Source organism: Rhizobium sp. LjRoot98, assembly GCF_964252935.1.
Lineage (GTDB): Bacteria > Pseudomonadota > Alphaproteobacteria > Rhizobiales > Rhizobiaceae > Pararhizobium.
Window position 1 is genome coordinate 393,933 of record NZ_CAXUPW020000001.1, and the last position, 222,901, is coordinate 616,833.

The window sequence follows — 222,901 nt, forward strand, 5'->3', positions numbered from 1 at the left end:
GCCGGCTCGATTGCCGACTGCACCGTGCACACCACGAAGTTCTGCGAACAAGCCAAGCTCTAAGGATCAAAGACGATGTTCTCCCTCACCCATTCCGCAACCATCGCACTGCGCATGCTGACGCTCGCAGCCCTTTTGATGGCTCCGATGGGTGCAGTTGCCTACAGCAAGGCCTCCGGCCTTGGTATCGGCAAGCAAGGAGCCGGCCTTGTCCTTTTCGTCACGCTGCAGCGCCAGTCGATGAGCTGAAGCTGCAAGCCTGATTTAAGCTCCGGGTGCGCTTGCACATTTGAACCGACTGCCTTCCTATAATCAGCTACAGGAAGGAACCCGATGCCCATTTCCGCATTCGCCGTCTATGCCCTTGCCGCTCTTGCGGAGATCGCCGGCTGCTTTGCCTTCTGGGCCTGGTTGAAGCTCGACAAACCGATCTGGTGGCTCATTCCCGGCGTGGCAAGCCTTGCACTGTTCGCCTGGCTTCTCACTCTTATCGAAACAGCAGCGGCCGGACGTGCCTATGCGGCCTATGGCGGCATCTACATCGCCGCTTCGCTGGCTTGGTTGTGGATTGTCGAGGGTGTCCGGCCGGATCGATGGGATGCGACCGGCGTCATTCTCGCCCTTGCCGGCACCGCTATCATCCTTGGCGGACCGCGCTGAACGGCTTTTCCTGAACGTGACCTGTGCAATCCAATCTTGTCGTTTGCTTGTAAAAAACAGCATCCTATAATGCCGTATGAACAATCGAATCTCTTCCCTCTCCGCCCTTTCCATCGCAACGCCCGACGTTTTCGAACCACAGACGTTTGACGATCCGGTTGCCGCCGTCGATGCGCTTCTGGCGCTTTACGAGCGCAATACGAAATTCCTGGTCGATGCCTTCACCGAACTTGGCCGGACCGGAACGCCGGTCTCGCGTTACCGTGCCTGCTATCCGCAGGTCAGCATCGAGACCAGCAGCTTCAGCCATATCGATTCGCGCCTCTCTTACGGCTATGTCAGCGCGCCCGGGGTCTACACGACCACGGTCACCCGGCCGAAACTGTTCCGGCATTACCTGAAGGAACAACTTGGGCTGTTGATCCGCAGTCATGGCGTCGGTGTTACCGTATCGGAATCGACGACGCCGATCCCGCTGCATTTCGCCTTCGGCGAAGGCGCCTATGTCGAAGCGGCAATGGCTGAGAATATCGACATTCCGCTGCGCGACCTGTTTGACACGCCGGATCTGACCACCACAGACGATGAAATCGCCAACGGCGCCTATGAGCCCGGCCCCGGCGAGCCCTCGCCGCTTGCCCCGTTCACCGCCCAGCGCATCGACTATTCGCTGGCTCGTCTCAGCCACTATACGGCGACCAGCGCGACGCATTTCCAGAATTTCGTGCTGTTCACCAACTATCAGTTCTATATCGACGAATTCTGCGCCTGGGCACGTCAGCAGATGATCGATGGCGGCAATGGCTACACCGCCTTCGTCGAGCCCGGCAACATCACCACCCAGCCCGGATCGGACAAGCCCGATTCGGACCTGACGCTTGCCCGGCTGCCACAGATGCCGGCCTATCATCTCAAGAAGAAGGGCCATGGCGGCATTACCGTCGTCAATATCGGCGTCGGGCCTTCGAACGCCAAGACGATCACCGACCATATCGCCGTGCTGCGGCCGCATGCCTGGCTGATGCTTGGTCATTGCGCCGGCTTGCGCAACAGTCAGACGCTTGGCGATTATGTGCTTGCCCACGCCTATGTCCGCGAGGACCATGTGCTGGACGACGACCTGCCGGTCTGGATCCCGATCCCGGCGCTCGCCGAAGTTCAGGTGGCGATGCAGGATGCCGTGGCGGAAGTGACCGGTTACGAGGGCTATGATCTCAAGCGGATCATGCGCACCGGCACCGTTGCCACCATCGACAACCGCAACTGGGAACTGCGTGACCAGCGCGGTCCGGTCAAGCGACTGTCGCAATCACGCGCCATCGCACTCGATATGGAATCGGCGACCATTGCCGCCAACGGTTTCCGCTTCCGCGTTCCCTACGGCACCCTGCTCTGCGTCTCCGACAAGCCGTTGCATGGAGAACTGAAACTGCCGGGCATGGCGACGGCCTTTTACAAGACACAGGTCAGCCAGCATTTGCAGATCGGTATTCTTGCATTGCAAAAACTGGCAGCCATGCCGCCGGAAAAACTGCATTCCCGCAAGCTGCGCAGCTTCTTCGAAACTGCGTTCCAGTAAGTTTCAACGGCGCGGCGATAGAACCATCGACAAAAGCGTGCCGGCAACCGCCGACACGACGATCAGCAGATGCGCATTGACGCTGGCGCTGGCAAGCAGGTCAAAGGCGGCGCCTTTCGCTGGCGCACCGAAGGATATAGCGCCGGCGGTAATGCCGGCCGGATAGGTGCCGACACCGGCGGGGGCATGCACCGGCAGAACCGACGACAGTTCACCGCCAAGCGCGCCGCCGAAACAGGCGGCAAGCGGCAGAACGCCCATGGTCGCCAGAACCCAGGCGAGCACGGCGACCTTCGTTGACCAGTTGAGAACGGTCATCAACCATGCCCTGACGAAGACCAGCGCATTGGCGGGTAGCCCGGCTTCGACCTCGACTAGAAACTGGCCGAACTTTTCCGGCAGCCGACGCTGCAGAACGGCAAGGGCATGACCCTTCAATAGAAACAGCGCCAGCGGTGACACAAGAAAAAGCCCCCACAGCAACCAGCCAAGCGCCTGGTTATCACGGCCAATGACGAGGCCGACGCCCGCGGCGGCGAACAGGGCGTGCAGATCGAGAAGGCGCATGAGCAGCAGCGCCGAGGTGCTGCGCGTCAAAGGGACGGCAAATTCCGACCGCATCAGGATCGGAAAACTGGTCTCGCCTGCCCGGAATGGCAACATGATGTTGAGAAGGTTATGGACTTGCGTCACACGCAGAAGCGTGAGGAAACGGCCGCGTGTTTCGTTCGGAAAATAGTCGTAAATCCGATAGCAGCGGATGAAATAGGTTCCGACCAGAAGCAGCAGCGCCGACAGGACAGGAAAGAGACCAATCCCGGCCCATTGCCGCAAAAGAACCGGCCAACCCCAGATCCATTGGATGAACGCGGCGTAGGCGACGACAGCCACAAGGGAGATGGCGCTCATCCGGTTGCGGACAAGCCATGAGCCCCGGCTGGCATCCTCTCCTGCATTCATATATTTGGTACTTTCCTGTCCGGTGCTATGGCACGGCTGGTTATCACGATAACCCAGGCGAGAGAACCTGCACGTTTTTAAAAGGCTTTGATTTTGGATCCCATCTTGGAAGCAAACAGGGTAGATAGCGAAACGGCCCCGCCGGTCGAGTTGTCCGTTGTCGTGCCGATCTATAACGAAGAAGAAAGCGTCGGTCCGCTGGTCGCCCGCATCCGGGAAGCCATGCTCAATTTCGACAAGCCGTGGGAACTCATTCTCGTCAACGACGGAAGCACCGACGGCACGCTTGTCAGCGCCCGCAAGGAGCTCGAAAGCGGCCTACGCTTGAGAATCGTCGAATTGCAGCGCAATTTCGGCCAGACCGCCGCCATGCAAGCGGGTATCGATCTCGCATCCGGCAGATTGATCGCTACGCTCGACGGCGACCTGCAAAACGATCCGCGCGATATTCCGCCGATGGTCAAGGCGATCGAGGAGCGCGAACTCGATCTTCTGGTCGGCTGGCGCAAGAACCGCCAGGACGGCCTTTTCCTGCGCAAGATCCCGTCCTGGTGCGCCAACTACCTGATCGGCAAGATCACCGGCGTGAAACTGCACGACTACGGTTGCAGCCTGAAAATCTATCAGGCGTCTATCATCAAGCAGGTCCGGCTGATGGGCGAGATGCACCGGTTCATTCCGGCCTGGGTTGCCGGCGTCGTGCCGAGCAGCCGCATCGGTGAGATGCCAGTCACCCACCACGCCCGCCAGCATGGCACGTCGAAATACGGAATTTCCCGAACCTTCAGGGTGATCCTCGACCTGCTGTCAGTGTTGTTCTTCATGCGCTACAAGGCGCGGCCGGGGCATTTCTTCGGGTCAATCGGACTTGCTGCCGGCGGCCTCAGCGCCCTGATCCTGTTCTACCTGTTCATCGACAAGTTCCTGCTCGGCAACGATATCGGCACGAGACCGATGCTGATCGTTGGCGTCATGCTGTTCCTGTCCTCGGTTCAGCTGATCACCACCGGCATCCTCGCCGAAATGATGGCGCGGCTCTATTCCGGCGAGAACGACACGCCGCCCTATATCGTGCGCAAAGTTTTCGAGCAGGATAAAGCTGATGCCTCACGCTGATTCCCGCCGCGCCGATGCAATGATTTTTGCCGTCGCCGCGTATTTTGTGCTGTGTGTGGCCCTGCGCGTGTTCATCTCTCCGGCGCTCGAAATCGACGAAGGCGAACAGGCCTTCGTTTCGCAGTTTCTGGCGCTCGGCTATGGTCCGCAGCCTCCCTTCTACAATTGGCTGCAATATGCCGTGGTGGAGGCATTCGGCGTCTCCCTGACGGCGCTGACCATCCTCAAGCATCTGCTGCTTTTTCTCTGTTGTCTGTTTTATGGTCTCGCCGCCCGGACCGTCATCAAGGATCGAACGCTGGCGGCCATGGCCATGCTGGGCGTGCTGACCCTGCCGCCGGTTTTTCTGCTGGCTCAGCGGGACCTTTCGCACACCGTCTCCGCACTCTTTGCGGTGTCGCTGTTTCTCTACGGATTTTTCAGGACGCTACGCAATCCAAGCCTGTTTTCCTATCTCCTGACAGGGGTCGCCGTCGGTATCGGGCTGATTTCGAAGTACAATTTTGCGCTGGTGCCGGCTGCTGCCGTTCTTGCCGTTCTGCCGGAGCGGGATTTGCGTCAACGCATTTTCGATTGGAGGCTGATTGCCTCCCTCGCCGTCGCCTTTGCGATCGTCCTGCCACACGCTTACTGGATTCTTCACAACCTCACATCGGCCTCGGCCGGCACCATCAACGAGATGAAGGAAGGACTGGAAGGCGGGCGGCTGGCTCAAGCGTTCAAGGGAACCATTTCGCTGATCTCGGCGATCTTCGGGGCGACCATTCTACCGATCGCCTTCTTTCTTGCGGTCTTTCCCTTCGACATCAAACGCATCTGTCTCGCGGAAAGCCAATGGACCCGGATAACGGGGCGGATCATCTGCCTCTGCCTGATTGCCGTCCTGCTGATCGTTCTCGGCCTTGGCGCCACCCATATCCGGGAAAAATGGCTCGCCCTGTTCGTGGTTATTCTACCACTGTATCTCTGCCTCAAGATTGATGCGGCCGGGATCGAAACAACCGGAAAACTCAAGCGTTTTGCCATTCCCCTTTTCATCATGATCTTCGCGGTGCTCATCGGCGTTTCGGCGCGGGTCGTGACCTCGCCAATGCTGGGCTCCTACAACAAACTCAACGTTCCCTATGAGGCATTCATCCGCGAGATTACGCAAAATTACACCATCCAGCCTGCCCTGGTCATTGCCGACGATACCAATCTTGCCGGTAGCGTGCGTTTGCAGTTGCCGCTGTCAACCGCCATCACGACCTACAATCCGCCAGTTCCTCTTGCGGCCGGGTGGCGATCGGCTGGACCGGTTCTGGTGATGTGGCGCGGCAAGGGAGAAGCACAACCGGCTCTTCCCGAGAACCTCCGGCAAAAGCTTATCGAAGGCGGCGTGGCGCCCGGCGATATCGTGCCGCTCTTTAGTGCGCCGCTCTATCATCTCGCCAAAGGAGATGATCGCTACGGCTTCGGCTATCTCTGGCTGGCACAGCAAAAGCCATAGCGCCGCAGCGCGTCCCGGTCACTGGCCGACGAGCAATTTCAATTCGCCCGGATGAATGCGCAGAGCGACATCCCGGCCGATCGGCAGCAACTCACCGTCGATGACGCAATTGATGTTGCGGCGCTCGCGAGGAAAATGCAGGTCGACGGCGGTGGCGCTCATCTCGGTGATCAGCGGGCTGTCACGGAATTTCCCACGCAGGATATCGACAGTCAGCTTTGCGACGCCATGTGGCTTCAATGGAGGCGCTGTATAGAAGCCCAGATGCCCCCCTGTAAGATCGTCCGCATACATCAGCGCATTCGGCCCGAAATGATTGTTGGACACGGAGATGGCGGAAACCTTGCGCGTTTCGCGAACCCCATCGACCTCGAACTCGATCTCGAATTCCGGCGGGTTGAACATCACACCGAGGGCTGCGCGTGTGCTGGCCCGGATTTTTCCGAGCCTTGAGGCAAAACTGTAGGATTCGCGGTAGCGCACCATGCGGGCATGCAGCCCCATGGAAAACTGATGCACGAAGGCACGGCCATCGGCACTGCCGATATCGGCTTCAATGATCCTGCCTTCGGCAAGCACATCCAGCACTTTCCAGATATCCAGCGGCAGTTTCAGCGCCCGGGCAAACAGGTTCATCGTTCCAGCGGGTACCACGCCGAGCGGCATGCCGTTCTTCCACGCAACGCCTGCCGCCGCGGAAATGGTTCCATCACCACCACCGGCCAGCATCGCATCCAGATCATCGCGACGCGCCGTTTTTTCGAGGATATCTGCCATGCCATCGCCGGAAGCCACGGTGATTTCGATGTCATGCCCGGCTGCACGGAAGACTTCCGCAGCCTTTTTGCTATAGGCGTCCATATCGGTTGTGCGGAATGTTCCGCCGTCGCGATTGAAGATGGCCTTGATTTTCATTCGTGCTCCTTGCAGCTCGTTGGGCTACATATGGAGCGGCACTAACCTTTTTTCAGCCGGCGTCGGCAAAATGACGAATCTTTAATATCGCCCGCCCCAAACTTGCCGTGATGCGCCAGCTATTCGGCAGCCTGCAGCAGGATATGTTCGTCGCCCCAGAGCTTCATCGCCATGATGACAGGCTCGAGGCTACGGCCACGCGGGGTCAGACAGTAATCCACCCTCGGCGGGACGACGGCAAAAACGGTGCGCTCGACAAGGCCGTCGGCTTCCAGTTCACGCAGTTGCTTGGTCAGCATGCGCTGGGTGACGCTTGTCAGGCGGCGGCGGATTTCGTTGAAGCGCATCGTGCCATCCAGCAGATGATAAAGGATGACACCCTTCCACTTCCCATCGATCAGATGCAGTACGCCCTCGACCGGGCAGCCGGGAGAGCAAGTCAGGAGCTTGTGGCGAACACGCGGCATTCACGGTATCCTTTTGGGTACTATATACACTTATTGTGCATTCTTGCGCTCCTGCATCATAATGCGCATCTAGCTTCTGTTCAAACATCAAGGAGCCACCCATGCGCGCCATTGCCTACAAGATTCCCCAGCCCATTTCGGCCGAGACCTCGCTGATCGATGTTGACCTGCCTGTGCCGACGCCGGAAGGGCGAGATATTCTGGTCGAGGTGAAGGCGATCTCGGTCAATCCGGTCGATGTCAAAATTCGTGCCAACGCCAAGCCGGAGCCGGATCAGCTGAAGGTGCTTGGCTGGGATGCGGCAGGGATCATCAAGGCGGTTGGCCCGGGTGTGAAACTGTTCCAGCCGGGGGATGCTGTCTTCTATGCCGGTGCCATCGACCGGCCAGGAGCCAATTCCGAATTCCATCTGGTTGACGAGCGCATCGTCGGCAGGAAACCGGAAACACTGGATTTTCCGGCCGCGGCCGCCCTGCCACTGACCTCTCTGACCGCCTGGGAGGCCCTGTTCGACCGGCTGAAGGTCAACGATCCGGTTCCCGGCGCTGCCAACGCGATCCTGATCATCGGCGGTGCCGGTGGCGTCGGCTCGATTGCCATCCAGCTTGCCCGGGCGCTGACCAATCTCACCGTGATCGCCACCGCTTCGCGGCCCGAAACCCAGAAGTGGGCCTATGATCTCGGTGCTCATCATGTGCTCGATCATTCCAAGCCGCTGGCACACCAGATCGACCAGCTGGCGCTCGGCGCGCCGGCCTTTGTCTTTTCAACGACCAATACCACCGATCATCTGGAAGAGATCATCCAGCTGATCGCCCCGCAGGGCCGCTTCGGGCTGATCGATGATCCGAAAGTGCTCGATGTCGTGCCGTTCAAGCGCAAGGCCGTGTCCATCCACTGGGAGCTGATGTTCACCCGGTCGCTATTCAAGACCAAGGACATGGAGGAGCAGAACAGGATACTCACCGAGATCGCCCGGCTGGTCGATACCGGCAAAATCCGTTCGACGCTGACAGAGACGCTGGGGCTGATCAACGCCGAAAACCTGAAAAAGGCGCATGCCCTGATCGAAACCGGCCGGACCAAGGGCAAGCTAGTGCTGGCGGGATTCTGACGCGACCGGCACCCCGAGAAACCGGCTTTTCCGCAGTTCCTGCGGGAACGCTTCATTGGCCGCGCTCGCCATAAACAGGAGGTAGCGCGGTACACCCGATAGTCTCTGAAAGAGAGGATGCCGCGTTACCCGGAATTGTTCTCCGCACCCCAGCGGGCCGGTTCCGGGGTTCGTTTCATAACCTGTTTCTGGAGAGAGAAATGCCTTCCCTTATTGATTTTCTCATCGGTTCCCGTACCTTCGGCTATCTGGCGCGCACTGTCCTGACCTCCATGTTCTGGGCAAGTGGGCTGGCCAAACTCTTCGATTTCAATGCCGGCGTCGCCGAAATGTCGTTCTTCGGCCTAGAGCCTGCGCCGCTCGTCACCATTGCCGTCATTGTCACCCAGCTTGGCGGATCAGCCCTGATCATCGCCAATCCCTGGACCTGGCTTGGTGCCGGGGCGCTGGCAGTCTTCACCGCACTGACCATTCCGATCGCCCATACGTTCTGGACCATGCAGGAGCCGATGAAGACGCTCGAATTCTATGTCGTCATGGAACATATCACGGTCATCGGCGCACTGATGGTCGTTGCCTGGAAGTCTGCGCCGGTGCGCGAAGCCCCTACCCTTCCCGGCTCTGGTTTTGCTGAACTCAACGCATAGAGTTGTCTCGCCACCGTCGCGAAAACGCCTGCGGATCGCATCCAGCAGGCGTTTTCATTGCGGTATCCTCGGGAGCCCGCGCGCTACCCGAACCATCACGTCAACTTACTGCGGTGATAGTAGCGCGAAACGCGGACGCGGTTGCCGCAGCGGGCAGCCGAACACCAGCGGCGGCGGGCATTGCTGCCGACGAACAACATGACGCAATCCTCTGCCGCGCATTTGCGGATCAGCGTCACGTCGCCGGAGGTGAGCAGTGCGGCCGCATCCTCGGCTAGAAACCCGGCAAGCCTAACCGCCGGTGCGCCTGCCCGTTCGCTGGCCAAAACCGGCGGGTCACCCCATGCAAGCTGGCGCATGACGGGCGACGCACGCATGGCGGCGTTCAAGCCATCAATTTCCGCGCGCGGCACCGGCCTACCGTCGCGGGCATGGGCGATTGCCGAAGCGGTGTGATCGCGCACGGCCATCACCGGCGCCAAGTCACCAGCCGTCAAGGCGTCAAACTCCATAACCACGCCCTCTGGCAAACGATCGGATTCCGCCTCCAGCCAAAGCTGCAGACCCGCTGCCGTTTCGAGCAGATCCACTTGGCCATCAGCCGTCAGGGGCCGGGTATTGACGAGATCGAGGGCCAACGGTTCGCCAGTGAAAGGGATCAGATCCATGCTCAGCCTTTCGTCTATCTTTCGTCTATAATGTATATTTTTACGATTGACACATTAGTTACTCGAATGCAAACCTAACGCATAAATTCAAACCATACGGGTGTTAAAATGGCATTGCACAGCATTCCCTCCATCCGTCACCGGTTTATCGAGGCCGGCGGCGTTCACGTTTTCTATCGAGAAAGCCTGCCGGAAACGGGCAAGGACGCACCAACCATCCTGCTGCTGCACGGCTTTCCCGCCTCGTCGCACCAGTTCCGGCGCGTGATGGACGCCCTCGGCAGCCACTACCGGCTGATTGCCCCCGACTATCCGGGCTTTGGCCACAGCGAAGCGCCCACTTCCACCAACGAGAACGGCACATTTACCTATAGCTTCGACAATCTGGCGACTGTGATGGAGGCCTTTGTCGATGCGCTGTCACTCAAGCGTTTCATGCTCTACGCCTTCGATTTCGGCGCACCGGTCGGGTTTCGGCTGGCAACCCGCCGGCCAGAGCTGATCGCCGGGTTGATCGTCCAGAACGGCAATGCCTATCTGGAGGGACTTTCGGACATCGCCCGCGACTTTATCGCCCTTGCCCCATCCAACGACGGCGCTGTGGAGCAGGTTCGCAATCTTCTGACACTGGACATGACCCGCGGGCAATATGAGGGCGGCACGGCGCAGCCGGAACTCGTCCCTCCCGATGGCTGGACGATGGACCAGCACTTCCTCGACCGGCCCGATCGCCGCCAGCCGCAACTCGATCTCGCCTTTGACTACAAGAGCAACCTTGTCCGCTATCCGGAATGGCAGCAGTGGCTGCGCCAAAGCCAGCCGCCGACGCTGATCACCTGGGGCCGCAATGATCCCTTCTTCACCGAGGCAGGCGCCCGTGCCTTTTTGGCCGACGTACCGGAGGCGGAGCTGCACCTGTTCGACACCGGTCACTTCGCCCTTGAAGAAAGGCTGCCCGAGATCGCACCACTGATCGCCGATTTCGTCGAGCGCAAATGGTCCCTTGGATGAGACAGCAAAGGCGCCGGAGCATTGAGCTCACGGCGCCTTTGTCGAGTTGAATATACTTGCGCCCAGTTCTCTGAATTTGGCTTACGCCTGCAGGACGACGACGCGGCCGCCGACGATTGCGCGCTCGTAGAGATCAACAACATCGTGGTTGAGCATGCGCACGCAGCCGCTCGACATCGCCTGGCCAATCGACCAGGGTTGTGTCGTACCGTGGATGCGGAACATCGTGTCGTTGCCATCCTGATACAGATAGATCGCCCGGGCGCCGAGCGGGTTGTTCGGGCCGCCAGGAACACCACCAGCATATTTGCGATTTTTGCCCGGATCGCGGCGGATCATGTTGTCGGTCGGCGTCCACGATGGCCATTCGGCCTTGCGGCCGATATAGGCAGACCCTGCCAGCGCATAACCGTTGCGGCCGACGCCGATGCCGTAGCGCATCGCCTGCCCGTCGCCGAGAATATAGTAGAGCCGCCTCGCCGGCGTATCGACGACAATGGTGCCGGCATCATGTTTCGTCGAATAGGCGACCTGCTGGCGGCGCAGTTCCGGCTTGACCTTTTCCAGCGGCATGGCCGGCATTGGAAACTTTTCGTCCGGTTTTGCAGCATAGTTGGCTGCATGGTTCGGTCCGTTGGTGGCGCAACCGGCAAGGAGAGCAGAAAAGCCGAGCAGCAGGCCACGGCGGGAGATCGACATCGTGTGTTTCCTTAAGATCCGGTTGATGCAACCGAAAATAGGGAAAACATGGTTAATGGCTGGTTAAGCGCGTTGAAGTTGTGCGCAATAGAAAAGGGCGGCAGGTTTTCGCCTGCCGCCCTTTTCATGCCATCGAGGCACCCACCTCACATATTCGGATAGACCGGGCCCTCGCCGCCCTGCGGCGGTACCCAGTTGATGTTCTGGTTGGGGTCCTTGATGTCGCACGTCTTGCAGTGGACGCAGTTCTGGGCGTTGATGACGTAGACATCCTGCCCATCCTTTTCCACCCATTCATAGACACCGGCCGGACAGTAGCGGGTCGAGGGGCCGGCATAGATATCGTGCTCGGACGATTTCTGCAGGGCCATATCCTTGACCTTCAGGTGCACCGGCTCGTTTTCCTCGTGATTGGTGTTCGACAGGAACACAGAGGAGAGACGGTCGAAGGTCAGAACACCATCCGGGCGCGGATACTCGATCTTCTTGTGCATCGACGCCGGCTCCAGCGACTGCGCGTCGGTCTTGCCATGCTTCAGCGTGCCGAAGAAGGAGAAGCCGAACAGCGTGTTGGTCCACATATCGAGCCCGCCGAGCGCCACACCGGCTGCCGTGCCAAGCTTCGACCACAGCGGCTTGACGTTGCGCACGCGCTTCAAGTCCTGGCCGATGGCGCTGTCGCGCCAGCCGTTCTCGATCTCGATCACTTCATCGTTGGCGCGCCCGGCGGCGATAGCATCCGACAGCTTTTCAGCGGCGAGGATGCCCGACAGAACGGCATTATGGCTGCCCTTGATACGCGGCACGTTGACGAAACCGGCCGAGCAGCCGATCAGCGCGCCGCCGGGGAAGGTCAGCTTCGGCACCGACTGGTAGCCACCCTCGGTGATGGCGCGGGCGCCGTAGGTCAGCCGCTTGCCGCCTTCGAAGGTGCCGCGAATGGCCGGATGCGTCTTGAAGCGCTGGAATTCCTCGAACGGATAGAGATAGGGGTTCTTGTAGTTGAGGTGCACGACGAAGCCGACGGCGACCAGATTGTCCTCAAGGTGATAGAGGAACGAGCCGCCACCCGTCTTCATGCCGAGCGGCCAGCCGAACGAGTGCTGGACGAGGCCTTGTTTATGGTTTTCCGGTTTGACCTGCCAGAGTTCCTTGATGCCGATGCCGAATTTTTGCGGCTCGCGGTCCTTCTGCAGGTCGAATTTCGAGATCAACTGCTTGGCGAGCGAACCCCGCACGCCCTCGCCGATCAGCGTGTATTTGCCGAGCAGTTCCATGCCGCGGGCAAAGTTGGGACCCGGCTCGCCGTTTTTCTCGACACCCATATCGCCGGTGGCGACGCCGATGACGGCGCCCTGATCGTTGTAAAGCACTTCAGTGGCAGCAAAGCCCGGATAGATTTCGACACCGAGCGCCTCGGCCTTTTCGGCCAGCCACCGACAGACGAGGCCAAGCGAGACGATGTAGTTGCCATGATTGTTCATCAGCGGCGGCATGGCAAAATTCGGCAGGCGGATGGAGCCGGCGGGACCAAGCAGCAGGAACTGGTCGTCCTTGACTTCGGTCTTGAAGGGATGCCCCTCTTCCTCGCGCCAGCCCGGCAGCAACCTGTCAATACCGATCGGATCGACAACGGCGCCCGACAGGATATGCGCCCCGACTTCGGCGCCCTTTTCCAGAACGACGACCGACAGATCCGGATTGACCTGCTTCAGACGGATAGCCGCCGCCAAACCGGCAGGCCCAGCGCCGACGATAACAACGTCGAATTCCATGCTTTCGCGCTCGGGCAGCTCATGTTTGTCGGTCATCTCTTCGTCTCCAGTCGCACCCGGCTATTTTGCACGGTTTTGTTCCCAATTCTTGACCTCCGTCATGGCAAATACGGCCGGACTTGTCGAGCCGGTCTGCGACGGCAGCCCAGCGCATTTGCGCATGAGGTCATGCCGCAGGATACAAACATATGACGTGAACGTAAACGTCAAAATACAAAAAGACTTCTTCCACTACCGGCCTTTCATCTTGCCTTGCTTTGGCCTTCGACCCATGCGAATACGCGCCCTCCAAATAACCAAGCCCTCCGCCACAAACCGCATACCGGCTGCCGTAAGGCATTCCGAGGCCGTGCGTGTAGGCGAGACGACTTCTGCCGCCAGCTGGCGGACACCCAAGACGGAGACTTTCATGGCCAAGGCACTCGGCTTCGATTTCGGCACGACCAATTCGGTGCTTGCCGCCTCAAAGGGCGACTCGACGCAGTCGCTCAGCTTTTCAAGCAAAGCCGGCACCACAGATTCGATGCGCACCGCGCTATCGTTCATGAAGCATGCACAGATGGGGGCCGCCGCAGTGAGCATCGAAGCGGGACAGGCGGCGATCCAGCAGTTCATCGACAATCCCGGCGAGGCGCGCTTCCTGCAGTCGATCAAGACCTTTGCCGCCAGCCCGCTGTTTCAAGGCACGCTGATCTTTGCCCGTCGCAACAGCTTTGAAGACCTGATGCGCGCCTTCCTTTCCCGTATCGCCGACTATGCCGGCGATGGCTGGCAGCAGGAGTACAAGCGCATCGTCGTCGGCCGGCCGGTTCGTTTTGCCGGAACCAGCCCGGACGAAAACCTGGCGCTCGAACGCTATGACCGCGCGCTATCTTCGTTCGATTTTCCCGAAGTCCACTATGTCTACGAGCCGGTGGCGGCGGCGTTTTACTTCGCCCAGAACCTGAAGAAGGATGCGACCGTGCTGGTGGCCGATTTCGGCGGCGGCACCACCGACTATTCGATCATCCGTTTCGAAAGCCATGCCGGCAAAATGACGGCGGTTCCGGTTGGCCATTCCGGCGTCGGCGTCGCCGGTGATCATTTCGACTTCCGCATCATCGACACGGTGGTTTCGCCGTTGATCGGCAAGGGCAGCCAGTTTAAGAGCTTCGACAAGCTGCTCGACGTGCCTTCCAGCTACTATGCCAATTTCGGCCGCTGGAACCAATTGTCGATCTTCAAGACGCTGAAGGATTTTACCGACCTGAAGCAGCTGGTACGCTCGGCCGTCGAGCCGGAAAAGCTTGAGGCCTTCGTTGATCTCGTCGATCACGACGAAGGTTATCCGCTCTACCAAGCGATTTCGGCCACCAAAATGAGGCTGTCACATGAGGAAGAGACCGAATTCTTCTTCAAGCCGCTCGGCGAAAAGAGCCGCCAGACCGTACGCCGCAGCGATTTCGAAAGCTGGATCGCACCGGACCTTGCCCGCATCGAGGAAGCACTGGACGAGGTGCTGGTCACCACCAACACGCCGGCTGATGGCATCGACAAGGTGTTTTTGACCGGGGGTACTTCGTTCGTACCGGCCATCCGGCGCATCTTTGAAGACCGCTTTGCCAGTGACCGGATCGAAAGCGGTGGCGAGCTTCTCTCCATTGCCCACGGGCTAGCGCTGATCGGCGAGCGCGACGATATCGAACGCTGGACGGCGATGGCGGCGTGATTGGTACCTCATCGTCTCCCCAGCGGGGAGAAGGTGGCCCGCAGGGCCGGATGAGGGGGAGCCAAACACGCGAGAACCGGCCGAACCGCCCCCTCATCGTCTCGCTTTGCTCGACACTTCTCCCCGCTGGGGAGAAGTGGGAGACTGCCGCTCTTTCGCCGGCATAAATCCATATTGCGTCCGCGATGGCCTTCCCTGCCCGCCCCCCCTTCTGTACAAGCAGACCATGATCTCCTGCGACACCATGAGTCCGGCCGAACTTGCCGCCCTTCTGCATTTTCATGCAGAATCCGGGGTCGAATGGATGCTGGAAGACGATCCGGTCGACCGGTTCGCCGAATTTGCTGAAGCGAAGGCGGCGCGCGGCAATGGCGCCTCGCAAGCCATGCAGCGAACGCAGACCTTGGAGCGCAGCGATGCGCCCGCCACACCGGTTGCCCGTGAGAACGGCAATCGCGCGACCGGCAAGGCTCCGGCCGCTCCTACCGCCACGCCACAAATGGCCATTCCCGACGAGCAGGCCATCGCCGAAGCCCGGTTTGCGGCTGAATCTGCCCGCTCCCTTGATGAACTCAAGAGCGCCATGGAAGCCTTTTCCGGCTGCAATCTGCGCAACAGCGCTCGCAACATGGTGTTTGCCGACGGCAACCCCGCGTCCGGCATTCTGGTGATCGGCCCGGTGCCAAACGGCGACGACGACCGCGAGGGCGTTCCATTTTCGGGCAAGCAGGGCCAGATGCTCGAACGCATGCTGGCCGCCATCGGGCTCGATCGGACATCCGTGCTTTTGACCAATGTCATTCCGTGGCGGCCGCCGGGAAACCGCCCGCCCTCGCCGCGCGAAACCGATATCTGCCGCCCCTTCATCGAACGGCAGATCGCGCTCAGCGAACCGCGCCACCTGTTGATCCTCGGCAATTTTGCCGCCCGTTTCTTCTTCGGCGGCAACGAGATGATCCATCACATGCGGGGCGAATGGCGCGACATTCAAATTGGCAATGCCACGGTCCCGGCCCTGGCCACCCTGCATCCGCAGGACCTGACCTCGGCCCCGGCCAGCAAGCGGCTCGCCTGGCAGGATCTGCTGGCCTTTCGCGCCCGGATTCGTGGTTAAGAGCGCCTGAACCCGACGCCTGCCCGAAACATGAACAAACGATGAAAAAAGCCATGCGGATTGCGCATACCAGCAACGCGAACGCGTCCGTTGCGGAATTGATGTTGCAGTGCAATATAGAACGACGGGAGGACTGGAATAAGGAATTGAACCATGACGACCCGTTTTCGCCCTTTGCATTCGAGCTTTGAAACGCTCCGCCATGCCGGCTCGGCGCTGCGCACGCCGTTCAACAGCTTCGGCTCGGCAGCCAACGAACAGATGACCGCTGCAGGCTACGGCCACAAGACACGCCCGGCCCAGATCTTCGCGGAATTCATCCAGCGTTGATTTTTAACGGTCTGCGCAGCCGCGCTCGCCTCTGCCTGGATTAACAGACCAAAGATGAAAGGAATCCGATCATGACAGCATCCATCCGCTCGCTCCGGGTTCTGATCGCCGATATCGGCACCGCCGTGCGCGCCTCCGGCGAATATAGCCGTTTGAGCCGTGAAGCCCCGGCTGCCAATGCCGACCGTCATGCGGTCAGCGCCTTCCTGCCGAAGTAAATCGCTGGCTTCCGGCCGCCCTGCGGCCACATCTCCTCTTCTGCGCCAAGCCTTGTCGCAATCGACAGCGTCAGCAAAACTGGATAGAGCGACACTCGTTCTTTGATTCCAACAGCGGCGTGTCGGGCACCGGTTTTCAAGCGCGCAATCCGCTCCAACATTTTCAGCGTTTCTCCTGAGGCTTGTGCGTCACAGGCACCCCGGCAGATCCGTACCCGGAGCCTTCATGCTGGCAAGCCTCAGATCCGTGTTCAGCCTGATGCTTTCGACGCTGCTGATGATGGTCGGCTTCGGGCTGGCGAGCTATGTCTTGCCAGTACGGTCGGTGACCGAGGGCTGGTCGACGCTGACCATTTCGCTGATCGCAACCGGCTATACGCTGGGCTTTACAATCTCCTGCATCATCACCCCGAAATTCGTTCTGCGCGTCGGCCATGTACGGGTATTTGCAGCGCTGATCACGCTGCTGAGCATCGCCATTCTGATGTGCGGGCTGGTGGTCGACTGGCGGTCCTGGATCCTGTTTCGCGCCATTTCCGGCTTTGCGATTTCAGGCAGCTACCTGGTGATCGAAAGCTGGCTGAACGAACGGGTGACCAATGAAAACCGCGGCATGCTGTTTTCGCTGTACCTGATCACCACCATGGTCGGCACCATCGGCGGGCAATATCTGGTGCCGCTTGGCGATCCGACGAATTCGTCGCTGTTCATTCTGTGTGGCGTGCTGTTCTCGCTGGCGCTGTTGCCAACGGCGCTGTCCTCGTCCGCGATGCCTGCCCCGCCGTCACAGGCCAAGTTCGATGTGCCGGGACTCTATCGCCGCTCGCCGGTTGCCGTCGTCGGCGCATTTCTTGCCGGTGCCATGTCCGGCGCCTGGCTCAATCTCGGCGGCGTCTTTACCCAGAAGATCGGCCTTTCCACCGCCGAAGGCGCAACGCTGCTGGCTGCCCTTCTTGCTGGCAGCGCCGTCTCGCAAATCCCGATCGGGCGAACGTCCGACCGGATCGACCGGCGCATTGTCATGGTCGGCTGCGGTATCGTCGGCGTTATCTCCTGCCTTGCGATGGTCGCCTTCGTCGGTTCCAGCCCGCTGGTACTCTATGTCATCGCGGCTTTTGTCGGTTCAGTTCTGTTTCCGATCTATGCGCTGAATGTCGCCCATGCCAACGACCTTGCCCGGCCGAACGAATATGTCGAGGTCTCCTCCGGCATGATGATCACCTATGGCATCGGTACCATTTCCGGCCCGCTGATGGTGGGGCCGGTGATGGACCGTTTCGGCCCGCCATCGCTGTTCATGGTTCTGGCCGTCTATTTCGCACTCTACGCCGCCTATGCCGCTTGGCGCATTGCCCAGCGCGGCCATACGGACGGGCTCGTTTCCAAGACGGACTTCCAGGCCAATACCGTGCCGACGCCGGGGACTGAGGCCGTCAACGCAATGAACCAGGCTGTGCGGCCGGCCGACCTGATCGAGGACGACACCGCCCCGACGGCCGCGCCCTGATCATTCGGGCAATGTGTCACCCCTGCGGGGTGATATGCTTGCGCGCGCCCCGGCGCTCGAGACCGAGCTGGTGTTCACGGAAAATGATGAAGATGCCGGCACCGACGACGATCGCCGTGCCGACCAGCATGACGCCTGTCGGCACCTCGTCGAACAGGAAATAGCCGATCAGCAGCCCGAGCAGGATCGAGGTATATTCGAACGGCGCAATCGTCGACATGTCGGCATAACGATAGCTCTGCGTCAGAAGAATTTGCGCAACGCCACCACAGAAACCCGCTCCCATCAAAAGCAGAAACGAACTCAGCGGCAACGGCTCCCAGCCGAACGGAAGCGTCAGCAGCGAGAAACAGGAGGCCGAGAGGGAGAAATACAACACGATCGTGTGGGTCTTTTCCTTGGCGATCAGCTTGCGCACCAGCACCATGGCGATTGCGCCGAGCGCGGCCGAGAGAAGCACGGCCAGCGCACCGAGCGCCTCCTGCGAGCCAAACCCGCCATCGCGCAGCAGCGTTACCCTCGGCCATGTGATGATCATCACCCCCACCAGCCCGATCAGGACGGCAGACCAGCGATAGACCCGTACGGTTTCCTTGAGAAACACCGCTGCGAAGACGACGGCCAGCAGCGGCATGGCATAGCCGATCGCAATCGCTTCGGGCAGTGGCAGGTGCACCAGACCGTAAAACCCAAAGCTCATCGCCAGGATGCCGATGAAGCCGCGTGCCAGATGGCCGAAAATATCCTTGGTGTGGAAAGCCGTGCGCAGATGTCCCTTGACGGCGAGATAGCCGAGGATCGGCACCATCGCGAAAGCCGAGCGGTAGAAGGTAATCTGGCCGGTGGCGATCTCCGTTCCCGCCGCCTTGATCAGCGTCGACATGCAGACGAAGACCAGCACGGACAGAACCTTGAGGGTAATGCCCTTCATCGGGTGGGGGAATTCGGAATCCATGCGGGTCGCACTCATCGGACTGAGGGCAGCGGGCCGGAAATCAAGGGAAACGACAGGCTGCGGGAAAAATATGCGACCGGAGAATCCGTCGCTTGGGCCCCGTCACCTTAACCCGCGATATTCGAAAGAGGCATCAATTTTCGTGATGGGTAGCGGAAATATTTGATGCGTCGATGGCGATACCCTAGTCTCGAGCGGAATGGGCAAGCAGAAACGCCGCCAAGCAATCCGACAGCCGAAACTGCACTCCTGCACCAAGAAGACTGGTAGCGGGCTGTAAAAATCCGAAACCTGTGCCAAAAATACACGACTGGTTTAAATATTGTTAGGGCGAATTTCGTAAGTCTCTGAACAAGCAAGGAATGGGACAGATCACACTTGCCGGAAAACGGCATATGTCAGCGAAAAGAACCGCCTTGCGATCACACCGGAAGCTTCGCATCTTCTGCGCAGCCTCTTCATCGAGACAAGCCTCATCGCCAGCGTCTGGACGCAGCGGATGATGCAAGCGGGACAAACAATGCGGACAGATACGGGCGCGATCATTCATCTGGAAGACTACCGGCCGACGGATTTTGTCCTCGAGAGGGTGGACCTCACCTTCGAACTCGATCCTACCGAAACCAAGGTCGAAGCCCGGCTGATCTTCCACCGTCGTGAGGGGGTAAGCGCCGATGCGCCGCTGATCCTCGACGGCGACGAACTGAAGATGACGGGCCTGTTGCTTGACCAGGTGGAGATTCCGGCTGCGAACTACGATGCGGCGGACGATACGCTGACGATCCGCGGCCTTCCGGCAACGGTACCCTTCGAGGTAACGATCACCACCGAGATCAATCCGGAGGCCAACACCACGCTGATGGGTCTCTACCGCACAAACAATGTCTATTGCACACAGTGCGAAGCCGAAGGCTTCCGGCGCATCACCTATTTCCCGGACCGCCCGGATGTGCTTGCCGTCTACACGGTCAACATCATCGCCGACAAGGCGACCGCGCCGCTGCTGCTCTCCAACGGCAACCATCTCGGTGGCGCCGGTATGGGCGACGGCCGCCATTTCGCTGCCTGGTTCGATCCGCACCCGAAGCCAAGCTATCTGTTCGCGTTGGTCGCCGGCGATCTGGGAGTGGTGGAAGACACTTTCACAACCATGTCCGGCCGCGAAGTCACGCTGAAAATCTATGTCGAACACGGAAAAGAGCCGCGTGCATCTTACGCAATGGATGCGCTGAAGCGCTCAATGAAGTGGGACGAGGAACGGTTCGGACGCGAATACGATCTCGATATCTTCATGATTGTCGCCGTGTCTGATTTCAACATGGGCGCCATGGAAAACAAGGGACTAAACGTCTTCAACGACAAGTATGTCCTTGCCGATCCGGAAACAGCGACCGATGCCGACTACGCCAATATCGAGGCGATTATCGCGCACGAATATTTCCACAACTGGACCGGCAACCGCATTACCTGCCGCGACTGGTTCCAGCTCTGCCTGAAGGAAGGTCTGACGGTCTATCGCGACCACGAATTCTCGGCCGACCAGCGTTCGCGCACCGTCAAACGCATCGCCGAAGTCCGGCATCTGAAAGCCGAGCAGTTTCCGGAAGATGCCGGTCCGCTTGCGCACCCGGTTCGCCCGACAAAATTCAGGGAAATCAACAACTTCTATACGACGACCGTCTACGAAAAGGGTTCCGAAGTCACCCGGATGATCGCCACCCTGCTCGGTGCTGATCTCTTCAAGCAGGGCATGGATCTCTATTTCGACCGCCACGACGGACAGGCCGTGACCATCGAGGATTTCGTTGCCTGCTTTGCGGAGGTGAGTAAGCGCGACCTCACCCAGTTTTCACTCTGGTACCATCAGGCGGGCACGCCGCTGGTCAGCGCCTCGACGGCCTATGACGCCGCCAAGCAGACATTGACGCTGTCGCTGGAACAGATGGTGCCGCCGACCCCCGGCCAAAGCGCCAAGGAGCCGATGTATATCCCCTTGCGTATCGGGCTCCTGCTGGAGGATGGCTCAGAAGCCAACGTCACCTCCGTCACCGGCGCCGAGATGACCGGTGACGTGCTGCATCTCATCGAGCGCAATCAGACGGTCGTGTTCGGTGGCATCACGTCACGCCCAGTCCTGTCGTTGAACCGTGGGTTTTCGACGCCGATCAACCTGCATTTCGAGCAGACGGCCTCTGATCGCGCCCACATCGCCAAACATGAGAGCGATCTGTTTGCCCGCTGGCAGGCCCTGAACGATCTTGCCTTGCCCAATCTCGTCGCTGCCACAGCCAGCGCCAAGGCAGATGAACCGGTTCAATGCGACGCCGCCCTGATCGATGCCCTGCTTGCGGCCGCCGCCGACGGTGATCTTGAACCTGCCTTCAGAGCGCAGGCGCTGGCACTGCCGAGCGAAGCCGATATCGCCCGCGAAATCGGCGGAAACAACGACCCGGACGCGATCCACGTCGGACGCCAGCAGATCATGGTGGCGATCGCCACGGCCGGTCAGGCCATTTTCGAAAAGCTCGCAGACGAGATGATCGTCTCCGGCCCGTTCAGCCCGGATGCGGCAAGCGCCGGACGCCGGGCACTGCGCAACACCGCCCTCTCCTACCTCGTTTATGCCGAAAACGAACCCACTCGGGCAGTCGCCGCGTTCAAGTCCGCCAACAACATGACGGATTTGAGCCAGGCCTTGACAATCCTTGCACACCGGTTCCCGGACGCTGCCGAAACGGCGGATGCCTTGGCTGCGTTCAAGGCCCGGTTCGCCGGAAATGCGCTGGTGATCGACAAGTGGTTCACCATCCAGGCAACCATTCCGGGCGAAGCCGCGCTTGCCCGCGTCAAGGTCTTGATGGCCGACCCGCTGTTCAACGGCTCCAACCCGAACCGGGTGCGTGCACTCGTCGGCACATTTGCCTTTTCGAACCCGACCGGCTTCAACCGCGCTGATGGCGAAGGTTACCGGTTCCTGGCGCGCCAGATTCTCGACATCGATCCGCGCAATCCGCAACTGGCAGCCCGCATCCTAACCTCGATGCGGTCGTGGCGCTCGCTGGAATCCGGCCGCGCCGATCACGCCCGCAACGCGCTGCGTGAAATCGCGGCTGCAGCGAAACTGTCAGCCGATGTCAGCGACATCGTCGAGCGCATGCTCAAGGGATAGGAAATAGCAACCGGAAATGATTGGAAAACCCCGTAAGCGCGGGGTTTTTTCGTTTCTGCCGTGGCGCCAAAGCCAATAGTGCAATTTTCCCATGACGATAAATGGTTAACAAACTTTTACGTTTTCCTCTGGACAAGGCGAATCACAATTGATTCATTGGGTCAGGTTCAAGCGAGCGGCGCTTCGAATCACATGAGGGTTTACAGAATTGACGAAGATGGCGGAAGCGCAGCGGGGACGCGCAGCCGGTGAGCGGTTGCGTCCCAGATTTCCGGGTTTTTCACGCCTGGAACGGGACGTTATCCAGCACGCACGGATTTTTACCGAGCCGGCAGTGCGCCGTCTTGCGGGCGCCGAGCCATTGCTCAAGCGTTCGATCCCGATCCTGATCACCGCGTTTCTTCTCGTCGTTGCCATTTCCCGCATCAACGGCATCATGGTCGAATATGCCCGCATGGAGGCAAGCGCGCGCCAGGTCACCGTCCTTGCTGCGGCCACCGCCAGTGCCGCTCTTCAGGAAAACGGCGTTGCCCTGTTCGACAAGGCGCAAAAGTGGGATGTCGAGCAGCGGTTGAATGCGGTCCTTTCGCCCGACATGCTCGAAAATGGTGCCTTTGTTCTCACCGTGCGCAATGACGGCCGAATTTTCGCCAGCTCTCCGGAGGGCGCGGCCTACACGGGACGCACGCTGAACGCTGTGGCGCCGGAAGTCGCCGCTTTCCAGTATTTTGGTGAACGTTCGACAGTGATGAAAACCTTCATCGGCGGTACGGAGCATACCGTCGCGATGATGCAGGTGCCCGGCGGCGCGGGAACGCTGTTGGTCGCCACACCGCTGGCAGGCATCCAAAAGCTATGGCGGGATGAAGTCTCGCTCAACGTCACCCTTTTTGCCGGAATCTCGGCAATCCTGCTGATCGTTCTCTATGCCTATTATATCCAGGCCAAACGCGCCCGTGATGCCGACCAGATTTTCGCGGAATCCAACCTGCGCGTCGAAACCGCCTTGTCGCGGGGGCGCTGCGGCCTTTGGGATTTCGACATGCCCAACCGCCGGCTTTTCTGGTCGCGCTCGATGTATGAAATGCTCGGCATGCCGCCGCAGAGCAATGTCCTGTCGTTCGGCGACGCGGCGCGGCTGATGCACCCGGATGACGGCAGCATCTACAAGGTCGCCCGCACCATCGCCAGGGGCGATGCCCGCCAGATCGACCAAATCTTCCGGATGCGCCATGCCGATGGCCATTATGTCTGGATGCGCGCCCGCGCCCAGGTCATCCGCACCGCCTCCGGCCGCGTGCACCTGATCGGCATCGCCATGGATGTTACCGAGCAGCATCGCCTGGCTCAACGCTATGCGGAAGCTGACCAGCGGCTCGCCGATGCGATCGAATGCACGTCCGAGGCCTTTGTGCTCTGGGACAAGAACGACCGGCTGGTGATGTGCAACACCCATTATCAGCAGGCCTACAAGCTGCCCGACCGGGTTCTGGTTGCCGGCACGGAGCGTTCCGTCGTCAACGCCGCATCCGCCCGTCCGATCATCGAGCGGCGCATTGCCGATCCCGACCGGTCCAATCAATCACAGACTTCGGAAGTGCAACTCGCCGACCAGCGCTGGCTGCAGATCAACGACCGGCGAACCCGTGACGGTGGCCTGGTATCGGTCGGCACCGACATTACCCTGCTGAAACGCCACCAGGTGCGCCTGCGCGAATCCGAGCGGCGCCTGATGGCGACCATCGGCGACCTGTCGACGTCTCGCATCACCCTGGAACGCCAGAAGGCCGAACTCTCCGTCGCCAACTCCAATTATCAGGCAGAGAAAGAACGCGCGGAAGCAGCCAACCGGGCCAAGTCCGAATTCCTCGCCAACATGTCGCACGAGCTGCGAACCCCGCTGAACGCCATTCTGGGCTTTTCGGAAATCCTGCAGAACCAGATGTTCGGCCCGCTCGGTTCGGAAAAATACGACGAATACTCCCACGATATCCATGACAGCGGCAAACATCTGCTCAACGTCATCAACGACATCCTCGACATGTCGAAGATCGAGGCCGGCCAGATGAAGATCAACCGCGAGACGATAGATCTCGCCCCGCTGATCGAGGAAACCCTGCGTTTCACCACCATCCCGGCACAGCAGAAGAACATCTGCGTCGATCAGCAGATTTCCTCCGGTCTGACGATCACCGCCGACCGCCGCGCCATGAAGCAGGTCCTGCTCAACCTGTTGTCCAACGCCGTCAAATTCACCAACGAGGGCGGAAAGATCTCGCTGCGCGCCCGCAAGGTCGCCGGTGCTGTGACGCTGACCATCGCAGATACCGGCATCGGCATACCGCGCCTGGCATTGGAGAAAATCGGCCAGCCCTTCGAACAGGTGCAGAGCCAGTACGCCAAGAGCAAGGGGGGCTCCGGCCTTGGTCTGGCCATCTCGCGTTCATTGACCCACCTGCATGGCGGCGCGATGAAGATCCACTCCCAGGAAAATGTCGGCACGATCATTTCGCTGCGCATCCCCGACACGGCCCCACGCGCCGTGTCGGAGGCCAAGGCCACACTGGCCGTGGCGTAGCCTTTCAGGGCTTGACGGTTGTTTGAAATATCCGGCGCACCGCCTTCGAAAGGCGCCGGATATCAGCTTCCAGCACCTTGATATCCGGCGCATCCCCTGCCCGGCATAAAAGCTCGATCAGCCCGGCCGGCGCATCCTTCAGTTCCAGATCACCTTCGATGCACAGGCGCACGATCTGGGAAAGATCCGTGAACAGCGCCAGCGCCTCCTGCACGGTATCGAGATCGGCAGGTGCAATCAAAGCCGGGCCAAGCAGCGCCAGGACATCGGCCGTTGATGTGCCGCTCGACGGCGGTGCGACGCCACGCGCCGGAGCGATCAGCGCAAGATATTGGGCGATGAACTCGATATCGACCAGTCCGCCGGGAATGAGCTTGAAATCCCAGACATCGCTTGGCGGCTTTTCCTTGTCGATCAACCCCCGCATCTCGGCGACATCGGCAGTCACCTTTGCCAGATCCCGGCTTTGACCGAGCACTTCCTTGAAAATCCCGCCGACGTCGGCGATCAGGCTTTCCTCGCCACACAGCGCCCGCGCCCGTGTCAGCGCCATGTGCTCCCACGTCCAGGCTTCCTCGCGCTGGTACTTTGCAAAAGCGTTGATGCGGGTGGCGACAGGCCCCTTGTTGCCGGAAGGGCGCAGCCGCATGTCGACCTCGTAGAGCACGCCTTCGGCGGTGGGAGCGGACAGCGCCGAGATCAGTCGCTGCGTGATGCGGGTGAAATAGCGGACAGAATCGAGCGGCTTGGCGCCATCGGATTCACCCGCAGCGTCATCGTAATCGTAAAGCAGGATGATATCGACATCCGACCCGGCCGTCAGCTCATGGCTGCCGAGCTTGCCCATGCCGATAACAGCGACGCGGCCGCCGGGGAATTTGCCATGCGCCGCTTCCACCTCACGTAAGACGGCGTCCAGTGCGGCGGTCAGGATCAGGTCGGCCAGATCGGTAAACGCATGCCCCGCCTGGACACCGGTGATGACGCCGGTCAGCAGCCGGATACCGATCAGGAACCGTTGCTCGGAGGCAATGATCCGCAAACGGTCGAGGATCTCCTCATAGTGCCGAGCGGTTGCCAGAAAGCCCTTGATCCGCTCGGCCAGATAATCCCGCGTCGGCAGTTCGGCGAGAAGCCGGGGATCGAGCATGCCATCGAACACATGCGGCTTGCTGGCGATGATATCGGCCAGCCGTGGCGCTGAGGACATGATATTGACAATCAGCGACAGAAGCCCGGGATTGTTGCCAAGCAGCGAAAACAGCTGGATACCGGCCGGCAGCCCGGCAATAAACTGGTCGAAGCGCAACAGGGCGTCATCGGCACGCTTGTTCTGCCCGAACACACGCAAAAGCTCCGGCGTCAGCTCGGTTAGCCGCTCGCGCGCCTCCACCGATTGCGTCGCCCGATAGCGCCCGTAATGCCAGGTCCGGATGGTGCGGGAAATGTCCTGCGGCCGGTCGAAACCAAGCTTTTTCAGTGTCTCCAGCGTATCCGGGTCATCTCTCTGCCCGGTAAAGACCAGATTTCCGGTTTCGGTTGAGAGCTTGGCTTCCTGCTCGAACAGTTGCGCATAACGACGCTCCACCGTCTTGAGTGTTCGCGACAGTTCGGCCGAAAACGCCGGGACATCGGCAAAGCCCATCATGTAGGCGATGCGTTTCAGTTCGGCATCGGTGGTTGGCAAAACATGCGTCTGCTCATCGCGCACCATCTGCACCCGGTGCTCGACATCGCGCAGGAACCAGTAGGCGGAAATCAGCTCCTCGGCGGTTTCCCCATCGATCCAGTTGGCCCGTGCCAAGCCGTGCAGCATCGGCTCGGTGGCGCGCAGCCGCAGTTCCTGCATGCGGCCGCCGGCGATCAATTGCTGCGTCTGGACGAAGAATTCAATTTCCCGGATGCCGCCGCGGCCAAGCTTGATATTATGGCCTTTGACGGCGATCTCGCCATGCCCCTTATGGGCATGAATCTGCCGCTTGATCGAATGGATGTCGGCAATCGCCGCATAGTCGAGATATTTGCGGAACATGAACGGCGTCAGTTCCCGCAGGAAGGCATCCCCTGCCTTGAGGTCGCCGGCCACCGGCCGCGCCTTAATGAAGGCCGCCCTCTCCCAGTTTTGGCCCCGGCTTTCATAATAGAGCATCGCCGCCTCGACCGGGATAGCAAGCGGCGTCGCACCGGGATCAGGACGCAGGCGCAGGTCGGTGCGGAATACATAGCCGTCGCCAGTGCGTTCCTGCAGGATGCGGATCAGGCGGCGCAGCAAACGGGCGAATGTCTCCGGCGCGTCGTCGCGGGACGTGATCAGCGGCGCCTGCGGCTCATAAAAGACCACGAGGTCGATATCTGACGAATAATTCAGCTCGAAAGCGCCGAGCTTTCCCATGCCAAGCACGACCACACCCGACCGGTCACTCGGATGCGCGGTATCGACGACATTCAGCTTGCCTGCGTCATGGGCGCTCAAAAGCAGATGATCGATGGTGGCCGATACCGAAGCACCGGCAAAATCGCTCAGCCAGCGCGTGGTCTCACGGGCATCGAAAAGGCGCGAAAGGTCGGCAAGGGCAATCGCAAAGGCAATATCCCGCTTGGCCTGCCGCAAACGCGTCATGATCTCGGCATCCGGCACGGATTTTCCGGCGTCGGCACCTTTCCAGGCATCCCGCGCCGTCTGGATGCACGTTTCCAGATAGGGGATCAAAGGCCCGGCAAGCGCCTGCACAAGCACCTGCGGATGCGAAACAGCCGTGTCCCGCAGATAAGGCGAGAGCGACAGCGCCGCGACGATGAAATCCTTGAGTGGTGTTTCCGCAGCCAGAAGATCGGCAATCTGCGGATGGCTCTTTGCAATATCCTTGAGGCTTGAAAGCACGGACTTCGCATCCGTCTGGCTCATCGGCCGCAGCGCACATGTGCCGATATCCGATAGCCGCCGCATATCCGTCTGCATATTGGTCTCTCCCAGCCGCTCCCGATTTCGGCTGCCCTATGCGTATCAGGCGGAGCGCAATGGGAAAACCATGCTGGCAGTCAAACCACGATTGTTTTCAACGTCCGGAACCGTATCACTCAGTTCGAGAGACCCCTGATGCATCTCCATCACCGCCTCGACCAGCGACAAGCCGAGGCCCGTTCCCGGTTTGCTGCGGCTTTCGTCGAGCCGCACGAAACGCTCCACGACGTCGTCCCGTTTATTGGCGGGTACTCCGGGGCCGTGATCCGCCACCGATAGGACGATCGAACCATCCCGTCTGAAGAGGCTGACCTTGATCAGCGGATTTGCAGCGCCGTCGGAATATTTGATGGCATTGTCGATCAGGTTGCCGAGCGCTTGGCCGATCAGTTCGCGATTGCCGGAAATGTGAATATCGTCAGGCACGTCGGCTTCAAGCTTCAGCGCCTGTTCGTCCGCCACCGGTTCATAAAGCTCGACACAGTCGGCGACGCTTTGTGAAAGATTGACATCACTCATCTCCGCAGCCGCGGCCCCGGCCTCGACCCGGGAGATCATCAGCAACGCATTGAACGTCCGGATCAGCTGATCGGATTCGCCGATGATCTCTTCCAGGGATGCCCGATAGCCGGAATTGGTTGCTTTGTGCGCCAATGCTGCCTCGGCCTTGTTGCGCAGGCGCGTCAGCGGCGTTTTCAAGTCATGGGCGATGTTGTCAGAGACCTGCCGCAGACCCTCGTTCAGCTTTTCGATCCGCCCGAGCATGGCATTGAGCGATTCCGACAGCCGGTCGAACTCGTCGCCGGATCCGCTCATCGGCAATCGTTGCGAGAGGTCACCCGCCATGATCCGCGTGCTTGCGTCCGACATCCGGTCGATCCGCTTCAGCGCGTTGCGGCCGATCGCAAACCAGATGATCAACGCGCCGATGCCCATGATGCCAAGCGCCACCACAAGAGCCTGCCGCACTAGCACCCGAAACTTTTCGGGTTCCTGCAAATCGCGGCCAACGAGAATGCGCAGGCCATTATCGAGCACAAGCACATGCGCCAGTGCCACATGGTCTTCCTTGCGGCTTTCGTCGGTATAGCGCTGATAGCGGAATGCTTCGCCCGTCCATCCTTCCTTGTCCAGAAGGCCGGGTTGCAGCGAGGCGACATTACCCGCGAGGATTTCGCCAGTCGGCCCGGCGATGACATAGAGATTGGCACCAGGTTGACGCGCCCGCCGCTCCAGGGTCCGCAGCAATCCGTTGACGCCGCCGCGGCTATAAATCTGCTCGATCTGCGAAACTTCCGCCGTCACCGCATCCCTTGTCTGCTGTTCCAACAGCCGTTGCGACATGGCGGTGACGTAGAAGACCAGAAAAGCGGCGCAGAGCGAAAAGAGCAGAAGATAAAGCGCTGACAGGCGAACGGCGGTGCTGCGGAAGAGGACGTTCAGCCTGTTCATGCGTCCGTGCGTCCGTCTTCCTTGATCATGTAGCCTGCCCCGCGCACGGTGCGCAGCAATGGCTGATCGAAATCCTTTTCGATCTTGGCGCGCAGCCGCGACACATGCACGTCGATAACATTGGTCTGCGGATCAAAATGATAGTCCCAGACATTTTCCAGAAGCATGGTGCGCGTCACCACCTGCCCCGCATTCTTCATCAGATATTCCAGCAGCCGGAATTCGCGTGGTTGCAATAGAAGCTCCCGGCCCTGCCGGCGCACCGTATGCGACAGCCGGTCCAGCTCCAGATCGCCGACCCGATAGACCATATCCTGTTCGGGAGCGCCTTTACGGCGGCCGAGCACCTCGACCCGTGCCAGAAGCTCGTTGAAGGCGTAAGGCTTGGGCAGATAATCGTCGCCGCCGGCACGCAACCCCGTCACCCGGTCATCGACCTGGCCAAGCGCCGACAGGATGAGGACCGGAGTGTGGACGCCCTTGCGGCGCAATTCCGAGATCACCGACAGCCCATCGCGGCGCGGCAGCATCCGGTCGATGACCAGCACATCGTAGCTGTTCTCGCTCGCCATGAACAAGCCGCTCTCGCCGTCGCTGGCATGGTCAGACACGATGCCAGCCTCGCGGAAGGCCTTGGCCAGATAGGCGGCCGCTTCGAGGTCATCTTCGATAATCAGAATCTTCATACGCGTGACCATAGTACCTGACCCGTCTCTTCCACAACCGGTTTGCCATGGGGAAACCACACCCGCCTGCCCGGTTGCGCAGGTCAGCCATGTCCCGAAACGCCAGACGCCGCGAAACCTGGGTAAAGGTCCGCGGCGCCCGGCAGCTGGAGCTGCGTCAGCCCTCGTCAGCCCTGGCTGATGGGAAGCGCCACGAAGCGGCTTGCGTTGTCGGCCTCGATCTGGAACAGCGCCTTTGTGCGTCCGTCCTTCTTGGCGGCCTCGATCACCTTGAGGATGTCGTCAGCAGACTTGACCTCCTGGTTGTTGACCGAAACGATCTTCTGGCCTTCCTTCAGGCCGCGATCACTGGCGTCGGAGTCAGGATCAACCGAAGAGATCGTTACGCCCTTGCCGTCCTCGGAAGGCGTCACGGTCACACCGAGATCCGCCAATGCCTTTTCGCTTGAGGGCTGCTGGTCTTCCTGCTGCTGCTCGGTGCTGGTAGCAGCATCCTTGGTATCTGCAGGCAGGGTTCCGACTTCGAGCTTGACGCTCTCGGCCTTGCCATCACGCCACAGGGCAACATCGACGCTTGTACCGGGACGCATCAGGGCGATCTTGCGGGCCAGTTCGCGCGGCCCCTTGATGGTGTCGCCGTTGACCGCAGTGATCACATCACCCTTCTTGATACCGGCCTTTTCGCCCGGAGAACCAGCCTGCGGCTCGACAACGAGCGCACCGCTTGCCTCGGCAAAGCCGAGCGATTCAGCCACGTCCTTGTCGACCGGCTGGATCTGTACACCGAGCCAACCGCGCGATACTTCGCCATCCTTCATCAGATCATTGACGACATCCTTGGCAACGGAGGCCGGAATGGCGAAAGCGATACCGACATTGCCGCCCGATGGCGAGAAGATTGCGGTGTTAATCCCGACGACTTCGCCGTTGAGATTGAAGGTCGGACCACCGGAGTTACCGCGGTTCACTGCCGCATCGACCTGAAGGTAGTCGTCATAGGGGCCGGATCCGATATCACGGCCACGTGCAGAAATGATGCCGGCGGTCACGGTACCACCAAGTCCGAACGGGTTGCCGACAGCAACGACCCAGTCACCAACCCGAACCTTGCTGTCGTCGGCAAAGCCGACATAGGCAAACTTGCGCTTGTCATCGACCTTCAGCACGGCGAGGTCGGTGCGGCTGTCCTTGCCGATCAGCTTGGCATCCAGTTCCGTGCCGTCGTTCAGGATGACTGTAAAGGCCGAGCCGTCGGAAACGACGTGATTGTTGGTGACGAGATAACCGTCCTCGGAAATAAAGAAGCCCGAACCTTGCGATGTCGGGCGCAAGCGGCCCGGCTTACCGTCGCGCGGTCCATGGTCGCGATCAGCACGCTTGTCGCCGTTCGGGCCGCCGAACTCCTTGAAGAAGCGCTTCAGCGGGTGGTCGTCCGGGAGTTCGTCCAGCCCACGGCCGCCGAAATCGAAGCTGAAGCCGTTGCCGCTACCAGCGTCATCGGAAACAGGATTGGCACGCGACTGGACGCGCACCGACACCACTGCCGGAGAAACCGCATCAACGACGTCAGCAAAACTTGGAACCTGCGGCGCCTCGATCTTGACGGCGGCGGCAAAGGACGAGGTGATGGTAGCGGGGATGCCGGTCGACAGCATGACGGCTGCCAAACCGGCAACGGTCGAGGTCTTCAAGATGGTCTTGAGGGAGGGACGCAGTGCATTTGTCTGAAACATCCGGTTTGCCTTTTCTTTTCATTGACATTTGGCTGCCTGGAGGAACAGCCGATGAAAAAGGAATAGCCGAGCGCACCTTACTGACTTGTGTCCGGAAAATGAACTTTTGGTAATGTTGGGGAATGGGCCTAAAAGGAAATCAATCCTTCAGGACAGCATCCAGACGCGCCTGCTCATCGGCAGAGAGTGCCGTTCCCGTCACCTTGCCGGTCCTGCGCCGCGCGGCGAGAAGCATTGCCGCCACACCGGCCAGCAACAGGATGACCGGCGCGCCCCAGAGAATCAGCGTCTTTGTCTCGAAGCGCGGATTGAGCAGCACGAATTCGCCGTAACGCGAAACGACATAGGCAATGACCGCGTCGTCACTGTCGCCATTGGTGATCCGCTCGCGCACCAAAAGGCGCAGATCCTTGGCAAGCTCGGCATTGGAATCGTCGATGGACTGGTTCTGACAGACCATGCAGCGCAATTGCGCCGACAGCGTACGCGCCCGCGCTTCCAGCGCCGGATCCGACAGCACCTCGTCGGGATTGACGGCAAAGGCCGGCCACGACGAGACCATGAGGAAAGCGATGACGAGCAACCGGCTGATCATCGCGCAGGCTCCAGAACAGGTTTCTTCTGCTTCTTGGCGCGAGCCGGGGCGCCCACCCGCAGCCGCCTGTCGCTGAGCGAAACCGCACCGCCAGCCATCATGAACACCGTGCCCAGCCAGATGCAGAGGATCATCGGCTTCCACCAGATCCTGATCACGACGCCGCCGTCCTTGATGTCATCTCCGAGCGAAACGTAGAGCTGGCTCAACCCGAACGTCCGGATACCGGCCTCTGTGGTTGGCATTTGCCTTGCTGTATAAAACCGCTTTGACGACCAGACCTCGGCCACCTCGATCCCGCCTTGGCTGATGGTGAAATGCCCGGATTCTTCGCTATAATTTGGACCGTTGCCATTGCGCAAACCATCAAAGCGCAGCGTATAGCCGCCCGCATCCGTGGTCATGCCCGGCTTCATCTCGACAATGTGCTCCGTCTCGAATGCCGTGACCGCGACAATGCCGATCAATGTCACGCCAAGCCCGATATGGGCCAGCGCCGTACCGAAAACCGAACGCGGCAGACCGGACAGACGGCGCAGCGCCACAGATCCCGTCACCTTGCCAAGACCGGAACGCAGATAAAGCTCCGTCAGTGAACCGGCAATCATGTAGGCCCCAAGCGCGAGACCGAACAACGCCATGATCGGGCCGCCATTTTGCATGTAGTAGATGATACTTCCGACAACCAGGCCGAATGCCACCGCGGCAAACAGGCGCTGCCCGGCGCCGAGCAGATCGCCGCGTTTCCAGGCCAACAGCGGGCCGAACGGTACCGCCAGCATCAGCGGCAGCATGAGCAGTCCGAAGGTCATGTTGAAGAAGGGAGGTCCAACGGAAATCTTCGCCCCGGTCACTGCTTCCAGCGCCAGCGGATAAAGCGTGCCGATCAATACGGTCGCCGCCGCCGTCGTCAGGATCAGATTGTTGAGAACCAGCGCGCCCTCACGCGAAATCGGCGCAAACAGCCCGCCCGCTTTGAGGTGTGCGGCGCGGAAGGCAAACAGCGACAGGGCGCCGCCGATGAACAGGATGAGGATGATCAGGATGAAGACGCCGCGCGTCGGGTCGGTGGCAAAGGCGTGAACCGATGTCAGTACACCGGAGCGGACGAGGAAGGTGCCGAGCAGCGACATCGAGAAGGTCATGATCGCCAGAAGCACCGTCCAGATCTTCAGCGCTTCGCGCTTTTCCATCACAAGTGCCGAATGCAACAGCGCCGTCCCGGCTAGCCACGGAATGAAGGACGCATTCTCGACCGGATCCCAGAACCACCAGCCGCCCCAGCCGAGTTCGTAATAGGCCCAGTAAGACCCCATCGAGATACCAGCCGTCAGACAGGTCCAGGCGGCCAGCGTCCACGGCCGCACCCAGCGGGCCCAGGCCGCATCGATACGACCTTCGATCAGTGCGGCGATCGCAAAGGAGAAGCAGACGGAAAAGCCGACATAACCGAGATAAAGCAGCGGCGGATGGATGGCCAGGCCGACATCCTGCAGCACCGGATTGAGGTCCTGCCCTTCACCCGGCGCATTCAGCAACCGGTTGAAAGGATTGGACGTCAAGAGGATGAAAAGCGAGAACGATACCGCGATCCAGGCCTGGACGGCCAGCACATTGGCTTTCAGGGTCTCCGGCAGATTGTTGCCGAACACAGCGACCAGCGCCGAGAAAAAGGTGAGGATCAGCACCCACAACAGCATCGAGCCTTCGTGATTGCCCCAGACACCGGAAAATTTGTAGATCAGCGGGATCTGCGAATGCGAATTCTCCCAGACGTTCTGGACGGAGAAATCGGATGTCACATGAGCGTAGGTGAGAATACCGAATGACAGCGCCATCAGCAGGAATGTCGCCTTGGCCGCCACCGTCCCGATTTCCATCAGCGCGTGATCGTTGCGCAGCGCGCCGATGATCGGCAATACCGCCTGCAGGAGCGATGTGGCAAGCGCCAGAACCAGCGCATAGTGACCAAGCTCGATGATCATTGGATATTTTCCTTGCCGCCAAGATTGACGCCCTGCGCCTTCAACCGGTCCGCCACGTCCTTGGGCATGTAGGTTTCATCATGCTTGGCAAGCACGGTATCTGCAACGAAAACCGGACTCCCCTCCTTGAAACTACCCTCGGCGACGACGCCTTGGCCTTCGCGAAACAGATCGGGCAGAATTCCCGTATAGGTCACCGGCACCTTGTCGAGCGTATCGGTGACGCTGAACGTGATGGTCATGCCTTCACCGCGCTTGAGCGAGCCATTTTCCACCAGGCCACCGAGCCGGATACGCGTACCTGGGGCCAGTTCGGCCTTGGCGAGATCGCCAGGAACATAGAAATAGGCGATTGCCTGGCTGAACGCGACCATCACCAGCAGAACGGCGGCGGCGATGAACGTCACACCGCCGCCAATGATCACAAGGCGCTTCTGTTTGCGGGTCATTCCACGCCTCCGTCTGCCTTCAGCCCAAGCTCGCCTGCCAGCACCAGCAATTGCTTGCCCTCGTCGCCGTCGGCCGGAAAAACCGCTAGGCTCTGTTTCAGGGCGTCGCCTGCCTTGTCCTTCTGGCCAAGCACGGCATAGGATCGGATGATCCGCATCCAGCCCTCGAAATTCTTCGGGTCTGTCTTCAGCTTTTCCGCAAGGCTACCGACCATACCTTCGATCATCGCCGTGCGATCACCGGTACTCATATCGTTGGCCGCAGTGATATCCTCGCTTGTGGGATTGCCCAGCGGGGTGCCGGCCTGCTGTCCTGCAGCCGGGACCTTGAGATCGGCGATATGCTCGTTGATCAGCGGCAACCATGGAGCGCCGGCCGGTGAGGTACGGACGATCTGCTCGAACGCCGCCAGCGCCTCCGTCCCTTTGCCTTCCTGCTTCAAGGCAAGAGCCAGATAGAACTGCGCTCGCGGGTCCGTGGGCTCGATCGCCAGCAATTTCTGCAGCGCATCGCGGGCCTCGTTGGTCACCAGCCCGCCGGAAAGCGCGATCAAGCTTTCGGCGTAACCGCCCAGGCGCGCCGGTGTCGCCCCGAGGATTCGCAGCGCATTGCGAAACGCCGTTGCTGCCTGCTCCAGCCGGCCACTGCGATAATAGATCGGCGCCAGAACATCCCATCCGGCACCATCTTCAGGATTGCTGACCAGTTGCTGTTCGGCCCGCGCGATCAGGATGTTCATATCGTCGCCGGGATTTGCCAAACGCGCGGCCAGCGGCGCATCCGGCACATCCGGATTGCCGGTCCGCAAGTAAAGACAGAGCCCGATGGCAGGCAGGATCACGATAACGGCAAGCTGCGCCAGCCGGTTGCTGCGCCTTACCGGTTGAGCCGGCGCAGCGGCTTTCACGGCATCGGTTGCAGCCAACAAACGGCGGGCGACCTCGGCGCGAGCGAAATTCGCTTCGTCGCCGGAAATCAAACCGTTTTTCTCGTCGCGTTTCAGCTCGTCCAGCTGATCGCGATAGACCTCGACATCATGGGATTGGGGGGCCTCGGCGCTGGCGGCGGCGCGCAGCAGCGGAAGCAGCAGAACAGCGGCAACGGCCGCCGTCAAAGTGGCAACTAGGATCCAGAACAGCATGTTCGCTCAATTACTATGCGAAGCCTGCCATTCCAATCGGAAAACCGGAGATGACGGAAATTTGAGGCGTTTCGCCGCAACTATGGAAACTATCGAATGGGCTGGATCAGCCCAACGGCGTCCACGTGCCGTCGGCATTGCGGCAGGCGGCACCACGCGCGACACTGTCCTGCCCTTTGACCGTTACCGTATGGCTGTATTGGCGGCAGTTCTGCGAGCCGACCTGATACGGTGCGGCGGCAACGACCGAGCCGCTGATACCCGATCCCTGCCAGACCACCGGCTGTCCGCCACGGGATGCTTCCAGGGCGCGGTATTCGGCCTCCAGCGCCCGCTGACGGTCTGCCTTGCTGATCGAAAGTCCGGCTTGATGCCCGATCACACCGCCACCAAGCGCCGCGATATAGGAAGCCGATGTGTTCGAGGTAATGCCACCCAGCTTACCGCCCTCGCGCGAGGCCGTACCGCAGCCGGCGATCAGCAACGACGAGGCGATCAGGCACGCAGCCGGCGAAGCGGAGAGGATGGTCGGGAAACGGGCCTGGTTCTTCATCGTATCGGACAGCTCTTACGGTTTCCGGTGCATCGGCAAATCATGGCTCGGCTTAAGGCCGATTCATGGCTCATTATCTTTTTTACATTCCCCGCATGAGCAGGCAACATCACAGCGATCAAAGCTGCTGCATTGCGGAATTTTGCCTGCAACTCTGTCAAAAAAGTCACGCAACGGCTCAAGACACGTTCCATCATGACACAGCCGGCAGCACGATCAGTGCCTTCAGCCCGCCACGTTCACCGCGTGATAATCCAAGCGTACCCTGATATTCGCCGGCGATTTCGCTGACGATCGACAGACCCAGCCCGGTCCCGGGCTTGCTTTCATCCAGCCGCCTGCCGCGTTTGATGGCAACGGTGATCTGCTCCGGCTCCAGGCCGGGACCGTCATCATCAACCTCTATGGCGATCCAGGTGCGCCGCCCCGGGTCCTTGCCCTGCACGCCCTCGGGCGCGATCTGTGCCACGACGCGAACCTGATCGGCTGCATAGCGCGCAGCGTTGTCGAGAAGGTTCCCCACCGTTTCCTCGACATCCTGCTGTTCCATCGCCAGAATCAGGCCGGGGGGCGAGACAGTCAGCAGAAAGGTCTTTTCCGGATGCAGGCGGCGCATGACGCGAACCAGCCGCTCGAGAACCGGCTCCACCTCGGTGCGGGCCAGAACCGATTCCCGTTGCGCCGCGATCCGCGCCCGGTTGAGATAGGACTGCACCTGCATCTGCATCGCATCCGCCTGCGCCTTGACGAGATCGCCGTGCGGCGGCTCCAGCACCCGCGCCTCATTGATCAAGACGGCAAGCGGCGTCTTCAACGAATGCGCGAGGTTGCCGACCTGCATCCTGGCGCGCTCGATGATGCGCCGGTTGCTGTCGATCAGGGCATTAACTTCGCTCGCCAAAGGTTGGATTTCGCGTGGAAATTCGCCGTCCAGCCGCTCGCTTTCCCCGCCTCGGATCTTTTCCAGCGACCGCCGCGCCTGGTCGAGCGGCCGGAGCCCGAAAAGAATGGCCAGCGCGTTCATGCCAAGACCACCAAAGCCGAAGATCGCCAGCGCCAGATAGAGATTACGATTGAAATCGTCGATGTCGGCTTCAAGGACATCGCGGTTGCCCGCAACCCGGAACCGGGCGGTGTGCCCCTGAATATCCAGAACGACTTCGGTCTCCGCCACTTCGACTTCATTGTTGAAGGAATCAACAGTGGTGTAAAAACGCTCGTAGCGAATATCGAAGGGAACCTCATCGACACTGGCAATCGGCAGCTTGCCTGATCCGAGCGAGGTCGAAATCAGCGGCGGGGTGTTGAATTCCCCAATCGGTTCTACGATCCAGTACCAGCCCGTCTGTGGCTGGGAAAAGCGCAGGTCGCCCAGTTGCGGACTGCCGGCCAGCACCGACTTGTCGTTGACGACGATCGAATTGATGACGTTGTAGAGCTGCGCACGCAAGAGATCTTGAAAGCCGCGCTCAGACCCTTGCCGATAGAGTGTCGAGATCACCACGCCGATCACCACCAGCGCCGCCACCGCCCAGATCGTGGAAACCAGAAGAACGCGTGCGGTCAGCGATTGCGGGCGCAGCATCATGGGTGCCGCCGGATGGTTTGGCGGGACAATGGCGTTAGGCCCTTGCCTTGGTGCGCAACCGCCCTGTCCTTCCAGTTGATCATAGTGATCCCGCTCAGGACTTCACTTCCTTGCTGGCCATGCCGGGAGCCTGCATGCGATAACCAAGGCCACGCACGGTTTCGATCAAGTCGTTGCCGATCTTCTTGCGCAGGCGGCCGACGAAAACCTCGATCGTGTTGGAATCGCGGTCAAAGTCCTGGTCGTACATGTGCTCGACCAGTTCCGTGCGCGACACCACCTGCCCCATGTGGTGCATCAGATAAGACAACAGCCGGAATTCATGCGAGGTCAATTTCAGCGCCACGCCGTTGACCATCGCTTTGGAACCCTTGGTGTCAAGCCGCACCGGGCCGCAAACGATCTCCGAGCTTGCATGTCCGGCCGCACGCCGGATCAGCGCGCGGATACGGGCCAACACTTCTTCAACATGGAATGGCTTGGTGACATAATCGTCGGCGCCGGCATCGATGCCCGCGACCTTGTCGCTCCAGCGGTCACGCGCGGTGAGAATCAGCACCGGCATCGCTTTTCCGGCACCGCGCCATTTTTCCAGCACGGTGATGCCGTCCATTTCCGGCAAACCGATATCAAGGATGACGGCGTCATAGGGCTCGCCCTCGCCGAGGTAGTGGCCTTCTTCGCCGTCGAAAGCCTGATCGACGACATATCCGGCTTCCTTCAACATGTCCGTCAATTGACGGTTGAGGTTGACGTCGTCTTCGACCACCAGAATGCGCATGAACAGACTTTCTTCCCTTGCGCGCCAGCATCTCCTGGAGATTTGCCGTCGCGTCGCAACACCAGACTTACTGCTTACCTTATTTCATCCGTTTCGAGAATGTCTTGAAGGCAGGCATTCTGCGGCTACATCGGCACCCGCATCGTCACCTTTTTCGGGCGGCCGCCATTGCCGGGGATTAGCACGGTGACGACACATTTGCCGTCGCCCGTCGGCTGCGCCGACAGCAGTTCGCCACCGGTCTTGGCAACCACCTCGGCCGCCGCCTGACCACAATCGCCGTCCACAGCGACAACCATCGATGGCACATCAATCGCAGGCGGCGCGAATCCGGACAGGCCCGCTGCAAGCGTTGCTATGATCAAGGGTGAGGACATGAACGCACTTTCGCATTGAAAACAAGATTGGTGGCTTGGGATGCATTGTTGCAGATTTAATAAACGATACAGTCTGAATGGCAAATGAATGTGCCGCCACCACCCGGTTTGCGCAATGTCTAGCGCAAACGCGAGCGCGCTGAAATCCGGCCCCAGATGGCAATCAGTCCGCCCACTGCGGCCGCCAGCGCAGTCAGTCCATCCACAACTCCCCTTTCATCGTCAGGCGCGACCTCCAATCCCAGCAGGTTGGCGCAGGATGCCAGGATTGCCACCACGCCACCCCAGACGGTCTTCGACATGTACCAGGTCTTCAAATCGTTCATTTGACGCTCCTCGTCCGGTTTGCTGAATTTGAGTTTGACTTGAATGGGAAAGCCGGGGTGTTACAGGCTGAGCAGCGCCTGTGCCGGCACGCCGAAGGCAACCTTCTGGCCGCGCTGCCGGACGCGAACCGACAAGTCTGCCTGTGGCGCGCCGAAATCCTCGATCTCGAGACCCGCGGCATAGTGCAACACCGGTTCGGACACGTCGAAGGACCGCTTGACGCTCGTCCCGGCGAGAATGTCGATACGATATCGTTCCTGGGGCTCATCCAGCGCGATATCACCGTCGAGCCAGTGGTCGGCCTCCCGGCGGGCGCAGCGGGTCCAGGTGATTCGGATACCACCGCCCTCAAGACGCCGCCCCCGCAGATGCACCGGCGCAACCGGCCTCTCGGCCCTCAAGCCACCGGCAAAGGCAAAGGGACCGCTTGGCTGAGCGGCCTGCCCGCTCGCCTCGGCGATCCAGTTGATCACACGCCCCGCCTCGTCGGGGCTCAGGGCCAACGGCCTGACCGCCGCATTGAGCACCACCACCGGAGCACCGGAAGCACTCCCCGCCAGCATCGCATCCGTGGTCCCGTGCAGACCCCGCAAAAGCTTTGTCAGCCGCCAGCGCCCGGCAGAAATTTCCTCAGCGCTCTGATAACCGATGATTTCCCAGACACCATTCGAAGCAAGGATCGCCACGCGGTTGCGCCCGTTGAGAACGGAAAGGCGGCCTGCCGAAGACAATCCACCGAAATGTAAATCAAGCGTCAGCGTATGCATGGCATCAAACCTGCCGGTAACACCTGCACCAAGCGACGCCGCCAAGACACCCGTCTGCGCTGGTTGCCCCAGCCGCACCCGCGCCTGATAACCTTCCGCCGTTGCCGATGAAGAAAGCGTCACCACGCGCCATGGCCTGGCAAAGACAGCGGCCCGGGCAAAACTGCTGGCATTGCCTGCCACGTATTGTGGCAGGTCCATCAGGTGCACAACGGGAGAGAACCCGTCGGATGGCCTGCGCGGCGGAACGATCGGTTTTGACGGCTGAACCGGGCGGCCGCCGCTCGACGGCACAAACGCCCGCGCCTCGATCGAACGTGCCGCGCCATCCTCGATCCGGCTGACAATAAAACTGCCCTCCGGTCCATCGTCGAAGGCGACCACATCACCCGGCTCGAACGCCAGTGCCGCCGGCGATAGCGAAAAGCGTACGCTGCGCCTCGACACCTGATGATCGCGCAGCGCGTCCTCGACAGCACTTGCCGACGCCCCTTCATGCATCACCCCCGGCAGTGAAAGCCGCAACACCCGGTCATTGGCCGGCGATACCCGGCGGGAACGGGCGGTGGTTCGCTCAAACGCATTTCCCGGATCGAACCGGTCGAGGATCGCCTCGCTGGCAAAATCGCTGTCGTGGCTGCGCGTCTCCTCAAACAGCGGCTGTCCGTCGAGATCCGCCAGCACTGCAATGGCCCTGGGCTGCGAGGCCTGTTTCATCCGCGACCGGAACCGCAACTTCGCCCCGTCTTCAGCAGCATCGATCTGCAGCGCTGCCATCAGCGGCTCCAGCACATCACGCGCCGACACCTGCTCCGACTGCACATAACCGCTGAGATCACCGCTGACGCAGCTTACATCGCCGCCCTGAAATCCGTGATCGGCAAGTACCGCCGCGATCACGTCGGCCGCCGTCGCCCCACCCAACCGGCCGTTCACCCAATGCCCGGTCTGCCAATTGGCGCCGTCGGACCAGAGCGCCGTATTCTCCGGAAAGGCCGGCATCGGTCGCGCGTCCCAGGTCCAGACGAACATATGATCCGGATCAACACATGCGGGTGCGCCCGAGCCTTGCCAGAACCGGTGCTGCGCCTGTAGAAACCGGCGTTGCATGGCATCGCCGCGCGCGCCGTTCGAAAAATACGGAACCGCCGTTTCCGACGATTTCGGATCAGTAAAGACGTTCGGCTGGTTCGCCCCCTTGTCGATCGCCGGGCAACCGAGTTCGGTGAACCAGACGGGTTTGGAGGCCGCTACCCAGGCCGTCGGCACAGCCTGCTCGACGCCGCCTATCCGGTTGCGATGCATCTGCCCCCACCAATTGGCAATATCCTTGTAGCGGTAGACCCATGGCTTTCCCGCCAGCCCGTCGGTAATCGGCGTGCGGATACGGCCGCGGCGATCGTCCATGCTGGCGTAATACCAGTCATACCCCTCGCCGGCAGTGATCATCCTGCGCATCGCGTCGGCATCTTCCGCCAGCCGGAAACCATCCGCATTTCCCTGAAACAGGTCTCCGTCACGCCAGTCGGACAGCGGCATGTAATTGTCGATCCCGACGGCATCGATATTGGCCGATGCCCAGAGCGGATCGAGATTGTAAAGCACGTCGCCAGACCCATCCGCCGGGTGATAGCCGAAATACTCGCTCCAGTCCGCCCCGTAGGTCAGCTTGGTGGCCGCACCGAGAACGGCCCGGACATCGGCCGCAAGATCCACCAGCTTCTCGACGAAAGGAAACGCGCCCGTCCCATCGCGCAATTGGGTCAGCCCGCGCAATTCGGAGCCGATGATGAATCCGGAAATCCCGCCCGCCGCCTTGCTCAGCAACGCGTAGTGAAGCACCAGCCGGCGATACCCGTCGTCCGCAGCAACCGATCTCACCGACGTGCCCGAAACGGCAAAATCCGCCACCGTGGCCGTTCCGCAAAACGCCGCCACCTGCGTGCGCGCCGCCATCGTCCTGTCGGCAGCGCCCGCAAGCCCCGGCGCCGGATCCGCGGTAATCCGCCCCCGCCAGGGATAGGCAGGTTGCCCCGTACCGCCATAAGGGTTGGGCAACGTGTTCCCGGCCGCAATGTCCATCATCACGAAAGGATAGAGATAGACTTCCAACCCACGTGCCTTCAGGTCAGCAATCGCCGCCACCACGCTCGCATCGCCCGGCGTGCCGCCATAGGCCGGGGCGCCATCATTGCGGCTGATCAGCCTCCCACCACCACGCGAAATTCCCGACACCGACCAGGCCAGGCTTTCCCCCCGCCGCACCGGCGTCTCGACGCCGGGCTCGATCCGGCAATGACCAGCCCGCAAATCCGTTCCGAACCAGGACACCACCAGCGCCACCCGCTCAAGGTTCGGGCAGAGCGCCTGCAATTCATCGATAGACGCACGCCAGTCGGAACTCGCATGAAAAACGTTGCGGTTGATCAACCGGCTCGCACCGGCTCCGGTCTCTTCCCTGACGACGCCAGGGTGATAGCCGTATTCGCTCGAACCCGGAATGATCGTGATGGCGCGGATCTGCTTTTCGAGCGTACCGGTCGGCCGCAAGACCTCGAACTGGATCACCGGAATCCGGTTGCCATAACTATCCAATGGCAAACGCTCGAACACGGCATAGGCGAGCCCCCGGTAGGCCGGTGCTTTCCCCACGCCCTGCTTGGCCTCGATCAACGGATCGGGCAATTGACCGGCTGTCCCGCGATAAATGCGCATCTCGATCCCGGTCAGGTCCAGCTCCCGCCCGTCCGCCCAGACCCGGCGAACGCAGGCAATCTCGCCCTCGCAGATCCCAAGGGCAAAATTGGCATAGTAGCGAAACGTCTCGACCCGCGGCCCGCTCGCCTTGCCGCCCTGCCGTTCGACCCGCACTTCTTCTTCAAACCGTGTCGCCCAGATCAGTGTGCCGCCGATGCGCACCGTGCCATAGGCCCGCGTGATCGCCGTGCCGTCCTCGGCACCGGGTATGCGCGCATCGCCCAGCCGGGCGCCGGAAACCGTCGTCATGCCGTTGATGATCGAGCGGTCGATCACCGAGCCCGCAAGCGCACCAACCGCGCGGCCAAGCACCGCGCCAACCGGACCGAACACGCTGCCAAGCGCTGCACCGGCAGCCTGCAGAAGAATGGTTGCCATGATCGTCAAACCTTTCCGGGAAAACGGAATACACCGGCAATCCGCCGCCGCCAGGACGGAACGAGCGCCGACTCGATCACCGCCGCCTGTTCATAGGCATGGATGAACCTGTCTTCGGTACTGAGAATTCCCGCATGCTTGGCCGGAAAGTCCGGCCGCCAGCAAAACAACAGCAAATCGCCCGGCTGCATTTCCGCGGCCGGAAGCTCCGCCCCGAAATACCGCCGCGCCGCCCCGCGCAACCGATCCTCGCCGCTGCGCTCCGCCCAATCCGGCTGATAGGCCGGCGGCAATTCCGGCTCGGAACCATAGATTTCCCGCCACACACCCCGCACCAGGCCCAGACAATCGCAACCAACGCCCTTCAGGCTCGCCTGATGCCGGTACGGCGTCCCGATCCAGCTCCGTGCAACCGAAACGATTTCGCGCGCAAAGCCAACGGCTGGATCTCCCTCTTCTCCCCATCGGGGAGAAGATGGCCCGCAGGGCCGGATGAGGGGGACCGCAGCCTCCGAACCAACCAAATGATCCTCCGCGCGGTCGTCACTCATAAAGCGCCCGCCCATCATGCACCGCATCGCCATCCGCATAACCGAAGGCAAAATCCGTCCCCGGCATATGCGGAAACCCTTGGAAGTTCAGGCGATTTGCAAACGTCCCGCCACAAGTGGCAAAACTCTTGTCGCATCCCGCCGTCACGGTGAAATTATCTCCCGCCACCAGCGGCAAAGGCGGCGGCAGCCAGAGCGAAAGCGTGACCCCGTCAGCATCCTTGCGGTGATCCTCGATATCGCAGGCATGCCCGGCATTGGCACCGCCAACGAACCGGAACATGCCATACCGGTAAAACCCTGCCATCGCTGCATCGAGCCCCGTCACCCGGATCCGCGTCTCGCCCAGAACAGCCATGATCGCGCCGCTGCCCCGGTAGGCCGGATTGCTCAAGTTTACCCTGCACCGCCCATCGCCAAGCACGGCATCACAGCGCCGCCCGTAAATCCGCCCCTGCACCTGATCCAGCTTGTGCGTCAGCCGCCGCAACTCAGCACGAAAAGCGCCGCCCGCGCGCACGACATCGCCGATCTCCTGCACGCGCAGCAGAATGCGCTGATCCGGCGCCTGCCAGTTCACCTGGAACACGTCGACCCTGGCGCCGTCATAACGTCCGGCGATCACATCCGCCTCGCTGATCGCGGCGCTGGAAAACCCACCCGCAACCTCGCCTGCCTCGACGGAAAGTCCGCTTGCCGCCTCGCTGTCGGCGGCCCGAAACCCGCTGGCGGCCAGAAAATCGGTGCCATCAAAACGGAGGTCGTGATCATGCTCGGTAAAGCCGAGCACCACCCCGTCGCGCCGCGTCACCCTCCAACAATGGCACATCGTTGTCGCATCGCCGTCCAGGTGTTCGGCAAGGGCTGCGGTGAGCGTTCTCATGGCTTGATCTCCACCAAAGGAATCGACGGAATGCGCCCGGCCTGAAACTGCCCCAGATCGACATCGATCCGGTCGGTATCGAAGCGCACCGGCACATCGAATTCGAACCCTGCCTTGATCGCAACGCCGCTTGCCGGAATTTTCGATGGCAGAAACGTCACCCGCCCGCTTGCCGCATCGAGCGTAAAATCGGCAGGCACCACCAGAATCCCACCAACCGACATGACCACACTGCCCAGAACCGGCTTGGCGATCTCGCGCACGCTCGCACCACCCGCATCGCCATAGGTCTTCGCCAACTGGAACACGGCGGTCACGCCATCACCCGTTCCAACAAGCTGATCATTGGCGCTCACCGTTCCACCCGGCGCACAGGACTTGAAATCGACGGGATCGCGAAACCGGAACCCGAAAAGCTGCCCCGCCCGCGCCTCGAAAAACTCCAGCACCGCATAAAGGTCGCCAACAGACTTGATCCCCGATCCCGCATCATAGTGCCTGCGCGCATCACGCCAGCGCCGGTTGCGGTTTTCCCGCCCGTTCGAAAGGCTGACAATATCCGTCCGCCTGACCGGCCCGCCGCTCGTTCCCAAAGCCAGGCGCAAGGGAAACCGGACTTCATGAAATCCTGTTGTCATGGTGTTTTCCGCTGTGTGTTGAATCGGTTGACAGGGAGTCTTCAGGGATTGCTGCACGGCGGCAGCGTTTTTCTGCCGCTGGCGCGTTGGCAACTGCGATTCCCTGCTCCCTCTCTGCGGGTACGGGGAAGTCGCGAGTTGCTTGGTACGGCACTGCCGAGTACGGTCGACGAATGGAGGAGCTTGAATGAAGGCTACGGCGCTGCTGCAGGCAATTTACACGATGGGTCTCGTTAACTATCCTAATGAGGCGCGCAAATGGGTGAACGTGATGAACACGCTGGGCGTCGTGGCTGGTCGTGCCCACAGTCTTTCGGTCTCGGAGGTCAGCAAGCTTGACCTCATGCTGAGGCAGCTTGAACAGGAGCATCTGGAAGAGATCATAGGCCCCGAAAAACAATTCAGCTTTGCAACAGACCTTATCTGCACCCTCTCCGATAGCTGGCTTCTCGCAAGCTACGAGCCGATCCGTGCCGCGTGCGAACAGACGAGGACCCGCAAGGAGCCGTACGAGAGGCTGGACTCGTTCCACCGTCGTCTTGCGTTGGTACGTATACCTATCGCCAAGGCGGAGATTAAGGACGCGCAACGGCTCAAGCCAACGCTGATGCTTTATCCAATTGGCGACGGAGACGATAACAGCGGAAAGCTGTATGCTCATGACGGCTCCTACATTGTACCGAAGGGAGTTTGCGCGGAAACCGGAGCTACCGTGTGGTACCCAATTGACTTGAAGACACAGAAGACCGTAGCGATCTGCCGGCGTGATCTTTCCGACGAATTTTTGGGATTGTTCGACTAGTAGCTAGCTTGCCTCCCTCATGCCACTTTGCCGCCGATGCAACGTCACATCGATGCAATCCGGAAGGTCCCGACGGGATAACCAGTCTGGAAAAAGCTCCTCGATCTGGGCGATGATCTGGTCGGTCGGCCCGAACACATGATCTGAGGGTGATGGCCACCGCGACGGAGAAGCCTCTCCTCAAATCCCCCGCCGTCCCCGCCCCACCGTGCGCGTCAGCATCGCCGCGATCTGCCCCTCCGACTTTCGAAAACTCTGCACATCAGACGCCGTCACATTGAAGACGACATTCATCGGCCCACCGCCACCTGAGGACGCCACGCCCAGCGATCCATCCGAACCGCGCTTCAACGGCAATATCGCCTCCGATCCGGCCTCGCCCATCAGCCCCATCTGTCCATCCATTGGAAAATAGGTCGGCGTTGAGACGACACCTCCAGCAGCAAACGGCGTCACCCTGCCCGGCACGCCACCATTGGCAAAAGCCGTCGCGCCCCCAAAACTCCCGGCAAGCCCCGAGATCGCCGATCCGAGCAGTCCCTCGAGCGGCTTCAACCCTGCTGAAAGCGCGATCTCCGTCAGCCGCAATCCGGCGCCACGCAGCACATCCTCCAGCCCCTTGCCGCCCCGCGTCGCCGAGGCCAAAGCCCCGGTCAGCGCCGAACCGAACGAGCGCGAACGCCGCTCCAGATCGTCGAGCACATCCTTCCAGGCATCCGCATCATCGGCCGCTGCCGAAAACCCGATCTCGTCCTGTTCCATCACGATCTCCTCGAAAAAGGCTCACCATCTCAGTCTGGAAACGCCGCCATCAGCGCCTCCATGCCAGAGCGATCCGCAACGGCAGCGGCAGGCTGCAGCCCACCGAATGCGGCCTGCATCTCGCGCGGCGTCATCGACCAGAAGACGGGGGCTGGAAGCCGCAGCAGGCAAAGCCCGGCATGGATCACCGGCCCCCACGGAAACGGAGGCGGCAAGCCATTGCCCGCTGCGGCACTCAAGGGTTTGCGCCGTCCTCCGCGCCACCAAAAGTCGCCGCCAGAAGTTCGCTGGTCAGCCGCGCCAGCCCGGCAATGCCGCCGTCGAGGCTCATGACAGCAACATCCTCGTCCGACACCAGATTGCTGCCACCGCGCAGACCGGCGCTCAAGATCCGGATCATGTCCTCTGCCTTCAGCCGCCCGGCGGAAAACCGTGCCGCCAGATCCATCAGATTGTCAGCCGCAAACGCCATCTCCAACTCGGCCAGACTGCCGAGCGTCAGGCAGAGGATGCGCCGCTCACCGCCGATGACCGCCTCCACCTCGCCGCGATGCCGGTTCGCCCGGCCTGCCGTTCCCGTACTCCGCCCGCTCATCACAGCGCCGCAAAGGTCAGAGCACCGGCCGATTCCAGCGCCGTTTCAAAAAGGATTTCGCCATTGTACTGGCCGGAATATTCGAGCGCCGTCACCTGGAACGGCCCGGTCAGCGTGCCGAAATCCGGAATGACGATCTGCCAGTTGAGGATGGCGCCGTTAAAGAAAGCTGCCCGCACCAGCGCATCCGAACTCTGATCCTTGAAGATACCGGCGCCCGATATGGAGGCGCGCTGCACGCCCGCGCCACCCAGAAGCTCCCGCCATCGGCCCGCGGATTCCGCATCCGTCGCGTCCACCGTCTCGGCATTGAACGCCAGCCGTTTCGACCGCAGCCCCGCCACCGTCAGGTAAGAACCGCCATTGTCGATCTTCAAGAGAAGATCCTTCCCCTTCTGCGCCACCATGTTTCATCCTTCCAGAAACAAAAAAGGCGCCCGCTGGGGACGCCGATGAAATCCTATTTCGCCAAGCGAAACGTCATTCCGTTACTGCCCGAAACACCATTTCCGCCACATGCCCCTTGGCCTTGGCATCACGCTTTGTCTTCGTGCGTTGATGCAGGATGCTGACCAACGCAAACCCGGTAGGAACGAGAGGCGTATCGTGCAGCAGCGTCCGCACCCGTGCGGCAATCTCCTGCACCACCCGGTTTCCACCTTCGCCCGTGCGCGCCTCCAGCGTGACCAGATGCTCTTCCCCCGCTTCACTGGCCGTCGAAGCATCCCGGCTCTCGATTGCGGCGATAACAATGCAGGGCCTATGCGATCGTGGCTGCAGATGATCGTGAACCCCGTCCGGCCCGATCAACGCCGTCAGCGCCAGGTCTCCGGCAAGCTTTGCAAAGACTGCCTTCTGCAAGGCTCCCGCCGCACTCATCGCCCCTCCTCCGCACAACGGCAGACGAGATAGCGCCGTGTCTCGTCCGGATCGTGAAAGGCCCGGATCGTAAAAATCCGCGCCCCCTTGCAAAACCGCATATCCGCCGCGATATCCTCGCGAAACCGGATCCAGATACGGTGCGTCACGGTGAACATCTCCGCATCCGCCCGCTCCTCCTCGCTGACGCAAACGTGTTCGATCCGCGCCCAGAGCGACGTCACCGGCACAAAACCCGCCACAATACCACCCTGGCCATCACCGGCATCATTGCGCATCTCCAGGTCCAGCCGCGCCGATAATTGCCCGGGATCGAGCATGACGGTTCCCATGCTCAAAGCCCCCGCCGGCAAAAGGGCGCGATCAGCCGGTCGTAGCTGGCAGGCACCGCCGCCGGTTGGCTGCCCGGCGAAACCGCGCCGCGAAACTCGTAGAGCAGCGCCAGGTGTAGAAGCATCGCCCGTTTCAACATGTCCGGCACATCCGCACCGGTCGCGCCGAAACCGGCCGAAAAATCGATCTCGATACCGTTGATCGCCCGTCCCGGCTCCGGTTGCCGCGGCAAGATCAGCCGCGCCGGACGCGCTTGGCCGTCCAGCACGAAACCGGTGGCATCGATGGTAACAGGCAGGCCGGCCGCATCATAAACCGTAACCGCTTCAATCGTTTGCACCGGCCCCCTGCCAATCTGAATCACCCGCCCCGGCGGCCAGTCGTCGAGATAGAGCCGGAAGGTCCGGGTCAAAAGCGATAGTCCTGTCTGCCGCTCCAGATGTTCGCGCACGGTGCGGATCAGCCCGGCGATCAGCGTATCGTCGGCGCTGGTTTCGACACGCAGATGTGCCTTGGTCTCGGCAAGCGTCAGCGGCTCGCCGAGCGGCGGCGCCAGTTCGGTGATGGTCATGGATATCTCCGTCGCGATGAGGCAATGGGGCAAGAAAATGGGTGGACGCAGCGGGAGGGGAGCTGCGTCCACCCTCGCGCACTGCGGCAGGGAAGACCGCGGCGCGAATGGTTGCACCCTTTGAGAAAGGGCGGCCTTACGCTTATTCAAGATGCCGCGAATTTAATCAGCTTGATAGCCTCGAAATTTTGCACTCCCCCGCCGACGCGCTTGGTGGTGTAGAACAGCACCTAAGTGTTGGCTGTGAATTAAACTACTTCGCCAGCGCATTGAGCCGCGCATGCATGTCGCTGGTTACAGCCCGTCGCCTTTGCGTCGAAACGCCCATCCTCCTTAAACGGCGGCAACATTGTTAACGAAACTTTACCGACTCAAATGCTTTAATCCCGCCCGTGCGTTCAGCTGTGAGCGCCGTGTCCAACAGCGCGATAGATCGGTCGGCTGTATTCATTGTGCCGATGATATCGATATTCGTGGGGAGACCGAAGCGCCTCGCCGGGATCATGCTGGAACAGCATGCGCACACCAGATGCCCAGCGCCGGATGAGTGATTGCTGGAAAGCGCCCGGCGCTATCGCATCCTTGCCAAGATCCACCTCGCCAAAAACGCTGGCATAGCCGGAAAACCGGCCCTCCCCGGTCACCCCGGACAACGTCAGGTTGGCAAACTTCTGCGTTCGCCAGACAGGCATCCTGTCGGTCGTCATGTGTCTTTCTCCGATGATTGGAAATGCAGAGGACGGCAAGGCCAGCCGAAGGCGTCAACGCCTTGCTACCAAAATTATTCAAAACCCGGGGTTGATCGCTCGCGACCCCGGCCTATCTCGACCCGGGTCGTCTTCGAGGGACGGCCGTGGACTGACGCAGGATGCGATGCGGCAGGAACACACCCGGGCGGAAACATTTGCTCCGCCCGGGGCGATAGCCGGCAGCGCCACTTGTGCCTGCCTAATCCGGCCGCCTGCCGAACCGCTCTGCCACGCGCACGGCCGCTCCCATTACCCACCAGGCCATAAGGCTCGCCGCCGCCGAACCCGTCAGCATCACCTCGGCACCTGAAAGGCTGCCGGCAATATCGAGCTTGCCGACAATCCACAGCCCCGCCGGCCCGCCGAAAATCAGCCCACAGGAAAGGCCGGTGAAAAAGCGGGAAGCAGCCTCACGCCGGCCCTTCGGCAGCATGTATATCAGCGACACCGCAGCCCCGGCCGCAGCGCCGATCCCCTTGGCAGCCCAAAGGCCCGGGTCATTGCCAAAATCAGCCATTTGTTAAGCCCTTGATGCTATTATCGGAATTGCATCATCTTCACCCAACCGCAGCCAACTGCCGCGAGGTGATGCACAGCATGACGTCGCGTGAGCTGAAGCATTCTCTGAATCTTTTGAATCGGTTGCAGGGCGAGATTGAGAAACTGAATCCGCAGCCTCACGCGTCACTTCAATAGCCCACCGCCTGCCGCTTCTCCTCGTCGGTCAGAAAATCCGCATCCTTCATCCGTGCCCAGATCTCGCTGCGCTCGCCAGTCAATCCGGTTACCTGATCAAGATCCGGCACCAGTTTCAGCGCCTCGCCCAATCGCCCGGAAAACCAGCCGGACAAAGCTGCTGCGGTGCGAAAAACCATCGGCAGGATAGTCAGCCGGTAAAGCGCGCGGTTGGCCTCCTGATAGTTGGCATAGGTGTTGTCGCCGGGAATGCCGAGCAGCATCGGCGGCACGCCGAAGGCAAGCGCGATGTCGCGCGCAGCACCATTCTTGGCCTCAACGAAATCCATGTCCTTCGGCGAAAGCCCCATCGCCTTCCAGTCCAGCCCGCCTTCTAGAAGCAGCGGCCGCCCGGCGCGGATCGGGCCGGAATAGCCGTCCTCCAGCTCGCTCTTCAGCCGGTCGTACTGATCGGCCGAGAGATTGCCGCCCTCCTTCGGCTGGTAGACCAGCGCGCCGGAAGGCCGGGCGGAATTGTCGAGCAGCGCCTTGTTCCAGGTCGCCGCCGCATTGGAGAGATCGAGCGCCATCTGCGCTGCCGCCAGCGGCGGAAAGCCGAGATGATCGTCAAGCGGATGAAACAGCCTCAGATGCAGCAATCCATCGTCACCAGCCGAAATCCGCCGCGCCAGATTGCCCACCCGGTACTCATACCCCTCCGGCCAGCCATCCCGCCCTTCAAGGACGCGAACCCGGTCCGGCCTCAGCAGATGCAGTTCACGCACCGTGCCACCGATCTCGGCCGCATCAATATAGGCATTGCCGGACAACAGCAGATGGCCGTAGAGCGCTTCCAGAAAATCATGCCCGCCCATCCGCCCATTCGGCCGTGCCAGCAATGCCAGCACCGGATGCTCGCTCCGCTCCTGCGTTCCCTCGTAGACCAGCAGCGGCACGTTTGCCGCCCCCTCCGAAATCAGCCGCACGGCCCGGTGCGCCACCGGATTGCGCATGAACCCCTCGCGGGCAAGTGCCGCATAGGACCGCCCGGTCCAGTGCGCTCGCCCCTCCTGTGCAAGGGTAACAAAGCCCGATGCGGCCTTGGTTTCGTGCGCGTTCTCCACCGGGCGGCGCCACGGCAGACGGAATGGATTTTTCATCGGTCGTGATCCTTGATGGCCGCTTGAGCGCGGATCGAAAGGGAAAAAGAAACCGGAAGCGCCTAAGCTGCCCGGGCGTCGCGGAGCGCCGCCAGGTATCGCCTGCCATAGCCTGCCACCAGCGCCGCCCTGTCGCGGCTGTTGATGATCCGCCGGGCGCCGGTCCAATCCTCTTTGTCTTGTGAGAAATACTGCCCGAGCCTCTTGCCGGTAAACGCGCCGGTCTGCATGCCGATGAACAGGATGTCGACGGCAACACCCATCTCCATCGCCCGCTCCGGTTGGGCGATAAGGTCGACCCCGGTTGCAAGCGTCATCTTTTCGTAATTGGCCCTGTGCGTCAGCTGCACCAGCCCGCGCCCAAGCCAGGTCTTTCCCTCCACGTCCCGCCGCCAATAGGGCGTCGAGACGGAAGGTAGACGGCCCTGTTCAAACGCGCGGTCGAGAAGGACGATCGCCCGTGCGTCACTTGCGGCAAACGTCTCGCGCACCGGCTGCATCGTCCGCCCGGTTTCGTGATGCGCCGTCGCCAGCATATAGGCGAGCCAACGGTCATCAAGCGCTACGGCGCTTTCGCCGCGATCAAGAATCGCCGTCAGCCCCGCCACCTGATGCCGTTTCAACACGGCGTCGAACAGGGAAACACGCACCGCATCAAAGAAGGCTTTTCGCACAAACGGCATTCTTTCTCCGTTTCCGGTCGCACGACCCTAAAAAATCTCGTGACTCTAAATCGATTTAACCAATTTAAATCGTTTAAACTGTTTAATGCCCTGATTTACTTTGCGTTTAAGATATGAAATCTGAATTGAGCAACATGATGTTGTCCCTGATCGAGGAGGATCGAATGAACGCGCAAAGCAAGATACAGGCCGACACCACCCGCGCAACGGTCCCGCAGCATATCCTCGACCGGTTCGAAAACGCCTGGCAGCAGATGCGCGCCAATGCGTCCTCCGCGCCGAAGTCTCCCGCGGACGAAGACGGCAAGCGCTGATCGCTCCTGCGTATTTTTCAACTGCCAGCACACAACCGCTGCGGAACCTTCCAGTCCCGCCTGCGTTATCGGCCGTTGCAGAAATCAACGAAAGGATCGCCCATGCCGGCTCAGCAAATTTCCCAGGCCCTGTTCGACCGCCTCGAAAACGAATGGCGCGAGATTCGCGAAACCGCCTCTGCGGCACCAAGGCCCGTTGCCACGGCAGGCAAATAACCCGCCAATAGTCTCACCTTGAAGCCATGTTCCTTCCCTTGAGGGTAGACAATCGCATATGGCGTTCGGCGTAATCCCTCTTCTCCCCAGCGGGGAGAAGGTGGCCCGAAGGGCCGGATGAGGGGGCGGCATGCTCTGAACTCACCGAAAGCCCCCCTCATCGCCTCGTATCCGCTCGGCACTTCTCCCCGCCGGGAGAAGAGGGAGATCGTGGCATCACTCCTCAAATCCCCCTGACCCGTGGCTCGCCGCCGCCGTCCAGCATAAGTGCCGTCAGCGCCCAGACCAGCGCATCCAGCCGGTCCGGTGAACGGCCTGACGACAATCCATCCGGCCCGAAATCACACATCTGGTCCTCCAATGCCGCAAACGACCCGGCATGCACCACCCGGCCCTGTTCGTAGAGCGCTGCCACCGGTTCCGCCCGCAGCCATTTTCCACGCGATGCCCGCACTGATGTCACCGGCAGCTGCGCATCGATGCCGCGCAGCACGGCAGAGACCATGTCGCCGCCCTGATTGACCTCGGCAACGATCCGGTCGGCATCGAAACGCCTGAAAGCGCGCACCACCGCATTCGCCCATCCGGCCGGGCTTGCGCCCTCGACAGAACAGTCGGCCAGCACGACACCACGCCCGGTGCGATCAAGCCCCGCCACGATGATACCGCAGCAAGAGCCCTGCCCCATGCCCGCCGGCGGATCGACCGCAACGACGATCCGGCCAAGCGGCCCGGTATCGCGCAGTTTCAGCGCCTCAATCCCGGCGCGTGACCAGAGCGCATCCTCGCGATCCTCGATCAGTTCGCCGTCCAGTTCCTGCCGTCCCAGACGCGTGCCGCCATACCGCCCGCTCATGGCTGCAAGAAACCCGGGTGCCAGATTGACGGCGTTGTCGCTAGTGCGGATGCGGCACACCGCCGTGCCGGGATCGGCGATCAGCGCCTTCAGCACCGGCACCGGTCGTGGTGTCGTCGTCACCAAAGCGCGTGGACGATCGCCAAGCCGCAGCGCAAACTGCAGCATATCCCAAGTCTCCTGCCCGTGTTTCCATTTACCCAGTTCGTCGCACCAGGCGTAATCGAATTGCGGCCCGCGCAGGCTTTCGGGGTCTTCCGATGAAAAGATCTGCGCCACCGTGCCGTTCGGCCAAATGAGCCTGCGCCGCGACGCCTCGAAATCCGGTCTGTTTCTTCGGGCAATCCGGCAGATGCCGGACACACCGTCGATCATCACCTCGCGGGCATCACCCAACGTCTCGGCCACCAGCGCGATCCGCAATCCCGGCCGTGCCGTCTTTCCGGCCGCCAATTCCTGTATCCATTCGGCGCCCGCCCGCGTCTTTCCCGACCCGCGCCCACCCATCAGAAGCCAGACCCGCCAATCGCCTTCCGGCGGCCTTTGTTCTGAACGGCTGGTATTGCTCCAGGTCGCGAGCAGACGATGGATTCTGGCCGCGTCGGCGATCATAAAAACCTTGGCCGCTCCCGCATGTCCTGCAGGAGAACCTACAGCTTGGGGAGGATTTCCGCTGGTTAACAACGTGTCGCCGGTGCCGAGGGCCAGACCTTGCAGGTTCCCAACGGGATTGGCCATTGTGCCACTCAACGGTTCTTCGATTACGTTAGCGGGCGCCGCATAGTGCCCCTTCTCGCCACTAGCAGCCTGCTCCCGATTATCTCGCAACAGGTTACCCTTCAGCCGTTCCAGCAACCGTTCGGTATTGACGTGCAGATCGAGCGTCCGGCCCACTCCGGTACTGTGAAATGCGGCGATCCCATCCTTCTTTCCAGTCAAGGTCTTCGTCCGGCACCGCTCACGACGGTCCACTGGACCGGGCGTCGCCGATGGCTCGCTCGGCAAGCGAACGCTCTGCCTCAACGCATCCAGTTGCCGTCTCTCTCGCTCGTTGTTGTTCGCGTTCACGGGCAATATCCTGTGCTCGGCTTTCAATCCGGGCTTCGAACTCAAACTGAAGCTTTTGAAAACCCGCCTCATCGAAGTCCCGCTCAGCCATCATCTGCCGGTCATGCGCAATCGTCCTTTGCAGGCTGTCGATCTTTTCCAATGTCCGCACGATCACCGACATCGCCTCGATGCTCGCCTTGGCGTCGGCCTGGATCAGTTTGCGGTCGATCTCCTCGCCCACCGCCTCCGCCCTGCCGTCAGCCAAAAGCCGCAACCGCTGGAACTGCTGCATCTGCTCGCGCAATTCCCTCGTCATGCCGTTCAGCATGTCCTGCAGCTCATCGAGCGGCGAGACGGTCTCCGCCTTGGTCTCGAGGATCACCCGCCGGGCAATATCCTCAAGCTCCGCATCCACATCCTGCGCCACCACCCCGCCATAGACCGGCGCCTTCGGCCACAGGCCAAACAGCTCCGGATCGAAATCCAGATCAGACGTCATGACAATGTCCTTTGAAACTCACCCTCGCCTTGAGGGCGCAGCTCCGGGGTGGGGTGACCACTTTGAAAACCAAATCACGCCGCGGAACCCGCCGCTCTCTCCCTCTTCTCCCCAACGGGGAGAAGGTGGCCCGCAGGGCCGGATGAGGGGGCCGCAATCTCAAATCATCCGGAAAACCCGGCCAACATCGCTACTGCAAGAGTGCCGAAGCATCCCGCCTCACCCACTTTTCCGACTGTGCCATAACCCTATCAAACAACCGTCACGCCGTCAAGGATTATTTTCCTATTAGGATTATTTTCTTGAGTTTTGCGCATCTTCCCGGGCGTGTTACACTTTTCCGATGAGAACCGAGGACCTGGAAAAGCGGGCTTTGGGCCTGCCGGGAGCCGTCGAGAGCGCCCATTTCGGCAAGCGCGATTTTCGCGTCGGCAACCGCATCTTCATGTCCCTGCCGGAAGCCGGCCGTGCGGTCGTCAAGTTCACCCCTGACCAGCAGAAACTGTTCCTCGAAACCGAGCCCGGCGTTTGCGCTGCCGTCCCCGGCGGCTGGGGTCTGAAAGGCTGGACATCCGTCTATTTCATGGACGCCGATGACGACATCATCGGCCATGTAATGGATACCGCCTGGCGCAACGTCGCGCCGAAAAGCCTTTTGAAACCGGCGGTTCCGGCGCAATAGCCCTTAGCGTGCGCTGTGTTCGCCCACCGTCAGCGGCCATTCCACCAGATAATCCTCGAGGTCCTCGACGTCGATATCGTCTTCGCTGACCGTGCGGCCGCGCACCGAAATGCCCGCCTGATGCACGGTTTCCGGATCCCCGGATACCAGCGGATGCCACCAGTAGAGATCGATCCCGTCGCGCACCAGCCGGTAGCCGCAGGTCGGCGGCAGCCAGCTCAAGGTTTCCACTTCTTCCGGCGTCAGCTGGATACAGTCCGGCACCGTCGCCTGCCGGTTGGGATAATCCTTGCATCGGCAGCTCTCGCCATCGAGCAGCGTGCAGCCGACATTGGTCCAGGCGATCTCGCCCGTATCCCAGTCTTCCAGCTTGTTGAGACAACAGAGCCCGCAGCCATCGCACAGGCTTTCCCATTCAGCGCCCGTCATCTCGGCCAGCGTTTTTGTCTTCCAGAAGGGCTGTTCGCCCATGACGCTCATTCTTCCATCTGTTGGATTTCGGCGACAATTTTACAAAACATTGCCGGTTTTTTAAGGCTCATTATCGATATCGGCGTAGAATAGAAACCCGGCCCATGCAAATATCGCATGGGATTTGAAGCCACCAGGATGCGATCGCGTTGCAGGATCCAAGCCAAGACGACAGCCCGAACCCGGAAAACGGCGCCGCACAGGATGACCGTCCGAGGAAGCGCCATATCCTGCTGCGCATCGATTCCTGGATCGATTCGACCGTCTGGAATGCCGGTTTCCGGCTTGGCGTCTGGTGGGAGGACATCACCATCTTCTTCCGCCGTTTTCGCGTTCGCGGCTGGAAGAAGGCTGTGTTCGAGGTGCTTGGCGAAGGCATGACCTGGGGCACGGTTGGCTCGGTGCTGATGCTGGCACTCGCCCTTCCGGCCTTTGAAGACACCAAGGGCAACTGGCGGGCGCAGGGCGATTTCGCCGTTACGTTCCTCGACCGCTACGGCAACGAGATCGGCCATCGCGGCATCATCCACGAGGATTCCGTGCCGATCGATGAACTGCCGGACACGCTGGTCAAGGCGGTGCTTGCCACCGAAGACCGCCGCTTCTTCGATCATTACGGCATCGACTTCCTCGGCCTTGCCCGCGCCATGACCATCAATGCGCGCGCCGGCGGCGTTGTCCAGGGCGGCTCGACGCTCACCCAGCAGCTGGCGAAAAACCTGTTCCTGTCGAACGAGCGCACCATCGAGCGCAAGATCAAGGAAGCCTTCCTGGCCGTCTGGCTCGAATGCAACCTCTCGAAAAAGGAAATCCTGCGCCTCTATCTCGACCGCGCTTATATGGGCGGCGGCACGTTCGGGGCGGCGGCGGCGTCGCAGTTCTATTTCGGCAAGAACATCACCGATATCAATCTGGCCGAAAGCGCCATGCTGGCCGGCCTGTTCAAGGCGCCAGCCCGCTATGCGCCGCATGTCAACCTGCCTGCCGCCCGCGCCCGCGCCAACGAGGTCCTGACCAATCTCGTCCAGGGCGGACTGATGACCGAAGGCCAGGTGATTGCCGCGCGCCTCAACCCGGCAACGGTCATCGACCGCGCCGAAGTCAGCGCGCCGGATTTCTTCCTCGACTGGGCTTTCGACGAAACCAAGCGCATCGCCACCCCCTTCGCCCAGCATTCGCTGGTCGTGCGCACCACCATCGACATGGGCCTGCAGCAGGCGGCGGAAGAATCCGTCGAATCGAGCCTTCGGCAATATGGCGAGACCTACAAGGTCAAGCAGGGCGCCATGGTGATGATCGAGAATGGCGGCCCGGTCCGCGCCATGGTCGGCGGAAGGGACTATGGCGAAAGCCAGTTCAACCGCGCCACCAAGGCGCTGCGTCAGCCGGGCTCGTCCTTCAAGGTCTACACCTATACGGCCGCCATGGAGACGGGCCTGAAGCCGGAATCAACGATCAGCGATGCGCCGATCACCTGGCGCGGCTGGTCGCCGCAGAACTATTCGAAGGGCAGCTATTCCGGCAAGGTGACGTTGCTCACCGCCATCGCCAAATCGATCAACACCGTGCCGGTGCGGCTTGCCAAGGATACGCTCGGCACCGAGATCATCGCCGAAACCGCCAAGAAGATGGGCGTCGAAACGCCGATCCGCACCGATAAGACCATGCCGCTCGGCACGTCCGAAGTCACAGTGCTCGATCAGGCGACGGCCTACGCGGTCTTTCCGGCGGGCGGCCTGCAATCGCGCCGCCACGGTATCAGCCAGATCCTCAATTATGACGGCGATATTCTCTATGATTTCAATCGCGACGAACCGCCCGCCCAGCGCGTTGTCAGCGAGCAGGCCAACGCCTCGATGAACTACATGCTGACCCAGATCCCGGTCATCGGCACGGCCCGCAAGGCAGCCCTCGACAACGGCATCGTCACGGGCGGCAAGACCGGCACGACGCAAGCCTATCGCGACGCCTGGTTCGTCGGCTTCACCGGCGATTACACCACCGCCGTCTGGTTCGGAAACGACGACTATACCTCGACCAACAACATGACCGGCGGCTCGCTCCCCGCCATGACCTTCAAGCGGCTGATGGACTATGCCGAGCAGGGTATCGAGCACCGGGCCATTCCCGGCATCAAAAACCCGCTGCCAGGACCGGATGCGAAGAAGAAGCAAGCGGAAACCGCAGCCGCGAAACCCGCCGACGAAAATGCCCTGCCACCGCTGGTGCGCCCCCGTTCGCTCTCGTCGGAGGTGACCCGGATGCTGAAGTCGCTGGGCGAAAAATTCGATACGGCCCCTGACCTGAAGGTCCCGGCCGAAACTCCCGGCAAGGTCGCTGAACTCGATCCGCAACCGACTGGCACCATCGTCAAAGGAGGCCGGGATGGGAGCCAGTGATGTTTCCATCACGGCGGCGATGGCAGCCCTCCGGCCCAGTCGCCCCCCTCTGTCCCTCCGGGACATCTCCCCCACAAGGGGGGAGATTACCATAGATTTCGCAGGCCACCTGACGGGTGCAGCACTGAACTCGCGACCAATCTCCCCCCTTGTGGGGGAGATGTCACGGAGTGACAGAGGGGGGTATCTTGCCGAACTCCCGAAACCATTCTTTTCCCTCGACACCCCATCAAATCACCGGTAGTCCACGTTGTTCCGCATCCCCCTCCTCGTCGCCCTTGCCCTGTCCGTCGCCTTTGGCGCCGGCATCGTTTCGAGTGTATCGGCGCTGAAGGCGACGGTCGGGTTCGGGGCGATTGCGCTCGGTCCATGGGTGGCTTTTCCGGACGCGCAGACCGAAAACACCGATCCGTATGCGAAGGCGCACCGGGCGCGGGCCGGCAAGCTGCTGTATGGCGGAGCCGAAGGCCTGCAGTTTACCGCTGCCATGGACAGCACCGGCGAGAAGCTGTCCTCCGGCTGCACCTATGATATCGCCGGCATCACCCCGCCTGCCCGTTTCTGGACGCTCTACGCCACCAATGCCAACGACCAGTCGATGAAGACTGACCCGGAACTGCCGTCGGCGATCAACGCCTGGACGGTGCTGCGCCAGCCCGACAGTTCGTTCGTCATCCATGTCTCGCCGGTCGCCCAGCCCGACAACTGGCTGGCAATACGCCGCACCGGCGCCTTCAAACTGGTGCTGACTCTGCTCGACACCCCGACGGCCGGTTCCTCCGGCGTCATCGATCTCGCCATGCCGAAGATCATCAAGACGGGGTGCCCGAATGCGTAGCGCATTTTTCGCCATCCTTGTCGGCCTGGTCGGCGCGGCCCTGCTGCACATCGTCATCATTCTCGCCTTGCCGCAATTTACCGGCAAGGACGCCTATAGCCGGGTGCTCGGCCTCTACGAGATGGATAGCTTCTTCCCGCTGACCAGCGAGCCAGGCCCGACGGGGCTTGCCAATGACGATCCGTTCCTGCGGGTCGCCGTCTGCGGATTTTCGGTGGATGCCGGGCCAGCCCGGTTCGTCGCCAAGGGGGCCGTCCCCTTCTGGTCATTGGCGATCTATGACGCCAATTCCAACGAGATTTTCAGCATGAACGATCATACGGCCGTCAACGGCAACCTTGATCTGGTCATGGCAACACCGATCCAGCTTGTCGATCTCAGAAAGACGCCGCCACCCGCTCTCGCCCAGTCGATCATGGTGGCCATGCCGGACGAGGAGGGATATGCCGTCCTGCGCGCCTTGGCGCCCACGGGCAGCTATGAGGAAACCGTGCGCAACTTCCTGGCCGAATCAAGCTGCGAGCCCTTCCGGCGGTAATATTTGGAGAATGCCCCCGCGCGGCGCGGCCGTACGGTCTTCACCAACGAAATTTCAAAAAATAATTCCAACAGGCGCCAGTCCTCACCGTGAGGTTTCAAACCGGAAAGAATATCAATGCTTCTTTGCCCGGCTGGGGGCTGGTTTCGCCGGCGTGTTGTCCGGGTGACCATCCAGCCGCTCGTAGCGGATGCCGGTAAACAACAGGATCAATGCCTTGCTGGGGACAATCGGCCCCATGGATGGTTTTGGCGGTGCCCGCACAAGGCGGTCCTCCAGTCTGATAATTTCTGCCATGCTCGTCTCCAAAAATGGTTGAGACGGATGAACTACCGTACTGATTTCACCCTGCCCGCTTTGCGGGCCGGCGCGTCCCATAGCCTTTCAGCTTCGGGCATCTGCGCCTTTCTCGTTGCTCCTTCTTCCGGGATTTCCGGATGTCATGCCAGTCTACATGCGAGAATGCCGATGGTATCCACCATCCGCTGTCCGATTGAGCCACACGATAGTTAACAGCTCCTTAACGGTCGCAATCTCAAGTCACGCGAAAAAATCGCCCGTGCCGGCCTCCTCTCAAACGGACATGTCCGGCGCCATCGCACCGGACAATCTTCCTGCCTGCAGGAACCATTATGGACGAACCCCGACCCCGCGGGAGTTTCGAAGGGAACACCCCGTGGCGCTTCTATCTTCGGGCCAGCAGGCCGATCACAAAAGAAACACCGGCAATCGCCAGGAGTGTCGACACGGGCTCCTCGCGAATGCGGTCACGCAGGCGTTCCGTCATTACCTCGACCTCCGAAGCCGCCACCGCCTTGGCGCTACTGCCGATGGCGCTGACCGATTCGGTCAGGCGGGCAATCTCGGCGCGCAGCTCGGCCAGCTGGTTTTCGAGATCGGCTTTTGCCGTACCGGCTTCGATCTCGGCGACATTGGCATCGTTGGAAACAGCTGCGAATTTCTTTTCGACCATGGTCTGGGCTCCTTTTTCAATGTTCCCACAACGCATAAGCCCGGATTTGGTTCCCCTGTTGATCGCACCAAACCACGGTTTCCTGCCGCCCGACCGGTCTTCAATTCACTAACTCCCGCCGCCCGCCATCACGGTGCTGCGCGCCCTTCCCGGCCAAGCGCGGAACGAAGCACGAGCCTTGCGCGTTCCATGGCACGGAACATAGAGCCGGACGCTCCAATCACCTCAAAAAAGACACAAAAACAACGGTGTTTGCAGGAAACCGCGCGCTTGCACTGACCAGCGTCCGCCGGATCGATAGGGATGGAAAACCGATGACACTACCGCGACGATATTCATTGAAATCAGCACTCATGGCGATAGCCGCCACGGCGGCGGCTTTTCTGTTGCCCGCTGCCGCTCAGGCGGCTGAAGGTTTTGCGACGGCGAATGTCAACATGCGCTCCGGTCCCAGCACCCGCTACCCCGCTGTCACCGTCATTCCGGTTGGAACTCCGGTCGAAATTCACGGCTGCCTTGCCGACACGCCGTGGTGCGACGTCTCCTTCTATAACGGCCGCGGCTGGGTCGCTGGCCGTTATGTTCAGGCGCAGTACCAGCAGCGCCGCGTTTACGTCGAGCCGGACTATTACGGCACGCTCGGCATTCCGCTGGTGACCTTCGAAATCGGAAACTACTGGGATCGGTACTATCGCAACCGTGACTTCTACAGGGAGCGGGATTACTACCGCCGCGACCGCGACAGGGACCGCTACAATCCGGATCGCCGGCCACGCCGTGATTACAACACGTACGAGCGCCCGCGTTACAACAATACCGACGGCATCGTCATTGAACGTCCGACACGCGACCGTGACCGGGAACGCATCGAACGCCGCCGTGAGGACAACGCCCGGCAGTTCGAAAATGAACAGAACAATCGGCGGGAACGCGATCGCGAGCGCATTGAGCGCCGCAACTATAATAGCCAACAACAGTTCGAGCGAAATAACAACAATCAGCAGCGGATCGAACGCCGTAATAATAGTCAGCAGCAGATCGAACGCGGGAACGACCGGCCCAGATATCGTGGCGATGGCGGCGGAGGTTGCCGTCCGCGCGACGTGAACTGCAACTAGTTCAATCTAAACGACGACAGAACGGGCGGCATTGCCGCCCGTTCCTGTATTCCCCGGCAACATTGGAACTGAAGAGCGCCCAACCACGCACGCCAATTGTACGGGGATAACCGTGCTTCTCTCCTCCGGTAAACGATATATTAACCACGTCATCCTAATCTCGGATCATCATTCAGCCATGATCGGCAGGGTCGGCATGCTTTCGTCGGCACCAATGTTTTCAGCGCCTTAGCGTCGATGATACTGGTAGCGCCAGCGGCGTTCGAAAACGTCCCCTCCGTCCGTGTCTGAAATTTCGCCACCCTTTCGGACAAGCGGCCATGCCGGCTGTTCGAAATCGGGACAATGTGTTGTGCGTATGAGTGGGTGTATCCGTGGCGGACCGGTTTCGTGAGTTGGAAAGACCGCAGGCAGGGCGGCTGAAGGACGTGGTCCTGATGGCGACCGTGACCGGTTTTGAAGGACTGCGCCGCCCCCGCCGGACCGACCTCAAGCAATTCTCCGAACTGTTCGATCCGCTGTTTTCCGCCTCCAGCGACGAGGCGCGCCGTCAGGCCGCCGCCGCCCTTTCCCAATGCCAGCACGTACCGCCATCGGTGGCATTGCAGATCGGCAATGCACCGATTTCCATTGCCGCGATCTTTCTCACCCGCTCCGCCTCGATCGATGATGCGACACTGCTGCAGGTCATCCGCACCCAGGGGCAAGCACACGCTACCGCCATTGCGCGGCGCGACAATCTCTCGGTTCATGTGGTCGATGCGCTCGTCGAGCGCCGCCAGACCGCCTCTGCCCCGGCAAAGGCAGCAGTTCCTGTCCTGCCTGCCTCTCCCACCCCGCGCACTACAGAAGTATCGCAGCGCCAGCCGGAAGCGACAGCCCAGGACATGACCGCGGCCAAATTGCTGCGCGAGGAAAAGCTGCGCAACGACCTGAAGTCGCTGGCCCGGGCGCCCCAGAAAACCACCGCAGCCCTGCCGGTCATCGAGCCGGTGGATTCCCTGCATGAGGCGCTGCTCGTTCGCTTCGCCCGCTCCGGCGAGGCCAATCTTTTTGCCGCCAGCCTGTCGGCGGCGCTGCGCTCGACCGCAGAATTGGGTGAGCGGATTCTGCTCGATATATCCGGCCAACAGCTCGCCACGACGTTGACGGCGCTGGACATGCACGCCGATGACAGCCTCTTCGTGCTCTGCGCCTTCTACCCGGACCTGACCGAGCGTCTCGGCGGCACCACGCGCGGCGAAGCGCTGCTTGCCTCGCTGAGCTTGGAGACCTGTCGCGTCCGCGTCCAGGCTTGGCTACAGTCGGACCAAAAGGATACCACCGGCCCGGCCGGACATCAGGCCTACCTGTCGCCGGATCGTGGCAACGATCCGCGCCAGACATCTTCGCGGCAGGACCCGGCCCGCGCTTCCGCCGATACCCAGCAGAAGCGGACCTTCGGCCGCGGCCGCTGAGTTTTTACAGGGTCAATTCGGTTTTTCGGTCACAACATCGAACAGATCGCCGCGCGCATCCACTTCGATCTCCACCACCCAGCAATCCGGATCGAACCGGATCTCCCGGGCAATCGCCTGATCGACCGCATCGGCGTCGGCCTCTTCTAGCCGGATCTCAAATAGCCGGCCTGGCGCCGGGTCATCGAAGAAGCTCTGCGGTGCTGGCGCATAGAACGTCTCAGTGCCAAAGCGTGACCGCTGCCGGATGAAGATCGCACCGGCTTCGCCTGCCCCCTTGCGCAGCACGGCGGCATAACCGCCAAGGCCAAAGACCCGGCGAACAAGGGCAGACACGAAGATTTCTGATTTCAGGCGCATACACGGCTGATACACTCCACGGAGCCTGGGCGCAAACTCCCCCTGCTCCGCTTACCCGCTCGTCCCGCGCCTAGACCCGGATCGCCAGCCGCAACCCGCCCCAGTGGCGGCCGTTGACGAAGATCGGGGCAGAGATATCCTTCATCAGCACGAAATTCCCGGCCCCCATGTCACGCCGGTAGGTCTGCACCAGAAAAGGCTCGGTACTGCGGCCCGCGGCAAGCCCGACCCGGTCGTTGAACATGCGGCGATTGCGGCAGTTTGCGGTGTTCCAGTCCGTGTCGCCTGCGCGCTGCGGATGGGAAAATTTGCGGTTGTGGGTCGGAAGATAGCCATTCTCGTCGATCGGTGCACAGAAGGCGATGCGCTCGTCGGACGTGGCGACCGGTTCAAGGATGGCCGGCAGAACTCGATCGGTAAACTCGGTAAAGCGAGTGGTCATCTGAGGCGGATTGCTGCCCGCAATCTGCCGGTACTGCCGATCAAACAGCGCATCCATGCTGATACTGCCGGACGCGACATGCCGCTCGAACACCTCTGAAATCGTCGCTGCGACAGCGCAGGCGGTGCGGATATGGGGGCTGTCAGGCGTTTCAAGCCCGGCGCTCGCCGTTACCTGGATGATCTTCTCAGACACCGAAACGACGGCATCGACGCGGGCCGACGCCGTCTGCAGCGCGCCGCTCGACGTATGGATCTCGCCAGCGATATCCGTCAGTTGCTCGGCAAAGGCGGCATATTGCCGGTCAACGGCATCGGTCGTTCCGGTCACAGAGGATGCGCTGTCGAGGATCGCCGACATGACCTGTTCCATGCTGGCAAAGGAGCCTTGGATCTCGCCTGCCTTTTCCTTGACGCCCTTGGCTGAGGCCGAGGCCTGCTCACCTGCCGACGTCAACCGCACGATGCGGCTGCGCAGTTCGCCAAGCGTCTTCTGAATCGAGGCGGTGGTCTGCGATGTCTGCAGCGCGAGGGCGCGCACTTCGGCCGCGACCACGGCAAAACCCTTGCCGGCGTCGCCTGCCCGCGCCGCCTCGATCGCTGCGTTCAGCGCCAGGAGGTTGGTCTGACGGGCGATCGTGCTGATCTCGCCGGCAAAGCGGTCGACTTCCGACAACGCGCCGGAGAAAGACGAGATTTCCGCGCCGATTTCCCGCGTCGTCGCGACCATGTGGTCGATTTCGGCTAGCGAGCCTTGCAGCCGCTGACCCTGCTCGCCCAGCACCGTGCGGGCGCTGGTGGCCGAAGCGTCGGTTTCACGCAGCGAGCGGGCGACCTCGCCATTGGCGGCGGCAATCGAGCGGGCGGTGGCGGTAACGCTGGAAAAGATATCGACATGGCGGGCAGACAGCGCCGCGGCATTCTGGATCGCCCCGGCAATATCGACAAGATCGATGCCAAGACCGGCGGCTTCGCGCGCCAGATCGGCGATGACGCGCCCGAGGCCACTGGCGCCCGTATCGCTATCGTCCGCGCCCGGCTGAATTCCGGACACAGGTATGCGCAAAGCCGTCGTCACCATCCCAATTCTCTCCTCAACCCCGCTACAACCTATGCGAACAGGGTTAACGAAGCAAAAACGGGAATTTTAGAGGCATGCAACGGACACGGGAAATTCAGAGAGCGCCGATTTCCTTCATTTTTTTCAGCACCTTGTCGCTTGGCTGGCCGGTTTCGGGCAGCCGGTAGTGCTTTTCGAAATGGCGGATGGCCGAGCGGGTCTGCTCACCGGCGACACCGTCGATCGACACGTCGCTATAGGCAAGGTTGGTCAGACCCTTCTGGATATTCATCACCAGTTCGCTGGAGGCAGGAATATCGACCTTGGGGATATATTGCGGATCGATCTCGGCATTGCGGATTGCCGCTGCGACCGGATCGAGTTCACCCTTGCCACCCTTGACGTTCTCATAGGGCCGCTGCGCGGGTTTTGCCGCGGAAGCCGTCTTGCCACCCGTCTGCTGTGCATTGCCCTGTGCGGCGCCTTTTGCCTGCAAGGCTGCCAGCAGCGTTGCGTTTGCCGAGCCCGTCTCCGGACGGCCCGCCTGTTTTTCAAAGCGCAGGATCGCCGCCGAGGTTTTCGGGCCGGTCTTGCCGTCGGCGGGACCGTCGTAGAAGCCCCGGCGCGCCAGTTCCTTCTGGATACCGGCCACAAGCGCTCCGTCGGCCGCAGGTGTCGCTGCAGGCGCAGACTGGATAATCCCGGAAACGGTTTCAGCTTCCGGCTCCGGTTTCGGCTGGTCGATGCTGGCCGTCTGCTCCCCCTCTTCCTCACGCTGGATGACGAAGGTCGTCACCTTACGGGGTGAAAGGCCATCCTCCTCGGCCGCCGCCTTTGCGGTTTGCGGATCGACAAACGGCAGGCGTGTGCGCATGAAGGGTGAAGGATGCGCGCCCGGCTGGTACCACATGGCATTGGCGGCGACGAAACTGAAGGCAACCGCAAACGCCAGCGAGCCGCCGAAGACGCGCGGATTGCGCGACGCCAGGCGGCCGGCGAAGGTCAGGCCGCGCATCGCCAGGCCCGCGGCCATAAGGCCCGCGCCGCGCTGCGCTTTCTTTTTCTTCTCAGGCTGTTTTCGCTTGCGAGCCGTCATGACCAGCACCCCCGTTCATTCCCTCGGCATCCCTCCGGCTCGCTTCCGGAAAGGACTTGCCGTTCGTCTTTACCCGCGTACGCTCCTTCAGGCGCGGCGGAAACTCCACCATTGTCTGTTCCACAGGTTCCTGCTCGTCGATGCCGACAATGCCGGAACCGTCGAGCGCGATCGTTACCGTGATGACGGTGCCCTCGCCCGGACGGCTGCGGATGTTGAATTCTCCGCCATGCAGCGCCACCAGTCCCTTGACCAGCGACAGGCCAAGGCCGGTCCCCTCGTATTTGCGGGTATAGTCGTTCTGGATCTGCACGAACGGCTGTCCGAGCGACGACAGCTTGTTCTCGGCGATGCCAATGCCGGTATCGCTGACGATCAGGTTGAGATTGCTGCCGGCAATTTCTGCGTCGATGGTGACGAGACCGCCGCGATCGGTGAACTTGATGGCATTGCCGACCAGATTGATCAGGATCTGCTGGATCGCACGCTGGTCGGCATTAACCTCTGCAACATTGCGCATGATCCGGCTGGTCAGCTGCACGCCCTTTTCGCGCGCCTGCAGGCCCAGCATCGCTTCGCAGGCGCTGACGGCATCGGCGACCCGGAACGGTTCCGGCATCAGTTCATAGCGGCCAGCCTCGATCTTGCTCATATCGAGCATGGTGTTAACGACCGATAGAAGATGGGCGCCCGACTGGTTGATCAGCGAGACATATTCGCGCTGCCGGTCGTTTTCGAGCTTGCCGAAATATTCCCCCGACAGGATGTCGGAAAAGCCGAGAATGGCATTGAGCGGCGTGCGCAACTCATGGCTGACCGCCGCCAGGAAACGGGTCTTGGCATCGTTGGCGGATTCCGCAAGCCCCGTCTTGTAGATGGCTTCGGCACGCAGCCGCGCCTCTTCGGACACGTCGCGCGACTGGACGAGGATGGCGAATTCGCCGTCGACCTCGCCAAGCGCCGTCATTTCGCAGCGCATGTGGACGAACTGCTCGCCGCCGGCAAAGACGTTGGGATGCTCCAGCCGGATGTCGATGGTCGCCTGGCGATTGCCCTGGCGCAGCGTATCGATGGCCTGCAGAAACAGGATGCGATCGGAGACGTGGATCTGTTCGATGAACCCCCGGCCGCAGGGATTGCGCATCCAGGCCAGATAGGATTCGGCGTCGCGGCCATGCACGGATGTGACCGAGCCGCGGATGTCGTGGATCGTCACCAGACCGGCAAAACAATCATAATGGCGGGCGCCATTATCGATGGGCATTTCCCGGATTTCGACGGCGGCAGGCGTGCGGCCTCGTTGATAGGCAATACCGCCGACGGTTGCGATCAGTGCCGCAGCACCGACTGAAGCCGCGCCGACCGGCAGGGCCAGCGAAACCGGCAAGACAACAGAGAGCGCGAGGGGAACCGTCGGGAACGCAACGAGAGCCGTGGCTGCGACCGCCCGGATAACGGCGAATTCGCGGCTTGCCTCCGGCTCTCCCGCCACCTGGCGGGGCAGCCAAAGGCGCGCGACGTCATCGACACGCGACGCCATCCTGCCAGCAATGTTACGCAATACTCTCAACGTCTGACCCTGTACGCTCGTTCTTTTCCGGAGCCCGTCATGGCTCCATTCTTTATAAGCAAATCATCATGCACGACCGGAAACGGTTTCATTGAACGATCATCTTGCACATCCGAATTTCGCACTGGCGGCTTAATGAAAGGATAAATGAAACTGCGACAAATCCCGCGAAAGGCCTTCAAAGTCCCATTCCGGGACAAATCGCCGGGGCTTTATCTTTTGTGGTTAACGGGGTGTAAGCGCCGGATTTTAGCGGGTTTTTGCTCCCGCGTTAACCTGTGTGGCACCCCCGCCCGCCGTGAGACCCCGCGTTTCGGGGCTTGACCGGAACCGCTTCGCCTTGAACCTTAATAGCGACTGTTAAAATGCACGATAAATGCCATTCAAATGCCGATAATTCAAATTTTATGAAAAGACGGTGCAAATGCCACTGGTTTTGGCAAAGGCATGTTCCGAATCCCTGCCTAAGGTGTGATGACAAGGCGCCAAGGGAGCGAACCCGGCAGAGACCGGACGCAGGTTTGAGCGCCTGACCAAAGGATGGGCAAGACAATGTGGTTTCTGATCAAGGGAACATTCTGGTTTTCGCTGGTGCTGGTGCTCCTGCCGTTTCTCGATCCGGCAAGCACTTCGACACTGGAGCGCGGCCCCAAGGTCGATGTCGGCGATACGGTCTCGGCCGCCACTGAGGCATTCGGCTACATCAGCGCCATCTGCGTCGAAAAGCCGGATGTCTGCGTCAAGGGAACCGAAACCTTCGTCGCACTTGGCCACCGGGCCCGTGAAGGCGCCAAGATCGCCTATCAGTTCCTCGATCAGCAGTTTGCCGAACCGAGCGACGCCGTGACCACCGGCACCGTTGCCGCCGCCCCGCAGCCTACTATCGACGTCACCACCGATCTCGCCACCGCCGAACAGGCCGCCGCGCAGCCGGAGCCCGTCTTCAACAGAATCCCCGTGCCGGAAAAGCGCATCGAACCGAAGGTTTCGGTTGTGCGCTGACACGCACCCCCAGACCACCACGATTTTACAACTGCCTGAACTGCCGATTTTACGGCCGCCGTGAGGAACGCCCATCCCTCACGGCTTTTCTTTTTGCAGTTCTCATTTGCCAGTCCATCGCCTATATCAACGGCATGGACCAGTTGCACACATCGCCGATCACCCCGCTTGCCGAAATCATCGACAATTGCGCCTATCTGGACGATTGGCAGGACCGGATGAGCTATGTCATCGAGCTTGGCCGCAAGCTGCCGGAGATGCCGGACGAAAAACGCACGTCTGAAAACAAGGTGCAGGGTTGCGCCAGCCAGGTCTGGCTGGTCACCCATGCCAGCCCGGCGGCAAGCGACCCGATCCTGACCTTCGAGGGCGAATCAGATGCGCATATCGTGCGCGGCCTGGTCGCCATCGTCCTGTCGATCTTTTCCGGGCAGCATGCCTCCGACATCGTCAAGACCGATGCCATCGACCTGTTTAACCGCATGGGACTGATCGAATACCTGACCGCGCAACGCGCCAATGGCCTGCGCTCGATGATCAAGCGGATCAAGGACGAGGCCGCCCGCCAACTGGCCGCCTAAAGCACAATATCGTTCGCCTGCGGGCGATACCCCTCCGCACCCCACGCATGGCTGCGTTTTGCATCCTTGCGTGGTGGCGTATAGTGGCGGGCAAGCGCCATCAGCGCGGTGCGCAGCATCAGCTTGGCCGAGCGCGCAGGCCATTGCCGCTCCCGCTCGACAATTTCCAAGCCCTTCTGGAAGCAGCAGACATCCAGCGCCACGCCGCAAAGTTCCGGACCGATCGCCTCCATTGCCTTTCCGACCCGAAACCGCGCCGACATGGCAGAATCGCTGAGATCGGCAGCACCGCCCACGCCGCCCCTGGTCTTCGTCGAAAGCCGCGGCTCGTAGGCCATGGTCAGCCGTGGCTGCAAATTCGCGCGGGTAAAATCGGCATGCAGCCGCTCACCCGCCGTAATCGCCTCCGGCGGCAGGAAGGGCTGGCCGGATTTCTCTTTCAGCCGCGCGCAAGCACCGAGCGGCGATTCCAGTTGGTTGACCCGAACGGCCTGGCGGACGCCGTCCAGTGCAACGGTCCCGCTCTCCATTTCGCGGTGCTGTTCCTGAAACCCCTCTTCCGGCGTCACAAGCGCGCGGCGCAGGAAAGGCAACGCCTCTGCCGTTGCCCGCATGCAATGACCATCAAGGACGACCAGTCCAAGCGAAAGGGCCTGAGCGACCGTGGTTCCGGAAACCGGGCGCGACAACTTGCCCCGGTGCGAACCCTTGCTGTCTAGAACGAGCGTCACGGCCCCCTCTCCGGGCTCCAGCCGGACAGGGGCGTGGGTAACGACAGTGCGAACGAAGCGAACAAGATCCTTTTGCGCGGCGCGTGCGTCCCTTCCGCTTGTGTCAGGCATGATCGCGTCCTCCCGGGGCACCGAAGAAGCAGGTGACGACGCGCTCCAGCGCGGCGATGAAGTCATCAAAGGCCTGATCGTCGCGCCGGTCCTCGACGACATTGCAGGCATGGCTGACGGTGGTGCGGTCGCGGCCGAAGGAATAGCCGATATCGGTCAGCGAAATCTGCAGCACCACATGGCAGACATACATGGAAATCTGCCGGACATGGCAGCTGGTGCGGCGGCGGTCACGCCGGAGCGGCACGCGCTCGCCGACCATCATCACCATCTCCGCCGTCACCTGCCGCACAAGGCGGCACCGGTGGTGGGCGGCAACAGACAGAACCGGGCCCCATGGATCGTCGAGCGTGCCTGAACCGGGCGGCAGGATGGACTGCGTGACCATGCGCGCTCTTGGCGCCGGCAAGGACGGTTTTAGGGACAAGGGCCGATGAAGAAAGTTACTCAGATGCATGGCTCACTCCTCAGATAGGAATTAATTCATACACCCTAGTGTGATTGCGGGGATGAAAGAAAGCGCGCAGCCACAACCATCCGTTGTTTTTTCATCGTTTTCAAGTTTTTTGAGGAAAATAATAGGTTTATTTTCCTCGTCTTCATTTTTTAGCGCCACCGCCGGAGACAAAAAAGCCGGTCTGTGGGAGCCAGACCGGCTTGGAAATTTTACCGCTGATATCCGCGTAACTTACTTGGCGCGGCGCTTGCGGCGCTGGCCGAGGCCCATTTCCTTGGCGAGACGCGAACGCGCTTCGGCATAGGCCGGAGCGACCATCGGATAGTCTGTCGGCAGGTCCCATTTCTCGCGGTATTCTTCCGGCGACAGGGTGTGATGGGTCATCAGGTGGCGCTTCAGCGACTTGAACGTGCCACCGCACTCCAAACAGGTAATCTGGTCATCCTGAACCGACTTGCGTACCGATACGGCAGGCTTCGGCTTTTCGATCACAACAGCGACAGGAGCCGGGCTGCTCGTGTTGTTCAGCGCAGCATGCACATCACCGATCAGCGTCGACAGTTCGGCGACCGGCACGACATGATTGCTGACATAGGCGGCAACGATCTCGGCGGTCAATTCAACCAGTAGATCATGGCCCGAGCCAAGCGGTAGATCCGTCATTTTTTCTTTCTCCTATCGGAATCACTTCAAACGCGCCCGCGACGGGTTTATCGCGAGCACAACCAAACCATTTTGAGAAAGTGCCCGAACATCACGTTTCCCGCCGAGCCAGATGCACTTTGCTTCTGACAGCGACAGAAAACCACGAGAACCGTATAATACTCCTAATTCTTAGGGATTGGAATCCGTTACCAAAGCGCCGGGACAACCCTGCGCCTCAAAGCAACAATCAATAGTCACAACCCATGCTGGAATTTCAGAATGAAGTAATACGAAAATGGACACTTTGCCTTTACTCGATTAGCATCGATCAGGCAAAAGTCCAACCATAATTTATGCGAGATTTAGCCTCTTGATCTTTAAGAGTCGCGCATATCGCCGCGCAAGCGGAAACATTACGATACATCCGGCCGCAGAGGCTGTGCAGCTTGGCAAGTAATTGGCATTTTACTTGGTATTAACCACACTGTTTCCAGCATTACCAAGAACGGGCCGGTAGACATTCTAGGGAGAACCCCCGGTGTGCGGCATAAGTAGGCCGACGCACCCGATCAGAATCGCCCGGACGCATGCATCGCGGCAGAATGCGTTCGATTAAAGGCACGGCGTATCAGAGGCTACGGGATTTCTGCGGAGACGGCTGCGGCATCTGGTCCGTCACCGACAGATTGGTCAGACGATACCCGGCCTGATGGGCTGCCTTGGCAAGCAAATGGGCCGAGAGCGGCGCAGTCAGCAGGAAGAAGGCGAAACCGGCGAGCGCGCGCAGCAGGATGGCGATATCCATCGCGTGGATACCGGCGGCAAGCAGTAACAGACCGGAGCCGATCGTCCCCGCCTTGGAGGCTGCGTGCATGCGCGTGTAGAGATCGGGGAAACGCAGCACACCGAGCGCGGCCAGAACGCTGAACAGCGAGCCGATCACCAGGAGCGCGCTGACCACGAGCGCCATCGCCATATCGGGATCAGTTGCCATTACCGGCCTCCCTTCTTGTTGCGCCGGACCGGCTTGCTGCGCTTCGCCTTCTGCACCGCAGGAAGCGGACGCCCCGCCGCGCCACCCTTTTCCGGAGAAAGCCCCCGCGCCAGAATGAACCGCGCAAAGGCGACCGTTGCCAGGAAGCCGACAAGGCTGAGCGCAATGGCGATATCGACATAGAGATTGAAGCCGCTCTTGATGGCAAGGACGGCGATCAGGCCGATGGCGATCGCCACCAGCATGTCGAGACCGAGCACCCGGTCGGGCAAGGTTGGTCCGCGCAGGATCCGCACCACCGTCAGCAATAGGCCAAGCGACAGCGCGGCAAGCGCGAAATAGATCGAAGAAGACAGGATGGCGGCGGCGCTCATAGCGGAAAGGCCTCCCGGATGCGGCGTTCGAAGCCGGTGGAAATCGCCCGCTTCTCGGCCGCCGGATCATGGCAATCAAGCGCGTGGACATACAGCGTCTTGCGGTCTTCCGAGACATCGACCGACAAAGTGCCGGGTGTCAGCGTGATCAGGTTGGCCAGCAGCGTGATTTCGAAATCGCGCGTCAACGTCAGCGGAAAGGCGAAAATGCCCGGCCGCAACTGCATATCCGGCCGAATGACGAGAAGCGCCACCTTGATCGCCGAGAGCGACAACTCCTTGAAGAAGACAGCGGTCAGGACCAAGAGCTTGACGGGATTGACGCGGTGGCGGGCAGCGGCAAACTGTTCGCGCACCAGCCACAGCGACAGCGCGCCCACGGCAAGGCCCAGCAGCAGGTTGGGAATGGTGAAACTGCCCGACACGGCCGCCCAGGTCAGCATCAACAACACATTGACCATGAGGAATGTCATGACGCACCTCCCGCCGGAAAGACCGAATTGAGATAGGCGGATGGCTCACTGAGCGTCGATGCGGCCTGCTGGACGAGGTTGAGCAGGGTTTCGGGAAGCAGTCCGATAAGAATGCTCAGTGCCGTCAGGACCAGGAGCGGCAACAGGGCGGTGAATGCCAGCGGCTGCGGCACTGCCGCCGCCGGCGCATCAGCCGGTCGCCAATAGGAAAGCAGGAACACCCGGCCCGTGGCAATCGTGGTGAGAAAGCCGGACAAAAGCAGGATGGCCGCCAGCCACGAAACACCGCCATCGATGGCAGCCTTGACCAGCATCACCTTTGGCCAGAAGCCGGAAAACGGCGGCAGACCGGACACCGAGAAGAACAGCATCAGCGACAGCGCCGTAAACAGCAGATAGTGGCGGTAGAGTCCACCGGCGGGCCCGAGCGAAAAATCGCCACTCAACCGGGCGGCAAGACCGGCTGCCAGATAGAGCGCCGTCATCACCAGCATGGAATGCAGCGCATAGAAAATCACCCCGCCGATCGCCTCCGGCCCGCCGATGGCGATACCGGCCAGCATGGCGCCGATACCGGAGATGACGAGATAACCGAGCAGACGGCGGGTATCGTTTTGCGCCAGCGCCCCAAGCGAACCGGTGAGCATGGTCAGCGCCGCGACAATCGCCAGCACAAGGCTCAACTGTTCAATCTCGGCCGGAAACAGCATGACCCCGACACGGATCAGGGCATAGATGCCGACCTTGGTCAGCAGGCCGGCAAACAGCGCCGACACGACGATGCGCGGCGTATGATAGGAGGCCGGCAGCCAGAAATTCACCGGAAACGCCGCCGCCTTCATCGAGAAAGCGAGAAGATAGAGCGCCGTCAGCGTCACCAGCGGCGCTTGCGCCTGCAAACCCGGGGCCTTGGCCGCGATATCGGCCATGTTGAGCGTGCCGAAGATGCCATAGAGATAGCCGGTGGTGATCAGGAACAACGTGGTGGCAACGAGGTTGAGAAAACCGTATTTCACCGCCCCATCGATCTGCTCGCGCTCGCCCCCCAGCACGAGAAGCCCGAAGGACGAGATCAGCAGAACCTCGAACCAGACATAGAGGTTGAAGACGTCACCGGTCAGAAAGGCGCCGCTGACACCCGCCATCAGCAGCATCAGGAAAGGGTAAAAACCGTAGCGCCTGCCGCTGGCATTGACATCGTCGATGGCGGCGGCCGCGCCGACCAGCGCCACCACGGCCGATGTCAGCGCAAACAGCGCACCGGTCAGATCTACCGTGAACGCAATGCCGAACGGCGGCAGCCAGCGGCCCATGACCATCGTCACCGGCCCGCTTTGCGCGACATGCCACAGGAGGGCGGCATCGAGAAGGACAAGAACGGCAAGCCCGGCGATCGCCACCAGCGGCTGCGCCACGCCCTTGTGACGGATCATCATCAGAATCGCGCCGATCGAAATGCACCAGGCGACCGGCAGGATCACCAGCCAGTCGAGCGCTGCCACCGGCTGAAGAACCAGGGCTGCGGAGAGATCGGCAGGGGAAGAGGAAGCGGCCATGTCTGTCAATATCCGAGCGGCGGCGGCTGGACATCGTCCGGCTCGGCCACGCGCATAACATCGGTGTTGTCCGTTCCAAGAACGCTATAGGCGCGCCAGGACAGCACCAAAAGGAAAGCAAAGAACGAAAAGGAAATGACGATTGCCGTCAGGATCAGTGCCTGCGGCAGCGGATTGGCGGTCACACCGGCGGGAACGTCCAGCCCCGCCCCAATCACCGGCGGTACCTCGCGCAGGATACGGCCGCTGGTGAACAGCAGAAGGTTGACCGCATTGCCGAGAATGGCAACGCCGAGCAAGATGCGAATGATGAACTTCGACAACAGCAGGTAAACGGCAACGGCGAGGAAAATGCCGGTCAGAACGGCGAAAACAGGTTCCATCAGTCTTCCCCCCTTTCCTCGAGCGACAGGGCAATCGAGGTGACCGCGCCGACCACGACCAGATAGACGCCGATATCGAAAGTCATCACGCTCGACAGCGGAATCTCTTCGCCGAAAACCACCGGATAGACCCACAGCCCGGTCATGAACGGTACATGGAAAACCATCGACAACAGGCCGGACAATGTCGCCAGCAGCAGCCCGGCCCCGGCGATCGACAGCGGATGAAAGACGATGGCGCGCCGCACCGTCTCGCCGCCAAAGGCGATGCCATAGATCGACAGGGCGGCAACGGCGATCAGGCCGCCGATGAAGCCTCCGCCCGGCTCATTATGGCCGCGCAGCAGCACGAAGATCGAGAACAGCATCATGACGCTGGTGATGACTGGCGTAATGGTCCGGAAGATCAGCGATTTCATCGGCCGGCCTCCTCCGCGTCGGGATCATTGTCGGCGATGCGGCGCATCGATCCGGCCCGCAGGCGCACGAGCGACAGAATGGCCAGCCCGGCGATCATCACCACGGCAATCTCGCCCAGCGTATCGGTGCCGCGGAAGTCGACGATGATGACGTTGACGATATTGGCGCCGTGGGCGATGGTTTTCGAATATTGCGCGAAGAAATCAGACAACGCCGTGTCGAACGGCACCTGTGTCACCTTGAGCAACAGCAGCCCGGCGCCCAGCCCGCAGGCAATGGCGATCGCTGCATCCGGCAGGGTCTCGCGGAACGGACGATGATCGGACGGCGACAGCCTCAACCGTGTCATCACCAGCGCAAGGATCACCACCGCCAGCGTTTCGATCATGAACTGGGTGAAGGCCAGATCCGGCGCGCCGTAGAGCAGGAAGATGACCGCGACCGAGAAGCCCTGAATGCCGAGCGAGACGATTGCCGTCAGCCGGTCCTTGGCGAGAACGACGGCAAATAGGCCGATCACCGCGATGACCATGATCGCCAGTTCGTGCAGAGGAATGGACGGGAAGACCGGCGCCAGCGCCAATTCGCCGAAGACGAACGGCGGCACGAGCAGAACGGCCGCAATCGCTGTGAAAGTCATGGTCATGTAACTGTCCAGCCTGCCATTCTGCAGCCGCCGGGTCACGGCGAAGGAAAAGCGCACGAGACCGCGGATAGCCTGATCGAAGCCACGGTCCGGCCCCCAGCCGATCCAGGCGAGAACGGACGCGACGCCTGCCCTCACCCGCGCCAGGCCAAGGTAAAGTGCAATACCGATAACGCCGGTGATGCCGGACAGTGCCAGCGGAACGCCGATATGCGGCACAAGCGAAATGGTGATCACGCGCGGCTCGCCGGCGATAGCGGATGCCATCGGGGTGGAGATCAAGGCGTGTCCGGCCGCCGATAGCACGGCCGCGACGAGACCGGCCAGCGCCAGCACGGCCGGGCCAAGCCAGAGCAGCACCGGTGCTTCATGCGGGTGCTTTGGCGTTGCCACCAGCTTTCCGGAAAACGGCTTCAGCGCCACGGCGAAGGCGATGGCAAACATCAGCGCGTTGCCGATGATCACAAGAACCGCAAAAACGATCGACCGAGGATCAGACGACGACAGAGCGGCATAAACCTCTTCCTTGGCCAGAAAGCCGAAGAAAGGCGGCAGGCCGCCCATCGAGATGGCGGCAGCAAGCGCAATTGCGAATGTCAGCGGCATAGCAGTGCGCAGCCCGCCGAGACGGGTAACATCGCGGGTGCCGGTCTCGTGATCAATGATGCCCGCCACCATGAACAGGGCGCCCTTGAACAGCGAATGCGCAACGAGATAGAGCACCGCCGCCTCGATGGCATAGGGCACGCCGAAACCGGTTAGCATCACCAGAAGGCCGAGCGACGACATTGTCGTATAGGCGAGCATCAGCTTCAGGTCCGTCTGGCGCACCGCGAGAAGCGCGCCGATGACGAGGGTCGCGGCACCGAATACCGGCAGAATAAGCTGCCACTCCGGCGTATCCCCCAGCACGGGGTTGAGCCGCATCAACAGATAGACCCCGGCCTTCACCATGGTCGCCGAATGCAGGTAGGCGGAAACCGGTGTCGGCGCTTCCATGGCGTTCGGCAGCCAGAAATGGAACGGAAACTGCGCCGATTTGGTGAAGGCGCCGCCCAGCACCAGTACGAGCGCTGCGAGATAAAGCGGGCTTGCCTTGACCATCGGACCAAGAGACATCAGCGCCGAGAACTGGGTAACACCGGAAATGTTCCAGAGCACGATCAGACCGGCGAGCAGAAACAGCCCGCCGCCGCCGGTAACGACCAGCGCCTGGAAGGCGGCACGGCGCGCGGCTTCGCGATGATGGTCAAAGCCGATCAGCAGGAACGACGTGATCGACGTCAGTTCCCAGAAGACGAACAGCATCAGGAAGCTGTCGGACGCGACGAGGCCGAGCATCGACCCCATGAACATCAACAGGAACGAGAAGAACCGGCCCTGATGCGCATGGCCCTTCAGATAGCCACCGGCATAAAGAACGATCAGCGCGCCGATGCCCGAGATCAGCAGGATGAAACTCAGCGACAGGCCATCGATCAGCCACGAAAACCGGACATTGAAGGACGGCACCCAGGTGTAGCCGCCGGTGATGGGGGTGCCTTGCGCGATTTCCGCCGTAAAACCGGCAAAATGGACAAAGATCGCCGCCGGTATGAGGGCCAGTACCCAGGCGGCATTGTGGCCAAGCATTCGTGTCAGCAAAGGCGCAAAAAGCGCCCCCAGGAAAGGAAGGCAGAGGGCCAGAAATGTCAGGTCGGTGACATTCATGGGTCAGCAGGTTCCTTTCGTGGATAGATGGCGAAAAGCGGGAACGGCGGCAAAGAATGCCGCAGCGTCTACCGTTGGGAATAAGGCAAGCGATGGGTAAACTCAAGGTTACGACGGGATATACAAGCCCTTGTGCCCAGTTGCTGACGCAAAACACTCACGGCATCCAGATACCAATTTTAACGCCGGGCCAGTAACGGCAATTGCCGCAGTGCAAGTTCGTCCTATGTCCTGCGCCATAACGTCACGGAGAGGCCGATGAACGAGAAAAATACCCTGAAAGTCGAGAAAACCGATACCGAATGGCGGGAGCTTTTGACCCCGGAGCAATACCGGATCACCCGGCAGCACGGCACCGAGCGCGCTTTCTCAAGCCCGGATTTCGAAATCAGCAAAACAGGCACCTATCGCTGCGTCTGCTGCAACCGGCCGCTCTATCGTTCGCAGACGAAATTCGATTCCGGAACGGGGTGGCCAAGTTTCTTCGAGCCGATATCCATGGAAGCGGTGACGGAGCATCACGACGTCTCCTATGGGCTGAGCCGGACGGAAATTCGTTGCGCCGATTGTGACGCCCACCTCGGCCATGTCTTTCCCGACGGTCCGCCGCCGACCGGCTTGCGTTATTGCATGAATGGTGTTGCGCTGACATTCGAGCCGACTTAGTCGGCCGATGGAGAAATGGAGAAACAGTTTTGAGATATGCGTTGCTGCTGATCGCCAGCTTTTGGGCCGCAATCCCCGTTCTGGCGGCGGACGGGTGGGTCCGTTATTCAAATCCGCGCTTCGACTACAGCGCTGACGTGCCGCCCGGTTTCACATTGGCGCAGGAAAGCGACAATGGCGATGGCGCAACATTTGAATCAAGGGACGGTGCCAGGTTGTTGATTTTCGGCGCTTTTGTCGAAGAGGGGGCATTCGCTGCCGATATCCGGCAACGCATGGCGTGGGACATGCAGGAAGGCTGGCACATTACCTATGAAAAAGTGACACCAGGATGGGCCAGTTATTCCGGTGCCAAAGGTAGCGATATTCTGTATTCCCGCGCCGTCGCTTTATGTGACGGGAGTGCTGCCTATTTCCAGCTGACATATCCGCGCAAAGCACTGAAGGCCTATAACAACCTTGTCGGCCGCATGGCCAAATCCCTGCGCCCCGCGACCGGATGCAATCAGGCGCCGGCATCGGCACCGGGCGCTGCGCCGAATTGAAAGGGGTCAGGCCCATAACAGAGAGATTTTTATGAACCATTTCGTGGTGATTTCAGGCTGCTCGGGCGGTGGCAAGTCCACCTTGCTTGCAGCGCTTTCCGCTCGGGGATATGCCGTTGTCGAGGAACCGGGCCGGCGCATTGTCGAAGACGAGGCGAAGGGCAACGGATCTGCCCTGCCCTGGGTCAACATGACCGCCTTTGCCCGCCGCGCCGTCGCGATGGCACTTGAGGACCGGAATGCCGCTGGTAGATACCAAGGCTGGGTGTTCTTCGACAGGGGGCTGGTCGATGCCGCCGCAGCACTCGAACACGTTACCGGCGAACCGGCATTGGCGAAGTTCTGTCAGGCGCATCGTTATCACAAACGGGTTTTCCTGGTGCCGCCCTGGCCGGAGATTTATGTGACCGATCCCGAGCGGCGGCACGGCCTCGATGCGGCGGTGGCGGAATACGACCGCCTCCTCAGAGCCTATAGCCTGCTTGGCTATGACATCTGCATCCTGCCGAAGACCGGCATTGCCGAACGGGCGGATTTTGTTTTGCAGACGCTCGCGGCTGACGAACCAGCACTGTAACAAATCGCTACCAGAACCTTGAGCCTGCGACACTCAAGCAGCAGCCCGCGCGCTACGCCGCTGGCGGAACTCCCCTCACCTTTCACTCACGCCCGGATTGCGCCGGGTGTATACTTGCGCCGTCTATCGCAGCGGCGTCCACCGCTCTGGCGGCAGGACCGCATAACATTGGCGGGAGTTGAACAATGGCACGCGTTGAATCCGGGCTTGGCGAAGAGGCCGCTCCCCTGCGAGCGGACAATCCCTTTCTGGTCGAGGCTCCGTCGCAGGCGCCGGCGTTGACGGGTTATTTTGCGTCGGTCCTGATGACTGCCGCCGCCACGGTCGTGGCTGTCGGCCTCGACAGCGGCATCAGCATCCCGAACGTCTCGCTCGTCTTTGTCATACCCGTGATTATCGCCGGCGTTTCCTTCGGGCTCGGAGCCTCCGTCTGCTCGGCGATCCTGGGCGCGCTCGCCTACAACTTCTTCCTGACCGAACCGCGCTACACGCTGGCGGTCAACGACCCGGCCAATATCTGGGCAATCGTCCTGCTCTTTTTCGTCGGACTGATCGTCAGCAGCGTCGCCTTCACCTCGCGCCGCAGAGCGATCAACGCGGCGCAGCTGACGAAACAGGCCACTCTGCTGCAAGACTATAGCCGCGATATCGGCGCGGCCGGCGACGCCAAGGCTGCCGTTTCCATCACCTCCGGGACACTGACGGCATTGTTCGGCGCCCCCGCTGTGGTGATCCTCATGGCCGGGAATGACCTTGTGCCGGTCAACAATCTCGACGGCGCGGAGCTTCAGGCCGCCGATCTCGATGCGGCGCGGGCGTCACTGGCGATGGGATCTGTGGCACGAGCGGGTGTCTATCCGGCCGTGGCCTCGCGGTTTGATTTCTGGCCTGTGCCCACGGTTGTGGGCCAGAGCGCCGTCATCGGGATCGCCTTTGCGACGGACCAGCGGCCTTTGTCCCCCGATACGTCTGTCGATATCATTGCGCGCATTCTGGGCCTGGCGCTCGATAACCAGCATTTGCGGGCTGCCCGCAACGCGCCACAGGCGGATTGAGCTGGCCGCCCAAACCGTTAAGGAGAGGCGCTGCTCAGCTCGCAGCGCTGCTGATGCAGGTGAGAACGGCGGAATAGTGCACGGCGGCGGCGGTGACGACGAAGCCGTGCCAGATGGCGTTCTGGAAGCGCAACCTTTCCCAGACATGGAAGATCACGCCGAGCGAATAGATGATGCCACCCGCCAGGATGAGGATCATCGTCGTCTCCGTCAGCTGCGACAGAAGCGGACCGGCGGCAAAGACACCGCTCCACCCCATTGCAAGGTAGAGCAATATCGCCAGCTTGTCGAAACGGCCGGGAAAGACGCATTTGATCAAGACGCCAACAATGGCGATTGACCAGATGCCGATCAGCATGCCGAACAGAAAAGGATCGTCCCAGCCGCGCTGCAGGAAGGGCGTATAGGTGGCGGCGATCAGAATGAAGATCGACGAATGATCAAAGCGGCGCAGGAACCACTTTGTCTGCGATACGGGATAGAGATTGTAGAGGAAGGAAATCGACAGGGTCGCCACCAGGCCGGCGCCATAGATCCAGGCGGCAACCAGCTGCCCCGACGTGCTCCAGACGCTTGCATAAAAGATCATCGCCGTGACGCCGATCAGCGCAAAGGCGAGCCCGACGCCATGAACAACACCATCGGCGATCAGCTCAGAGCGATCGTAGTTCCACTTGATGCCCTTGATTTCCATGCACGCCTCTCAACAGCCGGTCCGGCTCTCTCATTGCAGTCTGCCGTCAACACGGCCGGACGGCAAGCCAGATAACCATAACAATTTGACAGGCTGTTAAAGGCTGGAACAGGGTCATCGGGATCAACATTTGCGACAGGCGGACATCAACGCATGCTCGGTGTCCCCCGGTGCAAGGAACGTCAGCTGGATGAAGCATACGGGCGATAACGAAGCGCGTTCACCAGCAGGACAAAGGCGGCGGACGGCTGTTTGCGGCTGGGATAATAGAGGTGATAGCCGGAAAACGGCGTGCACCAGTCTTCGAGAACACGGATCAACCGGCCATCGGCAAGGTGCGATTGGACAACGTCTTCCGGCAGATAGGCCAAGCCCATGCCCTCGACTGCCGCATTCACCCGAAGGGCAATATTGTTGAAGACCAGCCGCCCCTCGACCCGCACGCGCAGCTCATGCCCATCCTTTTCGAACTCCCAGACATAGATGCCGCCATAGGTCGGCAGGCGCATATTGATGCAGGAATGGCCGGTCAGGTCGTGCGGCGTCTGAGGCTTTTGCCGGGTGGCGAAATAGGCGGGGGAGCCGACGGCCGCCATGCGCATGTCGGGCGCGATCCTGACCGCGATCATGTCCTTCGCCACCTGCTCGCCCAACCGCACGCCGGCATCATAACGCTCGGCAACGATATCCGTCAGGCCATAGTCGACAATGACCTCGGCATTGATATCGGGATAGTCCGGCAACAGCTTTGCAAGAGCTGGCCACAATACCGCTTCGGCCGCATGTTCGCCGGCGGTGATGCGGATGGTGCCGGCCGGTTTGTCGCGCAATTCGCTGAGCGCCGCCAGTTCGCTTTCGATCTCATCCATGCGCGGGCCGGCGGTATCGAGCAGCCGGGCTCCGGCCGGCGTCGGCGAAACGCTGCGGGTATTGCGGTTGAGCAGGCGCAGTCCCAGCCGCTTTTCCAGCCCGGTAATCGTGTGGCTGAGCGCCGATTGCGACACGCCCAGCCTGGCCGCCGCCCGGGTGAAACTCTGTTCGCGGGCAACGGCGATAAAGGCGGTCAGATCGTTGATCGGCTGGCGCGGCATTCATGAATTCTCCTCATGAGGCTTAGCGCGTTCTAGCACCTAATCGCGGGTAATCGCACGCGCTAAATACAGGATCATCACTTGCATCATCATCGGCCATGACCGGCCAGCCTGTTTGGAAAGGACATCTGATGAACATCAAGCGCAATGGCTCTGCGCCATCCGCCAAAGGCCCCACAGACTATTTTACTGGAACAGTCCGCATCGATGCACCGTTTCAGGGAACAGCCCCCGCCCGCGTCAGCGGCGCAACCGTGACGTTTGAGCCGGGTGCACGCACCGCCTGGCACACCCATCCGCTCGGCCAGACGCTGCTTGTCGTTTCCGGGTTTGGCCGGGTGCAGCGGCTTGGCGGCCCGATCGAGGAGATCCGGCCGGGCGATATCGTCTGGTTCGAGCCGGGCGAAAAACACTGGCACGGCGCATCGCCAACCACCGCCATGACCCACGTCGCCATCGCTGAAGCGCTGGATGGCAAGGTCGTCGACTGGATGGAACACGTCACCGACGAACAATATCAGGCCTAATCAGGAGCAACCACAATGCAGAAACGCACACTTGGAAATAGCGGCCTTGAAGTCTCGGCCATCGGTCTCGGCTGCATGGGCTTGAGCTTCGGCTACGGCCCGGCCACCGAGAAGCAGCAGGCCATCACGCTGATCCGCACCGCATTCGAACGCGGCGTCACGTTTTTCGACAGTGCAGAGGCTTATGGTCCCTACAAGAACGAGGAGTTGCTCGGCGAGGCGCTCGCCCCCATTCGCGATAAGGTGGTTATCGCCACGAAATTCGGCTTCGACTTCAATGCCGAGGGCGGGCAGAGCGGCATGAACAGCCGTCCACAGCATATCCGCGCCGTTGCCGACGCCGCGCTGAAACGGCTGAACACCGATGTCATCGACCTGTTCTACCAGCATCGCGTCGATCCCAATGTGCCGATCGAGGACGTCGCAGGCACGGTCAAGGACCTGATCGCCGAAGGAAAGGTCAAGCATTTCGGCCTGTCCGAGGCAGGCGCCCAGACCATCCGCCGCGCCCATGCCGTCCAGCCGGTCACAGCCTTGCAGAGCGAGTATTCGCTTTGGTGGCGTGAGCCGGAGGATGACATCCTGCCGGTGCTGGAGGAATTAGGCATCGGCTTCGTTCCCTTCAGCCCGCTCGGCAAGGGGTTCCTCACCGGTGCAATCAATGCGCAGACCACTTTCGACGACAAGGACTACCGCAACACCGTGCCGCGCTTCTCAACGGACGCCCGCAAGGCCAACCAGGCGCTTGTCGACCTGCTCGGCGAGATCGCGGCGGCGAAGAGGGTGACCCCGGCGCAGATCGCGCTCGCCTGGCTGCTCGCACAAAAGCCCTGGATCGTGCCGATCCCCGGCACGACCAAGCTGAACCGCCTCGACGAAAACATCGGCGCTGCCGCTGTCATCCTGTCGGCCGGCGATCTCGCGTCCATCCAGGCTGCGGTCTCGACCGTGACAATTCAGGGCGCGCGCTACTCGGCCGAGCATCAGGCGCGGATCAATCGCTGATCCGGAAGGGGTTCAGAGGGCCGCGCCTGATTGGCATCTTCCGGTCGATGCGCGAGTTGCCGGATGGTAATTCCATCCCAAGCGGCTGCAAAGCAAGCGCCGAACCCCTGGGGCAAACCTCCTGTTTGCCCCAGGGGTTCAGATTGACGGAAACCGGCCCCGGGCGAGACAAAGTGACATCGGCCTGGATAAGCGGCTTCACATTCGCTTGAAAGCCGTGCAACGGTCACGGGTGAAGTCCCCGAATCAGGTAATCTTCTGCGCTGGAACGCTTTTTATCGGCGAGCGAAGGGGTCCCTACGCTTACGGGGGCCAAAGCGCAGAAGGAATATCAGGGCGGATGACAGGTTTTTTCGAAGGGCTTGCGGAGTTTTCCGTCCTGCTCGCCGTGCTCTACGGCGTGACCGTAGCGCTGTATTTCCTTCTTGGCTGCAGCATAATCTGGCTGAACAATCGCAACCCTGAGCGCCGTATCCAGAAGAAAAGGCGTGGCGAAAAACGCAAGGCGGCAGAAATTCGCCTGAGCCTTGCTTCCATTCTCGTCACCTGCCTGTCCGTGACAATCGGTCTTTTCGCCCAATACAAGGGCTGGGCCATGCAACCCTGGGACTTCAACTGGTGGACCGCAGTGCCGCTGTTTCTCCTCTGCATGGTACTGTTTGACGCCTGGTTCTACTTTGCTCACCGGCTGCTCCATACCAAATACTTCTATAAGTACCATCTGGAGCACCATCGCAGCGTCGCGCCGACCGTCTGGAGCAATGATTCCATCGGGCTTGTCGATACCGCCCTGTCGCAGGGATTTTATGCGGTCATCGTTTTCATCGTGCCGTTTCCACCCCTTATCGTGCTGGCCAACCGGCTGTTTGATCAGATCAACGGCACCTTCGGCCATGCCGGTTTTGAATATTTCGCCTCGAAGACGGCCCGCCGTCCCTCGCCGCTGCTGTGCACGACATATCACGATCAGCATCACGCGGAGTTCAAGTATAACTTCGCCAACTACTTCTCGTTCTGGGACCGGGCGCTGGGCACGATTTCTCCCGTTTACGATCGCAGGGTAGAGACATTCGAAAAAGAAGCGCCGCCAATCAACCTGAAGCTTGAACGGCAGATCGCGGGGACGCGTAAAGCCGAGACGTGAGCTTTCAGAAGGTGCGCCTTCTCAGCGGATGGAGGAGACCAGCCGTTGCCACGCCCTGGTTCCAAGGATCGCTCCGCCCATGACAAGCTGTCCGGCCGTGCAAAACGATCGAATACCGGGGCGGCACTGAGCCGTCCCGGTATTCCTTGGTTACACACGCTAAAAACAGCTCTGCTGGCCGCGAAACCGCCCGTTCGCTGTGGATAACGATGCGAACACAGGCGGGCCTTGCTACGGCACGCTCTCAGCGCGGCGCGAGTTGTTCCAGCTCGCCGAGCTTCTTGAGCGCCGCCTGCTGCTGCAGCCAACCATAGTTGATGTTGCTGGCATTCAGTGTGCTGCCCATCTGGAACGGGTACTTGTCGAAGTCCTGGAAAAACTCCTTGATCTTCCCCTGGATCGGCACCAGCAACCACATATTGCGGGCAAGGAAATCGACCGCCCCTCCGCCTTCCTCCAGTCCTTTTTCGTACGGATCCATCCGCAGATTGGCGATGAGCGCCCAGGCCGGGGTTTCGCGGACACCGGTGGCAATATTGCCATGCGCCACCGCAAAGCTCAGTTTCCAGTCGTTCCACCGGATGGCATTCAGGTTCCCGCCCTGGTCGAAATAATAGACGGATTCACGCGGCGGGGTTTTGTTTTCGCCCTTCAGCAAGGAGGTCAGGTCGAAGCCGTCGAGATGGACCTTGAAGGTCTTGGTGCCGGCCTGATAACCCGTCTTCATCTGCTCTTTAATGTCGGTGATGCCAGCGGCGGTCGCGAATGTCGGCAGCCAATCCATCAGTGTCACCGGATCGTTGATCTGCGTGCCCGGCTTCACGACGCCCGGCCAACGGACCATCATCGGGATGCGGAAACCGCCTTCCCAAGTGGTGCCTTTTTCGCCGTGGAACATGGTCATGGCGCCATCCGGCCACAGGGCAATTTCCGCGCCGTTGTCGGTCGTGTAGAGCACGATCGTATTGTCGGCGATGCCAAGGCTGTCGAGCTGATCGAGCAACTGGCCAACGTGCCCATCATGCTCGACCATGCCATCGGCATGAATGCCTTTGCCGGTCTTGCCAAGCGAGTCCTTCTTCAGGTGGGTGAAGACGTGCATGCGGGTCGAGTTGAACCAGCAGAAGAACGGCTTGTCGGCCTTGGCCTGACGGTCGATGAAATCTTTGGCAGCGGCCAGAAACTCTTCGTCCACCGTCTCCATACGCTTGGTATTGAGAGCGCCGGTATCCTCGATCTTGCCGTCCGCCGTCGACTTGATGACGCCGCGTGGACCATACTTTTTCCTGAACTCGGCGTCCTTCGGATAGAAATAACCTTCGGGTTCTTCCTCGGCGTTCAGATGGTAGAGATTGCCGAAGAACTCATCGAAACCGTGTTTCGTCGGCAGATGCTCATCGCGGTCGCCAAGGTGGTTCTTGCCGAACTGCCCGGTGGCGTATCCCTTCGATTTCATCACGTCGGCAATGGTCGGCATCCAGTCCTGGATGCCGTGTGGATCGCCCGGCATACCGATCGTCAGGAGCCCGGTACGGAAGGGCTCCTGCCCGAGAATGAAGGACGCTCGGCCGGCCGTGCAGCTTTGCTGGCCATAGCTGTCGGTAAAGATCGCACCTTCGGCTGCGATGCGATCGATGTTCGGCGTGCGGTAGCCCATCAACCCCATCGTATAGGCGCTGATCTGGGGAACACCGATATCATCGCCGAAAATCACCAGGATGTTCGGCACTTTGCCGGAGGGAGCGGCGGCCTGTGCCTGTGCGGCCGTCGTGGTGGCGATATTGCCGACCGCAACGACACCGGCCGCTAGAGCTGTTGTGCCTATAAGGAGATTGCGTCGCGTTACGTTGCTGTCGTCGTAGGCCATGTCATGTACCTTCCATCGAACGTTGATCTGTGGCGTGAATGTGAGATGCACTGCTGACGCCACAACCGGGCATATTCATGCGGGCATGCACAAGTACGTTACAGTAACATTCCGATATCAGGCACAGTGATGTGTTCGGGAGCCGTGCTCCCGAACGGGTGGTGCACGCGCAAAACCACGGGCCTGCCTTAACGGTCGATCAGCACCGCACATTTGCAATGGCTGGCGACGCGGCTGGCCGTCGAGCCGATAAAATAATCGATCAGCCCTGGCCGATGCGAAGCGATGATCACCAGATCGCCTTCCACTTCCTCGGCAAAAGTGTTGATGATGCCGGCGGCACCGCCGATGCGGATTTCAACCTTGCCCTTCGTCACGCCGTGTTTTTCCATCAGTTCCGTCAGCGTTTTCTTGGCATGCTCGCGCGATGCCTCGATCAACTCCAAGGGAAAATCAACGATCATGTAGCCCTGGGCATAGGCATTCAGATCCTCGACGACGTTGAGCAGGATGATCTCGCCGCCCTCGTCGAGCAGCGATTGGGCGCGCTCCAGGATTTTCTCGCCGTGCTCCAGATGGTCCATGGCAATCGGCACGATAATTCTCGAATACATGACGGTCTCCTCGGGTTCGCCGCGCCGGCCGCAGCGCGTGATGACAGGCTTTGCAAGGCCGTCACCCTCGCCGCATTGCGCGGATAGATTCAATATAGGTGTGACACGACAAAAGTCACAACCCGCCATACGGTCGCAGGCGATTGTCAACACGTTGAGAACAGTACATCCTCAAGTCAGTATCTTCCGTGAACGCCGCGCGCGCGTCATATAGTTGGGCAGACAACGGACGGGGACAGACCAATGACCAGCTTCAACCGACGCACCTTCATGAAGTTTTCGGCCACCGCATTGGTCACAAGCAACGCCGTCACCACAGCCAAGGCAGGGAGCATCCCCATGACCGTTCAAGCCGAAGACCACGCCGTCCGCATGCCAGCCTATGTCGATCATTCGCATCTGGTCGTGCGCGATCTACCGATGGTGTCCTCATGGTACCAGGCCATCATGGGCCTGAAGCCGATCGAGAAGACCGCAAGCGGCGAGACGCTCGGCGTTGCCGGCCGTCCGCTTCTGACCCTGACGACGCAGGGCAATGCGGCCGTCGCGCCGCACAATGCGCCGGGTCTGTTTCACACCGCCTTCCTGATGCCGGACCGCACCGAGCTTGGCCGCTGGCTCGCCCATATCGCCCACAACAACGTGCCGCTTCAGGGCGCGTCCGACCATCTGGTCTCGGAAGCCATCTATCTCGGCGACCCGGAAGGCAACGGCATCGAGGTCTATCGCGACCGGCCGCGCGGCGAATGGAATTACCTGCAGGACGGCATGGTGAAGATGGCGACGCTGCCGTTCGACCTGCAGGCGCTCTATGACGAAGCCCCGAAGGACAAATGGGACGGCATGGCCGCCGGCAGCACGATCGGTCATATCCACCTGCAGGTTTCGGATATCCCGCAGGCCAACGCGTTCTTCGGCGATGTGCTCGGCCTTGACCTGATGGCAAGCTATCCCGGCGCCAGCTTCTTTGCCTCGGGCAAATATCATCACCATGTCGGCGCCAATATCTGGAACTCGCGCGGCGCACCGAAACGTCAGGCCAACATGACCGGTCTCTCGGACTATACCGTGCATTTCAACGATCCGGCCAAGCTACAGAACGCGATTGCCAAGCTCGACGAACTGGAGATACCGGTAACGCGCAGCAGCGATACCGTCTCGCTGATCGATCCCTGGGGCATCGGCCTGAAACTGGCCGCCTGACAGCGCCGCGGACACCCTGCAAAACGAGTTTTCAACAGGGTGCCTGCGACGGATTGTACCGGCGCACTCCTTAAAATTGACTATTACAGTCAAGTATTCTAATTCGCCCCGGCATCCGCTCTTGCGGACGTGAGTCTAGGGGTTAGTATTTTGAAAAATAAGAGCATTCTTGTATACGCGCTCGCCACAGCGAGCGCTGCGCCACTGCCTTTGTACGCAGCCGATTGGCGCCCGTCGGTAGAAATCGACGGCACCTGGCGCAGTGGCAATTCAAGCGCCAGCGGCGGCTTCTTCCTGCCCATCCTGCTCGATTCGGGCAATGCGCTGTTCATCGATACGCAAGGTGCCTTCATCGAAGGTGGCGTTCAGCGTGGTTCGATCGGCGCGGGCTATCGCATGCGGGCAAGCGACGACTGGGTGGTCGGCGTCTATGGCTATTACGACTACCTGAACAGCGCCTATGACAATTCCTTCAACCAGCTGTCCTTCGGCGTGGAAGCGCTCGGACCGGTGTTTGAAACACGCGCCAACATCTACCTTCCGCTCGGCGACGATCATACGCTCGCCGGCATGGGCCGCGGCGAAGTCAGCGGCGGCAAGCTGATGTTCCGCGAGGGCATGGAGCGCGCCCGCCGCGGCGGCGATGTCGAGGCCGGCGTTCGCGTGCCGCTGTCGGGCGCCAGCGACAAGATGCAGCTGAAGGTGTTTGCCGGCAGCTACTGGTACGACGGTGACAACATCGACGACAAGCTGGGTGCCAAGCTGCGTGCCGAACTGTCCTTTGCCGACCTGCCCGGCCTTCCCGGCGGATCGACGGTGACGATCGGCGCCTCCGGTTCCTACGATAACGAAGACCACTTCAAGGGTGCAGCGATGGCGCGGTTGCGCGTGCCGCTCGGCGCGGCCTCGTCCACCGGCTCGTCAGATCCGTTCGACCCGCTGACGCAGCGCGTCGAGCGCAATCGCACCATCGAGACCCATCGTGGTGCCACCGGCGATCTCGAGAAGGCTATAGTCGAACTGAACGGCCAGACCGCAGGCAATGTTATCGACGTCTCCGCCGCCAATGGCGATGCCACCGCCATCAACGCCATCATCGCTGCGGCCGGCGACAACGCGCTGATCCTTGCCAACGGCGCGATCGGGCTTGACCAGTCGCTGACGCTCAACAACGGCCAGGTGCTGCTCGGCGGCGGCGGCTTGCTCAGCCTGCGCGGCGCCTCAAGCGGCGGCGAAGGCTGGTTCCGCAACCATGGTGCTGCCACGACGCTGACGGGCTACAATCCCGCCCAGGACGTTGTTACCATGGCATCGAACAGCGCGGTCTCGACACTGTCGATTACAGGTGGCCTGGCCGCAATCGGCGGCACAGATGCCTCGAACCTGATGATCGACCGTGTCGATATTTCCGGCACCAGCCATGACGGCATCCGGTTTGACCGGGTGAACGGTGCGATCATCCAGAACTCCAGCATCCACGACCTCTACATCTGCGAAAGCAGCACGGAATGCGAATTCTCGGTGTTCGACCCGAACCGGGCGCCCTATGCCGCCGTCAGCGCGCATGGAACCAGCAACCTGACGATCCGCGACACGGAAATCGACAATGTGACCTACGGCCTCTTTGCCGGCAGCGCGATCGATGAAAATGATTGGCCGCCGGTTATCACCAACGCCGCCAGCAACATCACCCTGGACAACGTGACGATCTCGCGGTCGCGCCGCGAGGGCCTACTGTTCGTCGCAGCAAACGATGTGAACCTCAACAAGGTCACGATCGACAACTCCATGCAGGAACGCGACATGGACCTCGTCGTATTGCAGGGAACGCGCGACGTCACCATCACCGACATGGTGCTGAAGGGCGGCATCAACGGCCTGATGATGGTCACCTCCAGCAGCATGCCGGAAGGTGCCGTGACCACGAATGTCAATGTCGATGGGCTGACGATCGACGGCACCCGCAATGCCGGCATCTTCCTCAATCCGGTTTCCGGCATCAGCTTCAAGAACGTGGCGATCACCAATGCCGGGACCTACGGCGCGTTCATCTACGGGAGCGACTGGGACTTCCTCGGCGGGCCGATCAGCGACATCACCTTCGACAATGTCACGATCGATAAAGCCGGCACGGCGGGGCTCTACTTCATGGGACCATCGCTGGATGTCAAAGGTGACGTCACCGTTACCGGCACCCCGCGCGATTGCAAGGTCGATCCGTCCTGGGACGGCAGCCTCGGCGGTTCACTGACGCAAGGCCCAGGCTCGGTCCTCACCGTCAATGGCAGCGTACTTGACCAGACAAACTTTGGCGGCCGTTGCGGCGGATAAGGCAAATTGAAATCGCTGTCCGCACCTGATGTCAGGTGCGGACAGCGGTCCTTCGAGGCTTAGTGCGTCGCACCGGAGCCACCGGCCGCAACGATCGCAAACGGCATGCCTTCGACGGAAATGGTCGCGGTTTGCTTCAGCGTTTCAGTGTTGATCATCCGCACCAGGCTGTGACGCGGATCGGTGATCGCGATGCTGTCGCCGGCAACCGCAAGCCGCGGACGCGGATCGCGCCAATGGCCATCCTTGCTATAGGGCTCGGTGACGCCGGCAGACCGGACCATCTCGCCGCTGACGACATCCAGCACATGCAGCTTGCCATCCTCCGTCAGGATATAGGCGTTGCGGACATTGGCCGGATCGAGGATGAAATCGACACGGCGGGTGGGCAGTTCGACCAGCCGATAAGGTGACGCGGCGTCCGGATCGATCAGCACGACCTTGTCTTCACCGTAATTGCCGAGAAAGAACTGCATCGACCGGCCGCCGAGCAGGGTCGATACCTTGCCCTCCGGCAGATCGCTGCCATAGGCGACCATTTCCAGCGTCGGCCCATCGAGCCCGCCGGGCCGGGCGACGAGGACGCCTTCGGCGCAACCGAAGGCGACCAGACGCGCCGATGACGCTTCGCCATGCAGACCCGTGCATGTGGCGACATCACCAACCTGCTTGCCTTCCCGGTCGACAATGCGCAGGCCAAGCCGCGGGGGCAGCTCATCCGGCTTCACATCCGTCGTCATATTGGGCACGGAAACGAGGATATGCTGCCCCATCGGCACGGCGACGCCATGATGCGCGGCCGTGGTATCGACACTTGCAGCAATTCCCTTGCCTTCCAGCAGCGCGCTTTCCTCAAACAGATCGACCTTGCCGCCACGATCGTAAAAGACCGCCACATCATCGCCATGCGTGACCACATGGCCCGGCTTCTTGCCGGTGATGACGCCGGGCAACAGTTTCGGATCGGAAATTTCGATATCGCGGTGCTCGCCATGATCGGCCAGCGCGATGCCGGAAGCGATGACCTGCACTGTGTCCTTGTCGCCCTGCACCGCAAAAATGGTCTTGCCACTGTCGCTCAAGGACAGTGCGGCGTAACCGCCAAGATCGAACCGGCCCAGCTCCTTGCCACTGGCCATATCGAGCGCCCGCACCACGGGCTGGGTGTGATCGGCGACGAACAGCCGCCATGTTTCCTGATGATCATCGGCGAAGGCTGGAAGGGGAGACAGCGCCGTCAGCGCCAGAACAGCGGCGGCCCGCATCGGTTTGCCAAGATGGATCGGCATGAGTTTCTCCTGCAATATTTATGTAATAACGTAACATTGCGGATTGTTATAAAGTTACACCCACCTTGTCCAGACAGAAAATACGGCATCTGACATTCTGCCGGTATTTAACGGGTCACTGCGGGATGCAGCTTGATTGGGAAGAAACGCGGATCAGCCGGAACCAAGATAATGCGTCACAAACAAAAGACGCGATCTGGCGAGGCGGCAGAAATCACATTGCAGCGCAGCAAAAATTGTACCGTTCACCCGATGCTACCCTTCGTTGGTCCGCACCAATTCCCCCCAATAAAGGTTCAACGAGACGCGGTTACATTCGCATCAACTACTATTGCTCATCCACAACAACTAGTGTATCCACAGAATAACAAACTTAAAACTATGTTACCAATTGATTACCAAGACAAAATTTCATCATTTTGTCACAAAATCGGCAATTACGCTGCCTGAATTTTAGGCAAAATGCTCAATAATTTTGTTTTATTCGTAATAATTACGCACGCGTATAATCGAATTATAAAAAACAACCAGAAATAGAGAGTGTTAATAATAAATATAGTGTGAGGCTTAAAGTGATGACCAATATCGCTGTCATAATACCTTTCTATCAGGCAGAAGACGGAATCCTGCGCAGGGCTCTCGATTCAGTTGCGCTGCAGCAATTGCCCCCCGGCGTTGCGCTGAAGGTTGTTGTCGTCGATGACGCCTCGCCGCACCCTACCAGTAGCGAGCTTGACGGATTCTCGTTCAAGTGCGGGCACTCGCTCAACGTCATCACGCAGGTCAATTCCGGCCCTGCCGGAGCACGGAATGCCGGCCTCGACAGCCTTGCCGGCGAAGAGATCGATTTCGTCTCGTTCCTCGACTCCGACGATATCTGGACTCCCCTGCATATCCAAAGAGCATTATCGGCGCTGCGGAAGAGCGATTTCTTTTTCTGCAATCACGTCAGAAGCAAACATTACGGCGACTATTTCCGTTGCCTGCCCGAGACATGGCAGGCCCTCAGCCAAAACCGGGGGGCGGGTCAGTCGCAGCTGGTCAAGGTCTTCGGTGCGGGTGAACTGACGCGGACAATGATCCGCGAATGCCCGCCGCAGACATCAACCGTCGTCTACAATTTCCGCAAAAACCCGGCCCTTCGCTTCAACACCTCGCTCAGAAGTGCCGGAGAAGATCACATCTTCTGGATCGAGTTGTCGATTGACAACGCAACGGCGGTCGATGTTCGTGTCAATGTGAGCTGTGGTGAGGGACTTAACCTTTATTGGTCAAACGTTTCCTGGGAAAGCCCGAAATCGATCAGTATCCAGGGCTGCCTTGCCATCCAGTACAACTATATGCGCAACAACAGCCGCATCTATTCCATGGATGCCGAAACCATCACCTTCAGGCAGAGACTGTATGAAGGCGCTTATGTCTATGCGCTCCTGCGCGGAGCCGCGAAGCGGTTTCTTCCGGACCCCAAGGTCTTCACCAAGCTGGTATCACACTATCCGGCTTTTATCCTGCGCTGCCCGACAAACCTTGCCTTCTTCGTCATGAACAGGAAGGTGATGACCGATGTGACTTCGGTAAAAAACGTCCCTAGCGCGGACCTCGCCGCGTAGGAGGTTTCATTTTTTGGTGGCGCCCTGCCTTGCCTTCCGAGCGCTCTGCCTTGGACAGCAAAGCAGGTCTTGTGGAAAACCCAAAACATTTCGAGCGCAAAATGATATCATCGGCGGCAAGAAACGGTAAATATTCCCTCCTGCATATTGTCAATCTTCAGTACAGACCAACTGGAGGATTCACCAAGCGTTTCCTGGATGTCTTCATTTCACTGTCGATCATCCTGGTATTCCTGCCAATCATCCTGATGATCGCGGCGCTGGTGAAGCTATCAACCACAGGATCAGTCATCTGCGGCCATGCCGAGATCGGATATGATGGCGTATCCCTTGTCCGCCTGAAGTTTCGGACATCGTCTCCTCCCGGAGGCGAGGATTTCGCTCAATACCTGACAACAACGCCGGAAACGCTGTGGGCACGCAAGCATCAGCCGGACGTCTCGCTTCCGCCGATGGGTGCAGTTCTTCAACAATTGGGTCTGGACGGGCTGCCGCAGCTCTTCAATGTCCTGCGTGGCGATATGAGCATCGTCGGCCCCTCGCCGTTGACTATGAGGGATATCGAGCGATACGGGTCCAATACCTCATCCTATATCAAGTCCCGCCCCGGCCTGATCGGCTACCGGTTGAACAGCGGTCTCGACGCCCATTATCTACGCCGCCTGCAACTCGATAGCGACTACGCGGATAATTGGACGATGGTGACGGATTGCAGGGAAATCTGGCGGTTTCTCACTGCCGCGCGGCAGTAGCGGCAGTTTGGAAACGCGCATCATAGGCCCGCCCATTCGCATCGGAAGGCCAGGACGGGCTTTGAAAAACCTTTGAGCCGGCGGCGTTTTGCCTGCGTGAAAAGATCGGCGGCACCATACTCTCGGAAAATGTTCTCCGACACCAGGATCTGATCTCCGGAGGCCGCATCACACAGGCGGGCTGCCAGTTGCACTGTGGAACCGAACAGATCGTTGCTGTCCTCGACGGGCTCGCCGCAATCCAGCCCGATGCGGATATGAAGCGGCTCGGCATTGCCGCGATTGTAGCGCTCGAATTCCTGCTGGATCGCTCTGGCGCAATCGACCGCTGCTTTTATCGAGGCAAAGGCCGCCATGACGCCGTCACCGGTGTGCTTCACCTCGCGGCCGGAAAACTGTTCGAGGCACCTGCGCACCACCGCGTCGTGGGCCCTGACCAGTTCGGCCGCCATCCGGTCACCAAGCCGCGCCGTCATCGCTGTCGAGCCGACAATATCGGTGAACAGGATCGCCCGGTGGCCGGAATCCATTTCGGCCGAAGATTGCCCCGGGGCCGGCACCGGGTCATGTATCCGGCCCAGAAACGCCTCGACCGCCGACAGGGCAACCTCGACGATCTCGCCGGAAACCAGACCGTGCGCCTCGCGGTGAACGCATTGGGCCGCTTCGGCGTCCGGCGCGTCCATCAGGCAAAACGCGGTCCCACGCCGCTGGTCGAACCAGTAGGTCAGAAACTTGACGCCGTACTGATCCTGAATCTCAAGATCCTTGCTATGTGCCTCGGCAACGTCTGCGGCCGTGGTTCCCGAAAGGTCATGCCGGTCGATGAAGATAGGCATCTGTGCGCTCCCGCCCCGAGCCCTGCACCTGTTCCTGGGTTATAGTCTACGGTCTGGAGGCAACGCCGTCTATATTTTAGTATAGCCTTATCTAAAGGAGCGGGACGTACCCTCCAGTTTCCCGCGCCCTGCTCTGCAACCCCATGACGAATCTCAACAGTCCTTCACGACGAGACCCGCACAGCAAGCCAAGGGGAAACGGTGGGCTGCCGGTGAAGGAGTGCCGCAGGCGGCAGCGCGAGCGCTGAAACGCAAAGGGGAGGACACAACGGCCCCCTAGTGAAACACGCCGCAAAATTCAGTTGCAAAACTGCCGCTTTCGTTGAGATCTGTATGACACCGCATGCGATGAAATACTGAAATGGTGGTCGGCCTCGTGAAGATTGAAACGTTTTTTATCCCGTCCTGTGAGGCAGATGCTCAATTGGAAATTGTTGCAGCCAAACCTGACCATGATGGACCTTATCCGACAGTTGTTTTCAACCATGGCTCGACCGGACGGGGGCAGAATAAATCCTTTTATACAAGGACAATCAGTCCGCAGGTCGTGGCAAACTATTTTGTCGAACGGGGCTGGATGACTCTCTTTCCGCAGCGCCGGGGAAGAGGAAAATCAGGGGGGAATTACGGGGAAGGGCTTGCTTTTGACGGCTCCGGCTATTCTTGCGACGCTGCAATCGCAATCGCGGGCTTCGAGCGGGCTGTCGAAGATATCGATGCTGTCGTCCGCCACCTGCGTGCGCGGTCTGATGTGCACCAGGACCAGCTTGCCATCGGCGGCGTGTCACGCGGCGGCATTCTGTCGATCGCCTATGCGGGCATGCGTCCGCATGTTTTCCGGGGCGCGATCAACTTCAACGGTGGCTGGCTCGGCCAAGTCTGCCCCGCCCATGAAAGTGTCAACCCGGCGCTCTTTGAACGGGGCGCGCCAAGCGGAATTTCAACGCTCTGGCTGCACGGAAGTCATGACCAGTATTATCGAATCGCGCACTGCAGGGGGAATTTCGAAAAGTTTCTGTCAGCCGGAGGACAGGGAAAATTCGTTGCCGCCCGGATGGGCCATGCCTTGATGTTCAAGCCAGCCCTGTGGAAGAACCATCTTGACGGCTACATGGATGCGATTGCCGTGCCGCATTCTTCTTAGGTTCGCGGTGACATTAAACGCGTGTGGTCGAACCGGCCGTATTCCACTTTTGCATCACGGGCTGGGGAGGACACGGCGCCCTCCCCATTTTTATCGCAATCACCAAACCGAAATCAGGCTGCGTAACGTGTGCGCTGATGCTGCGCCGGCTGGCTGTGCGAGAAGCGGTTTTCCTCTTCCAGCTTGAAGCGGGCCAGCAGCGCCTGCAGCTGGCGGCTTTCGTCGGCGAGTGTCTCGCTGGCTGCCGTGGTTTCCTCGACCATGGCGGCGTTCTTCTGGGTCATCTGGTCCATGTGGTTGACCGAGGTGTTGATCTCGGCAAGCGCGGTTGATTGTTCGCGTGCGGCAGTGGCAATGCTTTCGACATGATCGTTGACGCGCAGCACGAGGTTTTCGATTTCAACCAGTGCATCACCGGTTGCCCGCACCAGCGAGACACCGCCTTCGACCTCGGATGTCGAGGCCCTGATCAGCGTCTTGATCTCCTTGGCGGCATTGGCCGAGCGCTGTGCCAGTTCGCGAACTTCCTGGGCAACGACAGCAAAGCCGCGGCCGGCCTCGCCTGCGCGTGCTGCTTCGACACCGGCGTTCAGCGCCAGAAGGTTGGTCTGGAAGGCGATCTCGTCGATGACGCCGATGATCTGGCTGATCCGGCTGGACGAGCCCTCGATACGGCTCATGGCGGTGACGGCGTTGCGGACGATCTCGCCGGATTTTCCGGCACTTTCCTTGGTTTCGCGCACCATGTCTCGGGCCTCGATGGCGCGTGCCGAGGAGGTGCGCACGGTCGCGGTGATCTCGTCAAGCGCTGCCGCGGTTTCCTCAAGCGCTGCGGCCTGCTGCTCGGTGCGCTTCGACAGATCATTGGCGGCGGAGCTGAGTTCTGCCGAGCTGTCCTTGATGGTGCCGGCGGCACCGCGCACATTGTTCATGGTCGAGCGGAGCGTCACCATCGTGGCGTTGACGTTCTGCTGCAATTCGGCGAATGCGCCCTGGAAATGGCCTTCCATGCTTTCCGACAGGTCGGCATCGGCAAGCGCTGCGATGACGCGACGCACTTCATTGACGGCAAGATCGATACTGCCAACCAGTTCGTTGACGCTGCCGGCAAAACGGTTGAGGTCGTCGTTCTGGTAATCCTTGCCGATACGGCCGGTGAAATCGCCGGCGACCGCCGCTGCAACAACAGCGCTGATGCTCGACTGCAACTCACTGCTGAGCGCATTCAAGGCTGCTTCCTGCGCCTTCATATCGCGCATCGCCAATGCGTTGCGGCGGAACACTTCGACGGCTCGAGCCATTTCGCCGATCTCGTCCTTGCGGGTGGCATCGGTGCCGGCGCTGTCAAGATTGCCTTCGGCAAGACAGCTCATCGCGGCGGTCAGATCGCGAACGGGGGCGGCAATGCCGCGGCGCGCGACCAGCAGACCGATCACGGCACCGGCGAGAATGCAGGCTGCAGCAATGCCGAGGCCGATCATCAGCGCCGTGCGGGAGGACTCCAGTGCATCAGCACGGGCAGCCGCCAGCGCGTTGCCGGAATAGGTGCTGTATTCCTTGACGGCGACCGTCACGGCCTTTTGCGCATAAAGAACCTGGTCCAGCAAGCCGCGGATGCTGGCCGCATCGTTGGGATTGGCCTGTGCATGGTCGATCATGCCACGGATATCGGTGAAATAGCTCTCGAGCGCACCGCGAATAGCCTGCAGCAGCAGAACCTGCGTCTCATCCGCTCCCACCTCGATCTTGGGCAGGCGTCCCAGCATTTCCTTGGCGCGGGTCTCGGCCTCAGTGCGGAATTCCTCGGCGCCACCCGGTTTCAGGGCGAGCTGGTAGGTCATACGGCTGATGGCGATGACATCGACGCGCAGATCCATCGCCTCGCGGGCAACCTCTTCCTTCATTCCGACGGAGGTAAGCGTGTTTTCGAGAGACACGACCCCTCTTGCTCCGACGGCGGCGATAACCACGGAGGACAGGATCATGACAGCCATGACCAGGCTTATCTTCAGAAGAATGGAAAGATTGCGAAAACTCATGTCGGAACTCCGGCTGGGCAATTGACCGCGCGCTGAACGAAAAATGGAAAAGCAAGGCATGATGCCTCTGGCAAAGCGCAGCAGGGACATCGCGCCGGAGCGCAATCTGAAGTAATTGCGCTAACACCAAGTTAAAGCTGGCAATTAAGACGTTGCAGCGGCCTCATAAACACGAGCAATCGCACCGGAACCGTTCACTGCCACCTCAAGTTGCCTGCCTCGGCCAAGGCCAGGACCAGTTTCAGCTTGAACCTTGCCCGGCCGGTCTCTATCTCGGACACAGACCCCTCGCATCCCCGGAGATTTCCTTGTCCATCTTCAAGAACCTGCCGCCTGCTCCCGCCGCGCCGAAAAAGCCAGTCACGGATACCCGCCATGGCATTACCAGGACGGACGACTATGCCTGGCTGCGCGCCGATAACTGGCAGGCGATGTTCAAGGACCCAACCATTCTCGACCCCGAAATCCGTCAGCATCTGGAGGCCGAAAACACCTACATGAAGGCGGCGATGGCCGATACCGAAGCCCTGCAGAAGACGCTGTTTGCCGAGATGAAGGGCCGCATCAAGGAAGACGACAGTTCCGTTCCGATGAAAGACGGGCCGTTTGCCTATGGCACGTTCTACGTCACCGGTGGCGAACAGCCCTCCTTCTTCCGCATACCACGTGACGGCGGCGAACGCAGCGTGCTTCTCGACGGCGACAAGGAAGCCGAGGGCAAGGCCTATTTCCGGCTGGGCGGCGTCGACCACTCGACCGATCACAGCCGCGGCCTTTGGAGCTATGACGACAAGGGCTCGGAATATTATACGCTGCGCGTCCGTGACCTTGCGACCGGCGAGGACCTTGCCGATGTCATCGAAAACACCGGCGGCGGCGGCGCATGGGCGCCGGATGGCAAGAGCTTCTTTTACACCGTTCTCGACGACAATCATCGCCCATCAAAGATCTTCCATCACATCGTCGGCACGCCGCAGAGCGACGACCGGCTGGTCTATGAGGAAGAGGACCCGGGTTTCTTCATGGGCGTCGGCGGCTCGATGCTCGACGATTTCATCTACATCGACATCCATGACCACGAGACCAGCGAATACTGGCTGCTTCGGACCTCCGATCTCTTGGGTAAACCAAAGCTGGTGGCTGCGCGCGAAACCGGCCTCGAATATTCGCTCTCGGAGGGCGGCGATGTCTTCTACATCCTGACCAACGCCGACGGCGCCAAGGATTTCAAGATCATGCAGGCCCCGGTTGACAATCCGATTCGGGAAAACTGGACCGACGTGGTGCCGCACACTGCCGGCCGACTGATCATCTCGCATGGCGCCTATGCCCGCCATCTCGTCTGGCTGGAGCGCGAGGGTGGCCTGCCGCAGATCAAGATCCGCGACCGCCGCACCGGCGAGGAACATGCGATCGCCTTTGCCGAAGAGGCCTTCTCGCTCGGTCTGCAGGGCGCCGCGGAATACGACACCGACGTCATCCGCTTTTCCTATTCGTCGATGACCACGCCGAACCAGCTCTACGATTACAACATGGTGACGCGCGAGCGGACACTGCTGAAGACGCAGGAAGTGCCATCGGGCCACAATCCCGGCGACTACATTACCCGCCGCGTCATGGCGCCAGCCTCAGACGGCGCCGAAGTACCGGTAACCCTGCTCTACCGCAAGGACACCCCCCTCGACGGCTCCGCCCCCTGCCTGCTTTATGGCTACGGCGCCTATGGTATTGCCATTCCAGCCTCGTTCAACACCAATTGCCTGTCGCTTGCCGACCGCGGCTTCGTCTATGCCATCGCCCATATCCGCGGCGGCAAGGACAAGGGTTTTCAATGGTACGAAGACGGCAAGATGGAGAAGAAGGCCAATACCTTCAAGGACTTCATCGCGGCGGCCGACTATCTGAATCAACAGAAATTCACCTCCTACGCCAACATCGTTGCCGAAGGCGGATCGGCCGGAGGCATGCTGATGGGGGCGATTGCCAACATGGCGCCGGAGAAATTCAAGGGCATCATCGCCGCTGTCCCCTTCGTCGATGTCTTGAACACCATGCTCGACGACAGCTTGCCGCTGACCCCGCCGGAATGGCCGGAATGGGGCAACCCGATTGCTTCCAAGGAAGCCTATGAGCGCATGGCAGCCTACTCCCCTTACGACAACGTCTCGGAAAAGCCTTACCCTGCGATCCTGGCGCTGGGTGGCCTCACCGACCCGCGCGTCACCTATTGGGAACCGGCCAAGTGGGTGGCCAAGCTGCGCGAAAAAACCACCGGCTCCGAGCCGATCCTGATGAAGACCAACATGGATGCCGGCCACGGCGGCGCCTCCGGCCGCTTCCAGCGGCTGGAGGAAATCGCGTTCGAATATGCGTTTGCGATCAAGGTGGCGGGGAAGATGTAACCCGTCCTGCCGCGGACTTTGGCAAGCCCGGCACATGCCCCAAAGAATAAATCTCCCTGCAACCTTGCAGGGAGATTGGCCATGAAGATCGGTGACAGCATCAGCAACTACTACCGCCCGCATAATGGCAGCCAGGGCGCGGCGTCCTCCAGCCTTGGGCTCAACATCGATGGCGGCGGCGGTAATGAGCGCACACAGGCGCCGACCGTTTCGATCGGCTCGTCAGGCCCCTCCGCATCTTTGTCTTCCGCTCTCTGGCTATCGATGGCCGATAAGCTGGAAGGTGAGACCGGCGCCGTGACAGCAGCGCCGAAAGACAGCCCGGCCGACGAGTTCATGGACTGGTCGAAAATGTCACTGGCCGAAAAGATCCGGGCGCAAATCCTCGCCGACAAGGATTTGACGGAGGAAGATATTGCCGCCATGGACGCTGACGCTCGCGCGGCAATCGAGGCGGAAATCAAGGAAGCGATCAAGCGCCAGCTGGAAATCCCTCAGGATGGTGGCACGGCGCAGGCCGAGGCGGCTGGAGCTGATTTTATCAAGGCGTGATGGCTTGCTGTCCGGCTGGCCACCTGCAGGGGTAATCGTGTCAGCGGGCCTGCTCCTCCTGCCGCTCGAACGCCCTTGCCGCAGACCCGCCCTGCTCTTACCTTAGCCGCATGACATTATCTGCGCACGAAAAAGCGGCCGGCGCCGCACCCATTGCCTTCGACAACAGCTATGCCCGGCTGCCGGCGCATTTCCATGCGGCGGCCAATCCGACGCCCGTTTCCGAGCCGTGGCTGATCAAGTTCAATCGGCCACTGGCGCTTGAACTTGGGCTTGATGCCGATGTTCTGGAGCGTGACGGGGCGGCGATCTTTTCCGGCAATCTCATCCTTGAGGGTGCTCAGCCACTGGGCATGGCCTATGCCGGGCACCAGTTCGGCCAGTTCGTGCCGTTGCTTGGCGACGGACGGGCGATCCTGCTTGGCGAAGTCATCGATACCCATGGCAGGCGCCGCGACATCCAGCTGAAGGGTGCGGGCAAGACGCCGTATTCCCGCCGCGGTGACGGGCGCGCAGCCCTTGGCCCGGTGCTGCGCGAATATATCGTCAGCGAGGCGATGTTTGCACTCGGCATTCCCGCGACCCGGGCGCTGGCGGCCGTCGTCACCGGTGAGCCGGTCTATCGCGACCGCGTTCTGCCGGGTGGCGTCATCACCCGCGTGGCAGCCAGCCATATCCGCGTCGGCACGTTCCAGTTTCTGGCGGCACGCGGCGACACCGAGGGGCTGAAGGTTCTGGCAGATTACGTCATCGACCGGCATTATCCCGAAATCAAAGGTCATGAGCGGCCCTATCCGGTGCTGCTCGAAGCCGTGATCGAGCGGCAGGCCTCGCTGATTGCCCGCTGGCTTGGTGTCGGCTTCATCCATGGCGTGATGAACACCGACAATTGCGCCATTTCCGGCGAAACCATCGATTTCGGCCCCTGTGCCTTTCTCGATGCCTATGATCCGGCCAAGGTTTTCTCCTCGATCGACCGGGGCGGGCGTTACGCCTATGCCAGCCAACCGGCGATCGGCCAGTGGAACATGGCACGGTTTGCCGAAACTCTCTTGCCGCTGCTTGATCCCGAACCATCCGAGGCCGTCAATCTCGCCAATGACGCCATTGCCGGTTATGGGCCGCGGTTCCAGAACCATTGGCTCACCGGCATGAAGGCGAAGATCGGCCTTCACACAGAGGAAGATGGTGATCTCGATCTGGTTCAGGGACTGCTGAGCGCCATGCACCGCAACGAGGCCGATTTCACGCTGACCTTCCGCAGGCTGTGCGACGCGGCCGAAAGCAGCGCCCATGACGGACCGCTGCGCGCGCTCTTCGCCAACCCCGCCGATATCGACGCCTGGCTGCTTGCCTGGCGCGAAAGGACAGGACGGGAACCGCTGTCGGATGCGCAGACGGCGGCCGCAATGCGCGCCGTCAACCCGGCCTTCATTCCGCGCAACCACCGCATCGAGCAGGCGATCCGTGCGGCGGAAGACGATGGCGATTTCTCGTTGTTCGAGGCATTGAACGACGTTCTGGCAAAACCCTATGAGGACCAGCCGAAGTTCGCCGCCTATACCGCCCGACCGGCCCCCTCGGAGGAAGTATTGAAAACGTTCTGCGGGACGTGAGAGCAGCACCCACTCTCCGCCATCCTCGCCCTTGTGGCGGGGATCCAGCGACCCGGCGTCCGCCGGATCAAAAAGCCCTTCAGCCCAAGGGCTTGGGCTGACTGGATTTCTGTGACATCCCTCGGGTCAAGCCCGAGGACAGAGATGGCGGAGGATTTAGCAATCGCCTATTTCCCAAGCAGCCTGCCGAACAGTGAGCGGACGAGTTTTTCAACAGTCTGAGAGACTCGTTCGCGGTTCTTCCAGTCACTCCCAGCCAGTTCCACCAATGGCCGCGCAGCCGTAGGGCGGCAGGCGGTTTTCGAAATTGGTTTTCAGCTGGGCGCAGCCCCATTTGCGCAAGGGTTCCGGCATCCGGCTGTTGAGTTCGATGCCGACTTCGTCGAGCGGGTCGCTGGTATTGGTGACATAGAGCAGCCAGCGGCCGCCGATCACCCCCACCACGGCCACCACCATAACCAAGAGAACCATCAGCAGTTTCTTCATTTCGACCCTCGTTGTGAATCAACATTGCCGTTGACCTAGCCTATTTCCCGGCCGTGCCGAAATCCTTTTAAATCCCGCGGGATGCTGTGAGTCATCCGCCCGCCGCCACGTCGAATTTTGATGGCTGTGCCGAAATGTGGCCATTGAAAGGCAGGGGCACCGCGTTATGTATCAGGATACGCGCGCGAATTGAAACTCTTTCCGCCGCGCACCCGACAGAGGATCACCGCGCAAATTCCCTCCGGCGCGATGGCCAACCTTGAGACCGGACTGCCTTTTCCCAGAGGCGTTGGACCCAATGCCTGCCGCAGGCGGCACTTGCCGCGCGGCGCGGCTTTCCATAACGGGAGATATCCATGTTGATTTTATTGACGGCCATCGTCTTCGCGCTGATCGGGCTTGGGCTCGGCGGCGGCGGGCTTTGGCTCATCATGCTCGGCGGCAGCTGGTATTATGCCATTGCCGGTCTCGGCTTCCTCATCACCGCTTTCCTGCTGCTTGCACGGCGGGGTGCCGCGCTCACCGTCTATGCGCTCCTGATCATCGGTACGCTCGTCTGGGCGATCTGGGAAGTCGGCTTTGACTGGTGGCAACTCGGCCCGCGCGGCGGCGTCATCATCCTGCTTGGCCTATGGCTGTTACTACCGGGCATCCGCCGTGGCCTCGGCTTTGCCAGCCCGACAGGCGAAGCCTATCCGGCCAGCGCCCTACCGCTCGGTCTCGCTGTTCTCGCCTCGATTGTTGTTGCCGGTTATTCGATGACACAGGATCCGCTTGATCTTGCTGGCGAACTGCCAGTCGGCACCACAACGGCCGCGGTCGATCTCGGTGGCAATGTGCCGGATGGCGAATGGCATCAGTATGGCCGCACACCGTACGGCCAGCGTTATTCGCCGCTGGCGCAGATTACGCCCGAGAATGTCGGGACGCTGCAGGTCGCATGGCAATATCAAACAGGCGACGTGAAACGGCCGGACGATGTCGGCGAGACCACCTATCAGGTGACGCCGCTCAAGATCCGCGACACGCTCTACATGTGCACGCCGCACAATCTCGCCATCGCGCTCGACGCCGCGACCGGCAAGGAAAAATGGAAATTCGACGCCAATTCCGGCATGAACCCGGACCGGCAGCACCAGACCTGCCGCGGCGTCAGCTATTATGCCGATCCGGCTGCCGTTGCCGGCAGCCCCTGCGCCGAACGGGTCTATCTGCCGACCGCCGATGCACGCCTGATCGCGCTTGATGCCGCCGATGGCAAGGTCTGCGAAAGCTTTGCCGACAAGGGCACGCTGCATCTGGAAACCGGCATGCAATACAATCCGGCCGGTTATTATTATTCTACCTCGCCACCGGTGATCACGGCTGGCAAGATCATCATCGGCGGCGCCGTCAACGACAACTATTCGACGCAGGAACAGTCGGGCGTCATCCGCGCTTTCGACGTCAATACCGGCGCCCTGGTCTGGAACTGGGACAGTGGCAACCCGGACGTGACGACGCCGCTGCCGGAAGGCCAGACCTACACGACCAATTCGCCCAACAGTTGGTCGGTGTTCAGCTATGACGACAAGCTGAACCTCGTTTATATCCCGCTCGGCAACCAGGTGCCCGACCAGCTGGGCATGGGCCGTTCGGAGCATGTCGAGAAATACTCGTCCTCGATCGTGGCGCTGGATATCACCAGCGGCGCAGTCCGTTGGGTGCGCCAGACGGTGCATCATGACCTCTGGGACATGGACGTTCCGGCCCAGCCGGTTCTGCTCGACATTACCGGCAAGGACGGCCAGCCGGTTCCAGCGCTTGTCGGCCCGACCAAGCAGGGCGATATCTACGTGCTTGACCGGCGCACCGGAGAACCGATCATTCCGGTCAAGGAAATCCCGGCGCCGAGCGGCGCCATCGCGGAGGACTTTACCGCGCCGACCCAGCCGATCTCCGATCTCACTTTCTCGCCGCCACCTTTGACGGACAAGAACATGTGGGGCGTGACGATGTTCGACCAGCTCGCCTGCCGGATCGACTTCAAGCGGCTGAAATATGAAGGCCGCTACACGCCGCCGTCGCTGGAGGGCAGCCTGATCTATCCCGGCAATTTCGGCACCTTCAACTGGGGCTCCGTTGCGGTCGATCCGGAACGGCAGGTGATGTTCGGCATGCCGACCTATCTGGCCTTCACGTCGAGACTGGTGCCGCGCGACCAGATCCCGGCCAAGGGCCAGGATGAGAAAGGGTCCGAGCAGGGCCTCAATCGCAATGACGGCGCACCTTACGGTGTCTTCATGGGGCCATTCCTTGGACCACTCGGCATTCCCTGCCAGGCGCCGCCATGGGGCTATGTCGCAGGAGCCGACCTCAAGACCGGCAAGATCGCCTACAAGCACCGGAACGGCACCGTGCAGGACATGACGCCGCTGCCTTTGCCCTTCAAGGTCGGCGTACCCGGCATCGGCGGCCCGATGATCACCAAGGGCGGCGTCGCCTTCTTGGGGGCAGCCGTCGACAACTTTATCCGCGCCTATGACCTGACGACCGGCAAGGTGCTGTGGGAAGGCCGCCTTCCCGCCGGTGGCCAGTCGACCCCGATGAGCTATGCCACAGACGACGGCACCCAGTTCGTGCTGATCGTCGCCGGCGGCCATGGCTCGGTCGGCACCAAGCCCGGCGACTACGTGATCGCGTACAAACTGGCGAAGTAGTCCAGTCTTCAACACATGGAAAAGCCGGCGGGGCGACCTGCCGGCTTTTCTGTGTGGTCAGTGCTGCCAAACGATTCTGCAGCGAACCGCCTTGGGAGGCGGTTCAGGGGCTTCACCCCGATACACCCTACGCCGCGACCGGCGTCACCTCGACGGTCAGATGCGACAGGCCAGCGAGCTTGGCGAGCTTTTCCTTGTAGAAGGCCGGCGGGTGCGGGTTGGCCGTGGCGATGGCGACGATGGCGGCGTTGTGGCCGGGGCCGACCTGCCAGACATGCAGATCGGTGATTTTTTCCTGCGGCGTTTCGATCCTTTCGCGGATTTCCGTCTGCAGTTCCGTCACGGTATCGGTCGCATCGACGAGAATGAGGCCCGTCTGGCGGATGAGACCATAGGACCAGTGGGCGATAACCAGCGCGCCGACAATGCCCATGGCCGGATCGAGCCAGAGCCAGCCATAGATGCTGCCCGCCAGAAGGGCGAGAATGGCGAGTACCGAGGTCAACGCGTCAGCCATCACATGCAGATAGGCGGACCGCAGATTGTTATCGGTGCCGGGCGCCGCATGGCCATGGTGGGCATGCCCCTCGTAGCTATGGCCAGAATGGCCGTGATCATGGTGTCCGCCCGCCGGTTGGGCTTCATGATGGTGCGAATGATGCGCGTGACCACCATGGGAATGTCCGCCATGCGAGTGCCCCAGATGATCGTGGTCATCCTTGAGCAAGAAAGCCGAGACGAGATTGACCGCCAGACCGATCACCGCAACGGCAATCGCCTGCGAAAAGCTGATCTGGACGGGGTTGGCGAGGCGCAGCAGGCTTTCCCAGCCGATCAGAAGGGCGATCAACGCAAGGACAATGGCGCTGGCGAAACCGGCGAGATCGCCAAGCTTGCCGGTGCCGAAGGTGAAGCGTGGATTGCGGGCCTGGCGCCGTGCGTAGAGGTAGGCGAGCGCCGTGATCAGCATGGCGCCCGCATGGGTGGACATGTGCAAACCATCGGCGACCAGCGCCATCGATCCGTAAAGATTGCCAGCGATGATTTCCGCCGCCATCATCGTTGCGGTCAGCGCAATGACCAGCCAGACGCGGCGTTCGTTGCGCCGATGACCGGCGCCCAGAAAGACATGTTCGTGAACCAGATTTTCTGTCGGCACGGGCCTATCCTTTCAAGGTCAGCGGCTGCGGCTCAGCGCACGTAAGTTCTCAAGACAGCGGAGAGTTCATCGACGGCCCGGGCGCGCTCGACATCACTTTCCGCCAGAAGCACATGCTCGCGCAGGTGATCTTCCATCACCTCACCGGTCAGCCCGTTCAGCGCGCCACGAATGGAGGACAGCAGCTGCAGGATATCGCCACAGGGCGTCTCCACCTCCAGCGCCCGCTCGACAGCTTCAAGCTGCCCCTTCAGGCGGCGTACCCGCGCCAGCAGTTTTGGTTTTTCACGAACGGTATGGGACATCAGCACCTCAATATAGGATAGTGGGGTATACTATACTCCCATGAAAGAAAAGCCCTCCGGACGACGCAGAGCGGCGGAGCGAAGCGCACCTGCCCGTCCATGCTGGTGTGACGGGGCGTGCGGGATCATGGCCTACGACGTGGAGAGGGCGATCTATGCGGGTTGCTAAAACCCTGGCCGGCCCGATGCGCGGCTGGGAAAGATGGACTAGAGGAAGCGCCCTCACCCTCCGCCATCCTCGCCTAGTGGCGGGAATCCAGTGACCCGACGTCCCTCGGGTCAAAAGACTCTTTCAACCCAAAGACTTGGGCTGGCTGGATCTCTGTGACGAACACAGAGATGACGGCGGTTGGAAGTGCGCTTGGTCTCCTCAAACGGCCACACGCAATTTTCAAAACCGGCAAGTGTTTAAGCCACCATCCCAGCGATCAGCTTGCCGACTTCGGCAAACACCGGCTCAAGCTCCTTGGTCGGTTTCGTGCCTTCGGCGATATAGACCGAGGCAAGAATCGTGTGGCCTTCAGCGGGACGCATGAAGCCGATATCGCCGGCCTCGCCGCGGCCGCTGGTGCCGGTTTTTTCACCGATGGTCCAGTCCTTCGGGAGCCCTGCCCGCAAGCGCCGGTCGCCTGTCGTATTGGCGACGAGCCAGGCAGAAAACTGATCGCGCGATGCGGGTGAAAGCACGTCCCCGATCAGAAGCTTGCCGAGCGTCTCCGTCATCGCCTTTGGTGACGTCGTGTCGCGCGGATCGCCGATCTTTGCCTCGTTGAGTTCCGGCTCGATCCGGTCGAGACGGGTGGTCTCATCGCCGATCGAGCGCAGCCAGTCCGTCAGCCCCTTCGGACCACCAAAGCTCGCCAGAAGCAGGTTGCCGGCGGCATTGTCGCTGTAACGGACCGTTGCATCGCACAGTTCGCGCACCGTCATACCGCCGCCGACATGTTTTTCCACGATCGGTGAATAGGACAGAAGATGTTTTTTCGAGATCGGAATCCGCCGGTCGAGCTTTTCTTCGCCCTTATCGGCACGCGCCAGTGCGAAGGCAGCGGCCAGCGCCTTGAAGGTCGAGCACATGGCAAAGCGTTCATCCGGCCGGTGGGCAAAGGACGCCTTGGTTTTCGTGTCGAGGACATAGACGCCGAGGCGGCCGCCGGTGCGTTTTTCCAGCGCGGTCAACTGCTGTTCGATGTCATTGCTCGCAGCAAGGACCAGATTTGGCGCAAAACCGATGCTGGGAAGAAGCAGGCCGGAGCCGATGATGAAGGACCGGCGATTGAACGTGAACGACATGCGATAGGGTCTCCGTGGATGACTGCGCTGACGGACCAACATCTTGATCAGAATGACGAATATTAGCCATCCCTCAACCAGATACTGTGCGCTTGAGCCAATGGGTAGGCAGCGATTGTGGCCGGTCTTGGCCGGAAACATGGCCGTTCAGAATCTTGTTTCAGCCTTAAAAATTAACAGGCCCGAGAATTCCCGTTGACATTTCGTCGAAAAAGGCGACATTGCCCGCCATGATCAGAACCGCGAACATCGCCCGTTGGTATTTTACGCTGCTCCCATAGGTGCGGCTGTCTGATCTCGTTCAACAAGCCGCCATCAGGCGGCTTTTGTTTTTGGATGGCACCTGATGGCGCAAAAGCCATAAGGAGCCTTGAAATGCTGCAGACTGCCACTCCGACATCCCTTCTCCATCCCGCCACACGCGCGCCGATGGTCACGATCCGTACCGCCAAGCAGCGCGACCTGCCTGCCCTGCGCGAACTGATCACCGAGCTTGCCGCCCATCATGGCGATGCCGCCGCTGTGACCCCGGAAAATCTCGAGCGTGACCTGTTCGGCCGCATGCCCTGGATCACCGCGCTTGTCGCCGAGGCCGCTGGCGAACTGATCGGCTACGCCATTCTCGTGCCGCTCTACCGTGCCCAGCAGGGTGCGCGCGGCATGGAACTGCACCATCTCTACGTCCGCCCGGCCCATCGCGGCACCGGCATCGGCCGTCATCTGGTCGCCAAGGCCCGCGAACAGGCCCGAATGGCCGGCGCCACCTATCTCTCGGTCAGTGCCGCCACCGGCAATTTCCAGGCACATCGTTTCTACGAATCGGAAAACTTCACGCCCGGCCCGGTGACCGGCATGCGCTATCTGCAGACACTCGCCTGAGGCGGGTCATTTCAAGGCAGCAGCATTATGGCGATGGGCGCGTTCGCAAGGGCGCGCCTTGGCCCTTCGGGGACGGAAACAGCCTTTATGCCGCTTTTGCCGCCGCTGCTTTTGCCAGCACTTCGGCTGCCCATTGGTTGAGGCTCTTTCCCGACAGTTCCGCCGCCTTGGCGGCCTGGGCATGCACATCCGGGTCAACGCGAAACATCATCTTGCCGGAATACGATTTTTGCGGATCCTTGCCGATCTTCGCGCAGGTGTCGATATAGTCATCGACAGCCTCGTGGAACGCCGCCTTCAGATCGGCAACCGTATCGGCATGAAACCCGACGCCATCGGTAATGCCTGCGATACGGCCGAAAAAGACTTCGTCTTCCGCGTCATAGTCGATCCGCGCTGCGTAACCCTTGTAGGACATGATGTTCATGGTCTTACTCCTAGACGCAGCAGAAAGTCCCGCGCCGCCCGAACCTGATAGCGCTTTGCTTCTTTCGCCGGATGCGGACGATGGAAACTCTCCACCTCGCTTGCGAAAGAAAACCTGACGCGCGAACCGTTACCTTCGATCAGAGTACACCCAGCCGCCAGAAGCAGGCTTTCGATATCGGCCCAATCGATCGTTCCGGACACAGGCTCCTTGAAGATCGCGGCAAGCGTTTTCCTATGCTTGCTGTTCATGCTAGCATTCTACTATCTGATAGCATGTTATGCAAGCACGCTACTCCACCACCGGCACCGCCTTCAGATACGCCGCAATCGCCTCCCGGTCGGATGCCGGAAGCTTGGCCATGTTCTGCTGGACCTCGACCATCGAGCCGCCGGCCGAATCGAATTCCGGTGTGAAGCCGGTTTCGAGGTAGTTGACGATATCGCCTTCGCTCCAGGAGCCGATGCTCTTCGAGCCCGGCGTGATGTTGGGGATGCGGCCCTCGCCTTCCGGATTGGGCGCGCCCGCCAGCCATTGTGCCGTTTCGAAGCCACCCAAGCTATTGCGCGGCGTGTGGCATTCGCCGCAATGGCCGGGGCCTTCGACGAGATACTGGCCGCGGGCGATTTTAGGATCGCTGGTATCAACGGTGACACGCGGCTTGTCGCTAAGGAACAACAGTTTCCAGCCGCCAAGTGTCAGGCGGATATTGTACGGAAACGGCAGATCGTGTGGTGGCGCCACGTTGGCGCTCTTCGGCAGGGTTTTGAGGAAGCCCCAGAGATCGTTGATATCCTTCGGTGCCATCCGAGCGTAGGAACCGTAGGGGAAGGACGGGTAAAGATGCTCTCCGTTCCTTCCGACGCCGCGTGTCATGGCGTCACCGAATTCCGCCAGCGTCCAGCTGCCGATGCCTGCCGTTTCATCCGGGGAGATATTGGGCACATGAAAGGTGCCGAACGGGCTTTTCAGCGGCAATCCACCGGCGAGGACCAGCTTGGCGTCGCCTTCGGATTTCGCCGCCGCATGACAGCTGGTGCAGCCGCCTGCCCAGAATATCTGTTCGCCATTGGCAACATCCGGTTCACCAAGGTCGGCCCAATGCGATGCGGGCCATGGCTCGGGCTTGGTCAGAAACCAGGCGGCGCCACCGGCGATCGCGCCGAAGAAAACCACCGTCGTCACCAGTTTTCGAACCCGCAAACCCATCACCCGCTCCTATTGCCGGAAAACACATTTGGCGCGCCGGGCCGGGCGCGCCAAAGATCGTCTTTTAGGGGAACGAGGCCCGCCGTGTCATTTCTTGATGCGGTAGGCCTGATGACAGTCGCCGCAATTCTTGCCGATGACGCCAAGGGCTGCTCCGACGCCCGCCTGGTCAGCCGGAAGCTGGGCAAGCGCCATATCGGTGTCTGCACCGAGCTTGGCAGCCTTGGCCTTGAAGTCGTCCATGCTTTCCCAAATCTTCGGGCTGGCTTCGGAATTGGCTTCCGAGCCTGCCGGGAACTGATCCGGAAATGCCTTGATATTGGTGCTGATCGTCGTCAGCGCCGTCTTGACGATCTCGGCGTCATACGGCTTTTCGCCCTTGGCGATACCGGCAAGCGCGCCCATCGATCCGCCGACCTGCTTCATCAGTCCTTCACGGACCTTGACCGGATCATCCGCAGCGATGACGGCGCTTACGCCACAGCCTGCAATCACCATGGCCGTCAATATTGTTTTCAGCTTCATCCATGTCTCCCGGTCAGACACGGCCGCAGCGCTCCGGCGCGGCCTTCCTGTCAATGCGCCGGCATGATTGCATGTTGCGATCCCGAAGGAAGTAACATTTTTTTGAAATCAAGTTTATTACATTCATCGCAACGGCTTGAATTAACAGGAGTATTTACTCATATTATTGGCAGATCAGCCTTGCGACACCCATCCGTGCCAGGCCGTCAGCGCTGCCACCGCAATCAAAACCACGCCGACTGTCTTGCCGATGATCGCCGTGACGCGCGGGCTGGAGACGATGACATCCCGGCTGCGGCCGGCCGCCAGCGCCAAGCTGCCATAGACGGCGAGCTGGGTCAGCGAGATCATGATCGCCATGATCAGCGCCTGCGACCACACCGGCCCGAACTGGGGTTTCAGGAACTGCGGATAGACGGCGAGCATGAACAGATAGGCTTTTGGATTGAGGATACTGGTCAGCGCGCCGCGCCGGAAGCTCGTCCAGAGCGACAGCCGGGATCCGGTCTCGACCGAGGCGATCGCGATGCTGCTGCGGGCAAGCGACAGGCCGATCCAGGCGATATAGGCTGCCCCTGCAAGCAGGAGCACATTGAACAGTTCAGGCACCAGGTGCAGCAGGAAGCCGACGCCGAGCGCCGCATAGAGCGTATGGAACACGCCGCCCGCCATAATGCCGGCTGTCGCCGTCAGGCCCGAAGCCCGGCCGCCGGTCAGTGCATTGGCCATGACGAACACCATATCCATGCCGGGCACGATAATGATGCCGAAGAGAAGCGTGAAGAACAGCCAGAGATTTTCCGCGTAAGTCATGTCAGTTATCCGTTGATCGAGAGAGAGGCGCATTTTGCACAACGCTTGTTTTTCAAGCGCTTGCCAACATGCTATACCCTCACCCAACTGACAGGGTTCTGTCAGGAGCGTTTCGCCTGATGCAAGAAAAGGTGACCCATGCGCAAGGCATCGCGCCTGTTCGAGATCATCCAGATTCTGCGGCTTGCCACGCGGCCGGTGACGGCGGCTGAGATCGCCGAAACGCTGGAAGTGACGGTCCGCTCGATCTACCGGGATATCGCCGCCCTTCAGGCGATGCGGGTGCCGATCGAGGGCGGGCGCGGCATCGGCTATATCATGCGGCCCGGCTTCGACCTGCCGCCACTGATGTTTTCGATCGAGGAAACGGAGGCAATCGTGCTGGCCCTGGCGCTGCTTGAGCGCACCGGCGATGCGGAACTGAAGGACGCTGCCCGGCGGGTCAACCAGAAGATTGCCGGGGCCATACCGGTGCCGCTGCGCCAGACATTGCAGTCCAAGGCCCTGCATGCCTGGGGTACGATCGCACCGCCGCCGTCAGGGCTCGATCTGGCGCTGGTGCGCCGGGCGATCCGCGACGAACAGAAACTGACGCTCGACTATCGCGATGAACTCGGCCGCGCCAGTGAACGCACAGTCCGGCCGCTGGCACTGATCTATTACTCCACCACCGCGGTCGTGGTCGCCTGGTGTGAACTGCGCCAGGCCATCCGCAATTTCCGCGCCGACCGGGTGGAAAATTGCGACGAGACGCAAGAGAATTTTCGCGGTGAAGGCGACGGCCTGCGGGACATGTGGATCAAGGGGTGGCGGACCGGGTCACCGGCCCCTCCACTGGGCGTCAGCTGAAGAATACGCTTATTTCGTCGCCCCGTGCGCCGGCCCCTCTTCCTTCACCTGCCGCGGCGTCGGCGCCGTAATCACGCCGTGGTCGGGATCGTGCACATCCTGGCCTTTCGAACCATCGGCGGCGGTTGTCCGTTCGCGTTCGCGGCTGGTGCGCAGCGTCTCACGCAGGCTCACCGCCTCCTCGATGAGTGCAGTCAGCTCCCCTTCGGACAGGTCGGATAGATCAAAGGTCTTCGCCATAGTCGTCTCCTCGGCTTGATTGGACCAGAGGTAAACGCACGACTCGGCAAAACGGCTCACGCTGATGGAAATTTTCAGGCGGTGGCCCGCGTCAGGCGCCGAGCCGTATCACCCGGCTCTCTTCCCGCCCAAACCCTTCGATCTCCATCCGGTCCTGAAAGACCGCGACGATCGCAAAGGTGTTTTCGTCCGGCGTGTCGACCATGCCCTTGAACGTCACGAACGGACGGCCGCCGACCTCGCCGAAATTGCCGACATGGTTGTGGCCGCAGAAATAGCCGCGAAAGCAGGCAAAACCGGTGAGCAGGTCAACGATCCGCGCGCTATCCCACATGTTGTGGCTGTTGGGCGGAAAGACAGGATAGTGGCCAAGCACAAGAACGGTTTCGCCATCGGTCTCAGCTTTCTCCATCACCTGCTTGAGCCACCCGAATTGTTCGTCGCTGAGCGAACCGTTCCAGGTCTGCGCATTGATGGCGCCTTCAGCGACAAGTGCCTCCAGCCGCTCCACGGCCAGCGTTGTGCACGGATCTTCTGGCGGCGCTGAAAACGTACTGACATCATTGCCATCCAGGACGACGAAGCGCCAGGAGCCAATGGCAAAATCATAATAGCGGGCGGGCATGCCGAGCCGTTCCGCCACATGACCCAGATGTTCCGGCGCCACTGCGAAATCGTGATTGCCGAGCAGGAACAGGGCCTTGTGGCGCAGAGCTTCATAGACAGGCAGGATATCGTCAAAACTGTCCCAATCGCGATCGATGATATCGCCGAGCGTCATCACAAAATCGAGATCAGCCGCGTTGAAAATCGTTATGGCGTCGGCAAGCTTGGCGAGGCTTTGGGCATAATGCCGGTTCATCGCCTCGTGCGGCGCAATATCGGCATATTGCGGGTCGGCGACGATGCCGAAGCGGAGCACAGGTATTTCGGTGTTGTTTTGCATCGCGCCTGCCTAGAACCGGCCTGTGACAGCCGCATGACATCTGCGCGTGAAAACGGCAAATCTCAAGACGGTACAGGACCTTGCCAAAACGAAAACACCCGGCGCTTGTGACGCCGGGTGTTTTCGCAATTCGATAAGCGGGTTGCTTATGCTGCGGCTTCGTAAAGCTCGAGCACGTAATCCCAGTTGATCAGGCTGTCGACGAAGGCTTCGAGGTACTTCGGACGGGCGTTGCGGTAGTCGATGTAGTAGGAATGTTCCCAGACATCGACGCCGAGGATCGGCGATGCGCCGTGAACCAGCGGGTTTTCGCCGTTCGGGGTTTTCGAGATTTCCAGCTTGCCGCCCTTGACGGAGAGCCATGCCCAGCCCGAGCCGAACTGGCCGGCGCCGGCGGCGATGAAATCGGCGCGGAACTTGTCGTAGCCACCGAGATCGGACTTGATGGCCGCATCGAGCTTGGCCGGCAACTGCGTGCCGCCGCCGCCCTTTTTCATCCACTTCCAGAAATGCAGGTGGTTGTAATGCTGGCCGGCATTGTTGAACAGCGGCTGGTTGGTGCCGTAGGACTTCTTGACGATTTCTTCCAGCGACAGAGCGGAAAGACCGGCTTCTTCAGCCAGCTTGTTGCCGTTGGTCACGTAAGCCAGATGATGCTTGTCGTGGTGATACTCCAGCGTCTCGCGCGACATGTAAGGGGCGAGCGCGTCGTAGTCGTAAGGCAGGTTCGGCAATTCGAAAGCCATGATGGTATCTCCTCTTCTTGGCGGGATCCATGAAAGCCGGGTTGGAATTCATGAAAGAAATCTGTGAGGCGGAACATAGGGACCACTGCTGCAACAGGCAACCGCCGCCATGCCAAATTTCGCACCAGCAATGGAAAATACTTTCATCGCCAGAATGTTCCACAGCGAGGAAACGGGCACAGAATGGACATGATCCTTCGACAGGGTGGCCGCGAACCAGCCGATCCATAAGCCAAGGAAATCAGATGTCTTTTCACCGCCGCTCTGCCCTGATCGCCGCTTTCGCCAGCCTGCTGCCATCAATCGCTGCCGCATCCTCGGATGACGCATGGGCCGCGATGCGGACAGACGTCTCGGCGAAATGCCTGAAGGCGGCGGCGGGATCGATCGAAAAGCCGAAGGCGGTCGTTGATCCCTTCGGTTCCGAGAGCTTCGGCCTTGCGCTGGTCAGCGGCAAGCCAAAGGGCGCCAAGGGCAAGATCACCCAGATCTGCGTCTACAACAAACAGACCAAGACCGTCGAACTGGGCGGTGAACTGACCGAACAGATGCTGAAGACGCCTGCAAAATGACACCGGGACAATCCCGCCATTGACCTCTCACGGCAGGACGGTCACAGCTTGCGGGACTGCTTTCTCCAGCACAGAGACCCTATATGCTGTTTCATGGCCTGTCTGCCTTTCCGATCACCCCTTGCGACGCGGCTGGCGGCGTCGATACCGGTGCGTTGAGCAACCTTCTCAAGCGCATCGATGCGGCGGGGGCTGATTCCATCGGCCTGTTGGGAAGCACCGGGTCCTACATGTACCTCAGCCGGGCGGAAAAACGCCGCGCCATCGACACTGCCACGGAATGCCTTGGCGGCCGCACGCCCGTTATCGTCGGCGTCGGGGCATTGAGGACCGATGAGGCGGTGGCACTGGCCCACGATGCGCAGGATGCCGGCGCACAGGGGCTGCTTCTGGCGCCGGCCTCCTATACGCCGCTTGGCGATGATGAAGTATTCGAGCATTTTTCGGCGGTCGCGACAGCCACGTCCTTGCCGCTCTGCATCTACAACAATCCCGGCACGACGCATTTTTCGATCAGCCAGACGCTGCTGTCGCGTCTCTCGGCCATTCCCAACATCGCTGCCGTCAAAAATCCGGCGCTTGCCGCTGCCGACATTACGGCAGCCCATCAGGCAACAGTGTCTGCCGTTCCCGCCGGCTTCGCCGTTGGCTACAGCGGCGACTGGCTGGTGGCCGATGCCATCCTTGCGGGCGGTGCCGCCTGGTACAGCGTGGTCGCCGGGACACTGCCGGAACCCGCCGTCAAGCTGATGCGGGCAGCGCAAGCCGGCAATCGTCCCGAGGTCGCGCGCATCAATGGGCTGTTTGAACCGCTCTGGGCGCTGTTTCGAGAACTCAGCAGCTACCGCGTGGTCCATGCGATCGCCAACGTCCTGGAACTCAGCAAGTTTGATCCGCCACGGCCAATCCTGTCGCTGTCGCAGCAAGACCGGCTGAGGGTGAAGGCTGCGCTCGAGGTTTTGGCGGCGGTATAACCAGCCGCTGCGGCCGGCCCGCCTGCCATTCAAGCCCTATTGGGCAAATGTAAGGACGGCAGCGGTGGCGCTGATCGCCAGGAGCGCCACGACGCACAACCGCAAAAGCATGGCGACGTCTTGCCGCCCCGTTGTTTCCGCCGTGACAAGGTGATCGGCGGCGGTGGTTTCGCGCGACCGTTGATACTGATGTGAAAGAACCGCGCCACGACCATAGAGCATTGAAAACTTCCTTCTGGTTGACCGTTTGCGTCGCCGCTTCGCATCAGAGGCAAAAGCTGCGGGCGCAGCACCGTTTTAGGTCGAAGCAGCATAGGATTTCGATTGCGCCCGCCCGGCGAACATATCAAAATCCCATAGGACCGCGGCCACCCGGTGCACTCAGCCCGGCGGCACCTGACGGCAGGCCGGCTGATTTTTCTGCGCATCGATCATTATCATTCAGGGGGATTTCCATGGCCAATCCATTGTCCACGCTCGGCATCGTTCACACCGTCATCAGCGTCGTGCCGATCATCGCGGGGCTCTATTCCTTTTCGAAATATGCCGCCATCCTGCCGAAATCGAATTCCGGGCGGATATACATCATTACGCTGTTCCTGTCGGCGATCACCTCGTTCGGCCTGTCGAGCACCGGCGGGTTCAATGCCGGCCATGCGATCGGCATCATCGCCATGCTGGCAGTGATCTTTTCCATCGTCATCGCGCAACTCGGCTGGTTCGGCCGCCTCAACCGCTACCTGCAGGCGCTGTCGATGTCGTTCACCTTCTTCCTCTTGATGATCCCCGGCATCAACGAGACCCTGTCGCGCCTGCCGCCCTCAAGCCCGATCGGCAACGGTCCGGATTCGCCGCCGGTCCAGACGATCACCGCCATCTGGGCCGTGATCTTCCTGCTCGGCATCTGTCTTCAGGCCTTTATCATGCACCGCCGCTCAGGCTCCGGCGCCCTGCCCGCCTGACGGCAGCGAGAGGCGCTGCCGACGGGTCTTCCCGCGTCATCGAGACTGATGACGCTGGCAGTGTCTCTTACTCAGCCGCCTGCACTTGAGAAGGGCCGGTGGCGATCGCCTCCTTGACCGCAAGCTCCGCCATGGCCAGCGCTGCCTCGCGGGTCTTGGCTGCGGCAACGAAGCGGCCGTTGTGGCAGAAGCTTGCACCTTTCACCCCGGAAGCAGCTTCCAGGTCGCCATTGGTGAGGCCAGCCCAGGCGGCCGGCAGGTCGGCGCGGACTTCAAAACCTTCGTCGGCCCGGCGGATGGTGGTCAGGCACCAGTCCTTGTCGCGCGGGTGGACGACGAACAGCAGGTGATCGGCGCCCGCCTTGATGATGGCCGGACGGAACGGCATGCCCATCGGCAGTTCCAGAATACGCCCCTCGCCGGCATCGACGATCGCCTGATGCACCAGCGCCTCGGCCCGCAATTTGGCAGCGCTCTTCCCGATCCGGGCCTCGACGAACGCGCGGGCGATAACAAGAGCGCCATCAAAGGCCTGATCGTCGGCGTCCGGATCGGTCTCGTCGAAAACGGGCTTGAGGGTTTCCAGCAGCACGGGCAGGCTCAGCCCACCCAGCAACCCGGCAACCGACGGGCTGAGCGCGCCATTGTCGACCAGATCGATTGGGAGCACGAAGCCGGCATCGAACGAGGCATGCACGGTTTCGACATGGGCTTCTGGAACACCGAAGGCTGCGAGATAATCGCGGCCAAAATGCTTCCAGATTAGGCCGAATGAACTATAGGGCTGGCCATCCTCGCGCATCGGCGCGCCGCGCTGATGGTGATCAAAGATGCGCGTCCCGGCATCATAGGCGCCACCGACATCATAGATGACCCGGTCTGCAGCCGGTGTGATCCATTCCGGCGCCCGGCTGCGCACGATGCGCGCCTGCGGGAAAAGCCGGGTGAGGATGACACTCGACAAAAGCTCATCAGCATGGAAGCCACCGGAATGGGTGACGAGGAATTCTGGGGTCATGCCGGGATACGCCTTGTTGTTTGCGGAAATTTGCTTGGGAGTTTGCACCAGATAGCCATTGCCGCGTGTCATCTCAACCCGTCACTTATGTGTTTGACGTGCGGATCGCAGGCACTTCAGGCAAGCAGATGCGTGTTGGCAGCGATTGAGGGCCTTAGCCAGCAGAGCCGGTTTGTTGCTGTAGCTCTGGAGGGCGCCGGACGGGAACAGGGACATCCGCCGGGTTCTCGCTGGCCTTCGTGCTGATGGCGTGGACCTGGCCGGGTATTTCGTCGCGCAAATAGCTCGGATTGCCCGGCAATCCCATCGGGTACAGTGCGTTCCGGCTCGCCTCGTAGGCCGCACTCTTGTCGGTGCAGAGGCGGACACGCATATCCTGAGGCGCCACATCGGTCCGGTTTTGCAGATTGCCGACTAGCCCCGCATTGGCCGGCAGGCCGCCTTCAAAAGCTTGTGTCAGATATTGCGCCGAACGCTCGTTGCGTTCCCGCTCCGTCGTTGCGCCCAAAATCACCACCGCCACGCGTTTTCCATTGCGCGTGGCCAGCCCGACGAAATTCCGCCCGGATGCGCAGAGAAAACCGGTCTTCATGCCGATCGTGCCGTCAAAGCGGGTGAGCAGCAGATTGTTGGATTTGATCTCCTTGCCGTCGATCGTGACGGCCGACGCCAGGAAGAAACGCCGGTATTGCGGAAACAGCCGGTCCACTTCCATGCCAAGGATCGCGAGATCGCGGGCGGTGGTATAGTTGGTCTTGTCAAACAGGCCGTTTGGATTGGAAAAATGGGTGCCGGTCAGCCCGAGGCGGGCCGCCGCTTCGTTCATTTTCCGGACAAAGGCCGTTTCGTCGGGAGCCACTGCTTCAGCCAGGGCCGTCGCGACATCATTTGCCGACGCGGTGATGGTGGCAAACAGCGCATCTTCCAGCGTCATCGTCCGCCCGAAAGTGAGGCCGGATTCGAGAAAGGCCTGTTTCGTTGCATTGCGGGTCATTGTGACAGGTGTGGACAGGCTCACCTCGCCGGAGCGCAAGGCTTCAAACACGACAAATGCCGTCATCAGCTTGGTCGTCGAGGCCGGATACCAGGGCACGCCTGCATCCTCCTGATACAGCACCTGCTGACTGTCGGCATCGACAACGAGCACAGGCGTCGCATGTGCCGGCGCGCACAGGAAAAGCGACGCCATAAACGCCAATTTTTTCCAGGGCCGTCTGGCCAATATGTTTTCGGTCATGTGCCGGTCTCCGGAGAAAGGCATCGTAATGACATGATGCACCACGAAAGGACAAGCGTTTGCTGCGGTAGTATGGCGAAAGGGTGGCTGGGAAGAACCGGCTTTGCCCAATCGCTGGGAAAGAGCCATCCGCTTGCCGCGGATGGCCGGTTTATAACGTTCTTACAAATCCGACGCCGATGAATGCGCCCAGTCCATATACAGGTCCTTGGCCTTGGCGGCGATTGGGCCTGGCTGGAGGTCGCGGTCTTCGAGTTTGGTGACAGGGACGACCTTGGAGTAATTGCCGGAGGTGAAGATCTCGTCGGCGGTCTCGAAATCGGCGAGCGTCAGCGTCGTTTCGACGACGTCGAAACCGGCGTCACGCAGAAGGCCGATGACGCGGAAGCGGGTGATGCCGGCGAGGAAGGTCTTGTTGGAGGCGGGCGTGAAGACGACGCCGTCTTTCACCATGAAGACGTTGGACGAGCCGGTCTCGGCGATATTGCCAAGCATGTCGCGCACCAGCGCATTGGAGAAGCCGCGCTTGCGGGCCTCGATCAGGATACGGCCATTATTGGGATAGAGGCAACCTGCCTTGGCGTCGGTCGGCATGCATTCGATCGTCGGGCGACGGAAGGGGGAAACAGTCAGCGACTGGCCGCCCGGGCCTTCGCCCATCGGCGCTTCAAACAGGCAGAGTGCAAACCGGGTCGAATCGGGATCAACGGCCACGACGCTGCCGGGCATGCCATGTTCGCCCCAATACATCGGCTTGATATAGATGGCGGTCTGGCCGTCGAATTTCTTCACACCTTCCCAGGCCAATGCCTCGATATCCTCTGCGGTCACCACCGGCTTCAGGCCGAGCGCCAAGGCCGAACGGTTGACGCGCTGGCAATGCAGGTCGAGATCCGGCGCGATGCCGTCGAACCAGCGGGCGCCGTCAAACACGGTCGAGCCCAGCCACATGGCATGCGAGGTCGGACCGATCAGCGGCGGATTGCCGGAAAGCCATTCGCCATCGACATAGGTCCAGGTGGCGCTGCGCGGGGATGTATCGACGGCCATAGTGATCTCCTTTTGGTCTCTTGATTTTGCCCGGCATAGCCGGAAAATCGACAAGTGGGGTAAATAGGTACATCAAAAAAAGTCATGCCGTCCAATCTGGATCGCAAAGTTCCGCTCGCCTAGTCTGTTGCCAGAAGCAAAAGGACCCATCCGATGAAAGCCATGTATTACGACGCCTTCGGCAAGACGCCGGATATTCGCGTGCTGCCGGACCCGACACCGAGCGCCGATGGCGTCGTCATCAAGGTCGAGGCGACCGGGCTCTGCCGCAGCGACTGGCACGGCTGGATGGGGCATGATCCGGATATCAACCTGCCGCATGTGCCCGGCCATGAACTGGCAGGCACCGTTGCTGCCACCGGCAAGGGCGTGCTGCGCTACAAAGTGGGCGACCGCGTAACAGTTCCCTTTGTCTCCGGCTGTGGCCGCTGCGGCGAGTGTCATTCGGGCAATCAACAGGTCTGCGCCAACCAGTTCCAGCCGGGCTTTACCCATTGGGGCTCGTTTGCCGAATATGTCGCCATCGATTTTGCCGACCAGAACCTCGTGCATCTGCCCGACAATCTCGACTATGCGACTGCCGCCAGCCTCGGCTGCCGGTTTGCCACCTCGTTCCGCGCCATTGTCGACCAGGGCCGGGTGCGTGGCGGCGAATGGGTGGCGGTACATGGCTGCGGCGGCGTTGGCCTGTCGGCGATCATGATCGCGACCGCGCTTGGCGCCAACGTCATCGCGATTGATATTTCCGAGACGAAACTCTCCTTCGCCCGCGAGATCGGCGCCGTCGCCACCATCGACGGCAGCGTCACCGGCGATGTGGCCGAAGCCGTGCGCGACATCACCAAGGGCGGCGCGCATGTGTCGATCGATGCGCTCGGCTCGCCCGTCACCTGTTTCAATTCAATCAAGAACCTGCGCCGCCGCGGCCGCCATGTGCAGGTCGGCCTGATGCTCGGCGACCATGCGACTCCACAGATCCCGATGTCACAGGTGATCGGTCACGAACTGGAAATCTACGGCAGCCACGGCATGCAGGCGTGGCGCTATCAGGAGATGATAGCGATGCTGGAGACCGGCAAGCTCAACCCGCAAAAGTTGATCGGCCGCCATATCAGCCTGGAGGAAGCTGTGCCGGCGTTGATGACGATGGACACGGCCCAGGACCTCGGCATCAGCGTCATCACGCGGTTTTAGCAGCCAATCCCGGGGTCTTCCGCAGACCCGGCCAAAGCCCGGCACGGCATTGGCCGGGGACACCCGGCCGTTTCTGCCTGCGGTCTAAAACCACCCTTTGCCAGCATATTCTGTAAAACACAGCTTCCCTTCAGACGAGAACGCCCTAATTCAACCACAGGCGCACGCTGCGCCCGTTTTTTTAGGAGTGGGATAAATGGCATCATCCGTGCTGATCAGTATTCTGATTACATTTCTCGTTATCGTACTTGTTCTCTATCTGGTCGCGCGCCTGCCGATCGATGGCCGCGCCAAGCAGATTGTTCAGATCATCGTGCTGATCATCGGTATTATTTCACTTCTGAAATATCTCGCTGTCTTCTAGCGCTGCGAGAGAGAATACTCTCTCGTCACCCGCCCTTCGGATAGCCCGTTTCGACATGCCCAGTTTCGGCCAGCAAAGTGAGTGCACAGATTGACCAGCAAAAACGCCACCAAGACCGCCGCCAAACCAACCGCACGGCGAAGCCCGGACGAAACCTCGGCGGCCGCCCAGCACATCATCAACGCGGAACTGGTGGCGCGCAACAAGAAGACGGCCATGCTGAAAGCCTTGCGGCTTGCCCAGGAACAGGCGGAAGAAAAACCTGTGAAGGTTGCGGCCAAGAAGAAGAAATAGCGGCCAAGCCGCGGCAGTTTCCCGTCGCAACGCCTGAAAATCCTTTCATTTTTCCGGCTTCACAGCAACCAAGTGGGCGTGTGAAATGGGGCGATAGCCGCACAGCGTTGCAGCGCTCAATCCGTCCCTTTCAAAAACCCTCTTCCCCCGCCCCCATTCCAACTGGTATTTTCCCGTCTCACGGCAACGGAATCACGAGGCGATCCATGGCACTGGCAGCGGAAAGGCAGGACAAGCAGACGGATATGCTCTATGCGCCCTTGCTGGCGGCCAATGCAGGCCATCCGAATGGCTGGCCTGCCTGCCTGATCGTCGCGTCTCAAACGGAGGCACGGCACAACAAGGCGGTCTGGGCGCCGAGCCACCTGATCTCGATCCGGGCGCCGGGAACGAAACTTCTGTCGATGATCGACCTGCCGGCGGAACGGCATCTGGAATTACTGTTCGGCGATGTCACCGATCCCGACGAAACGGATGCGGCCAAGTCCGCCCATATCGAGCAGGCCTTCGCCTTTATCGACGGCCTGCCTGAGGATGCGCATCTCCTTGTTCACTGCCTGCGCGGCATCGGCCGTTCGACGGCACTGACGCTCGGAATCCTCGCCCGTTACATGGATCCGGAAGATGCGGCGGCGGCACTGCATGGATTGAGACCGGAGGCCAAACCGAACCGGCACGTGACCGGGCTTTGCGACACCGTTCTCGGCCTCAAGGGGCGGCTGGCCAAGCAGGCGCTGCGGTTTCCGGCCAAAGTCTGGAAACCCGCGAAGAGTTGATGCGGATTGCGCCGAGAAACATTGTGCGGCGCACAAATCTTTGACATGATCCCGGTAGAGAACCGTATCCAAGCGGCAATCGCAGGATGCTCTCGCCTTGACATTGGCGAGTGGCGGAATAATGCGATCAATCAAGGCGCTGCCATCTCTGTTTGATGTATTGACAGAGAGCAGCGTCCGGGAAATGACGGGAGAGTGTGATGTCTCATGCGGCCTATGTGTTCGATGCCTACGGCACGCTGTTCGACGTGCATGCGGCCGTGCGCAGGCATTCAGCCGCGATGGGGCCGGACGGCCAGGCCTTTTCCGACCTCTGGCGAGCCAAGCAGCTGGAATATTCCTGGATCCGCACCCTTATGGGCACCTACACCGATTTCTGGACGCTGACCGAGCAATCGCTGGATTATGCCTTTGCGCGGTTTCCCTCCGCCGACAAGAAACTCAAGGCAGCGTTGCTGGACGCCTATTGGCATCTCGACTGCTATCCGGAAGTTCCAAGTGTCCTCAAGCACCTGAAGGACCGTGGCGCCCGCATCGCCATCCTGTCGAACGGCACACCGCAGATGCTGCAATCGGCGGTGAAGAAGGCCGGGCTTGATCTGATCATCGACGATATTTTCTCGGTCGAGACGGTCAAGGCCTTCAAGACCGCGCCTGCGGTCTACGACATGGTGACGACGACCTACCGGCTCTATCCCGATGCCGTTTCCTTCCAGTCGTCGAACCGCTGGGACATTGCCGGCGCCACCAAGTTCGGTTTCCGTACCGTCTGGATCAACCGCGCCAACATGCCCGACGAATATGCAGATTTCGGCCCGAAGCTGATCCTGCCGTCGCTGGAAAGTCTCTAGGGTATTTTTGCTTTTCCTCGAAATCGCGAAATACCCTCTCTTTCTGTTCTTACGCATTTCCGGACGCAAAATCGCTCCCATTTTTGCCGGAACTGCTCCAACACCTGAAGGACATCCAATGTCTTGGTCTGCCGAACAATATATGAAATTCGAGGACGAGCGTACGCGGCCGGCCCGCGACCTGCTCGACCAGATTCCCAACCTGCCGGATGGTGCGCTCTACGATCTCGGCTGCGGTCCCGGCAATTCGACCGAACTGATCCACGACCGCTTCCCGGCCTATATGCTCACCGGCATCGACAGCGATGAAAACATGCTGGTGGCGGCGCGCAAGCGCATGACCCATACGCGCTTCGAAAAGGGCGACCTGACGCAATGGGCGCCGCCAAAGCCGGCCGTGCTGTTCTTCGCCAACGCCGTGTTCCAATGGCTGCCGGATCATCTGAGCACGATAGAGCGCTTGATGGGCGAACTGATCCCCGGCGGCACGATCGCCGTGCAGATGCCTGATAATCTCGACGAACCGTCGCATGCCTCGATGCGGGAACTGGCGGAAGACCCGCGCTTCTCGCAATATTATCCAAATGGCGGCCAGCGCCGCGCCGCCCTGCCCGCTCCGTCCGCCTATCTCGACCGGCTGGAGGCGAAATGCATCAAGATCGATGTCTGGCACACGATCTATTATCATCGTCTGGCAAATGCCGAAGCGATCGTTGAATGGGTCAAGGGCACCGGCCTTCGCCCCTATCTCGACGCACTTCCGGCTGATGTGCGCGAAGCCTATCTGGCTGCCTATCTCCGGCGCATCCGCGAAGCCTATCCGCCGCTAGCGGACGGGCGCGTTATGCTTAAGTTTCCGCGCCTTTTCGTGGTGGCGGTCAAGCGGTAATGTCCGGGCAACCGTCGAGGCCTGCGCTTTTCCCATAAAAGACTGACGGCCTTGTCTTCGGCGGTGTACTGTAGCGTGCAATCTGTGACGAAGCCCGCTATTGTCTGCGGCGGATTTAAATTCAGGCGTCGCGCAACCAAAATACCGAACGGGAAGTGCGTTGGAAAAAGCCGTTCTAACCGTGTTTCAGGGACGCGCGGGCGACCATAATGATCTCGCAATACCGGGAGCCGCTATCCTGGCGGCTGCCCTTTCCGGTTTGCTTGGCCAAAACCTTCAGGCGATCGGCACACCTGAGCCAGCACTGAATATTCAATGGCAGCCGGAGTTGGAGGCGGCAATGCCTGCATTGCAGGCCATGTCGAGACACTATCAGACCATTTTCGAAGACAGGGTACGCCCTCTTACTGTGCTGACCCGATGCGCGGTCGCCTTGGCGACATTACCAATTATCGCCAGATATCGACCCGATGCCTGCATCATATGGCTCGATGCCCATGCAGACCTGAACACTCCAGAAACCTCGACGTCCGGCTATCTTGGCGGAATGGCAATTTCCGGTGCGGCCAGCCTGTGGGATTCAGGACTGGGCGGCGGTCTTGAGCTGAACAATCTGATCCTGGTCGGAACGCGCGACATCGACCCCGCCGAGCGCGACTTGATCGACGCGGCAGGCGTTCAGATCCTGCAACCACAAGCGGGACTTGGCACAGCAATGATCGATGCGATTGCCGGGCGACCGGTCTACGTGCACCTCGATTGCGACGTACTCAACCCCGGCATCGTGCCGACGGATTATCAAGTCGACGGTGGCCTCTCGCTCTTCGACCTAAGGGAAATCGCCGAGGTACTTGCAAGAACCGAGATCATCGGCGTCGAGATCGCAGAATTTCAAGGCGCATGGGAGATCGGCGGCCCTCCGGCCTCGCCTGAAGCATTTCTAAACGCGATCGAACCACTTCTCGGGAGCTTTAGAGCGGCTAAGATCATCTAACGCCTCACACCGTATTGTCACTGTGGCCTTGTGGGAAAAATCACCCTCTGGCGCACGGCCCCGGTTCAGGGCATCCTGTGAGCACAGAGAATTGAGCTTATGGCTGTTGGAGGACCGCCCATGCGCTGCTTTACTGTACTTGGACCGTCGCAGACCGGAAAATCGACGATCGTGGAAAAGCTTGGATCGCTGGAGAGGCCTCCGAGAAAATCCATCTCTCCCTACGGACTGAACCTTACGGAATTCACCTTCGGCAACGAAGCTTGGTGTGCGCTCGACACGCCAGGATTGAATGAGGCGCTCGCCCATGCGCAGCACGCCCTGCTCGCCAGCGATGCCTGCATTCTCTGCGTTTCGCCCGCGCCGGAAGAAGCCGTGCTGGCGGCACCCTATCTCAAGATGATCGAGGCGTCGGGCACGCCCTGCATCCTTTTCGTCAACCGGATGGACGAGCCAAAGGGAAGGCTGCGCGACATCATCGCCGCCCTTCAGGATTATGCCAGCCACACGCTGCTGCTGCGCCAGATCCCGATCCGCGAGGGCGACAAGATCATCGGCAGCTGCGACCTGATTTCCGAACGGGCCTGGCGTTACCGCGAAGGCCAGACCTCGTCGCTGATCGCCATCCCCGAAAGTGCTTCCCAGCGGGAACATGAGGCGCGCACCGAACTGCTGGAACATCTGTCCGAATTCGACGACTGGCTACTGGAAGAACTGATCGAAGACCGCGAGCCGCCCAGCGATGCGCTCTATGCGGTCTCCACCCGTGTACTGCGCGAAAACAAGATCATTCCGGTGCTGATCGGGGCTGCCAGCCATGGCAACGGCATGATGCGGCTGATGAAGGCTTTGCGTCACGAGGCGCCGCCGGTGGATGCGCTGCGTGAGCGTCTTGCCGCGGCCGCCAAGGCCGACAAGAGCAAGCTGAAGGCCGTCAGCTTTCACGCCTATCACCGCCAGAATATCGGCAAAACAATTTTGGCACGCGCACTGAATGACGGGCTGAAACAGGGAACGCCTCTTGCTGGCTCAGGGCTGGGTGCCGTGCAGGATCCCGCCAACGGCAAGGGCAATGTGGCGTTTGCCCCCGTCGCCGGTGACCTCTTCGCGACGGTGAAATCCGATCACCTGACCGTGCCGGCGCTTTTGACCGCAGATGCCGCCCTTGCTGCACCTGAATGGGCCAAGGTTCCGACGCCGATGATGGAGAGAATTCTTGTTCCCGGCAGTGAGCGCGACGAGAACAAGCTTTCAGAAACACTGGCCAAATTGGCCGAGACCGATCGCGGCCTGATCATCCTGCAGGAAGAAGGGACCGGCGCACAGATGGTTTGCGCTCAGGGGCCGGTGCATCTGCGCGATCTCCTGCGCACTCTGTCCGATGTCTTTCATGTGACGGCGACCGAGCGTGCACCAACGCCGGTCTACCGCGAGACGATCTCGAAACCGGCCGATGTCCACTATCGCCACCGAAAGCAGACAGGCGGCGCCGGGCAGTTTGCCGATGTGAAGATGACCATCCATCCCAATGGCCGCGGCCAGGGATTTTCCTTCGGCGAGACCGTCAAGGGTGGCGTCGTTCCGCGCAACTACATTCCGGCCGTGGAAGCGGGAGCGCGCGAGGCGATGGAGAAAGGGCCGCTCGGTTTTGCGGTGATCGATGTCGGCGTGACATTGACCGATGGCCAGCACCACGCGGTCGACAGTTCCGAACATGCGTTCCGCTCCGCCTCGAAAATGGGCGTACGGCAAGCGCTGTCGGAAGGAGCAGCCGTACTGATGCAGCCGGTATTCCGCAGTGAAATCCACATTCCCTCGGTCTATTCGGGCAATCTGGTGCAGATCGTCTCGTCATTGAAAGGACAGGTACTCGGCTTCGACCGGGACGAGACCGCCAAGGGCTGGGATATTTTTCGTGCCCTTGTTCCAGGCGGGGCGCTTGACGAACTGGCCCGCGCATTGCGGTCGGCCACGCAGGGGATCGGCTATTTCTCCAAGACATTCGATCACTTCGAGGAATTATATGGCAAGGAGGCGGACGCGATCGTGCGGGCACATGGGAGCGAGCGCGCCGAGCATTGACGCCGGGATGATGGACATCGGCCCCGCGCTTTCCTAGAACTGGATCGGCAGCGGCACAGGCGGGCAATCGATGGTTCGGGAAAACGAAATACGCGAGAACGAGGTTGCCGTTGATGCACCGCAGGACGCGGATGCGTCGCTTGTGTTCATCGGCCGGATTTCGACGCCCTGGACATCGCGGATGGAATGCCCGCGGCAGGGACGCCATGACGGCCCGCTTTGCCGGATCGAGATTTTTGAACCTTGGGTGCAGGCGCTTCAGGGTGTCGAGGCCTATGAGCGGCTGGAAATTCTCTACTGGCTCGACCGGTCGCGCCGCGATCTGGTGTTGCAGAGCCCGGCCAACAGCGGCAAGGTGCACGGCACGTTTTCGCTGCGCTCTCCCGTGCGGCCCAATCCGATCGGCACATCGATCGTCAAACTGGAAGCGGTCGAGGGTAATATCCTGCTTGTCCGCGGCCTCGACTGCCTCGATGGAACGCCGCTGATCGATCTCAAGCCGGACCGCACGCTGTTCAAGCCAATCGCCCCACCACAGCGGGGCGATTTCGAGACGGGCGATGCCACGGAGGCCCGCCATTGCGAAAAGCTGTAGGGCTGGTCAGTCGACCGCGACCATCACGTCGGATGCCTTGACGACGGCATAGGCCGATCCCCCGACCGTCAGCTCAAGTTCATCGACCGCCTGATTGGTGATCGACGCCGTAACGATGGCGCCATTGCCGATATCGATGCGGACATGGGCCGTGGTCGCGCCCTTGGTGAAACGACTTTGCCCTTCAGGCGGTTGCGCGCGCTGATTTTCATGTGATTTCTCCCTTTTCTCGCTGCGCCCCTATCGCACAGGGACGCTGTTTCGCACGATATATCGCGGCAACAGCAGGATGCAACCGAGCGGGCGCGGACACTGCGCCGGACATGAAAGCTGGGATTCAGGACGTGCTGCGGCGCGGATGGATGGTTTCGCCGCGGGCCAGCATGGCGACCAGCTTTTCGATCATGCGGGCGCGGGTCTCCGGTTTCTTGGCGGTGTGAACGCTATAGAGAACCGCATAGCGGTTGGCGCTGTCGAGCACCTCGAACAGGGTTTTGGCGGCTTCGTTTTCGCCGAGCGCCTGCTGAAAGTCTGACGGCACGGTGATCGTGCTTTGCGACTGATAGGCAAGATCCCAGCGCCCGTCTGCCTTTGCCCGTTCGATTTCAGCAAGACCGGCCGGGCGCATGCGACCCGTCGCAATAAGGGCCTCTGCCCGCCTGCAATTGATCGCCGACCATTTGCTTTTGGGCCGCCGCGGCGTGAACCGGATCAGCCAGTGATTATCGTCGAACGGTTTCAGCTGACCATCAATCCAGCCATGACACAGGGCTGCATCGATCGCCTCAGGCTTTGACACCGTCGGCACACCCGCCGCCTTCCTGGCGAATTTTATCCAGAGACCGTTTGCCGGCAACGGCTGGCTGGCGAGCCAGTTTTCCCATTCAGCCGCATCTGCAAAGGCCAGGACAGGCAGTGGGGTTTGATCCTTGGCCATCATCCTCTCCCTGCCCCGTCAGAGGCTCTGCGGTTCTGTAACCTGGGAATGGATCGACCTGATCTCATCGGCAACCAGCTGCTGCAGCCGCCAAAGGTTGCGGTCGTGAATGCCGAAATCCTCCAGATGCGAGACCGTGTTGTAGAGATATTCGGCGCCTGATCCGAAATGTCCGCACGCCCGGGCGAGGACACCTGCGACCTCATCCAGCGGCAGGCGGGAACGGATGCGCTCGCCGGTCGCCCCCACCCAGAACCCCAAGGCCCGGCATGGGCCGCTTTCGGATTTGACCGATATCCAACGGACGGCATCGATGTTTTCGACGGCGCTGACCTCGCGGCGCAGCATGCGTTCGATCTGCACCGCCCGGTCATGATCCGGCAGCCGGTAAATGACGCCATCGCAGCGGCCGCCGCGCTCCAGCGCCATCATTAATCCGGGCTGATCATGCGAGCCGCGCCAGCGGTTGATGTGCAGGCAGAAGGAGCGGTGCCAGCCGAAGGCCGTTGCCCGCTGCCGGTCGATCGCCTCGAATTCCGGCTTCCAGATCAGCGATCCATAGGCAAACACCCAGAGCGGTTCGCCATGGCTTTCGCGCTCCAGCGCCACGGCGAGATCGCGATATTGCGCGTCGCTGATCGCGGTCCAGCGTCCATCCGGGCCGGGATCGGTGATGTCGCGATGGCAGAGCGCCACCATATCCGGTGTCAGGGACATTTTTCGCGGTTGGGGCATCGATATCTCGTCTCGGCAGGCAGTGTCGGAAGAAGCATGTGGGGCCTGCTTGCCCAAACTGCCAGAGCCAACTCATCAGTCAAGCGATTCGACCGCCACCCGATATCTGCCTTTTCCCGGGACGCCGTCGCCGTTAGAGCCTCCAGAGTTCGTATGCCGGCTTGACCGCTTGCGAGACGCGCGCATTTCCGGACGTGGTTACGCCGGCCGGTAAATCTGCGCCACCGAGCCTCCCGGAAAGGCTGTTGAACTGATCAGCTTGAGGCGCCTTGACGGAGAGACTCCGGAGAAGATCGGCATGCCGTTGCCCAGCACGACCGGATGCACCAGCAAGACGTATTGATCGATCAGATCCTCGGCGATGAGGCTGCGCGCAAAGCTGGCGCCACCATGGGCGATAATCGGCAGGCCATCTCCCGCCTTCAGACCGGCGATTTCGCCGGCCAGATCGCCGCTGGCGACATAGGTCTCACTCCAGCTTTCAGCGCCGGGCTGAAGCGCTCCGGATGGCGCGTGTCCGGCATTGCTTTCGTCTAGAATTGCGAGCCTTCGTTTCGAAAACACGGCTTTGGGGATCTGGTTCATCGGCGACGCAAACACGCCGGTGGCGGTCGGCCAATAGGCGGCCATATCGTGAAAAGTACGGCTGCCCATGATGTGCAGGCTGGCTTTCGACACAGCCGCCACACTCCAAGCAACGGCCTCCGGGTCGCCGCTGAACATCCATTCGACTTCGCCCGCAGGCCCGGCGACAAATCCATCAAGCGACATGGACATTTTCAGGATCAATTCTCTCATTGCTTCGTCCTCGCATTCGCCAGCAAGGCAGTTCCCTTAATCCATCTTTGCGGCAAGAAAATCGATGAAGGCGCGGATACGGGCGGCCAGATGCTCGTGGCCTGCAAAAACCGCATGGACCTGCTCCGGTTCATGCGGATTGTAGTCCGTCAGCACCTCGACCAGCCTGCCGCCGTCGATATCCGGGTCGACATCGAATTTGCCGATGCGGGCGATACCAAGGCCGGTCAGGCACAGATTGCGGGCGATCGAACCGCTCGACGCCTGGACATTGCCGGGCGCCGGCCGGGTGTAAAGCGTTTTACTTTCGGGATCGCGAAACAGCCATTCGCCCGGATTGCGGCCAAAGGTGAAGGTGATGCAATTGTGGGTGACGAGATCATCCGGCCGTTGCGGCGTGCCATGCCGGGCCAGATAATCCGGCGTCGCCACCGTAATCCGGCGACTGTCGAGGAGTTTTCGCGCTTTCAGGCTGGAGTCGCGCATCGGCCCGACCCGGATGGCAATATCGGTGCGCTCCTCGATCAGGTCGATGACGCCATCCGTGAAGGACAATTCGAGACGGACTTCCGGATAGAGCGCCAGGAACTCACCGGCCAAGGGGATGATGTAGCGCTCGCCAAAACCGACCGTGGCGTTGACGCGCAAAAGTCCGCGCGGCGTTGCCAATCCGCCGCCCGCGACGATCTGTTCCGTCTCGGCAATATCAGCGAGGATACGCTGCGCCCGGGCGAGATAAATCTCGCCCTCCGGTGTCAAAAGCAGCGATCGGGTGGTCCGCACCAGAAGGCGGGTGCCAAGCCGGTCCTCGATGCGGGTCACCAGCTTGCTGACGGCCGAGGGGGACAGCTTCAGCCGCCGTCCGGCTGCCGAAAAACTCTTCAGCTCCGCCGCCGTAACGAACACTTCCATTTCGCCTGCCCGGTTGTCCATGGCCGTATCCTGTGAATTAAATTCACAGGCATTTATCTATTCCCCTGGATTATCGCGCAAGTGGCTTTGGCCCATATTCCGCCCAACGAAACCCATGACGGCCCGGATATCCGGTGCGCCGCCACCAACACGTCCGGTCTCCCACCGGCAATAAAGGTGTTCCCATGCCTCTTGCCCTGTTTGCGCTGACGATCGCGGCCTATGCGATCGGAACCACGGAATTCGTCATTGTCGGCCTGTTGCCGACGGTTGCCACCGACCTCGGCATCACTCTGCCGCTGGCTGGCCTGATCGTCTCGATCTACGCGCTCGGCGTCACGTTTGGCGCCCCGATCCTCACTGCGTTGACCGGCCGCATCGAACGCAAGCCGCTGCTGCTCGGCCTGATGGCGCTGTTCGTTGCCGGCAATGCCATGGCGGCGCTCAGCCCGTCTTACGAAACACTGCTCGTCGCCCGCGTTCTCTCGGCCTTTGCGCATGGCGTGTTCTTCTCCGTCGGCGCCACTATTGCCGCCGATCTCGTACCGGAAAACCGCCGCGCCTCGGCCATTGCGCTGATGTTCATGGGGCTCACCGTCGCCATCGTCACCGGCGTACCGCTCGGCACCCTCATCGGCCAGACATTCGGCTGGCGCGCCACCTTCTGGGCCGTGGCCGGTCTCGGTGTCATTGCGTTTGCGGCCATCGCCGTACTTCTGCCCTCCACCCTGTCGAAGGCGGCGCCCGCCAGCCTCCTCGATCAGGTCCGCGTACTCGGATCGGGCCGCCTGCTGCTGGTGTTCGGCATGACGGCGCTCGGTTATGGCGGTACGTTCGTCACCTTCACCTTCCTGGCGCCGATGCTGCAGGACGTCACTGGTTTTGCCGCCTCCTCCGTCAGCCTTGTGCTGGTGCTCTATGGCCTGGCAATTGCCGCCGGCAACATCATCGGCGGCCGTGTCGCCGACCGCAATCCGGTGAAGGCGCTGGTCTGGCTGTTTGCCGCCCAGACGGCGGTGCTGGTGATCTTCACCTTCACCTCCATCTCGACCGTGCCTGCCCTGATCACGCTGGCCGCGCTCGGCTTCCTGTCATTCGCCAATGTACCCGGCCTGCAGCTCTATGTGGTGCAACTGGCCAAGCAGCACCGTCCCGGCGCCGTCGATGTCGCCTCGGCGCTCAACATCGCCGCCTTCAACCTCGGCATCGCGGCCGGTGCCTGGATTGGCGGGCTGGTCGTCGCCTCGTCGCTCGGCCTGCAGGCAACGCCCTGGGTCGGCGCAATCCTGGTCGCGGGCGCCCTGGTGCTGACCATCATCAGCGGCATGCTCGACCGCAAGCCGGAGCCGATTGCCCAGGCTGCTTGACGCAGGCACCGCACGCCACATCTATTAAGACATCATTCCAGACCCGGCCGTTCGCCGGGTCTCCTCCCTGAAAGGACTTTCCCCATGCAGACAGTCAACGCCAACGGTGCCAATATTCCCGCTCTCGGCTTCGGCACCTTCCGCATGCCCGGCCCCGATGTGTTGCGCATCGTGCCGCAGGCGATCAAGCTCGGCTTCCGCCATATCGATACCGCACAGATCTATCGCAACGAAGCCGAGGTCGGCGAAGCCATCGAGGCATCCGGCGTTTCCCGCGGCGATATCTTCCTCACCACCAAGGTCTGGGTCGATCATTACAAGCACGCCGATTTTCTCGCCTCGGTCGATGAAAGCCTGAAGAAGCTGCGCACCGATTATGTCGATCTTCTGCTCCTGCACTGGCCCAGCAGCGGCGTGCCGCTGGCCGAACAGATCGGCGCGCTGAATGCCGTGAAGAAGGCCGGCAAGGTGAAGAATATCGGCGTCAGCAATTTCAACACCGCCCTGATGGCAAAATCGGTTGAACTCAGCGAAGCGCCGCTCGCCACCAACCAGATCGAATATCACCCCTATCTCGACCAGACCAAGGTTCTGGAGGCTGCCCGCGCGGCCGGCATGTCGATCACCGCCTATTATGCGATGGCCGATGGCAAGGTGCCGAACGAACCGCTTTTGAAGGATATCGGTGCCAAGCATGGCAAGACCGCCGCCCAGGTGGTTCTGCGCTGGCTTACCCAGCAGAAGGATGTCATCACGCTTTCAAAAACGGCAACGGAAAGCCGCCTGAAGGAAAATTTCGACATCTTCGATTTCGATCTTTCAAGCGACGAAATGGCAGCAATCCACAAGCTCGCTCGCCCGAACGGCCGCATCGTCAGCCCCGGCGGCCTGGCACCCGACTGGGACCGCGCGGACTAATCGGGGACGACAGCCTCCACGCACTGCGCCGGCAGATTGAAAAGCCGGCGCGGTGACAATCGGCTCCTCGAGCAGGCCGATCTATTTCAACCCCGCTCATGTTCCGATAAAAGAGATCGGGCCACATCCAAGATGGCCGCGAGGGTCTCATGCAGTCATCACACGCCACCGCCGATTTCATGCCCGATTGGGCGGCCATCGTTGCCGTCATTCTCGGCGCGTCGGCGTTTTCGGTGGCGCAGGGCATTACCTATCCGCTGATCTCGCTGACATTGGAGAGCCGCGGCGTAACACCGGCAATGATCGGCTTCAACGCCGTCGCGTTTGCGCTGGGACTTGCCGCTTCGACGCTGATGATCGGCCAGTTGACGGCACGACTTCGGACCGACAAGCTGATCATCATCAGCCTTGCCGGCTGCTCGATATGCCTTGCGACCTTTGCCGCGACTACCGCGCTGCCTGTCTGGTTTCTCGCCCGCTTTCTCCTCGGTTTCTTTGCCAGCCTGATCTTCATGCTGAGCGAAGCCTGGATGAACTCTGCCTGCCCCGACCGGCTGCGCGGGCGGGTTTCGGGGCTTTATGGCGCGGGTATCTGCGGCGGGTTCGCCGCCGGTCCGCTGGTCATTCCTCTGATGGGAACGGAAGGTGGTTTCGGGTTTGCGCTGACAGCCGTTTATGTGGCGCTTGTCGCGTTTGCCACGGCTCTGTTGACGCTGTCGACCCGCACGACGCCAGAGGCATCCTCGACCCGCGACGTCTTCGTCTTCTTCCGCAGGGCGCCGGTGCTGATCGCCATGGTGCTGGCATTCGGTTTCTCGGATATCGCCGCGATCTCGGTGATGCCGGTCTATTTCGTCAAGACCGGCCATTCGCAGGCTTTTGCCGCACTCAGCGTCACGGTGCTGGCCTTGCCGACCGCCTTGGCCCAGCCGTTCATCGGCGTGCTGCTTGACCGGCTGCCGCGCCAGCGCGTGGCGATCGCCATGGGCGGGATCGGCGCCTTCGCCTTCCTGATCATCCCCTTCCTGACATCGCCGATTGCCATTCTGGCCGATTTTGCCTTGATCGGTGCTGCGAGCTTCTCGCTTTATACCTGCGCGCTGACGATGCTCGGCGAACAGTATCGCGGTAGCATGCTGGTGGCGGGAAGTGCGGCCTTCGCATTGGCCTACGCCGTGGGAAGCGGCATGGGATCGGGCGCAACGGGATCGATCATGGATCTGTTCGGCGCTCACGCAGCCCCGATCAGCGTCGGGCTAATCCTGGTGATTTTCACGCTGTTTCTGTCCTTCGGCAGGCGGCGGGCAGCGGCCTGACGGAACAGACGCGCCTTGCGATGCAATGGGATGCTTAAATGCAGAACCGCGCACCCGTGATGGCGGAGACCTTCTCCACCATTCGAATGCGCGGCTCGGCAGTTTTAGAAAATTTCGTTCGTTAAAGCTTCAGGCGATCAGACGAACTGGCTGAGGCCGGGAACCGAGGCAACGACTTCGTCGACCACGTCGGCGCCGGCTTGCTCCTTGGCATAACCGATGGTTTCCTTGGCAAGCGCGGTGATTTCGCCCATGCCGAGGCCTTGGCTCATCAGCTGCTGGCCGAGCGCCATGACGCCGCCACCGGCGCCGACTGCGCTGAGCAAGCCACCGAGCAGACCACCACCGCCGCCCGTGCCTTCGCCGTTATACTGCGCAATCAGTGCATCGGCGCCCGGAATGGCTTCTATCATCTTGGCAACCGGGCCGTCTGCCGCTTCGCGCTGCAGAAAGCCGAGCATCATGCCGATGGCCTTTTCAGCCGTTGCCGGGTCGATGCCGACATTTTCCGCAACGCGGGTGATCAGTTCGTTCATGATGATTCTCCTCAAATATTTGACGTTAACGTCAAGGTAAATTATCTGGAATTGAAACTCAAGCGCCCTTCGGTACGGGTATCCACAGCGCGAGAACGGCAATATCGTTTCATGCCTCGGTGGCAAATACAATGCGGCCATCCAGCGCGCAAATCCCGTCTTTTGCATGGCAATCCTTCTGTTGCCGCTGACCGGTACTCCTCCTATAACAGTGTTGAGAAAACAATGTGATGAAGGCTAGCGCGCTGCCGGCTTTCATTGGCGAAACGGAGACAAGGCCCACATGCTTGAGGACGGGAAGCTCTATATCGGCACCAGCCGGAAACCGGACGACACGATCAACAAGGGCGAATATCTGGATTTCAAATTCGGCAACCGTCACGGCCTCGTGACCGGGGCCACCGGCACCGGCAAGACCGTGACGCTGCAAATCCTGGCGGAAAGCTTTTCCAATGCCGGCGTGCCGGTTTTCTGTGCCGATGTGAAGGGCGACCTTTCCGGCATCGGCGCCATCGGCGAACCGAAGGACTGGGTGACCAAGCGGGCCGAACAGATCGGCTTCACCGATTTTGCCTTCCAGGAATTCCCGGTGATCTTCTGGGATCTCTATGGTGAAAAAGGCCACCGCGTGCGCACCACCATGTCGGAGATGGGGCCTTTGCTGCTCTCCCGGCTGATGAACGCCACAGACGCCCAGGAGGGCGTCATCAACATCGCCTTCAAGATCGCCGACGAAGGCGGGCTGCCGCTCTTGGATCTCAAGGATTTCCAGGCGATGCTCAACTACATGGCCGAAAATGCCTCGGCACTTTCGGGTAAATACGGACTGATTTCCAAGGCCTCGGTCGGCTCGATCCAGCGCGAACTGCTGATCCTCGAGCAGCAGGGCGCCAAGAACTTTTTCGGCGAACCGGCGCTCAAGGTGTCCGATATCATGCGCACCACCCGCGACGGGCGCGGCGCCATCTCGGTTCTGGCTGCCGACAAGCTGATGATGAACCCGCGCCTCTACGGCACATTCCTGCTCTGGCTGATGTCGGAACTGTTCGAGGAGCTGCCCGAGATCGGCGATCCCGACAAGCCGAGACTGGTTTTCTTCTTCGACGAAGCGCATCTGCTGTTCAACGATGCGCCGAAGGTTCTGCTGGAACGTATCGAGCAGGTCGTGCGCCTGATCCGCTCCAAGGGCGTCGGCATCTATTTCGTCACCCAGAACCCGCTCGACGTTCCAGAAACCGTGCTGGCCCAGCTTGGCAACCGTATCCAGCATGCGCTGCGCGCCTATACGCCGCGCGAACAGAAGGCGGTGAAGACGGCGGCTGACACCTTCCGTCCCAACCCGGATTTCGACTGCGCCACGGTCATCACCAACCTTGGCACCGGCGAGGCTTTGGTCTCGACACTCGAAGGCAAAGGCTCGCCATCGATGGTCGAGCGCACGCTGATCCGCCCGCCGTCCAGCCGCGCCGGCCCGCTGACTGAGGCTGAACGCGCCAACATCATGAGCATCAGCCCGGTTGCTGGCCAGTATGACAAGGATGTCGACCGGGAATCGGCCTACGAGCTTTTGGCCCAGCGCGCCGCCAAGGCAACACAGCAGGCGGAGGATACCCGGGAGACTTCGGAAGCTCCGCCGCCAGCCGCCCCCGGCGGCAGCCGCTGGACCCTGCCCGGCTTCGGCGATGACGATACGCAGGCGCCGGCACAACCCAAGCCGAAGCCCCGCGCCGGTTATCAGCGCGAAACCGTCGCGGAAGCGGCAATGAAATCGGTTGCCCGCACCGTCGCCTCCTCACTCGGAAGGGCCTTGGTGCGCGGCATTTTGGGAAGCTTGAGGCGATAAACGCCGCATCGGCTTGAAACGCAAAACGGCGGCCCCGATGTGGCCGCCGTTTTTTATTTGTCCGATCCTGCCTCGCGTTAGGCGAGCTTGGCCGAGATTTCGGTCGAGGTGCGGAGCGCATGGCTGTAGGGGCAGACGATATGGGCTGCGGCGACGAGCTTTTCGCCGACTTCGCGGTCGACGCCCGGCAGGCTGACGGAGATCGACGGGCTGATGTAGAAGCCGGTGCCATCTTCGCGCGGACCGATGCCGACCGTTGCGGTGACCGTTGCGTCTTCCGGAATCTTGACCTTTTCCTTGCCGGCGACAAATTTCAGCGCGCCGAGGAAGCAGGCGGAATAGCCGGCTGCAAACAGCTGTTCAGGATTGGTGCCGGTCGCGCCATCGCCGCCGAGTTCCTTCGGAACGGTGAGCGTCACATCGAGAACACCGTCTTCACTGACGGCATGGCCGGCGCGGCCACCGGTTGCGGAAGCTTTGGTTGTGTAGAGAATAGGCATGTCTGTCTCCTTACTGTCTCAGCGGGTTGATGGCGGGGCAAAGTGTTGCCTGACTTTTAAATAGCGCATAATTTAATTGTACGCAATATAATTTTGCAAATTGCAAAATGGTGCACGAACTGCGAAAATGGCATTATGACCAATGATCAAGACATGCGTAAGGACGACCTGAAAGAGGGCGATGCTCTGGCGCTTGGCCAGCAGCTCTGTTTTGCCGTCTACTCGGTGGCCCATGCCTTCAACCGGACCTACAAGCCTCTGCTTGAAAAGTTCGGCCTGACCTACCCGCAATATCTGGTGCTTCTGGCGCTCTGGCAGCAGGATCGGATGACGGTAAAGGGGATAGGCGAGGAACTGGGGCTGGATTCAGGCACGCTCTCGCCGTTGCTGAAGCGGCTGGAAACCGCCGGATTCGTCAGCCGTATTCGCGATAAAGGCGACGAGCGTCAGGTGATCGTGACGCTGACCCCAAAGGGCCAGGCGCTGAAGACCGATGCTTTCGGCATCCTGACGGAAATCGGCAAGGCGACGGGATGCAGCATGGCGGAAGCCGCAGCCCTGCGGTCAGCGCTGCATGGCCTCAGCAATCATCTTGGTGAAAACCAGCAATCCTGAGACGGCAATCCGCCACCGTGCAGGATTTTCAGATCACCAGGATCGGTGCCTTGTCGCGCACGCGATCATAGAGATCGATGACATCCTGGTTGATCAGACGGACGCAGCCGGACGATACGGCCTTGCCGATCGACTGCCATTCCGGCGACCCGTGCAGGCGGTAAAGCGTGTCTTCGCCGTTCTGGAAGATATACATCGCCCGCGCGCCGAGCGGGTTGTCGAGCCCCGGCGCCATGCCACCGTTGGCAATCGAGTATTTTTCCAGATGCGGCTGACGCGCCACCATCTCGTTCGGCGGCTTCCAGCGCGGCCATTTCTGCTTCCACTGGAGGACGCCCCTGCCCGACCAGGCAAAGCCCTCGCGACCGATACCGACGCCGTAGCGCATCGCCGAGCCGTTGGAGAGGATGAGGTAAAGAAAACGCTCGCCGGTATCGACGATGATTGTGCCGGGCTTCTCGCCGAACGTGTTGTCGACCTGCTGACGGTAGAAGCGGGCATCGATCTGTTCGTAAGGCACCGCCGGGATATTGAAGCCACCATCGAATTTGGGGCCGTACATTTCGGCATAATAGGCCGATTGCAGAGGCAGGCCCGTCGGGGTCATGCCATTGCCAACCGGACCTTCCAGCTCGGCGCCGTAGCGCGGATCGGCAAAACGGCCCTCCTGGGACGGGTCGCGGAAATAGGGCGCTGTTTCGGCGCGGAAACGGTCGGTGTTCATCGAAGATGCACAGCCCGCAAGGCCAGCGGACGCGACCGCAAGCCCGGACATATTGAGGAACTGCCGGCGGGAGAGAGCTTTTGAAAGGGTCATTGAACTCTGTAATTCCGTTGACGCATATGGCGAAGACGCGGCCGGTGGCCACGCAGGCATTCTATCCCGGCAGCAAATACCGATCTCTTGCCACAAGTATGGCAATTGCGGCTGGATCGGGGCTTGCGGCCGCTCGATGCCATCACGACTGCGAGAGGAAACGCCTGCGATGCAAAAACGCCACAGGAACCCCCGCCGGGTCTACTTCGTCAACAAGGAAACAAAGGCCGCCGGAGCGACCGGGCGGCTGAAGAAGTAGCCCTGAATATCGTCGCAGCCGCTGGCCGCCAGGAAATCCACCTGGTCCTGCGTTTCCACACCTTCGGCAATGACCTGCATCTGCAGCTTCTGCGCCAGCGAGATAATCGCGCCGGTAATCGCCCGGTCGTCGGCGTCACCCGGAATATCCTGGACGAAGGAGCGGTCTATCTTCAGGCGGCGGACGGGAAAGCGCTTCAGCGCACTGAGGCTGGAATATCCGGTGCCGAAATCATCGATGGCCAGATGGACGCCAAGCGCTTCCAGCTCGTGCATGGTGGCAACCGCAGAGGCGACATCCTGCATGATCAGGCTCTCGGTCAATTCCAGCTCAAGATAACAAGCCTCCAGTCCGCTCTCCTCCAGCGCTTCGGCGACCTTCGACACCCAGTTGCGCTCCTTGAACTGACGCGCGGACACATTGACGCTGACGACAATTGGCGGAAGGCCGGCATCCTGCCAGGCCTTGTTCTGCCGGCAGGCTTCGTTCAGCACCCATTCGCCGATCGGCACGATCAGGCCGGTTTCCTCGGCCAGCGGAATGAAGTCGCCCGGCGAAATCAGGCCGCGCTCGGGGTGCTGCCAGCGCAGCAGCGATTCCGCGGCAAAAACGCTGCCCGTCTTCAGGTTCATCTGCGGCTGATAGTGCAGCACGAATTCGGCGCGGACGACCGCGTCGCGCAGTTCTTCGTGACGCCGCAGGCTCTCATGCGCCTTGGCCGCCATCTGGGCGTCGAACACCTGCAAATTGTTACGGCCGACCTCCTTGGCCCGGTACATGGCGGAATCGGCATTGGCGAGCAATTCGGCCGCGATCGCACCATGTTCGGGATAACAGACGACGCCCATCGAACAACTGACCTGCAGGCTGCGCCCGGCGAGCACGACCGGCGCACCGATCGCTGCGCGGATCGCCTCCAGACGGGATAGGACCACCGCGTTTTCCGGTGGGAGACCATTGAGTAGAATGATGAACTCGTCGCCACCCACCCGCACGATCATGTCCGACTTGCGCACGCAGGACAGCATCCGCCGCGCGACCACCTGCAAAAGTTCATCCCCGGCGTGGTGGCCGAGCGTATCATTGATCAGCTTGAAATTATCCAGGTCGAGAAAGGCCAGCGCCACCCACTGGCCCGTCATGCGGGCCTGCTCCAGGGCTCTGGCGACGCGCTCATCGAACATCGCCCGGTTCGGCAAGCCGGTCAGGGCGTCGTGATGCGCCATGAACTGGATGCGCTCTTCCGATTGCTGCCGTTCAATGGCAATGCCGGCAAGATGCGCCGCCATCGAAATGAGGTCAGTCTGCTCTGCCGAAGGCGTTCCGGGTTGATGCGAATAGAGGGCGAACGTGCCGAGCACCTTCCCCTGGTAGGAGAGGATCGGCATCGACCAGCAGGACCGATATGCGAATGGCCGGACCATGTCTGCATAATCTTCCCAGAGCGGATCCGACTGGATGTCGGAGACGAACACCGCCTCGCCACGAAAAGCTGCCGTGCCGCAGGAGCCGACTTTCGGACCAATGGCGATGCCATGGATCGCGGCGCAGTAGGCATTGTCAAGCCCCGGCGCTGCGCCGGTCAAAAGATGCCGCTGGTCTGGAGACAAAAGCAGGATCGAGCCGATAATGCCGGGCAAATGCGCTTCGATCATCAGGATCAGTTCGTTGAAGAACTCGGAGAGCGGCGTGCTGGTGGCAATCAGCTCCAGAAGACGCGCCTGGCCGAGGAGAAGACGTTCTGCCCGCTTGCGATCGGTGATATCGCGCGAAATACCGACAATGCCGATGGTTTTCCCCTGCTTGTCGCGCAGCGGTACCTTCGATGTCATCAGCCAGCGCTCATCCTTGCTGACCGCATTCAGCTCCTCGATGCCGAACATCGGTTCGCCGGTTTCGATCACCCGCCGCTCGGCCTGCTCAAAATGGCGGGCATTGTCCAAAGTATGGATATCGTAGTCGGTCTTGCCGACGATCTCATGGGCTTCGCGAAACCCGTTTTCGGTAACGGTTGCCCGATTGGCTACAAGAAAGCGGCCGTCGAGATCCTTGGCATAGATGTAGTCAGGGATGTGATTCATCATCGTTTCGAGCCAGTAATGGCGATCGGCGATGTCAGGTTCGGGGCCGAACATGCGCGAGACCTCTGCCGCAAGCCGCTGGCTTGCCGCGATCAATCGCTGGGTGTCATCATTACTGGCAATTCGTGCTCCGCCGTCCCTTCGATAGCGGTCCAAACCCTTCGTCACGCAAGCCTCCAAGGACGGATGCACCGTTCCAGCCGTCTCTTCCCTGTTCCCCAACCCGATTTCTACCAGCCATAAGTTATTCTTCCCTAAACACAACTTTCTAAAATAAACGCATCACGCCCCAAACTCCTCCGGCGCTCAACCAGAAAGAGTGAGAATACGGCAGCAGCCGTGCCATTTCGACACACTCCGCGCTGGCATGCTCTATGCATGGAGCGTGGAAAGGATTCGCCATGCTCACCAGACGCCTGCTCCTGTCTTCGATCGCCTCCCTGGCCTGCCTGGAGGCCATCGCCGCCGCCCTCAAGCCGGCTCAGACTGGCCTGCGAGGCACCATCGATATTTCCGGATATGGGGTCAGGCCGGGCAAAACCGGAGATCAAAGCAAGGCGCTCGACCGGCTCTTCAAAGAGGCTGCCGAAAAGGGATTGCCGGTTTTTTTGCCCGCTGGTGATTACCATCTGTCGGGGGTCTCCCTGCCCGACAACCTGTGGCTCAGCGGTGTCCCGGGCCAGACCCGGCTGATCCATGCCGGCGGCGGCAGCTTCATCTCCGGTGAAGCTCTCACGAGGATTACCCTGTCGGACCTTGCTTTCGACGGTGGCGGTAAATCCCTTGGGGACGACGTGCAGGGGCTTCTCAATTTGCGCGGCGTCACCGATCTCAAAATCGAGAACTGCACGATCACCGGCTCCGCCAGACACGGCATCAACGCCGAGCGCTGCGGTGGCCGCATCACCGGCAACAGCATTTCACAGGCGGCCTTTTCCGGCCTCTACGCGGTGGAAAGCGAACGGCTGGCGATCACCGCCAACACGGTATCGGACTGCGGCAATGGCGGCATTCTCGTGCATCGCTGGGAGCTGGGCGAAGACAACACGATCGTCAGCGGCAACCGCGTGTTCAAGATTGGTGCAAAGGATGGCGGCACCGGCGAAAATGGCAATGGGATCAGTGTTTTTCGCGCCGGCAATGTGATGATCATGGACAATCACATCTCTGACTGTGCCTTCTCCGCCATACGCGCCAACGCCGCCACCAATGTGCAGATTTCCAACAACAAGTGCCTGCGTTCCGGTGAGACAGCGATCTATTCCGAGTTCGGTTTTCAGGGCGCCATCGTCTCCGGCAATCTGGTCGATGGCGCCGCCAACGGCATCCTGATCGTCAATTTCGACGAGGGTGGCAGGCTTGCGACTGTCAGCGACAATATCATCCGCAACCTGCATCCCGATGGGCCCTACATTCACGATGGTGCCGGTTTCGGTTTCGGCATTGCGGCGGAGGCGGACACGGTGATTTCGGGTAACGTCATCGAAAACGCACCGAAATGGGGCCTGATGCTCGGTTGGGGGCCCTATATGCGCGGCATCGTCGCGACCGGCAATCTGGTGCGCGACGCCGGTGGCGGCTGCGCGGTTACGGTGGTCGAAGGGGCCGGCACCGCGCTCATCGCCAACAACCTGTTCCTGGACGTCAAGGACGGCGCGGTGTTCGGCTACCGCTGGAACGAGAAATCCACCGGTGATCTTCTGGTGGGGGGAAGCGAGGCCTTCGCGCACCTGACCCTCACCGGTAACCGCATGGCCTAAAACCGCTCACATCAAAAGATTTCATGTCAGATATCACCGCTCTGCGCTTCAAGCCCCGATCCGCTTGGAATAGTTTGCTACGAAAATCAAACGGAGGGACAGACATGCTGACAATCTACGGCGTTTACTGCTCGCGGGCCTCGCGCAACTACTGGATGGCGGAGGAACTCGGCATTCCCTTTCAGTCCGTGCCGGTGATCCAGGCACGCAGGCTGGCCGATCCGCTGGCCGCAGACGCGCAGATGAATACGAAGTCGCCCTCCTTCCTCGCCGTCAACCCGATGGGGCTGATCCCGGCGATCGAGGATGAGGGACTGGTCCTGGCTGAATCGCTTGCCAACAATCTCTATCTCGCCCGCAAGCACGGCGGCCCGCTGGCCGGAGCAACCGTGCGCGAAGAGGGCGAAATGACCGCCTGGACCCTGTGGGCGGCAACCGAGGTCGAACCGCATACGGTGAAGATCGTGCTGACCTACGACAACAATCAGGAAAACACCCCGGCCGGCAAGGCACTGATCGAATCCTGCGTGAAGGGGCTGGAGCGTCCACTTGCACGGCTCGAACAGCACCTGCTGACAGCGAACTATGTCGTCGGCAACCGTTTCACCGTCGCCGATCTCAATCTGGCAGAAGTGCTGCGTTATGCGATGAGCGAGACCTACCTGTTCGATAGATACCCCGCCGTCAGGGCCTGGCTTACCCGCTGCCATGCACGGCCGGCATTCGAGGCAATGATGGCCGGACGGCGCAGAGAAACGCAGGCCGCCTGACACCTATTCGAAACCCAGACGCCGCATGCTTCCGGCAATTTCGTCACGTACCCATTGCTTGAAGGCCAAAACCGTCTTGGTTTCGCGGCGCGAGGGCGGCGTGACAAAATAATGCGCGAACCCTGTTGCCGCCCGCAGGGGAAAAGGCATGACCAGCCGCTTTTCGATCAGGGAATAGGCGGCCAGCGTCTGCCAGGCAAGCATTACCCCCTGCCCGGCAATCGCCGCATCAAGGCAGAGAGACGCATCGTTGAAGACATGCCGCGTCACCATCTGCTCTCCCGAGAGCCCCACCTCGCGCAGCCACATCTCCCAACTGAGGGTGGAATGACCATCGATGATGGCCGGAATTTTCAGAATATCCGCCGGCTCCTTCAGTTTTTCTGCAATGGCGGGAGAGCAGACGGGAAAGACCTCCTGTGCCAACAGAAGCTCAGCCTTGACGCCCGGCCAATCGCCGGCGCCGACGCGGATGCCGATATCAACGCCGGCGCTTTCCAGATTGACCAGCGCTGTCGTCGCATCGATGCGCAGCCGGATATCCGGGTGCTTTTCGGTAAACCGGTCCAGACGGTGGACCAGCCACCGAGCGGCGAAAACCGGAGCGACCGAGATCGTCAGGATCGTCTCGTCCCGCCGCCTTGCCGAGGCGACGGCCTGATCCAGCACTTCGAAGCCGCTGGTCAGGCTGGGCAGAAAACTTTCCCCAAACGGGGTGGCTACCAGGCCGCGCGGGCTGCGCTCGAAAAGGATGCGGCCAAGCTGTTTCTCGGTCTTGATGATCTGCTGGCTAACGGCACCGATGGTGACGCCAAGTTCGTCCGCGGCCGCCTGCAGCGAGCCGAGGCGGCCGGTCGCCTCAACCGCCCGCAATCCATTCAGGTGAATGCTGTTGAGGTCCTTCATATAGTTTTCCTATAACCACTGCGGCACAATCTCAATTGAAATTGCTGAGAACAAGGAGGATCATTGCACCATTGAACAAGGATGGTGATGCCATGTTGAAGATTTTCTCGATACTTGAGCACCTGCTTCCGGCACCGGCAGACGATGACGCACAGGCAAGCTGGGGTCGCGACCTGCTGCGTCATCCGGACATTGCCCGGATGGATACGCGTGAACTGGGCGACCTGCCCTTTCCGGGCAATCCCGTGCGGTTATCACCGAAGCTGCCCTGCGAGGCATGCCGGGCCTGAGCCACATCTGGAGGCTTGAACCGTGTGCGGTTTCAGCAGACAGTGATCTGTCCCGGCGGGCAGGATCATGACCGGCAATCAGGACACGGATTTCGAACGCGTAACGCGGCTCGCCACGGCGGCGGGCCTGCCAGAGATTGCGCCGGGGACCTCCTATGGAACGCCAGCACTTCTGGTGCGGGGCAAGATGTTCGTGCGCATCAAGGAAGCAGGCATCCTGGTCGTCATGTGCGCGACTGAGGAAAAGGCCATGCTGATGGAGTTGGCGCCGGAATTCTACTTCGAAACCGATCACTACAAGGGCTGGCCGGCCATGCTGGTCCGGCTTGACGTCATCGGCGACCGGGATTTGACGCAGCGACTGATCAGCGCCTGGCGGCAGAAGGCGCCGAAGCCCTTGCCGCCAGTTTTACTGCGCCTGCGGCGCCTTGGCCTAACCGCCAGTGACGGATAGAACCTTTTTCACGGCAGGACGTTCAGCCATGCGCAGGCTGTGTTCGTAGACTTTCGGGAAGCGCCTGGGATCGACACCGTCGCCTTCCAGCCAGCTCGTAAAGGTAAACAGGTATGGGTCAGCGATCGAAAAGGTTTCCCCCATCACCCAAGGCCCGGAAAACATGGTGGTTTCGATCAGATCGAAGCACTCACTCATATTGCTGGCCACCTTCAACGTCATAGCCTCTATGACCGCCGGATCATCGGCCCAGCGGCTGCCACGGCGCTTGTGAGCGTGCGCGACATGCACAGTCGAGCACAGATAGGCATTGAAGGACTGAATGCGCGCAAACTCGAATGGATCCTGCGGGACACCGATCGGCGTACCTGCAAAGCTTTGGCCTATATAGGCAAGGATGGCGGGAGATTCAGTAATGACACCGCGATCCGTCACAAGGGCCGGAACGCGGCCCTTCGGATTGAGGCGCAGGAATTCGGGTGCGCGCTGCTGCTGCTTGCCGAAATCGATCCTTTCGGCCTCATAAACCGCGCCGGCTTCTTCCAGGGCAATATGCGATGCCTGCGAGCAGCTTCCGGGCGAAAAATACAGCTTCAACATGCAGGCTCTCCATTCATCCACCGGCGGCAGGCCGGTATGCTCCAGCGGGAAACATACCAACCACGCCGAATGTTCGCCAGTCATTTGCCAGTGATCATGCCCGTATGGTCACGGCACAGCCCGGAACATCCTCGAGCCGGAAATAGACCGGAATGCCGCGCTCGCGGGCAATCCGCACGTCATTGTCGGCACCCTTGCTTTCGCCCGGCAGGCGCAGGACAGCCTCGCACAGCTGCAGAAGCCGTCCGGCGACGGGATGGAATATCTCCTCGTAGAGTTCGTCGCCAACTTCACGTCCGCCCGCCGCATGCCAGATCGGCAACGCCACCCATTCACCGATCATCGGCACGTGGCCCGCCTGAAACAGCGCATGCGACGGCGCTTCCAGACGCCTGAGGTTTGCCGCCATCTTTTCCGGATCGTCGCCGGTGCCGGACCGGTAGGGACCCGCAATCAAAATCAGCATGATCATCTCCATAAATTGCACGATATTTCCATATTATTCTGGGTATTTCACGATAAATCATGCAATATCGTGCATAGTCAAGATATGATTTGGAGACAAAAATGCTGACGTCCCAACGGCGGGCACTGATCTCGGCACGGCTGGCCAGCGACGGGCAGATCGTAGCCGGCGAACTGGCGCAAGAACTCGAGCTGTCGGAAGACACGATCCGGCGCGACTTGCGTGACATGGCGGCGGCCGGTCTGTTGAAGCGGGTGCATGGTGGCGCTTTACCGGTGACGCCGCCGCTGCCGGATATCGAAACCCGCCAGACGATGTCTCCCGACATCAAGAAACGGCTGGGGCGCAAGGCAGCGGAACTGGTGCGGGCGGGGCAACTGGTCTTCATCGATGGCGGCACGACCAATGCCGAACTGGTGCGCGCCCTGCCGCGTGAAATGCCGCTGACAATCGCGACGCACAGCCCGGCAATCGCAGCGCTTTTGGAAAAGAACCGGGCCGAGGTGATCCTGATCGGCGGCCGGCTCTACAAGCACTCGATGGTCTCGACGGGCGCGACGGCCCTTGCGGCAATCGGCATGATGCGCCCCGACATCTTCTTCCTCGGCGCGACGGCCATCCATCCGGCGCGCGGCCTTTCGACCGGCGATTACGAGGAAGCCGCCGTCAAACGCGCCATTGCGGCACGCTCGGCAGAAACGGTGGCATTGCTGACGGAGGAAAAACTCGGCACCGTCTCACCGCACCACATCACCGGCATCGAGGACATGTCGGCCCTCATCATACCCGCCGGCATGGCACCCGAGACCAGCGCGCCCTACCGGCAGACGGCGATGCGGATCATTGAGGCGTGAGGTTCAGGCAAAAGCGCCGGTGACCCTGACATCGCCGACATGGATGCCGTTCCAGTTTTTCATCGAATGGTTGGCCTGCGCCATCAGGCTTTGGTGCAATTCCGGTTCATCGTTGAAGAAGCGCGCGAGCGTGGCGGCGACCATCGCTTCGGCGGCGCGGGTGGTGCCATCCTCGCATTTCAGCGCGATCGCGATGCCCTTTTCCGGGATGGCGGCGCAGAACACGCCTTCGGCACCGGTCTTGGCGAAGATGCGACCGGGTGCCGTCTGCATCAGTCTTGTGCAGGCGCGCTTGCTGCCCGCGACATAGAAGGGCTCAGCCATGCAGGCTTCGATCAGGCGCTTTGAGGCTTTGGCGCGCAGCGGTTCAAGGCCAGTGCCCGTTGCCATTTTGGCAAAGCCATGGGCAAGGCCCTTCAAAGGCACGGCGTAGGTCGGGATCGAGCAGCCATCGGTGCCGCAATTGTCATGGGCAAGGACCGCGCCCGTCAGGCTTTCCATGACACCGCGGATTTCGCGCTGCAGGGGATGATCATAGGTGACGTAGCCGGTGGGCTCCTCGCCGCTATGGCAGCAGGCACAGATGAAGCCGGCATGTTTGCCGGAGCAATTGTTGTGCAGCGCCGAAGGATGTTCCAGCGCCCGCGCCTGGCTGATGATGGTGTCCTGATTGAACGACCAGTGGGCGCCGCATTCGAGCGTCGAGACGTCCCTGCCCGCTGCCGACAGCATTTCTGCGGCGAGCGCCACGTGTTCCGGCTCGCCATTGTGCGAGGAGCAGGAGAGCGCCAAGGCCCGCTTGTCGAAACCGTAGGCATCGGCTGCCCCCGTTTCCATCAGCGGCAGCGCCTGCATGGCCTTGCAGGCCGAGCGCGGGAAGACGCCAACGTCGGTATCGCCGAGCGAAAACACGGTCTTGCCATCCCCATCGACGACGATGACCATGCCGCGATGGCGGCTTTCGACCAGATTACCACGCGTGACTTCAACAAGAACCGGGTTCGACATGGTTGTGCCCTCAAAAATCCAACATCTGCCCTGTCTTTAGACCAAGACAGAGCAACGCAAAACCCGGACGGACCCATGAAATTTTTCCGCAAGCTGTTTCTTGCCATCCTGTTCGTCTATCTGCTGCCGGCGCTCGCCTCCGCAGGCTGGTGGTATGTCAAGGAAAGGCCGGAAAACTGGCGCGAGGCGGACTGGACCTCCGCCCATATCCTGCCGAAACCGCAGGACGATCCGGATGCGGCGATCTATATCTTTTCCGCCACGACAGGCGGCATGAAGGGGGCAGTTGCCAGCCATTCCTGGATCGTCACCAAGGGACGCGACGATACGGCCTATAATCGTTACGACAAGGTCGGCTGGGGCTCGCCGATCCGCCGCAACGGCTATCCGGCCGATGCGCGTTGGTACTCCAACACGCCGAACCTGGTGACCAGCGTCAGAGGCGACGAGGCCACCCGCCTGATTTCGAAGGTCGAGCAGGCAATCCAGTCCTACCCCTATGCGACATCAGGCGCCTACCGGATCTGGCCGGGACCGAACTCCAACACGTTCGTCGCCCATGTGCTGCGCTCTGTGCCTGAACTCGGCGCGGTTCTACCGCCGGATGCAGTCGGCCGCGACTACCTGCCGGAGGGCAAGCTATTTTCGATCGATGCCGACGGAATGGACATGCATGCGACGCTGTACGGACTGCTCGGCGTTTCAGCCGGCGTTCGGAGCGGGCTTGAGGTCCATTTCATGGGATTGGTGGCGGGGATTGATGTAATGCGCCCGGCCGTGAAGATACCGGCACTGGGGCGGTTCGGGGTTTAGAAGACAAACAAAAAGGGCCGCTTCACAGCGGCCCTCCATGAGTTTTGGCCAGGTAAAAGGCCCGGACCGTATCTTCTCAGAGACACGACCCGCAGGAAGGCGGGTTCAGATCGAGGGCTGCCTCGTTCCGATCACTACAACTCCCATGCCCTTTACGAGGTTTAAAATCTCATTAGACACTGGATCACCTTCCTTTCGTTCAATTGAAGATAAGTTAAAGGTAGTCCGATTCTTGCCGATTGCAAGAGCAGTCCGGATAAGACTTTAGAAGGTCATGACGATCTTGCCGATATGATCGCCGGCCTCCATCAAACGATGTGCTTCCGCGACCTTGGTGAACGGCACGATCGCGTGCATCACCGGCGCAATGTCGCCGTCTTCCAGAAGCGGCCAGACATTGTCTTCAAGATCGTCGCGGATCGATTCCTTCTCGGAGGCCGTGCGTGGACGCATGGCCGAGCCCATGATGTGCAGGCGCTTGCCAAGAATGGCGGCGATGTTGGCTTTTTCGACGGTGGCACCTCCAAGAAAAGCGATGATCGACAGGCGGCCATCCTTGGCGAGTGAGCCGATGTTACGATCAAAATAGGGACCACCGACCATGTCGAGAATGACATCGACGCCCATGCCGCCGGTTTCCTCAAGAATGACCGCCTTGAAATCCTGCTCGCGGTAATTGATCGCCCGCTTGGCACCCAGCGAAACGCAGGCATCGCATTTGTCCTTGCTGCCGGCCGTCACGAAGACTTCGGCGCCGAAGGCGCGGGCAAGCTGGATGGCGGTGGTGCCGATGCCACTCGAGCCGCCGTGAATGAGAATCTTTTCGCCTTCGACCAGATCGGCCATCTGGAAGACGTTGGCCCAGACGGTGAAGAAGGTTTCCGGCAGGGCCGCCGCGCGCGCCGCATCGTAGCCTTTCGGCCAGGGCATCGCCTGCGTTGCCGGAAGGGCGCAGAATTCGGCATAACCGCCGCCATTGGCAAGGCCACAGACCTTATCACCGACGATGAACCCTTCGGCGCCCTCGCCCATGGCCACGACTTCACCGGCCACTTCCAGCCCAAGGATCGGGCTTGCGCCCGGCGGCGGCGGATAATTTCCGAGCCGCTGCAGCACATCCGGCCGATTGACCCCTGCCGCCTCGACACGGATCAGGATGTCGCCGGGCTTCAGATCCGGCAATGGACCGCGGGCCAGAACCATCTTTTCCGGTCCACCGGGGGACGGAAGGTCGACATAGGTCATTTCGCTCGGCAGGGTCACGGTGTTCTCCTTGATAGATGCTGACCGGTTATCTAGCGCGCCGGTTAAAAACGGCAAAGCAATTCAAACTGCTGACAAACGCATTTTCTACGGCAAAGCCGCTGTCTTGGCATCCGCTATCCACATCGCTCCGACTTGAGGGGCATTGAGCGTCAAACGCTGCGCTGCATCGTGGCAAAATTAAGCCTGCCACTCCCCTGCAAACATTAAGTTTCTTTAATTTGAAACCACCCAAAACCCGGCTTAGCCTCGCAGCCGAACCGGGAGCCACCGGCGGTCCCCACCGCGACGCGACGGACTTCTGACGGTTTGCGATGACCGGTCCCGATGCAGGGACCAAATAAGGACGACACCATGCGTGCCCTTCTGACCTCGTTGACGATCCTTTCCGCCATCTCCCTGTCTTCTACCGCCTTTGCGGCAAGCACCACGACCGGCACCATCCGCGCCTATGACATGAAGGCGATGACCGTGACCTTGAAGAACGGCACCCAATACATGCTACCTGCGTCATTCAAGAATCCGGGGCTCAAGGTCGGTGAAAAGGTGACAATCGCCTATGAGACGATGGGCAAGAAGCATCAGGCAACATCAGTGACGCCTGTCATGAAGTGACGCCTACACCGTCCGCATGAGCGTACCCGATCGCGGCTAGACGCTTCGGGATCATGCAGAAGCGGGCTGGAACCCATGATGGGTTTCAGCCCGTTTTTTCGTTTTCAGATGATGAAGGAAAGAGGATCAGGCCGCCTCGCCGAACAGATCGAAAACCAGGCCGTCATCGCTTTCCTTGGCCCGGCTCTTGATTTCGGCAATACGGGCGCTGACGGCCTGGGCGTCGGAAAAGACAAAGCCTTCCGGCAGGATCAGCACGGCGACCGAGCAGCGCATCAACGGAAAGATGGTGGGCTCGCCGCTGCGTCCATGGCCGGTCATGTAACCCGCCTGCTGGTGCTCTGCCGAATAGAGTTGGCGCACGTCGCTGCGGAATTCCGCAAGAACACGAGAGAGAACGGTCGCAACCTCCTCGCGCGTCCAGCCGCTGACGCCGATGAAGAAATCGTCGCCGCCGACATGGCCGAGAAATTTTTCCTCGCCAATGAAGTGGCGGCGCATCAGGGCGGCAAACAGCGAGATCGCCAGATCGCCCTTCTGGAAGCCGTAGTGATCGTTGAACGGTTTGAAGCTGTCGAAATCGCAGTAACAGAAATAGCGCGCCTCGTCGGCGTCAAGCACGGCGCCCTGGACATAATCGCGAATGGCGCGATTTCCCGGCAGGCCGGTCAAGGGGTTTTGTTCCTGCGCTGTCTTCAGCTGCTTTTCGCTGATGATCTTCAACAGCGACGCCGCCGACAGGATGCCGGCATAGCGCATGTTCTCGGTCAGGATCACGCAATCGCTGCCATCCATGCCGGCAAAGATCTTCAGCATCTCATCGGCCGGCGTCTCGAGATCGGCGATCGGCGCCGGGCTGACGAAATGCGAGATATGACGCTGATAGAGATGGTTCTTCAGCAGATCGCGTCCGAAGGGGTGATAGATCATCTCCTTGACGTGATATTCATGCAGCACACCGCGCGGCTCGCCATTGGCATTCAGCACCGGAAAGAAGCTGCGCTGTGGCGAGCGGCGGAACAGCTCGAACACAGAATCCAGATCGTCGTTTTCGCGCAAAGCCGGCACCTGCTCCACCTGCTTGCGGATGAGGATGCTATCGAGCGAGCTCGACTGACGCCGGGTGCCGGCGGTCTGTTCCAGATGCGGATAGGCCGGCTGCAGATCGGCAAAATGTACGGTTGGGCGGGCAACGAAATAGCCCTGGACGAGATCGCAACCCAGATCGCGGCAGGTGGCGAACTCGGCCTCGGTCTCCACGCCTTCGGCGATCACCCGTGTGCCGAGCACATGGGCAGTGTTGACCGTGTGGCGGACCATGTGGCGCTTGCGGGGACTGGATTCGATGCCCGAAATGAAATGCCGGTCGATCTTCAGATAGTCGACCGGCTGATCGCAGAGCAGTTTCAGGCCGTTGAAGCCAACGCCGAAATCATCGATCGCCAGTTTGAAACCCGCCAGCCGCAGGCGTTTCACCAAGCCGGAATAATCCGGCATCTTGCCGCTGTCGAACCGCTCCGACAGTTCGAAGCAGATCGACGATGGCGGAATGTTCGATCGCTTCAGGTGCTTGCCGAGCCGCTCGACAAGATCGCCTTCGTGGCCGATCAACCGGCTATCGAAATTGACGAACAAGGTTCGTGCAGAAAAATCCGGCAGGCTGGCAAAGCCGGCAAAGGCGCGGGTATTGACCATGTGCTCCAGCGCCAGAAGCTGCCCCGCCTCTTCTGCCTTGTCGAGCAGCTCGATCGGCGACTTGAAACCCAGCCGCTCGAAACCGCGCATCAGCGTTTCGTAGCCGAACACGGCCCCGGTGGCGATCTCGGCGATCGGCTGGAAGGCATTTTCGATCGCAAGCTTGGCCAGCGTGACGATCTGGTCGTCACCGAAACGGCGCAGGGACAGCATTTCGGCGGGGGCAGCGGACATGGGGACTCCGGAGGCGATATCAGATCGCGCGGAGGATCGTCCCGGAAGCCTGAATTTTCCGTTTCCCCAACATGACAGTTTCATGAAAGTTCAATGACTGCCGGGAGTTAGCAGCATCTCACAACCGCCTTCCTGCCAACAGAAAACCAGTCGCTACCCTTTGGCAAGCACGCCGAAGGCGATCAGGGCGAGGCCCTGCATGACCAGATCGATCGCCAGGAACAAGCCGAGGATCCAGAGGCTATTGACCGGCCAGCCGGCGGCGATGATCAGGCCCGCGAGCAACGTGACAAGACCGCCAAGAGCGATCCATCCCCAGCCTGCCAGCGGCCGCAGCTTGAACGCCGTCCATATCCGAAGAACACCGGCAACGATCAGGGCAACGGCCATCATCAATGTCAAGGCGGCAGAGGCAAGCATTGGATTGAGAAAGGCAAAGACGCCGGCGATGGTGTAGCAGGCACCACTGAGGATCCAGTAGAACACACTTTCCCATTTCTTGACCCGGAAGGCCTGCGCCAGATGCAGTATGCCACCGATCAACATGAGCATGCCGACAAAATAGACCGAGGCCGCAGTCGCTGCCATGACATTGCCGAAGGCGATACCGCCAACCATGATCAGCGCCACGCCAAGCGCAACAAACCAGCCCCATTTTTCGCCGAGCGGCGGCCTGAGAGCAATGCCGGAATTCTGAACCATGATACAACCCTCAATTCAACAATGTGAACATTATGTAATCCAAGATAGAATAACAACATTTTAACATGTGAGATCCCGGTTGCGAACCTGCTCTAGATTTTCAGCGCCAGCAGCACCGCACCGCCACCGACCATGCAGACACCAAGCCAATGGGCTGGAGAAAGCCGCTCGCCGAGAAAAAACACGGCGAAAAGGGCGACCAGCACGACGCTCAGCTTATCGACCGGCGCAACCTGGGCCGCATTTCCCATTTTCAGCGCCCGGAAGTAGCACAGCCAGGACGCGCCGGTCGCCAGCCCCGAAAGCACGAGAAACAGCCAGCTCTTGCCCGACACCGACGCCGGCGCCTGCCAGTTGCCCGTCAGGAACAGCATCAGGCCGATCGCAAGCAGGATGACGATCGTACGGACGAAGGTCGCAAAATCCGAATTGACGTTCTCGATGCCGATCTTGGCGAAGATGGCCGTGAGTGCCGCAAACGCAGCGGACAGAAGTGCCCATGCCTGCCAGGAGGAAAACAGATATTTCATAGGCATGGTCCTCTTGCTCTGCCGCGTTCAGCAGCCACTGCCAGTTGAAGCCGAGGCTCGTTTCGATGGCAAGAAAATCCTTTGGCCACAGCCTTCGTTTTTTATTGATTGATGGATCAATCAAAAATACACTGCCGACAACAGGGGAGGAATGATGCCAAAAGTCGGAATGGAACCGGTGCGCCGCAAAGCGCTTGTGGACGCGGCGCTGCATGTGATCGGCGATCAGGGCACGCTGTCGGTCACCATGTCCGACATCGCGCGGCAGGCCGGGGTTTCGGCGGCGCTGGCGCATCATTATTTCGGCAGCAAGGAACAGTTGCTGGTCGAGACCGTACGTTCCCTTCTGAAACAGTTGCGTGACGATACGGTGAAGGCCCTCATGGCCGCTGCAACGCCCCGCGAAAAACTGTCGGCGCTCGTGCGGGTCAGCTTCCAGGCGGATCAATTCGCGCCGGAAACCATCGCGGCCTGGCTGGCCTTCTACTCCGAGGCGCAGCGCTCGGAGGAGACGCGCCGCTTCCTGGTGATCTATGCACGCCGGCTGCATTCCAATCTCGTCGCCAACCTGAAGCAGCTCTGTGTCGCAGATGATGCGCAGCGTATCGCAGAGGGCACCGCAGCAATGATCGACGGGCTTTATATTCGCCGGGCGCTCGGCTCCTCGCCGGTGACGGCGGGCGCCTCGATCGCGCTGACCGACGACTACATCACGCTCAATCTCCATGCCCGCCAGCCACAGGAACATGCCGCATGACCCGGCCGAACATCCTCATCATCATGGTCGACCAGCTGAACGGAAAGTTCTTTCCGGATGGCCCGGCAGAGTTTCTGCACGCGCCGCATATGAAGGCGCTGGCCAAGCGTTCGGCGCGCTTCCGCAACAATTACACCTCCTCGCCGCTCTGCGCCCCTGCCCGCGCCTCGCTGATGGCCGGACAATTGCCGAGCCGGACGCAGGTCTATGACAATGCCGCCGAATATGTCTCGTCGATCCCGACCTATGCCCACCACCTGCGCCGCGCCGGTTATTACACGGCCCTGTCGGGCAAAATGCACTTCGTCGGCCCGGACCAGTTGCATGGTTTCGAGGAGCGGCTGACGACGGATATCTATCCGGCCGATTTCGGCTGGACACCGGATTACCGCAAGCCGGGTGAGCGGATCGACTGGTGGTATCACAATCTCGGCTCCGTCACCGGTGCCGGCGTGGCTGAAATCACCAACCAGATGGAATATGACGACGAGGTGGCGTTTCTGGCCAACCAGAAGCTCTATCACCTCAGCCGCGAACACGGCGATGAGGCCCGCCGTCCTTGGGCGCTCACCGTCTCGTTCACCCATCCGCACGACCCCTATGTCGCACGCCGCAAGTTCTGGGATCTCTACAACGATTGCGATCAGCTTCTGCCGGAAGTCGGCGATATCCCGCTTGCGGAGCAGGACCCGCATTCGCAGCGGCTGATCCATGCCTGCGACTACCAGAATTTCTCCGTCACCGAGGAGAACGTCCGCCGATCGCGGCAGGCCTATTTCGCCAATATTTCCTATCTCGACGAAAAAGTCGGCGAACTCGTCGATACGCTGACCCGCACCCGCATGCTGGACGACACGCTGATCCTGTTCTGCTCGGATCATGGCGACATGCTTGGCGAGCGCGGCCTCTGGTTCAAGATGAACTTCTTCGAGGGCTCGGCCCGCGTGCCGCTGATGGTGGCCGGCCCAGGCATCCCCGCCGGCCTGCATCTGGCACCGACCTCCAATCTCGACCTCACCCCGACGCTCTGCGATCTCGCCGGGATCTCGATGGACGAGATCATGCCCTGGACCGACGGCGAAAGCCTGGTACCGGTGATCAACGGCACTGAGCGCATCGCGCCGGTGCTGATGGAATATGCCGCAGAAGGCTCCTATGCGCCGCTGGTCGGCATCCGCGAAGGCAAGTGGAAGTACGTTCACTGCGCGCTCGATCCGGACCAGCTCTACGATCTCGACGCCGACCCTCTGGAACTCAATAATCTTGCAACGGTTGCCGCCCATGCGCCGACGCTGCGCGCTTTCCAGGCGATGCGCGACAGCCGTTGGGACATGGACGCCTTTGATTCCGCCGTGCGCGAAAGCCAGGCGCGCCGCTGGGTGGTCTACGAGGCGCTCAGGAACGGCGCCTATTATCCGTGGGATCATCAGCCGCTGCAAAAGGCATCCGAGCGCTACATGCGCAACCACATGAATCTCGACAATCTCGAAGAATCCAAACGCTTTCCGCGAGGGGAATGACATGAAAGCCCAACCGCCAGCCTCCCATTTCATCGACGGCGAATATGTCGAGGATATCAACGGCGCTGCCTTCGACAGCATTTACCCGGCGACCGGCGAAGTCATCGCCCGGCTGCATGCCGCCACCCCGGCCATCGTCGACAAGGCGATCGCCAGCGCCAAGCGCGCGCAGGGCGAATGGGCGGCGATGAGCCCGACGGCCCGCGGCCGTATCCTCAAGCGCGCCGCCGATATCATGCGGACACGCAACCGCGAACTGTCGGAGCTTGAAACGCTCGATACCGGCAAGCCGATTCAGGAAACCATCGTCGCCGATCCGACCTCGGGTGCCGATGCGTTCGAATTCTTCGGCGGGGTTGCCGCAGCCGCGCTGAACGGCGACTATATTCCGCTCGGTGGCGATTTTGCCTTTACCAAGCGCGTGCCGCTCGGCGTCTGCGTCGGCATCGGCGCCTGGAACTATCCGCAGCAGATCGCCTGCTGGAAGGGCGCTCCGGCGCTGATTGCCGGCAATGCCATGGTCTTTAAGCCGTCCGAGAACACCCCGCTCGGCGCGCTGAAGATCGCCGAGATCCTGTTTGAGGCCGGCCTGCCGAAGGGGCTTTACAACGTCATCCAGGGCGACCGCACGACCGGGCCGCTGCTGGTCAATCACAAGGACGTCGCCAAGGTTTCGCTGACCGGCTCGGTCGAGACCGGCCGCAAGGTGGCGGGGGCTGCAGCCTCGAGCCTGAAGCACGTGACGATGGAGCTTGGCGGCAAGTCGCCGCTGATCGTCTTTGACGACGCCGATCTGGAAAGCGCCATCGGCGGCGCCATGCTCGGCAATTTCTATTCGACTGGCCAGGTCTGTTCGAACGGCACCCGCGTCTTCGTGCAGAAGGGCATCAAGGACAAGTTCCTTGCCCGTCTCAAGGAGCGCACCGAAAAGATCATCATCGGCGACCCAATGGCCGAGGAAACCCAACTTGGGCCGATGGTCTCGCGCGCCCAACTCGACAAGGTGTTTGCCTATATCGAAAAAGGCAAGGCTGAGGGGGCGACGCTTCTGACCGGCGGCGGCATTCCCAATTCAGTGTCTGCCGAGGGCACCTACATCCAGCCGACCGTGTTTGCCGATGTCACCGACACCATGACCATCGCCCGCGAAGAAATCTTCGGGCCGGTCATGTGCGTACTTGATTTCGACCACGAGGACGACGTGATCGCCCGAGCCAATGGCACCGAGTTCGGGCTTTCGGCCGGTGTCTTCACGGCGGACCTTACTCGTGCGCACCGTGTGGTGGACCGGCTGGAGGCAGGCACGCTGTGGATCAACACCTACAATCTCGCCCCGGTGGAAGTGCCGTTCGGCGGATCGAAGCAATCCGGCTTCGGGCGGGAGAACTCGCTGGCGGCGCTCAATCACTACACGGAACTGAAGAGCGTCTATGTGGCGATGGGACCGGTGCAGTCGCCGTATTAATTTAAGAGGTGTTTCGTGTCAGTCGTAGTGTCGAGGTATCGGGCGTTTATTCGCCGCCCTGCGCAGGCGTTCATTGTAGCGCGCAAGGAAGATGCCGATGGGGACGCATACGGCACACCAGAGTGTCAGAGACCAGCCTGTTTGGAAGTGCAGGAATATCGCAGAAAAGAGAGCAGCCCCAAAAAAGAGCTTCTTCCTGTTTTGTCGTTTGAAAGGCTCGAGAATTTTCCCGTTTTCGTTGTCCCGCATATCGCGGTAGACATTGACGGTACTGGCAAACTTCTCTTCCCGACTGTTTTCCGCCTGCTGGCGACTATTCCTCGCGCGCTCAAGACGCTTGAACATTCTACGACTAAAAGTCTCGGAAGCCACGTTTCGTAAACCTCTAATATCCCTCACCAACGATGTGTCACTTATTGTGGCGTTGCTCAAGACGATACAACCATTCCGGTTAATAAACCCAACTATAACTGTCGGATCGCCCCATGCAGAACGCAGCAGACTTCGTCATCATCGGCTCGGGCTCCGCAGGCTCCGCACTCGCCTACCGCCTGTCGGAGGACGGCAAGAATACAGTGCTGGTGCTGGAATTCGGCGGCAGCGATTTCGGGCCGTTTATCCAGATGCCGGCGGCGCTGGCATGGCCGATGAGCATGAGCCGTTACAACTGGGGTTATCTCTCCGAGCCCGAGCCGAACCTCAACAACCGGCGGATCACCGCGCCGCGCGGCAAGGTGATCGGCGGGTCGTCGTCGATCAACGGCATGGTCTATGTGCGCGGCTCGGCTGAGGATTATACCCGCTGGGAAGACGACGGCGCCAAGGGATGGGGTTATGCCGATGTGCTGCCCTACTTCAAGCGGATGGAACATTCGCATGGCGGCGAAGAGGGCTGGCGCGGCACCGACGGGCCGCTGCATGTGCGGCGCGGGCCAAACAAGAACCCGCTGTTCCATGCCTTTGTCGAGGCCGGAAAACAGGCAGGCTTCGAGCTGACCGACGACTATAACGGCTCCAAGCAGGAAGGTTTCGGCCTGATGGAGCAAACGGTGCACAACGGCAAGCGCTGGTCGGCGGCATCCGCCTACCTGAAGCCTGCGCTGAAGCGCCCGAATGTCGACCTGATCCGCTGCTATGCGCGAAAAATCGTCATCGAGAATGGCCGGGCTGTTGGCGTCGAGATCGAGCGCGGCGGCAAGATCGAGGTGGTGAAGGCCAACCGCGAGGTGATCGTCTCGGCCTCGTCGTTCAACTCGCCGAAGCTTTTGATGCTGTCGGGCATCGGTCCGGGCGCGCATCTGAAGGAGATGGGCATCGAGGTGAAGGCCGACCGGCCGGGCGTCGGCGCCAATCTACAGGACCATATGGAATTCTATTTCCAGCAGGTCTCGACCAAGCCGGTGTCGCTCTATTCCTGGCTGCCCTGGTTCTGGCAGGGGGTTGCCGGCGCGCAGTGGATGTTCACCAAATCCGGGCTTGGCACCTCCAACCAGTTCGAGGCCTGCGCATTCCTGCGATCGGCGCCGGGCGTCAAGCAGCCGGATATTCAATATCACTTCCTGCCGGTGGCGATTTCCTATGATGGCAAGGCGGCGGCAAAGAGCCACGGCTTCCAGGTGCATGTCGGCTACAATCACTCGAAATCACGTGGCGCGGTGACGCTGCGCTCGCCGGACGTGAAAGCCGATCCGGTCATCCAGTTCAACTATATGAGCCATCCGGAAGACTGGGAGAAATTCCGCCACTGCGTCCGCCTCACCCGCGAGATCTTTGGCCAGCAGGCATTCGATCAGTATCGCGGCCCAGAGATCCAGCCCGGCGAGAACGTCCAGACCGACGACCAGATCGACGCCTTCCTGCGAGAACATCTGGAAAGCGCCTATCACCCCTGCGGCACCTGCCGGATGGGCGATGCCCGCGATCCGACGGCGGTGGTCGATCCCGAAACCCGCGTGATCGGCGTCGACGGATTGCGCGTTGCGGATTCATCGATCTTCCCGCATGTCACCTACGGCAATCTCAACGGCCCCTCGATCATGACCGGCGAAAAGGCTGCCGACCACATTCTCGGCAAGCAGCCCCTGCCCCGCTCGAACCAGGAGCCGTGGATCAATCCACGCTGGGCGGTCAGCGACCGGTAAACCCTGGCAGCAAGCTGCACCCCGCGGCAAAACGGCTTGGCCTTCAAACCTCCGGCGCGGCTTTCCTGCGCCGGACGAGATTGCACAAATCGGGGCTTTCTGGCTACGAAACGTGCATAATCCTAAAGTACAACTTATAATTTAAGCATTTTTAATCTTCGATTGTTAATTTTGTTGACAGAGCGGACACTTGGCGGCGGCCCATGATGGGACATCGCCCTCTGTTTCCGGTGTCGCGCCCGATCGTCATACCCACCTTGCCAAGGCCAGTCGTTGACGAATGCCGTCGCTTTCTTGCGCCGTCATCGCATGCGGACGCGTGCCTTGCCGGCAACCGAGAAGTAGATTCATGACAATCAAATCACGCCTGCTCACCTGCCTGTTTCTGGTCGCTCTTTCCATGGTCGTCTTGATCGCGACGGCTTTCAGCGCGATGAACTCCATTTCCAAGCGCACCGAATCGATCGTCGCCGACCGGCTGGTACCGGTGGCGCAGCTGAAGACCGTTGCCGACATGTATGCCGTCAATATCGTCGATACCGCCCACAAGGTGCGCAGCGGCGCACTCGACTGGAATACCGGCGCCAAGGCCGTTACGGATGCCCTTTTGACCATCGAGGTGAAATGGTTTGCCTATGAGGCAACCAAGCTGACGGAAGCGGAAAAATTGCTGGCCGATGCGTTCGATACCGCACGCGCCGCCAGTGCCGCTGCAATACAGAACCTGCTTGATATCATGCAGCGGCGCGACGGCCCGGCGTTCGAACATTTCATCGACAAGGAACTCTACACCGTTATCGACCCGCTTAGCCTGCGGATCGGCGAACTGATCGAACTGCAGCTAACAGAGGCCAACCGCGAACTGCTGGCTGCCAAGGCGGAGAAGGACAGTCTCGTCCTGTCGAAAGCGGCCATTGCCGCCTTCGCGATGGCGGTGCTGGCGGCGACCGTCTGGTTCGTTATTGCCGGGGTCTTCAAACCGTTGACGCGGTTGCGCGAAGCCATGCGCCAGCTGGCAGGCGGCAATCTTGGCGTGGCGATCTTCGGCGAAGGCCGCCGTGACGAGATTGGCCAGATGGCTGGCGCCATCGCGGTCTTCCGCGACAATGCCCTTGATCGCCAGCGCCTTGAAGAAGAAGCCGAGAGCAACCGGTCGCTGTCCGAGCGTGACCGGCAGGAGCGCGAAGCCCAGAAGGCGGCCGAAGCGGCAGAGGTGCAATCGGCCGTCTCCGCGCTTGCCTTCGGCCTCGACAAGCTGGCGGAAGGCGACCTCACCTACCGGATCGATACGGCCCTTGCCGCCCATCTCGATGCGCTGCGCAGCAACTTCAACAGTTCGGTCGGCAATCTCGAGGATGCGCTGCGATCGGTCGGCGAGACCGCCCGCGGCATCAGCGCCGGGGCAACGGAAATCCGCTCGGCTGCTGCCGATCTGTCCAAGCGCACCGAACAGCAAGCAGCTTCCGTCGAGGAGACAGCGGCAGCGCTCGACCAGATCTCGGTCACCGTGTCGGATGCCAGCAAGCGGGCGGAGGAAGCAGGCTCACTGGTGGGCCGCACCCGCAACGCTGCGGAACGGTCCGGCGAGATCGTCGGCAATGCCATTGATGCGATGAGCGGCATCGAAGCCTCGTCGCGGGAAATCTCCAACATTATCGGCGTCATTGATGACATCGCCTTCCAGACTAACCTTCTTGCCTTGAATGCCGGCGTCGAGGCCGCGCGGGCGGGTGAAGCCGGAAAGGGCTTTGCCGTCGTCGCCCAGGAGGTGCGCGAGCTTGCCCAGCGCTCCGCCCAGGCGGCCCGGGAGATCAAGACCCTGATCGCCGCCTCCAGCAACCAGGTCCGCTCCGGCGTCTCGCTGGTGCGCGAGACCGGAACGGCGCTGGAAGGCATCATCGCCGAAGTCCAGGAGATCAGCATCCATGTAACGGCGATCGTTGAAAGTGCGCGCGAACAATCCTCCGGCATCAAGCAGATCAACACCGCCGTCAACACGATCGACCAGGGCACGCAGCAGAATGCCGCCATGGTTGAAGAATCGACAGCCGCCAGCCACAGCCTTGCCAGTGAGGCTGGCGCACTGACGCAACTGTTGACCCGCTTCAAAACGGGCAGAGGAAACCAAGCCGGCCGCGAGATGAAAGCGTCGATGCCAGATCGCAGTTATACCAATGGCTTACGCCAGTTTGGTGTAGCATCCTGACCGCTTGCCCGGTGATGGACGACTAAAGGGAGCCGGGCTTATCGTCCGGCTTCCTTTCCGCTTCACGCCCCTTAACAACATGTCCGGCAATCCCGCCGCCCCATCGTGCAATTGTTGAATCCGGCGAACGTCTTAGGCGCATATCCTTGGAAACAGATTCAGCCGTCCATTCGATCAGCCCGGCAGACGGTTCAGCTGCTCGCCATGCGCATGCGCGTTCACAGCCGCAGTGTCAGGAATTTGACCAAGCCTGACCCGGCGCACGCGTGCATTCATCCAGTGGCGCACGGCATTCCGATAGAGAAACCGGCGAAACCACCCCACCCCCTGCCGGTGCAGCGCATAGAAATCGTCCGGGCTATCGAATAGCCCAAGGTCGGCATTGATGCCGGTTTTCTGAATGTAAGTATCCTGGCCGGTCCAATCGACCGGTGGCGCATTCAAGCAATCGGTCCCGGCGCCAAAACCGCAGAGATCATTGCCCGCCCCGCCAAATTTCTCCTGAAGAGCGGACAGGAACGGCCGGTCGAGAATGAAGCCTTCGAGATTGATCCAGCGGCCGTCATGATAGATTTCGACCCAGCTGTGAAGGACGTTATCGGGAACAAGACCGTAGACCAGTTCCGGCACCACGCCGCGCTGCAATGCCTTGTGGATCGTGAAACCGTGAAGGCGGCACGGTATTCCGAGCGCCCTCAGCAGAGCCATCAGCAGCGTTGCCTTGGTGTTGCACTGGCCATATCCATCGCCAAGGACGGCCGATGCCGGGATATTATCGTCGCGATTGTATCCGAATGCGATCTGATCGCGCACGAAGGTGTAGGCGGCACCGATCCGCTCGAACGCATCAAGCCGTTGCCAGCCTTTCGTGACGATCAAGGCGGGAATCACGCCTGCGCCAAAATCCAGTAGCGGTGTCTGCGTCAGGTATGTGTCGCTCATTTTCCGTTTCCCCCTCTCTATGGAAACGCCTTGTAATTCCTCTAGCGGCTAGAGGGTCAACAGCTATACCGCAGTCTTTTCCGCCATCGGCTGTTGTGCCGGTATCGTCCAGATGCCGATGACAGTCTTCGTCAGCGACTGACAATAACGGGAAACAGGACCTTGAACCGAGGTTCGCTCAACCGCAATAAGCTATAAAAATCATAGATTTTATGCTTAAAATCACGGATTTTGACGCTATTCTGCGTTTTTTGCCGATCGGAGAGATATTTGCTCTGATCCGCCAACATTAGAAATCCGTTTTTCTGTCTTTTGTCACCCACGGCTGCGATATTCCCTGCCAACAGAACAGGATATCCTCCCATGACATCCGCATCGCTTGAAAACCGCGCCACAGCGCTCAACAGCCAACTGGAAAAACTCGATCTTTCCGGCCGGCTGGCGCTGATTGCTTCGCTTGACGGGAAGTCAGTTTTCACCACCAGCCTCGGCATCGAAGACCAGGTCATCACTGCCGCCATCGGCACCGGCAAGCACGGCATCGAGGTTTCGACGCTTGAAACCGGCCGCCTCTTCAACGAGACCGTGGCGCTGATCGACAAAACCGAAGAGACCTACGGCATCCTGATCAGGCGCTTCTATCCCGAACAGGACGATATCGACGCCTATGCCGCCAAGTATGGTGCGAACGGATTTTACGACAGCGTTGAAGCCAGGCATGCCTGTTGTGGCGCGCGCAAGCTGAAGCCTCTTGCGCGTGCACTCGAAGGGGCATCCTTCTGGATCACCGGCCTGCGCCGCGGCCAATCCGGCAACCGCGCGGAAACGCCGTTTGCCGAAGCCGACTCCGAACGGGGCCTGATCAAGATCAACGTACTGGCCGACTGGGACATCGAGACGATCCGTGCGCATGTTGCGGCAGAGGCGATCCCGGTCAATCCGCTGCACACCCGTGGTTACCCGTCGATCGGCTGCGAGCCCTGCACGCGCGCGATCAAGCCGGGCGAACCCGAGCGCGCCGGCCGCTGGTGGTGGGAGAATGACGAGAAGCGCGAATGCGGCCTCCATGTCGCAGACGCCGCCTCGGCGATCCCGCAAGCATCCTCGATCTCAAACAGCCCCGTTTCCAGCAGCATTGCGCGATAACCCGCGCAGGCTCGCACCACAGACACTCCGGGAGACTTGAAATGCCCAGTACTCTTCCGGAAACGGAACTGCACAATCCGCAGACAGCAAAGACCCCGCTCGACCCGCATTTGAAGGCGCTCGAGAACGAAGCGATCCACATCTTCCGTGAAGTGGCAGCCGAGTTCGACAAGCCGGTGATGCTCTATTCGATCGGCAAGGATAGTTCCGTCCTTCTTCATCTGGCGCGAAAAGCCTTTTATCCCGGCCGCGTGCCCTTCCCGCTGCTGCACGTCAATACGGGCTGGAAGTTCCCGGAAATGATCGATTTCCGTGACGCCGTTGCCAAGGAATATGATCTCGACCTGATCGAGCACAAGAACCCGCGCGGCGCGACAGAAAACATCACGCCGTTCAGCCACGGTTCGGCGCTCTATACCGACATCATGAAAACGGAAGCGCTGCGTCAGGCACTGGATGCCGGTGGATATGATGCAGCCTTTGGCGGCGCCCGCCGTGACGAGGAAGCCAGCCGCGCCAAGGAACGCATCTATTCCTTCCGCACGCCGGACCACCGCTGGGATCCGCGCAACCAGCGCCCGGAACTCTGGAACGTCTATAACGGCATGATCCGCAAGGGCGAAAGTGTGCGCGCCTTCCCGCTCTCCAACTGGACCGAAGTGGATATCTGGCGCTACATCCAGGCAGAAAACATTCCGCTTGTACCGCTCTACTACGCCAAGCCGCGCAAATACGTAGACCGCGACGGTATGCTGGTCTGGGCCGAGGATCCGCGCTTCGAGGCGCTGCCGGGCGAACAGATACAGGAAGGCATGCTGCGCTTCCGCACGCTCGGCTGCTGGCCGCTGACCGGCGGTATCCGCTCCACGGCCACCACCCTTGAAGAGGTCATTGCCGAACTGGAAATCGCCACGGTTTCCGAACGGCAGGGACGCGCCATCGACCGCGATCAGTCCGGCTCGATGGAAAAGAAGAAGCGTGAAGGATATTTTTGATGACCGTTTCCGCAATCGCACAAGCCGCCAGCGCTGACGTAACGACCGGCACGGTAACCGCCTTTCCGGCCACGGAGGCTACGCGCGCCGTCCGCGATACACGCCCGCTGCGGCTGATCACCTGCGGATCGGTCGATGATGGCAAGTCGACGCTGATCGGCCGCCTGCTCTGGGACACAAAGGCTGTCAAGGAAGACCAGGCGGCAACGCTGCGCCGTGACAGTGGCAAGCAGAACGATCTCGGCCTGCCCGATTTCGCGCTGCTGCTTGACGGTCTGCAGGCGGAGCGCGAACAGGGCATCACCATCGATGTCGCCTATCGCTATTTCGCCACCGACAAGCGCTCCTTCATCGTCGCCGATACGCCCGGCCATGAGCAATATACCCGCAACATGGCAACCGGCGCCTCGACTGCCGATCTCGCCGTGCTGCTCGTTGATGCCCGCACCGGCCTGCTCGAACAGACCCGCCGCCATGCGACGATTGCCTCGCTGATGGGCATCAAGCAGTTCGTGCTGGCCGTCAACAAGTTCGACCTCGTCGGTTATGACCGCGCCCGTTTCGAGCAGATCACCCACGAATTCCGCGAGCTTGCCTTGTCGCTCGGCGTGCGCCAGATCACCGCCATCCCGATGTCGGCGCTGAAGGGCGAAAACGTCGTCTATGACGGCAAGGCGTCGATGCCCTGGTATGACGGCCAGACGCTGGTCGAGGTGCTGGAGCTGGCAACGGTCCGCTCCGCCCAGACCGTCGGCTTCCGCCTGCCGGTGCAGCGCGTTTCGCGTCCTGGCGAGAGTTTCCGCGGCTATCAGGGCACCGTTGCCGGTGGCTCGGTCAAGCCCGGCGATTCCGTCATCATTCTGCCGTCCGGCATGGTTGCCAACGTCACCAAGATCATCACCTTCGATCTCGTGCGCAACGCAGCCGTTGCCGGTGATGCGATCACGCTGGTGCTCGATCGCCAGGTCGATGTCGCCCGCGGCGACATGATCGTCTCGATCGACAGCCAGCCGCAGGTCGGCCTCGACTTCGATGCCCAGATCGTTGCCCTGCAGGCCGAAGGCATTCAGCCGGGCCGGCGTTATTGGTTGAAGAGCGGCTCGCGGCGCCAGCGCGTTACTGCAAACCCCTACAGCCAGCTGGACCTCCAGACCGGCAGCTGGAACCAGCGGACGGGCGTACTGCCGATGAACGGCATCGGTAAGGTCCACCTCTCCTTCGATGAGAACGCCGTTTTTGACGCCTATGAACAGAACCGCACAACAGGCGCCTTCATCCTGATCGATCCGGATACCAACAACACGGTTGCCGGCGGCATGATCACCGCCAAGCGCTCGTCGCTGACCGATCTGCGTTCGGACGAGGCCCGCGTGATCCTCTCTCTGCCGGCTGACCTTGCCGAGCAACTGATGGCGACGGAACTGTTTTCGCGCCGCCGCGACGAAACCGACCTGCGCCGCATGACTGCCGGCGAAGCATCGCAAATCTTCAAGGATGCCGCCGTCGACATCTGACATGGCTTAGCCCGGCAAGCGCCACCTCCGAAAGACCGGAGGTGGCGCTTGTTGTCATGTCATTGAAAATGTCCGGCATACTCATGCGCCTGGCGGCGCGTGAACCGATCCAGGTCCGCCGCAATCAGGGCGCGTCAGCCGTGACGATGGCCTTCAACCGCTCCAGATCCACCACTTTCAGCGCATCGGATTCCATGTCCCGCGAGGGCTTGAACCATGCGGCCGCCTCGCTCAACGCTCCCGCATAGGGAGGCGGATAACCGCCGAGACCCAGCACCCATTCGCGCACAGTTTCGCGCTCCATGCGGCCAGCCTTGTAGCGGTCGTGGATGCTGGCCGCGGAAGCGATCAGGTCGTCAATCTTTTTCAAATCAGGCCCTTAGCGTAGGAGCAATGCGGTCCCGTACATGCCGGCCGCAAAGACCGTGTGCGAGACGAAATTGAGGAAACGCACCTTGTTGGCGTTTGGCAGCTTGGAGGCAGCCCAGCCGATGCCCAGGCCCGGCTGCAGCAGGAACCAGCCGGCACCGATGGTGACGATACCAACGATCCAGGCAGGCAGGAATGTCGGTGCAGCAAGCCATGCAGAGCCGGTGACGGCGACGAGCAGGATGCCATAGGCAATGCCGACAGCATAATGGCTGATCCAGCCAAGCGCCTGCTCGTGGGCATAGGGCTCGGCCTTGCCGATATCGTCATGAAAGACCTTACCGGTGCGCAAATGCCAGAACCATCGCCCGACCGGCGCCCAGTTCGGCTTGCTCTGGCCAGCCAGCAACCACAACAGGACCGCCCAGAAATCCATCAGCACGGTCCCGCCCACACCGATAGCCACGCTGCGCCAGAAAATATCGAACATGAAGTGAAAATCCTGTTGACCGGAGTGCGGCGCGACGCAGCCGTTTTCTTATAGTTCAGGCCGGTTTTTGTGGTCAAGCACCACCGCCGGTGAAGCCAGCGGCGGTTTCAGCGCTTGGCTTCCAGCTCGAGAAAGCTGGCGGGTTTCTTCTGACGCACGATCACCTCGTAATCGCCGGCGGGATAATCATCGATGACGACATCTTCAATGGTAATCGTCATCTCGCTGTACTCGCCGGTCTCGAGGTGGATGCCCGCCACATGTTCGGCGAGCCTGTTGGCATAGGCCTCGATATCGCTGGGGATGAGATGTGCCGGTGTGAAGTGAGGTATATTCATTCCAGTATCCCGAAAGGGGCCGCCGGGCTGGCCGGTTTTCAAGGCAATGATAGACCGGAGAATCGCTGTGTTGCAAATGGGATTTGAGCAGCAGGCAGCCTCAAATCAGCCTTCCCGGGTCAATCGGCCGGGCCGCCACGGCTCCGGCTGACGGTTAGGTTCCGGCGGGTAGCTGCAGGTTTACCATCGCCCGCTCTCCAGCGGCATTTTTGCAAACAGCAGGTCCAGCACCGCTATATAGAGATGGCAGCTTCAAAAAGTTCAGCAATTCAGGGAAATAGAGCTGGTCGGAGTGAGAGGATTCGAACCTCCGACCCCGTCGTCCCGAACGACGTGCGCTACCAGGCTGCGCTACACTCCGTGACCAGCGGCGCCTCTATAGAACAGCATTTTCCTTTCCACAAGGCGCAAACTGGAAAAATCCGCACGTAGCTTGAAAACAATAGGATAAGTCCCGCCACACCACCGGAAAAGCCTGCAGCCAAGCTGCTCAGCCAGGCCAGAAACGGCGCTAAAAATTGCAGCCGGCAGCGGGGTTTTCCCACCAAACTGTTCCCTTGCTGGGGCCTTTCGGCAACGCTTGCAAATTTATGCGTACAGCCGCGTTTATAAGCCGTTGCGGAGATTTTCTTTCAATCGGTTTAGCGCTAGAGGCTGGAGCGACAAGCCTTGGCTGCCAGCGCTTTGCGCCGCCGGGGCGGGCGATGTTTCAGAACGAAAACCAAAGGGACGTGACCAGATGAATTTCCGCTTGATGACCGTGGCCGGCCTTGCGCTGGCGCTTGCCGGCTGCACCACCGTAGGCCCGGCCCGCAATGCCGTCGAGGCCCGCTGGAAGGGACAGCCCGCAGGCGTCTTCTTCGCCGCGTTTGGCCCGCCACAGTCGGACGTTTCCAGCGGTGACATGACCGTCTATTCCTGGAAGGGCGGCTACAAGAAGCGGACGATCCCGGCGCAGTACGCCGAAGGTGAAAACGGCAAGAAGGGCAAGAAGATCGCCTCCGCCCGCACCGAATTCCTGTCCTGCTCTGTCCAGCTCAACGTCTCGTCCGACTACGTCATCCGCTCGATCACGGTGCTCGGCGATGTCAAAAAGTCTTCCGGTCCGAGCTGGTGCGAGGAGTTTCTGGCTGGCGATCAGGCGAAGTAAGATTTTTTTGGGCACCGATGTGCTGATCTGAATGGACCCGCCGGTTTTCACCGGCGGGTCTTGTTTATGGCGTTTGCTCAGGTGGTGCTGTTGTCTTCGACCGGCGCACCGGGGCCATTTTTCTTGATGGAATCGATGGCATTCTGAGCGCTCGACTTGCTGGAATAGCCTTCCGTCGAGAACATCACTTCGTTGTTGTATTTGAAGCGAACCCGGAATTCGCCAGCCTTGTCTTTGTAGATTTCAAACTTGTGAGCCATCAGCTCCCCCTCTTGTCAGCGTGAATCAAGCCTCTTCAACGTGGCAGTTGCTGCTGGCGTTGGCAAGTTTGACCCTGATGTAAAGCGACCAGCCAGCTGGTGAAAATCGATGGGGAGTTCTTTTTGGGCCGCCAGACTGACGCGCAATCTTCTGCAACGTTTCGGAGGATCGGATCATAAGCCGCCCAATGTTCATGCAGACGACCCACAAAGCCGCCTACCGAGGGACTTTTGAGGTGATCAACTGAACATGACGAGAAATGAAGTGGCTGGGGCGCCTGGATTCGAACCAGGGGTGCCGGTACCAAAAACCAGTGCCTTACCGCTTGGCTACGCCCCACCGTTTGGCGCGAACAGATTGCCCTGCCAAATCGAGTGCCGGTTTAGCAAAGCCGAACGCATGCGACAATGTCTAAGTTTGGGTTTTGCGCGGATTTTTCAAGGGGGCGATTTTGAGAAGGCTACGGGCGGGCGCGGTATGGGTAACGCCCCTCATCCGGCCTTTCGGCCACCTTGTGTGTTGGATTGGTGATAGATTCTGGTTTGTCCGGCCTGCCCGCCCGATGTTGAAGCATCGGGCGGGCGCCCGTCGGAGGGACCGTCGCCACCTGAGCCCTTTTGGCTGTGGAGAAGCTTGGTCGCCGTCGGCTGTTCACTGATCCGGATGGTTGCAGGGACGATCGGGTCCGAAGCCACAAGGAGGGATCGATGAACGTATCGAAGTCTATCACATGCAGCGCCGGCGTCGATGTCTCCAAGCTTTGGCTGGATGCCGCGATCCATGGCTCGCCGGCGACCTTGCGCGTTGCTAACACGCCTTTCGGACATGGCGTGCTGCTCGATTGGCTCTCGGCTCAGGGCGCCAATCGCGTTGGCCTCGAGGCGACGGGCGGTTATGAGCGGGTCGTCGTCAAGGCTTTGCGGGCTGCGGCGCTGGAGGTGATCGTTCACCAGCCCATCGAGGTCAGGCTTTTTGCCCGCCTCAAACGACTGCGCGCCAAAAACGACCGCATCGATGCCCGCCTGATTGCCTGCGCCACCGCCCAGGCAGACACCGTGCGAGCGGCGGCAGATCCTCGCATGGCCGATCTGTCCGAGCGGCTGACCGCCTATGAGCAGGCCAGCGAACTGGCAACCCTGCTCAAGACCCAGATGGAGCATCTGAGCCTGCCCGAGCTGATCGAGGAGGCTCGTGCCCAGCTGTCTGTGCTGATCGCCCGAAAGAACGGGATGATCTGTGCCCTCATGGCGCGTATCCGGCTCTGGCCCGATCTCGCGCGACGCTGCGAACTGCTGCGATCCTTGCCGGGCGTCGGTCCCATCGTGGCGCTCAGCCTGCTCATTCGCATGCCCGAACTGGGAACCATGCGCCGCGGCCAGGCGGCATCCCTGATCGGCGTTGCGCCGTTCGACCGGGATTCCGGTGCACGCAGAGGCCAGCGGTGCATCGCCGGAGGCCGCCGCAGACCACGAAGGCTTCTCTATATCGCGGCGCTGGCGGCAAAACGATGCGATCCGACCCACAAAACCTTTGCACAACGGATGGCTGCCGCCGGAAAGCCGCCCAAACTCATTCTCGTCGCCATCATGCGAAAGCTCATCGAAGCCGCAAATCTCGTAATGCAGCGTGACAAACCTTGGCAATCCGTCAAACAATGACATGGTTGCTTCTCCCCGCAGGCGGGGCGAAGGGATATGCGGCAACCTCTGTCGTCCCCTCTCCCCGCGTGCGGGGAGAGGGTTAGGGTGAGGGGCAATGGCGCGGGGACAATCGCTTGCAGCGCCAGCACTCAAAAGACATCAGCCAGTATTGGAAATGCATTTCTGTCATCGGTATTCTAGGCTAGGGTCTCCATCCAAACCCGGAGACTTCCATGAGCATCTTTCGTGCCCGCCCGCCCGCCAAACCCACCGTTCTTCTCGATGATGATGTGGTGAGAATCACCCGCTGGGATTTTGAGCCGGGGGCCGATACCGGGCATCATGTGCATGGCATGGGCTATGTGGTCATCCCGATGACCGATTGCCAGTTTCTGCTGGAAGAGCCTGGCGGTGAGCGGCGGGTGGATATTGCCAAGGGGCAGGCCTACCGGCGCGAGGCCGGCGTCGAGCACAATGTCGTCAATGCCGGCAAGGAATTCATGTCGTTCATCGAAGTCGAGTACAAGTGAAGAGACGGCGCGTGGACGGTCCAGATTTCGACCTTGACTTCAAGCCAGCCCATGGCGAAGCGGTGACAGTGGCGGACGGGGTGCAGCGCATCACCGTCAACAATCCCAGTCCCTTCACCTTCCATGGCACCAACAGCTATATCGTCGGCGATAAATCGGTTGCGGTGATCGATCCCGGGCCGGAGGACGAAGCGCATTTCCAGGCGCTGATGGCGGCGCTGAAAGGCCGCGAGGTCACGCATATTGCCGTCAGCCACACGCATCGCGACCACTCGCCGCTTGCGCGGCGGCTGAAGACTGAGACCGGCGCGCTTGTTGTTGCCGAGGGGCCGCACCGGGCGGCACGGCTGCTGCATGCCGGCGAGATCAACCCGTTTGCCGAAAGCTCGGACAAGGATTTTTCGCCCGATATCGCGCTTGCCGATGGCGACCGGATCGAGGGCGATGGCTGGTCGCTGACCACGCTTTTAACGCCCGGCCATACCGCCAACCACGCGGCATTTGCGCTTGGCAGTCCGAACGAGACCGGCATCGTCTTTTCCGCCGATCATGTCATGGCCTGGGCAACCTCGATCGTCGCGCCGCCGGATGGGTCGATGACCGATTACATGGCCTCGCTGGAAAAGTTGCTTGGCCGCGACGACCGGCTCTACCTGCCCGGCCATGGTGGCCCGGTCAACGCGCCTGCTGCGTTCCTGCGCGGCCTGCGCGCCCACCGGCGGATGCGCGAGCGCGCCGTACTGGAGCGGGTGCGGGCCGGTGACACGTTTATCCCCGACATGGTGAAGGTGATCTATGCGACCACCGATCCGCGCTTGCATGGCGCCGCGGCGCTGTCGGTGTTTGCTCATCTGGAGGACCTGTTGGAGCGCGGCCAGGTCGAGACCGATGGAGCCCCCTCGCTCACCGGCGCCTTTCGCCTGGCGCCCGGCGGGGCAAGCTGATGCAGTTGAGGTCAGCCTATAGTTATCGCAGCGATCCGGCGGTGCCTGGCTTTGCCGACGACCATCCCATCATCGTCTTTGATGGCGCATGCATCTTCTGCTCCGGCTGGGTGAATTTCGTCCTGCGCCACGACAAGCAGGGCCGCTACCATTTCATCACGGCGCAATCGCCCCTTGGCGAAGCGCTCTACCGTCACTATGGCCTCGACAGCCGCGACTATGAGACCAATATCCTGATCGAGAATGGCATCGCCTATCTGAAATCGGAGGGGTCGCTGCGCATGGCGGCCGGGCTCGGCTTTCCCTGGAACCTTGCAAACGTCTTCCGCGCGCTGCCGAGACGCGTCCGCGATCCACTCTATGAACTTGTGGCGCGCAACCGCTACCGGATCGCCGGCCGCCGCAACAGCTGCTTCGTCCCGGCGCCGGAACATCGCGCCCGGTTCCTTGCATAGGTTGGCAGCATCTTCGCTTTCATGTCGAGATCACCAGTCTGTCGACCGGCCTGATCGTCCGCTATACCGGCTGGCTTCGTCCGGCGAACGGTTGAAGCGTTCGGCGCTACCGTCGCCAAGGAATGTCTTGCGGCCAACGTCGTATTGCAGGGTCAGGAGCAGAATGACGTCCATCCAGAGTTTGAGGATCGCGCCCATCGCATCGTCCTTCCAAAACTATCGATGCGCCAAGGATGCGCCCCTTGCCCTTGGCTGACAAACGAGCTTATTGTCGTCTTCGGATGACTTAAGGTTATGCGATGAAACGCGGACGTTTACCCTTGACCGCCCTGCGCAGTTTTGAAGCGGCTGGAAGGCACGAGAGCTTTACACTGGCCGCCGAAGAACTGTTCGTCTCGCAAGCCGCGATCAGCCGGCAGGTACGCGAACTGGAAGCGCTCCTGGGAACGGCGCTGTTTACGCGGCATCACCGCAAGGTGCGTCTGAGCGCAACAGGGTCGAGACTGCTCGAAACACTGGCCACCGCCTTCGATACGATCGATGCCCGGCTTGAGGAAGTGCGGGCGGCCAAACCCGCGACGCTTTTGACGGTCAATGCCGAACCCGGCTTTGCCGGTTGCTGGCTCGTGCCGCATCTGCAACATTTTCGCGAAGAGCACCCGCAAATCGACGTATCCGTGGAATCCGAGGCTAGACTTGTCGATTTTCGCGGCGATGTGGCGGAGCTTGCCATCCGCCATAGCGCAAAGGCAAGCAGCTGGCCTCGCACCCAGGCCCTCCATCTCTGCGACGTCGCCATGGTTCCGGCACTGTCGCCAGCGATCGTCAGGGATGAGGCTCCCCTTGAGGTCCCGGAAGACCTGCTCTCCTATACGCTGCTGCATGAAGAAAATCGCGATGTTTGGGCGCGCTGGTTTGCGGCAGCAGGTTTAGCCCCGAGCACCGAGATCATGCGCGGGCCGATCTTCACCGATGGTGCGCTGGCACTGCAGGCCCTGCTGCGCGGCCATGGCGTCGCACTTGTCGACACAGCCTTGTCGCGCGACGATCTTGATGCCGGGCGCTTTATCCAGCCCTTCGACCTGTCAGTCCTGCATGGCGCCTATTTTCTGGTGGCCCGCGACTTCGGCCAATTGTCGCCTCAAGCCCTTGCCTTTGTCACCTGGATCACCGGCTGCTTTGCAGACATATCGGCCTGACGGACTGGATCAATCCCCGGCAATCCCCAAAAGTTCGGCATCAAGCGCGTGCAAAAACTGGTCGGCAAAGGCGGCACCGAGGCCGAGATCATGGCCGCCGTAGCGCGAGGCGACGCGCATGTCGACGAAGGTGGTTTCGGCCTCTTCGCGCAGCCTGATCAACACGTCGAAGCGCAGGCCAACGATCAAAGTACGCCATTCGCCCTGCAGCAAAATATCGGAGGAGCGCCGTCCCGGCGGCATCTCGCCCGTGCCGATCTCGGGGCGCGACAGCGGGATCGGCACGTCATCAGGATCGCTATCGGCCGGGGCAGCGTCGGCCGGCTTGACGGCCATGTCTTCCAGATCGGCTTCGGCATTTTCGACGCCTGCCTGCGCAACGATGGTAATGCCGGTCTGTTCCGCAACGGTCTTTACCCCCTGAAACACGCGGTCGAGCGCACCGTCGTACCGGCGGCCGGTCAGCGCCGGATAGGCAAGAACCTGCGCTTCGCGGTCTGCCGGCGTCACCTCGGCCGCGCGCTTCAGCCAGCCCTGTTGTGCATTCGGGGTCTTGATCCAGGGCGGCGGCGTCACCGTGTCGGTGCTGACATCGTAGATCGCCGGCTTGGAGAAATATTCGCCAATCACAAAGCCGGCGGCACCGATCGGAACGGCCGCGTATAGCAGGGCCACGAACGAGGCAATGCCGCCGACGGCTGCGACCTGCCAGAACCGGACGAAACCGGCAATCGCCAGAACCACCGCAAGAACGGCAAGGCCCGCCGACAAGGCAATCAGCGCGGCGAAATGCGGCGTCACGAGCGGGCCGAAGCGATGCGCCAGCAAGGCCCCGATAAAGAGACCGAAGGCAAAGCGGGCGATCCGGCGCGCCCAACGGGCTGCAACGGATGTAGGGCGCTCATACTTGATCATCATCTGGCAGAATCAATCCCTTGGCCTGACACGGCGACACATCTCCTGTTTAGAGCATGATGACGAAAGCTGTGAAGTGATTTTCGCCCGGACGAGGATGGAGGCGCGGAGGGAGCGTGAACATCTGCTCTTCCTAACATGCCGCAAATTTGCCATTCTCCTTGATCATGTCTTAATGATGGGGATCAGCCGTGTTTCCCGGTTCATGCGGCGTAGGACCGGTTTGCACACACATCGGAATTTCCAGGTGCGCGGGAAGAGATGTCTTTCCTGTGGCTTGAAAGGAGAGTGAGCATGCTATCATCCGAGATGGCCACATCGGCCACCCAGACCTTAATTCCGGCGCCCGACGCCAACCTGACCATCGAACTGCTTGAACTCGAACTCTCGCTGGACGGTTTCACCACCGGGCCGGACGGCTTTTCCGCCCATGTCCGCGCCGCCGCTGCAGCCATCGACGGCGCCCTGCTGTTCGAATTGCCCGCCTCCGGGCTGGTGGCCGATTGTGATCGCATCGCGGTCCTGCGCATTCCCAAGGATGGCAGCGCTGTCATGGCAACTATCTTCGCCTGCCTGGAAACCGGTGGCAACACGATCCGCCTCGAAGCACCCGACGAGAGCACCGCGGACCTCAAGAATTTTGCCGAAGCCTTTGTGGATGTGCTGCAACGTATCTGATAGACAGAGTGAGATCTGCAATCGTTTCAAGGTCTCAGCATGTCCATCGGGAAGATTCTGTCGCTTGTCGCGCTCGGCGCAATCCTTGGCGGTTGCACCACACTGACGCCGCAAGAACGCCGCGCCGCAGACGAAAAAACCTGCCTGTCCTACGGCTTCCGCCGCGGCACCGATGCGCTCGCCACCTGCCTGCAACGCATCGACCTCGACCGCCGTGCCGAGTCGCGCTCATTGCGCTATGGCAACGACCCGATGATGTGGGGCTGGAACCGCCCGGTTATCGTCCGGTAATCGCGTAGCACCTTCACTTTCCGCAAGGAAATTTCCGATTCGGCGCGAAATGGCGCTGACTTTTGCTTTGGCAACGGCAATTGCCGCCTATGATGGCGCGTCAACGATCGGGAGATTTCTCATGAAAGCCGTGCTGAAAGTACTCTGCGCCCTCTTCCTCTTCGCCGCCGCGCCGGCAGTGGCCGCTGAACGGTGGCAGCAACTGCCTGCCCCCGCCCCGATGCCGAAGGCGGATAAAACCGGCACGGCGCCGGTCAACGGCATCGACATGTACTACGCCGTCTACGGCTCCGGCCCGCCGGTGCTGCTCATCCACGGCGGCCTCGGCTATGCCGACGTCTGGGGCGCACAGGTTGCCGATCTTTCCAAGGATCATACCGTCATCGTTGCCGAAAGCCGCGGGCATGGGCGCTCGACCCGCAATGCCGATCCCTATAGCTACGACCTGATGTCTTCGGATTATCTGGCGCTGCTTGATTACCTGAAGATCGGCAAGACGGCGATTGTCGGCTGGAGCGATGGCGGCATTATCGGCCTCGATATCGCCATCCATCACCCGGAACGACTGACCAAACTGTTTGCTCAGGCCGCCAATTCCAAGATCGACGGCGTCATCCCGACCGTGATGGAAAACAAGACCTTCGCCACCTACATCGAAAAGGCCGGCGAGGTTTACAAGAAGATTTCGCCGACACCGGCCGAATATGACGCTTTCGTCACCCAGATCAGCAACATGTGGGCAAGCCAGCCCAACTGGAGCGACGACAACCTGAAGAAGATCACGACGCCGACCGCCATCGTTCTCGGCGACCACGACGAGGCGATCAGCCGGGAGCATACGGATTACCTGGCAAAAACCATCCCCGGCGCCGAACTGATCATCCTCGAGGACGCCAGCCATTTCGCCATGCTGCAGGACCCGGAAGGGTACAACAAGGCGGTGCGGGATTTCATCGACCGGTAGGAAACGAACTGTCCGGCGAGCCCCCGCTTGCCGGACAGTTTAAACCGTAGCACTCAGCCCTTGCCATTGATCGCCGCCTGGGCGGCCGCCAGTCTTGCGATCGGCACGCGGAAGGGCGAACAGGAGACATAGTCGAGGCCAGCGTCCTCGCAGAAACGGATAGAGGCCGGGTCGCCGCCGTGCTCGCCGCAGATACCGAGTTTCAAGCCGTTCTTGGTGCGGCGGCCGCGTTCGGCGGCAATCTGGATCAGTTCACCGACCCCATCGAAATCGAGCGAGACGAACGGATCTTTCTCGACAATGCCCTTCTGGATGTAGGTATTGAGGAATTGGGCCGCATCGTCACGCGAGATGCCGAATGTGGTCTGCGTCAGGTCGTTGGTCCCGAAGGAAAAGAAGTCGGCGCTTTCGGCGATGACATGGGCGCGAAGGGCTGCACGCGGCAACTCGATCATCGTACCGACAAGATATTCGATCTCGATACCGGACTCGCCAATAACCTCCCTGGCCACCGCATCGATGCAGGCCTTGACGTAGTCCAACTCGGATTTCAGCCCGACCAGCGGCACCATGATTTCCGGTACGACGGGCGCGCCGGTTTCGCGGGCAGCCTCAACCGCCGCCTCGAAAATCGCACGGGCCTGCATCTCCGCGATCTCCGGATGGGAAATCGCCAGACGGCAGCCGCGATGGCCGAGCATCGGGTTGAATTCGTGCAGCGCATCGACGCGCTGGCGCAGTTCGGCCGGGTCCATGCCGAGAACGGCCGAAACATCGGCGATCTCCTCGTCGGTCTTCGGCAGGAACTCGTGCAGCGGCGGATCGAGCAGGCGGATGGTGACCGGCAGGCCGTGCATGATCGAGAACAGTTCAGTGAAGTCGGAGCGCTGCATCGGCAAAAGCTTGGCAAGCGACACCCGCCGCCCCGCCTCGTCTGCAGCCAGGATCATTTCGCGCATGACATTGATGCGCTCACCCTCGAAGAACATATGCTCGGTACGGCAGAGCCCGATCCCCTCGGCACCGAAGGAGCGGGCAGCGCGGGCATCGGCCGGGGTCTCGGCATTGGTGCGCACCGTCATGCGGCGGCTGGCATCGGCCCAGGCCATGATCTTGCCGAAGTCGCCGGACAGTTCCGGCTGCAGCATAGGGATTTCGCCCTTCAATACCTGGCCGGAGGAGCCGTCAATGGTGATCACCTCACCCTTGGCGAGCGTCATGCCAGCGGCGATCAAAAGTTCGTTGCGGGTATCGACGCGCAGGTTCCCGGCACCGGAGACGCAAGGAATGCCCATGCCGCGCGCGACCACCGCCGCATGGCTGGTCATGCCGCCGCGGCAGGTCAGAATGCCTTCAGCCGCATGCATGCCGTGAATGTCTTCCGGGCTGGTTTCGACGCGGACCAGAATGACCTTGCGGCCTTCCTTGTTGGCCAGCACCGCCTCTTCGGAGGTGAAGACGATCTCACCCGTCGCGGCCCCTGGCGAAGCCGGCAGACCGGAGCCGATGATATCGCGGCGGGCACGCGGGTCGATGGTCGGATGCAGCAACTGATCGAGCGAGGCGGGATCGATGCGGGCAACTGCCTGATCCTGCGTGATCGTGCGGGCTTCGGCCATGTCGACCGCGATCCTCAGTGCCGCCTTGGCGGTCCGCTTGCCGGAGCGGGTCTGCAACATCCAGAGCTTGCCGCGCTCGATGGTGAATTCGAGATCCTGCATGTCGCGGTAATGGCCTTCCAGCCGATTGCAGATCGCCTGGAACTCCTCGAACGCTTCCGGCATCAGCTTTTCCAGCGACGGCTTGTCGGAACCGGACGCGATGCGGGCAGCCTCCGTGATGTTTTGCGGCGTGCGGATGCCGGCGACGACATCCTCCCCTTGCGCATTGACGAGGAATTCGCCGTAGAGTTCGTTTTCGCCGGTCGAGGGATTGCGGGTGAAGGCAACGCCGGTCGCCGACGTATTGCCGAGATTGCCGAACACCATCGCCTGGACATTGACGGCGGTACCCCAGGCGGCGGGTATGTTGTGCAAATGCCGGTAGGTGATGGCGCGGGGGTTCATCCAGCTGGAAAAGACAGCGCCGATCGCCCCCCAGAGCTGAACCTCGGGATCCTGCGGAAAGGCCTCGCCGAGTTCCTCCTCGATCACCCGCTTGTAGTGCGCGATGATGTGCTGCCATTCGACGGCGGAAATCTCGGTATCCTGCTCATGCCCGAGACGGCCTTTTTCGTCTTCAAGGATTTCCTCGAAGACCTCGTGGTCGAGCCCCATGACAACATCGGCATACATCTGGATGAAACGGCGATAGCTGTCCCAGGCAAACCGGGCATCGCCGGCATCGTGGCCGAGCGCCTGTACCGTTGCGTCATTGAGACCGAGGTTGAGCACGGTATCCATCATGCCCGGCATCGAGGCGCGGGCGCCGGAGCGGACCGACAGCAGCAGAGGACGCTCGATATCGCCGAACACGCGCCCGGTGATCGCCTGCATCCTCTCAAGACCGGCCGAGACCTGTGCCTTCAACTCTTCGGGAATAGTGCGGCCATCGGCATAATATTTGCCGCAGGCCTCGGTGATGATCGTCAGGCCGGGTGGCACCGGCAGGCCGAGATTGCACATCTCCGCCAGATTGGCGCCCTTGCCTCCTAACAGATCACGATCGCCCGCATTTCCTTCGGCTTCTCCCCCGCCGAAGGTATAAACCCACTTTGTCATGCCACTTCTCCACCCATACGGCTCCCACCGGAGGCTACAGTATCCTTTTCGGGTTTAAAATGCACCGGTGGTGGAATTATGCTGCATCGCAGCAAAAACACGAAAAAACTGTCACAAAAGCGGAAGGAAGGGTCAGGCCGCGGCGCCGCTGCGGCGCCACGTGCTCTTGCCGGAGGCTTTCGCCTGATAAAGCGCGCTATCGGCGGCGCTCATCAATTCGTCGGGATCAAAGCCGTTGTCGGGCGCCACCGCGATGCCGATGCTGACGCTGATGCCGATCTGGCTGTTGGCAATGCCGAAGGGTTTTCCCAGAGCCAGGATGCAGCGGTCGGCGATATCGGCGACATCAGCGGCAGAGGCATGTTGCAGAATGGCAAACTCGTCACCCCCGAGCCTGGCCACCAGATCACCGCTCAGCAGCACCGACTTCAATCGCTCGGCAACCTGCTTCAGCAGCATATCGCCAGTCGCATGGCCGAAGGTGTCATTGACCGGCTTGAAGCCATCGAGATCAAGATAGTGAACCGCCAGTTCCCTCCCGTCCCGCGCCGCTCTTTCCAGCGCGGATTCAAGCTTCTGGCGAAACTGCATGCGGTTCGGCAGGCCCGTCAGCGGATCGTGGTGGGCAAGATGGGTGGCATGCGCCTCGGCGCGGATGCGGTCGCTCACATCGGCGATCGTCAAAAGCAGCCGCCGCGACGGCCCCTCGTTGATGATGCGCACATAGATCAGAACATGGTGTTCGGTGCCATCTGCCGCCTTCTGGTGCCAGACAGTGCGCGCCTCGCAATCGCCCTCCAGACTGCGCAGCATGGTGCCCAGCCGGTCGCCCTCGCCGCCGGCATGAAAATCAATGACACGCTTTTGCCGCATCGCTTCGGCCGGAAAACCGTAAAGCCTGACTGCTGCGTTGTTGACAGCCAGAATATCAAGGCTCGCGGCATCGCAGACCATCATCGGCATCGGGTTGGCATCGAACAGCAGCCGGAAGGATTCCTCGCGGCGCTTGAGTTCGGTGATATCGATGCGCATGCCGATGGCGCCCCCATCCGGCGTACGCCTGTCATCGTGGCGCAGCCAACGCCCGTCCCGCAGCATCTGCTCCTCCTGCGAGACCGGTAGCCTGTGCTTCTTCATCCGCTCCTCGATCCAGTCTTCCGGATCCGCGACTATTTCCGGCATATCGCCACTGGCCAGGCTGATCTCGAGAATCTCCCTGAACGGCACTCCCGGGCGCAGGTGGCCAGCGATTTCCGGATACAGTGCTGCATATTTCTCGTTCCAGAGAATGTAGCGGTCCTCTGCGTCAAAAACGCAAGCCGCCTGCGGCAGCATGTCGATGAAGAAGCCGAGACGCCGGTGGGCAGCCCTTGCCTCAAGCAGCGCCTCATCGTTTTGCCGCTCCAACTCAAGACGCATCGATTCCATCGACCGCTCATCGATGAGATCGCGGATGACGATGCCCGTCAAAACATCACTAAACCGCACGACCGAAAGCTCGACGGGTATGACACTGCCATCGCCGCGCAAAAGCAGCGTTTCGCGGCGAAAGGATTTGGCAGTGGCGTTCGAGACGGCGTGCCATTCCGGCAGAAGCCGAGATACCGGCGTGCGCGCAAGAACAAAGCTGGCTCCGGACATGGCCGCCGCGGCCTCATTGGCAAAGACAATCAGGCCGCCAGCATTCACGCACACGGACGCCACGGGAACGGCCCTCAAAAGCATCAACGCATCTACGCCCGTGAAATCCGTCAAGCTTCATACCCTCCGGCAATCCGGCATAGCTCTTTACAGGCTTGCCGGTGAAATTGTGCGCCCAGATATGAAAGATTTTCTTACCAGCCAGCTTGCCAACGGATTAGGCAACGCGACCCGACTACCATCTTTGCGCACGACTTAGGTAATGCTAATATTAATGCGTTAACGGGGATATACCGGATTGAGAGCCGCTCCGAGCAGGCCGCGAATTTTTCCATCACATCATGCGTTCCAGTTTGTAACAGCCGGGAGTGATCACGATGAGAATTTGCCTGGTATGCCTGTCCGTTCTGGTTCTTGCTTTCACTGCACCGCTTGATGCGACCGCCACGGAAACGGGGAAGCGGCTCGCGCTTGTCATCGGAAACGGACAATACGAAGCTGCCGGAACGTTGCCTAACGCAGTACGGGACGCGCGCGAATTCGGAGCCTTTCTTTCCGCCCGTGGGTTTGACGCCGATGTGGTGGTCGACGCCGATCGCGGCCAGCTGGCGGAGGCAGTGTCGCAGTTTGTCCGCAAAATCAAGAATGACGACGTGGCGCTTTTCTATTTCGCCGGTCATGGCATGCAGCTGCGTGGCGAGAACTATCTCGTTGGAACAGATGCGCGGCTGGCGAGCGAATTCGATGTTGCTGCCGAGACGCTGGCACTTGCCGATGTCATTGCGGCAATTGAGAAAAAGTCGAAGATCGCCCTCTTCTTTCTCGATGCGTGCCGCAACAACCCGCTCGCCAACCGTCTCAACCAGGAGATCGAAGGCGCCACCAGAAGCATCGCGACACGCGGACTGGCGCCGGTCGAAACGGAAAGCGCAGGCACCATGGTGGCGTTCGCTGCAGCACCTGGACAGGTGGCCTCTGACGGGAGTGGCAAGAACTCGCCGTTCACCACCGCCCTGATCAGCCACCTTGCAGGGCCGGGCCTTGAAATCGGCACCGCCTTCAAGCGGGTCATCCGCGATGTTCGAAAGGCAACAGATGGCAAGCAGTCGCCGCAGATCCTGTCGTCGCTGTCGTTGGAATTCTATTTCGACCCCTCTTTGCCAAAGGAAGAACGGGCGGTATCCACACCGGCGATCGATCCTGAAGCAATCGAGATCGAGGCCGATTTCCGCAAGGCATTGCGGATCAACACACCGCGTATCTGGGGGCTGTTTCTGAAAAAACACCCGACAGGCGAACAGGCAATTCTTGCGCGGCAATTGCTGTCTCAGTTTTTACCGGTTCCGGCGCCGGGGAGCGGCACGAACGCTGAAATGCGGGAATCCGGGCTGGGTTTGAGCCGGACCCAAAGGCACGATATCCAGGTGGCGCTGACCGGGCGAGGTTTTGCCGCCGGCACACCCGATGGTGCTTTTGGCCAGCAGACTCGGCGGGCCCTTACCGATTACCAGGCGTCTATCGGCGTCGCCAGATCAGGCTACGTCGACGAGGACACAGCCAAAAGCCTCGGAATGTCCGTCCAAGCCTATGGGAACGGTCTGTATTCCTCGCCGCTAGCACGCGTTTACAATCCGAAGGATTTTGAAGGGCTCGAAATCGATCCGCGCGTTCTGAAGGCAATTGCCTGCAATCCTTATTACGAAAGGACCTACGGGTCATTCAACGGACATCTTTACGTCCTGATGCGGGCCGGCTTGATCACACGGAAATCGGCTGCGTCGGTTTCAAAACAGTGTGGCGGCTATCTCGCGACGATTACGTCCGATGCCGAAAACAGCTTCATCGCTTCGCTTCTGAACAAGGATCAGAGACTATTTCTGACGGGCTACGATCCCCGCGGCCACGTTTCCTACAAGATGGGCGCCTGGGTCGGTCTTATCCAGGATCCATCGGGCAAGGAACCACGCGGCGGCTGGAAGTGGGAGAATGGCGAACCGATGACCTATTCGAAATGGTTCAGGGATATGCCGAACGAAGACAAACCCGGCGACGATTATGGCATGTATTATGCTCACAGGCAGGGAAAGGCGGATACAAAGACGCAATATGTCGACACTTGGGACGACATGGGTGAAAGCGACGGCGGCTATTCCTTCGTCTTGGAACTGGAATAAAGAATTTAGACCGCTTCCCGCATTTGCTCGGCCGTCTGCAGATCGACGGAGACGAGTTGCGAAACACCCTGCTCGGCCATGGTGACGCCGAACAGGCGGTTCATGCGGGCCATGGTGATCGGATTGTGGGTAATGATGACGAAACGGGTCTCGGTCGAGGCGGCCATTTCGTCCATCAGGTTGCAATAGCGCTCGACATTGTGGTCGTCGAGCGGCGCATCGACTTCGTCGAGCACGCAGATCGGCGCGGGATTGGTGAGGAACACCGCAAAGATCAGCGCCATGGCCGTCAACGCCTGTTCGCCACCCGACAATAGCGTCATCGTCTGCGGCTTTTTACCCGGCGGCCGGGCGAGGATTTCAAGACCAGCGTCGAGCGGATCGTCACTCTCGATCAACTGCAGTTCCGCCGTGCCGCCACCGAACAGATGGGTAAACAGCCGCTGGAACTGGACGTTGACCACGTCGAATGCGGCCAGCAGGCGTTCGCGGCCTTCGCGGTTGAGATTCTGGATCGCCGAACGCAGCTTGCGGATCGCGTCGATGACGTCCTCGCGTTCCTTCAGCATGGCATCGAGCTTGTCGGACAGTTCCTTCTGCTCTTCTTCGGCTCTGAGGTTGACGGCGCCAAGACGCTCACGCTCGATTTTCAGGCGGTCCAGTTCACGCTCGATCTGGCGGACATCCGGCAGCTCGGCATCGACAGCAAGGCCGGTCAGCCGCATCACCTCGTGCGGGGCGCAATTGAGCACTTCACGGATGCGGGCTTCACCCTCGAGCCGCTTTTCGCGGGCGGACACCAGCCGTTCTTCGGCGCGGCCGCGCTTTTCCCGCGTCTCGGCCAGTTCCGAGAGCGCGGTGACAGCGATCCGGTCGGCATCGCGCTGGCGTGTTTCGGCAACGGCCAAAACATCCGCGGCTTCACGGCGCGCCTCTTCGGCCTTCGACAGCTCGCTCGTCAGCGCCCGGCGCTTCTCGTCGAATTCGTCGGGCGCCTCGAGCAGTTCCTCGACCTCCTCGCGCGTCTCGCTTTCGCGCTCGCGCAAAGTCTCGATGTGCTCCTGCGCACTCGCAGCCCGGGTGTTCCAGGTCTGCCGCTCGGCCGCGATGGCGCGGATGCGGCGTTCGCGGCCTTCGTTTTCGCGCGCCAGGCCATCGTTGATGGCGCGCGCTTCGGCCACCAGCGCCCGGTCTGTCGCGACGGTCGTCATCTGGCTGTTGAGCTTCTGCTCCAGCCCGGCAACGTCGGGGGCATCTTCCAGCGCCTCGCGGGCAGATTCCATCTGCTCGCCGATCTCTTCGACCTGCAGCGAAAGCTGGCTTGCGGTTTCGGCCAGAACCGCCCGGCGGCGGACGAGATCACCGGATGCGCGCTCTGCCGCGGCCAACGCTTCGCGGGCTTCGGCAAGCTTGCGCACCACCATGCGCTGGGTTTCGCGCGACAAGCGCAGGCGCTCGTCTTCGGCACGGATGCGCGCGGCAGCAGCAGCAAGTTCGGCTTCGCGCGCGGCCAATTGGTCGCGGGCGTCGATGAGTTCGCCTTCGAGTTCGGCAAGCCGGTTCTTTTGCGCCAGCCGCAAAGCTGCGGCACTCGGCGCATCGGCACCGATGACATGGCCGTCCCAGCGCCAGACAGCACCGTCGCGCGTCACCAGCCTTTGCCCTGCCTTCAACAGCGGCTGCAGACGCTCCGCCGTCGCGTCGTCGGCAACGATACCAATCTGGCGCAGGCCGCGATCCAGCGCTTTTGGCGCGCGCACATACTGCATCAGCGGAGTTGCGTCATCGGGCAATTGCGGATCGCCGGACGCATCGCCCGGTGCGCGCCAATGGGCGGGCGCATTCGGGTCGAGCGGCGATTCCAGATCTTCGCCAAGTGCTGCACCCAAGGCCGTCTCGAAACCACGATCGACCTTCATGTCATCGACCACAGCCGGGGCGGCGCCTTGAACGGCGGAGGCTTCCAGCATCCGCCGGATAGTGCGGGCTTCAGTCTCGATGCCGTTCACCTGCGATCGCGCAGCGTCGACGGACGGGCGGGCGGCAACTTCGGCTTGCCGGGCAGCGGCCAGCGCCTCTTCGATATCGGCAACGGCATTTTCCGCCTGCTCCAGCCCGGATTCGGCGGCTTCGACTTCCTCCTGCTTCTCCGCAGGGTCCGGCAGCGTCGAAATCTGCCGGTCGAGTTCGTCGAGATCGCGGTTCTGGTCGGACAGCTGTCGGGCAAGACGCGCCTGCCGCTCAGTCAGATCGCGAATGGTCTTTTCGAGCTGGTTGCGCGAGGCCTGCGCCTCGGCCTTTTCGGCAGTCAACAAACCGAGCTGGCGTTCGCTTTCGGACAGTTTCTCGCTTGCATCCGCCAGCCGCTCGCGGGCTTCTTCGGCGCGCTCGCCCGCCTCGGCGAGCATATCGGCAAGCTCGCTCTCTTCCTCGTCCAGCCGCGCCAGAATACCGGCATTGTCGGCAACCATCCGCTCTTCGCGAATAATATCCTCGCGCAACTGCGACAGGCGGCGCTGCAATTCATCACGGCGGCGCAGGATGCGGCCAGCGTCTTCTTCAAGCTGCGACTTGGCGATCTGCAGGCGCTGCAGGGCGGCCGCAGCCCTTGCTTCGGATTCGCGCAATTCCGGCAGTTTCAGGCTGGCGATGGCCTGTGCCTTGGCCGCTTCCATCTGGGCTTGCGCCTTTTCGGCGACCAGCGATGTTGCCTGGTTCAGATGGCTATCGGCTTCAGCTTCTGCCTCCTTGGCTTGCACCCAGCGGATATGCAAAAGCATCGCTTCGTGGCGGCGGATATCGGCCGACAGCATCTTGAAGCGATTGGCCTGGCGCGACTGGCGCTTCAGGCTCTCGATCTGGCTTTCGAGCTGCGAGGTGACGTCCTCCAGCCGCTCGAGATTGGTCTCGGCGCCCTTCAGGCGAAGTTCTGCCTCATGGCGGCGCGAATGCAGCCCGGAAATCCCGGCGGCCTCTTCGAGCAACTGGCGCCGTGCCTGGGGCTTGGCCGCAATCAGCTCGCCGATCCGGCCCTGGCCGACCATCGACGGCGAACGCGCGCCGGTCGAGGCATCGGCAAACAGAAGCTGCACATCCTTGGCGCGGGCTTCCTTGCCGTTGATGCGGTAGACGGAACCATTTTCCCGCTCGATCCGCCGCGTCACCTGGATTTCGTCGCTATCGTTGAAGGCGGCAGGCGCGGTGCGGTCGGTATTGTCGAGGTAAAGGCCGACCTCGGCCGTGTTGCGGGCGGGACGGTTGCCGGACCCGGAAAAAATCACGTCGTCCATGCCCGACGCGCGCATGTTCTTGTAGGAATTTTCCCCCATCACCCAGCGCAGCGCCTCGACCAGGTTCGACTTGCCACAGCCGTTCGGCCCGACAACACCGGTCAGCCCGCGTTCGATAACGAATTCGGAGGGTTCGACGAAGGACTTGAAGCCGAGAAGTCGGAGCTTGGTGAATTTCATGCGGTTTGCCCCCTCTTCTCCCCAGCGGGGAGAAGGTGGCCCGAAGGGCCGGATGAGGGGGTGGTTCCGCGCCCGGGGTTCCCCCTCATCGCCTCGCTATGCTCGGCACTTCTCCCCGCAGGGGAGAAGAAAAAAAGAAAAACGGGCGCACGAATGCGCCCGCGGGCCGTTTGGTCAAAACGCTGGGAATCAGAGCATCGAGTCGATAAGGGCCGACATGGTGTCAACCGACATTTCTCCAGAATACTTCTTGCCATTGACGAAGAAGGTCGGGGTGGCCTTGACGCCGAACTCCTTGTCGCCCCTCTGCATCGTTGCCTGCACATCATCCAGAAGTTTCTGGTTCGTCAAGCAGGCCTCGAAGCTCTCCTGTGTAAAACCGGCGAGTTTCGACATCTGCAGCAGCGCATCGCGGCCGTTTGGTGCAGCAGCCCAGGTTTCCTGCTGCTTGAACAGCATCGAAATCATCGGGAAATACTGGTCCGCCGGGGCGCAGCGCGCCAGCATGAAGGCGGCAGCCGCACGCGGGTCAAACGGGAATTCGCGCAGGACGAAACGGACCTGGCCGCTATCGACATACTTGGTCTTGATGGCGTCATAGGTTTCGTTGTGGAAACGGGCGCAATGCGGGCAGGTCATCGACATGTATTCGATGATCGTCACCTTGGCATCGGCCTTGCCGACCGACATTTCCGGCAGCGGACCAGGCGCCATCAGCTTGGCGATATCGACCTCGCCTTCCGACTGCGGAACCTCGACCTTGGCTGCGGGGGCAGCGGCCTGCGCCACCTGCGTCTGGGCAGCGTCAGCGGTTGCCGGCGTTGCAGCCGACGACATGGTGGAGGCTGTCGTCGTGCCATCCACCGGCTTCATCGCCGTGGCCGAGGACATCATCGAACCGCCGTCGGCGGGCTTGACCTCGGTCTTGGCGGCCGTGTCAGTGCTTTCCGTCGCAGGCGCGTTTGCGGCCGCGTCCTTCTTCTCGTCGCTGCAGGCGGCGAGCGTCACAGCGATGGCGGCCACGGCGACGCCGCTCAGGAGGCGCTTGAAAGGGCTCAGTTCAGAAAGGGACATGGTTTCACCTGTGTAAGGGGATGAACGAAATCGGTCGAAAATTCGATAACTTGCCTTGTTCGGGGCGACAAGGGGCTGTCGCTCACCAACGTTCAAACAATTGTGACCAGTTGATGGTGTCCGTCACTTTTTTCGCGGCGCCAGCACTGCGGTGCCGAGCCGTGTCAAAGCCGCCTTCAGGGCCTCACTCTCGATACCATCGACCAATGTCTCCAGATGCCTGGCACGTTCTCCGGTCAACGGCCTCGGTTTGCGATAGGGTTTTGGTGGCGGAGACACCGGCTTCTGGACGATGCGCATCTGGCTGATGGCCGGAAACCCGAAAAAACCGTTGATCCGCTGGATCAATTCGCCCTGCGCATGGGTGAGGAACAGGGCGCGCGCACCTTCGCAGGCGATCGTCAGCACGCCCGGTTGATAGCCGCCCTCGCCCGTCATCTCCGAAGCGCGGCGCGGCCAGGCAATCTTTTCCGGCCGGGTGCAATCTGCAAAATCCTCGCCGGCGATCTCATCCCACGACCCGAGCAACAGCGTATTGATACCGGCGCGCTTGGCAAGCACCGGATCGATCATGCCATTGGCGATCTCGCTGATCTGACGGCCGCCCTTGCGGGTATAAGGTTGTTTCAACAGATATCTTTCCGATTTCCGAATCCGCCTTGAAGGATGGCGAACACTCCGCCAAGTATAGGCCCCAACCAAACTTCCGGCAAATGATGCAGCAGATAATGAAAATGGCCGATGCGGCCGATGCGGCCAAACGGCTTCTTACCTGGTATGACCGCCATCACCGTGACCTGCCCTGGCGTGTCTCGCCGCCGATGGCACGCGACGGCGTCGTCGCCGACCCCTATCACGTCTGGCTGTCGGAAGTGATGCTGCAGCAGACCACCGTGCAGGCGGTCAAACCCTATTTCCACAAGTTCCTGGCACTCTGGCCGAAAGTCACCGATCTCGCATCGGCCGATACCGAAGAGGTGATGAAGGCCTGGGCCGGGCTGGGTTACTATGCCCGCGCGAGAAACCTGAAGAAATGCGCCGAGGCCGTGGCCAGCGAGCACTTTGGGGTTTTTCCCGACACAGAAGCGGGATTGAAGGCGCTGCCGGGTATCGGCGACTACACTGCCGCTGCCGTCTCCGCCATTGCCTTCAACCGGCAAAGCGCGGTGCTCGACGGCAATGTCGAGCGGGTGATTTCGCGGCTCCACGCGATCGAAACGCCGCTGCCATCCGCCAAGCCGCAGATGCGGGCATTGGTGGCCCAAATGACGCCGGCTGACCGTCCGGGGGATTTCGCGCAAGGGATGATGGACCTTGGCGCGACGATCTGCACACCGAAACGGCCGGCCTGCGCCCTCTGTCCGCTGAACGAAAACTGTCTGGCCTTGAAAACGGCAGATCCCGAAACCTTTCCACGCAAAGCGCCGAAGAAGGAGAAGCCTCTGCGCGTGGGCGCCGCCTTCGTCGCCAGCCGCACCGATGGTTCTGTCTATCTGCAGAAACGGGGCGAGACCGGCCTGCTCGGCGGCATGACGGAAGTGCCGGGCACGCCGTGGACATCGCGGGTCGATGGCGACAACACCATTTCCGCCCAGCCCTTTGCCGCAGCGTGGGAAGCCTGCGGAACAATCTCTCATGTTTTTACGCATTTTGAGTTGCGCTTGTCGGTGTATCGGGCCAAGGTCGAAAATGAGAACAAAACAGGAAACGGCTGGTGGGAACCGCTCGCTTCGCTCGAGGCCCAGGCCCTGCCGACCGTGATGAAAAAAGCAATCGCCCAGGCCTTACCGCACGCTTTCAAAAGCGGCCCGAACAGCCCGGGAAACTGAGGAATACCTGATGAGCAGCGTCGAAATCCGTCACATCGTCTTCGATATCGGCAAGGTGCTGATCCATTACGATCCGCATATCCCGTTCTCGCGAATCATTCCCGATGACGCGGAACGCAAATGGTTCTTCGCCAATGTCTGCACCCATGACTGGAACATCGAGCAGGATCGCGGCCGCGACTGGCGCGAAGCGGAAGACCTGCTGATTGCCGAACATCCTGACCATGTGGAAAGCATCCGTGCCTTCCGCAAATATTGGCACGAGATGGTGCCGCATGCCTATGTCGAATGCGTCTCGATCATGGAAAGCCTGATCGCCAAGGGCTATGACGTGACCATGCTGACCAATTTTGCCTCGGACACATTCAAGGAAGCGCAGAAAATGTTTCCCTTCCTGACACTGCCGCGCGGCGTGACGGTTTCGGGCGATATCCGGCTGATCAAGCCGGATATCGCGATCTACGAGACGCACGCCAAGTCCTTCGGGCTTGATCCGGCAGCCACCCTGTTCATCGATGACAGCGTGCCCAATGTCGAAGGCGCACGCGCAGCCGGATGGCATGCCGTTCACTTCACCGACCCGCAGACACTTCAATCAGACCTTCTGGCCTATGGGCTGGCAGCATGACGGCGGAGACCAGCAAGAACATGTCCTTTGATCCCGCTGCCGCCTCCGTGCGCTTTCATGCCGTGATCGGCGATCTCGATTTTGAAGCCATAGAGGCGTTCTTTGCCGATGACGCAACCTATTCCTCCGGCAAGGTCGGCGGGCTCAAGGGCCGCACCGATATCATGGCGGCGTTCCGGCGATATTTTACCGAATATCCCGACCAAGTGGCAGAGGACAGTCTGGTCGAACAGGTTTCCCCGCTCGCTGCCCGCGTGGTCTGGAGCCTCCGCGCAACCAGCGCTTCCACCGGTGAGCCCCTTGTTCGCCGGGGAGAAGAAACCATCACCTTCAATGATCAGGGCAAGATCATCGACGTCCATGTCACTGACTTCCAATAATATTAGGCTTTTTGAAACCTTCAAAACGCCGCAATTGGTTCAGCTGTCATTCACCTTCGCGGCGGCATGATCAGCCTCGAAATTAAGAATTGCTATTCACCGGAAAGGCGGAATTTCCATGGCACGGCTTATTATTGATGGCACCAATGGCAACAATCGCATTATCCAGGGCGATTACAGCGGCGGTCCGGTCGACATTTACGGTTATGGCGGCAACGACACCATCTATCTGAACGTGACCAGCAGGTATGGCGGCAACAACTATGTCGACGCCGGCTCGGGCAACGACAAGGTTGTCAACTATTTCGAAGGCGGCAACGATATTTTCCTCGGTGACGGCAACGATCTCTACATCGCCGACATTCGTGCAGGTGATGCGAACGGCTACGACGTCGTCAAGGCGGGCAGCGGCAATGATCGTTTCGAAGTCGATACGCTTGCCAGCGATTATTTCGGCGAATCTGGCAACGACACCTTCCTGTCGTGGGGCGCCGACAACTATTTCAGCGGCGGCACCGGCACCGACACGATCAGCTACCAGTTGCAGGACGACTACAATTCCCAGCGCGGCAAGGGCGTTACCATCGACCTCGGCAAGGGATGGGCTTCGACGATGAACGGTCACCGGGAAACTGTGACCAGCATCGAGAATGCGATCGGCACCAACAGGGGGCATGACGACATCACCGGCAGTTCCGGCCGCAATATCCTGGAAGGTCTCGGTGGCAACGACATTCTTGAAGGTCTCGGCGGCAATGACGACCTTTATGGCGGCGCTGGCAACGACGATCTCTACGGCGGCACCGGCGACGACGATCTGGTTGGTGGCTCAGGCGATGACGACCTGGTCGGTGGTACCGGCAATGATTATCTCCTTGGCGGTTCTGGCTTCGATTTCCTCAGCGGCGGCGCTGGCGCAGATGTTTTCGATTTCGACTTTGCCAGCGAATCGGCCGTTGGCAGCAGACGCGATGTCATCAGTGATTTCCGTGCTTCGCAAAATGATGTCATCGATCTGAGTTCGATTGATGCCAACGCGCGCGCGGCAGGCAACCAGAGCTTCAGCTTCATCGGTGGTTCGGCGTTCAGCGGCAAGGCGGGCGAACTGCAGTTCAAAGCCGGCATCATTTCAGGCGATACCAATGGCGACGGCCGTGCCGACTTCCAGATCAAGGTGAATGGCGTCACCAAGATGTATGCCGACGATTTCTTCCTTTAAGTCGAGTGAATTCGATCAGCAAGGAGGAGCTCCGCCCCGGCGGGGCTCCTTTTTTTTGTGGACCGCATCCGTGAAAACAGAAACGCCCAGGATCATCGCTGATCCTGGGCGTGTAAGTCTTCATCCGGGACTGAAGGTACGAAACCGGACGAAAACTATCTCTGAACCGGCTGGCTTTCGCCGCGCCGTCAAGCATTTTACGGGCTGGCCCGCGCGCCTCGCGTGGTTGATCACACGGTCGTCCTGCTTGAGGCCAAGCTACAGGCAGGATGGTTAAATTGTTCTAAAGGCGCGCACGCCCGACCCGATTTCAAAGGCTGGAAAACATCACCGAAACCGGCGCCGTCGAACGAAAACAGCGAGCAACCGAAAGGTAAGAAGCGTCCGTGGGAATTTCTGGATGCCAGTGTAACCGCCGTTCTTGCATCTCACGATCAAGCAAGGCACATAAAGCTTAAATGCCCTGTACGCGATGATTCCAGGCTGAACCATCCGCTATCCGATCTGCGCAGATGCCCGAAAAATTCGTCCGATTCAGAAACTTGTTTTTTCAGGAAATCGTTCCCGTCGACAGACAGGAGAGGCAGACCACATGAACGAGAATACAGAAATTCAAAAAAAAACGGTGGACGGGCAGCACGGCCCGGAGAACAATTTCGAAAGCCCTGCCCGCTGGATCATTCACTGTATCTGTTGCGAAGAGCCGGTCGAGCCTTGGCAGACCAGCGGCTATCAGTTCGGCTACTGCGCCCACTGTTTCGATATCCTGATGGAACCGGCAGGAAAATCCTAGGGGCGCTCTTGACCAGCGCCAAAGCGCAATGACTTTACATGAAAACGCCGCGCATCTGTTGAGACGCGCGGCGTTCGGCATTCAGGGCGTGCGGCAGATCAGTTGATCTTGGCCATGTCGCTGCGGATGACGGCGCGCAGATCGTCGATCGGACGCAGCGACGTACCGTCGTCATAGTGCCAGAAGGTCCAGCCATTGCAGGCGTCGAGGTTCTGCACCTTGGCGCCGAGGCGATGGATCGAGCCGGCGTCGCCACCGCTGGCAATCGTGCCGTCGGCGCGTACGATGGCGCTGTAGCGGCGTCTTGCATCGGTCAGAACCGTGCCGGGCTTGATCATGCCACTTTCGATCAGCGTATTGAAGGCAACCCGCGGCTCGGCCTTCTTGCCGGTCATGACCGACAAAGTTGCCTTGCCGAGCGGTTCGACCGCAGCAATTCGTTCGGCGGCGGCATCGATATAGCTCTGCTCGCGCTCGATACCGACGAAATGGCGGCCGAGGCGCTTGGCGACTGCACCGGTCGTGCCGGAACCGAAGAAGGGATCGAGCACCACGTCGCCCGGCTTGGTGGAGGCCATCAGGATGCGGGCCAGCAGCGCTTCCGGCTTCTGGGTCGGATGCACCTTCTTGCCGTCGTCGCCCTTCAGGCGCTCGCCGCCCGAGCAGATCGGAAACAGCCAGTCGGAGCGCATCTGCACATCGTCGTTCGAGGCCTTCAGGGCATCGTAATTAAACGTATAGCCCTTGCCCTTGGCGCTGGGGCTTGCCCAGATCAGCGTCTCGTGGGCGTTCTGGAACCGGCGGCCCTTGAAATTCGGCATCGGGTTGGTCTTGCGCCAAATGATGTCGTTGAGGATCCAGAAATTCAGGTCCTGCAGCGTCGCACCAACGCGAAAAATGTTGTGGTAGGAGCCGATGACCCAGAGCGTGCCGGTCGGCTTCAACACACGGCGGCAGGCGAGCAGCCAGGCGCGGGTAAAGGCGTCATAGGCCTCGAAAGACACGAACTGGTCCCACTCGTCATCGACAGCATCGACGAGCGACTGGTCCGGACGGTGCAGCGAACCGCCAAGCTGGAGGTTGTACGGCGGGTCCGCGAAAACGACGTCGACGGAATTGTCGGGAAGCGCTTCGAGCGCTGCAACACAATCGCCCTTGATGATGGAATCGAGCCAGCCGGCAGGGCTGACGCCGCGGGAGATTTCGGCCAACGAAACAACTGATGACATGGACACTCGCACCTACGCTTACTCGGACTGACTGCCCTTATGGTTACCGAACTTGGTTACCAAATGCTGAAGGGCGAGCAAAATTTGCGAAATGATACAGGAGGATGGAAACTCCGGTGCCGATGCGGTATTCTATTTTTATGGACAGAAGCCACGCCATAACGAGACTAAGGGAGCAGGCCGAAACCGTTCGCGGCATGGGTGCCACAGCGCTTTTTATGTTCGGCTCGACGGCGCGAAACGCCGCATCCGCTGCCAGCGATCTCGACCTGTTCATCGACTACGATCAGGCCAGCCGATTTAACGCCTTTGATCTGATCGGCATTAAACTTTTCCTGGAAACGCAGTTGTCCATCCCCGTCGACATCACAACACGTGACGGGCTGCATCCGGTGCTGAAGTCTGGGATAGAACAATCCGCCGTACAGGTTTTTTGATGGCGCGGGAGTTTCGTCACGCACTTGGCGACACGCTGGAAGCGATCGCTGGTATCGAACGAGCGACCACCGGTAAAAGCTTCGAGGACTATCAAAGCGATTGGCTTCTGAAGCATGCGGTGCAGCGCGCTATCGAAATCATATCGGAGGCGAGCCGCGCTCTCCCCGAAGACGTTAAGGCAATCCGGCCGGAAGTTCCCTGGCCGCAGGTTCGCACCATCGGCAACGTTCTTCGACACGAGTATCACGGATTGTCGGACAGGATTATCTGGGGCGTCGTAATCGACGAACTGCCTGCTCTGAAAATGGCGATCCTCGTGTTGAACGAAAAATTCGGCTCGCCGTAGTATCCCCCATCGGCACTACACCAGAAAAGGGCAATGTGATCGCCCTCTTCTGGTCATTCCTGACTGGCATGCCTACCGCTCCTTCGGCACTGCGTGAAACGCCCGGCTATCGGCCGGTGCTTCGTCGCGTTCGGTCATGCCGTAGTCGCGGATGACGCTGGCGATGCGCAGGCGGTAGTCTGCGAACGTGCCATTGCGGCCGGCGTGCTGGGCGGCGCGATGTTCCGGGCCGTTGCGCCAGGTGGTGATCGCCGCCTCATCGCGCCAGAACGACAAGGACAAGATCTTGCCCGGCACCTTCAGGCTTTCGAACCGCTCGATCGACAGGAAGCCATCGATCTCGTTGAGCTTGCTGTGCAACTGCGCCGCCAGATCGAGATAGGTGCTGCGCCGGTCATCGGCTGGCATGACCTCGAAGATGACGGCGATCAAAACGACACGCCTTTCGCATGGGGGGATGACACATTCTTCAGGAAGATCCGGTCTTCCTTGAGAATGAACCGCTCCTTCCGAGCGAATTGATAATTTTCGATGCCGAGCGGATCGGCAGTAAGCCGGGCGCGGTAGGCCTCGTAGGCTGCAAGGCTCTCGATATGATAGGCGGCATAGGCCGTGGTGGCCGAGCCCTCGTGAGGGGCAAAATAGCCGATCAGGTCGGCGCCGTTGCGGGGGATCACTTGCCCCCAATTACGCGCATAGGTGGCGAATTCCTCGCGCTTGAACGGATCGATTTCGTAGCGGATGAAACAGGTGATCACGGGTCTCTCCTTCGTTGTGGATGACCTCTTGTGCCAGTTTGCGGCCCTGAGATGCTTCGATCACGATCGAAGTATGAAGCCTTGCCGGGGGCCGGTGGCGCGGTTAAAATCCGGGCATGAAAGAAGGTCCAGATATTGCTCTCATCGGCTCGCTAATCGGTGACCCCGCCCGCGCCAACATGCTGACCGCCCTGACAGGCGGCAAAGCGCTGACGGCGACGGAGCTTGCGGGAACTGCGGGGATCACGCTGCAGACCGCCAGTTCACACCTTTCGAAGCTCGAAGCCGGAGGCCTGATTGCTCAGCGAAAGCAGGGACGCCACCGCTATTTCACCCTCGCCGATGACGATGTCGGGCTGATGATCGAGGGACTGATGGGCTTTGCCGCCTATCGCGGTTTTACCCGCCATCGCACCGGCCCCAAGGACCCGGCGCTGCGCAAGGCTCGCGTCTGCTACAATCATCTGGCGGGCGATTATGGCGTGCGCATGCTCGATAGTCTCATTGCCGAAGAGGTGGTTTCCGGCGCTGGCGACACGCTGCATCTGACGGCATCGGGTGCGGACAAGATGACGGCGCTCGGCATCGACCTTGCCGCCCTGACACGATCACGCCGTCCGGTCTGCCGCGCCTGCCTCGACTGGAGCGAGCGCCGTTCGCATCTCGCCGGTTCGCTTGGACAGGCGTTGCTGACGCTGTTTGTCGACAAGGGCTGGGCCAGGCGTGAGCCCGACAGCCGCGCCATCCGCTTTACCAGCACCGGCGAAAAAGAATTCGCAAAGCTCTTCCCCCCGCCCGCGCCGCCACCGGTCGCGCTTCGCCACGAGCACGCTATCCACGCGTGAAGCGAAAGAGCCATCGCAGGCATGGGATTTTGCTGGAAGGCTGCTATAGGTCGGACACGATATTTCCCCTGAATGCGGCCCATGACATCCCCAGCCAGTTTCCGCGAGCGCATCGTCCTCTATGCCTGCCTGACCTCACTGACCTCCATCAGCATCGATGCTCTATTGCCGGGGTTGCGTCAGATCGGGGCGGATGTCGGCGCTGCACCGCCGCTCTCCACCCAGCACGTCATATCGCTTTTCATCCTCGGCATGGCATTTGGCGAGCTGCTGCTGGGGCCACTGTCCGACGCGATGGGACGGAAGAAAGCGCTGGTTCTCGGCCTTTGCGTCTATGCGCTTGGAACGGTGATCGCCATGCTGGCCGGATCGCTCGAAATGGTCGTGCTTGGCCGGATCATTCAGGGGATCGGCGTCTCCGGCCCGAAGATCGCAACCCGGGCAATGATCCGCGACCAGTTCGAGGGCGATGCCATGGCCCGTGTCATGTCGCTGATGTTCACGCTGTTCATTCTCGTACCGATGCTGGCGCCGGCCTTGGCACAGGGTATCATCACGGTGGGCGGCTGGCGCAGCGTCTTTGCGGTTTATCTCGGCGTGGCAGGCCTGCTCGGCCTCTGGCTGGTGATGCGGCAACCGGAAACCTTGCTTCCCGAAAGGCGCATTCCCTTTCGGCTGAGGTTTCTCGTGTTGAACGGATGGCGTATCCTGTCGAACCGGCGCGTGACGCTGCTGATCGTCGCGACCGGCCTCGTGTTCGGAGCACAGCTCGTCTATCTCAGCACTGCTGCCGACCTGTTTTTTGATGCCTATGGCATTGCAGACACGTTTCCGTTTTATTTTGCGGCTCTGGCTACGGGGATCGGACTGGCCTCATTCTTCAATGCCAAGCTCGTACAACGTTTTGGTTCTGACAACATGGCACGCTGCGGATTTGCCGGACTGGCAGCGGCGGGCCTGGCGATGCTGGCCGCATCCGGATTGTGGGGCGGACGGCTGCCCCTGCCCGTCCTGATGGGGCTCGCCTTCTCGGCGTTCTTTGCGATCGGCGTGCTGTTCGGCAATCTCAACGCCATGGCCATGCGTTCGCTTGGACAGGTTGCGGGCCTTGGTGCGTCCCTGATCGCCTCCGGATCAAGCCTCATCGCTACCTTGTTTGCCGTCACTCTGGGCGCGTTTTATGATGGCACGGCGCTTTCGCTCTCGGCCGGCTTCCTCGTGGCGGGCGTCGGTGCGCTGGCGCTGGCCGAGCTTGCGGCGCGAGCTGATGCCTCACCCATCGAGGCCATCCGATAGACGCAGCCCACAAACACCCGCGGCGCTCACGTCGCGTTTCCGTTGCTCATGCAAGAGTTCATTACCGTTCGCCTCACGCAGAGCCATGTGGTGGCTGGCTATCCGGCGCCACCACCAGCACACCGTCGAAGCCTGCACTGGCAATACCGGTGCAGAGCGGCGACCATTCGCAGCGGGCGCAGCCCTCCCGGATGGAACCCGTGCTGAAAGCATCACGCATCCGCTGCAGGAAATCTGCACTGGGACAGAGCGAGGCGCCCGGCGCGGCAGGGTGCTTGAGCAAGGCCTCGACCGCATCGCTCGCCTTCCGGTCACGATCGGTCACACTTCTGTCAAGACAGTGCATGCCCGGCTCGCCCAGCATCGGCGCACAGACATCGTCCGGCCCTTCGACCACGAGAATATCCTCGCCCGCTGAAAGGCGGGCGGCGATGCGGATGTAATTTTCGGTGAAAGCAGCCGTATAGCCCTTGCCGACGAAGGTCAGCATGCAGAGGAGATGATGTGGGCGCAGGCGAACGGTCATGGGGGCCTTGCTGGATCAAAATCAGATTTTACCCGGCAATGCGGCGAGCGGCAACCGATGGCCAGCAGCCTTCCTGTCCCGCGCTCCGCTGCGCCCCTGTGAACAGAGAAGCAGCGGATGCTCCCGATGGCCAAATGTCGTCAGGCGGCGATGCCGGCAACCTTGTCCAATTCGCTGACAGTCTCATCCGGCAGCACCAGTTCCGCTGCGGCAAGGTTTTCACGAAGATGGCCGAGGGACGAAGTCCCGGGGATGAGCAGGATGTTCGGCGCGCGGCGCAACAGCCAGGCCAGTGCCACCTGCATCGGGGTGGCGTTCAGGCGGGTTGCAACGTCCGACAGCGTCGATGACTGCAGCGGGCTGAAACCGCCGAGCGGGAAGAACGGGACGTAGGCGATACCATCGCGGGCAAGATCATCGATCAGGGCATCATCGTCCCGGTGGGCCAGATTATACTGGTTCTGGACACAAACGATCTCGGCGATGCCACGCCCTTCAGCGATCTGCGCGGCGGTTACGTTGCTGAGCCCGATGTGACGGATCAAGCCCTGCCGTTGGAGATCCGCCAGCACTGTCAATGGAGCTTCCAACGACCCTTCCGCCGGACCATAAACGCTGAACATCAGGCGAAGATTGACGATCTCGATGACATCCAGGCCCAGATTGCGAAGATTGTCGTGTACTGCCTTTGTTAGTTCCTCACGCGAGAAAGCCGGGATCCACGACTTGTCCTCGCCGCGCCGGGCGCCGACCTTGGTGACGATGACCAGATCGTCGCGATACGGATGCAGCGCTTCGCGGATGAGCTTGTTGGTGACATGCGGGCCATAGAAATCGCTGGTATCGATATGATCGACCCCGCTTTCGACAGCCGCGCGCAGCACGGCGAGCGCCGCATCGTGATCCTTCGGCGGACCGAAAACACCCGGGCCTGCGAGCTGCATGGCACCGTAGCCGAGCCGTTTGACGCCGCGGTTACCAAGAGTGAATGTACCCGACTGATCGATAATTGACATGATCTCATTCCTTTCAAGAGCCGATACCAAGATAGGCGTTGTCGGCATGCATGAAAACGGGCCATAATCTGCACAGCATGTGCGGAATGGCGAACAATGAAGACTGATCTGGGCGATCTGAATGCGTTTGTCGCGGTGGCGCGTGCCGGTGGTTTTCGCGAGGGTGCGCGAACCAGTGGCAGCAGCGCCTCCTTTCTCAGCGAAGCGGTGCGCCGCCTGGAAGCCCAACTGGGCGTCAGGCTGCTGAACCGGACGACACGAAGCGTGGTTCCCACCGAAGCCGGCAAGGGCTTGCTGGAACGGCTGGGGCCAGCATTGACCGAAGTGGAAGCAGCACTTGACGTGGTCAACGGCTTTCGCGACCGGCCAGCTGGCACCCTTCGCCTCAACGTTCCAGTCAGCGCGGCGCGGCTGGTGCTGCCGGAGATCATACCGCCGTTCCTGGCTGCCTATCCGGATATAAGACTGGAGATTGTCACCGACGACAGCTTTGTCGATGTGCTTGCGGCAGGCTGCGACGCCGGCATCCGCTATGACGAACGGCTGGAGCAGGACATGATCGCTGTGCCGATCGGCCCGCGTGTCCAGCGCTTTGCCACCGCGGCGTCCCCCGCCTATCTCGACCGCCGGGGCCGGCCCCTTCATCCGCGTGAACTGCTTGGTCATGCCTGCCTGCTCGGCCGCTTTGCAAGCGGCAGGACGACGGCACCTTGGGAGTTCGAGCATGATGGCGAGGTGGTGCGGGTTGATCCCGTGGGGCCGCTGATCGTCAGCGTCGGCGGATCGATCGATCTCGCCGTCGATGCCGCGATTGCTGGAACAGGGATCATTTCGCTGTTTGAGGACTGGCTGCGGCCGCATCTGGACACCGGCGCACTGGAGCCCGTTCTTGAACCCTGGTGGCAGTCCTTCCCAGGGCCGTTCCTCTACTATCCAGGACGGCGGCTGGTACCCGCCCCGCTCCGGGCTTTCATCGACTTCGTCAAGGCACCCGCCGCCAGACCCGGCCCTTGCCTGTAAAAAGCAGGTCCTTCATTGAAGCGCGTAATTCAACCAGTCCGCTTCGCGTGCATGGCAGGTTTCCGCTTGCCGCGGTTGAGCTTTCAGGCGGCATCGTGTACACGGCCAGCATCTCCCCGAAGGACACTCCCGACATGACCAGCATTGATCTCATCATCTTCGACTGCGACGGCGTTCTCGTCGATTCCGAAATCATCGCCAGCGAAGTCGAAGCAGAACTTCTGACGGAATCCGGTTATCCGATCAGCACCGAGGAAATGGCCGAGCGCTTTGCCGGCATGACCTGGCACAACACGCTGCTTGCCATCGAGAAGGAAGCCGATATCCCGTTTTCGGCCTCGATGCTGACCAAGGTCGAAGCCATCCTCGACAAGCGCCTGGCCGAAGACCTCAACATTATCGACGGCGTCAAGCCGATGCTGGCGCAGCTGACGCTGCCACATTGCATCTGCTCGAACTCGACATCGGCGCGGCTCGCCTCGATGCTGGCCAAGGTCGGCATCAAGGATCATTTCGGCAAGCACATCTATTCGGCCCGCGATCTCGGCGAAGACAAGGTCAAGCCGAAGCCGGACATCTTCCTGCATGGCGCAAGACAGTTCGGCGTCCATCCGTCGCGCGTTCTGGTGATCGAGGATTCCGTCCACGGCATCCATGGCGCAATTGCCGCCGGCATGCGCGTCGTCGGCTTCACCGGTGCATCGCACAGCTATCCCTCGCATGCCGACAAGCTGACTGAAGCCGGCGCCGAAACCGTGATTTCACGCATGAGCGCGCTTCCGGGCGTCATTGCGGCCCTGTCGCAATGGTCGGAAACGCTGACGGCTTGATCAAAACCTGAACAAAAAAGCCGGCGCGATTTTCTCGCGCCGGCTTTTTTTGTTTCGAAGCAGAAACTGCTTACTTCTTCTTTTTCTTGCCCGCGGCCGGACCTTCGTCGAAGCCGACATAGATCTTGGCGAAATCGCCGGCGCCGCCGGGCAGCGCGATGTTGGTCTTGGTGAAGATGAACTGGGCGGAGCCGGTACCGGCCGGGACTTCGACCGGGTATTGCGTCAGTTCCGAATAGAGCGTGTTCTTGCCGTCGGTCGCAGCGACCCGGATCGGCAGGTTTACCGTACCGGCGCCACCGGCTGGGCCTGAAACGACGCGGCCCTGGACGACAACGGTCATCACCAGCTGGCTCTCGTTCTGGACGCACTGGCGGGTCGTATCGGCCAACGACGCCTGATAGACGATCTTGGTCGGATCATCCTTGGCGCCCTTGGCATAGGTACGGTAGTTGGCAGTGCCATCAAGCAGGTAGACCTGCGGGCAAGAGCCCTGGATGACGGCGGGCGTCGGCGCCGCAGCGCTGCCACCGGCGTCGATGGCACCGCCGGTATCCGTTTTGTTGCAGCCTGCGATGACCACGAGAAGTGAAATTCCGAGAAGACGGATGGAAACTTTACCAAACACCTGACTTGACCCCCTGCCTTGCGCAAATTGATGCCGCAGGCGTGACTGACCGTAAAATAAGGTATTTTTCGGTTTTCAGCCCTGCAACTTGAGCCTTTCAAGACCCTTGGCGATGGTCTATAGCAGCGACGCATTGAAAAATCGAATGGAGTCTGACGCCGGAACGCCAATTTTTCAGGACGCACTGAATTGGCCGGCTACAGGTAAAATACCGATATTTCCGTCAGCTTTGCCAAGGGTTGACGCAAAAAGGACCGTGGTTCCCACCCCGTTCCATTAGGGTGCCGTTCAATTCCCGCCGCAACGTCTGCGGCAGCAAACAGACGACGAAGGATGGTCACGGTGAAGTATATCTCGACGCGGGGCGAAGCCCGTTCGCTGGGTTTTTGCGATGCGCTCCTGGCAGGCCTTGGCCGCGACGGCGGCCTGTATGTTCCTGCCGAATGGCCGAGCTTCACCAAAAAGGAAATCCGCGCCATGCGCGGCAAATCCTATCAGGACATCGCCTTCACGGTCCTGAAGCCCTTTATCGACGGTGAAATTCCGGACGACAAGTTCCGTTCGATGATCGATGAGGCCTATGCGACGTTCCGCCATCCGGCGATCGCTCCCCTCGTCCAGACCGGTCCGAACGCCTTCATCATGGAGCTGTTCCATGGCTCGACGCTCGCTTTCAAGGACGTGGCGATGCAGCTGCTCGGGCGGCTGATGGACTACGTGCTGACCGAACGCAACGAGCGCGCCACCATTGTCGGCGCCACCTCGGGCGATACCGGTGGCGCAGCGATCGATGCCTTTGCCGGGCGCGACCGCACCGACATCTTCATCCTCTTCCCGCATGGCAAGGTCTCGCCAGTGCAGCAGCGCCAGATGACCACCTCGACCGCAGGCAACGTCCATGCGCTGGCGATCAACGGCAATTTCGACGATTGCCAGAGCCTCGTCAAAGAGATGTTCAACGACGTTGCCTTCCGCGACGGCGTGGCTTTGTCCGGCGTCAACTCGATCAACTGGGCCCGCATCATGGCTCAGATCGTCTATTATTTCACCACGGCACTGGCGCTCGGCGGCCCCGACCGAATGGTTTCGTTCACGGTTCCGACCGGCAATTTCGGCGATATCTTCGCCGGTTACGTCGCCCGCCAGATGGGCCTGCCCATCGACAAGCTGGTGGTTGCAACCAACGAGAACGACATTCTCGCTCGCACGCTTGATACCGGCCGTTACGAGATGCGCGACGTCAAGGCGACCACCTCGCCGTCCATGGACATTCAGATTTCGTCCAATTTCGAACGGCTGCTGTTCGAAGCCTATGGCCGCGACGCCTCCAAGGTGCGGGGTGCCATGGCCAACCTGAAGCAATCCGGCTCCTTCGAGATCGAAGAAGACGCGCTGAAATCGATCCGCAAGGTGTTCCGGGCCGGGCGGGCGTCGGAAAAGGATGTGGCGAAAACCATCGCCAAGACGCTGGACGCGACCGGCTATCTGCTCGACCCGCACACGGCGATCGGCGTTTTCGTTGCCAACAAGCATGAAACATCGAGCGTGCCGATGGTGACACTGGCCACCGCGCACCCGGCAAAATTCCCCGCCGCAGTAAAATCGGCCAGTGGTATTGACCCGGCGCTTCCAACGTGGCTTGCTAATCTGATGGTCAGGGAGGAGCGTTTCGACGTTCTCGACGCCGAGCTAAAAGCTGTTGAAACCTTTATCAACGAGCGGGCCCGCATCCGGAAATAAGGACGCAGAAAGACGTATGATGAAAGTTGAGTGCACCCGGCTCCAATCCGGGTTGACGGTCGTCACCGAGAACATGCCGCATCTTGAAAGCGTCGCACTCGGGGTCTGGATCAAATCCGGTTCACGCGATGAAACCACGGACGAGCACGGAATTGCCCATCTGCTGGAACATATGGCGTTCAAGGGCACCGCACGGCGATCCGCCCGCGATATTGCCGAACAGATCGAAAATGTCGGCGGCGAAGTCAACGCCGCGACTTCAACGGAAACCACCTCCTACTACGCCCGCATTCTTCAGGACGACGTTCCGCTTGCGGTCGATATCCTCGCCGATATCCTGACGGAATCCTCCTTCGACGAGGACGAACTGCAGCGCGAAAAGCAGGTCATCCTGCAGGAAATCGGCGCCGCCAACGACACGCCGGACGATGTCGTCTTCGACAAATTCGCTGAAACCGCGTTTGCCAACCAGACCATCGGCCGTCCGATCCTCGGCACGCCGGACACGGTTTTGTCTTTCACGCCCGAACAGATCCGCACCTATCTCGACCGCAATTACACCACCGACCGCATGTTCGTCGTCGGTGCCGGCGCGCTCGATCATGATAGCTTTGTGCGACAGGTTGAAGACCGCTTTTCCAGCCTGCCGCAAAAGCCGGTGGCTCCCCCCGTCTCCGAGACCGCCCATTACACCGGTGGCGACGTGCGCGAAAGCCGTGACCTGATGGACGCGCAGGTGCTGCTCGGTTTCGAGGGCAAGGCTTATCACGCCCGCGATTTCTACTGTTCGCAGATTCTGGCCAACATCCTTGGTGGCGGCATGTCGTCCCGCCTGTTCCAGGAAGTGCGCGAGCATCGTGGTCTTTGCTATTCGGTCTATGCCTTCCATTGGGGCTTTTCCGATACCGGCATCTTCGGCGTGCACGCGGCAACCGGTGGCGAAAACCTGCCGGAACTGATGCCCGTCATCATCGACGAGCTGCGCAAGTCGTCGATGAAGATCGAGCAGCAGGAAATCGATCGCGCCCGCGCCCAGATTCGCGCCCAGCTTCTGATGGGACAGGAAAGCCCCGCGGCCCGCGCCGGCCAGATTGCCCGCCAGATGATGCTCTACGGCCGCCCGATCCCGAATGAAGAGCTGATGGAGCGCCTGTCCGGCATCACCATCGAACGCCTGACGGATCTTGCCGGCCGCCTGTTCTTCGATACGGTTCCGACGCTGTCGGCAATCGGCCCGGTCGAAAAACTGGCGCCGATGGACGACATCCTCGGTGCACTTTCCAACAAGGCCGTCCGGGTTCGGGCTGCCAACGGCTAGCTTTTTTCTGATGAGCGACCTCCGGGCGTTCGTCGAGCGCCCGGCACTCTCGCATATGGCATCAACCCATCCGTTGCGGAGGCTTCTATGACACGATCGGTCTTTCGGTTTCTGTCACGGCAGCCGGGTCCGATCGAGATTGGCAATGCGACACATGTGCTGCGCCTGCCGAAATCTGCCGACTATCGCCAATGGTATCAGCTGCGCAGCGAAAGCCGCGCCTTTCTCGAGCCCTGGGAGCCGACATGGCGGGCCGACGAGATGACGGAGAGCGCCTTTCGTACCCGCGTCATCCGCAACGAACAGGAATTCTCTTCCGGCCAGGCGGTGCCGTTGTTCATCGTTTCGCGCCAGGAAGACCAGCTGATCGGCGGCCTGACCATCGGCTATATCCGCCGGGGTGCTGCCCAATGCTGCATGATCGGCTACTGGATGGGCGAGAGATTTGCCGGCAAGGGGCACATGGCACAGGCCGTTAAACTGGCTATCCCCTATATCTTTTCGAGCCTTCAGTTGCACCGTATTGAAGCAGCCTGTATTCCCGAGAACCACAGAAGCATCCGGCTCCTTGAAAAGGCCGGGTTTCAGCGCGAAGGCTATTTGCGGGAATACCTGAAAATCAACGGGCAATGGCGGGATCACCTGATGTTCTCCCTCCTCTCGCAGGACAGCATGCAACATAAGAATTCGAGTGATTGATGTTTTTGACACGCCTGCCACTTCACCCGTCAGCACGAAGGCTCTTGGCGCTTCTCACCGCCATGATGATCACGTTCTGCCTGATCGGTAGCGGCGCGGCCTTTGCCACCGAGCCCGTCAAGATTTCGCGCGAGGACACGGCACTTGATCTCACCGCGACGACGGAAATCTATACCGGCCGCGGCGAAGCCTTCCAAGTCTCGACGGCGCCCGGCACCGACGGCATCGTCCGGCGCATCGAGGTCCGCTCGAGCGCCGATAATCATCAAGGCGACTGGGCGGTGTTTGCGCTTGCAAACGTTTCGGAAGAACAGCTGGAGCGCGTCATCGTCGCTCCGCATTTCCGTCTGGTGAATTCAAAGCTGTTCTGGCCGGACCTCGGATCGCAGCGAATCCTGTCGATCACGCCCTCGGAAGGTTTTGCGCTGGACCGCCAGCCGAGCGACGAGGCCGATGTCTTCCGCATCACGCTCAACCCCGGCTCGGTCATCACCTTCGTTGCCGAACTCGCCGGTCCCGACCTGCCGCAAATCTATCTCTGGCAGCCTGACGCCTACAAGGACACGGTTAACGCTTTCACACTCTATCGCGGCATCGTACTTGGCATTGCCGGCCTGCTGGCCGTGTTCCTGACGATCCTGTTCGTCGTCAAGGGAACCTCGATGCTGCCGGCAACGGCGGCACTCGCCTGGGCGGTGCTTGCCTATATCTGCGTCGACTTCGGTTTCCTGTCGAAACTGATCTCGATCACCGCGGGCGACGAGCGCATATGGCGCGCGGGCAGCGAGGTGTTTCTTGCCGCCGGCCTTGTGGTCTTCCTGTTCACCTATCTCAACCTCAACCGCTGGCATCAGCATCTGAGCTATGCGACGCTCGCCTGGATCCTTGGCCTTGGCCTTCTGTTCGGTGTGGCGATCTATGACCCGGCCATCGCGTCTGGCATCGCCCGCCTTTCCTTCGCACTGACCGGCACGGCCGGCATCGTGCTGATCGCCTATCTCGGATTCAATCGCTACGACCGCGCCATCCTTTTGGTGCCCGCATGGCTTCTGATCCTCGTCTGGCTGTTCGGTGCGTGGCTGACGGTGACGGGCCAGCTCGCCAATGACATTGTCCAGCCGGCGCTCGGCGGCGGCCTTGTCCTGATCGTATTGCTGATCGGCTTTACGGTGATGCAGCACGCCTTTGCCGGTGGCGCCTATAGCCAGGGTCTGTTTTCCGATCTGGAACGTCAATCGCTGGCGTTGACGGGGTCTGGCGATACGGTCTGGGATTGGGACGTGGCGCGTGACCGGGTCGTGACCATTCCAGACATTTCCGCCCAGCTTGGCCTGTCGCCCGGTACCATGCACGGGGCTGCCCGCAACTGGCTGCCGCGCCTGCACCCGGATGACCGCGACCGGTTCCGGGCAACGCTGGACGTCCTTCTGGAGCACCGCAAAGGGCGGCTGAACCACGAGTTCCGCGTTCGCGCCGAGGACGGTCATTACCACTGGCTGTCGATCCGTGCCCGGCCGGTGCTTGGCGCCAATGGCGAGATCATTCGCTGCGTCGGCACTATCGTCGATATCACCGAGCAGAAGAACTCGGTCGATCGTCTGCTGCACAACGCACTCAACGACAATCTGACCGGATTACCGAACCGACAGATTTTCCTCGACCGGCTGCAATCGCTTCTCTCGCTGGCGCCCGGTTCGAGTGCGGTACGTCCCACCGTCATCACCATCGACATCGACCGCTACAAGCAGGTCAACGACATGCTGGGCATCGCGGCCGGCGACAACATTCTGATCGCGCTGACCCGCCGCCTGCGGCGGCTGGTGAAACCGCAGGATACGCTGGCACGTCTCGGCAGCGATGAATTCGGGCTGATCCTGATGTCCGAACGCGATACGGCCAAGATTGCCGATTTCGCCGACGCGATCTCCAAGGCGATCATGGTGCCGCTCAATTTCGGTAATCGCGAAATCAACCTGACGGCGTCGATCGGTCTCGTTTCCTGGGTCGATCAGCAGGAAAATGCCGCAGGCCTGCTCGATGATGCCGAGTTGGCGATGTTCCGCGCCAAGAAGGCCGGAGGCAACCGTGTCGAACCTTTCCGCCCCGCCTTCCGCGCTTCCGGCACCGATCGCCTGCAGCTTGAAACCGATCTGCGCCGCGCCATCGAACGCAAGGAACTGAGCCTCGTCTACCAGCCGATCGTGCGCCTGGTGGATGCCGAGATCGCCGGCTTCGAGGCACTGATGCGCTGGGAGCACCCCAAGCGCGGCAGCATCTCGCCCTCGGAATTCATCCCGATTGCCGAAAGCTGCGATCTGATCAACGAGCTGGGCATGTTTGCCTTTGAGCGGGCAACGAGCGACCTGACGGAATGGCAGATCCAGACCGGAGAACTGCCGGTCTTCGTCTCCGTCAACCTGTCGAGTGCGCAGCTGCTCAACAACGACCTCTATGATGATATCCGCGGGGTCTTGAACAAGAACCATTGCGATCCGCATAAGGTGAAGGTGGAACTGACCGAATCCGTCGTGATGGAAAACCCGGAACAGGCGCGTCTGGTTCTGGAAAAACTGAAGGACGCGGGCCTCAGACTGGCGCTCGACGATTTCGGCACCGGCCATTCGTCGCTGGCCTACCTTACCCGCTTTCCGTTCGACACGATCAAGATCGACAAATCACTGGTCCGCGACCCCAGCGACAAGCGCTCTATCCTCCTGCGCTCGGTCATCACCATGGCGCGTGAACTGGAGATGCAGGTCGTCGCCGAAGGCATCGAATCCGAGGAAGACGCCGTCCAGCTCTCGCAGATGGGCTGCGATTTCGGCCAGAGCTTCCTGTTCGGACCGCCAATCGGATCGGAATCGATCCAGCGGCTGTTGAAAGAACGATTTCCGCTGATGAAACGGGCCTAACCTATTCGTAAAGTTTTCGGATCGTGTCGCTAAATCGATAGCACCCGCAACCAGCTCGGGACGGGCATAACCGAATGCCCGCGCAGATTTAACGGTGGTGCACCTGGGGCCGCCGGGTATGTTACATCCCAATGTTACCGTAACGTACGGGGATGCGGATAAAAACTTGGACTGATTTATACGGTTAGGCCAAGGCTTTCTCGATATTCGACCGGACTGCGTGAGCCCAGTGATAATTTGATGCGCTTTTCATTGTACCATCGGATGTACGCATCAACCTCGCGGACAAACTGCTCGATTGTGATGCTCTTCCAGTCCCGAGGGTAGAAGAGTTCCGTTTTCAGTCGTCCAAAGAAGCCTTCGCACGCGGCGTTATCTTGGGAACAGCCTTTGCGGGACATTGAACGAACCAGCTTCGCATCGCTGATCCGCGTAAGCCAGCCGGGCCAGCGATAATGGGCGCCGCGATCCGAATGAACGATCGTCTTGCCTTCGGCGTCGGTAACTGTCTCGATGGCGGCGTCGAGCATCGTGTTGACCAAGCTGGCGTCTGGCTGCGTTCCAATCGACCAACTGATCACCATGCCATCGAAGCAATCTATGATGGGCGAGAGATACACTTTGCCGGCTGGGATCTGGAACTCGGTGATGTCCGTCAGCCACTTCTCGTTCGGTGTTTTCGCATGGAAGTCGCGGTTGATCAGGTTTTCAGGCGCAGGACTGATTTCTCCCAGATACGAGCCAAAACGCCGTCGCCGTGGTCTGGCGGCGACCAGGCGCTCTTGTTTCATCAATCGCTGCACAACCTTTTCCGAGATTGTCACACTCTGTCTGGCCAGAGACGCCTGCAGTCTACGATAGCCGTAGCAGCGATGGTTGCTTTCGAAGATTTCCGCCAGGTTGCGACGGATGGTGACATACTTGTCGTCCAGGCTCACTCGGGCGCGGTGGTAGAAGTAGGAACTTCGCGCAATTCCCAACTGCACAAGCAGCTCTGGCAATCGATAGATATCTTTGAGGGCGTCAACCAGCTGTGTCTTCTCCCGATTACTCAGGAGTTGCAGATCGACGCCCAGGCCTTTTTTTAGCAGTTCATTGGCCTTCTTCAGCAGATCATGCTCGAGCTGCAATTGGCGGGCATCGCGTTGGAGGGCCTCAAGCTGTCGCTCAAGTTCCTCGCGCTCGGGTGCCGGCGCAGAGGTTTTGCGGCGTTTCATGGATGAGGCAACCTCATGTCCGAGTAACTCATTCCTCCAACTGTACAATGTTGGCCGGCATACGCCCAGCCGGTCGGCGACTTCCTGGGCGCTCTCTTCCCCATTGCAAAGATCAAGGACCGCGACCTGCTTCAAGGCCTCGGGATAGGCGGGACGCCAGGACCGGCCGGCCATCGAAGTCCTCGCCTCCGGAAACGCTTCTCGGACCCATGCCGTCAAAGTTCCACGACCTGGATAGCCCAAAGCTCTCATCGTTGAAGAGATACAGCGATCGTGAGTGCGGTAGTGCTCAAGCGCGGCCTGCTTCTGGGCTTGGGAAAACTTCGGCGCGCGAGCCACAGAACGAAAGCGCAGATCTCGATGCTGCTCGTATTCGCGGTACCAGTTCCTCAGCGCATTCTTGGTCGGATAACCCAATTGGCGGATCGTCGCCTTAACCCGCTTGCCGAGCTTAATATAAAGCTCGACCGCGCGAACCCTGTCTGCATGGGAATACATGAACTACCTCCTGGTGGTCCAAGTTTTCGTCCGCATCCCCTACTTCTCAGCTTCTTTCGTTCCAATAGTCTGTTGCCGCGGGCAAGCTCAAGCGAGCTTTCTCAACCTCGAACACTGTTCACGTTCAAAGCGGCACACATGCCACTTTTGGCAATGGAGGCTCAGGCAATGAATTTAACCGGAAAATTAACAGCACTGGTGCTGACGCTGACGCTGCTCAGCACGTCGGCGCTGGCGCAGGAAGCGACGACAACGCCACCTGACGCCGGAAAGCCGAATATTCTCGTGATCTTCGGCGATGACATCGGACAGACGAACCTGTCCACATACAGCTTTGGCCTGATGGGCTACACCACGCCCAACATCGACCGGATCGCCAACGAGGGCATGAAGTTCACAGACTATTATGCGGAACAGAGTTGCACCGCGGGCCGCTCCACCTTCCTGACCGGGCAGGCAACATTGCGCACCGGCCTTTCCAAGGTCGGTCTGCCCGGTGCCGATGTCGGCCTGCAGGCGTCTGATATGACGATCGCCTCCGCCCTCAAGGATCAGGGTTACGCAACCGGCCAGTTCGGCAAGAACCATCTTGGCGACCGCGATGAATTCCTGCCGACGGCACACGGCTTCGACGAATTCTTCGGCAACCTCTATCACCTGAATGCCGAGGAAGAGCCGGAAAACTTCAACTATCCGCAGGACCCCGAGTTCCGCAAGAAGTTCGGCCCCCGTGGCGTCATCAAGTCAAAGGCCGACGGCAAGATCGAGGATACCGGCCCGCTGACGAAAAAGCGCATGGAGACCGTGGATGACGAGACATCGGCCGCCGCGATCGACTTCATCGACCGTCAGGTAAAGGCCAAGAAGCCGTTCTTCACCTGGATGAACACCACCCGCATGCACTTCCGCACCCATGTCCGTGCGGAAAATCGCAGCAAACCGGGCCTGACTGCCCTGACCGAATATGCCGACGGCATGATCGAGACCGACAAGCTCATCGGCACGATCCTCAACAAGATTGATGATCTCGGCATTTCCGATAACACCATCGTCATCTACACGACGGACAACGGCCCGCACCAGAATTCCTGGCCGGATGCCGGTACAACGGCGTTCCGCAGTGAGAAGAACACCAACTGGGAAGGTGCTTTCCGCGTTCCGGCGCTGATCCGCTGGCCCGGCCACATCAAGCCCAACTCGATTGCCACCGGCATGTTCTCGGGCCTTGACTGGCTGCCGACCCTTCTGGCCGCTGCCGGCGATACCGACATCAAGGATCGCCTTCTCAAAGGCACAACGGTTGCCGGAAAGCAGTACAAGAACCATCTCGATGGCTATAACCAGCTCGACTATCTGACCGGCAAAACCGATCAGAGCGCGCGCAAGGAGTTCTTCTATTTCAACGACGATGGCGACATGGTGGCCATGCGTTATGAAAACTGGAAAATCGTCTTTTCCGAACAGCGCGCGACCGGAACCCTGCGGATTTGGGCAGAACCGTTCACACAGCTTCGTGTTCCCAAGATATTCGATCTCCGCTCCGACCCCTATGAACGCGCCGACATAACCTCGAACGTCTACTATGATTGGGTGCTCGATCGTGCCTATCTGCTGGTCCCGGCGCAGGCATTGGCTGGCCAGTTCCTTGGTACGTTCAAGGACTATCCGCCAGCCCAACGTGCAGCAAGCTTCTCCATCGACCAGATCCAGGAAACGATGAAAAAGTCATTCGATTCCATGGCTGCACAGTAACCGTCACTAAGATTGCTTGCCGGCTCGCGATCTGAGCCGGCAACGCTCAATGGCAGAAAATATGCCCGGACCTCAGGGGGATATGAAAGGCGCAACGTCGCTCATATCCCCCTCATTGTTGTCCCCCTCCGGCGCAGCGCAGCCGAAAGGCTCGCCTCAAACGACGGCCTTCGCATCCTCCGGATAACCGCCGTCTGCCCGCCGGCAGAGTTCCTACGGCCCGTACGCCGCCCCTGCCCGCCGGATCAGCCGATTGATGAAATCGAGTTTTTGCACCACCGGCGCCGACAGCACGAAGGGGTAGCTGTCAGGCTGGCCCATGCTGCGCTGGATGCTGTTCAGGGCCACGCTGAGGGGTATCCAGGCATCCACGAGTGTTTGCGCGTCCACGGCCCCATAAGGATCGAAATCGACTTCTGCCGCCATTTCCTCGTGGCGGCGCGGTTCGGTCGTCAGGCCGAACGAGCGAGCGGTTTCCAGCGTATCGACGATGTGGAAGAAATGCGCCCAGCATTCGGCAAAATCCTCGGCCGGATGGGCGCTGGCATAGGTGCTGATGAAACTGGCCTGCCAGCCGGCTGATGGGCCTTGTTCGTAGTTTCGCTTCAGAGCCTCGGCATAGTCCTCCCGCTCGTCGCCGAACAGCGTCCTTGCTTCAGCAAGCGTCTGGTCGTCACGGACCAGCTGCGCCCAATAGAAATGGCCGATCTCATGGCGGAAATGGCCAAGCAGCGTCCGGTAGGGCTCGTTCATCGATACGCGCACGCTTTCCCGCGTCACATCATTGGCCTCGGCCGCCCGCAGGCTGATGAGGCCGTCCTCATGACCGGTCATGGCGGGGACGATATTACCGTTGGCATCCACTTCATCAGCGAGAAAATCAAAAACCAGGCCGCCTTGCGGATCGGCATCGCGGCCGGGACGCGGCAGGTTCCAGCGCAGCAGAGAATAGAACAGATGGCGTTGAGCCTGGCCAATCTTCTGCCAACGCGCGAGGCCTTCCGGATTGTCTGTGACCGGCACGATGCGGTTATAGCGGCAGGCCTGGCAATAGACGTGATCGTCATTTGTCGAGATCAGCCAGTTGCAGATATCGTCAGCCGCATTGGCGCAGAAGCGGACATCTGCCACCGAGCGAGAGGATGCCTGCCACAAGCCATCTCCCGCCGAAGTGAGCGCCTGGACCGACATGGCGTCGGGCAGGAAACCGAGTTGCGAGCCGCAATTGATGCAGACGCGATTGTCGAAATGAACGGGATTACCGCAGGTGCCGCATTCGTAAAGTCTCATGGCTCGCCCGAATTCTGCCAAGGGAAGGGATGTTCAATGACTTGTCTCACAGAGAAATGCCCGCTGGCACAAGGCACAGCGGGCATCGGCGCTGAAATCTTCCATCCAGTTGAACCCGTCAGGACAGTCGATTCGCGCACTCTGGAGCCACCGCCATCGCTTATGCCGATAGCGGTGGCAAACTGTGACTACATGCGATCAACGGCACCCTTGACGGCGTCCTTGGCCTTGCCGGTGGCCGTTTGGACCTTTCCCTTGATTTCCTGCCCCTTGCCTTCAGCCTGCAGTTTTTCGCTGCCGGTTGCCTTGCCAGCAGCCTGCTTGACCTTGCCTGCGGCCTGATTGGCGGCGCCGGAAATCTTGTCGGAAGTGCTACCCATGAACAGTCTCCTTGAGAGGTTGAGGATAGGAACAAAGAGTCCTGTCCTTGCGACTGGAAAACGGGGCGCGGCTGAAATTGTTCCGGCGCAACATCAGAAAGAGGGAAAATAGATTTGTCTATGCGTGACCGGCATCGACCGAGAGCATCGCCGGCGCAACGCCCATCAATGCCAGCGCCCGGTCGTATTTATCGCCGAGGTCGCGATCGAAGATCAGCTCTTCACTGGCCGGGCAATTCAGCCAGCCATTGTTGGCGATCTCGTTTTCGAGCTGGCCGGCGCCCCAGCCGGCATAACCGAGCATCATCATCGCCTTTTCAGGCCCCTCGCCGCGCGAAATGGCGCGCACGATATCGAGCGTTGCGGTCAGGCAGATGTCGTCATTGACGGGAATACTGGATTCGCTGAGGTAATCATCCGAATGCAGCACAAAGCCGCGTCCGGTTTCGACCGGACCACCGGTCTGGATCTGGAAGTCGCGGGTGACGCCGGGTAGCCGGATCGCCTGATCCTGATCGATGATATGCAGATGCAGAAGAACATCCGGGAATGTCAGTTGCTGCGGCCGGTTAAGCACGAATCCCATCGCACCATCCTCCGAATGGGCGCAGACAAAAATGACCGTGCGGGAAAAGTTGCTGTCGAACATGCCTGGCATGGCGATCAGGAACTGACCGTCCAATATTCCGCGTTCGCGTTTCTTCTGAAACGTTGCCATCATGGTCTTAGCCCATCAACTCAGGTTCAAATGAAAAGCGTTTCCACCCTGGTCTGTTGTTTTGAAGATTTCTACCGGCCCTCGAAGCCGCGTGACATCAAGAGAAAATGATCGCGGGGTGAAAGCCTACATCTTTCAACCCTGCCCCAAAACCGATAAGCCTCAGCATCATGAAACATCATCGCCTCCTAGAGAATGTGCCTCATTTGGCTGCGCTGGCAACCCTTTCAGCGTATTTTTTTATCGCCCCTGCCGCCAACGCCGCGCAGAGCGAATGGGTGCAGTCGGAGGGTGGCGCTGTCCGCATCGTTGCCGACAGACCCGAGCCGGACGGAACAATCCCGGCCATTCTCGATATCCGGTTGAAACCCGGCTGGAAGACCTATTGGGTCGAGCCCGGCGCCAGTGGCATCCCACCACAGATCACCGTCGATCCACAGGACGGCATCTCTTTTTCCGGGCTACGCTTTCCCGCTCCGAAGGCCTTTCACGACGGGATTGCAAGCTATACCGGCTACGACCGTTCAGTCGCGTTTCCGTTGTCGCTAAAGCGCGAAAAGAGCGGAGACCTCAACCTGAAAGCCTCGGTTTTCCTCGGTATCTGCAAGGATATCTGCATTCCGGTTCAGGCCGATATCCATCTTTCCCTGCCGGAAGGGCTTGCGGAAAACCCGCTCGACCGGGCGCGGATCGACGACGCGGTCGCAGCCCTGCCGATGCAGCCATCCGGCGCGTTCAGAGTGACGGGCGCCTCCTTCGATGCCGCTGAAAAACGCCTGCACCTGTCGCTGCAAACGCCAGTGGCAGCAAAACCGGCGGAGTTTTTCCTGTCCGGTCCTCCCGGTTTCAGTTTTGGCAAGGCGGAGAATGTCACGGTGGAAAACGGTAAGGTCACCGCGGAGATTCCGGTACGCGTTCCGGCAAAGGGCGGCGCTTTGAAAAGTGGTACGGTCATGCTTGTTGCCCGGTCCGGCAACCAGAGCATGGAAACCCCGCTTGCCTTTGACTGAACCAAATCTATATTCCCATCCGATCCCTGCTGAGCCGCGATGCTCACGCTTTCCCCAAACGACCTCAAGGAGTTAAGACCGTGACCATTTCCGTCGGAGACAAGCTGCCAGCCGCCACCTTCAAGGAAAAGACCGCCGATGGCCCGGTCGAAATTACCACAGACCAGCTGTTTGCCGGAAAGAAGGTCGTTCTGTTCGCCGTTCCCGGCGCCTTCACGCCAACCTGCTCGCTCAACCATCTGCCGGGCTATCTTGAAAACCGCGATGCGATCCTTGCCCGCGGCGTCGACGATATCGCTGTTGTTGCGGTCAACGACCTGCACGTGATGGGCGCCTGGGCAACCCAATCGGGCGGCATGGGCAAGATCCACTTTCTCTCCGACTGGAACGCCGCCTTCACCAAGGCGCTCAGCATGGATATCGACCTCTCCGCCGGTACGCTCGGCCTGCGCTCGAAGCGTTATTCGATGCTGGTGGAAGACGGCGTGGTCAAGACGCTGAATGTTGAAGAGAGCCCTGGCCAGGCGACTGTTTCGGCCGCTGCGGCGATGCTCGAGCAGATCTGAGCGAAAGCCAGCCAAATAACAGATAGCGACCAGAAAGCCCGCCTGTTGGAACACATGCGGGCTTTTGTATACCCTCCGCTACTTCACGCGATGCTCAACGAGCCGCGCAAGTTGCCCGATAACAGTTCCCCAGCCGTCGAAGAAACCCGCCTCCTCATGCATGTTCCGGTCGGCATTGCTCTTGTGCATGACATGGGCGTGGTAATCGGTGCCTTCCGGGTGATCGGTGAGCGTGATGACCGCCGTCATGAAGGGTTGTTCGGCAGGACGCCAGCCACCGGTCAGCGCATTGGTGAAGACGATTTTCCGGCCTTCTTCGACAGCAAGAAAACAGGCATCCAGATGCGGCTGGAACGCGCCGCCATTTTCGCTGATCCGCGTCTTGAACGTGCCGCCCGGGCGCAACTCCATTTCAGCGACCTTACAGCGGGCAGGTTCCGGAACCCACCATTTTTCGAAGCGAGCCGGATCAGTCCAGGCGCTCCAGATCAGCGATCGCGGTGCCTTGATTATGCGCGAAATCGTCAGATCGAGTTCGGGATTGGGTGATGCGGTCATGATCAATCTCCTTCTGCCTGTGCCTTGGTGACGAATTGCTCGAGCCTGTCTGTGCGGCCTTCCCACAGCGAGCGCTGTTGTGACAGCCAGGCTTCCACAGCCGTGAACTGCTGCTTCTCGATAGTGCAGGTCCGGACCCGGCCCTGCTTGTGGGTTTGGATCAGGCCGCTGCCTTCGAGAAAATGGATGTGTTTCATGAACGACGGCAGGGCCATATCGAAAGGCTCGGCAAGGTCGCTGATGCTAGCTGGTCCTGTGCCCAACCGCGCTAGAACAGCACGGCGGGTGGGGTCTGCCAGAGCCTGGAAAATGCTGTCGAGTTGACTAGAATACTGATCCATAAAGCTAAGTATCACATCGAATTACTTAGCGCAATGGCTAAGTAATTCGATGTGCCGGCAGCCTTGACTTGGACAGACATCCTGTCACGTTGAGACCGCCGCTACCTGCGGCTGCACTCGGCATTTACGCCAAGAGTTCGGGAGATTACGATGAATGCGTTTTTGCGGATTGCAGCCCCGGCCGCCGCGCTGTTGCTGGCGGGACAGGCCGCCGCCAAAATTCCACTGATCAACGCCACCTGCCCCGGCAAGATCGAGGTTCACGCCGATCAGGGCGGGCCGGTCTATATCAACGGCAAGGAAGGCAAGCTGAAGATCTTCAACGAAAACTATTACGAGGCCAAGGGCAGTGGCGTGACAATCTCGATCAGCATCAATCCCGATGGATCGGCCTCTGTCAGCTATACCGGCAAAGGCGGCGCCAACGGCATTTGCACGGTCAAGTGATTTCATAAAAAGGCCCCATGAAACAGAGCATCGCCCTGATCGCCCTTGTCGTTCGCGACTATGACGAAGCGATCGACTTCTATGTCACCAAGCTTGGATTTGTGCTGGTTGAGGATAGCTATCAGCCGGAGCAGGACAAGCGATGGGTGGTCGTCCGCCCGCCCGGTGAAGGCAGCACATCCCTGCTCATAGCGCGCGCCTCTTCGGAGCATCAGGAAACATTCATCGGCAACCAGGCAGGCGGCCGGGTCTCCCTGTTTCTCCAGACGGACGATTTCTGGCGGGATTACAACAAGATGATCGAGACCGGCATCCGTTTCACCCGCGAGCCGAAGGAGGCACCCTACGGCATCGTCGCCGTGTTCGAAGATCTCTACGGAACCCTGTGGGATCTGGTGCAGTTCACGGACGGCCGTTGAGCTTCAGCGCTTCTTCTTGAACGGCTCCATGCCCTTGCGGGCAAGCTCATCAGCGCGTTCGTTCTCCGGATGGCCTGCATGGCCCTTGACCCAGTGCCAGGTGACTTTGTGGGTCCGGTTTGCGGCATCGAGCGCCTGCCATAGTTCGCCGTTCTTCACCGGTTTCTTGTCGGCGGTCTTCCAGCCATTCTTCTTCCAGCCATGGATCCACTTCGAGATGCCGTCCATGACATATTTGCTGTCGGTGTAGAGATCGACCTCGCATGGGGTCTTCAGGCTGGTCAGCGCGGTGATCGCGGCCAGAAGCTCCATGCGGTTGTTGGTGGTTTCGGCTTCGCCGCCGCACAGGTCCTTCTCAGTCTCGCCATAGCGCAGCACAGCGCCCCAGCCGCCCGGTCCTGGATTTCCGGAGCAGGCACCATCGGTGAAGATATCGACATGTTTCATGCGGGCAGTGTCTCGTTGGTCAAGCCATATTCCGCAGCGGTTGCAACGGAGCGGTGGAATTGCAGTTTTTTCAGGTATTCGAGCGGGTCTTTTTTGACCACCAGGGCGCCCGCCGGTGTCATCAGCCAATCGTAGAGCCGGGTCAGGAAGAAACGCAGGGCGGAGCCGCGGGCAAGCAGCGGCAGGGCTTCGATCTCGCCCGCGGTCAGGGGCCGCACGCTCTGATAACCCGACAGCAGCGCCATACCCTTGGTGATGTTGAAGGCGCCATCCTTTTCGAAGCACCAGGCGTTCAGGCAGACGGAAACGTCATAGGCGAGCAGATCGTTGCAGGCGAAGTAGAAGTCGATCAGGCCGGAAAGCTCGTCACCAAGGAAGAAGACGTTGTCGGGGAAGAGATCGGCATGGATGACGCCTTCCGGCAGGTCCTTTGGCCAGTTGGCTTCGAGGAAATCCAGCTCGGCTGCAATCTCGGTCTGCAAGCCCGGCTGCACCTCGTCGGCGCGGGCGCTTGAATTATTCCACAGCGGCCGCCAGCCGCCGACGGAGAGCGCATTTGTGCGGCGGATCTCGAACCCCTCGCTTGCCACGTGCATGGCCGCCAGCGCCTTGCCGACTTCACGGCAGTGATTGGCGTCGGGCTTGCGCAGCCACATGCCTTCAAGGAAGGAAATGACAGCGGCTGAACGGCCGGACAGGTGGCCGAGCAGCTTGCCATCAGCGCGCGGCAGCGGCAGTGGGCAGGAAAGTCCCTTGTCTGCGAGATGGTGCATCAGGCCGAGGAAGAACGGCAGGTCGTTCTGGTCCACGCGCTTTTCATAAAGCGTCAGGATGTAGGAGCCCTTGGTCGTGTGCAGCAGGAAGTTGGTGTTTTCGACGCCTTCGGCAATGCCCTTGTAGGACGTCAGCGTGCCGACGTCATAGGCGGTCAGAAAGCGGGCGAGATCGTCTTCGGTGATGTCGGTGTAAACTGCCACGATCGTTCCACTCTTTTTCGGGATTTGTTATTCTATCGCACCCGGCTGAGCGCGGGGAAACTGGGAGGTGCAGCGCGTTTCAATCGCCGTTCACGAATGCCATGTCCTGCGTCGTCAGCGGCACATGGCGGAGTTCGCGGTTGACGAGGAAGTTTTCGGTTTCCTCGACCGTATCGGCAAGCTCCACGGCGGCATCATAACGCGCGCGAAAAGCCTCGATGATCTCGTTGACGATGACCTCCGGCGCCGACGCACCGGCCGACAGGCCAACCGTAGAGATATCGGCGAAATCATCCCAGTCGATTTCCGACGCGCGCTGGACCAGCACCGATTTTTTTGCACCGGCCCGCAGCGCCACTTCGACCAGACGCTTGGAGTTCGACGAATTGGGAGCACCGACGATGATGAAATGGTCACAGCCGGGCGCTGCCTGTTTCACGGCTTCCTGACGGTTGGTCGTCGCATAGCAGATCGAATCGGCGGCAGGCGCCGTCAGGTTCGGGAAGCGTTCGTGCAGCCGCTTGATGACACCGGCGGTATCATCGACCGACAGCGTCGTCTGGGTGACGAAGCCAAGGTTTTCCGTGTCCGGCGGCATGTAGGTTTCGGCGTCCTCGACCGTCTCGACCAGCGACACCGCGCCTTCGGGCAATTGTCCCATCGTGCCGATGACCTCCGGATGCCCGGCATGGCCGATCAGCACGACATGACGGCCGAGCTTCTGGTGGCGCATCGCCTGCTTGT

225 protein-coding genes, 2 tRNA genes and 3 pseudogenes (2 of these 230 only partly in view) are annotated in these 222,901 nt (G+C 60.6%); 106 read left to right on the forward strand and 124 right to left on the reverse strand.

The window, feature by feature from the left end; genetic code table 11:
- From ACSQ3J_RS01945 to ACSQ3J_RS01960, 4 genes are all read left to right on the forward strand, one after another.
- A protein-coding gene (locus ACSQ3J_RS01945; RefSeq protein WP_037107006.1) for a hypothetical protein crosses the window boundary here: on the forward strand, positions 1-63 show its end. It extends 111 nt beyond the left edge of the window; only the last 63 of its 174 coding nucleotides appear in the window; its start codon lies beyond the left edge, outside the window; its stop codon occupies positions 61-63.
- A 12-nt stretch (positions 64-75) separates the two neighbouring features.
- Positions 76-249, forward strand: coding sequence for a hypothetical protein (locus tag ACSQ3J_RS01950; RefSeq protein ID WP_164491951.1), 174 nt, complete (start codon positions 76-78; stop codon positions 247-249).
- A 90-nt stretch (positions 250-339) separates the two neighbouring features.
- Entirely contained in the window at positions 340-660 is a 321-nt protein-coding gene (locus ACSQ3J_RS01955) for a YnfA family protein (RefSeq protein WP_060503818.1), read from the forward strand.
- 76 nt (positions 661-736) lie between these two features.
- Positions 737-2,239, forward strand: coding sequence for an AMP nucleosidase (locus ACSQ3J_RS01960; RefSeq protein ID WP_060503624.1), 1,503 nt, complete (start codon positions 737-739; stop codon positions 2,237-2,239).
- A gap of 3 nt (positions 2,240-2,242) precedes the next feature.
- Here ACSQ3J_RS01960 and ACSQ3J_RS01965 read toward each other — a convergent pair whose 3' ends face one another.
- Entirely contained in the window at positions 2,243-3,199 is a 957-nt protein-coding gene (locus tag ACSQ3J_RS01965) for a lysylphosphatidylglycerol synthase domain-containing protein (RefSeq protein ID WP_060503625.1), read from the reverse strand.
- A 105-nt stretch (positions 3,200-3,304) separates the two neighbouring features.
- Between ACSQ3J_RS01965 and ACSQ3J_RS01970 the strand changes: the two genes are divergently transcribed.
- Positions 3,305-4,315 (forward strand): glycosyltransferase family 2 protein, encoded by a 1,011-nt coding sequence (locus tag ACSQ3J_RS01970; protein ID WP_200954861.1) that lies wholly within the window; start codon positions 3,305-3,307, stop codon positions 4,313-4,315.
- Complete coding sequence (locus tag ACSQ3J_RS01975; protein WP_060503626.1) at positions 4,302-5,804, forward strand: ArnT family glycosyltransferase; 1,503 nt, start codon at positions 4,302-4,304, stop codon at positions 5,802-5,804. Before ACSQ3J_RS01970 ends, ACSQ3J_RS01975 begins: the two co-directional genes overlap by 14 nt.
- Positions 5,805-5,822: 18 nt before the next feature.
- On the opposite strand, the gene ACSQ3J_RS01980 is transcribed toward ACSQ3J_RS01975, so the two are convergent.
- Both ACSQ3J_RS01980 and ACSQ3J_RS01985 read right to left on the reverse strand, forming a co-directional pair.
- Complete coding sequence (locus ACSQ3J_RS01980; RefSeq protein ID WP_060503627.1) at positions 5,823-6,719, reverse strand: diacylglycerol/lipid kinase family protein; 897 nt, start codon at positions 6,717-6,719, stop codon at positions 5,823-5,825.
- 119 nt (positions 6,720-6,838) lie between these two features.
- Positions 6,839-7,186: a winged helix-turn-helix transcriptional regulator gene (locus tag ACSQ3J_RS01985; RefSeq protein ID WP_060503628.1), complete on the reverse strand. Its 348-nt coding sequence runs from the start codon at positions 7,184-7,186 to the stop codon at positions 6,839-6,841.
- Positions 7,187-7,287: 101 nt separating this feature from the next.
- Between ACSQ3J_RS01985 and ACSQ3J_RS01990 the strand changes: the two genes are divergently transcribed.
- Entirely contained in the window at positions 7,288-8,301 is a 1,014-nt protein-coding gene (locus ACSQ3J_RS01990; RefSeq protein ID WP_060503629.1) for a zinc-binding alcohol dehydrogenase family protein, read from the forward strand.
- Between the two features lie 200 nt (positions 8,302-8,501).
- Positions 8,502-8,948, forward strand: coding sequence for a DoxX family protein (locus ACSQ3J_RS01995; RefSeq protein WP_060508678.1), 447 nt, complete (start codon positions 8,502-8,504; stop codon positions 8,946-8,948).
- A 95-nt stretch (positions 8,949-9,043) separates the two neighbouring features.
- On the opposite strand, the gene ACSQ3J_RS02000 is transcribed toward ACSQ3J_RS01995, so the two are convergent.
- Positions 9,044-9,616: a CGNR zinc finger domain-containing protein gene (locus ACSQ3J_RS02000; RefSeq protein ID WP_060503631.1), complete on the reverse strand. Its 573-nt coding sequence runs from the start codon at positions 9,614-9,616 to the stop codon at positions 9,044-9,046.
- A gap of 108 nt (positions 9,617-9,724) precedes the next feature.
- Here ACSQ3J_RS02000 and ACSQ3J_RS02005 point away from each other — a divergent pair, with 108 nt between their 5' ends.
- A complete protein-coding gene (locus ACSQ3J_RS02005) occupies positions 9,725-10,627 on the forward strand; it encodes an alpha/beta fold hydrolase (protein WP_060503632.1) in 903 nt (300 codons plus the stop codon).
- Between the two features lie 81 nt (positions 10,628-10,708).
- Here ACSQ3J_RS02005 and ACSQ3J_RS02010 read toward each other — a convergent pair whose 3' ends face one another.
- Positions 10,709-11,326, reverse strand: coding sequence for a L,D-transpeptidase (locus tag ACSQ3J_RS02010; protein ID WP_060503633.1), 618 nt, complete (start codon positions 11,324-11,326; stop codon positions 10,709-10,711).
- A gap of 146 nt (positions 11,327-11,472) precedes the next feature.
- The gene (locus ACSQ3J_RS02015; protein ID WP_060503634.1) at positions 11,473-13,137 is read right to left on the reverse strand and encodes an electron transfer flavoprotein-ubiquinone oxidoreductase; all 1,665 of its coding nucleotides are present in this window, start codon (positions 13,135-13,137) and stop codon (positions 11,473-11,475) included.
- A gap of 373 nt (positions 13,138-13,510) precedes the next feature.
- Here ACSQ3J_RS02015 and ACSQ3J_RS02020 point away from each other — a divergent pair, with 373 nt between their 5' ends.
- The 5 genes from ACSQ3J_RS02020 (at position 13,511) to ACSQ3J_RS02040 (ending at position 17,978) form a co-directional block, all read left to right on the forward strand.
- Complete coding sequence (locus ACSQ3J_RS02020) at positions 13,511-14,809, forward strand: Hsp70 family protein (RefSeq protein WP_060503635.1); 1,299 nt, start codon at positions 13,511-13,513, stop codon at positions 14,807-14,809.
- 226 nt (positions 14,810-15,035) lie between these two features.
- Positions 15,036-15,923, forward strand: coding sequence for a uracil-DNA glycosylase (locus ACSQ3J_RS02025; RefSeq protein WP_060503636.1), 888 nt, complete (start codon positions 15,036-15,038; stop codon positions 15,921-15,923).
- A 153-nt stretch (positions 15,924-16,076) separates the two neighbouring features.
- Positions 16,077-16,253 (forward strand): hypothetical protein, encoded by a 177-nt coding sequence (locus tag ACSQ3J_RS02030; protein WP_112834538.1) that lies wholly within the window; start codon positions 16,077-16,079, stop codon positions 16,251-16,253.
- 71 nt (positions 16,254-16,324) lie between these two features.
- Positions 16,325-16,471, forward strand: coding sequence for a hypothetical protein (locus ACSQ3J_RS02035; RefSeq protein ID WP_164491952.1), 147 nt, complete (start codon positions 16,325-16,327; stop codon positions 16,469-16,471).
- 226 nt (positions 16,472-16,697) lie between these two features.
- A complete protein-coding gene (locus ACSQ3J_RS02040) occupies positions 16,698-17,978 on the forward strand; it encodes an MFS transporter (protein WP_436038585.1) in 1,281 nt (426 codons plus the stop codon).
- A gap of 16 nt (positions 17,979-17,994) precedes the next feature.
- On the opposite strand, the gene ACSQ3J_RS02045 is transcribed toward ACSQ3J_RS02040, so the two are convergent.
- Positions 17,995-18,933 carry a DMT family transporter gene (locus tag ACSQ3J_RS02045; RefSeq protein WP_060503639.1) on the reverse strand — a complete coding sequence of 313 codons (939 nt, stop codon included), beginning with the start codon at positions 18,931-18,933 and terminating at the stop codon, positions 17,995-17,997.
- Between the two features lie 520 nt (positions 18,934-19,453).
- On the opposite strand from ACSQ3J_RS02045, the gene pepN reads away from it, so the two are divergent.
- Positions 19,454-22,102, forward strand: a complete 2,649-nt coding sequence (gene pepN / locus ACSQ3J_RS02050; protein ID WP_436038587.1) for an aminopeptidase N — start codon at positions 19,454-19,456, stop codon at positions 22,100-22,102.
- 208 nt (positions 22,103-22,310) lie between these two features.
- Positions 22,311-24,680, forward strand: coding sequence for a PAS domain-containing sensor histidine kinase (locus tag ACSQ3J_RS02055; RefSeq protein ID WP_060503641.1), 2,370 nt, complete (start codon positions 22,311-22,313; stop codon positions 24,678-24,680).
- A gap of 4 nt (positions 24,681-24,684) precedes the next feature.
- Here the strand turns inward: ACSQ3J_RS02055 and ACSQ3J_RS02060 are convergent, their stop codons facing one another.
- The 17 genes from ACSQ3J_RS02060 to ACSQ3J_RS02140 all read right to left on the reverse strand — a co-directional run bounded on the left by ACSQ3J_RS02060 (position 24,685) and on the right by ACSQ3J_RS02140 (position 45,284).
- Positions 24,685-27,639: a bifunctional [glutamine synthetase] adenylyltransferase/[glutamine synthetase]-adenylyl-L-tyrosine phosphorylase gene (locus tag ACSQ3J_RS02060; protein WP_060503642.1), complete on the reverse strand. Its 2,955-nt coding sequence runs from the start codon at positions 27,637-27,639 to the stop codon at positions 24,685-24,687.
- A 45-nt stretch (positions 27,640-27,684) separates the two neighbouring features.
- Positions 27,685-29,094, reverse strand: coding sequence for a sensor histidine kinase (locus ACSQ3J_RS02065; RefSeq protein ID WP_060503643.1), 1,410 nt, complete (start codon positions 29,092-29,094; stop codon positions 27,685-27,687).
- Entirely contained in the window at positions 29,091-29,792 is a 702-nt protein-coding gene (locus tag ACSQ3J_RS02070) for a response regulator transcription factor (protein WP_060503644.1), read from the reverse strand. Before ACSQ3J_RS02070 ends, ACSQ3J_RS02065 begins: the two co-directional genes overlap by 4 nt.
- A gap of 155 nt (positions 29,793-29,947) precedes the next feature.
- Positions 29,948-31,513: a Do family serine endopeptidase gene (locus ACSQ3J_RS02075; RefSeq protein WP_436038588.1), complete on the reverse strand. Its 1,566-nt coding sequence runs from the start codon at positions 31,511-31,513 to the stop codon at positions 29,948-29,950.
- 139 nt (positions 31,514-31,652) lie between these two features.
- Positions 31,653-32,108: a cytochrome c-type biogenesis protein gene (locus ACSQ3J_RS02080; protein WP_060503646.1), complete on the reverse strand. Its 456-nt coding sequence runs from the start codon at positions 32,106-32,108 to the stop codon at positions 31,653-31,655.
- The gene (locus ACSQ3J_RS02085; protein ID WP_060503647.1) at positions 32,105-34,093 is read right to left on the reverse strand and encodes a heme lyase CcmF/NrfE family subunit; all 1,989 of its coding nucleotides are present in this window, start codon (positions 34,091-34,093) and stop codon (positions 32,105-32,107) included. The genes ACSQ3J_RS02080 and ACSQ3J_RS02085 overlap by 4 nt, the downstream gene beginning before the upstream one ends.
- Positions 34,090-34,542 (reverse strand): cytochrome c maturation protein CcmE, encoded by a 453-nt coding sequence (gene ccmE / locus ACSQ3J_RS02090; protein ID WP_060503648.1) that lies wholly within the window; start codon positions 34,540-34,542, stop codon positions 34,090-34,092. Before ccmE ends, ACSQ3J_RS02085 begins: the two co-directional genes overlap by 4 nt.
- Positions 34,539-35,684, reverse strand: coding sequence for a c-type cytochrome biogenesis protein CcmI (ccmI, locus tag ACSQ3J_RS02095; RefSeq protein ID WP_060503649.1), 1,146 nt, complete (start codon positions 35,682-35,684; stop codon positions 34,539-34,541). Before ccmI ends, ccmE begins: the two co-directional genes overlap by 4 nt.
- Positions 35,685-35,790: 106 nt before the next feature.
- Positions 35,791-36,237, reverse strand: coding sequence for a hypothetical protein (locus ACSQ3J_RS02100; RefSeq protein ID WP_060503650.1), 447 nt, complete (start codon positions 36,235-36,237; stop codon positions 35,791-35,793).
- Positions 36,238-36,430: 193 nt separating this feature from the next.
- A complete protein-coding gene (locus ACSQ3J_RS02105) occupies positions 36,431-37,819 on the reverse strand; it encodes an ATP-binding protein (RefSeq protein WP_060503820.1) in 1,389 nt (462 codons plus the stop codon).
- 100 nt (positions 37,820-37,919) lie between these two features.
- Positions 37,920-38,606: a response regulator transcription factor gene (locus tag ACSQ3J_RS02110; protein WP_060503651.1), complete on the reverse strand. Its 687-nt coding sequence runs from the start codon at positions 38,604-38,606 to the stop codon at positions 37,920-37,922.
- A gap of 125 nt (positions 38,607-38,731) precedes the next feature.
- Complete coding sequence (locus ACSQ3J_RS02115) at positions 38,732-38,983, reverse strand: hypothetical protein (RefSeq protein WP_060503652.1); 252 nt, start codon at positions 38,981-38,983, stop codon at positions 38,732-38,734.
- Positions 38,984-39,102: 119 nt separating this feature from the next.
- A complete protein-coding gene (locus ACSQ3J_RS02120) occupies positions 39,103-39,309 on the reverse strand; it encodes a hypothetical protein (RefSeq protein WP_060503653.1) in 207 nt (68 codons plus the stop codon).
- A 60-nt stretch (positions 39,310-39,369) separates the two neighbouring features.
- Positions 39,370-43,212, reverse strand: a complete 3,843-nt coding sequence (locus ACSQ3J_RS02125; protein ID WP_060503821.1) for a baseplate multidomain protein megatron — start codon at positions 43,210-43,212, stop codon at positions 39,370-39,372.
- Positions 43,213-43,217: 5 nt separating this feature from the next.
- Positions 43,218-43,763 (reverse strand): NlpC/P60 family protein, encoded by a 546-nt coding sequence (locus tag ACSQ3J_RS02130; RefSeq protein WP_082512065.1) that lies wholly within the window; start codon positions 43,761-43,763, stop codon positions 43,218-43,220.
- Positions 43,756-44,646 carry a DUF2163 domain-containing protein gene (locus ACSQ3J_RS02135; RefSeq protein WP_436038589.1) on the reverse strand — a complete coding sequence of 297 codons (891 nt, stop codon included), beginning with the start codon at positions 44,644-44,646 and terminating at the stop codon, positions 43,756-43,758. The genes ACSQ3J_RS02130 and ACSQ3J_RS02135 overlap by 8 nt, the downstream gene beginning before the upstream one ends.
- Positions 44,643-45,284, reverse strand: coding sequence for a DUF2460 domain-containing protein (locus ACSQ3J_RS02140; RefSeq protein ID WP_060503655.1), 642 nt, complete (start codon positions 45,282-45,284; stop codon positions 44,643-44,645). The genes ACSQ3J_RS02135 and ACSQ3J_RS02140 overlap by 4 nt, the downstream gene beginning before the upstream one ends.
- 187 nt (positions 45,285-45,471) lie before the next feature.
- Between ACSQ3J_RS02140 and ACSQ3J_RS02145 the strand changes: the two genes are divergently transcribed.
- A complete protein-coding gene (locus tag ACSQ3J_RS02145; protein ID WP_060503656.1) occupies positions 45,472-46,086 on the forward strand; it encodes a hypothetical protein in 615 nt (204 codons plus the stop codon).
- A gap of 180 nt (positions 46,087-46,266) precedes the next feature.
- Here ACSQ3J_RS02145 and ACSQ3J_RS02150 read toward each other — a convergent pair whose 3' ends face one another.
- The 11 genes and pseudogenes from ACSQ3J_RS02150 to ACSQ3J_RS02200 all read right to left on the reverse strand — a co-directional run bounded on the left by ACSQ3J_RS02150 (position 46,267) and on the right by ACSQ3J_RS02200 (position 52,493).
- Entirely contained in the window at positions 46,267-46,848 is a 582-nt protein-coding gene (locus tag ACSQ3J_RS02150; protein ID WP_060503657.1) for a phage tail tape measure protein, read from the reverse strand.
- 29 nt (positions 46,849-46,877) lie between these two features.
- Positions 46,878-47,087, reverse strand: coding sequence for a rcc01693 family protein (locus tag ACSQ3J_RS02155; protein ID WP_060503658.1), 210 nt, complete (start codon positions 47,085-47,087; stop codon positions 46,878-46,880).
- Positions 47,084-47,443, reverse strand: coding sequence for a gene transfer agent family protein (locus ACSQ3J_RS02160; RefSeq protein ID WP_436038590.1), 360 nt, complete (start codon positions 47,441-47,443; stop codon positions 47,084-47,086). The genes ACSQ3J_RS02155 and ACSQ3J_RS02160 overlap by 4 nt, the downstream gene beginning before the upstream one ends.
- Positions 47,443-47,850, reverse strand: a complete 408-nt coding sequence (locus ACSQ3J_RS02165) for a phage major tail protein, TP901-1 family (protein ID WP_060503660.1) — start codon at positions 47,848-47,850, stop codon at positions 47,443-47,445. Before ACSQ3J_RS02165 ends, ACSQ3J_RS02160 begins: the two co-directional genes overlap by 1 nt.
- Before the next feature lie 73 nt (positions 47,851-47,923).
- Complete coding sequence (locus tag ACSQ3J_RS02170; protein ID WP_060503661.1) at positions 47,924-48,322, reverse strand: DUF3168 domain-containing protein; 399 nt, start codon at positions 48,320-48,322, stop codon at positions 47,924-47,926.
- Positions 48,319-48,654, reverse strand: coding sequence for a phage head closure protein (locus ACSQ3J_RS02175; protein WP_060503662.1), 336 nt, complete (start codon positions 48,652-48,654; stop codon positions 48,319-48,321). Before ACSQ3J_RS02175 ends, ACSQ3J_RS02170 begins: the two co-directional genes overlap by 4 nt.
- Before the next feature lie 2 nt (positions 48,655-48,656).
- Positions 48,657-49,226 (reverse strand): head-tail connector protein, encoded by a 570-nt coding sequence (locus ACSQ3J_RS02180; RefSeq protein ID WP_060503663.1) that lies wholly within the window; start codon positions 49,224-49,226, stop codon positions 48,657-48,659.
- Between the two features lie 485 nt (positions 49,227-49,711).
- Positions 49,712-49,933 (reverse strand): annotated as a pseudogene (locus tag ACSQ3J_RS02185) (HK97 family phage prohead protease); the annotation flags it as partial.
- A gap of 241 nt (positions 49,934-50,174) precedes the next feature.
- Positions 50,175-50,492, reverse strand: a complete 318-nt coding sequence (locus ACSQ3J_RS02190) for a DUF6107 family protein (protein WP_060503664.1) — start codon at positions 50,490-50,492, stop codon at positions 50,175-50,177.
- A gap of 172 nt (positions 50,493-50,664) precedes the next feature.
- Positions 50,665-51,810 (reverse strand): phage portal protein, encoded by a 1,146-nt coding sequence (locus tag ACSQ3J_RS02195; RefSeq protein ID WP_060503665.1) that lies wholly within the window; start codon positions 51,808-51,810, stop codon positions 50,665-50,667.
- A gap of 62 nt (positions 51,811-51,872) precedes the next feature.
- The gene (locus tag ACSQ3J_RS02200) at positions 51,873-52,493 is read right to left on the reverse strand and encodes a hypothetical protein (RefSeq protein ID WP_060503666.1); all 621 of its coding nucleotides are present in this window, start codon (positions 52,491-52,493) and stop codon (positions 51,873-51,875) included.
- A gap of 164 nt (positions 52,494-52,657) precedes the next feature.
- Here ACSQ3J_RS02200 and ACSQ3J_RS02205 point away from each other — a divergent pair, with 164 nt between their 5' ends.
- Positions 52,658-52,807, forward strand: a complete 150-nt coding sequence (locus ACSQ3J_RS02205) for a hypothetical protein (protein ID WP_156393792.1) — start codon at positions 52,658-52,660, stop codon at positions 52,805-52,807.
- 439 nt (positions 52,808-53,246) lie between these two features.
- Here the strand turns inward: ACSQ3J_RS02205 and ACSQ3J_RS02210 are convergent, their stop codons facing one another.
- A complete protein-coding gene (locus ACSQ3J_RS02210) occupies positions 53,247-54,491 on the reverse strand; it encodes a DNA-packaging protein (RefSeq protein ID WP_244482050.1) in 1,245 nt (414 codons plus the stop codon).
- 346 nt (positions 54,492-54,837) lie between these two features.
- Positions 54,838-55,428 (reverse strand): hypothetical protein, encoded by a 591-nt coding sequence (locus ACSQ3J_RS02215; RefSeq protein WP_060503668.1) that lies wholly within the window; start codon positions 55,426-55,428, stop codon positions 54,838-54,840.
- A 343-nt stretch (positions 55,429-55,771) separates the two neighbouring features.
- Here ACSQ3J_RS02215 and ACSQ3J_RS02220 point away from each other — a divergent pair, with 343 nt between their 5' ends.
- Complete coding sequence (locus tag ACSQ3J_RS02220) at positions 55,772-56,110, forward strand: MmcQ/YjbR family DNA-binding protein (RefSeq protein ID WP_060503669.1); 339 nt, start codon at positions 55,772-55,774, stop codon at positions 56,108-56,110.
- Between the two features lie 3 nt (positions 56,111-56,113).
- On the opposite strand, the gene ACSQ3J_RS02225 is transcribed toward ACSQ3J_RS02220, so the two are convergent.
- The gene (locus ACSQ3J_RS02225; RefSeq protein WP_060503670.1) at positions 56,114-56,581 is read right to left on the reverse strand and encodes a YcgN family cysteine cluster protein; all 468 of its coding nucleotides are present in this window, start codon (positions 56,579-56,581) and stop codon (positions 56,114-56,116) included.
- Between the two features lie 149 nt (positions 56,582-56,730).
- On the opposite strand from ACSQ3J_RS02225, the gene ACSQ3J_RS02230 reads away from it, so the two are divergent.
- From ACSQ3J_RS02230 to ACSQ3J_RS02240, 3 genes are all read left to right on the forward strand, one after another.
- A complete protein-coding gene (locus ACSQ3J_RS02230) occupies positions 56,731-58,980 on the forward strand; it encodes a transglycosylase domain-containing protein (protein WP_060503671.1) in 2,250 nt (749 codons plus the stop codon).
- A 250-nt stretch (positions 58,981-59,230) separates the two neighbouring features.
- Positions 59,231-59,818, forward strand: a complete 588-nt coding sequence (locus ACSQ3J_RS02235; protein ID WP_060503672.1) for a DUF1214 domain-containing protein — start codon at positions 59,231-59,233, stop codon at positions 59,816-59,818.
- Positions 59,811-60,356 (forward strand): DUF1254 domain-containing protein, encoded by a 546-nt coding sequence (locus tag ACSQ3J_RS02240; RefSeq protein ID WP_060503673.1) that lies wholly within the window; start codon positions 59,811-59,813, stop codon positions 60,354-60,356. Before ACSQ3J_RS02235 ends, ACSQ3J_RS02240 begins: the two co-directional genes overlap by 8 nt.
- A 114-nt stretch (positions 60,357-60,470) precedes the next feature.
- On the opposite strand, the gene ACSQ3J_RS02245 is transcribed toward ACSQ3J_RS02240, so the two are convergent.
- Both ACSQ3J_RS02245 and ACSQ3J_RS02250 read right to left on the reverse strand, forming a co-directional pair.
- A complete protein-coding gene (locus ACSQ3J_RS02245; protein ID WP_112834541.1) occupies positions 60,471-60,653 on the reverse strand; it encodes a hypothetical protein in 183 nt (60 codons plus the stop codon).
- Between the two features lie 388 nt (positions 60,654-61,041).
- Complete coding sequence (locus tag ACSQ3J_RS02250) at positions 61,042-61,329, reverse strand: hypothetical protein (RefSeq protein ID WP_060503675.1); 288 nt, start codon at positions 61,327-61,329, stop codon at positions 61,042-61,044.
- Positions 61,330-61,667: 338 nt separating this feature from the next.
- On the opposite strand from ACSQ3J_RS02250, the gene ACSQ3J_RS02255 reads away from it, so the two are divergent.
- Both ACSQ3J_RS02255 and ACSQ3J_RS02260 read left to right on the forward strand, forming a co-directional pair.
- Positions 61,668-62,447, forward strand: coding sequence for an SH3 domain-containing protein (locus ACSQ3J_RS02255; RefSeq protein WP_060503676.1), 780 nt, complete (start codon positions 61,668-61,670; stop codon positions 62,445-62,447).
- Between the two features lie 374 nt (positions 62,448-62,821).
- On the forward strand, positions 62,822-63,904 hold the full coding sequence (locus ACSQ3J_RS02260) for a DUF2336 domain-containing protein (RefSeq protein WP_060508682.1): 1,083 nt from the start codon (positions 62,822-62,824) through the stop codon (positions 63,902-63,904).
- A 12-nt stretch (positions 63,905-63,916) separates the two neighbouring features.
- Here the strand turns inward: ACSQ3J_RS02260 and ACSQ3J_RS02265 are convergent, their stop codons facing one another.
- From ACSQ3J_RS02265 to ACSQ3J_RS02280, 4 genes are all read right to left on the reverse strand, one after another.
- On the reverse strand, positions 63,917-64,264 hold the full coding sequence (locus tag ACSQ3J_RS02265; protein ID WP_436038591.1) for a DUF1491 family protein: 348 nt from the start codon (positions 64,262-64,264) through the stop codon (positions 63,917-63,919).
- A 70-nt stretch (positions 64,265-64,334) separates the two neighbouring features.
- Entirely contained in the window at positions 64,335-65,786 is a 1,452-nt protein-coding gene (locus ACSQ3J_RS02270; protein WP_060508684.1) for a methyl-accepting chemotaxis protein, read from the reverse strand.
- Positions 65,787-65,880: 94 nt separating this feature from the next.
- Positions 65,881-66,861 (reverse strand): peptidoglycan-binding domain-containing protein, encoded by a 981-nt coding sequence (locus ACSQ3J_RS02275; protein ID WP_060503680.1) that lies wholly within the window; start codon positions 66,859-66,861, stop codon positions 65,881-65,883.
- Positions 66,833-68,401: a sensor histidine kinase gene (locus tag ACSQ3J_RS02280; RefSeq protein WP_060503681.1), complete on the reverse strand. Its 1,569-nt coding sequence runs from the start codon at positions 68,399-68,401 to the stop codon at positions 66,833-66,835. Before ACSQ3J_RS02280 ends, ACSQ3J_RS02275 begins: the two co-directional genes overlap by 29 nt.
- Positions 68,402-68,983: 582 nt before the next feature.
- On the opposite strand from ACSQ3J_RS02280, the gene ACSQ3J_RS02285 reads away from it, so the two are divergent.
- On the forward strand, positions 68,984-69,433 hold the full coding sequence (locus ACSQ3J_RS02285) for a DUF5330 domain-containing protein (protein ID WP_060503824.1): 450 nt from the start codon (positions 68,984-68,986) through the stop codon (positions 69,431-69,433).
- Between the two features lie 158 nt (positions 69,434-69,591).
- Complete coding sequence (locus ACSQ3J_RS02290; RefSeq protein ID WP_082512073.1) at positions 69,592-70,014, forward strand: SufE family protein; 423 nt, start codon at positions 69,592-69,594, stop codon at positions 70,012-70,014.
- Here the strand turns inward: ACSQ3J_RS02290 and ACSQ3J_RS02295 are convergent.
- The 10 genes from ACSQ3J_RS02295 to ACSQ3J_RS02340 all read right to left on the reverse strand — a co-directional run bounded on the left by ACSQ3J_RS02295 (position 70,011) and on the right by ACSQ3J_RS02340 (position 78,514).
- Positions 70,011-70,856, reverse strand: coding sequence for a DUF6456 domain-containing protein (locus ACSQ3J_RS02295; protein ID WP_436038592.1), 846 nt, complete (start codon positions 70,854-70,856; stop codon positions 70,011-70,013). The genes ACSQ3J_RS02290 and ACSQ3J_RS02295 overlap by 4 nt on opposite strands.
- Positions 70,849-71,244, reverse strand: a complete 396-nt coding sequence (locus ACSQ3J_RS02300; RefSeq protein ID WP_082512067.1) for a helix-turn-helix domain-containing protein — start codon at positions 71,242-71,244, stop codon at positions 70,849-70,851. Before ACSQ3J_RS02300 ends, ACSQ3J_RS02295 begins: the two co-directional genes overlap by 8 nt.
- Before the next feature lie 300 nt (positions 71,245-71,544).
- Complete coding sequence (locus tag ACSQ3J_RS02305) at positions 71,545-71,976, reverse strand: MucR family transcriptional regulator (protein WP_060503684.1); 432 nt, start codon at positions 71,974-71,976, stop codon at positions 71,545-71,547.
- A gap of 610 nt (positions 71,977-72,586) precedes the next feature.
- Complete coding sequence (gene mnhG, locus ACSQ3J_RS02310) at positions 72,587-72,952, reverse strand: monovalent cation/H(+) antiporter subunit G (RefSeq protein ID WP_436038593.1); 366 nt, start codon at positions 72,950-72,952, stop codon at positions 72,587-72,589.
- Positions 72,952-73,326, reverse strand: a complete 375-nt coding sequence (locus tag ACSQ3J_RS02315; protein ID WP_436038594.1) for a cation:proton antiporter — start codon at positions 73,324-73,326, stop codon at positions 72,952-72,954. The genes mnhG and ACSQ3J_RS02315 overlap by 1 nt, the downstream gene beginning before the upstream one ends.
- Positions 73,323-73,799, reverse strand: coding sequence for a Na+/H+ antiporter subunit E (locus tag ACSQ3J_RS02320; RefSeq protein WP_436038595.1), 477 nt, complete (start codon positions 73,797-73,799; stop codon positions 73,323-73,325). Before ACSQ3J_RS02320 ends, ACSQ3J_RS02315 begins: the two co-directional genes overlap by 4 nt.
- A complete protein-coding gene (locus ACSQ3J_RS02325; protein ID WP_436038596.1) occupies positions 73,796-75,355 on the reverse strand; it encodes a Na+/H+ antiporter subunit D in 1,560 nt (519 codons plus the stop codon). The genes ACSQ3J_RS02320 and ACSQ3J_RS02325 overlap by 4 nt, the downstream gene beginning before the upstream one ends.
- Positions 75,356-75,360: 5 nt before the next feature.
- Complete coding sequence (locus tag ACSQ3J_RS02330) at positions 75,361-75,738, reverse strand: Na+/H+ antiporter subunit C (RefSeq protein ID WP_436038597.1); 378 nt, start codon at positions 75,736-75,738, stop codon at positions 75,361-75,363.
- The gene (locus ACSQ3J_RS02335) at positions 75,738-76,157 is read right to left on the reverse strand and encodes a Na(+)/H(+) antiporter subunit B (protein ID WP_060503689.1); all 420 of its coding nucleotides are present in this window, start codon (positions 76,155-76,157) and stop codon (positions 75,738-75,740) included. The genes ACSQ3J_RS02330 and ACSQ3J_RS02335 overlap by 1 nt, the downstream gene beginning before the upstream one ends.
- On the reverse strand, positions 76,154-78,514 hold the full coding sequence (locus tag ACSQ3J_RS02340) for a putative monovalent cation/H+ antiporter subunit A (RefSeq protein WP_436038598.1): 2,361 nt from the start codon (positions 78,512-78,514) through the stop codon (positions 76,154-76,156). Before ACSQ3J_RS02340 ends, ACSQ3J_RS02335 begins: the two co-directional genes overlap by 4 nt.
- A gap of 258 nt (positions 78,515-78,772) precedes the next feature.
- Here ACSQ3J_RS02340 and msrB point away from each other — a divergent pair, with 258 nt between their 5' ends.
- The 4 genes from msrB to ACSQ3J_RS02360 all read left to right on the forward strand — a co-directional run bounded on the left by msrB (position 78,773) and on the right by ACSQ3J_RS02360 (position 81,357).
- On the forward strand, positions 78,773-79,180 hold the full coding sequence (gene msrB / locus ACSQ3J_RS02345; protein ID WP_060503691.1) for a peptide-methionine (R)-S-oxide reductase MsrB: 408 nt from the start codon (positions 78,773-78,775) through the stop codon (positions 79,178-79,180).
- A gap of 29 nt (positions 79,181-79,209) precedes the next feature.
- Positions 79,210-79,725 carry a hypothetical protein gene (locus ACSQ3J_RS02350; protein ID WP_060503692.1) on the forward strand — a complete coding sequence of 172 codons (516 nt, stop codon included), beginning with the start codon at positions 79,210-79,212 and terminating at the stop codon, positions 79,723-79,725.
- A 31-nt stretch (positions 79,726-79,756) separates the two neighbouring features.
- Complete coding sequence (locus ACSQ3J_RS02355) at positions 79,757-80,302, forward strand: AAA family ATPase (RefSeq protein WP_060503693.1); 546 nt, start codon at positions 79,757-79,759, stop codon at positions 80,300-80,302.
- Between the two features lie 185 nt (positions 80,303-80,487).
- Positions 80,488-81,357 (forward strand): DUF4118 domain-containing protein, encoded by an 870-nt coding sequence (locus ACSQ3J_RS02360; RefSeq protein WP_060503694.1) that lies wholly within the window; start codon positions 80,488-80,490, stop codon positions 81,355-81,357.
- A gap of 34 nt (positions 81,358-81,391) precedes the next feature.
- On the opposite strand, the gene trhA is transcribed toward ACSQ3J_RS02360, so the two are convergent.
- Positions 81,392-82,051, reverse strand: a complete 660-nt coding sequence (trhA, locus tag ACSQ3J_RS02365; RefSeq protein WP_060503695.1) for a PAQR family membrane homeostasis protein TrhA — start codon at positions 82,049-82,051, stop codon at positions 81,392-81,394.
- Positions 82,052-82,233: 182 nt separating this feature from the next.
- Entirely contained in the window at positions 82,234-83,142 is a 909-nt protein-coding gene (locus ACSQ3J_RS02370; protein ID WP_060503696.1) for a LysR family transcriptional regulator, read from the reverse strand.
- Between the two features lie 131 nt (positions 83,143-83,273).
- Here ACSQ3J_RS02370 and ACSQ3J_RS02375 point away from each other — a divergent pair, with 131 nt between their 5' ends.
- From ACSQ3J_RS02375 to ACSQ3J_RS02385, 3 genes are all read left to right on the forward strand, one after another.
- Positions 83,274-83,669: a (R)-mandelonitrile lyase gene (locus ACSQ3J_RS02375; protein ID WP_060503697.1), complete on the forward strand. Its 396-nt coding sequence runs from the start codon at positions 83,274-83,276 to the stop codon at positions 83,667-83,669.
- A 15-nt stretch (positions 83,670-83,684) separates the two neighbouring features.
- The gene (locus tag ACSQ3J_RS02380) at positions 83,685-84,674 is read left to right on the forward strand and encodes an aldo/keto reductase (RefSeq protein ID WP_060503698.1); all 990 of its coding nucleotides are present in this window, start codon (positions 83,685-83,687) and stop codon (positions 84,672-84,674) included.
- A 217-nt stretch (positions 84,675-84,891) separates the two neighbouring features.
- Positions 84,892-85,818, forward strand: coding sequence for a sterol desaturase family protein (locus ACSQ3J_RS02385; protein ID WP_244482054.1), 927 nt, complete (start codon positions 84,892-84,894; stop codon positions 85,816-85,818).
- Positions 85,819-86,062: 244 nt separating this feature from the next.
- On the opposite strand, the gene ACSQ3J_RS02390 is transcribed toward ACSQ3J_RS02385, so the two are convergent.
- Both ACSQ3J_RS02390 and ACSQ3J_RS02395 read right to left on the reverse strand, forming a co-directional pair.
- Complete coding sequence (locus ACSQ3J_RS02390; protein WP_436038599.1) at positions 86,063-87,685, reverse strand: arylsulfatase; 1,623 nt, start codon at positions 87,683-87,685, stop codon at positions 86,063-86,065.
- A gap of 188 nt (positions 87,686-87,873) precedes the next feature.
- Positions 87,874-88,299, reverse strand: a complete 426-nt coding sequence (locus ACSQ3J_RS02395) for a universal stress protein (RefSeq protein ID WP_060503827.1) — start codon at positions 88,297-88,299, stop codon at positions 87,874-87,876.
- Between the two features lie 339 nt (positions 88,300-88,638).
- On the opposite strand from ACSQ3J_RS02395, the gene ACSQ3J_RS02400 reads away from it, so the two are divergent.
- Together ACSQ3J_RS02400 and ACSQ3J_RS02405 are read left to right on the forward strand one after the other, a co-directional pair.
- Positions 88,639-89,502 carry a VOC family protein gene (locus ACSQ3J_RS02400; protein WP_436038961.1) on the forward strand — a complete coding sequence of 288 codons (864 nt, stop codon included), beginning with the start codon at positions 88,639-88,641 and terminating at the stop codon, positions 89,500-89,502.
- 150 nt (positions 89,503-89,652) lie between these two features.
- Positions 89,653-91,833 (forward strand): right-handed parallel beta-helix repeat-containing protein, encoded by a 2,181-nt coding sequence (locus tag ACSQ3J_RS02405; protein ID WP_436038601.1) that lies wholly within the window; start codon positions 89,653-89,655, stop codon positions 91,831-91,833.
- Between the two features lie 59 nt (positions 91,834-91,892).
- Here the strand turns inward: ACSQ3J_RS02405 and aztD are convergent, their stop codons facing one another.
- Positions 91,893-93,122 carry a zinc metallochaperone AztD gene (gene aztD / locus ACSQ3J_RS02410; protein ID WP_436038602.1) on the reverse strand — a complete coding sequence of 410 codons (1,230 nt, stop codon included), beginning with the start codon at positions 93,120-93,122 and terminating at the stop codon, positions 91,893-91,895.
- A gap of 575 nt (positions 93,123-93,697) precedes the next feature.
- On the opposite strand from aztD, the gene ACSQ3J_RS02415 reads away from it, so the two are divergent.
- Both ACSQ3J_RS02415 and ACSQ3J_RS02420 read left to right on the forward strand, forming a co-directional pair.
- On the forward strand, positions 93,698-94,732 hold the full coding sequence (locus ACSQ3J_RS02415) for a glycosyltransferase family A protein (RefSeq protein WP_436038603.1): 1,035 nt from the start codon (positions 93,698-93,700) through the stop codon (positions 94,730-94,732).
- A 50-nt stretch (positions 94,733-94,782) separates the two neighbouring features.
- Positions 94,783-95,484: a sugar transferase gene (locus tag ACSQ3J_RS02420; protein WP_156393793.1), complete on the forward strand. Its 702-nt coding sequence runs from the start codon at positions 94,783-94,785 to the stop codon at positions 95,482-95,484.
- A gap of 20 nt (positions 95,485-95,504) precedes the next feature.
- Here the strand turns inward: ACSQ3J_RS02420 and ACSQ3J_RS02425 are convergent, their stop codons facing one another.
- Positions 95,505-96,323, reverse strand: coding sequence for a nickel-binding protein (locus ACSQ3J_RS02425; RefSeq protein ID WP_436038604.1), 819 nt, complete (start codon positions 96,321-96,323; stop codon positions 95,505-95,507).
- A 361-nt stretch (positions 96,324-96,684) separates the two neighbouring features.
- Here ACSQ3J_RS02425 and ACSQ3J_RS02430 point away from each other — a divergent pair, with 361 nt between their 5' ends.
- Positions 96,685-97,467, forward strand: coding sequence for an alpha/beta hydrolase family protein (locus ACSQ3J_RS02430; RefSeq protein WP_060503706.1), 783 nt, complete (start codon positions 96,685-96,687; stop codon positions 97,465-97,467).
- A 113-nt stretch (positions 97,468-97,580) separates the two neighbouring features.
- Here the strand turns inward: ACSQ3J_RS02430 and ACSQ3J_RS02435 are convergent.
- A pseudogene (locus ACSQ3J_RS02435) lies at positions 97,581-98,873 on the reverse strand (methyl-accepting chemotaxis protein); the annotation flags it as partial.
- A 941-nt stretch (positions 98,874-99,814) separates the two neighbouring features.
- On the opposite strand from ACSQ3J_RS02435, the gene ACSQ3J_RS02440 reads away from it, so the two are divergent.
- The 3 genes from ACSQ3J_RS02440 to ACSQ3J_RS02450 all read left to right on the forward strand — a co-directional run bounded on the left by ACSQ3J_RS02440 (position 99,815) and on the right by ACSQ3J_RS02450 (position 104,076).
- Positions 99,815-101,908 (forward strand): S9 family peptidase, encoded by a 2,094-nt coding sequence (locus ACSQ3J_RS02440; RefSeq protein WP_436038605.1) that lies wholly within the window; start codon positions 99,815-99,817, stop codon positions 101,906-101,908.
- An 81-nt stretch (positions 101,909-101,989) separates the two neighbouring features.
- Entirely contained in the window at positions 101,990-102,460 is a 471-nt protein-coding gene (locus ACSQ3J_RS02445; RefSeq protein WP_436038606.1) for a hypothetical protein, read from the forward strand.
- Between the two features lie 110 nt (positions 102,461-102,570).
- Positions 102,571-104,076 (forward strand): protein adenylyltransferase SelO, encoded by a 1,506-nt coding sequence (locus ACSQ3J_RS02450; protein WP_436038607.1) that lies wholly within the window; start codon positions 102,571-102,573, stop codon positions 104,074-104,076.
- 246 nt (positions 104,077-104,322) lie between these two features.
- On the opposite strand, the gene ACSQ3J_RS02455 is transcribed toward ACSQ3J_RS02450, so the two are convergent.
- Positions 104,323-104,562 (reverse strand): hypothetical protein, encoded by a 240-nt coding sequence (locus ACSQ3J_RS02455; RefSeq protein WP_436038608.1) that lies wholly within the window; start codon positions 104,560-104,562, stop codon positions 104,323-104,325.
- A gap of 356 nt (positions 104,563-104,918) precedes the next feature.
- Between ACSQ3J_RS02455 and ACSQ3J_RS02460 the strand changes: the two genes are divergently transcribed.
- Positions 104,919-107,261, forward strand: a complete 2,343-nt coding sequence (locus ACSQ3J_RS02460) for a glucose/quinate/shikimate family membrane-bound PQQ-dependent dehydrogenase (RefSeq protein WP_060503712.1) — start codon at positions 104,919-104,921, stop codon at positions 107,259-107,261.
- A gap of 127 nt (positions 107,262-107,388) precedes the next feature.
- Here the strand turns inward: ACSQ3J_RS02460 and dmeF are convergent, their stop codons facing one another.
- The 3 genes from dmeF to bla all read right to left on the reverse strand — a co-directional run bounded on the left by dmeF (position 107,389) and on the right by bla (position 110,018).
- Positions 107,389-108,420: a CDF family Co(II)/Ni(II) efflux transporter DmeF gene (gene dmeF / locus ACSQ3J_RS02465; protein ID WP_060503713.1), complete on the reverse strand. Its 1,032-nt coding sequence runs from the start codon at positions 108,418-108,420 to the stop codon at positions 107,389-107,391.
- A gap of 32 nt (positions 108,421-108,452) precedes the next feature.
- Positions 108,453-108,725, reverse strand: a complete 273-nt coding sequence (gene dmeR / locus ACSQ3J_RS02470; RefSeq protein ID WP_060503714.1) for a Ni(II)/Co(II)-sensing transcriptional repressor DmeR — start codon at positions 108,723-108,725, stop codon at positions 108,453-108,455.
- 408 nt (positions 108,726-109,133) lie between these two features.
- A complete protein-coding gene (bla, locus tag ACSQ3J_RS02475; RefSeq protein ID WP_060508688.1) occupies positions 109,134-110,018 on the reverse strand; it encodes a class A beta-lactamase in 885 nt (294 codons plus the stop codon).
- A 375-nt stretch (positions 110,019-110,393) separates the two neighbouring features.
- Here bla and ACSQ3J_RS02480 point away from each other — a divergent pair, with 375 nt between their 5' ends.
- Positions 110,394-110,897, forward strand: coding sequence for a GNAT family N-acetyltransferase (locus tag ACSQ3J_RS02480; protein WP_060503716.1), 504 nt, complete (start codon positions 110,394-110,396; stop codon positions 110,895-110,897).
- A gap of 85 nt (positions 110,898-110,982) precedes the next feature.
- On the opposite strand, the gene ACSQ3J_RS02485 is transcribed toward ACSQ3J_RS02480, so the two are convergent.
- From ACSQ3J_RS02485 to ACSQ3J_RS02505, 5 genes are all read right to left on the reverse strand, one after another.
- Entirely contained in the window at positions 110,983-111,324 is a 342-nt protein-coding gene (locus tag ACSQ3J_RS02485) for a type II toxin-antitoxin system HicB family antitoxin (protein WP_060503717.1), read from the reverse strand.
- A complete protein-coding gene (locus tag ACSQ3J_RS02490; RefSeq protein WP_060503718.1) occupies positions 111,321-111,575 on the reverse strand; it encodes a type II toxin-antitoxin system HicA family toxin in 255 nt (84 codons plus the stop codon). The genes ACSQ3J_RS02485 and ACSQ3J_RS02490 overlap by 4 nt, the downstream gene beginning before the upstream one ends.
- 40 nt (positions 111,576-111,615) lie before the next feature.
- Positions 111,616-112,533, reverse strand: coding sequence for a c-type cytochrome (locus ACSQ3J_RS02495; RefSeq protein ID WP_060503719.1), 918 nt, complete (start codon positions 112,531-112,533; stop codon positions 111,616-111,618).
- Positions 112,534-112,620: 87 nt separating this feature from the next.
- A complete protein-coding gene (locus ACSQ3J_RS02500; protein ID WP_060503720.1) occupies positions 112,621-113,058 on the reverse strand; it encodes a c-type cytochrome in 438 nt (145 codons plus the stop codon).
- A gap of 174 nt (positions 113,059-113,232) precedes the next feature.
- Positions 113,233-113,871 carry a LysE family translocator gene (locus ACSQ3J_RS02505; protein ID WP_060503721.1) on the reverse strand — a complete coding sequence of 213 codons (639 nt, stop codon included), beginning with the start codon at positions 113,869-113,871 and terminating at the stop codon, positions 113,233-113,235.
- Positions 113,872-114,009: 138 nt separating this feature from the next.
- Between ACSQ3J_RS02505 and ACSQ3J_RS02510 the strand changes: the two genes are divergently transcribed.
- Positions 114,010-114,720, forward strand: coding sequence for a helix-turn-helix transcriptional regulator (locus ACSQ3J_RS02510; RefSeq protein WP_060503722.1), 711 nt, complete (start codon positions 114,010-114,012; stop codon positions 114,718-114,720).
- Positions 114,721-114,729: 9 nt separating this feature from the next.
- Here ACSQ3J_RS02510 and ACSQ3J_RS02515 read toward each other — a convergent pair whose 3' ends face one another.
- From ACSQ3J_RS02515 to ACSQ3J_RS02525, 3 genes are all read right to left on the reverse strand, one after another.
- Complete coding sequence (locus ACSQ3J_RS02515; RefSeq protein WP_060503723.1) at positions 114,730-114,960, reverse strand: hypothetical protein; 231 nt, start codon at positions 114,958-114,960, stop codon at positions 114,730-114,732.
- 91 nt (positions 114,961-115,051) lie between these two features.
- Positions 115,052-115,906 (reverse strand): metallophosphoesterase, encoded by an 855-nt coding sequence (locus ACSQ3J_RS02520; RefSeq protein WP_060503724.1) that lies wholly within the window; start codon positions 115,904-115,906, stop codon positions 115,052-115,054.
- 146 nt (positions 115,907-116,052) lie between these two features.
- Positions 116,053-116,652 carry a superoxide dismutase gene (locus tag ACSQ3J_RS02525; protein ID WP_060503725.1) on the reverse strand — a complete coding sequence of 200 codons (600 nt, stop codon included), beginning with the start codon at positions 116,650-116,652 and terminating at the stop codon, positions 116,053-116,055.
- A gap of 245 nt (positions 116,653-116,897) precedes the next feature.
- On the opposite strand from ACSQ3J_RS02525, the gene ACSQ3J_RS02530 reads away from it, so the two are divergent.
- Positions 116,898-117,224 (forward strand): hypothetical protein, encoded by a 327-nt coding sequence (locus ACSQ3J_RS02530; RefSeq protein ID WP_060503726.1) that lies wholly within the window; start codon positions 116,898-116,900, stop codon positions 117,222-117,224.
- Positions 117,225-117,307: 83 nt separating this feature from the next.
- Entirely contained in the window at positions 117,308-118,198 is an 891-nt protein-coding gene (locus tag ACSQ3J_RS02535) for a dihydrodipicolinate synthase family protein (protein WP_436038609.1), read from the forward strand.
- Between the two features lie 36 nt (positions 118,199-118,234).
- On the opposite strand, the gene ACSQ3J_RS02540 is transcribed toward ACSQ3J_RS02535, so the two are convergent.
- A complete protein-coding gene (locus tag ACSQ3J_RS02540) occupies positions 118,235-118,420 on the reverse strand; it encodes a hypothetical protein (protein ID WP_060503728.1) in 186 nt (61 codons plus the stop codon).
- Positions 118,421-118,653: 233 nt separating this feature from the next.
- On the opposite strand from ACSQ3J_RS02540, the gene ACSQ3J_RS02545 reads away from it, so the two are divergent.
- Positions 118,654-119,160, forward strand: coding sequence for a hypothetical protein (locus tag ACSQ3J_RS02545; RefSeq protein WP_060503729.1), 507 nt, complete (start codon positions 118,654-118,656; stop codon positions 119,158-119,160).
- 67 nt (positions 119,161-119,227) lie between these two features.
- Here the strand turns inward: ACSQ3J_RS02545 and ACSQ3J_RS02550 are convergent, their stop codons facing one another.
- The 3 genes from ACSQ3J_RS02550 to ACSQ3J_RS02560 all read right to left on the reverse strand — a co-directional run bounded on the left by ACSQ3J_RS02550 (position 119,228) and on the right by ACSQ3J_RS02560 (position 122,465).
- Positions 119,228-120,178, reverse strand: a complete 951-nt coding sequence (locus ACSQ3J_RS02550) for an MYG1 family protein (RefSeq protein WP_060503829.1) — start codon at positions 120,176-120,178, stop codon at positions 119,228-119,230.
- Between the two features lie 154 nt (positions 120,179-120,332).
- The gene (locus ACSQ3J_RS02555) at positions 120,333-121,415 is read right to left on the reverse strand and encodes a D-alanyl-D-alanine carboxypeptidase family protein (RefSeq protein WP_060503730.1); all 1,083 of its coding nucleotides are present in this window, start codon (positions 121,413-121,415) and stop codon (positions 120,333-120,335) included.
- 162 nt (positions 121,416-121,577) lie between these two features.
- On the reverse strand, positions 121,578-122,465 hold the full coding sequence (locus ACSQ3J_RS02560) for a branched-chain amino acid aminotransferase (RefSeq protein ID WP_060503731.1): 888 nt from the start codon (positions 122,463-122,465) through the stop codon (positions 121,578-121,580).
- Positions 122,466-122,618: 153 nt separating this feature from the next.
- On the opposite strand from ACSQ3J_RS02560, the gene ACSQ3J_RS02565 reads away from it, so the two are divergent.
- From ACSQ3J_RS02565 to tsaA, 9 genes are all read left to right on the forward strand, one after another.
- A complete protein-coding gene (locus ACSQ3J_RS02565; RefSeq protein ID WP_060503732.1) occupies positions 122,619-123,659 on the forward strand; it encodes a zinc-dependent alcohol dehydrogenase family protein in 1,041 nt (346 codons plus the stop codon).
- A gap of 196 nt (positions 123,660-123,855) precedes the next feature.
- On the forward strand, positions 123,856-124,023 hold the full coding sequence (locus tag ACSQ3J_RS02570; protein WP_112834547.1) for a Thivi_2564 family membrane protein: 168 nt from the start codon (positions 123,856-123,858) through the stop codon (positions 124,021-124,023).
- Positions 124,024-124,113: 90 nt separating this feature from the next.
- On the forward strand, positions 124,114-124,317 hold the full coding sequence (locus tag ACSQ3J_RS02575; protein ID WP_060503733.1) for a hypothetical protein: 204 nt from the start codon (positions 124,114-124,116) through the stop codon (positions 124,315-124,317).
- A 206-nt stretch (positions 124,318-124,523) separates the two neighbouring features.
- A complete protein-coding gene (locus tag ACSQ3J_RS02580; protein ID WP_060503734.1) occupies positions 124,524-125,093 on the forward strand; it encodes a dual specificity protein phosphatase family protein in 570 nt (189 codons plus the stop codon).
- A gap of 200 nt (positions 125,094-125,293) precedes the next feature.
- Positions 125,294-125,944, forward strand: a complete 651-nt coding sequence (locus ACSQ3J_RS02585; protein WP_060503735.1) for a haloacid dehalogenase type II — start codon at positions 125,294-125,296, stop codon at positions 125,942-125,944.
- A gap of 118 nt (positions 125,945-126,062) precedes the next feature.
- Positions 126,063-126,833, forward strand: a complete 771-nt coding sequence (tam, locus tag ACSQ3J_RS02590) for a trans-aconitate 2-methyltransferase (RefSeq protein ID WP_060503736.1) — start codon at positions 126,063-126,065, stop codon at positions 126,831-126,833.
- Between the two features lie 160 nt (positions 126,834-126,993).
- Positions 126,994-127,827: an arginase family protein gene (locus ACSQ3J_RS02595; protein ID WP_082562684.1), complete on the forward strand. Its 834-nt coding sequence runs from the start codon at positions 126,994-126,996 to the stop codon at positions 127,825-127,827.
- Positions 127,828-127,947: 120 nt separating this feature from the next.
- Positions 127,948-129,909 (forward strand): elongation factor G, encoded by a 1,962-nt coding sequence (locus ACSQ3J_RS02600; protein WP_060503738.1) that lies wholly within the window; start codon positions 127,948-127,950, stop codon positions 129,907-129,909.
- A 70-nt stretch (positions 129,910-129,979) separates the two neighbouring features.
- Entirely contained in the window at positions 129,980-130,504 is a 525-nt protein-coding gene (gene tsaA, locus ACSQ3J_RS02605) for a tRNA (N6-threonylcarbamoyladenosine(37)-N6)-methyltransferase TrmO (RefSeq protein ID WP_436038610.1), read from the forward strand.
- Between the two features lie 6 nt (positions 130,505-130,510).
- Here tsaA and ACSQ3J_RS02610 read toward each other — a convergent pair.
- The 5 genes and pseudogenes from ACSQ3J_RS02610 to ACSQ3J_RS02630 form a co-directional block, all read right to left on the reverse strand.
- Positions 130,511-130,716, reverse strand: a pseudogene (locus tag ACSQ3J_RS02610) (TOBE domain-containing protein).
- A gap of 125 nt (positions 130,717-130,841) precedes the next feature.
- On the reverse strand, positions 130,842-131,441 hold the full coding sequence (locus ACSQ3J_RS02615; protein ID WP_060503741.1) for a YdeI/OmpD-associated family protein: 600 nt from the start codon (positions 131,439-131,441) through the stop codon (positions 130,842-130,844).
- A gap of 18 nt (positions 131,442-131,459) precedes the next feature.
- A complete protein-coding gene (locus tag ACSQ3J_RS02620; protein WP_244482036.1) occupies positions 131,460-132,176 on the reverse strand; it encodes a gamma-glutamylcyclotransferase in 717 nt (238 codons plus the stop codon).
- 198 nt (positions 132,177-132,374) lie between these two features.
- Entirely contained in the window at positions 132,375-132,974 is a 600-nt protein-coding gene (locus ACSQ3J_RS02625; RefSeq protein WP_060503743.1) for a dihydrofolate reductase family protein, read from the reverse strand.
- Between the two features lie 36 nt (positions 132,975-133,010).
- Complete coding sequence (locus tag ACSQ3J_RS02630) at positions 133,011-133,907, reverse strand: LysR family transcriptional regulator (protein WP_060503744.1); 897 nt, start codon at positions 133,905-133,907, stop codon at positions 133,011-133,013.
- Positions 133,908-134,071: 164 nt separating this feature from the next.
- Here ACSQ3J_RS02630 and ACSQ3J_RS02635 point away from each other — a divergent pair, with 164 nt between their 5' ends.
- The 3 genes from ACSQ3J_RS02635 to ACSQ3J_RS02645 all read left to right on the forward strand — a co-directional run bounded on the left by ACSQ3J_RS02635 (position 134,072) and on the right by ACSQ3J_RS02645 (position 137,487).
- Positions 134,072-135,253: an MFS transporter gene (locus ACSQ3J_RS02635; protein ID WP_436038611.1), complete on the forward strand. Its 1,182-nt coding sequence runs from the start codon at positions 134,072-134,074 to the stop codon at positions 135,251-135,253.
- A gap of 84 nt (positions 135,254-135,337) precedes the next feature.
- Positions 135,338-136,171: an aldo/keto reductase gene (locus tag ACSQ3J_RS02640; protein WP_436038613.1), complete on the forward strand. Its 834-nt coding sequence runs from the start codon at positions 135,338-135,340 to the stop codon at positions 136,169-136,171.
- 149 nt (positions 136,172-136,320) lie between these two features.
- Entirely contained in the window at positions 136,321-137,487 is a 1,167-nt protein-coding gene (locus tag ACSQ3J_RS02645; protein WP_436038614.1) for an MFS transporter, read from the forward strand.
- Positions 137,488-137,624: 137 nt separating this feature from the next.
- Here the strand turns inward: ACSQ3J_RS02645 and ACSQ3J_RS02650 are convergent, their stop codons facing one another.
- Entirely contained in the window at positions 137,625-138,023 is a 399-nt protein-coding gene (locus ACSQ3J_RS02650; RefSeq protein WP_060503749.1) for a DUF2780 domain-containing protein, read from the reverse strand.
- Positions 138,024-138,306: 283 nt separating this feature from the next.
- Between ACSQ3J_RS02650 and ACSQ3J_RS02655 the strand changes: the two genes are divergently transcribed.
- Complete coding sequence (locus tag ACSQ3J_RS02655) at positions 138,307-139,866, forward strand: helicase HerA-like C-terminal domain-containing protein (protein ID WP_436038615.1); 1,560 nt, start codon at positions 138,307-138,309, stop codon at positions 139,864-139,866.
- A gap of 77 nt (positions 139,867-139,943) precedes the next feature.
- On the opposite strand, the gene ACSQ3J_RS02660 is transcribed toward ACSQ3J_RS02655, so the two are convergent.
- Positions 139,944-140,366, reverse strand: coding sequence for an organic hydroperoxide resistance protein (locus tag ACSQ3J_RS02660; protein WP_060503751.1), 423 nt, complete (start codon positions 140,364-140,366; stop codon positions 139,944-139,946).
- Between the two features lie 135 nt (positions 140,367-140,501).
- On the opposite strand from ACSQ3J_RS02660, the gene ACSQ3J_RS02665 reads away from it, so the two are divergent.
- On the forward strand, positions 140,502-140,981 hold the full coding sequence (locus ACSQ3J_RS02665) for a MarR family winged helix-turn-helix transcriptional regulator (protein WP_060508692.1): 480 nt from the start codon (positions 140,502-140,504) through the stop codon (positions 140,979-140,981).
- Positions 140,982-141,009: 28 nt separating this feature from the next.
- Here ACSQ3J_RS02665 and ACSQ3J_RS02670 read toward each other — a convergent pair whose 3' ends face one another.
- Both ACSQ3J_RS02670 and ACSQ3J_RS02675 read right to left on the reverse strand, forming a co-directional pair.
- The gene (locus ACSQ3J_RS02670) at positions 141,010-141,798 is read right to left on the reverse strand and encodes a L,D-transpeptidase family protein (protein ID WP_060503753.1); all 789 of its coding nucleotides are present in this window, start codon (positions 141,796-141,798) and stop codon (positions 141,010-141,012) included.
- A gap of 201 nt (positions 141,799-141,999) precedes the next feature.
- Positions 142,000-144,192, reverse strand: a complete 2,193-nt coding sequence (locus ACSQ3J_RS02675; protein WP_436038962.1) for a sensor domain-containing protein — start codon at positions 144,190-144,192, stop codon at positions 142,000-142,002.
- 347 nt (positions 144,193-144,539) lie between these two features.
- Here ACSQ3J_RS02675 and ACSQ3J_RS02680 point away from each other — a divergent pair, with 347 nt between their 5' ends.
- Together ACSQ3J_RS02680 and ACSQ3J_RS02685 are read left to right on the forward strand one after the other, a co-directional pair.
- The gene (locus ACSQ3J_RS02680; RefSeq protein ID WP_060503755.1) at positions 144,540-145,898 is read left to right on the forward strand and encodes a TIGR03808 family TAT-translocated repetitive protein; all 1,359 of its coding nucleotides are present in this window, start codon (positions 144,540-144,542) and stop codon (positions 145,896-145,898) included.
- A gap of 104 nt (positions 145,899-146,002) precedes the next feature.
- The gene (locus ACSQ3J_RS02685) at positions 146,003-146,668 is read left to right on the forward strand and encodes a glutathione S-transferase family protein (protein ID WP_060503756.1); all 666 of its coding nucleotides are present in this window, start codon (positions 146,003-146,005) and stop codon (positions 146,666-146,668) included.
- A 3-nt stretch (positions 146,669-146,671) separates the two neighbouring features.
- Here ACSQ3J_RS02685 and ACSQ3J_RS02690 read toward each other — a convergent pair whose 3' ends face one another.
- Complete coding sequence (locus tag ACSQ3J_RS02690; RefSeq protein WP_060503757.1) at positions 146,672-147,574, reverse strand: LysR substrate-binding domain-containing protein; 903 nt, start codon at positions 147,572-147,574, stop codon at positions 146,672-146,674.
- 92 nt (positions 147,575-147,666) lie between these two features.
- Between ACSQ3J_RS02690 and ACSQ3J_RS02695 the strand changes: the two genes are divergently transcribed.
- Positions 147,667-147,864, forward strand: coding sequence for a hypothetical protein (locus tag ACSQ3J_RS02695; RefSeq protein WP_060503830.1), 198 nt, complete (start codon positions 147,667-147,669; stop codon positions 147,862-147,864).
- Positions 147,865-147,931: 67 nt separating this feature from the next.
- Positions 147,932-148,318: an MmcQ/YjbR family DNA-binding protein gene (locus ACSQ3J_RS02700; RefSeq protein WP_060503758.1), complete on the forward strand. Its 387-nt coding sequence runs from the start codon at positions 147,932-147,934 to the stop codon at positions 148,316-148,318.
- On the opposite strand, the gene ACSQ3J_RS02705 is transcribed toward ACSQ3J_RS02700, so the two are convergent.
- Together ACSQ3J_RS02705 and ACSQ3J_RS02710 are read right to left on the reverse strand one after the other, a co-directional pair.
- A complete protein-coding gene (locus tag ACSQ3J_RS02705) occupies positions 148,298-148,918 on the reverse strand; it encodes a glutathione S-transferase family protein (protein WP_060503759.1) in 621 nt (206 codons plus the stop codon). The genes ACSQ3J_RS02700 and ACSQ3J_RS02705 overlap by 21 nt on opposite strands.
- Positions 148,919-149,012: 94 nt before the next feature.
- Positions 149,013-149,384 (reverse strand): hypothetical protein, encoded by a 372-nt coding sequence (locus ACSQ3J_RS02710; protein WP_060503831.1) that lies wholly within the window; start codon positions 149,382-149,384, stop codon positions 149,013-149,015.
- Positions 149,385-149,485: 101 nt separating this feature from the next.
- On the opposite strand from ACSQ3J_RS02710, the gene ACSQ3J_RS02715 reads away from it, so the two are divergent.
- Positions 149,486-150,238 carry a DeoR/GlpR family DNA-binding transcription regulator gene (locus ACSQ3J_RS02715; RefSeq protein ID WP_060503760.1) on the forward strand — a complete coding sequence of 251 codons (753 nt, stop codon included), beginning with the start codon at positions 149,486-149,488 and terminating at the stop codon, positions 150,236-150,238.
- Between the two features lie 3 nt (positions 150,239-150,241).
- Here ACSQ3J_RS02715 and ACSQ3J_RS02720 read toward each other — a convergent pair whose 3' ends face one another.
- Positions 150,242-151,246: an asparaginase gene (locus ACSQ3J_RS02720; protein WP_060503761.1), complete on the reverse strand. Its 1,005-nt coding sequence runs from the start codon at positions 151,244-151,246 to the stop codon at positions 150,242-150,244.
- A gap of 75 nt (positions 151,247-151,321) precedes the next feature.
- On the opposite strand from ACSQ3J_RS02720, the gene ACSQ3J_RS02725 reads away from it, so the two are divergent.
- A complete protein-coding gene (locus ACSQ3J_RS02725) occupies positions 151,322-152,059 on the forward strand; it encodes a DUF3750 domain-containing protein (RefSeq protein ID WP_060503762.1) in 738 nt (245 codons plus the stop codon).
- Positions 152,060-152,323: 264 nt separating this feature from the next.
- On the opposite strand, the gene ACSQ3J_RS02730 is transcribed toward ACSQ3J_RS02725, so the two are convergent.
- The gene (locus tag ACSQ3J_RS02730; protein WP_060503763.1) at positions 152,324-153,322 is read right to left on the reverse strand and encodes an NAD(P)H-quinone oxidoreductase; all 999 of its coding nucleotides are present in this window, start codon (positions 153,320-153,322) and stop codon (positions 152,324-152,326) included.
- Positions 153,323-153,676: 354 nt separating this feature from the next.
- Here ACSQ3J_RS02730 and ACSQ3J_RS02735 point away from each other — a divergent pair, with 354 nt between their 5' ends.
- Positions 153,677-153,937: a DUF1344 domain-containing protein gene (locus ACSQ3J_RS02735; RefSeq protein WP_060508694.1), complete on the forward strand. Its 261-nt coding sequence runs from the start codon at positions 153,677-153,679 to the stop codon at positions 153,935-153,937.
- Positions 153,938-154,063: 126 nt separating this feature from the next.
- Here ACSQ3J_RS02735 and ACSQ3J_RS02740 read toward each other — a convergent pair whose 3' ends face one another.
- The 3 genes from ACSQ3J_RS02740 to ACSQ3J_RS02750 all read right to left on the reverse strand — a co-directional run bounded on the left by ACSQ3J_RS02740 (position 154,064) and on the right by ACSQ3J_RS02750 (position 157,098).
- A complete protein-coding gene (locus ACSQ3J_RS02740; RefSeq protein ID WP_060503765.1) occupies positions 154,064-155,866 on the reverse strand; it encodes a GGDEF domain-containing protein in 1,803 nt (600 codons plus the stop codon).
- A gap of 153 nt (positions 155,867-156,019) precedes the next feature.
- Positions 156,020-156,568, reverse strand: a complete 549-nt coding sequence (locus ACSQ3J_RS02745; protein ID WP_060503766.1) for an HdeD family acid-resistance protein — start codon at positions 156,566-156,568, stop codon at positions 156,020-156,022.
- Positions 156,569-156,660: 92 nt separating this feature from the next.
- The gene (locus tag ACSQ3J_RS02750; protein WP_060503832.1) at positions 156,661-157,098 is read right to left on the reverse strand and encodes an EamA family transporter; all 438 of its coding nucleotides are present in this window, start codon (positions 157,096-157,098) and stop codon (positions 156,661-156,663) included.
- 154 nt (positions 157,099-157,252) lie between these two features.
- Here ACSQ3J_RS02750 and betI point away from each other — a divergent pair, with 154 nt between their 5' ends.
- The 3 genes from betI to betB are packed head-to-tail and all read left to right on the forward strand — an operon-like array spanning position 157,253 to position 160,840.
- Positions 157,253-157,855, forward strand: coding sequence for a transcriptional regulator BetI (gene betI, locus ACSQ3J_RS02755; RefSeq protein WP_060503833.1), 603 nt, complete (start codon positions 157,253-157,255; stop codon positions 157,853-157,855).
- Positions 157,852-159,375 carry a choline-sulfatase gene (gene betC / locus ACSQ3J_RS02760; RefSeq protein ID WP_060503767.1) on the forward strand — a complete coding sequence of 508 codons (1,524 nt, stop codon included), beginning with the start codon at positions 157,852-157,854 and terminating at the stop codon, positions 159,373-159,375. Before betI ends, betC begins: the two co-directional genes overlap by 4 nt.
- A 1-nt stretch (position 159,376) precedes the next feature.
- Positions 159,377-160,840: a betaine-aldehyde dehydrogenase gene (betB, locus tag ACSQ3J_RS02765; RefSeq protein WP_060503768.1), complete on the forward strand. Its 1,464-nt coding sequence runs from the start codon at positions 159,377-159,379 to the stop codon at positions 160,838-160,840.
- A gap of 18 nt (positions 160,841-160,858) precedes the next feature.
- Here betB and ACSQ3J_RS02770 read toward each other — a convergent pair whose 3' ends face one another.
- On the reverse strand, positions 160,859-161,185 hold the full coding sequence (locus tag ACSQ3J_RS02770) for a hypothetical protein (RefSeq protein WP_060503769.1): 327 nt from the start codon (positions 161,183-161,185) through the stop codon (positions 160,859-160,861).
- 140 nt (positions 161,186-161,325) lie between these two features.
- Here ACSQ3J_RS02770 and betA point away from each other — a divergent pair, with 140 nt between their 5' ends.
- Together betA and ACSQ3J_RS02780 are read left to right on the forward strand one after the other, a co-directional pair.
- Positions 161,326-162,981, forward strand: coding sequence for a choline dehydrogenase (gene betA, locus ACSQ3J_RS02775; protein WP_060503770.1), 1,656 nt, complete (start codon positions 161,326-161,328; stop codon positions 162,979-162,981).
- Positions 162,982-163,330: 349 nt separating this feature from the next.
- Positions 163,331-165,187 (forward strand): HAMP domain-containing methyl-accepting chemotaxis protein, encoded by a 1,857-nt coding sequence (locus ACSQ3J_RS02780; RefSeq protein ID WP_082512071.1) that lies wholly within the window; start codon positions 163,331-163,333, stop codon positions 165,185-165,187.
- Positions 165,188-165,361: 174 nt separating this feature from the next.
- Here ACSQ3J_RS02780 and ACSQ3J_RS02785 read toward each other — a convergent pair whose 3' ends face one another.
- On the reverse strand, positions 165,362-166,129 hold the full coding sequence (locus tag ACSQ3J_RS02785) for a transglutaminase-like domain-containing protein (protein ID WP_060503771.1): 768 nt from the start codon (positions 166,127-166,129) through the stop codon (positions 165,362-165,364).
- Between the two features lie 363 nt (positions 166,130-166,492).
- Here ACSQ3J_RS02785 and ACSQ3J_RS02790 point away from each other — a divergent pair, with 363 nt between their 5' ends.
- Genes ACSQ3J_RS02790 through cysN form a run of 3 tightly spaced genes read left to right on the forward strand, consistent with a single transcriptional unit; the run spans position 166,493 to position 169,784 of the window.
- Positions 166,493-167,275, forward strand: a complete 783-nt coding sequence (locus ACSQ3J_RS02790) for a phosphoadenylyl-sulfate reductase (protein ID WP_060503773.1) — start codon at positions 166,493-166,495, stop codon at positions 167,273-167,275.
- A gap of 41 nt (positions 167,276-167,316) precedes the next feature.
- The gene (gene cysD / locus ACSQ3J_RS02795) at positions 167,317-168,270 is read left to right on the forward strand and encodes a sulfate adenylyltransferase subunit CysD (protein WP_060503774.1); all 954 of its coding nucleotides are present in this window, start codon (positions 167,317-167,319) and stop codon (positions 168,268-168,270) included.
- On the forward strand, positions 168,270-169,784 hold the full coding sequence (cysN, locus tag ACSQ3J_RS02800) for a sulfate adenylyltransferase subunit CysN (RefSeq protein ID WP_060503775.1): 1,515 nt from the start codon (positions 168,270-168,272) through the stop codon (positions 169,782-169,784). The genes cysD and cysN overlap by 1 nt, the downstream gene beginning before the upstream one ends.
- A 124-nt stretch (positions 169,785-169,908) precedes the next feature.
- Here cysN and ACSQ3J_RS02805 read toward each other — a convergent pair whose 3' ends face one another.
- From ACSQ3J_RS02805 to ACSQ3J_RS02820, 4 genes are all read right to left on the reverse strand, one after another.
- A complete protein-coding gene (locus ACSQ3J_RS02805; RefSeq protein WP_436038617.1) occupies positions 169,909-170,154 on the reverse strand; it encodes a hypothetical protein in 246 nt (81 codons plus the stop codon).
- A 9-nt stretch (positions 170,155-170,163) separates the two neighbouring features.
- Entirely contained in the window at positions 170,164-170,643 is a 480-nt protein-coding gene (locus ACSQ3J_RS02810) for a DUF2938 domain-containing protein (RefSeq protein ID WP_436038618.1), read from the reverse strand.
- A gap of 107 nt (positions 170,644-170,750) precedes the next feature.
- Entirely contained in the window at positions 170,751-170,981 is a 231-nt protein-coding gene (locus tag ACSQ3J_RS02815) for a hypothetical protein (protein ID WP_060503778.1), read from the reverse strand.
- 284 nt (positions 170,982-171,265) lie between these two features.
- Positions 171,266-171,342: transfer RNA gene (locus ACSQ3J_RS02820), tRNA-Pro, on the reverse strand.
- 378 nt (positions 171,343-171,720) lie between these two features.
- On the opposite strand from ACSQ3J_RS02820, the gene ACSQ3J_RS02825 reads away from it, so the two are divergent.
- Positions 171,721-172,131 carry a hypothetical protein gene (locus ACSQ3J_RS02825; protein WP_060503779.1) on the forward strand — a complete coding sequence of 137 codons (411 nt, stop codon included), beginning with the start codon at positions 171,721-171,723 and terminating at the stop codon, positions 172,129-172,131.
- Positions 172,132-172,208: 77 nt separating this feature from the next.
- On the opposite strand, the gene ACSQ3J_RS02830 is transcribed toward ACSQ3J_RS02825, so the two are convergent.
- Both ACSQ3J_RS02830 and ACSQ3J_RS02835 read right to left on the reverse strand, forming a co-directional pair.
- Positions 172,209-172,391 carry a YegP family protein gene (locus tag ACSQ3J_RS02830; RefSeq protein WP_060503780.1) on the reverse strand — a complete coding sequence of 61 codons (183 nt, stop codon included), beginning with the start codon at positions 172,389-172,391 and terminating at the stop codon, positions 172,209-172,211.
- A gap of 266 nt (positions 172,392-172,657) precedes the next feature.
- Positions 172,658-172,731: transfer RNA gene (locus ACSQ3J_RS02835), tRNA-Gln, on the reverse strand.
- Between the two features lie 368 nt (positions 172,732-173,099).
- On the opposite strand from ACSQ3J_RS02835, the gene ACSQ3J_RS02840 reads away from it, so the two are divergent.
- The 4 genes from ACSQ3J_RS02840 (at position 173,100) to ACSQ3J_RS02855 (ending at position 175,961) form a co-directional block, all read left to right on the forward strand.
- Positions 173,100-174,050: an IS110 family transposase gene (locus ACSQ3J_RS02840; protein ID WP_436038619.1), complete on the forward strand. Its 951-nt coding sequence runs from the start codon at positions 173,100-173,102 to the stop codon at positions 174,048-174,050.
- 215 nt (positions 174,051-174,265) lie between these two features.
- The gene (locus ACSQ3J_RS02845) at positions 174,266-174,562 is read left to right on the forward strand and encodes a cupin domain-containing protein (RefSeq protein WP_060503781.1); all 297 of its coding nucleotides are present in this window, start codon (positions 174,266-174,268) and stop codon (positions 174,560-174,562) included.
- An 11-nt stretch (positions 174,563-174,573) separates the two neighbouring features.
- Entirely contained in the window at positions 174,574-175,506 is a 933-nt protein-coding gene (locus tag ACSQ3J_RS02850) for an MBL fold metallo-hydrolase (protein WP_436038620.1), read from the forward strand.
- Positions 175,506-175,961 (forward strand): thiol-disulfide oxidoreductase DCC family protein, encoded by a 456-nt coding sequence (locus ACSQ3J_RS02855; protein ID WP_436038621.1) that lies wholly within the window; start codon positions 175,506-175,508, stop codon positions 175,959-175,961. Before ACSQ3J_RS02850 ends, ACSQ3J_RS02855 begins: the two co-directional genes overlap by 1 nt.
- 30 nt (positions 175,962-175,991) lie before the next feature.
- Here the strand turns inward: ACSQ3J_RS02855 and ACSQ3J_RS02860 are convergent, their stop codons facing one another.
- On the reverse strand, positions 175,992-176,159 hold the full coding sequence (locus ACSQ3J_RS02860; RefSeq protein ID WP_436038622.1) for a hypothetical protein: 168 nt from the start codon (positions 176,157-176,159) through the stop codon (positions 175,992-175,994).
- A gap of 101 nt (positions 176,160-176,260) precedes the next feature.
- Here ACSQ3J_RS02860 and ACSQ3J_RS02865 point away from each other — a divergent pair, with 101 nt between their 5' ends.
- The gene (locus ACSQ3J_RS02865; protein ID WP_436038623.1) at positions 176,261-177,160 is read left to right on the forward strand and encodes a LysR substrate-binding domain-containing protein; all 900 of its coding nucleotides are present in this window, start codon (positions 176,261-176,263) and stop codon (positions 177,158-177,160) included.
- A 9-nt stretch (positions 177,161-177,169) separates the two neighbouring features.
- On the opposite strand, the gene ACSQ3J_RS02870 is transcribed toward ACSQ3J_RS02865, so the two are convergent.
- Entirely contained in the window at positions 177,170-178,078 is a 909-nt protein-coding gene (locus tag ACSQ3J_RS02870) for a DUF1499 domain-containing protein (protein WP_436038624.1), read from the reverse strand.
- A gap of 291 nt (positions 178,079-178,369) precedes the next feature.
- Here ACSQ3J_RS02870 and ACSQ3J_RS02875 point away from each other — a divergent pair, with 291 nt between their 5' ends.
- From ACSQ3J_RS02875 to ACSQ3J_RS02885, 3 genes are all read left to right on the forward strand, one after another.
- Positions 178,370-178,753 carry a hypothetical protein gene (locus tag ACSQ3J_RS02875; protein ID WP_436038625.1) on the forward strand — a complete coding sequence of 128 codons (384 nt, stop codon included), beginning with the start codon at positions 178,370-178,372 and terminating at the stop codon, positions 178,751-178,753.
- Positions 178,754-178,792: 39 nt separating this feature from the next.
- Positions 178,793-179,044 (forward strand): hypothetical protein, encoded by a 252-nt coding sequence (locus ACSQ3J_RS02880; RefSeq protein WP_060503788.1) that lies wholly within the window; start codon positions 178,793-178,795, stop codon positions 179,042-179,044.
- 121 nt (positions 179,045-179,165) lie between these two features.
- Positions 179,166-180,008 (forward strand): alpha/beta fold hydrolase, encoded by an 843-nt coding sequence (locus tag ACSQ3J_RS02885; RefSeq protein ID WP_436038626.1) that lies wholly within the window; start codon positions 179,166-179,168, stop codon positions 180,006-180,008.
- Between the two features lie 53 nt (positions 180,009-180,061).
- Here the strand turns inward: ACSQ3J_RS02885 and ppdK are convergent, their stop codons facing one another.
- Positions 180,062-182,728: a pyruvate, phosphate dikinase gene (gene ppdK / locus ACSQ3J_RS02890; protein WP_436038627.1), complete on the reverse strand. Its 2,667-nt coding sequence runs from the start codon at positions 182,726-182,728 to the stop codon at positions 180,062-180,064.
- A gap of 132 nt (positions 182,729-182,860) precedes the next feature.
- Positions 182,861-184,483 (reverse strand): diguanylate cyclase domain-containing protein, encoded by a 1,623-nt coding sequence (locus ACSQ3J_RS02895; RefSeq protein WP_436038628.1) that lies wholly within the window; start codon positions 184,481-184,483, stop codon positions 182,861-182,863.
- Positions 184,484-184,746: 263 nt separating this feature from the next.
- Here ACSQ3J_RS02895 and ACSQ3J_RS02900 point away from each other — a divergent pair, with 263 nt between their 5' ends.
- The gene (locus tag ACSQ3J_RS02900; protein ID WP_436038629.1) at positions 184,747-186,543 is read left to right on the forward strand and encodes a caspase family protein; all 1,797 of its coding nucleotides are present in this window, start codon (positions 184,747-184,749) and stop codon (positions 186,541-186,543) included.
- 5 nt (positions 186,544-186,548) lie between these two features.
- On the opposite strand, the gene ACSQ3J_RS02905 is transcribed toward ACSQ3J_RS02900, so the two are convergent.
- From ACSQ3J_RS02905 to ACSQ3J_RS02915, 3 genes are all read right to left on the reverse strand, one after another.
- Positions 186,549-190,013, reverse strand: coding sequence for a chromosome segregation SMC family protein (locus ACSQ3J_RS02905; protein WP_060503791.1), 3,465 nt, complete (start codon positions 190,011-190,013; stop codon positions 186,549-186,551).
- 189 nt (positions 190,014-190,202) lie between these two features.
- Positions 190,203-191,087 carry a DsbA family protein gene (locus tag ACSQ3J_RS02910; protein WP_112834549.1) on the reverse strand — a complete coding sequence of 295 codons (885 nt, stop codon included), beginning with the start codon at positions 191,085-191,087 and terminating at the stop codon, positions 190,203-190,205.
- Positions 191,088-191,210: 123 nt separating this feature from the next.
- Complete coding sequence (locus ACSQ3J_RS02915) at positions 191,211-191,660, reverse strand: DUF721 domain-containing protein (protein ID WP_436038963.1); 450 nt, start codon at positions 191,658-191,660, stop codon at positions 191,211-191,213.
- Between the two features lie 155 nt (positions 191,661-191,815).
- On the opposite strand from ACSQ3J_RS02915, the gene mutY reads away from it, so the two are divergent.
- The 5 genes from mutY (at position 191,816) to ACSQ3J_RS02940 (ending at position 195,936) form a co-directional block, all read left to right on the forward strand.
- Positions 191,816-192,916: an A/G-specific adenine glycosylase gene (mutY, locus tag ACSQ3J_RS02920; protein ID WP_436038630.1), complete on the forward strand. Its 1,101-nt coding sequence runs from the start codon at positions 191,816-191,818 to the stop codon at positions 192,914-192,916.
- Positions 192,917-192,926: 10 nt separating this feature from the next.
- Positions 192,927-193,544 (forward strand): HAD family hydrolase, encoded by a 618-nt coding sequence (locus tag ACSQ3J_RS02925; RefSeq protein WP_060503794.1) that lies wholly within the window; start codon positions 192,927-192,929, stop codon positions 193,542-193,544.
- A 20-nt stretch (positions 193,545-193,564) separates the two neighbouring features.
- Positions 193,565-193,924, forward strand: coding sequence for a nuclear transport factor 2 family protein (locus ACSQ3J_RS02930; RefSeq protein WP_060503837.1), 360 nt, complete (start codon positions 193,565-193,567; stop codon positions 193,922-193,924).
- Positions 193,925-194,042: 118 nt separating this feature from the next.
- Positions 194,043-195,143 carry a calcium-binding protein gene (locus tag ACSQ3J_RS02935; protein WP_436038631.1) on the forward strand — a complete coding sequence of 367 codons (1,101 nt, stop codon included), beginning with the start codon at positions 194,043-194,045 and terminating at the stop codon, positions 195,141-195,143.
- Positions 195,144-195,735: 592 nt separating this feature from the next.
- On the forward strand, positions 195,736-195,936 hold the full coding sequence (locus tag ACSQ3J_RS02940) for a hypothetical protein (protein ID WP_060503796.1): 201 nt from the start codon (positions 195,736-195,738) through the stop codon (positions 195,934-195,936).
- Positions 195,937-196,034: 98 nt separating this feature from the next.
- Here ACSQ3J_RS02940 and ACSQ3J_RS02945 read toward each other — a convergent pair whose 3' ends face one another.
- Positions 196,035-197,165, reverse strand: coding sequence for a site-specific DNA-methyltransferase (locus ACSQ3J_RS02945; protein ID WP_060503797.1), 1,131 nt, complete (start codon positions 197,163-197,165; stop codon positions 196,035-196,037).
- A gap of 140 nt (positions 197,166-197,305) precedes the next feature.
- Here ACSQ3J_RS02945 and ACSQ3J_RS02950 point away from each other — a divergent pair, with 140 nt between their 5' ends.
- Together ACSQ3J_RS02950 and ACSQ3J_RS02955 are read left to right on the forward strand one after the other, a co-directional pair.
- Positions 197,306-197,602, forward strand: coding sequence for a nucleotidyltransferase family protein (locus ACSQ3J_RS02950; RefSeq protein WP_060503838.1), 297 nt, complete (start codon positions 197,306-197,308; stop codon positions 197,600-197,602).
- Positions 197,599-197,949, forward strand: coding sequence for a HepT-like ribonuclease domain-containing protein (locus ACSQ3J_RS02955; protein ID WP_112834550.1), 351 nt, complete (start codon positions 197,599-197,601; stop codon positions 197,947-197,949). Before ACSQ3J_RS02950 ends, ACSQ3J_RS02955 begins: the two co-directional genes overlap by 4 nt.
- A 72-nt stretch (positions 197,950-198,021) precedes the next feature.
- Here ACSQ3J_RS02955 and ACSQ3J_RS02960 read toward each other — a convergent pair whose 3' ends face one another.
- On the reverse strand, positions 198,022-198,381 hold the full coding sequence (locus ACSQ3J_RS02960; protein ID WP_060508720.1) for an antibiotic biosynthesis monooxygenase family protein: 360 nt from the start codon (positions 198,379-198,381) through the stop codon (positions 198,022-198,024).
- Entirely contained in the window at positions 198,378-198,707 is a 330-nt protein-coding gene (locus ACSQ3J_RS02965; RefSeq protein WP_060503800.1) for an NIPSNAP family protein, read from the reverse strand. The genes ACSQ3J_RS02960 and ACSQ3J_RS02965 overlap by 4 nt, the downstream gene beginning before the upstream one ends.
- A 116-nt stretch (positions 198,708-198,823) precedes the next feature.
- Between ACSQ3J_RS02965 and ACSQ3J_RS02970 the strand changes: the two genes are divergently transcribed.
- Positions 198,824-199,552, forward strand: a complete 729-nt coding sequence (locus ACSQ3J_RS02970) for an ArsR/SmtB family transcription factor (RefSeq protein ID WP_060503801.1) — start codon at positions 198,824-198,826, stop codon at positions 199,550-199,552.
- A gap of 81 nt (positions 199,553-199,633) precedes the next feature.
- Positions 199,634-200,848, forward strand: a complete 1,215-nt coding sequence (locus ACSQ3J_RS02975; RefSeq protein WP_060503839.1) for a multidrug effflux MFS transporter — start codon at positions 199,634-199,636, stop codon at positions 200,846-200,848.
- Positions 200,849-200,921: 73 nt separating this feature from the next.
- Here ACSQ3J_RS02975 and ACSQ3J_RS02980 read toward each other — a convergent pair whose 3' ends face one another.
- Positions 200,922-201,374, reverse strand: coding sequence for a DUF1284 domain-containing protein (locus tag ACSQ3J_RS02980; protein WP_436038632.1), 453 nt, complete (start codon positions 201,372-201,374; stop codon positions 200,922-200,924).
- Positions 201,375-201,514: 140 nt separating this feature from the next.
- Entirely contained in the window at positions 201,515-202,390 is an 876-nt protein-coding gene (locus ACSQ3J_RS02985) for an aldo/keto reductase family oxidoreductase (RefSeq protein ID WP_060503803.1), read from the reverse strand.
- 96 nt (positions 202,391-202,486) lie between these two features.
- On the opposite strand from ACSQ3J_RS02985, the gene ACSQ3J_RS02990 reads away from it, so the two are divergent.
- Both ACSQ3J_RS02990 and ACSQ3J_RS02995 read left to right on the forward strand, forming a co-directional pair.
- A complete protein-coding gene (locus ACSQ3J_RS02990; RefSeq protein ID WP_060503804.1) occupies positions 202,487-203,410 on the forward strand; it encodes a LysR family transcriptional regulator in 924 nt (307 codons plus the stop codon).
- Positions 203,411-203,544: 134 nt separating this feature from the next.
- Entirely contained in the window at positions 203,545-204,240 is a 696-nt protein-coding gene (locus tag ACSQ3J_RS02995; protein ID WP_060503840.1) for an HAD family hydrolase, read from the forward strand.
- Positions 204,241-204,310: 70 nt separating this feature from the next.
- Here ACSQ3J_RS02995 and ACSQ3J_RS03000 read toward each other — a convergent pair whose 3' ends face one another.
- Entirely contained in the window at positions 204,311-204,868 is a 558-nt protein-coding gene (locus ACSQ3J_RS03000; protein ID WP_060503805.1) for a hypothetical protein, read from the reverse strand.
- A 333-nt stretch (positions 204,869-205,201) separates the two neighbouring features.
- Between ACSQ3J_RS03000 and thrC the strand changes: the two genes are divergently transcribed.
- From thrC to ACSQ3J_RS03020, 4 genes are all read left to right on the forward strand, one after another.
- Entirely contained in the window at positions 205,202-206,608 is a 1,407-nt protein-coding gene (gene thrC, locus ACSQ3J_RS03005; protein ID WP_200954862.1) for a threonine synthase, read from the forward strand.
- 16 nt (positions 206,609-206,624) lie between these two features.
- A complete protein-coding gene (locus ACSQ3J_RS03010) occupies positions 206,625-207,926 on the forward strand; it encodes a M16 family metallopeptidase (RefSeq protein WP_112834551.1) in 1,302 nt (433 codons plus the stop codon).
- Between the two features lie 87 nt (positions 207,927-208,013).
- Positions 208,014-208,625: a GNAT family N-acetyltransferase gene (locus tag ACSQ3J_RS03015; protein ID WP_060503806.1), complete on the forward strand. Its 612-nt coding sequence runs from the start codon at positions 208,014-208,016 to the stop codon at positions 208,623-208,625.
- Complete coding sequence (locus ACSQ3J_RS03020) at positions 208,625-211,537, forward strand: EAL domain-containing protein (protein WP_060503807.1); 2,913 nt, start codon at positions 208,625-208,627, stop codon at positions 211,535-211,537. Before ACSQ3J_RS03015 ends, ACSQ3J_RS03020 begins: the two co-directional genes overlap by 1 nt.
- Before the next feature lie 176 nt (positions 211,538-211,713).
- On the opposite strand, the gene ACSQ3J_RS03025 is transcribed toward ACSQ3J_RS03020, so the two are convergent.
- Positions 211,714-213,252, reverse strand: coding sequence for an IS3 family transposase (locus tag ACSQ3J_RS03025; RefSeq protein ID WP_060508722.1), 1,539 nt, complete (start codon positions 213,250-213,252; stop codon positions 211,714-211,716).
- A gap of 168 nt (positions 213,253-213,420) precedes the next feature.
- Here ACSQ3J_RS03025 and ACSQ3J_RS03030 point away from each other — a divergent pair, with 168 nt between their 5' ends.
- Positions 213,421-215,004, forward strand: a complete 1,584-nt coding sequence (locus ACSQ3J_RS03030) for an arylsulfatase (protein ID WP_082512174.1) — start codon at positions 213,421-213,423, stop codon at positions 215,002-215,004.
- 213 nt (positions 215,005-215,217) lie between these two features.
- Here the strand turns inward: ACSQ3J_RS03030 and ACSQ3J_RS03035 are convergent, their stop codons facing one another.
- From ACSQ3J_RS03035 to ACSQ3J_RS03045, 3 genes are all read right to left on the reverse strand, one after another.
- On the reverse strand, positions 215,218-216,294 hold the full coding sequence (locus tag ACSQ3J_RS03035; RefSeq protein ID WP_060504869.1) for a zinc-binding metallopeptidase family protein: 1,077 nt from the start codon (positions 216,292-216,294) through the stop codon (positions 215,218-215,220).
- Between the two features lie 188 nt (positions 216,295-216,482).
- Positions 216,483-216,674 carry a CsbD family protein gene (locus tag ACSQ3J_RS03040; protein WP_060504868.1) on the reverse strand — a complete coding sequence of 64 codons (192 nt, stop codon included), beginning with the start codon at positions 216,672-216,674 and terminating at the stop codon, positions 216,483-216,485.
- A 118-nt stretch (positions 216,675-216,792) separates the two neighbouring features.
- Entirely contained in the window at positions 216,793-217,395 is a 603-nt protein-coding gene (locus tag ACSQ3J_RS03045; RefSeq protein WP_436038633.1) for a YqgE/AlgH family protein, read from the reverse strand.
- Positions 217,396-217,589: 194 nt separating this feature from the next.
- Between ACSQ3J_RS03045 and ACSQ3J_RS03050 the strand changes: the two genes are divergently transcribed.
- Together ACSQ3J_RS03050 and ACSQ3J_RS03055 are read left to right on the forward strand one after the other, a co-directional pair.
- Positions 217,590-218,402, forward strand: a complete 813-nt coding sequence (locus tag ACSQ3J_RS03050) for a protein-disulfide reductase DsbD domain-containing protein (RefSeq protein WP_436038964.1) — start codon at positions 217,590-217,592, stop codon at positions 218,400-218,402.
- An 80-nt stretch (positions 218,403-218,482) separates the two neighbouring features.
- The gene (locus ACSQ3J_RS03055) at positions 218,483-218,968 is read left to right on the forward strand and encodes a peroxiredoxin (protein ID WP_436038634.1); all 486 of its coding nucleotides are present in this window, start codon (positions 218,483-218,485) and stop codon (positions 218,966-218,968) included.
- A 78-nt stretch (positions 218,969-219,046) separates the two neighbouring features.
- On the opposite strand, the gene ACSQ3J_RS03060 is transcribed toward ACSQ3J_RS03055, so the two are convergent.
- Together ACSQ3J_RS03060 and ACSQ3J_RS03065 are read right to left on the reverse strand one after the other, a co-directional pair.
- A complete protein-coding gene (locus ACSQ3J_RS03060) occupies positions 219,047-219,526 on the reverse strand; it encodes an SRPBCC family protein (protein ID WP_060504865.1) in 480 nt (159 codons plus the stop codon).
- A gap of 2 nt (positions 219,527-219,528) precedes the next feature.
- Positions 219,529-219,867 carry an ArsR/SmtB family transcription factor gene (locus tag ACSQ3J_RS03065; RefSeq protein WP_060504864.1) on the reverse strand — a complete coding sequence of 113 codons (339 nt, stop codon included), beginning with the start codon at positions 219,865-219,867 and terminating at the stop codon, positions 219,529-219,531.
- Positions 219,868-220,017: 150 nt separating this feature from the next.
- On the opposite strand from ACSQ3J_RS03065, the gene ACSQ3J_RS03070 reads away from it, so the two are divergent.
- Together ACSQ3J_RS03070 and ACSQ3J_RS03075 are read left to right on the forward strand one after the other, a co-directional pair.
- Entirely contained in the window at positions 220,018-220,314 is a 297-nt protein-coding gene (locus tag ACSQ3J_RS03070; protein WP_060504863.1) for a hypothetical protein, read from the forward strand.
- A gap of 17 nt (positions 220,315-220,331) precedes the next feature.
- Complete coding sequence (locus tag ACSQ3J_RS03075) at positions 220,332-220,733, forward strand: VOC family protein (protein ID WP_060504862.1); 402 nt, start codon at positions 220,332-220,334, stop codon at positions 220,731-220,733.
- A 3-nt stretch (positions 220,734-220,736) separates the two neighbouring features.
- Here ACSQ3J_RS03075 and rnhA read toward each other — a convergent pair whose 3' ends face one another.
- From rnhA to ispH, 3 genes are all read right to left on the reverse strand, one after another.
- A complete protein-coding gene (rnhA, locus tag ACSQ3J_RS03080) occupies positions 220,737-221,180 on the reverse strand; it encodes a ribonuclease HI (RefSeq protein ID WP_060504861.1) in 444 nt (147 codons plus the stop codon).
- The gene (locus ACSQ3J_RS03085) at positions 221,177-222,157 is read right to left on the reverse strand and encodes a homoserine kinase (RefSeq protein WP_060504860.1); all 981 of its coding nucleotides are present in this window, start codon (positions 222,155-222,157) and stop codon (positions 221,177-221,179) included. Before ACSQ3J_RS03085 ends, rnhA begins: the two co-directional genes overlap by 4 nt.
- 79 nt (positions 222,158-222,236) lie before the next feature.
- A protein-coding gene (gene ispH / locus ACSQ3J_RS03090; RefSeq protein WP_060504859.1) for a 4-hydroxy-3-methylbut-2-enyl diphosphate reductase crosses the window boundary here: on the reverse strand, positions 222,237-222,901 show its 3' portion. Its footprint extends 346 nt past the window's final position; the window shows 665 of its 1,011 coding nt (coding positions 347-1,011); its start codon lies beyond the right edge, outside the window; the stop codon is at positions 222,237-222,239.

Excerpts from the sequence above, each read along its gene's own strand:
- ACSQ3J_RS01950 (WP_164491951.1), top strand. The coding sequence starts at position 76 with ATGTTCTCCCTCACCCATTCCGCAACCATCGCACTGCGCATGCTGACG.
- ACSQ3J_RS01960 (WP_060503624.1), top strand. The coding sequence starts at position 737 with ATGAACAATCGAATCTCTTCCCTCTCCGCCCTTTCCATCGCAACGCCC.
- ACSQ3J_RS01965 (WP_060503625.1), bottom strand. The coding sequence starts at position 3,199 with ATGAATGCAGGAGAGGATGCCAGCCGGGGCTCATGGCTTGTCCGCAAC.
- ACSQ3J_RS01975 (WP_060503626.1), top strand. The coding sequence starts at position 4,302 with ATGCCTCACGCTGATTCCCGCCGCGCCGATGCAATGATTTTTGCCGTC.
- ACSQ3J_RS01980 (WP_060503627.1), bottom strand. The coding sequence starts at position 6,719 with ATGAAAATCAAGGCCATCTTCAATCGCGACGGCGGAACATTCCGCACA.
- ACSQ3J_RS01985 (WP_060503628.1), bottom strand. The coding sequence starts at position 7,186 with ATGCCGCGTGTTCGCCACAAGCTCCTGACTTGCTCTCCCGGCTGCCCG.
- ACSQ3J_RS01990 (WP_060503629.1), top strand. The coding sequence starts at position 7,288 with ATGCGCGCCATTGCCTACAAGATTCCCCAGCCCATTTCGGCCGAGACC.
- ACSQ3J_RS01995 (WP_060508678.1), top strand. The coding sequence starts at position 8,502 with ATGCCTTCCCTTATTGATTTTCTCATCGGTTCCCGTACCTTCGGCTAT.
- ACSQ3J_RS02000 (WP_060503631.1), bottom strand. The coding sequence starts at position 9,616 with ATGGATCTGATCCCTTTCACTGGCGAACCGTTGGCCCTCGATCTCGTC.
- ACSQ3J_RS02005 (WP_060503632.1), top strand. The coding sequence starts at position 9,725 with ATGGCATTGCACAGCATTCCCTCCATCCGTCACCGGTTTATCGAGGCC.
- ACSQ3J_RS02010 (WP_060503633.1), bottom strand. The coding sequence starts at position 11,326 with ATGTCGATCTCCCGCCGTGGCCTGCTGCTCGGCTTTTCTGCTCTCCTT.
- ACSQ3J_RS02015 (WP_060503634.1), bottom strand. The coding sequence starts at position 13,137 with ATGACCGACAAACATGAGCTGCCCGAGCGCGAAAGCATGGAATTCGAC.
- ACSQ3J_RS02020 (WP_060503635.1), top strand. The coding sequence starts at position 13,511 with ATGGCCAAGGCACTCGGCTTCGATTTCGGCACGACCAATTCGGTGCTT.
- ACSQ3J_RS02025 (WP_060503636.1), top strand. The coding sequence starts at position 15,036 with ATGATCTCCTGCGACACCATGAGTCCGGCCGAACTTGCCGCCCTTCTG.
- ACSQ3J_RS02030 (WP_112834538.1), top strand. The coding sequence starts at position 16,077 with ATGACGACCCGTTTTCGCCCTTTGCATTCGAGCTTTGAAACGCTCCGC.
- ACSQ3J_RS02035 (WP_164491952.1), top strand. The coding sequence starts at position 16,325 with ATGACAGCATCCATCCGCTCGCTCCGGGTTCTGATCGCCGATATCGGC.
- ACSQ3J_RS02040 (WP_436038585.1), top strand. The coding sequence starts at position 16,698 with ATGCTGGCAAGCCTCAGATCCGTGTTCAGCCTGATGCTTTCGACGCTG.
- ACSQ3J_RS02045 (WP_060503639.1), bottom strand. The coding sequence starts at position 18,933 with ATGGATTCCGAATTCCCCCACCCGATGAAGGGCATTACCCTCAAGGTT.
- pepN (WP_436038587.1), top strand. The coding sequence starts at position 19,454 with ATGCGGACAGATACGGGCGCGATCATTCATCTGGAAGACTACCGGCCG.
- ACSQ3J_RS02060 (WP_060503642.1), bottom strand. The coding sequence starts at position 27,639 with ATGCAGACGGATATGCGGCGGCTATCGGATATCGGCACATGTGCGCTG.
- ACSQ3J_RS02065 (WP_060503643.1), bottom strand. The coding sequence starts at position 29,094 with ATGAACAGGCTGAACGTCCTCTTCCGCAGCACCGCCGTTCGCCTGTCA.
- ACSQ3J_RS02070 (WP_060503644.1), bottom strand. The coding sequence starts at position 29,792 with ATGGTCACGCGTATGAAGATTCTGATTATCGAAGATGACCTCGAAGCG.
- ACSQ3J_RS02075 (WP_436038588.1), bottom strand. The coding sequence starts at position 31,513 with ATGTTTCAGACAAATGCACTGCGTCCCTCCCTCAAGACCATCTTGAAG.
- ACSQ3J_RS02080 (WP_060503646.1), bottom strand. The coding sequence starts at position 32,108 with ATGATCAGCCGGTTGCTCGTCATCGCTTTCCTCATGGTCTCGTCGTGG.
- ACSQ3J_RS02085 (WP_060503647.1), bottom strand. The coding sequence starts at position 34,093 with ATGATCATCGAGCTTGGTCACTATGCGCTGGTTCTGGCGCTTGCCACA.
- ccmE (WP_060503648.1), bottom strand. The coding sequence starts at position 34,542 with ATGACCCGCAAACAGAAGCGCCTTGTGATCATTGGCGGCGGTGTGACG.
- ccmI (WP_060503649.1), bottom strand. The coding sequence starts at position 35,684 with ATGCTGTTCTGGATCCTAGTTGCCACTTTGACGGCGGCCGTTGCCGCT.
- ACSQ3J_RS02100 (WP_060503650.1), bottom strand. The coding sequence starts at position 36,237 with ATGAAGAACCAGGCCCGTTTCCCGACCATCCTCTCCGCTTCGCCGGCT.
- ACSQ3J_RS02110 (WP_060503651.1), bottom strand. The coding sequence starts at position 38,606 with ATGCGCATTCTGGTGGTCGAAGACGACGTCAACCTCAACCGTCAATTG.
- ACSQ3J_RS02115 (WP_060503652.1), bottom strand. The coding sequence starts at position 38,983 with ATGTCCTCACCCTTGATCATAGCAACGCTTGCAGCGGGCCTGTCCGGA.
- ACSQ3J_RS02120 (WP_060503653.1), bottom strand. The coding sequence starts at position 39,309 with ATGAACGATTTGAAGACCTGGTACATGTCGAAGACCGTCTGGGGTGGC.
- ACSQ3J_RS02125 (WP_060503821.1), bottom strand. The coding sequence starts at position 43,212 with ATGGCAACCATTCTTCTGCAGGCTGCCGGTGCAGCGCTTGGCAGCGTG.
- ACSQ3J_RS02130 (WP_082512065.1), bottom strand. The coding sequence starts at position 43,763 with ATGAGTGACGACCGCGCGGAGGATCATTTGGTTGGTTCGGAGGCTGCG.
- ACSQ3J_RS02135 (WP_436038589.1), bottom strand. The coding sequence starts at position 44,646 with ATGAGAACGCTCACCGCAGCCCTTGCCGAACACCTGGACGGCGATGCG.
- ACSQ3J_RS02140 (WP_060503655.1), bottom strand. The coding sequence starts at position 45,284 with ATGACAACAGGATTTCATGAAGTCCGGTTTCCCTTGCGCCTGGCTTTG.
- ACSQ3J_RS02145 (WP_060503656.1), top strand. The coding sequence starts at position 45,472 with ATGAAGGCTACGGCGCTGCTGCAGGCAATTTACACGATGGGTCTCGTT.
- ACSQ3J_RS02150 (WP_060503657.1), bottom strand. The coding sequence starts at position 46,848 with ATGGAACAGGACGAGATCGGGTTTTCGGCAGCGGCCGATGATGCGGAT.
- ACSQ3J_RS02160 (WP_436038590.1), bottom strand. The coding sequence starts at position 47,443 with ATGAGCGGGCGGAGTACGGGAACGGCAGGCCGGGCGAACCGGCATCGC.
- ACSQ3J_RS02165 (WP_060503660.1), bottom strand. The coding sequence starts at position 47,850 with ATGGTGGCGCAGAAGGGGAAGGATCTTCTCTTGAAGATCGACAATGGC.
- ACSQ3J_RS02170 (WP_060503661.1), bottom strand. The coding sequence starts at position 48,322 with ATGAGTGCGGCGGGAGCCTTGCAGAAGGCAGTCTTTGCAAAGCTTGCC.
- ACSQ3J_RS02175 (WP_060503662.1), bottom strand. The coding sequence starts at position 48,654 with ATGGGAACCGTCATGCTCGATCCCGGGCAATTATCGGCGCGGCTGGAC.
- ACSQ3J_RS02180 (WP_060503663.1), bottom strand. The coding sequence starts at position 49,226 with ATGACCATCACCGAACTGGCGCCGCCGCTCGGCGAGCCGCTGACGCTT.
- ACSQ3J_RS02190 (WP_060503664.1), bottom strand. The coding sequence starts at position 50,492 with ATGGCTGATTTTGGCAATGACCCGGGCCTTTGGGCTGCCAAGGGGATC.
- ACSQ3J_RS02195 (WP_060503665.1), bottom strand. The coding sequence starts at position 51,810 with ATGAAAAATCCATTCCGTCTGCCGTGGCGCCGCCCGGTGGAGAACGCG.
- ACSQ3J_RS02200 (WP_060503666.1), bottom strand. The coding sequence starts at position 52,493 with ATGCCGTTTGTGCGAAAAGCCTTCTTTGATGCGGTGCGTGTTTCCCTG.
- ACSQ3J_RS02205 (WP_156393792.1), top strand. The coding sequence starts at position 52,658 with ATGAACGCGCAAAGCAAGATACAGGCCGACACCACCCGCGCAACGGTC.
- ACSQ3J_RS02210 (WP_244482050.1), bottom strand. The coding sequence starts at position 54,491 with ATGATCGCCGACGCGGCCAGAATCCATCGTCTGCTCGCGACCTGGAGC.
- ACSQ3J_RS02215 (WP_060503668.1), bottom strand. The coding sequence starts at position 55,428 with ATGACGTCTGATCTGGATTTCGATCCGGAGCTGTTTGGCCTGTGGCCG.
- ACSQ3J_RS02220 (WP_060503669.1), top strand. The coding sequence starts at position 55,772 with ATGAGAACCGAGGACCTGGAAAAGCGGGCTTTGGGCCTGCCGGGAGCC.
- ACSQ3J_RS02225 (WP_060503670.1), bottom strand. The coding sequence starts at position 56,581 with ATGGGCGAACAGCCCTTCTGGAAGACAAAAACGCTGGCCGAGATGACG.
- ACSQ3J_RS02240 (WP_060503673.1), top strand. The coding sequence starts at position 59,811 with ATGCGTAGCGCATTTTTCGCCATCCTTGTCGGCCTGGTCGGCGCGGCC.
- ACSQ3J_RS02245 (WP_112834541.1), bottom strand. The coding sequence starts at position 60,653 with ATGGCAGAAATTATCAGACTGGAGGACCGCCTTGTGCGGGCACCGCCA.
- ACSQ3J_RS02250 (WP_060503675.1), bottom strand. The coding sequence starts at position 61,329 with ATGGTCGAAAAGAAATTCGCAGCTGTTTCCAACGATGCCAATGTCGCC.
- ACSQ3J_RS02265 (WP_436038591.1), bottom strand. The coding sequence starts at position 64,264 with ATGCGCCTGAAATCAGAAATCTTCGTGTCTGCCCTTGTTCGCCGGGTC.
- ACSQ3J_RS02270 (WP_060508684.1), bottom strand. The coding sequence starts at position 65,786 with ATGGTGACGACGGCTTTGCGCATACCTGTGTCCGGAATTCAGCCGGGC.
- ACSQ3J_RS02275 (WP_060503680.1), bottom strand. The coding sequence starts at position 66,861 with ATGACGGCTCGCAAGCGAAAACAGCCTGAGAAGAAAAAGAAAGCGCAG.
- ACSQ3J_RS02280 (WP_060503681.1), bottom strand. The coding sequence starts at position 68,401 with ATGGCGTCGCGTGTCGATGACGTCGCGCGCCTTTGGCTGCCCCGCCAG.
- ACSQ3J_RS02285 (WP_060503824.1), top strand. The coding sequence starts at position 68,984 with ATGTGGTTTCTGATCAAGGGAACATTCTGGTTTTCGCTGGTGCTGGTG.
- ACSQ3J_RS02295 (WP_436038592.1), bottom strand. The coding sequence starts at position 70,856 with ATGCCTGACACAAGCGGAAGGGACGCACGCGCCGCGCAAAAGGATCTT.
- ACSQ3J_RS02300 (WP_082512067.1), bottom strand. The coding sequence starts at position 71,244 with ATGGTCACGCAGTCCATCCTGCCGCCCGGTTCAGGCACGCTCGACGAT.
- ACSQ3J_RS02305 (WP_060503684.1), bottom strand. The coding sequence starts at position 71,976 with ATGACGGATCTACCGCTTGGCTCGGGCCATGATCTACTGGTTGAATTG.
- mnhG (WP_436038593.1), bottom strand. The coding sequence starts at position 72,952 with ATGGCAACTGATCCCGATATGGCGATGGCGCTCGTGGTCAGCGCGCTC.
- ACSQ3J_RS02315 (WP_436038594.1), bottom strand. The coding sequence starts at position 73,326 with ATGAGCGCCGCCGCCATCCTGTCTTCTTCGATCTATTTCGCGCTTGCC.
- ACSQ3J_RS02320 (WP_436038595.1), bottom strand. The coding sequence starts at position 73,799 with ATGACATTCCTCATGGTCAATGTGTTGTTGATGCTGACCTGGGCGGCC.
- ACSQ3J_RS02325 (WP_436038596.1), bottom strand. The coding sequence starts at position 75,355 with ATGGCCGCTTCCTCTTCCCCTGCCGATCTCTCCGCAGCCCTGGTTCTT.
- ACSQ3J_RS02330 (WP_436038597.1), bottom strand. The coding sequence starts at position 75,738 with ATGGAACCTGTTTTCGCCGTTCTGACCGGCATTTTCCTCGCCGTTGCC.
- ACSQ3J_RS02335 (WP_060503689.1), bottom strand. The coding sequence starts at position 76,157 with ATGAAATCGCTGATCTTCCGGACCATTACGCCAGTCATCACCAGCGTC.
- ACSQ3J_RS02340 (WP_436038598.1), bottom strand. The coding sequence starts at position 78,514 with ATGAATGTCACCGACCTGACATTTCTGGCCCTCTGCCTTCCTTTCCTG.
- msrB (WP_060503691.1), top strand. The coding sequence starts at position 78,773 with ATGAACGAGAAAAATACCCTGAAAGTCGAGAAAACCGATACCGAATGG.
- ACSQ3J_RS02355 (WP_060503693.1), top strand. The coding sequence starts at position 79,757 with ATGAACCATTTCGTGGTGATTTCAGGCTGCTCGGGCGGTGGCAAGTCC.
- ACSQ3J_RS02360 (WP_060503694.1), top strand. The coding sequence starts at position 80,488 with ATGGCACGCGTTGAATCCGGGCTTGGCGAAGAGGCCGCTCCCCTGCGA.
- trhA (WP_060503695.1), bottom strand. The coding sequence starts at position 82,051 with ATGGAAATCAAGGGCATCAAGTGGAACTACGATCGCTCTGAGCTGATC.
- ACSQ3J_RS02370 (WP_060503696.1), bottom strand. The coding sequence starts at position 83,142 with ATGCCGCGCCAGCCGATCAACGATCTGACCGCCTTTATCGCCGTTGCC.
- ACSQ3J_RS02375 (WP_060503697.1), top strand. The coding sequence starts at position 83,274 with ATGAACATCAAGCGCAATGGCTCTGCGCCATCCGCCAAAGGCCCCACA.
- ACSQ3J_RS02380 (WP_060503698.1), top strand. The coding sequence starts at position 83,685 with ATGCAGAAACGCACACTTGGAAATAGCGGCCTTGAAGTCTCGGCCATC.
- ACSQ3J_RS02390 (WP_436038599.1), bottom strand. The coding sequence starts at position 87,685 with ATGGCCTACGACGACAGCAACGTAACGCGACGCAATCTCCTTATAGGC.
- ACSQ3J_RS02395 (WP_060503827.1), bottom strand. The coding sequence starts at position 88,299 with ATGTATTCGAGAATTATCGTGCCGATTGCCATGGACCATCTGGAGCAC.
- ACSQ3J_RS02400 (WP_436038961.1), top strand. The coding sequence starts at position 88,639 with ATGACCGTTCAAGCCGAAGACCACGCCGTCCGCATGCCAGCCTATGTC.
- aztD (WP_436038602.1), bottom strand. The coding sequence starts at position 93,122 with ATGCCGATCCATCTTGGCAAACCGATGCGGGCCGCCGCTGTTCTGGCG.
- ACSQ3J_RS02415 (WP_436038603.1), top strand. The coding sequence starts at position 93,698 with ATGACCAATATCGCTGTCATAATACCTTTCTATCAGGCAGAAGACGGA.
- ACSQ3J_RS02425 (WP_436038604.1), bottom strand. The coding sequence starts at position 96,323 with ATGCCTATCTTCATCGACCGGCATGACCTTTCGGGAACCACGGCCGCA.
- ACSQ3J_RS02430 (WP_060503706.1), top strand. The coding sequence starts at position 96,685 with ATGGTGGTCGGCCTCGTGAAGATTGAAACGTTTTTTATCCCGTCCTGT.
- ACSQ3J_RS02445 (WP_436038606.1), top strand. The coding sequence starts at position 101,990 with ATGAAGATCGGTGACAGCATCAGCAACTACTACCGCCCGCATAATGGC.
- ACSQ3J_RS02450 (WP_436038607.1), top strand. The coding sequence starts at position 102,571 with ATGACATTATCTGCGCACGAAAAAGCGGCCGGCGCCGCACCCATTGCC.
- ACSQ3J_RS02455 (WP_436038608.1), bottom strand. The coding sequence starts at position 104,562 with ATGAAGAAACTGCTGATGGTTCTCTTGGTTATGGTGGTGGCCGTGGTG.
- ACSQ3J_RS02460 (WP_060503712.1), top strand. The coding sequence starts at position 104,919 with ATGTTGATTTTATTGACGGCCATCGTCTTCGCGCTGATCGGGCTTGGG.
- dmeR (WP_060503714.1), bottom strand. The coding sequence starts at position 108,725 with ATGTCCCATACCGTTCGTGAAAAACCAAAACTGCTGGCGCGGGTACGC.
- bla (WP_060508688.1), bottom strand. The coding sequence starts at position 110,018 with ATGTCGTTCACGTTCAATCGCCGGTCCTTCATCATCGGCTCCGGCCTG.
- ACSQ3J_RS02480 (WP_060503716.1), top strand. The coding sequence starts at position 110,394 with ATGCTGCAGACTGCCACTCCGACATCCCTTCTCCATCCCGCCACACGC.
- ACSQ3J_RS02485 (WP_060503717.1), bottom strand. The coding sequence starts at position 111,324 with ATGAACATCATGTCCTACAAGGGTTACGCAGCGCGGATCGACTATGAC.
- ACSQ3J_RS02490 (WP_060503718.1), bottom strand. The coding sequence starts at position 111,575 with ATGAACAGCAAGCATAGGAAAACGCTTGCCGCGATCTTCAAGGAGCCT.
- ACSQ3J_RS02495 (WP_060503719.1), bottom strand. The coding sequence starts at position 112,533 with ATGGGTTTGCGGGTTCGAAAACTGGTGACGACGGTGGTTTTCTTCGGC.
- ACSQ3J_RS02500 (WP_060503720.1), bottom strand. The coding sequence starts at position 113,058 with ATGAAGCTGAAAACAATATTGACGGCCATGGTGATTGCAGGCTGTGGC.
- ACSQ3J_RS02505 (WP_060503721.1), bottom strand. The coding sequence starts at position 113,871 with ATGACTTACGCGGAAAATCTCTGGCTGTTCTTCACGCTTCTCTTCGGC.
- ACSQ3J_RS02510 (WP_060503722.1), top strand. The coding sequence starts at position 114,010 with ATGCGCAAGGCATCGCGCCTGTTCGAGATCATCCAGATTCTGCGGCTT.
- ACSQ3J_RS02515 (WP_060503723.1), bottom strand. The coding sequence starts at position 114,960 with ATGGCGAAGACCTTTGATCTATCCGACCTGTCCGAAGGGGAGCTGACT.
- ACSQ3J_RS02520 (WP_060503724.1), bottom strand. The coding sequence starts at position 115,906 with ATGCAAAACAACACCGAAATACCTGTGCTCCGCTTCGGCATCGTCGCC.
- ACSQ3J_RS02525 (WP_060503725.1), bottom strand. The coding sequence starts at position 116,652 with ATGGCTTTCGAATTGCCGAACCTGCCTTACGACTACGACGCGCTCGCC.
- ACSQ3J_RS02530 (WP_060503726.1), top strand. The coding sequence starts at position 116,898 with ATGTCTTTTCACCGCCGCTCTGCCCTGATCGCCGCTTTCGCCAGCCTG.
- ACSQ3J_RS02535 (WP_436038609.1), top strand. The coding sequence starts at position 117,308 with ATGCTGTTTCATGGCCTGTCTGCCTTTCCGATCACCCCTTGCGACGCG.
- ACSQ3J_RS02540 (WP_060503728.1), bottom strand. The coding sequence starts at position 118,420 with ATGCTCTATGGTCGTGGCGCGGTTCTTTCACATCAGTATCAACGGTCG.
- ACSQ3J_RS02545 (WP_060503729.1), top strand. The coding sequence starts at position 118,654 with ATGGCCAATCCATTGTCCACGCTCGGCATCGTTCACACCGTCATCAGC.
- ACSQ3J_RS02550 (WP_060503829.1), bottom strand. The coding sequence starts at position 120,178 with ATGACCCCAGAATTCCTCGTCACCCATTCCGGTGGCTTCCATGCTGAT.
- ACSQ3J_RS02555 (WP_060503730.1), bottom strand. The coding sequence starts at position 121,415 with ATGACCGAAAACATATTGGCCAGACGGCCCTGGAAAAAATTGGCGTTT.
- ACSQ3J_RS02560 (WP_060503731.1), bottom strand. The coding sequence starts at position 122,465 with ATGGCCGTCGATACATCCCCGCGCAGCGCCACCTGGACCTATGTCGAT.
- ACSQ3J_RS02565 (WP_060503732.1), top strand. The coding sequence starts at position 122,619 with ATGAAAGCCATGTATTACGACGCCTTCGGCAAGACGCCGGATATTCGC.
- ACSQ3J_RS02570 (WP_112834547.1), top strand. The coding sequence starts at position 123,856 with ATGGCATCATCCGTGCTGATCAGTATTCTGATTACATTTCTCGTTATC.
- ACSQ3J_RS02580 (WP_060503734.1), top strand. The coding sequence starts at position 124,524 with ATGGCACTGGCAGCGGAAAGGCAGGACAAGCAGACGGATATGCTCTAT.
- ACSQ3J_RS02585 (WP_060503735.1), top strand. The coding sequence starts at position 125,294 with ATGTCTCATGCGGCCTATGTGTTCGATGCCTACGGCACGCTGTTCGAC.
- tam (WP_060503736.1), top strand. The coding sequence starts at position 126,063 with ATGTCTTGGTCTGCCGAACAATATATGAAATTCGAGGACGAGCGTACG.
- ACSQ3J_RS02600 (WP_060503738.1), top strand. The coding sequence starts at position 127,948 with ATGCGCTGCTTTACTGTACTTGGACCGTCGCAGACCGGAAAATCGACG.
- tsaA (WP_436038610.1), top strand. The coding sequence starts at position 129,980 with ATGGTTCGGGAAAACGAAATACGCGAGAACGAGGTTGCCGTTGATGCA.
- ACSQ3J_RS02615 (WP_060503741.1), bottom strand. The coding sequence starts at position 131,441 with ATGGCCAAGGATCAAACCCCACTGCCTGTCCTGGCCTTTGCAGATGCG.
- ACSQ3J_RS02620 (WP_244482036.1), bottom strand. The coding sequence starts at position 132,176 with ATGCCCCAACCGCGAAAAATGTCCCTGACACCGGATATGGTGGCGCTC.
- ACSQ3J_RS02625 (WP_060503743.1), bottom strand. The coding sequence starts at position 132,974 with ATGAGAGAATTGATCCTGAAAATGTCCATGTCGCTTGATGGATTTGTC.
- ACSQ3J_RS02630 (WP_060503744.1), bottom strand. The coding sequence starts at position 133,907 with ATGGACAACCGGGCAGGCGAAATGGAAGTGTTCGTTACGGCGGCGGAG.
- ACSQ3J_RS02635 (WP_436038611.1), top strand. The coding sequence starts at position 134,072 with ATGCCTCTTGCCCTGTTTGCGCTGACGATCGCGGCCTATGCGATCGGA.
- ACSQ3J_RS02640 (WP_436038613.1), top strand. The coding sequence starts at position 135,338 with ATGCAGACAGTCAACGCCAACGGTGCCAATATTCCCGCTCTCGGCTTC.
- ACSQ3J_RS02645 (WP_436038614.1), top strand. The coding sequence starts at position 136,321 with ATGCAGTCATCACACGCCACCGCCGATTTCATGCCCGATTGGGCGGCC.
- ACSQ3J_RS02650 (WP_060503749.1), bottom strand. The coding sequence starts at position 138,023 with ATGAACGAACTGATCACCCGCGTTGCGGAAAATGTCGGCATCGACCCG.
- ACSQ3J_RS02655 (WP_436038615.1), top strand. The coding sequence starts at position 138,307 with ATGCTTGAGGACGGGAAGCTCTATATCGGCACCAGCCGGAAACCGGAC.
- ACSQ3J_RS02660 (WP_060503751.1), bottom strand. The coding sequence starts at position 140,366 with ATGCCTATTCTCTACACAACCAAAGCTTCCGCAACCGGTGGCCGCGCC.
- ACSQ3J_RS02665 (WP_060508692.1), top strand. The coding sequence starts at position 140,502 with ATGACCAATGATCAAGACATGCGTAAGGACGACCTGAAAGAGGGCGAT.
- ACSQ3J_RS02670 (WP_060503753.1), bottom strand. The coding sequence starts at position 141,798 with ATGACCCTTTCAAAAGCTCTCTCCCGCCGGCAGTTCCTCAATATGTCC.
- ACSQ3J_RS02675 (WP_436038962.1), bottom strand. The coding sequence starts at position 144,192 with ATGTTCGGCCCCGAACCTGACATCGCCGATCGCCATTACTGGCTCGAA.
- ACSQ3J_RS02680 (WP_060503755.1), top strand. The coding sequence starts at position 144,540 with ATGCTCACCAGACGCCTGCTCCTGTCTTCGATCGCCTCCCTGGCCTGC.
- ACSQ3J_RS02685 (WP_060503756.1), top strand. The coding sequence starts at position 146,003 with ATGCTGACAATCTACGGCGTTTACTGCTCGCGGGCCTCGCGCAACTAC.
- ACSQ3J_RS02690 (WP_060503757.1), bottom strand. The coding sequence starts at position 147,574 with ATGAAGGACCTCAACAGCATTCACCTGAATGGATTGCGGGCGGTTGAG.
- ACSQ3J_RS02695 (WP_060503830.1), top strand. The coding sequence starts at position 147,667 with ATGTTGAAGATTTTCTCGATACTTGAGCACCTGCTTCCGGCACCGGCA.
- ACSQ3J_RS02700 (WP_060503758.1), top strand. The coding sequence starts at position 147,932 with ATGACCGGCAATCAGGACACGGATTTCGAACGCGTAACGCGGCTCGCC.
- ACSQ3J_RS02705 (WP_060503759.1), bottom strand. The coding sequence starts at position 148,918 with ATGTTGAAGCTGTATTTTTCGCCCGGAAGCTGCTCGCAGGCATCGCAT.
- ACSQ3J_RS02710 (WP_060503831.1), bottom strand. The coding sequence starts at position 149,384 with ATGCTGATTTTGATTGCGGGTCCCTACCGGTCCGGCACCGGCGACGAT.
- ACSQ3J_RS02715 (WP_060503760.1), top strand. The coding sequence starts at position 149,486 with ATGCTGACGTCCCAACGGCGGGCACTGATCTCGGCACGGCTGGCCAGC.
- ACSQ3J_RS02720 (WP_060503761.1), bottom strand. The coding sequence starts at position 151,246 with ATGTCGAACCCGGTTCTTGTTGAAGTCACGCGTGGTAATCTGGTCGAA.
- ACSQ3J_RS02725 (WP_060503762.1), top strand. The coding sequence starts at position 151,322 with ATGAAATTTTTCCGCAAGCTGTTTCTTGCCATCCTGTTCGTCTATCTG.
- ACSQ3J_RS02735 (WP_060508694.1), top strand. The coding sequence starts at position 153,677 with ATGCGTGCCCTTCTGACCTCGTTGACGATCCTTTCCGCCATCTCCCTG.
- ACSQ3J_RS02740 (WP_060503765.1), bottom strand. The coding sequence starts at position 155,866 with ATGTCCGCTGCCCCCGCCGAAATGCTGTCCCTGCGCCGTTTCGGTGAC.
- ACSQ3J_RS02745 (WP_060503766.1), bottom strand. The coding sequence starts at position 156,568 with ATGGTTCAGAATTCCGGCATTGCTCTCAGGCCGCCGCTCGGCGAAAAA.
- ACSQ3J_RS02750 (WP_060503832.1), bottom strand. The coding sequence starts at position 157,098 with ATGAAATATCTGTTTTCCTCCTGGCAGGCATGGGCACTTCTGTCCGCT.
- betI (WP_060503833.1), top strand. The coding sequence starts at position 157,253 with ATGCCAAAAGTCGGAATGGAACCGGTGCGCCGCAAAGCGCTTGTGGAC.
- betC (WP_060503767.1), top strand. The coding sequence starts at position 157,852 with ATGACCCGGCCGAACATCCTCATCATCATGGTCGACCAGCTGAACGGA.
- betB (WP_060503768.1), top strand. The coding sequence starts at position 159,377 with ATGAAAGCCCAACCGCCAGCCTCCCATTTCATCGACGGCGAATATGTC.
- ACSQ3J_RS02770 (WP_060503769.1), bottom strand. The coding sequence starts at position 161,185 with ATGTTCAAGCGTCTTGAGCGCGCGAGGAATAGTCGCCAGCAGGCGGAA.
- betA (WP_060503770.1), top strand. The coding sequence starts at position 161,326 with ATGCAGAACGCAGCAGACTTCGTCATCATCGGCTCGGGCTCCGCAGGC.
- ACSQ3J_RS02780 (WP_082512071.1), top strand. The coding sequence starts at position 163,331 with ATGACAATCAAATCACGCCTGCTCACCTGCCTGTTTCTGGTCGCTCTT.
- ACSQ3J_RS02785 (WP_060503771.1), bottom strand. The coding sequence starts at position 166,129 with ATGAGCGACACATACCTGACGCAGACACCGCTACTGGATTTTGGCGCA.
- ACSQ3J_RS02790 (WP_060503773.1), top strand. The coding sequence starts at position 166,493 with ATGACATCCGCATCGCTTGAAAACCGCGCCACAGCGCTCAACAGCCAA.
- cysD (WP_060503774.1), top strand. The coding sequence starts at position 167,317 with ATGCCCAGTACTCTTCCGGAAACGGAACTGCACAATCCGCAGACAGCA.
- cysN (WP_060503775.1), top strand. The coding sequence starts at position 168,270 with ATGACCGTTTCCGCAATCGCACAAGCCGCCAGCGCTGACGTAACGACC.
- ACSQ3J_RS02810 (WP_436038618.1), bottom strand. The coding sequence starts at position 170,643 with ATGTTCGATATTTTCTGGCGCAGCGTGGCTATCGGTGTGGGCGGGACC.
- ACSQ3J_RS02815 (WP_060503778.1), bottom strand. The coding sequence starts at position 170,981 with ATGAATATACCTCACTTCACACCGGCACATCTCATCCCCAGCGATATC.
- ACSQ3J_RS02825 (WP_060503779.1), top strand. The coding sequence starts at position 171,721 with ATGAATTTCCGCTTGATGACCGTGGCCGGCCTTGCGCTGGCGCTTGCC.
- ACSQ3J_RS02830 (WP_060503780.1), bottom strand. The coding sequence starts at position 172,391 with ATGGCTCACAAGTTTGAAATCTACAAAGACAAGGCTGGCGAATTCCGG.
- ACSQ3J_RS02840 (WP_436038619.1), top strand. The coding sequence starts at position 173,100 with ATGAACGTATCGAAGTCTATCACATGCAGCGCCGGCGTCGATGTCTCC.
- ACSQ3J_RS02845 (WP_060503781.1), top strand. The coding sequence starts at position 174,266 with ATGAGCATCTTTCGTGCCCGCCCGCCCGCCAAACCCACCGTTCTTCTC.
- ACSQ3J_RS02855 (WP_436038621.1), top strand. The coding sequence starts at position 175,506 with ATGCAGTTGAGGTCAGCCTATAGTTATCGCAGCGATCCGGCGGTGCCT.
- ACSQ3J_RS02860 (WP_436038622.1), bottom strand. The coding sequence starts at position 176,159 with ATGGGCGCGATCCTCAAACTCTGGATGGACGTCATTCTGCTCCTGACC.
- ACSQ3J_RS02865 (WP_436038623.1), top strand. The coding sequence starts at position 176,261 with ATGAAACGCGGACGTTTACCCTTGACCGCCCTGCGCAGTTTTGAAGCG.
- ACSQ3J_RS02870 (WP_436038624.1), bottom strand. The coding sequence starts at position 178,078 with ATGATGATCAAGTATGAGCGCCCTACATCCGTTGCAGCCCGTTGGGCG.
- ACSQ3J_RS02875 (WP_436038625.1), top strand. The coding sequence starts at position 178,370 with ATGCTATCATCCGAGATGGCCACATCGGCCACCCAGACCTTAATTCCG.
- ACSQ3J_RS02880 (WP_060503788.1), top strand. The coding sequence starts at position 178,793 with ATGTCCATCGGGAAGATTCTGTCGCTTGTCGCGCTCGGCGCAATCCTT.
- ACSQ3J_RS02885 (WP_436038626.1), top strand. The coding sequence starts at position 179,166 with ATGAAAGCCGTGCTGAAAGTACTCTGCGCCCTCTTCCTCTTCGCCGCC.
- ppdK (WP_436038627.1), bottom strand. The coding sequence starts at position 182,728 with ATGACAAAGTGGGTTTATACCTTCGGCGGGGGAGAAGCCGAAGGAAAT.
- ACSQ3J_RS02900 (WP_436038629.1), top strand. The coding sequence starts at position 184,747 with ATGAGAATTTGCCTGGTATGCCTGTCCGTTCTGGTTCTTGCTTTCACT.
- ACSQ3J_RS02905 (WP_060503791.1), bottom strand. The coding sequence starts at position 190,013 with ATGAAATTCACCAAGCTCCGACTTCTCGGCTTCAAGTCCTTCGTCGAA.
- ACSQ3J_RS02910 (WP_112834549.1), bottom strand. The coding sequence starts at position 191,087 with ATGTCCCTTTCTGAACTGAGCCCTTTCAAGCGCCTCCTGAGCGGCGTC.
- ACSQ3J_RS02915 (WP_436038963.1), bottom strand. The coding sequence starts at position 191,660 with ATGATCGATCCGGTGCTTGCCAAGCGCGCCGGTATCAATACGCTGTTG.
- mutY (WP_436038630.1), top strand. The coding sequence starts at position 191,816 with ATGAAAATGGCCGATGCGGCCGATGCGGCCAAACGGCTTCTTACCTGG.
- ACSQ3J_RS02925 (WP_060503794.1), top strand. The coding sequence starts at position 192,927 with ATGAGCAGCGTCGAAATCCGTCACATCGTCTTCGATATCGGCAAGGTG.
- ACSQ3J_RS02930 (WP_060503837.1), top strand. The coding sequence starts at position 193,565 with ATGTCCTTTGATCCCGCTGCCGCCTCCGTGCGCTTTCATGCCGTGATC.
- ACSQ3J_RS02935 (WP_436038631.1), top strand. The coding sequence starts at position 194,043 with ATGGCACGGCTTATTATTGATGGCACCAATGGCAACAATCGCATTATC.
- ACSQ3J_RS02940 (WP_060503796.1), top strand. The coding sequence starts at position 195,736 with ATGAACGAGAATACAGAAATTCAAAAAAAAACGGTGGACGGGCAGCAC.
- ACSQ3J_RS02945 (WP_060503797.1), bottom strand. The coding sequence starts at position 197,165 with ATGTCATCAGTTGTTTCGTTGGCCGAAATCTCCCGCGGCGTCAGCCCT.
- ACSQ3J_RS02950 (WP_060503838.1), top strand. The coding sequence starts at position 197,306 with ATGGACAGAAGCCACGCCATAACGAGACTAAGGGAGCAGGCCGAAACC.
- ACSQ3J_RS02970 (WP_060503801.1), top strand. The coding sequence starts at position 198,824 with ATGAAAGAAGGTCCAGATATTGCTCTCATCGGCTCGCTAATCGGTGAC.
- ACSQ3J_RS02975 (WP_060503839.1), top strand. The coding sequence starts at position 199,634 with ATGACATCCCCAGCCAGTTTCCGCGAGCGCATCGTCCTCTATGCCTGC.
- ACSQ3J_RS02980 (WP_436038632.1), bottom strand. The coding sequence starts at position 201,374 with ATGACCGTTCGCCTGCGCCCACATCATCTCCTCTGCATGCTGACCTTC.
- ACSQ3J_RS02985 (WP_060503803.1), bottom strand. The coding sequence starts at position 202,390 with ATGTCAATTATCGATCAGTCGGGTACATTCACTCTTGGTAACCGCGGC.
- ACSQ3J_RS02990 (WP_060503804.1), top strand. The coding sequence starts at position 202,487 with ATGAAGACTGATCTGGGCGATCTGAATGCGTTTGTCGCGGTGGCGCGT.
- ACSQ3J_RS02995 (WP_060503840.1), top strand. The coding sequence starts at position 203,545 with ATGACCAGCATTGATCTCATCATCTTCGACTGCGACGGCGTTCTCGTC.
- thrC (WP_200954862.1), top strand. The coding sequence starts at position 205,202 with ATGGTCACGGTGAAGTATATCTCGACGCGGGGCGAAGCCCGTTCGCTG.
- ACSQ3J_RS03010 (WP_112834551.1), top strand. The coding sequence starts at position 206,625 with ATGATGAAAGTTGAGTGCACCCGGCTCCAATCCGGGTTGACGGTCGTC.
- ACSQ3J_RS03015 (WP_060503806.1), top strand. The coding sequence starts at position 208,014 with ATGACACGATCGGTCTTTCGGTTTCTGTCACGGCAGCCGGGTCCGATC.
- ACSQ3J_RS03020 (WP_060503807.1), top strand. The coding sequence starts at position 208,625 with ATGTTTTTGACACGCCTGCCACTTCACCCGTCAGCACGAAGGCTCTTG.
- ACSQ3J_RS03025 (WP_060508722.1), bottom strand. The coding sequence starts at position 213,252 with ATGTATTCCCATGCAGACAGGGTTCGCGCGGTCGAGCTTTATATTAAG.
- ACSQ3J_RS03030 (WP_082512174.1), top strand. The coding sequence starts at position 213,421 with ATGAATTTAACCGGAAAATTAACAGCACTGGTGCTGACGCTGACGCTG.
- ACSQ3J_RS03035 (WP_060504869.1), bottom strand. The coding sequence starts at position 216,294 with ATGAGACTTTACGAATGCGGCACCTGCGGTAATCCCGTTCATTTCGAC.
- ACSQ3J_RS03040 (WP_060504868.1), bottom strand. The coding sequence starts at position 216,674 with ATGGGTAGCACTTCCGACAAGATTTCCGGCGCCGCCAATCAGGCCGCA.
- ACSQ3J_RS03045 (WP_436038633.1), bottom strand. The coding sequence starts at position 217,395 with ATGATGGCAACGTTTCAGAAGAAACGCGAACGCGGAATATTGGACGGT.
- ACSQ3J_RS03060 (WP_060504865.1), bottom strand. The coding sequence starts at position 219,526 with ATGACCGCATCACCCAATCCCGAACTCGATCTGACGATTTCGCGCATA.
- ACSQ3J_RS03065 (WP_060504864.1), bottom strand. The coding sequence starts at position 219,867 with ATGGATCAGTATTCTAGTCAACTCGACAGCATTTTCCAGGCTCTGGCA.
- ACSQ3J_RS03070 (WP_060504863.1), top strand. The coding sequence starts at position 220,018 with ATGAATGCGTTTTTGCGGATTGCAGCCCCGGCCGCCGCGCTGTTGCTG.
- ACSQ3J_RS03075 (WP_060504862.1), top strand. The coding sequence starts at position 220,332 with ATGAAACAGAGCATCGCCCTGATCGCCCTTGTCGTTCGCGACTATGAC.
- rnhA (WP_060504861.1), bottom strand. The coding sequence starts at position 221,180 with ATGAAACATGTCGATATCTTCACCGATGGTGCCTGCTCCGGAAATCCA.